This is a genomic window from Lelliottia sp. F153, from assembly GCF_002870005.1.
In the GTDB taxonomy this organism is placed as follows: domain Bacteria; phylum Pseudomonadota; class Gammaproteobacteria; order Enterobacterales; family Enterobacteriaceae; genus Enterobacter; species Enterobacter nimipressuralis.
The window spans coordinates 288,358-514,191 of the sequence record NZ_PKFT01000002.1 but is presented as its reverse complement, the minus strand read 5'-3'; the positions used below and the strand labels follow the sequence as shown (position 1 = coordinate 514,191).

Annotated in this window: 225 protein-coding genes, 3 tRNA genes, 1 other RNA gene, 1 pseudogene and 1 riboswitch (2 of these 231 cut by a window edge); of the genes and pseudogenes, 132 read left to right on the top strand and 98 right to left on the bottom strand. The window is 54.7% G+C overall.

Annotation, left to right across the window (positions count from 1 at the left end):
• The 7 genes from mreB to tldD all read left to right on the top strand — a co-directional run.
• Positions 1–217 carry the final stretch of a rod shape-determining protein MreB gene (gene mreB, locus F153LOC_RS09625; protein WP_000913396.1) on the top strand. The gene continues 827 nt to the left of window position 1, outside the view, so only the last 217 of its 1,044 coding nucleotides appear in the window; its start codon lies off the left edge, out of view; it ends in the stop codon at positions 215–217.
• A gap of 60 nt (positions 218–277) precedes the next feature.
• Complete coding sequence (gene mreC, locus F153LOC_RS09620; RefSeq protein ID WP_100778686.1) at positions 278–1,294, top strand: rod shape-determining protein MreC; 1,017 nt, start codon at positions 278–280, stop codon at positions 1,292–1,294.
• Entirely contained in the window at positions 1,294–1,782 is a 489-nt protein-coding gene (gene mreD / locus F153LOC_RS09615; RefSeq protein WP_095283628.1) for a rod shape-determining protein MreD, read from the top strand. The genes mreC and mreD overlap by 1 nt, the downstream gene beginning before the upstream one ends.
• 9 nt (positions 1,783–1,791) lie before the next feature.
• Positions 1,792–2,385 (top strand): nucleoside triphosphate pyrophosphatase, encoded by a 594-nt coding sequence (locus tag F153LOC_RS09610; RefSeq protein WP_102105518.1) that lies wholly within the window; start codon positions 1,792–1,794, stop codon positions 2,383–2,385.
• Positions 2,375–3,844 (top strand): ribonuclease G, encoded by a 1,470-nt coding sequence (rng, locus tag F153LOC_RS09605; RefSeq protein ID WP_100778688.1) that lies wholly within the window; start codon positions 2,375–2,377, stop codon positions 3,842–3,844. The genes F153LOC_RS09610 and rng overlap by 11 nt, the downstream gene beginning before the upstream one ends.
• Positions 3,845–3,887: 43 nt before the next feature.
• On the top strand, positions 3,888–7,685 hold the full coding sequence (gene yhdP, locus F153LOC_RS09600; RefSeq protein WP_102105517.1) for an AsmA2 domain-containing protein YhdP: 3,798 nt from the start codon (positions 3,888–3,890) through the stop codon (positions 7,683–7,685).
• An 86-nt stretch (positions 7,686–7,771) separates the two neighbouring features.
• Positions 7,772–9,217: a metalloprotease TldD gene (gene tldD / locus F153LOC_RS09595; RefSeq protein WP_100778690.1), complete on the top strand. Its 1,446-nt coding sequence runs from the start codon at positions 7,772–7,774 to the stop codon at positions 9,215–9,217.
• A gap of 59 nt (positions 9,218–9,276) precedes the next feature.
• Here tldD and F153LOC_RS09590 read toward each other — a convergent pair whose 3' ends face one another.
• Both F153LOC_RS09590 and aaeR read right to left on the bottom strand, forming a co-directional pair.
• A complete protein-coding gene (locus F153LOC_RS09590) occupies positions 9,277–9,891 on the bottom strand; it encodes a YagU family protein (protein WP_102105516.1) in 615 nt (204 codons plus the stop codon).
• A gap of 272 nt (positions 9,892–10,163) precedes the next feature.
• A complete protein-coding gene (gene aaeR / locus F153LOC_RS09585) occupies positions 10,164–11,090 on the bottom strand; it encodes an HTH-type transcriptional activator AaeR (protein WP_095283622.1) in 927 nt (308 codons plus the stop codon).
• A 180-nt stretch (positions 11,091–11,270) separates the two neighbouring features.
• On the opposite strand from aaeR, the gene aaeX reads away from it, so the two are divergent.
• The 5 genes from aaeX to F153LOC_RS09560 all read left to right on the top strand — a co-directional run bounded on the left by aaeX (position 11,271) and on the right by F153LOC_RS09560 (position 16,273).
• On the top strand, positions 11,271–11,474 hold the full coding sequence (gene aaeX, locus F153LOC_RS09580; protein ID WP_102105515.1) for a p-hydroxybenzoic acid efflux pump operon protein AaeX: 204 nt from the start codon (positions 11,271–11,273) through the stop codon (positions 11,472–11,474).
• 7 nt (positions 11,475–11,481) lie between these two features.
• Positions 11,482–12,414, top strand: a complete 933-nt coding sequence (aaeA, locus tag F153LOC_RS09575; RefSeq protein ID WP_102105514.1) for a p-hydroxybenzoic acid efflux pump subunit AaeA — start codon at positions 11,482–11,484, stop codon at positions 12,412–12,414.
• 5 nt (positions 12,415–12,419) lie between these two features.
• Complete coding sequence (gene aaeB, locus F153LOC_RS09570) at positions 12,420–14,387, top strand: p-hydroxybenzoic acid efflux pump subunit AaeB (protein ID WP_102105513.1); 1,968 nt, start codon at positions 12,420–12,422, stop codon at positions 14,385–14,387.
• A 110-nt stretch (positions 14,388–14,497) separates the two neighbouring features.
• The gene (locus F153LOC_RS09565; protein WP_102105512.1) at positions 14,498–15,952 is read left to right on the top strand and encodes an NAD-dependent succinate-semialdehyde dehydrogenase; all 1,455 of its coding nucleotides are present in this window, start codon (positions 14,498–14,500) and stop codon (positions 15,950–15,952) included.
• 48 nt (positions 15,953–16,000) lie between these two features.
• Positions 16,001–16,273: a barstar family protein gene (locus tag F153LOC_RS09560; protein ID WP_102105511.1), complete on the top strand. Its 273-nt coding sequence runs from the start codon at positions 16,001–16,003 to the stop codon at positions 16,271–16,273.
• Between the two features lie 67 nt (positions 16,274–16,340).
• Here F153LOC_RS09560 and yhcN (F153LOC_RS09555) read toward each other — a convergent pair whose 3' ends face one another.
• From yhcN (F153LOC_RS09555) to argR, 3 genes are all read right to left on the bottom strand, one after another.
• Positions 16,341–16,607 (bottom strand): peroxide/acid stress response protein YhcN, encoded by a 267-nt coding sequence (gene yhcN, locus F153LOC_RS09555; RefSeq protein ID WP_102105510.1) that lies wholly within the window; start codon positions 16,605–16,607, stop codon positions 16,341–16,343.
• Positions 16,608–16,716: 109 nt separating this feature from the next.
• Positions 16,717–16,980: a peroxide/acid stress response protein YhcN gene (yhcN, locus tag F153LOC_RS09550; protein ID WP_047347671.1), complete on the bottom strand. Its 264-nt coding sequence runs from the start codon at positions 16,978–16,980 to the stop codon at positions 16,717–16,719.
• A gap of 375 nt (positions 16,981–17,355) precedes the next feature.
• Positions 17,356–17,826: a transcriptional regulator ArgR gene (gene argR, locus F153LOC_RS09545; protein WP_100778698.1), complete on the bottom strand. Its 471-nt coding sequence runs from the start codon at positions 17,824–17,826 to the stop codon at positions 17,356–17,358.
• A gap of 405 nt (positions 17,827–18,231) precedes the next feature.
• On the opposite strand from argR, the gene mdh reads away from it, so the two are divergent.
• The gene (mdh, locus tag F153LOC_RS09535) at positions 18,232–19,170 is read left to right on the top strand and encodes a malate dehydrogenase (RefSeq protein WP_100778699.1); all 939 of its coding nucleotides are present in this window, start codon (positions 18,232–18,234) and stop codon (positions 19,168–19,170) included.
• Between the two features lie 54 nt (positions 19,171–19,224).
• Here mdh and degS read toward each other — a convergent pair whose 3' ends face one another.
• From degS to zapG, 3 genes are all read right to left on the bottom strand, one after another.
• The gene (gene degS, locus F153LOC_RS09530; protein ID WP_100780807.1) at positions 19,225–20,292 is read right to left on the bottom strand and encodes an outer membrane-stress sensor serine endopeptidase DegS; all 1,068 of its coding nucleotides are present in this window, start codon (positions 20,290–20,292) and stop codon (positions 19,225–19,227) included.
• A gap of 88 nt (positions 20,293–20,380) precedes the next feature.
• On the bottom strand, positions 20,381–21,748 hold the full coding sequence (gene degQ / locus F153LOC_RS09525) for a serine endoprotease DegQ (RefSeq protein ID WP_102105509.1): 1,368 nt from the start codon (positions 21,746–21,748) through the stop codon (positions 20,381–20,383).
• Between the two features lie 170 nt (positions 21,749–21,918).
• The gene (gene zapG, locus F153LOC_RS09520; protein ID WP_100778701.1) at positions 21,919–22,317 is read right to left on the bottom strand and encodes a Z-ring associated protein ZapG; all 399 of its coding nucleotides are present in this window, start codon (positions 22,315–22,317) and stop codon (positions 21,919–21,921) included.
• A 189-nt stretch (positions 22,318–22,506) separates the two neighbouring features.
• Here zapG and zapE point away from each other — a divergent pair, with 189 nt between their 5' ends.
• The 10 genes from zapE (at position 22,507) to nanQ (ending at position 31,035) form a co-directional block, all read left to right on the top strand.
• Complete coding sequence (gene zapE / locus F153LOC_RS09515; protein WP_102105508.1) at positions 22,507–23,631, top strand: cell division protein ZapE; 1,125 nt, start codon at positions 22,507–22,509, stop codon at positions 23,629–23,631.
• Between the two features lie 280 nt (positions 23,632–23,911).
• Positions 23,912–24,340, top strand: coding sequence for a 50S ribosomal protein L13 (gene rplM / locus F153LOC_RS09510; protein WP_004868222.1), 429 nt, complete (start codon positions 23,912–23,914; stop codon positions 24,338–24,340).
• A gap of 15 nt (positions 24,341–24,355) precedes the next feature.
• Entirely contained in the window at positions 24,356–24,748 is a 393-nt protein-coding gene (gene rpsI, locus F153LOC_RS09505; RefSeq protein ID WP_064543072.1) for a 30S ribosomal protein S9, read from the top strand.
• A gap of 309 nt (positions 24,749–25,057) precedes the next feature.
• On the top strand, positions 25,058–25,696 hold the full coding sequence (gene sspA, locus F153LOC_RS09495) for a stringent starvation protein SspA (RefSeq protein WP_100778703.1): 639 nt from the start codon (positions 25,058–25,060) through the stop codon (positions 25,694–25,696).
• 5 nt (positions 25,697–25,701) lie between these two features.
• Positions 25,702–26,199 carry a ClpXP protease specificity-enhancing factor gene (gene sspB / locus F153LOC_RS09490; RefSeq protein WP_100778704.1) on the top strand — a complete coding sequence of 166 codons (498 nt, stop codon included), beginning with the start codon at positions 25,702–25,704 and terminating at the stop codon, positions 26,197–26,199.
• Positions 26,200–26,311: 112 nt separating this feature from the next.
• On the top strand, positions 26,312–27,094 hold the full coding sequence (nanR, locus tag F153LOC_RS09485) for a transcriptional regulator NanR (protein WP_102105534.1): 783 nt from the start codon (positions 26,312–26,314) through the stop codon (positions 27,092–27,094).
• A 120-nt stretch (positions 27,095–27,214) separates the two neighbouring features.
• Positions 27,215–28,108, top strand: a complete 894-nt coding sequence (gene nanA / locus F153LOC_RS09480; protein ID WP_100778705.1) for an N-acetylneuraminate lyase — start codon at positions 27,215–27,217, stop codon at positions 28,106–28,108.
• 109 nt (positions 28,109–28,217) lie between these two features.
• Positions 28,218–29,705 (top strand): MFS transporter, encoded by a 1,488-nt coding sequence (locus F153LOC_RS09475; protein WP_102105507.1) that lies wholly within the window; start codon positions 28,218–28,220, stop codon positions 29,703–29,705.
• The gene (locus F153LOC_RS09470; protein WP_102105506.1) at positions 29,702–30,577 is read left to right on the top strand and encodes an N-acetylmannosamine kinase; all 876 of its coding nucleotides are present in this window, start codon (positions 29,702–29,704) and stop codon (positions 30,575–30,577) included. Before F153LOC_RS09475 ends, F153LOC_RS09470 begins: the two co-directional genes overlap by 4 nt.
• Positions 30,574–31,035, top strand: a complete 462-nt coding sequence (gene nanQ / locus F153LOC_RS09465) for an N-acetylneuraminate anomerase (protein WP_102105505.1) — start codon at positions 30,574–30,576, stop codon at positions 31,033–31,035. The genes F153LOC_RS09470 and nanQ overlap by 4 nt, the downstream gene beginning before the upstream one ends.
• 34 nt (positions 31,036–31,069) lie before the next feature.
• On the opposite strand, the gene F153LOC_RS09460 is transcribed toward nanQ, so the two are convergent.
• Entirely contained in the window at positions 31,070–32,488 is a 1,419-nt protein-coding gene (locus F153LOC_RS09460) for a glutamate synthase small subunit (RefSeq protein ID WP_102105504.1), read from the bottom strand.
• A 9-nt stretch (positions 32,489–32,497) separates the two neighbouring features.
• A complete protein-coding gene (gene gltB / locus F153LOC_RS09455) occupies positions 32,498–36,958 on the bottom strand; it encodes a glutamate synthase large subunit (protein ID WP_102105503.1) in 4,461 nt (1,486 codons plus the stop codon).
• Positions 36,959–37,642: 684 nt separating this feature from the next.
• Here gltB and F153LOC_RS09445 point away from each other — a divergent pair.
• Positions 37,643–38,587, top strand: coding sequence for a TIGR01212 family radical SAM protein (locus F153LOC_RS09445; protein ID WP_102105533.1), 945 nt, complete (start codon positions 37,643–37,645; stop codon positions 38,585–38,587).
• On the opposite strand, the gene F153LOC_RS09440 is transcribed toward F153LOC_RS09445, so the two are convergent.
• On the bottom strand, positions 38,564–40,066 hold the full coding sequence (locus F153LOC_RS09440) for a helicase HerA-like C-terminal domain-containing protein (RefSeq protein ID WP_102105502.1): 1,503 nt from the start codon (positions 40,064–40,066) through the stop codon (positions 38,564–38,566). The two genes, F153LOC_RS09445 and F153LOC_RS09440, sit on opposite strands and share 24 nt — an antisense overlap.
• Before the next feature lie 137 nt (positions 40,067–40,203).
• Here F153LOC_RS09440 and F153LOC_RS09435 point away from each other — a divergent pair, with 137 nt between their 5' ends.
• A complete protein-coding gene (locus tag F153LOC_RS09435; protein ID WP_102105501.1) occupies positions 40,204–41,841 on the top strand; it encodes a dihydroxyacetone kinase subunit DhaK in 1,638 nt (545 codons plus the stop codon).
• Positions 41,842–41,930: 89 nt separating this feature from the next.
• Here F153LOC_RS09435 and F153LOC_RS09430 read toward each other — a convergent pair whose 3' ends face one another.
• Both F153LOC_RS09430 and F153LOC_RS09425 read right to left on the bottom strand, forming a co-directional pair.
• Positions 41,931–42,950, bottom strand: coding sequence for an NAD(P)-dependent alcohol dehydrogenase (locus F153LOC_RS09430; protein WP_102105500.1), 1,020 nt, complete (start codon positions 42,948–42,950; stop codon positions 41,931–41,933).
• Between the two features lie 83 nt (positions 42,951–43,033).
• Positions 43,034–43,537, bottom strand: a complete 504-nt coding sequence (locus tag F153LOC_RS09425) for a GNAT family N-acetyltransferase (protein ID WP_100778714.1) — start codon at positions 43,535–43,537, stop codon at positions 43,034–43,036.
• A 508-nt stretch (positions 43,538–44,045) separates the two neighbouring features.
• Between F153LOC_RS09425 and F153LOC_RS09415 the strand changes: the two genes are divergently transcribed.
• A complete protein-coding gene (locus F153LOC_RS09415) occupies positions 44,046–44,576 on the top strand; it encodes a DUF943 family protein (RefSeq protein ID WP_102105498.1) in 531 nt (176 codons plus the stop codon).
• A 158-nt stretch (positions 44,577–44,734) separates the two neighbouring features.
• Here the strand turns inward: F153LOC_RS09415 and F153LOC_RS09410 are convergent, their stop codons facing one another.
• The 3 genes from F153LOC_RS09410 to pepA form a co-directional block, all read right to left on the bottom strand.
• A complete protein-coding gene (locus F153LOC_RS09410; RefSeq protein WP_102105497.1) occupies positions 44,735–47,590 on the bottom strand; it encodes a valine--tRNA ligase in 2,856 nt (951 codons plus the stop codon).
• Positions 47,590–48,033: a DNA polymerase III subunit chi gene (gene holC, locus F153LOC_RS09405; RefSeq protein WP_100778716.1), complete on the bottom strand. Its 444-nt coding sequence runs from the start codon at positions 48,031–48,033 to the stop codon at positions 47,590–47,592. Before holC ends, F153LOC_RS09410 begins: the two co-directional genes overlap by 1 nt.
• A 107-nt stretch (positions 48,034–48,140) precedes the next feature.
• On the bottom strand, positions 48,141–49,652 hold the full coding sequence (gene pepA / locus F153LOC_RS09400) for a leucyl aminopeptidase (RefSeq protein WP_100778717.1): 1,512 nt from the start codon (positions 49,650–49,652) through the stop codon (positions 48,141–48,143).
• A gap of 266 nt (positions 49,653–49,918) precedes the next feature.
• On the opposite strand from pepA, the gene lptF reads away from it, so the two are divergent.
• The 5 genes from lptF (at position 49,919) to mtgA (ending at position 56,183) form a co-directional block, all read left to right on the top strand.
• Positions 49,919–51,019, top strand: a complete 1,101-nt coding sequence (gene lptF, locus F153LOC_RS09390; RefSeq protein WP_100778718.1) for an LPS export ABC transporter permease LptF — start codon at positions 49,919–49,921, stop codon at positions 51,017–51,019.
• Entirely contained in the window at positions 51,019–52,101 is a 1,083-nt protein-coding gene (gene lptG, locus F153LOC_RS09385; RefSeq protein WP_100778719.1) for an LPS export ABC transporter permease LptG, read from the top strand. The genes lptF and lptG overlap by 1 nt, the downstream gene beginning before the upstream one ends.
• A gap of 137 nt (positions 52,102–52,238) precedes the next feature.
• Entirely contained in the window at positions 52,239–54,572 is a 2,334-nt protein-coding gene (gene arcB / locus F153LOC_RS09380) for an aerobic respiration two-component sensor histidine kinase ArcB (protein WP_102105496.1), read from the top strand.
• A gap of 232 nt (positions 54,573–54,804) precedes the next feature.
• On the top strand, positions 54,805–55,458 hold the full coding sequence (gene elbB / locus F153LOC_RS09375) for an isoprenoid biosynthesis glyoxalase ElbB (protein WP_102105495.1): 654 nt from the start codon (positions 54,805–54,807) through the stop codon (positions 55,456–55,458).
• Positions 55,455–56,183 carry a monofunctional biosynthetic peptidoglycan transglycosylase gene (gene mtgA / locus F153LOC_RS09370; RefSeq protein WP_102105494.1) on the top strand — a complete coding sequence of 243 codons (729 nt, stop codon included), beginning with the start codon at positions 55,455–55,457 and terminating at the stop codon, positions 56,181–56,183. The genes elbB and mtgA overlap by 4 nt, the downstream gene beginning before the upstream one ends.
• A 4-nt stretch (positions 56,184–56,187) precedes the next feature.
• Here the strand turns inward: mtgA and npr are convergent, their stop codons facing one another.
• From npr to F153LOC_RS09315, 11 genes are all read right to left on the bottom strand, one after another.
• Positions 56,188–56,460, bottom strand: coding sequence for a PTS phosphocarrier protein NPr (npr, locus tag F153LOC_RS09365; protein WP_095283587.1), 273 nt, complete (start codon positions 56,458–56,460; stop codon positions 56,188–56,190).
• Positions 56,457–57,311 carry an RNase adapter RapZ gene (rapZ, locus tag F153LOC_RS09360; protein WP_100778723.1) on the bottom strand — a complete coding sequence of 285 codons (855 nt, stop codon included), beginning with the start codon at positions 57,309–57,311 and terminating at the stop codon, positions 56,457–56,459. Before rapZ ends, npr begins: the two co-directional genes overlap by 4 nt.
• Before the next feature lie 45 nt (positions 57,312–57,356).
• Positions 57,357–57,848 (bottom strand): PTS IIA-like nitrogen regulatory protein PtsN, encoded by a 492-nt coding sequence (ptsN, locus tag F153LOC_RS09355; protein ID WP_100778724.1) that lies wholly within the window; start codon positions 57,846–57,848, stop codon positions 57,357–57,359.
• 82 nt (positions 57,849–57,930) lie between these two features.
• A complete protein-coding gene (gene hpf / locus F153LOC_RS09350) occupies positions 57,931–58,218 on the bottom strand; it encodes a ribosome hibernation promoting factor (protein ID WP_100778725.1) in 288 nt (95 codons plus the stop codon).
• A gap of 22 nt (positions 58,219–58,240) precedes the next feature.
• Complete coding sequence (gene rpoN / locus F153LOC_RS09345; protein ID WP_102105493.1) at positions 58,241–59,674, bottom strand: RNA polymerase factor sigma-54; 1,434 nt, start codon at positions 59,672–59,674, stop codon at positions 58,241–58,243.
• Between the two features lie 47 nt (positions 59,675–59,721).
• The gene (gene lptB, locus F153LOC_RS09340) at positions 59,722–60,447 is read right to left on the bottom strand and encodes an LPS export ABC transporter ATP-binding protein (protein WP_100778727.1); all 726 of its coding nucleotides are present in this window, start codon (positions 60,445–60,447) and stop codon (positions 59,722–59,724) included.
• A gap of 6 nt (positions 60,448–60,453) precedes the next feature.
• Positions 60,454–61,008, bottom strand: a complete 555-nt coding sequence (gene lptA, locus F153LOC_RS09335; RefSeq protein WP_100778728.1) for a lipopolysaccharide ABC transporter substrate-binding protein LptA — start codon at positions 61,006–61,008, stop codon at positions 60,454–60,456.
• Complete coding sequence (gene lptC / locus F153LOC_RS09330) at positions 60,977–61,552, bottom strand: LPS export ABC transporter periplasmic protein LptC (protein ID WP_100778729.1); 576 nt, start codon at positions 61,550–61,552, stop codon at positions 60,977–60,979. The genes lptA and lptC overlap by 32 nt, the downstream gene beginning before the upstream one ends.
• Positions 61,549–62,115, bottom strand: a complete 567-nt coding sequence (gene kdsC, locus F153LOC_RS09325) for a 3-deoxy-manno-octulosonate-8-phosphatase KdsC (protein ID WP_102105492.1) — start codon at positions 62,113–62,115, stop codon at positions 61,549–61,551. The genes lptC and kdsC overlap by 4 nt, the downstream gene beginning before the upstream one ends.
• 14 nt (positions 62,116–62,129) lie before the next feature.
• Positions 62,130–63,116 (bottom strand): arabinose-5-phosphate isomerase KdsD, encoded by a 987-nt coding sequence (gene kdsD, locus F153LOC_RS09320; RefSeq protein WP_102105491.1) that lies wholly within the window; start codon positions 63,114–63,116, stop codon positions 62,130–62,132.
• Positions 63,117–63,129: 13 nt separating this feature from the next.
• On the bottom strand, positions 63,130–64,107 hold the full coding sequence (locus F153LOC_RS09315) for a calcium/sodium antiporter (RefSeq protein ID WP_102105490.1): 978 nt from the start codon (positions 64,105–64,107) through the stop codon (positions 63,130–63,132).
• Positions 64,108–64,334: 227 nt separating this feature from the next.
• Between F153LOC_RS09315 and mlaF the strand changes: the two genes are divergently transcribed.
• The 7 genes from mlaF to murA all read left to right on the top strand — a co-directional run bounded on the left by mlaF (position 64,335) and on the right by murA (position 69,127).
• Positions 64,335–65,147, top strand: a complete 813-nt coding sequence (gene mlaF, locus F153LOC_RS09310; RefSeq protein WP_100778733.1) for a phospholipid ABC transporter ATP-binding protein MlaF — start codon at positions 64,335–64,337, stop codon at positions 65,145–65,147.
• 7 nt (positions 65,148–65,154) lie between these two features.
• Entirely contained in the window at positions 65,155–65,937 is a 783-nt protein-coding gene (gene mlaE, locus F153LOC_RS09305) for a lipid asymmetry maintenance ABC transporter permease subunit MlaE (protein WP_100778734.1), read from the top strand.
• A gap of 4 nt (positions 65,938–65,941) precedes the next feature.
• Entirely contained in the window at positions 65,942–66,505 is a 564-nt protein-coding gene (gene mlaD, locus F153LOC_RS09300; protein ID WP_100780811.1) for an outer membrane lipid asymmetry maintenance protein MlaD, read from the top strand.
• A gap of 3 nt (positions 66,506–66,508) precedes the next feature.
• On the top strand, positions 66,509–67,144 hold the full coding sequence (gene mlaC / locus F153LOC_RS09295; protein WP_100778735.1) for a phospholipid-binding protein MlaC: 636 nt from the start codon (positions 66,509–66,511) through the stop codon (positions 67,142–67,144).
• On the top strand, positions 67,144–67,437 hold the full coding sequence (gene mlaB / locus F153LOC_RS09290) for a lipid asymmetry maintenance protein MlaB (protein WP_100778736.1): 294 nt from the start codon (positions 67,144–67,146) through the stop codon (positions 67,435–67,437). Before mlaC ends, mlaB begins: the two co-directional genes overlap by 1 nt.
• A gap of 125 nt (positions 67,438–67,562) precedes the next feature.
• Entirely contained in the window at positions 67,563–67,817 is a 255-nt protein-coding gene (gene ibaG / locus F153LOC_RS09285; RefSeq protein WP_100778737.1) for a BolA family iron metabolism protein IbaG, read from the top strand.
• Between the two features lie 50 nt (positions 67,818–67,867).
• A complete protein-coding gene (gene murA / locus F153LOC_RS09280; protein WP_100778738.1) occupies positions 67,868–69,127 on the top strand; it encodes a UDP-N-acetylglucosamine 1-carboxyvinyltransferase in 1,260 nt (419 codons plus the stop codon).
• A gap of 63 nt (positions 69,128–69,190) precedes the next feature.
• Here murA and sfsB read toward each other — a convergent pair whose 3' ends face one another.
• Both sfsB and ispB read right to left on the bottom strand, forming a co-directional pair.
• Positions 69,191–69,478, bottom strand: a complete 288-nt coding sequence (gene sfsB / locus F153LOC_RS09275) for a DNA-binding transcriptional regulator SfsB (RefSeq protein ID WP_100778739.1) — start codon at positions 69,476–69,478, stop codon at positions 69,191–69,193.
• A gap of 225 nt (positions 69,479–69,703) precedes the next feature.
• Entirely contained in the window at positions 69,704–70,675 is a 972-nt protein-coding gene (gene ispB / locus F153LOC_RS09270) for an octaprenyl diphosphate synthase (protein ID WP_102105489.1), read from the bottom strand.
• A 257-nt stretch (positions 70,676–70,932) separates the two neighbouring features.
• Between ispB and rplU the strand changes: the two genes are divergently transcribed.
• The 4 genes from rplU to cgtA all read left to right on the top strand — a co-directional run bounded on the left by rplU (position 70,933) and on the right by cgtA (position 73,776).
• Complete coding sequence (gene rplU, locus F153LOC_RS09265) at positions 70,933–71,244, top strand: 50S ribosomal protein L21 (protein WP_095284390.1); 312 nt, start codon at positions 70,933–70,935, stop codon at positions 71,242–71,244.
• Between the two features lie 19 nt (positions 71,245–71,263).
• Positions 71,264–71,521 carry a 50S ribosomal protein L27 gene (gene rpmA / locus F153LOC_RS09260; RefSeq protein WP_004385076.1) on the top strand — a complete coding sequence of 86 codons (258 nt, stop codon included), beginning with the start codon at positions 71,264–71,266 and terminating at the stop codon, positions 71,519–71,521.
• Positions 71,522–71,616: 95 nt separating this feature from the next.
• Positions 71,617–72,582: a DMT family transporter gene (locus F153LOC_RS09255; RefSeq protein WP_100778741.1), complete on the top strand. Its 966-nt coding sequence runs from the start codon at positions 71,617–71,619 to the stop codon at positions 72,580–72,582.
• A 15-nt stretch (positions 72,583–72,597) separates the two neighbouring features.
• Entirely contained in the window at positions 72,598–73,776 is a 1,179-nt protein-coding gene (gene cgtA, locus F153LOC_RS09250) for an Obg family GTPase CgtA (RefSeq protein ID WP_102105488.1), read from the top strand.
• 38 nt (positions 73,777–73,814) lie between these two features.
• On the opposite strand, the gene pmrB is transcribed toward cgtA, so the two are convergent.
• Genes pmrB through dacB form a run of 3 tightly spaced genes read right to left on the bottom strand, consistent with a single transcriptional unit; the run spans position 73,815 to position 76,953 of the window.
• On the bottom strand, positions 73,815–74,858 hold the full coding sequence (pmrB, locus tag F153LOC_RS09245) for a two-component system sensor histidine kinase PmrB (RefSeq protein WP_102105487.1): 1,044 nt from the start codon (positions 74,856–74,858) through the stop codon (positions 73,815–73,817).
• The gene (pmrA, locus tag F153LOC_RS09240) at positions 74,855–75,517 is read right to left on the bottom strand and encodes a two-component system response regulator PmrA (RefSeq protein WP_102105486.1); all 663 of its coding nucleotides are present in this window, start codon (positions 75,515–75,517) and stop codon (positions 74,855–74,857) included. Before pmrA ends, pmrB begins: the two co-directional genes overlap by 4 nt.
• Before the next feature lie 2 nt (positions 75,518–75,519).
• A complete protein-coding gene (gene dacB / locus F153LOC_RS09235; RefSeq protein WP_102105485.1) occupies positions 75,520–76,953 on the bottom strand; it encodes a serine-type D-Ala-D-Ala carboxypeptidase in 1,434 nt (477 codons plus the stop codon).
• 246 nt (positions 76,954–77,199) lie between these two features.
• On the opposite strand from dacB, the gene greA reads away from it, so the two are divergent.
• The gene (greA, locus tag F153LOC_RS09230; protein WP_100778746.1) at positions 77,200–77,676 is read left to right on the top strand and encodes a transcription elongation factor GreA; all 477 of its coding nucleotides are present in this window, start codon (positions 77,200–77,202) and stop codon (positions 77,674–77,676) included.
• A 151-nt stretch (positions 77,677–77,827) separates the two neighbouring features.
• Here the strand turns inward: greA and yhbY are convergent, their stop codons facing one another.
• Complete coding sequence (gene yhbY, locus F153LOC_RS09225) at positions 77,828–78,121, bottom strand: ribosome assembly RNA-binding protein YhbY (protein ID WP_095283563.1); 294 nt, start codon at positions 78,119–78,121, stop codon at positions 77,828–77,830.
• A 126-nt stretch (positions 78,122–78,247) separates the two neighbouring features.
• Between yhbY and rlmE the strand changes: the two genes are divergently transcribed.
• The 6 genes from rlmE (at position 78,248) to F153LOC_RS09190 (ending at position 83,839) form a co-directional block, all read left to right on the top strand.
• Positions 78,248–78,874 carry a 23S rRNA (uridine(2552)-2'-O)-methyltransferase RlmE gene (gene rlmE, locus F153LOC_RS09215; protein WP_100778747.1) on the top strand — a complete coding sequence of 209 codons (627 nt, stop codon included), beginning with the start codon at positions 78,248–78,250 and terminating at the stop codon, positions 78,872–78,874.
• Between the two features lie 102 nt (positions 78,875–78,976).
• Entirely contained in the window at positions 78,977–80,911 is a 1,935-nt protein-coding gene (gene ftsH, locus F153LOC_RS09210; protein WP_100778748.1) for an ATP-dependent zinc metalloprotease FtsH, read from the top strand.
• 96 nt (positions 80,912–81,007) lie between these two features.
• Complete coding sequence (gene folP / locus F153LOC_RS09205) at positions 81,008–81,856, top strand: dihydropteroate synthase (RefSeq protein WP_100778749.1); 849 nt, start codon at positions 81,008–81,010, stop codon at positions 81,854–81,856.
• Entirely contained in the window at positions 81,849–83,186 is a 1,338-nt protein-coding gene (gene glmM / locus F153LOC_RS09200) for a phosphoglucosamine mutase (RefSeq protein ID WP_100778750.1), read from the top strand. The genes folP and glmM overlap by 8 nt, the downstream gene beginning before the upstream one ends.
• A 224-nt stretch (positions 83,187–83,410) precedes the next feature.
• On the top strand, positions 83,411–83,743 hold the full coding sequence (gene secG / locus F153LOC_RS09195) for a preprotein translocase subunit SecG (protein ID WP_100778751.1): 333 nt from the start codon (positions 83,411–83,413) through the stop codon (positions 83,741–83,743).
• A gap of 9 nt (positions 83,744–83,752) precedes the next feature.
• Positions 83,753–83,839: transfer RNA gene (locus F153LOC_RS09190), tRNA-Leu, on the top strand.
• A gap of 198 nt (positions 83,840–84,037) precedes the next feature.
• Here the strand turns inward: F153LOC_RS09190 and argG are convergent.
• On the bottom strand, positions 84,038–85,384 hold the full coding sequence (gene argG / locus F153LOC_RS09185; RefSeq protein ID WP_102105484.1) for an argininosuccinate synthase: 1,347 nt from the start codon (positions 85,382–85,384) through the stop codon (positions 84,038–84,040).
• Positions 85,385–85,725: 341 nt separating this feature from the next.
• Between argG and F153LOC_RS09180 the strand changes: the two genes are divergently transcribed.
• The 12 genes from F153LOC_RS09180 to mtr all read left to right on the top strand — a co-directional run bounded on the left by F153LOC_RS09180 (position 85,726) and on the right by mtr (position 99,425).
• A tRNA-Met gene (locus F153LOC_RS09180) sits at positions 85,726–85,802 on the top strand.
• A gap of 207 nt (positions 85,803–86,009) precedes the next feature.
• Positions 86,010–86,462: a ribosome maturation factor RimP gene (gene rimP, locus F153LOC_RS09175; RefSeq protein ID WP_142503648.1), complete on the top strand. Its 453-nt coding sequence runs from the start codon at positions 86,010–86,012 to the stop codon at positions 86,460–86,462.
• Positions 86,463–86,490: 28 nt separating this feature from the next.
• On the top strand, positions 86,491–87,978 hold the full coding sequence (gene nusA / locus F153LOC_RS09170; protein WP_100778754.1) for a transcription termination factor NusA: 1,488 nt from the start codon (positions 86,491–86,493) through the stop codon (positions 87,976–87,978).
• 24 nt (positions 87,979–88,002) lie between these two features.
• Positions 88,003–90,696 (top strand): translation initiation factor IF-2, encoded by a 2,694-nt coding sequence (infB, locus tag F153LOC_RS09165; protein WP_100778755.1) that lies wholly within the window; start codon positions 88,003–88,005, stop codon positions 90,694–90,696.
• A 104-nt stretch (positions 90,697–90,800) separates the two neighbouring features.
• Entirely contained in the window at positions 90,801–91,202 is a 402-nt protein-coding gene (gene rbfA / locus F153LOC_RS09160) for a 30S ribosome-binding factor RbfA (protein WP_100778756.1), read from the top strand.
• Entirely contained in the window at positions 91,202–92,146 is a 945-nt protein-coding gene (gene truB / locus F153LOC_RS09155; RefSeq protein ID WP_102105483.1) for a tRNA pseudouridine(55) synthase TruB, read from the top strand. The genes rbfA and truB overlap by 1 nt, the downstream gene beginning before the upstream one ends.
• 150 nt (positions 92,147–92,296) lie before the next feature.
• Positions 92,297–92,566, top strand: a complete 270-nt coding sequence (gene rpsO / locus F153LOC_RS09150; protein WP_003861789.1) for a 30S ribosomal protein S15 — start codon at positions 92,297–92,299, stop codon at positions 92,564–92,566.
• A gap of 241 nt (positions 92,567–92,807) precedes the next feature.
• On the top strand, positions 92,808–94,943 hold the full coding sequence (pnp, locus tag F153LOC_RS09145; protein WP_095283551.1) for a polyribonucleotide nucleotidyltransferase: 2,136 nt from the start codon (positions 92,808–92,810) through the stop codon (positions 94,941–94,943).
• 108 nt (positions 94,944–95,051) lie between these two features.
• Positions 95,052–95,936, top strand: a complete 885-nt coding sequence (gene nlpI, locus F153LOC_RS09140) for a lipoprotein NlpI (protein ID WP_100778758.1) — start codon at positions 95,052–95,054, stop codon at positions 95,934–95,936.
• A 109-nt stretch (positions 95,937–96,045) separates the two neighbouring features.
• Entirely contained in the window at positions 96,046–96,126 is an 81-nt protein-coding gene (gene yrbN / locus F153LOC_RS09135; RefSeq protein ID WP_097919743.1) for a protein YrbN, read from the top strand.
• Positions 96,119–98,038 (top strand): DEAD/DEAH family ATP-dependent RNA helicase, encoded by a 1,920-nt coding sequence (locus F153LOC_RS09130; RefSeq protein WP_100778759.1) that lies wholly within the window; start codon positions 96,119–96,121, stop codon positions 98,036–98,038. Before yrbN ends, F153LOC_RS09130 begins: the two co-directional genes overlap by 8 nt.
• Before the next feature lie 142 nt (positions 98,039–98,180).
• Positions 98,181–99,425, top strand: a complete 1,245-nt coding sequence (mtr, locus tag F153LOC_RS09125) for a tryptophan permease (protein ID WP_102105482.1) — start codon at positions 98,181–98,183, stop codon at positions 99,423–99,425.
• Between the two features lie 82 nt (positions 99,426–99,507).
• Here the strand turns inward: mtr and F153LOC_RS09120 are convergent, their stop codons facing one another.
• The 3 genes from F153LOC_RS09120 to F153LOC_RS09110 form a co-directional block, all read right to left on the bottom strand.
• Complete coding sequence (locus F153LOC_RS09120) at positions 99,508–100,515, bottom strand: luciferase-like monooxygenase (protein WP_100778761.1); 1,008 nt, start codon at positions 100,513–100,515, stop codon at positions 99,508–99,510.
• Positions 100,516–100,714: 199 nt separating this feature from the next.
• Positions 100,715–101,593 (bottom strand): U32 family peptidase, encoded by an 879-nt coding sequence (locus F153LOC_RS09115; protein WP_102105481.1) that lies wholly within the window; start codon positions 101,591–101,593, stop codon positions 100,715–100,717.
• An 8-nt stretch (positions 101,594–101,601) separates the two neighbouring features.
• On the bottom strand, positions 101,602–102,597 hold the full coding sequence (locus tag F153LOC_RS09110; protein WP_102105480.1) for a peptidase U32 family protein: 996 nt from the start codon (positions 102,595–102,597) through the stop codon (positions 101,602–101,604).
• Positions 102,598–102,817: 220 nt separating this feature from the next.
• Between F153LOC_RS09110 and F153LOC_RS09105 the strand changes: the two genes are divergently transcribed.
• Positions 102,818–103,342: an SCP2 domain-containing protein gene (locus tag F153LOC_RS09105; RefSeq protein ID WP_102105479.1), complete on the top strand. Its 525-nt coding sequence runs from the start codon at positions 102,818–102,820 to the stop codon at positions 103,340–103,342.
• The gene (locus F153LOC_RS09100; RefSeq protein WP_102105478.1) at positions 103,336–103,839 is read left to right on the top strand and encodes a GNAT family N-acetyltransferase; all 504 of its coding nucleotides are present in this window, start codon (positions 103,336–103,338) and stop codon (positions 103,837–103,839) included. The genes F153LOC_RS09105 and F153LOC_RS09100 overlap by 7 nt, the downstream gene beginning before the upstream one ends.
• On the opposite strand, the gene F153LOC_RS09095 is transcribed toward F153LOC_RS09100, so the two are convergent.
• Entirely contained in the window at positions 103,826–104,167 is a 342-nt protein-coding gene (locus F153LOC_RS09095) for a GIY-YIG nuclease family protein (protein WP_102105477.1), read from the bottom strand. The genes F153LOC_RS09100 and F153LOC_RS09095 overlap by 14 nt on opposite strands.
• 14 nt (positions 104,168–104,181) lie before the next feature.
• Between F153LOC_RS09095 and F153LOC_RS09090 the strand changes: the two genes are divergently transcribed.
• The gene (locus tag F153LOC_RS09090; RefSeq protein ID WP_102105476.1) at positions 104,182–104,616 is read left to right on the top strand and encodes a YhbP family protein; all 435 of its coding nucleotides are present in this window, start codon (positions 104,182–104,184) and stop codon (positions 104,614–104,616) included.
• On the opposite strand, the gene F153LOC_RS09085 is transcribed toward F153LOC_RS09090, so the two are convergent.
• Positions 104,596–105,114: a type 1 glutamine amidotransferase domain-containing protein gene (locus F153LOC_RS09085; RefSeq protein WP_100778768.1), complete on the bottom strand. Its 519-nt coding sequence runs from the start codon at positions 105,112–105,114 to the stop codon at positions 104,596–104,598. The two genes, F153LOC_RS09090 and F153LOC_RS09085, sit on opposite strands and share 21 nt — an antisense overlap.
• Before the next feature lie 128 nt (positions 105,115–105,242).
• On the opposite strand from F153LOC_RS09085, the gene F153LOC_RS09080 reads away from it, so the two are divergent.
• Together F153LOC_RS09080 and F153LOC_RS09075 are read left to right on the top strand one after the other, a co-directional pair.
• Positions 105,243–105,887 (top strand): NAD(P)H-binding protein, encoded by a 645-nt coding sequence (locus F153LOC_RS09080; protein ID WP_142503649.1) that lies wholly within the window; start codon positions 105,243–105,245, stop codon positions 105,885–105,887.
• Positions 105,888–105,927: 40 nt separating this feature from the next.
• Positions 105,928–106,965 (top strand): permease, encoded by a 1,038-nt coding sequence (locus tag F153LOC_RS09075; protein WP_102105475.1) that lies wholly within the window; start codon positions 105,928–105,930, stop codon positions 106,963–106,965.
• 53 nt (positions 106,966–107,018) lie between these two features.
• Here the strand turns inward: F153LOC_RS09075 and dolP are convergent, their stop codons facing one another.
• The 4 genes from dolP to F153LOC_RS09055 are packed head-to-tail and all read right to left on the bottom strand — an operon-like array spanning position 107,019 to position 110,714.
• Positions 107,019–107,594, bottom strand: coding sequence for a division/outer membrane stress-associated lipid-binding lipoprotein (gene dolP / locus F153LOC_RS09070; protein WP_102105474.1), 576 nt, complete (start codon positions 107,592–107,594; stop codon positions 107,019–107,021).
• A gap of 9 nt (positions 107,595–107,603) precedes the next feature.
• Positions 107,604–108,194: a DnaA initiator-associating protein DiaA gene (gene diaA / locus F153LOC_RS09065; protein WP_003861754.1), complete on the bottom strand. Its 591-nt coding sequence runs from the start codon at positions 108,192–108,194 to the stop codon at positions 107,604–107,606.
• A 22-nt stretch (positions 108,195–108,216) separates the two neighbouring features.
• A complete protein-coding gene (locus tag F153LOC_RS09060) occupies positions 108,217–108,612 on the bottom strand; it encodes a YraN family protein (protein WP_100778771.1) in 396 nt (131 codons plus the stop codon).
• Positions 108,570–110,714 carry a penicillin-binding protein activator gene (locus F153LOC_RS09055; RefSeq protein WP_102105473.1) on the bottom strand — a complete coding sequence of 715 codons (2,145 nt, stop codon included), beginning with the start codon at positions 110,712–110,714 and terminating at the stop codon, positions 108,570–108,572. The genes F153LOC_RS09060 and F153LOC_RS09055 overlap by 43 nt, the downstream gene beginning before the upstream one ends.
• 62 nt (positions 110,715–110,776) lie before the next feature.
• On the opposite strand from F153LOC_RS09055, the gene rsmI reads away from it, so the two are divergent.
• Positions 110,777–111,640, top strand: coding sequence for a 16S rRNA (cytidine(1402)-2'-O)-methyltransferase (rsmI, locus tag F153LOC_RS09050; RefSeq protein ID WP_102105472.1), 864 nt, complete (start codon positions 110,777–110,779; stop codon positions 111,638–111,640).
• 47 nt (positions 111,641–111,687) lie between these two features.
• Here rsmI and agaD read toward each other — a convergent pair whose 3' ends face one another.
• The 10 genes from agaD to kbaZ form a co-directional block, all read right to left on the bottom strand.
• Positions 111,688–112,479 carry a PTS galactosamine transporter subunit IID gene (gene agaD, locus F153LOC_RS09045; RefSeq protein ID WP_102105471.1) on the bottom strand — a complete coding sequence of 264 codons (792 nt, stop codon included), beginning with the start codon at positions 112,477–112,479 and terminating at the stop codon, positions 111,688–111,690.
• The gene (gene agaC / locus F153LOC_RS09040; protein WP_100778776.1) at positions 112,469–113,272 is read right to left on the bottom strand and encodes a PTS galactosamine transporter subunit IIC; all 804 of its coding nucleotides are present in this window, start codon (positions 113,270–113,272) and stop codon (positions 112,469–112,471) included. The genes agaD and agaC overlap by 11 nt, the downstream gene beginning before the upstream one ends.
• Before the next feature lie 52 nt (positions 113,273–113,324).
• Positions 113,325–113,801, bottom strand: coding sequence for a PTS galactosamine transporter subunit IIB (gene agaB / locus F153LOC_RS09035; protein WP_100778777.1), 477 nt, complete (start codon positions 113,799–113,801; stop codon positions 113,325–113,327).
• 46 nt (positions 113,802–113,847) lie between these two features.
• Positions 113,848–114,723, bottom strand: coding sequence for a tagatose-bisphosphate aldolase subunit KbaY (gene kbaY / locus F153LOC_RS09030; protein WP_102105470.1), 876 nt, complete (start codon positions 114,721–114,723; stop codon positions 113,848–113,850).
• Positions 114,720–115,877: an SIS domain-containing protein gene (locus F153LOC_RS09025; RefSeq protein ID WP_102105469.1), complete on the bottom strand. Its 1,158-nt coding sequence runs from the start codon at positions 115,875–115,877 to the stop codon at positions 114,720–114,722. Before F153LOC_RS09025 ends, kbaY begins: the two co-directional genes overlap by 4 nt.
• 335 nt (positions 115,878–116,212) lie before the next feature.
• Entirely contained in the window at positions 116,213–116,647 is a 435-nt protein-coding gene (gene agaF, locus F153LOC_RS09020) for a PTS galactosamine/N-acetylgalactosamine transporter subunit IIA (protein ID WP_100778780.1), read from the bottom strand.
• Between the two features lie 17 nt (positions 116,648–116,664).
• The gene (gene agaE, locus F153LOC_RS09015) at positions 116,665–117,543 is read right to left on the bottom strand and encodes a PTS N-acetylgalactosamine transporter subunit IID (RefSeq protein WP_100778781.1); all 879 of its coding nucleotides are present in this window, start codon (positions 117,541–117,543) and stop codon (positions 116,665–116,667) included.
• On the bottom strand, positions 117,533–118,312 hold the full coding sequence (agaW, locus tag F153LOC_RS09010; protein WP_102105468.1) for a PTS N-acetylgalactosamine transporter subunit IIC: 780 nt from the start codon (positions 118,310–118,312) through the stop codon (positions 117,533–117,535). Before agaW ends, agaE begins: the two co-directional genes overlap by 11 nt.
• 10 nt (positions 118,313–118,322) lie before the next feature.
• A complete protein-coding gene (agaV, locus tag F153LOC_RS09005) occupies positions 118,323–118,796 on the bottom strand; it encodes a PTS N-acetylgalactosamine transporter subunit IIB (RefSeq protein WP_102105467.1) in 474 nt (157 codons plus the stop codon).
• A 19-nt stretch (positions 118,797–118,815) separates the two neighbouring features.
• Positions 118,816–120,111, bottom strand: a complete 1,296-nt coding sequence (gene kbaZ / locus F153LOC_RS09000; protein WP_102105466.1) for a tagatose-bisphosphate aldolase subunit KbaZ — start codon at positions 120,109–120,111, stop codon at positions 118,816–118,818.
• A 250-nt stretch (positions 120,112–120,361) separates the two neighbouring features.
• Here kbaZ and F153LOC_RS08990 point away from each other — a divergent pair, with 250 nt between their 5' ends.
• Complete coding sequence (locus F153LOC_RS08990; protein WP_102105465.1) at positions 120,362–121,171, top strand: DeoR family transcriptional regulator; 810 nt, start codon at positions 120,362–120,364, stop codon at positions 121,169–121,171.
• An 88-nt stretch (positions 121,172–121,259) separates the two neighbouring features.
• Here the strand turns inward: F153LOC_RS08990 and garD are convergent, their stop codons facing one another.
• Positions 121,260–122,831 (bottom strand): galactarate dehydratase, encoded by a 1,572-nt coding sequence (gene garD, locus F153LOC_RS08985; RefSeq protein WP_102105464.1) that lies wholly within the window; start codon positions 122,829–122,831, stop codon positions 121,260–121,262.
• 413 nt (positions 122,832–123,244) lie between these two features.
• On the opposite strand from garD, the gene F153LOC_RS08980 reads away from it, so the two are divergent.
• The 11 genes from F153LOC_RS08980 (at position 123,245) to F153LOC_RS08930 (ending at position 136,110) form a co-directional block, all read left to right on the top strand.
• Positions 123,245–124,579 carry an MFS transporter gene (locus F153LOC_RS08980; RefSeq protein WP_100778793.1) on the top strand — a complete coding sequence of 445 codons (1,335 nt, stop codon included), beginning with the start codon at positions 123,245–123,247 and terminating at the stop codon, positions 124,577–124,579.
• 36 nt (positions 124,580–124,615) lie between these two features.
• A complete protein-coding gene (gene garL / locus F153LOC_RS08975) occupies positions 124,616–125,386 on the top strand; it encodes a 2-dehydro-3-deoxyglucarate aldolase (protein ID WP_102105463.1) in 771 nt (256 codons plus the stop codon).
• 30 nt (positions 125,387–125,416) lie between these two features.
• Complete coding sequence (gene garR / locus F153LOC_RS08970) at positions 125,417–126,307, top strand: 2-hydroxy-3-oxopropionate reductase (RefSeq protein WP_100778795.1); 891 nt, start codon at positions 125,417–125,419, stop codon at positions 126,305–126,307.
• A 97-nt stretch (positions 126,308–126,404) separates the two neighbouring features.
• Complete coding sequence (garK, locus tag F153LOC_RS08965) at positions 126,405–127,550, top strand: glycerate 2-kinase (protein ID WP_100778796.1); 1,146 nt, start codon at positions 126,405–126,407, stop codon at positions 127,548–127,550.
• Between the two features lie 32 nt (positions 127,551–127,582).
• Positions 127,583–127,961, top strand: an RNA gene (rnpB, locus tag F153LOC_RS08960) — RNase P RNA component class A.
• A 664-nt stretch (positions 127,962–128,625) separates the two neighbouring features.
• The gene (gene tdcA / locus F153LOC_RS08955; RefSeq protein ID WP_100780813.1) at positions 128,626–129,567 is read left to right on the top strand and encodes a transcriptional regulator TdcA; all 942 of its coding nucleotides are present in this window, start codon (positions 128,626–128,628) and stop codon (positions 129,565–129,567) included.
• 96 nt (positions 129,568–129,663) lie between these two features.
• The gene (gene tdcB, locus F153LOC_RS08950) at positions 129,664–130,653 is read left to right on the top strand and encodes a bifunctional threonine ammonia-lyase/L-serine ammonia-lyase TdcB (RefSeq protein WP_100780814.1); all 990 of its coding nucleotides are present in this window, start codon (positions 129,664–129,666) and stop codon (positions 130,651–130,653) included.
• Between the two features lie 13 nt (positions 130,654–130,666).
• On the top strand, positions 130,667–131,998 hold the full coding sequence (gene tdcC, locus F153LOC_RS08945; RefSeq protein ID WP_100778797.1) for a threonine/serine transporter TdcC: 1,332 nt from the start codon (positions 130,667–130,669) through the stop codon (positions 131,996–131,998).
• Positions 131,999–132,028: 30 nt separating this feature from the next.
• On the top strand, positions 132,029–133,237 hold the full coding sequence (gene tdcD / locus F153LOC_RS08940; protein ID WP_102105462.1) for a propionate kinase: 1,209 nt from the start codon (positions 132,029–132,031) through the stop codon (positions 133,235–133,237).
• 15 nt (positions 133,238–133,252) lie between these two features.
• On the top strand, positions 133,253–135,547 hold the full coding sequence (gene pflB / locus F153LOC_RS08935) for a formate C-acetyltransferase (protein ID WP_102105461.1): 2,295 nt from the start codon (positions 133,253–133,255) through the stop codon (positions 135,545–135,547).
• Positions 135,548–135,699: 152 nt separating this feature from the next.
• Complete coding sequence (locus F153LOC_RS08930) at positions 135,700–136,110, top strand: Spy/CpxP family protein refolding chaperone (RefSeq protein WP_100778800.1); 411 nt, start codon at positions 135,700–135,702, stop codon at positions 136,108–136,110.
• An 84-nt stretch (positions 136,111–136,194) separates the two neighbouring features.
• Here the strand turns inward: F153LOC_RS08930 and F153LOC_RS08925 are convergent, their stop codons facing one another.
• The 3 genes from F153LOC_RS08925 to F153LOC_RS08915 form a co-directional block, all read right to left on the bottom strand.
• Complete coding sequence (locus tag F153LOC_RS08925) at positions 136,195–136,851, bottom strand: DUF2931 family protein (RefSeq protein WP_102105460.1); 657 nt, start codon at positions 136,849–136,851, stop codon at positions 136,195–136,197.
• A complete protein-coding gene (gene tssD, locus F153LOC_RS08920) occupies positions 136,848–138,839 on the bottom strand; it encodes a type VI secretion system tube protein TssD (protein WP_102110579.1) in 1,992 nt (663 codons plus the stop codon). The genes F153LOC_RS08925 and tssD overlap by 4 nt, the downstream gene beginning before the upstream one ends.
• 254 nt (positions 138,840–139,093) lie before the next feature.
• Positions 139,094–139,795 carry a pirin family protein gene (locus tag F153LOC_RS08915; RefSeq protein ID WP_102104847.1) on the bottom strand — a complete coding sequence of 234 codons (702 nt, stop codon included), beginning with the start codon at positions 139,793–139,795 and terminating at the stop codon, positions 139,094–139,096.
• 104 nt (positions 139,796–139,899) lie between these two features.
• On the opposite strand from F153LOC_RS08915, the gene F153LOC_RS08910 reads away from it, so the two are divergent.
• Entirely contained in the window at positions 139,900–140,799 is a 900-nt protein-coding gene (locus F153LOC_RS08910; RefSeq protein WP_100778803.1) for a LysR family transcriptional regulator, read from the top strand.
• Between the two features lie 43 nt (positions 140,800–140,842).
• On the opposite strand, the gene F153LOC_RS08905 is transcribed toward F153LOC_RS08910, so the two are convergent.
• The 11 genes from F153LOC_RS08905 to F153LOC_RS08855 all read right to left on the bottom strand — a co-directional run bounded on the left by F153LOC_RS08905 (position 140,843) and on the right by F153LOC_RS08855 (position 148,150).
• Entirely contained in the window at positions 140,843–141,208 is a 366-nt protein-coding gene (locus F153LOC_RS08905; RefSeq protein WP_102104846.1) for a DUF805 domain-containing protein, read from the bottom strand.
• Between the two features lie 105 nt (positions 141,209–141,313).
• Positions 141,314–142,300, bottom strand: coding sequence for a glutathione S-transferase family protein (locus F153LOC_RS08900; RefSeq protein ID WP_102104845.1), 987 nt, complete (start codon positions 142,298–142,300; stop codon positions 141,314–141,316).
• Between the two features lie 80 nt (positions 142,301–142,380).
• Positions 142,381–142,773: a DoxX family protein gene (locus F153LOC_RS08895; protein WP_184957379.1), complete on the bottom strand. Its 393-nt coding sequence runs from the start codon at positions 142,771–142,773 to the stop codon at positions 142,381–142,383.
• Positions 142,774–143,006: 233 nt separating this feature from the next.
• Positions 143,007–143,306, bottom strand: coding sequence for a YqjK-like family protein (locus F153LOC_RS08890; RefSeq protein WP_100778806.1), 300 nt, complete (start codon positions 143,304–143,306; stop codon positions 143,007–143,009).
• Positions 143,303–143,701, bottom strand: coding sequence for a phage holin family protein (locus tag F153LOC_RS08885; RefSeq protein ID WP_100778807.1), 399 nt, complete (start codon positions 143,699–143,701; stop codon positions 143,303–143,305). Before F153LOC_RS08885 ends, F153LOC_RS08890 begins: the two co-directional genes overlap by 4 nt.
• 2 nt (positions 143,702–143,703) lie before the next feature.
• Positions 143,704–144,009, bottom strand: a complete 306-nt coding sequence (locus tag F153LOC_RS08880; RefSeq protein WP_100778808.1) for a YqjD family protein — start codon at positions 144,007–144,009, stop codon at positions 143,704–143,706.
• Between the two features lie 29 nt (positions 144,010–144,038).
• Positions 144,039–144,407: a DUF1090 domain-containing protein gene (locus F153LOC_RS08875; RefSeq protein ID WP_100778809.1), complete on the bottom strand. Its 369-nt coding sequence runs from the start codon at positions 144,405–144,407 to the stop codon at positions 144,039–144,041.
• Positions 144,408–144,561: 154 nt separating this feature from the next.
• Positions 144,562–144,945 carry an EnvZ/OmpR regulon moderator MzrA gene (gene mzrA, locus F153LOC_RS08870; RefSeq protein ID WP_100778810.1) on the bottom strand — a complete coding sequence of 128 codons (384 nt, stop codon included), beginning with the start codon at positions 144,943–144,945 and terminating at the stop codon, positions 144,562–144,564.
• Position 144,946: 1 nt separating this feature from the next.
• On the bottom strand, positions 144,947–145,609 hold the full coding sequence (gene yqjA / locus F153LOC_RS08865) for a DedA family general envelope maintenance protein YqjA (protein WP_100778811.1): 663 nt from the start codon (positions 145,607–145,609) through the stop codon (positions 144,947–144,949).
• 348 nt (positions 145,610–145,957) lie between these two features.
• Complete coding sequence (exuR, locus tag F153LOC_RS08860; RefSeq protein ID WP_100778812.1) at positions 145,958–146,734, bottom strand: transcriptional regulator ExuR; 777 nt, start codon at positions 146,732–146,734, stop codon at positions 145,958–145,960.
• Between the two features lie 117 nt (positions 146,735–146,851).
• Positions 146,852–148,150: an MFS transporter gene (locus tag F153LOC_RS08855; protein ID WP_100778813.1), complete on the bottom strand. Its 1,299-nt coding sequence runs from the start codon at positions 148,148–148,150 to the stop codon at positions 146,852–146,854.
• 480 nt (positions 148,151–148,630) lie between these two features.
• Between F153LOC_RS08855 and uxaC the strand changes: the two genes are divergently transcribed.
• The 3 genes from uxaC to F153LOC_RS08840 all read left to right on the top strand — a co-directional run bounded on the left by uxaC (position 148,631) and on the right by F153LOC_RS08840 (position 152,179).
• Positions 148,631–150,043 (top strand): glucuronate isomerase, encoded by a 1,413-nt coding sequence (gene uxaC / locus F153LOC_RS08850; protein ID WP_102104844.1) that lies wholly within the window; start codon positions 148,631–148,633, stop codon positions 150,041–150,043.
• Positions 150,044–150,060: 17 nt separating this feature from the next.
• Entirely contained in the window at positions 150,061–151,548 is a 1,488-nt protein-coding gene (locus F153LOC_RS08845; RefSeq protein WP_102104843.1) for a UxaA family hydrolase, read from the top strand.
• Positions 151,549–151,624: 76 nt separating this feature from the next.
• Positions 151,625–152,179 carry a YgjV family protein gene (locus F153LOC_RS08840; RefSeq protein ID WP_102104842.1) on the top strand — a complete coding sequence of 185 codons (555 nt, stop codon included), beginning with the start codon at positions 151,625–151,627 and terminating at the stop codon, positions 152,177–152,179.
• Positions 152,180–152,198: 19 nt separating this feature from the next.
• Here the strand turns inward: F153LOC_RS08840 and F153LOC_RS08835 are convergent, their stop codons facing one another.
• From F153LOC_RS08835 to F153LOC_RS08825, 3 genes are all read right to left on the bottom strand, one after another.
• A complete protein-coding gene (locus F153LOC_RS08835; protein WP_100778817.1) occupies positions 152,199–153,167 on the bottom strand; it encodes a TerC family protein in 969 nt (322 codons plus the stop codon).
• A gap of 274 nt (positions 153,168–153,441) precedes the next feature.
• On the bottom strand, positions 153,442–154,440 hold the full coding sequence (locus F153LOC_RS08830) for a Gfo/Idh/MocA family protein (RefSeq protein ID WP_100778818.1): 999 nt from the start codon (positions 154,438–154,440) through the stop codon (positions 153,442–153,444).
• Positions 154,441–154,510: 70 nt separating this feature from the next.
• Positions 154,511–155,014 (bottom strand): M48 family metallopeptidase, encoded by a 504-nt coding sequence (locus F153LOC_RS08825; RefSeq protein WP_102104841.1) that lies wholly within the window; start codon positions 155,012–155,014, stop codon positions 154,511–154,513.
• A gap of 84 nt (positions 155,015–155,098) precedes the next feature.
• Between F153LOC_RS08825 and rlmG the strand changes: the two genes are divergently transcribed.
• Positions 155,099–156,235, top strand: coding sequence for a 23S rRNA (guanine(1835)-N(2))-methyltransferase RlmG (rlmG, locus tag F153LOC_RS08820; RefSeq protein WP_102104840.1), 1,137 nt, complete (start codon positions 155,099–155,101; stop codon positions 156,233–156,235).
• A 58-nt stretch (positions 156,236–156,293) separates the two neighbouring features.
• Here the strand turns inward: rlmG and F153LOC_RS08815 are convergent, their stop codons facing one another.
• On the bottom strand, positions 156,294–158,315 hold the full coding sequence (locus F153LOC_RS08815; protein WP_102104839.1) for an NADPH-dependent 2,4-dienoyl-CoA reductase: 2,022 nt from the start codon (positions 158,313–158,315) through the stop codon (positions 156,294–156,296).
• Positions 158,316–158,577: 262 nt separating this feature from the next.
• Here F153LOC_RS08815 and F153LOC_RS08810 point away from each other — a divergent pair, with 262 nt between their 5' ends.
• Both F153LOC_RS08810 and F153LOC_RS08805 read left to right on the top strand, forming a co-directional pair.
• Positions 158,578–159,426 carry a YPO3983 family protein gene (locus F153LOC_RS08810; RefSeq protein ID WP_102104838.1) on the top strand — a complete coding sequence of 283 codons (849 nt, stop codon included), beginning with the start codon at positions 158,578–158,580 and terminating at the stop codon, positions 159,424–159,426.
• Positions 159,423–159,890 (top strand): DUF943 family protein, encoded by a 468-nt coding sequence (locus tag F153LOC_RS08805; RefSeq protein WP_102104837.1) that lies wholly within the window; start codon positions 159,423–159,425, stop codon positions 159,888–159,890. Before F153LOC_RS08810 ends, F153LOC_RS08805 begins: the two co-directional genes overlap by 4 nt.
• Before the next feature lie 32 nt (positions 159,891–159,922).
• Here the strand turns inward: F153LOC_RS08805 and lsrK are convergent, their stop codons facing one another.
• Together lsrK and lsrR are read right to left on the bottom strand one after the other, a co-directional pair.
• Positions 159,923–161,503 (bottom strand): autoinducer-2 kinase, encoded by a 1,581-nt coding sequence (gene lsrK / locus F153LOC_RS08800; protein ID WP_102104836.1) that lies wholly within the window; start codon positions 161,501–161,503, stop codon positions 159,923–159,925.
• A 33-nt stretch (positions 161,504–161,536) separates the two neighbouring features.
• The gene (gene lsrR, locus F153LOC_RS08795) at positions 161,537–162,508 is read right to left on the bottom strand and encodes a transcriptional regulator LsrR (RefSeq protein ID WP_102104835.1); all 972 of its coding nucleotides are present in this window, start codon (positions 162,506–162,508) and stop codon (positions 161,537–161,539) included.
• A gap of 217 nt (positions 162,509–162,725) precedes the next feature.
• Between lsrR and lsrA the strand changes: the two genes are divergently transcribed.
• The 6 genes from lsrA to lsrG are packed head-to-tail and all read left to right on the top strand — an operon-like array spanning position 162,726 to position 168,412.
• Positions 162,726–164,213: an autoinducer 2 ABC transporter ATP-binding protein LsrA gene (gene lsrA / locus F153LOC_RS08790; protein ID WP_100778826.1), complete on the top strand. Its 1,488-nt coding sequence runs from the start codon at positions 162,726–162,728 to the stop codon at positions 164,211–164,213.
• Positions 164,210–165,241 carry an autoinducer 2 ABC transporter permease LsrC gene (gene lsrC, locus F153LOC_RS08785; RefSeq protein ID WP_102104834.1) on the top strand — a complete coding sequence of 344 codons (1,032 nt, stop codon included), beginning with the start codon at positions 164,210–164,212 and terminating at the stop codon, positions 165,239–165,241. The genes lsrA and lsrC overlap by 4 nt, the downstream gene beginning before the upstream one ends.
• A complete protein-coding gene (gene lsrD, locus F153LOC_RS08780; RefSeq protein ID WP_100778828.1) occupies positions 165,242–166,225 on the top strand; it encodes an autoinducer 2 ABC transporter permease LsrD in 984 nt (327 codons plus the stop codon).
• Positions 166,222–167,223: an autoinducer 2 ABC transporter substrate-binding protein LsrB gene (gene lsrB / locus F153LOC_RS08775; RefSeq protein ID WP_102104833.1), complete on the top strand. Its 1,002-nt coding sequence runs from the start codon at positions 166,222–166,224 to the stop codon at positions 167,221–167,223. The genes lsrD and lsrB overlap by 4 nt, the downstream gene beginning before the upstream one ends.
• An 11-nt stretch (positions 167,224–167,234) precedes the next feature.
• A complete protein-coding gene (lsrF, locus tag F153LOC_RS08770; protein ID WP_100778830.1) occupies positions 167,235–168,122 on the top strand; it encodes a 3-hydroxy-5-phosphonooxypentane-2,4-dione thiolase in 888 nt (295 codons plus the stop codon).
• The gene (lsrG, locus tag F153LOC_RS08765; RefSeq protein ID WP_102104832.1) at positions 168,119–168,412 is read left to right on the top strand and encodes a (4S)-4-hydroxy-5-phosphonooxypentane-2,3-dione isomerase; all 294 of its coding nucleotides are present in this window, start codon (positions 168,119–168,121) and stop codon (positions 168,410–168,412) included. Before lsrF ends, lsrG begins: the two co-directional genes overlap by 4 nt.
• An 85-nt stretch (positions 168,413–168,497) precedes the next feature.
• Here the strand turns inward: lsrG and ygjG are convergent, their stop codons facing one another.
• Positions 168,498–169,877 (bottom strand): putrescine aminotransferase, encoded by a 1,380-nt coding sequence (gene ygjG / locus F153LOC_RS08760; RefSeq protein ID WP_199174668.1) that lies wholly within the window; start codon positions 169,875–169,877, stop codon positions 168,498–168,500.
• A 435-nt stretch (positions 169,878–170,312) separates the two neighbouring features.
• Between ygjG and F153LOC_RS08755 the strand changes: the two genes are divergently transcribed.
• Both F153LOC_RS08755 and F153LOC_RS08750 read left to right on the top strand, forming a co-directional pair.
• Entirely contained in the window at positions 170,313–171,833 is a 1,521-nt protein-coding gene (locus F153LOC_RS08755) for a PAS domain-containing methyl-accepting chemotaxis protein (RefSeq protein ID WP_102104830.1), read from the top strand.
• Positions 171,834–172,174: 341 nt separating this feature from the next.
• Positions 172,175–173,734, top strand: a complete 1,560-nt coding sequence (locus F153LOC_RS08750) for a methyl-accepting chemotaxis protein (RefSeq protein ID WP_100780816.1) — start codon at positions 172,175–172,177, stop codon at positions 173,732–173,734.
• Here the strand turns inward: F153LOC_RS08750 and F153LOC_RS08745 are convergent.
• The gene (locus F153LOC_RS08745; RefSeq protein WP_100778834.1) at positions 173,731–174,279 is read right to left on the bottom strand and encodes a PadR family transcriptional regulator; all 549 of its coding nucleotides are present in this window, start codon (positions 174,277–174,279) and stop codon (positions 173,731–173,733) included. The two genes, F153LOC_RS08750 and F153LOC_RS08745, sit on opposite strands and share 4 nt — an antisense overlap.
• Positions 174,280–174,513: 234 nt before the next feature.
• On the opposite strand from F153LOC_RS08745, the gene F153LOC_RS08740 reads away from it, so the two are divergent.
• A complete protein-coding gene (locus F153LOC_RS08740; RefSeq protein ID WP_102104829.1) occupies positions 174,514–175,278 on the top strand; it encodes a siderophore-interacting protein in 765 nt (254 codons plus the stop codon).
• Here the strand turns inward: F153LOC_RS08740 and F153LOC_RS08735 are convergent, their stop codons facing one another.
• Positions 175,279–176,448 (bottom strand): DNA repair protein, encoded by a 1,170-nt coding sequence (locus F153LOC_RS08735; protein WP_102104828.1) that lies wholly within the window; start codon positions 176,446–176,448, stop codon positions 175,279–175,281.
• Between the two features lie 270 nt (positions 176,449–176,718).
• Between F153LOC_RS08735 and F153LOC_RS08730 the strand changes: the two genes are divergently transcribed.
• Positions 176,719–177,042, top strand: coding sequence for a DUF1889 family protein (locus F153LOC_RS08730; RefSeq protein WP_102104827.1), 324 nt, complete (start codon positions 176,719–176,721; stop codon positions 177,040–177,042).
• A 191-nt stretch (positions 177,043–177,233) separates the two neighbouring features.
• Here F153LOC_RS08730 and F153LOC_RS08725 read toward each other — a convergent pair whose 3' ends face one another.
• Both F153LOC_RS08725 and F153LOC_RS08720 read right to left on the bottom strand, forming a co-directional pair.
• Positions 177,234–178,268: a tyrosine-type recombinase/integrase gene (locus F153LOC_RS08725; RefSeq protein ID WP_102104826.1), complete on the bottom strand. Its 1,035-nt coding sequence runs from the start codon at positions 178,266–178,268 to the stop codon at positions 177,234–177,236.
• Positions 178,268–178,843 (bottom strand): phage repressor protein CI, encoded by a 576-nt coding sequence (locus F153LOC_RS08720; RefSeq protein ID WP_102104825.1) that lies wholly within the window; start codon positions 178,841–178,843, stop codon positions 178,268–178,270. Before F153LOC_RS08720 ends, F153LOC_RS08725 begins: the two co-directional genes overlap by 1 nt.
• Positions 178,844–178,976: 133 nt before the next feature.
• Here F153LOC_RS08720 and F153LOC_RS08715 point away from each other — a divergent pair, with 133 nt between their 5' ends.
• The 26 genes and pseudogenes from F153LOC_RS08715 (at position 178,977) to F153LOC_RS08595 (ending at position 196,787) form a co-directional block, all read left to right on the top strand.
• Complete coding sequence (locus F153LOC_RS08715) at positions 178,977–179,240, top strand: hypothetical protein (protein ID WP_102104824.1); 264 nt, start codon at positions 178,977–178,979, stop codon at positions 179,238–179,240.
• A 116-nt stretch (positions 179,241–179,356) separates the two neighbouring features.
• Positions 179,357–179,695 (top strand): DUF5347 domain-containing protein, encoded by a 339-nt coding sequence (locus tag F153LOC_RS08710; RefSeq protein ID WP_102104823.1) that lies wholly within the window; start codon positions 179,357–179,359, stop codon positions 179,693–179,695.
• A gap of 66 nt (positions 179,696–179,761) precedes the next feature.
• A complete protein-coding gene (locus tag F153LOC_RS08705) occupies positions 179,762–179,989 on the top strand; it encodes a DUF2732 family protein (protein WP_102104822.1) in 228 nt (75 codons plus the stop codon).
• A complete protein-coding gene (locus F153LOC_RS08700) occupies positions 179,989–180,210 on the top strand; it encodes a TraR/DksA family transcriptional regulator (RefSeq protein WP_102104821.1) in 222 nt (73 codons plus the stop codon). Before F153LOC_RS08705 ends, F153LOC_RS08700 begins: the two co-directional genes overlap by 1 nt.
• Before the next feature lie 94 nt (positions 180,211–180,304).
• Positions 180,305–182,263 carry a replication endonuclease gene (locus F153LOC_RS08695; protein ID WP_233210350.1) on the top strand — a complete coding sequence of 653 codons (1,959 nt, stop codon included), beginning with the start codon at positions 180,305–180,307 and terminating at the stop codon, positions 182,261–182,263.
• A 176-nt stretch (positions 182,264–182,439) separates the two neighbouring features.
• Positions 182,440–182,883 carry a DinI-like family protein gene (locus F153LOC_RS08690; protein WP_102104820.1) on the top strand — a complete coding sequence of 148 codons (444 nt, stop codon included), beginning with the start codon at positions 182,440–182,442 and terminating at the stop codon, positions 182,881–182,883.
• A 334-nt stretch (positions 182,884–183,217) separates the two neighbouring features.
• Positions 183,218–183,421 carry a tail protein X gene (locus F153LOC_RS08685; RefSeq protein ID WP_102104819.1) on the top strand — a complete coding sequence of 68 codons (204 nt, stop codon included), beginning with the start codon at positions 183,218–183,220 and terminating at the stop codon, positions 183,419–183,421.
• Positions 183,412–183,633: an HP1 family phage holin gene (locus tag F153LOC_RS08680; RefSeq protein WP_102104818.1), complete on the top strand. Its 222-nt coding sequence runs from the start codon at positions 183,412–183,414 to the stop codon at positions 183,631–183,633. Before F153LOC_RS08685 ends, F153LOC_RS08680 begins: the two co-directional genes overlap by 10 nt.
• Positions 183,617–184,126, top strand: coding sequence for a lysozyme (locus tag F153LOC_RS08675; protein WP_102104817.1), 510 nt, complete (start codon positions 183,617–183,619; stop codon positions 184,124–184,126). The genes F153LOC_RS08680 and F153LOC_RS08675 overlap by 17 nt, the downstream gene beginning before the upstream one ends.
• Positions 184,123–184,467: pseudogene (locus tag F153LOC_RS08670) on the top strand (LysB family phage lysis regulatory protein); the annotation flags it as partial. The gene F153LOC_RS08675 and the pseudogene F153LOC_RS08670, both read left to right, overlap by 4 nt.
• The gene (lysC, locus tag F153LOC_RS21765; RefSeq protein ID WP_233210348.1) at positions 184,391–184,651 is read left to right on the top strand and encodes an Rz1-like lysis system protein LysC; all 261 of its coding nucleotides are present in this window, start codon (positions 184,391–184,393) and stop codon (positions 184,649–184,651) included. The pseudogene F153LOC_RS08670 and the gene lysC, both read left to right, overlap by 77 nt.
• Positions 184,644–185,111, top strand: coding sequence for a phage tail protein (locus F153LOC_RS08665; RefSeq protein ID WP_102104815.1), 468 nt, complete (start codon positions 184,644–184,646; stop codon positions 185,109–185,111). Before lysC ends, F153LOC_RS08665 begins: the two co-directional genes overlap by 8 nt.
• A 233-nt stretch (positions 185,112–185,344) precedes the next feature.
• Positions 185,345–185,986 (top strand): phage baseplate assembly protein V, encoded by a 642-nt coding sequence (locus F153LOC_RS08660; RefSeq protein ID WP_102104814.1) that lies wholly within the window; start codon positions 185,345–185,347, stop codon positions 185,984–185,986.
• On the top strand, positions 185,983–186,333 hold the full coding sequence (locus F153LOC_RS08655; RefSeq protein WP_102104813.1) for a GPW/gp25 family protein: 351 nt from the start codon (positions 185,983–185,985) through the stop codon (positions 186,331–186,333). The genes F153LOC_RS08660 and F153LOC_RS08655 overlap by 4 nt, the downstream gene beginning before the upstream one ends.
• Positions 186,334–186,338: 5 nt before the next feature.
• A complete protein-coding gene (locus tag F153LOC_RS08650; protein ID WP_102104812.1) occupies positions 186,339–187,247 on the top strand; it encodes a baseplate assembly protein in 909 nt (302 codons plus the stop codon).
• Positions 187,240–187,770, top strand: coding sequence for a phage tail protein I (locus tag F153LOC_RS08645; protein WP_102104811.1), 531 nt, complete (start codon positions 187,240–187,242; stop codon positions 187,768–187,770). The genes F153LOC_RS08650 and F153LOC_RS08645 overlap by 8 nt, the downstream gene beginning before the upstream one ends.
• An 11-nt stretch (positions 187,771–187,781) precedes the next feature.
• Positions 187,782–189,668 (top strand): tail fiber protein, encoded by a 1,887-nt coding sequence (locus F153LOC_RS08640; protein ID WP_102104810.1) that lies wholly within the window; start codon positions 187,782–187,784, stop codon positions 189,666–189,668.
• A gap of 1 nt (position 189,669) precedes the next feature.
• Positions 189,670–190,089: a tail fiber assembly protein gene (locus tag F153LOC_RS08635; RefSeq protein ID WP_102104809.1), complete on the top strand. Its 420-nt coding sequence runs from the start codon at positions 189,670–189,672 to the stop codon at positions 190,087–190,089.
• Positions 190,090–190,207: 118 nt separating this feature from the next.
• Positions 190,208–191,401, top strand: coding sequence for a phage tail sheath protein (locus tag F153LOC_RS08630; protein WP_102104808.1), 1,194 nt, complete (start codon positions 190,208–190,210; stop codon positions 191,399–191,401).
• Positions 191,402–191,413: 12 nt separating this feature from the next.
• Positions 191,414–191,932 carry a phage major tail tube protein gene (locus F153LOC_RS08625; protein ID WP_102104807.1) on the top strand — a complete coding sequence of 173 codons (519 nt, stop codon included), beginning with the start codon at positions 191,414–191,416 and terminating at the stop codon, positions 191,930–191,932.
• 57 nt (positions 191,933–191,989) lie between these two features.
• Positions 191,990–192,283, top strand: coding sequence for a phage tail assembly protein (locus tag F153LOC_RS08620; RefSeq protein ID WP_102104806.1), 294 nt, complete (start codon positions 191,990–191,992; stop codon positions 192,281–192,283).
• Positions 192,284–192,315: 32 nt separating this feature from the next.
• On the top strand, positions 192,316–192,438 hold the full coding sequence (locus F153LOC_RS08615) for a GpE family phage tail protein (protein ID WP_102104805.1): 123 nt from the start codon (positions 192,316–192,318) through the stop codon (positions 192,436–192,438).
• Entirely contained in the window at positions 192,428–194,875 is a 2,448-nt protein-coding gene (locus F153LOC_RS08610) for a phage tail tape measure protein (RefSeq protein WP_102104804.1), read from the top strand. Before F153LOC_RS08615 ends, F153LOC_RS08610 begins: the two co-directional genes overlap by 11 nt.
• Positions 194,876–194,888: 13 nt before the next feature.
• Positions 194,889–195,353 (top strand): phage tail protein, encoded by a 465-nt coding sequence (locus tag F153LOC_RS08605; RefSeq protein WP_102104803.1) that lies wholly within the window; start codon positions 194,889–194,891, stop codon positions 195,351–195,353.
• A complete protein-coding gene (locus F153LOC_RS08600) occupies positions 195,350–196,519 on the top strand; it encodes a phage late control D family protein (RefSeq protein ID WP_102104802.1) in 1,170 nt (389 codons plus the stop codon). The genes F153LOC_RS08605 and F153LOC_RS08600 overlap by 4 nt, the downstream gene beginning before the upstream one ends.
• Positions 196,520–196,586: 67 nt before the next feature.
• Positions 196,587–196,787: an ogr/Delta-like zinc finger family protein gene (locus tag F153LOC_RS08595; RefSeq protein WP_102104801.1), complete on the top strand. Its 201-nt coding sequence runs from the start codon at positions 196,587–196,589 to the stop codon at positions 196,785–196,787.
• 163 nt (positions 196,788–196,950) lie between these two features.
• Here the strand turns inward: F153LOC_RS08595 and F153LOC_RS08590 are convergent.
• A tRNA-Ile gene (locus F153LOC_RS08590) sits at positions 196,951–197,026 on the bottom strand.
• Positions 197,027–197,151: 125 nt separating this feature from the next.
• Between F153LOC_RS08590 and mug the strand changes: the two genes are divergently transcribed.
• Positions 197,152–197,658, top strand: coding sequence for a G/U mismatch-specific DNA glycosylase (gene mug / locus F153LOC_RS08585; protein WP_100778871.1), 507 nt, complete (start codon positions 197,152–197,154; stop codon positions 197,656–197,658).
• A gap of 77 nt (positions 197,659–197,735) precedes the next feature.
• On the opposite strand, the gene rpoD is transcribed toward mug, so the two are convergent.
• The 3 genes from rpoD to rpsU all read right to left on the bottom strand — a co-directional run bounded on the left by rpoD (position 197,736) and on the right by rpsU (position 201,988).
• Positions 197,736–199,583, bottom strand: a complete 1,848-nt coding sequence (gene rpoD / locus F153LOC_RS08580) for an RNA polymerase sigma factor RpoD (RefSeq protein ID WP_100778872.1) — start codon at positions 199,581–199,583, stop codon at positions 197,736–197,738.
• A 206-nt stretch (positions 199,584–199,789) separates the two neighbouring features.
• A complete protein-coding gene (gene dnaG, locus F153LOC_RS08570) occupies positions 199,790–201,535 on the bottom strand; it encodes a DNA primase (protein ID WP_100778873.1) in 1,746 nt (581 codons plus the stop codon).
• 237 nt (positions 201,536–201,772) lie between these two features.
• A complete protein-coding gene (gene rpsU, locus F153LOC_RS08565) occupies positions 201,773–201,988 on the bottom strand; it encodes a 30S ribosomal protein S21 (protein ID WP_001144069.1) in 216 nt (71 codons plus the stop codon).
• A gap of 227 nt (positions 201,989–202,215) precedes the next feature.
• Between rpsU and tsaD the strand changes: the two genes are divergently transcribed.
• Positions 202,216–203,229 carry a tRNA (adenosine(37)-N6)-threonylcarbamoyltransferase complex transferase subunit TsaD gene (tsaD, locus tag F153LOC_RS08555; RefSeq protein WP_100778874.1) on the top strand — a complete coding sequence of 338 codons (1,014 nt, stop codon included), beginning with the start codon at positions 202,216–202,218 and terminating at the stop codon, positions 203,227–203,229.
• A 74-nt stretch (positions 203,230–203,303) separates the two neighbouring features.
• On the opposite strand, the gene ureG is transcribed toward tsaD, so the two are convergent.
• The 8 genes from ureG to plsY all read right to left on the bottom strand — a co-directional run bounded on the left by ureG (position 203,304) and on the right by plsY (position 209,005).
• Complete coding sequence (gene ureG / locus F153LOC_RS08550; protein WP_102104800.1) at positions 203,304–203,921, bottom strand: urease accessory protein UreG; 618 nt, start codon at positions 203,919–203,921, stop codon at positions 203,304–203,306.
• A gap of 9 nt (positions 203,922–203,930) precedes the next feature.
• Positions 203,931–204,605, bottom strand: coding sequence for an urease accessory protein UreF (locus F153LOC_RS08545; protein WP_102104799.1), 675 nt, complete (start codon positions 204,603–204,605; stop codon positions 203,931–203,933).
• Between the two features lie 14 nt (positions 204,606–204,619).
• Positions 204,620–205,078 carry an urease accessory protein UreE gene (gene ureE / locus F153LOC_RS08540; protein WP_102104798.1) on the bottom strand — a complete coding sequence of 153 codons (459 nt, stop codon included), beginning with the start codon at positions 205,076–205,078 and terminating at the stop codon, positions 204,620–204,622.
• Between the two features lie 9 nt (positions 205,079–205,087).
• On the bottom strand, positions 205,088–206,791 hold the full coding sequence (gene ureC / locus F153LOC_RS08535; RefSeq protein WP_102104797.1) for an urease subunit alpha: 1,704 nt from the start codon (positions 206,789–206,791) through the stop codon (positions 205,088–205,090).
• Entirely contained in the window at positions 206,784–207,104 is a 321-nt protein-coding gene (locus tag F153LOC_RS08530) for an urease subunit beta (protein WP_102104796.1), read from the bottom strand. Before F153LOC_RS08530 ends, ureC begins: the two co-directional genes overlap by 8 nt.
• A gap of 10 nt (positions 207,105–207,114) precedes the next feature.
• The gene (locus F153LOC_RS08525; RefSeq protein ID WP_039031754.1) at positions 207,115–207,417 is read right to left on the bottom strand and encodes an urease subunit gamma; all 303 of its coding nucleotides are present in this window, start codon (positions 207,415–207,417) and stop codon (positions 207,115–207,117) included.
• A gap of 9 nt (positions 207,418–207,426) precedes the next feature.
• Positions 207,427–208,254 carry an urease accessory protein UreD gene (locus F153LOC_RS08520; protein WP_102104795.1) on the bottom strand — a complete coding sequence of 276 codons (828 nt, stop codon included), beginning with the start codon at positions 208,252–208,254 and terminating at the stop codon, positions 207,427–207,429.
• 136 nt (positions 208,255–208,390) lie between these two features.
• Positions 208,391–209,005 carry a glycerol-3-phosphate 1-O-acyltransferase PlsY gene (plsY, locus tag F153LOC_RS08515; RefSeq protein ID WP_100778881.1) on the bottom strand — a complete coding sequence of 205 codons (615 nt, stop codon included), beginning with the start codon at positions 209,003–209,005 and terminating at the stop codon, positions 208,391–208,393.
• 107 nt (positions 209,006–209,112) lie between these two features.
• Between plsY and folB the strand changes: the two genes are divergently transcribed.
• Both folB and bacA read left to right on the top strand, forming a co-directional pair.
• Positions 209,113–209,481, top strand: coding sequence for a bifunctional dihydroneopterin aldolase/7,8-dihydroneopterin epimerase (gene folB / locus F153LOC_RS08510; RefSeq protein ID WP_102104794.1), 369 nt, complete (start codon positions 209,113–209,115; stop codon positions 209,479–209,481).
• Positions 209,482–209,586: 105 nt separating this feature from the next.
• Positions 209,587–210,408, top strand: coding sequence for an undecaprenyl-diphosphate phosphatase (bacA, locus tag F153LOC_RS08505; protein WP_100778883.1), 822 nt, complete (start codon positions 209,587–209,589; stop codon positions 210,406–210,408).
• Positions 210,409–210,422: 14 nt separating this feature from the next.
• On the opposite strand, the gene F153LOC_RS08500 is transcribed toward bacA, so the two are convergent.
• The gene (locus tag F153LOC_RS08500; RefSeq protein ID WP_102104793.1) at positions 210,423–211,664 is read right to left on the bottom strand and encodes a multifunctional CCA addition/repair protein; all 1,242 of its coding nucleotides are present in this window, start codon (positions 211,662–211,664) and stop codon (positions 210,423–210,425) included.
• 61 nt (positions 211,665–211,725) lie between these two features.
• Entirely contained in the window at positions 211,726–212,346 is a 621-nt protein-coding gene (locus tag F153LOC_RS08495) for a TIGR04211 family SH3 domain-containing protein (protein ID WP_100780817.1), read from the bottom strand.
• A gap of 229 nt (positions 212,347–212,575) precedes the next feature.
• Here F153LOC_RS08495 and F153LOC_RS08490 point away from each other — a divergent pair, with 229 nt between their 5' ends.
• From F153LOC_RS08490 to hldE, 3 genes are read left to right on the top strand one after another with little or no spacing between them, the layout of a single operon-like run.
• A complete protein-coding gene (locus tag F153LOC_RS08490) occupies positions 212,576–213,877 on the top strand; it encodes an inorganic triphosphatase (RefSeq protein ID WP_102104792.1) in 1,302 nt (433 codons plus the stop codon).
• 20 nt (positions 213,878–213,897) lie between these two features.
• Positions 213,898–216,753 (top strand): bifunctional [glutamate--ammonia ligase]-adenylyl-L-tyrosine phosphorylase/[glutamate--ammonia-ligase] adenylyltransferase, encoded by a 2,856-nt coding sequence (glnE, locus tag F153LOC_RS08485; protein WP_102104791.1) that lies wholly within the window; start codon positions 213,898–213,900, stop codon positions 216,751–216,753.
• A gap of 40 nt (positions 216,754–216,793) precedes the next feature.
• Positions 216,794–218,224 carry a bifunctional D-glycero-beta-D-manno-heptose-7-phosphate kinase/D-glycero-beta-D-manno-heptose 1-phosphate adenylyltransferase HldE gene (gene hldE, locus F153LOC_RS08480; RefSeq protein WP_100778887.1) on the top strand — a complete coding sequence of 477 codons (1,431 nt, stop codon included), beginning with the start codon at positions 216,794–216,796 and terminating at the stop codon, positions 218,222–218,224.
• A 139-nt stretch (positions 218,225–218,363) separates the two neighbouring features.
• On the opposite strand, the gene ubiK is transcribed toward hldE, so the two are convergent.
• Positions 218,364–218,657 (bottom strand): ubiquinone biosynthesis accessory factor UbiK, encoded by a 294-nt coding sequence (gene ubiK, locus F153LOC_RS08475; RefSeq protein ID WP_100778888.1) that lies wholly within the window; start codon positions 218,655–218,657, stop codon positions 218,364–218,366.
• A 237-nt stretch (positions 218,658–218,894) separates the two neighbouring features.
• Positions 218,895–219,045: riboswitch (FMN riboswitch) on the top strand.
• A 105-nt stretch (positions 219,046–219,150) separates the two neighbouring features.
• On the opposite strand from ubiK, the gene ribB reads away from it, so the two are divergent.
• Positions 219,151–219,804, top strand: a complete 654-nt coding sequence (ribB, locus tag F153LOC_RS08470) for a 3,4-dihydroxy-2-butanone-4-phosphate synthase (RefSeq protein ID WP_095283406.1) — start codon at positions 219,151–219,153, stop codon at positions 219,802–219,804.
• Between the two features lie 33 nt (positions 219,805–219,837).
• Here ribB and zupT read toward each other — a convergent pair whose 3' ends face one another.
• Positions 219,838–220,611: a zinc transporter ZupT gene (gene zupT, locus F153LOC_RS08465; RefSeq protein WP_100778889.1), complete on the bottom strand. Its 774-nt coding sequence runs from the start codon at positions 220,609–220,611 to the stop codon at positions 219,838–219,840.
• A 196-nt stretch (positions 220,612–220,807) separates the two neighbouring features.
• Between zupT and ygiD the strand changes: the two genes are divergently transcribed.
• A complete protein-coding gene (gene ygiD, locus F153LOC_RS08460; RefSeq protein WP_102104790.1) occupies positions 220,808–221,596 on the top strand; it encodes a 4,5-DOPA dioxygenase extradiol in 789 nt (262 codons plus the stop codon).
• Between the two features lie 90 nt (positions 221,597–221,686).
• Here the strand turns inward: ygiD and F153LOC_RS08455 are convergent, their stop codons facing one another.
• From F153LOC_RS08455 to tolC, 3 genes are all read right to left on the bottom strand, one after another.
• Positions 221,687–222,847, bottom strand: coding sequence for a glutathionylspermidine synthase family protein (locus F153LOC_RS08455; protein ID WP_102104789.1), 1,161 nt, complete (start codon positions 222,845–222,847; stop codon positions 221,687–221,689).
• A gap of 2 nt (positions 222,848–222,849) precedes the next feature.
• The gene (locus F153LOC_RS08450; RefSeq protein ID WP_100778892.1) at positions 222,850–223,515 is read right to left on the bottom strand and encodes a DUF1190 family protein; all 666 of its coding nucleotides are present in this window, start codon (positions 223,513–223,515) and stop codon (positions 222,850–222,852) included.
• Between the two features lie 159 nt (positions 223,516–223,674).
• Complete coding sequence (gene tolC / locus F153LOC_RS08440) at positions 223,675–225,153, bottom strand: outer membrane channel protein TolC (protein WP_102104788.1); 1,479 nt, start codon at positions 225,151–225,153, stop codon at positions 223,675–223,677.
• 202 nt (positions 225,154–225,355) lie between these two features.
• Here tolC and nudF point away from each other — a divergent pair, with 202 nt between their 5' ends.
• A protein-coding gene (nudF, locus tag F153LOC_RS08435) for an ADP-ribose diphosphatase (protein ID WP_102104787.1) crosses the window boundary here: on the top strand, positions 225,356–225,834 show its 5' portion. The gene runs 154 nt beyond the window's last position; the window shows 479 of its 633 coding nt (coding positions 1–479); the start codon lies at positions 225,356–225,358; the stop codon falls past the right edge of the window.

Genomic DNA, 225,834 nt, shown 5'->3' with positions numbered 1-225,834 from the left:
ACAGTGCCCGCCAGAACTGGCTTCCGACATCTCAGAGCGCGGTATGGTTCTGACCGGTGGTGGCGCGCTGCTGCGTAACCTCGACCGCCTGTTAATGGAAGAGACAGGTATTCCTGTCGTAGTTGCAGAAGATCCACTGACTTGCGTAGCCCGTGGTGGTGGCAAGGCGCTGGAAATGATCGACATGCACGGCGGCGACTTGTTCAGCGAAGAGTAGTCGGTTTGAGAGGGTAGCGAAGGCTACCCTTTCTCTCTGACACGAGAATACGCATAGCCTATGAAGCCAATTTTTAGCCGTGGCCCGTCGCTGCAGTTTCGCCTGATCCTGGGGGTGCTGGTAGCGCTTGGAGTCATCATCGCCGATAGCCGCCTCGGTATGTTCAGCCAGATCCGAACATACATGGATACCGCCGTCAGTCCTTTCTACTTTGTATCAAATGGTCCCCGTGAATTACTCGACAGTGTTTCTCAAACCTTGTCATCACGCGACCAACTCGAGCTTGAAAACCGTGCACTGCGCCAGGAATTGCTGCTGAAAAACAGCGAGCTGCTGATGCTGGGTCAGTATCGCCAGGAAAACGCCCGTCTGCGTGAGCTGCTGGGATCGCCGCTGCGTCAGGACGAGCAGAAAATGGTGACTCAGGTGATCTCCACCGTTAACGATCCGTACAGCGATCAGGTGGTCATCGACAAAGGCAGCGTGAACGGTGTTTACGAAGGCCAGCCGGTCATCAGTGATAAAGGCGTTGTGGGCCAGGTGGTTGCTGTTGCTAAGCTCACCAGCCGCGTTTTATTGATCTGTGATGCCACCCATGCGCTGCCGATTCAGGTACTGCGTAATGATATCCGTATTATTGCGGCCGGTAACGGCTGTACGGACGATCTGCAGCTGGAGCATCTGCCAGCCAACACCGATATTCGTGTGGGTGATGTTCTGGTCACCTCCGGTCTCGGCGGGCGTTTCCCTGAAGGTTATCCGGTGGCGGTTGTCTCGTCGGTGAAGCTGGATACGCAACGTGCGTATACGGTGATTCAGGCTCGTCCAACTGCGGGCTTACAGCGTCTGCGCTATTTGCTGCTGCTGTGGGGCGCCGATCGTAACGGTATCAACCCGATGACGCCAGAAGAGGTGCATCGCGTGGCCAATGAACGCTTAATGCAGATGATGCCGCAGGTTCTGCCTGCGCCGGACTCCATGGGGCCGCCTGCGCCAGTGCCTGCACCTGCGACGGGATTAACGCAGCCTCCTCCGGATGCACCGCTGCCGCCACAAATCTCCTCGGGAGGGCAGTAGTGGCGAGCTATCGTAGCCAGGGACGCTGGGTAATCTGGCTCTCGTTCTTCATCGCGTTATTACTGCAAGTCATGCCCTGGCCGGACGACATTCTCGTTTTCCGGCCAAACTGGGTGCTGCTCATTTTACTCTACTGGACCCTCGCCCTGCCGCACCGCGTAAATGTGGGCACGGGTTTTGTGATGGGTGCCATACTGGATCTCATCAGTGGCTCAACGCTCGGCGTGCGCGCCCTGTCGATGAGTATTATTGCGTACCTCGTTGCACTGAAATTCCAGCTTTTCCGTAACCTCGCGCTCTGGCAACAGGCGTTGGTGGTGATGTTGTTGTCCCTCGCCGCGGATATCATTGTTTTCTGGGCTGAGTTTTTAGTGATCAACGTCTCTTTCCGACCGGAAGTGTTCTGGAGTAGTGTAGTAAACGGTGTGCTCTGGCCGTGGCTGTTCCTGCTGATGCGTAAAGTTCGCCAGCAGTTTGCCGTGCAATAAAAGGTTTCTATGACGTCTTTATTTCTTGCCTCTGGTTCCCCGCGTCGTCAGGAGTTACTCACTCAACTGGGTGTCTCTTTTGAACGTATCGTCACCGGTATTGAAGAAAAACGGGGCGATGGCGAAAGCGCGCAGCAGTATGTGTCTCGTCTGGCCCGGGAAAAAGCCCTGGCTGGCGTGGCGCAAACCCCGCGTGATTTGCCAGTGCTGGGGGCAGATACCATCGTGATTCTCAACGGTGAAGTGCTCGAGAAACCGCGTGACGGTGAACATGCGGCGCAAATGCTGCGCAAATTATCCGGACAAACGCATCAGGTGATGACGGCGGTTGCACTGGCAGACAGCCAGCAGGTGCTGGATTGTCTGGTGGTCACGGATGTCACGTTCAGAGTGCTTACCGATGAGGAAATCGCCGGTTATATCGCCAGCGGTGAACCTATGGATAAAGCAGGTGCATACGGTATTCAGGGGCTGGGTGGCTGTTTCGTCAGGAAGATTAATGGCAGCTATCACGCCGTAGTCGGCTTACCGCTGGTGGAAACGTATGAGTTGCTGAGCAATTTTAACTCACTGCGTGAGGGAAGGGATAATTATGACGGCTGAATTGTTGGTAAACGTAACGCCATCGGAAACCCGAGTGGCCTATATTGATGGCGGCATTCTTCAGGAAATTCATATTGAGCGCGAAGCGCGACGCGGAATAGTAGGCAATATCTACAAAGGTCGTGTCAGTCGTGTACTACCGGGTATGCAGGCGGCATTTGTAGATATTGGCCTTGATAAAGCAGCGTTCTTGCACGCCTCGGATATCATGCCGCACACCGAATGTGTCGCGGGTGAAGAGCAAAAGCAGTTTACCGTTCGCGACATCTCCGAGCTGGTCCGCCAGGGGCAGGATTTGATGGTCCAGGTGGTGAAAGATCCCCTCGGTACCAAAGGCGCCCGTCTGACGACCGACATCACTTTACCTTCTCGCTACCTGGTCTTTATGCCGGGCGCTTCACACGTCGGTGTTTCTCAGCGTATCGAAAGTGAAAGCGAGCGCGAACGCCTGAAAAAGGTGGTCGGCGCTTACTGCGACGAGCAGGGCGGTTTTATTATCCGTACCGCGGCAGAAGGGATCAGTGAAGACGATCTGGCCTCCGATGCGGCGTACCTGAAACGCGTCTGGACCAAAGTCATGGAGCGTAAAAAACGCAACCAGACCCGCTATCAACTGTACGGCGAGCTGGCGCTGGCGCAGCGTGTGTTGCGCGATTTCGCTGATGCGCAGCTCGATCGCATCCGCGTGGATTCGCGTCTGACCTACGACGCGCTGCTCGAATTCACCGCCGAATACATCCCAGAGATGCCTGGCCTGCTGGAGCATTACACCGGCCGCCAGCCGATCTTTGATCTCTTTGACGTCGAGAACGAAATCCAGCGCGCGCTGGAGCGCAAAGTGGAGCTGAAATCCGGCGGCTATCTGATCATCGATCAGACGGAAGCGATGACCACCGTGGATATCAACACGGGGGCATTTGTCGGCCACCGCAATCTCGACGACACCATCTTTAACACCAACATCGAAGCGACGCAGGCCATCGCGCGTCAGCTCCGTCTGCGCAATCTTGGCGGCATTATCATCATCGACTTTATCGATATGAATAATGAAGATCACCGCCGCCGCGTGCTGCACTCCCTGGAGCAGGCGCTGAGCAAAGATCGGGTGAAAACCAGTATCAACGGTTTCTCTCAGCTTGGTCTGGTGGAGATGACCCGCAAGCGCACGCGTGAAAGCGTTGAACATGTGCTGTGCAACGAATGCCCAACCTGCCACGGACGCGGCACGGTAAAGTCCGTGGAGACGGTGTGCTACGAAATCATGCGTGAAATTGTCCGCGTCCATCACGCCTACGACTCCGACCGTTTTCTGGTCTATGCTTCCCCTGCGGTGGCAGAAGCACTGAAAGGCGAAGAGTCGCACGCGCTGGCGGAAGTGGAAATCTTTGTCGGCAAGCAGGTAAAAGTACAAATCGAACCACTCTATAACCAGCAGCAGTTTGACGTGGTGATGATGTAAGAGGCAGCAATGCTGCAAGAGAACGGCTGACAAGGAGAGATGCGTGAGGCGATTGCCAGGAATTTTACTGCTTACAGGGGCAACGCTTGTCGTCATTGTCGCGTTGCTCGTGAGCGGACTGCGCCTCGTGTTACCGCATCTCGACAGCTGGCGCCCGCAGGTGCTGGCAAAGATCGAAAGCGCCACCGGCATTCCCGTTGACGTCAGCCAGCTGAGTGCCAGCTGGCAAAATTTCGGCCCAACGCTGGATGTCCGCGATATCAACGCCACGTTGAAAGATGGCGGCCATCTCAAAATCAAACGCGTGACGCTGGCGCTGGATGTCTGGCAAAGTTTGCTGCACATGCGCTGGCAGTTTCGCGATCTCACCTTCTGGCAGCTTCAGTTTCTGACCAACACGCCTCTAAACCAGGGCGATAACAGCAAAGGCATCGAGACCAACCGCTTCAGCGATCTTTTCCTGCGCCAGTTCGATCATTTCGATCTGCGCGACAGCGAAATCAGTTTTATTACCCTCTCCGGGCAACGGGCCGAACTGGCGATCCCGCAGCTCACCTGGCTTAACGGCAAAGATCGCCATCGCGCCGAAGGGCAGGTGAATCTCTCCAGCCTGAACGGGCAGCACGGCATCATGCAGGTGCGCATGGATCTGCGCGACGACAACGGCCTGCTGAATAAAGGCAAAGTCTGGCTGCAGGCCGACGATGTGGATGTCAAACCCTGGCTGGGCAAATGGATGCAGGATAACGTTGCGCTGCAAAGGGCGCGCTTCAGTCTTGAAGGCTGGCTGACGCTGGCTGACGGTGACATCTCCGCAGGGGATGTGTGGCTGAAGCAGGGCGGCGCGGCGTGGAAAGGGGATACGCAATCCCATGATATGTCAGTCGATAACCTGACGGCACACGTCACCCGTCAGGGCGACAGCTGGCAATTCTCCATTCCCGATACCCGTATCACTATGGACGGCAAAGCCTGGCCGCGCGGCGCATTAACGATGGCGTGGGTGCCTGAGCAGGAAGTGGGTGGCGTGAACAACAAACGCAGTGATGAGCTGCGTATCCGCGCCAGCAATCTCGATCTGGCGAGTCTCGACGGTTTACGGCCTATCGCGAACCGCATATCAACTGCGCTCGGCGAAGTCTGGGAAGCCACACAGCCGAGCGGCCAGATCGACACCCTGGCGCTGGATATCCCTCTGCAGGCCACAGAAAAAACCCGTTTTCAGGCCTCGTGGAAAGCGCTCTCCTGGAAGCAGTGGAAGCTGCTGCCCGGTGCCGAACACTTTGGCGGAAAGCTTGAGGGCAGCGTCGAAAACGGCAGACTGACGGCGGAAATGAATGACGCCAAAATGCCGTACGAAACGGTTTTCCGTGCGCCGCTGGAGATTGAAAAAGGTACTGCGATCCTTAACTGGCTGAACAACGAGAAAGGTTTTCAGCTTGATGGCCGTGATATCGACGTAAAAGCCACCGGCGTTCACGCGCGCGGTAATTTCCGCTATCTGCAGCCGGAAGGCGATGAGCCATGGCTGGGGATTCTGGCCGGTATCAGCACTGACGATGGCGGCCAGGCATGGCGCTATTTCCCGGAAAACCTGATGGGCAAAGCGCTGGTTGACTACCTGAGCGGCGCGATTCAGGGCGGTCAGGCCGATAATGCCACGCTGGTTTATGGCGGCAATCCGCACCTGTTCCCGTACAAACACAACGAAGGCCAGTTCCAGGTTCTGGTGCCGCTGCGCAATGCGACTTTCGCCTTCCAGCCCGACTGGCCAGCGCTGAAAAACCTCAATATCGAACTGAATTTCCTGAACGACGGGCTGTGGATGAAATCCGACAGCGTCGCGCTGGGCGGCGTAACCGCCAGTAATCTGAAGGCGGTGATTCCGGATTACTCGAAAGAGAAGCTGCTGATCGACGCGGACATTAACGGGCCGGGCAAAGCCGTCGGGCCTTATTTCGACGAGACACCGCTGGATGATTCGCTGGGCGCTGCTTTGCAAGAGCTGCAAATCGATGGCGATGTGAATGCCCGCTTGCATCTCGACATCCCGCTGGATGGCGAGATGACCACCGCCGAAGGTGATGTGGTGCTGAACAACAACAGCCTGTTTATCAAGCCGCTAGATAGTACGCTCAAGAACCTGAGTGGCAAATTCAGCTTTGTGAATGGCAATCTGAAAAGCGGGCCGCTGAAAGCCAACTGGTTTAATCAACCGATTAACGTGGATTTCAGCACCACTGAAGGTGAAAAAGCCTATCAGGTCGCCGTCAATATGGATGCTAACTGGCAGCCCGCGCGGATGGACGTGCTGCCAAAGCCGGTGGCCGAATCTATCGACGGAACGGTTGCCTGGAACGGTAAAGTGGCCATCGACCTGCCTTATCGTGGAAGTGCGCACTATAAAGTCGACGTGACCGGCAATCTGAAGAATGTAAGCAGTCACTTACCTGCGCCGCTGGATAAGAAAGCCGGGCAGCCACTGCCGATGAACATCAACGTGCAGGGCGATCTGAACAGCTTTGCCCTCACTGGTAATGCTAACGGTACAAATCACTTCAACAGTCGCTGGTTGCTCAGTCGCAAACTGACCCTCGACCGGGCCATCTGGACCACGGACAGCCGCACCATTCCGCCACTCCCAGAGCAGCCAGGCGTTGAGCTGAACCTGCCCGCGATGGACGGCGCTGAGTGGCTGGCGATGTTTAACAAGGGCGTTGGGCAAAATGTGGATGAAGCTGCCCAGTTCCCGCAGCGCGTGACCGTCCGTACGCCGTCGCTGACGCTGGGCGGGCAGCAGTGGAATAACCTCAGTATTGTCTCTGAACCAACCCTCAACGGGTCGACGGTGGAAGCGCAGGGCCGCGAGATTAACGCCACGCTCACAATGCGTGACAATGCGCCATGGCAGGCGGCAATTCGTTATCTTTACTACAACCCGACGACGGCCACGAAAGGGCAAACGGGAGCGGCTTCGCCGTTAGCCGAGGTTTCAAAAGTGGATTTCAGCGGCTGGCCGGATTTACAACTGCGCTGCGCGGAGTGCTGGCTGTGGGGTCAGAAATATGGCCGCATCGACGGTGATTTTGCCGTGAAGGGCAACACCCTGAGCCTCGCGGGCGGCCTGATTGATACCGGCTTTGGGCGTCTGACGGCGGACGGAGAGTGGGTGAATGGCGCGGGCGAACAGCGCACCTCCCTGAAAGGTAGAATCAAGGGCAACAAGCTGGATGCGGCGGCGAATTTCTTTGGCGTCAGCACACCGCTGCGCGGCTCTTCCTTCGATGTTAATTACGATCTGCACTGGCGCGCCGAGCCGTGGAAACCGGACGAAGCTACGCTGAACGGCATCCTCAAAACCAATCTGGGCAAAGGCGAAATCGCCGACGTCAGCACTGGCCACGCCGGGCAGCTCTTACGTTTACTGAGCTTTGACGCGCTGCTGCGCAAACTGCGTTTTGACTTCAGCGATACCTTCAGCGAAGGGTTCTATTACGACTCTATTCGCAGTACGGCGTGGATCAAAGACGGCGTTCTGCATACGGATGACACGCTGGTGGATGGCCTGGAAGCCGATATCGCCATGAAAGGCTCGGTGAATCTGGTGCGTCGCGAACTGGATATGGAAGCGGTGGTTGCGCCGGAGATCTCGGCGACCGTCGGTGTCGCTGCCGCATTCGTGGTCAACCCGATTGTGGGCGCAGCGGTGTTTGCCGCCAGTAAGGTGCTGGGGCCGCTGTGGAGTAAGGTCTCAATCCTGCGCTATCGCATTACCGGCCCGGTCGATAAGCCGCAGATTAATGAGGTGCTCCGTCAGGCGCGCAAAGATGCACAGCAATGATTTGACGCGGGCGAGTAATTGCCCCACTCTCATAAATAATGAATTTTTTTACCGCCCTTGGGCGGCAACGAACGAGTAGCAAAACGATGAGTCTGAACCTGGTAAGTGAACATTTGCTCGCAGCGAACGGCCTGAGTCATCAGGACCTGTTTTCCATTCTTGCCCAACTAACCGAGCGTCGCCTCGATTACGGCGATCTCTATTTCCAGTCGAGCTACCACGAATCCTGGGTTTTAGAAGACAGCATCATTAAAGATGGCTCTTATAACATCGACCAGGGCGTCGGTGTTCGCGCCGTAAGCGGTGAGAAAACTGGCTTTGCCTATGCCGATCAGATTAGCCTGACTGCACTGGAGCAGAGTGCCCAGGCAGCGCGGACTATCGTGCGTGAAGCGGGCGATGGTCGTGTGAAAACCCTCGGCGAAGTGCAGCATTCTGCACTCTATACCAGCATCGATCCGCTGCAAAGCATGACCCGCGAGGAGAAGCTGGATATCCTGCGCCGCGTGGACAAAGTGGCTCGCGCGACGGATAAACGCGTTCAAGAAGTGTCAGCCAGCCTGAGCGGTGTGTATGAACTCATTCTGGTGGCTGCTACCGACGGTACGCTGGCCGCTGATGTGCGCCCGCTGGTACGTCTGTCTGTCAGCGTGCAGGTGGAAGATGACGGTAAACGCGAGCGCGGCTCCAGCGGTGGCGGCGGTCGTTTTGGTTATGACTGGTTCCTGGCCGATGAAGACGGCGATGTTCGCGCAGATGCGTGGGCGAAAGAAGCCGTACGCATGGCTCTGGTGAATCTCAATGCGGTAGCGGCCCCAGCCGGTACGCTGCCGGTTGTACTGGGCGCAGGCTGGCCTGGCGTGCTGCTGCACGAAGCGGTCGGTCACGGTCTGGAAGGCGATTTCAACCGTCGCGGCACCTCCGTATTCAGCGGTCAGATGGGCGAGCTGGTGGCCTCGGAACTCTGTACCGTTGTGGATGATGGCACCATGACCGATCGTCGCGGTTCTATCTCTATCGATGATGAAGGGACGCCGGGGCAGTACAACGTACTGATCGAAAACGGCATTCTGAAAGGTTACATGCAGGACAAACTCAACGCGCGTCTGATGGGCGTTGCGCCAACCGGGAACGGGCGTCGCGAATCCTACGCACATCTGCCGATGCCGCGTATGACCAACACCTATATGCTCGCAGGCAAATCGACGCCGCAGGAGATCATCGAATCCGTGGATTACGGGATCTTCGCGCCAAACTTCGGTGGTGGCCAGGTGGATATCACCTCCGGCAAGTTTGTCTTCTCGACGTCCGAAGCCTATCTGATTGAAAAAGGCAAAGTCACCAAAGCGGTGAAAGGCGCTACGCTGATTGGCTCCGGTATCGAGGCGATGCAGCAGATTTCGATGGTGGGTAACGATCTGAAGCTGGATAAAGGCGTGGGCGTCTGCGGTAAAGAAGGCCAGAGCCTGCCGGTGGGCGTCGGTCAGCCGACGCTGAAAGTGGATAATCTGACCGTCGGCGGTACCGCCTGACCTGAAGTCTTATTGAAAAAATGGCGCGTCTGAAAAGGCGCGCCATTTTTTTGCGACGCTTATCGCGCGCTGTTTAGCGGCACCTCAGGATCGGGCTCGCGAGTGATGCGGTTACGTAAATCGCGACGGATAATTTCAATCGACCAGAACCAGATCAGGTGACCCACTATCTCGGAAACGTGCTCGTACCACGGAAGATCAAACAGTGGCGGTGTCAGCCCCATCAGCGGGAACGAAATCATATGAACAAATAGCTGCGCTAATGCCCCGGCGAATAAACCCTGCCAGAGCTTTATTTTCGGAAAGACTTCCGCAACAACGCAATAGCCTACGGCGAACACGATTGAGAAAATAATATGTGTCACGCCAACCCAGTTGAATATATGTCCGGCAAATGTATAAACCGCAGCGTTAGGATCGACGACGCCCAGCCAGTCGCGGAGAAATACATAGGGTGGATTCAGGAAATTACGTGAGCAATCAATTTGGCTGGCGGCTCTGATTAATTGCTCTGGCCCGCATGCGGCGCTGAATAAATCGGTTGGACTGCGCGGAGGAAGAGGAACTTCGGCGCCCCATTTGACAAAGGCGGAGACAATCCCGGCGATCAACCCAATGAACGCGGCGAGTCCGTAGCGCCTGCGTGAAGGCGGTGTTTGTTCGAATAGATTCATATTTATTCCTTGTTTAAACAAAATCCTGAGAAACGTTATTTTTATGAAGTATTTATTTAACAACTCTATAACCGTCTGATATTTGCGTAGAACAGGTTTCAGACAATGAGTACGATAAAGGTCACAAGGCAAATATGTCAATTCGCCATTATTAATAGAACTCAGTGAAATATCTTAATTTCGCCGGAAAGGACTGGAGATATTTATCTCTGACAGGAGGGCAGAGGCCAAATTCCAATAATCATTTGACCTCTCTGCATTTACGGGGTGGCTTACTCTTTTCTTCTGCCCCGCATTCCCTGATAAAGCTCCGCCACTTCCACAAAATAGTCCGTCAGATAGTTAATACAGACCTGGACCTTGAGCGGCAGTTTGTCCTTTTCCGTATAGAGGGCATACACCGGACGAGGATCGGACTGGTAGCGCGGGAAGAGGATCTCCAGCTCACCGCTGTTGATCTCATTGATCACCCACATCAACGGCACGTAGGCGATGCCTGCCCCGGCGACCAGCCAGCGGGAGATGGTCATGGGATCGTTCGTCACGAACCGCCCCTGTGGCAGCAGTTTGGTCGACAGCCCTTCCGGGGCAATCAGCTCAAACTCGTTATCCGGACGCACGCTGTACTCAAGCCAGGAGTGATTGCTCAGATCGGCTGGTTTTTCCGGCACGCCAAACTGCGCCAGATAGTTTTTAGAGGCGCAGACGACCATCGGCATACTGCCCAGGCGACGGGAGAACAGGCTGGAATCCTGCAGCGCACCGACGCGGATCACGACGTCCAGACCGTCGGCGATCAGGTCTGGCGCCGGGATGCCGGTGACCAAATTTACCGCCAGACCTGGATACTCTTTGAGCATTTCCGCCGTCATACTGGCGAGGACATTTTGTGCCATAGTTGAAGAACACCCGATCCGCAGCGTGCCGATGGGGGTGTTATTGAAGGCATAGAGTTGCTCGTGCACGTCCTGGACTTCGTGCAACATCCGACGACAGCCCTGGTAATAGATTTTTCCCGCCTCCGTCAGCCCAATGCTGCGGGTGCTGCGGTTGAGCAGCTTGACCTGAAGCTCATCTTCCAGTTTCGACACCGTCTGGCTGATGGATGAAACACTCATCTGAAGCTGTCGGGCAGCGGCGGTAAAGGAGCCAAATTCGACGACTTTGGCAAACACTGACATGCGCTTTAAACGTTCCATTGTTCACTCTGGCTTAAAAGTGATTTAGATCACATATTATAGATAACAGCATAACAGTTACGTTAATATATTATTACTGACATAACAGCTTCACCATTCCCGCCCGGCTTTTCTTGCCCTTCTGCGATGGTGTGAGCTAAACAAAAACTGTCGCCTGCACGCGTTCAAATCAAGGTCAACATGAGTCTGTTTCCCGTTATCGTGGTGTTCGGTTTATCGTTCCCACCGATTTTCTTCGAACTAATTTTATCACTGGCGATTTTCTGGCTGGTGCGCAAGGTGCTGGTTCCAACCGGCATCTACGATTTTGTCTGGCACCCTGCACTGTTTAATACCGCGCTGTATTGCTGCCTGTTCTGGCTTGTATCGCGCATGTTTGTCTGAGGTAGATGTGAAAACACTAACAAGAAATATCTCCCGTACCGCCATCACCGTGGCGCTGGTGGTCCTGGCGTTCATCGCAATTTTCCGCGCCTGGGTGTTTTACACCGAGTCACCCTGGACGCGTGACGCGCGTTTCAGTGCGGATGTGGTGGCCATTGCCCCTGACGTCGCCGGGCTTATCACCGCGGTTAATGTGCGTGATAACGAACTGGTGAAAAAAGATCAGGTGCTTTTCACCATCGATCAGCCTCGCTACCAGAAAGCCCTCGAAGAGGCTGAAGCAGACGTCGCCTACTATCGGGCGCTGGCCACGGAAAAACGCCGTGAAGCCGGACGACGTAACCAGCTGGGCGTACAGGCCATGTCTCGTGAAGAGATTGACCAGTCTAACAATGTATTGCAAACCGTTCTGCATCAGCAGGCAAAAGCCGAAGCGACACGCGACCTGGCGAAACTGGATCTGGAACGTACGGTGATCCGTGCGCCGTCTGACGGCTGGGTGACCAACCTCAACGTCTATACCGGTGAATTTATCACTCGCGGCTCCACCGCCGTGGCGCTGGTGAAACAGCACTCTTTCTATATTCTCGCCTACATGGAAGAGACCAAACTGGAAGGGGTACGTCCAGGCTATCGCGCCGAAATCACGCCGCTGGGCAGCAACCGCGTGCTTAAAGGCACGGTGGACAGCGTGGCCGCAGGCGTCACCAACTCCAGCGCCACCCGCGATACCAAAGGGATGGCAACGGTTGATTCTAATCTTGAGTGGGTTCGTCTGGCGCAGCGTGTGCCGGTGCGTATTCGTCTCGATGACGAGCAGGGCAACCTGTGGCCGGCCGGCACCACGGCGACGGTGGTGATCACCGGTGAGAAAGATCGTAACGGCAACAACGACTCCCTGTTCCGTAAAATCGCGCATCGTCTGCGTGAGATTGGTTAATTGTGATGGGCATTTTCACCATCGCCACCCAGCACGTTCGCTTCGCCATTAAGCTGGCGTGCGCCATCGTACTGGCACTGTTTGTCGGTTTTCACTTCCAGCTGGAAACTCCGCGTTGGGCGGTGCTGACGGCGGCGATTGTTGCTGCGGGCCCGGCCTTCGCGGCGGGCGGCGAACCCTACTCGGGTGCCATCCGTTATCGCGGGATGCTGCGTATCGCCGGGACGTTTATCGGCTGTATCGCGGCACTGACGATCATTATCACCATGATTCGCTCTCCGCTAATGATGCTGATGGTGTGCTGTATCTGGGCGGGTTTTTGTACCTGGGTTTCCTCGCTGGTGAAGGTGGAGAACTCCTACGCCTGGGGCTTATCCGGTTATACCGCGCTGATCATTGTGATCACCATTCAGAGTGAACCCCTGCTTGCGCCGCAGTTTGCTCTTGAGCGTTGCAGTGAGATTGTCATCGGGATTGTCTGTGCGATCGTTGCCGATCTGCTTTTCTCGCCGCGCTCCATCAAGCAGGAAGTCGATCGCGAGCTGGATGCGCTGATTGTTGCCCAGTATCAACTGATGCAGCTGTGTATTAAACACGGCGACAGTGAAGAGGTGGACAACGCCTGGAGCGCACTGGTGCGTCGCAGCACGGCGCTGGAAGGGATGCGCAGCAACCTGAATATGGAATCCTCCCGCTGGGCGCGCGCTAACCGACGCCTTAAAGCGATCAACACCGTCTCCCTGACGCTGATCACCCAGGCTTGTGAAACCTACCTGATTCAAAATACCCGTCCCGAGGCGGTCACGGATACCTTCCGTGAGCTGTTCGCAGAATCCGTCGAAACGGTGCAGGATGTGCGTAAACAGCTGAAGAGAATGCGTCGGGTCATTGTCTGGACCGGTGAGCGCGACACGCCTGTTACCATTTACAGCTGGGTAGGTGCGGCGACGCGCTATCTGCTCCTCAAACGCGGCGTGATCAGTAATACCAAAATCAGCGCTATTGAAGAGGAAATTCTACGAAGCGAAGTGGTCATCAAAGCCGAGTCGGCAGAGCGCCACCATGCGATGGTGAACTTCTGGCGTACGACTATCGCGTGTGTGCTCGGTACGCTCTTCTGGCTGTGGACGGGCTGGACGTCAGGTGCAAGCGCGATGGTGATGATTGCGGTAGTAACTTCGCTGGCGATGCGTTTACCAAATCCACGTATGGTGGCGGTCGATTTTCTGTATGGCGCGCTCGCGGCGCTCCCCATCGGGGCGTTCTATTTCCTCGTGGTGCTGCCCTCCACCCAGCAAAGTATGCTGCTGCTGTGTATCAGTCTTGCGGTGCTGGCGTTCTTTATCGGGATTGAAGTGCAGAAGCGTCGTCTCGGATCTTTGGGGGCACTCGCCAGTACGATCAACATTCTGGTGCTGGATAACCCGATGACCTTTCACTTCAGCCAGTTCCTCGACAGCGCGTTAGGCCAGCTGGTGGGCTGTTTCCTGGCGATGATGGTCATCCTGCTGGTGCGCGATAACTCCCATGCGCGTACCGGACGTGTGCTGCTGAACCAGTTTGTCTCGGCGGCGGTATCTGCGATGACCACCAACACCGCGCGTCGCAAAGAGAACCATCTGCCGGCTCTGTATCAGCAGCTGTTTTTACTGCTGACGAAATTCCCTGGCGATATTGCCAAGTTCCGCCTGGCGCTGACGATGATCATCGCGCACCAGCGTCTGCGCAATGCACCGATTCCGATCAACGATGATCTGTCGGCATTTCACCGCCAGCTGCGTCGCACGGCGGATCATGTGATTTCGGCCTCGTCGGACGATAAGCGCCGCCGCTACTTTGGCCAGTTACTGGAAGAGTTAAACATCTACCAGGAGAAACTGCGGGTCTGGGAAGCGCCGCGGCAAGTGACGGAACCGGTACAGAGACTGACGGATGTGCTGCATCGGTATCAGAATACACTTACCGACAGCTAGTTGGCTCTGCACAGCCGACAAACACACCGTAAAAACCGACGCCAAAAGCGTCGGTTTTTTTGTGGCTATACTTATTCTGGCAGGCTCTTAAACCCAGATCAGGAGGACACATGACCACCCAGGCACTCCAGGACAATGCGCTTTTTCAAACCGGATATCTGGTAGACGGCATATGGAAAACGCTGGATACCACTTTTGATGTGCTCAACCCGGCCACGGGCGATGTCGTCGCGAAAGTCGCAAAAGCAGGTAAAAAAGAGACCGAAGAGGCTATCGCGGCAGCCAGTCGCGCCTTCCCGGCGTGGCGAGCGAAAACGGCGAAAGAGCGTTCGGCGATCCTGTACCGCTGGTACGAACTGATCATTGAGAACAAAAGCTGGCTTGGACGGTTGATGACCACCGAACAAGGCAAACCGCTAAAAGAGGCGGAAGGCGAAGTCGAATACGCCGCCAGCTTTATCCAGTGGTTTGCTGAGCAGGCGAAACGCGCTAACGGCGAAATCATCCCCCCCATCAAACCCGGCTCACGCATTCTGGCGACCCGCGAACCCATCGGCGTAGTGGCGGCGATCACGCCGTGGAATTTCCCGATGGCGATGCTGACCCGCAAACTCGGCCCGGCGTTGGCCGCAGGCTGCACCGGCGTCATTAAACCCGCTAACAACACACCGCTCAGCGCTTTTGCGCTGCTGACGCTGGCGAAAAAAGCCGGTGTCCCTGATGGCGTGCTCAACGCCGTCGCCGGGAACACCCACGAGATCAGCGATGCCATCATGGCCAGCCACGATGTGCGGAAAATCTCGTTTACCGGTTCGACTGCCGTGGGCAAAACGCTGGTGCGTAATGCCGCAGAAACCATGAAAAAAGTCTCCATGGAGCTGGGCGGCAATGCGCCGTATATCGTCTTTGACGATGCTGATATTGATGCTGCCGTGAAAGGGGCGATTGCCAATAAATTCCGTAACGCCGGGCAGGTGTGTGTCAGCGTGAACCGGTTCTATATTCAGGAATCCATCTACGACGCCTTTGTGACCAAACTCGCTGATGCGGTAAACGCTCTGAAAGTGGGGAACGGCCTGGAAGAGGGCGTGGTGGTGGGGCCGCTGATTGAACCTGCTGCGGTGAATAAAGTGCGCGAACACGTTGAGGATGCGGTCGCAAAAGGTGCAACGGTGCTGGCGGGCGGTAAAGCGCATTCGCTCGGCGGTAATTTCTGGCAGCCAACCGTGTTGGGCGAGTGTCACGAAGGGATGAAGCTGGCTGAGGAAGAGACCTTTGGCCCGGTTGCCGCCTGTTTCCGCTTTACCTCAGAAGAAGAGGTGATCCAGCGTGCGAACAACACGCCGTTTGGCCTGGCGGCTTACTTCTATACGCAAAATCTTTCGCGCGTTTTCCGCGTGTCGCAGGCGATTGAGAGCGGCATGATCGGCATTAACGAATGTGCGGTCTCGACCGAACTCGGCCCATTCGGCGGTGTGAAAGAGTCGGGATTGGGTCGGGAAGGATCGGTTCTTGGGCTGGAAGAGTTTCTGGAAGTTAAAACCCTGCATATCGGGGGATTATAATTATCGTCAGGGCGGCGCAGGCCGCCTTTCTGGACGGGGTGGCGGGCAATGAATATCTATACGTTTGATTTTGATGAAATCGACAGTCAGGAAGACTTTTACCGCGAATTTTGTCGCACATTTGGGTTAGAACAGACAAAGGTAACGGATCTGGATTCGCTGTGGGACGTGGTGATTGGCGATGTCTTACCCATGCCGCTGGAGCTGGAGTTTATCCACCTGCCGGATAAGCTACGCCGACGCTTTGGCGCACTGGTTCTGCTGTTTGACGAGGCGGAAGAGGAGCTGGAAGGGCAACTACGCTTTAACGTTCGTCACTGATTTCAGACATAAAAAAGCCCCTGACAAAGCGTCAGGGGCAAGTCGTATGATGAGATACGACGAGGGTTTATTTGTACAGCTCAGCCGTCGCATGCCAGTGGTCACCCTGATTTAGCTCGGTGACACGATAGCTGCTTGCGCCTGCTTTTTCAGCTTTAGCCGCCAGTTCCTGGCGGATATCCATCGGAGAACCCGCGACGGAAGATACGGATACACTACCCATTGATTGCAGGTTTTGCGCTTGCTCAGAATTCACCTGATGCACAGCTGCGCTGGCACCGAAAGAGAGAACGGAAGCTAAGCCTAGGGTTGCGATGATTAATTTGGTGTTCATAGTCGTACTCCTGAATGTGTTTCCTCGACGGCGAGAAGGGTTATACCGCTATTTTTATGCCTGGTGCCGTTGAGTTGATAATGTCGATACTACTTACTATTGATAAAACTTATTTGTACAGCTCAGCCGTTGCGTGCCAGTGGTCACCAGAACGCGCTTCGATGATGCGATAAGAAGACGCACCCTGCTCTTCGGCTTTTTTATTCAGCATTTCGTGCATGTCCATCGGAGACGTACCGATTGCACCTACGGAAACGGTGCCGATGGCCTGGCGAGATTGTGCCTGATCAGCGTTGATAGAGTCGGCAGCAAATGCACCGAATGACAGGACAGACAGGACGCTCAGAGCCGCTACAGTTGTTTTGATTTTCATGATTGTTTACCTCGTCGAATTTATTGGGGTCTTTCGTTTCGTGACCCTCATCACAAAATCAAGTATACACTAATCACGCTAAATATTAATACCACGCTAATTGTTTCGTGGGTAATTACGTGTTAACTGGTCACGTTTTTATAACTAAAATGCATAGAATTGACCGTTTTTTGGTCACAAAGATAGCCGATATATAAGTAAATCATAGACATAACGAACTTTGATTTTTTGTGCGATCTGTTGATAGATCATTCGCTGGATGAATGAAAAGAGGCAGGTAAAAGCACTATTTGCAAAAGTAAGCACAACAGAATGAGGACGTAAACAAGGCGGGGGGCAGAACATTCCCCGCTGCCTGAGCAGCAGGGAAGGGGATTACAGCTCCTGTTCGAACAGCATCAGGATAGCTTCGTAGAGATCTTTAACGGAAAAACCGTTCGCTGGCGTAGTAAAGATGGTGTCATCCCCCGCGATGGTGCCGAGGATCCCTTCCGCTTTACCCAGTGAATCGAGCAGGCGGGCGATTAACTGCGCCGCACCCGGGCTTGTGTGGATCACGACCACCGCGTCGTTGTAATCAATATCCAGCACCAGGTTTTTCAGCGGGCTGGAGGTGGTCGGCACGCCCAGCTCGGCGGGCAGGCAGTAGACCATTTCCATTTTGGCGTTGCGAGTACGCACCGCGCCAAACTTGGTGAGCATACGGGAGACTTTCGACTGATTAATGTTCTCGAAACCTTGTTCCTGTAAAGCCAGAACAATCTCTCCCTGAGAACTGAATTTCTCTTCTTTGAGCAGGGCTTTAAACGCCTTCACTAATTCTTCTTGTTTTGACGAGCTTCGCATAAGTCACCCGGAATATGACGATAGAAACAACATTATTATGCATGTGGATGAATTTTTATGCAAATATTCTGCCTTGAACCAGGCTGAAATAATGTTATGAAAGGGAGTGATTTTATCAAATTTCGTTATCAGAAAACATGCCTACATCACGGCGCGTAAATAACCTTAAAAGTAAATTAAATGTTATCAAAATGATGTTGTTTTGCTGGCGAGTGAGGGTGTATTGTAACCACCGTCTTGATTGGCTACTTCGTTGCCGCAGTTTGCTGGAAGCATTCTGGCAAAGGTGAAAGACGCGTGACCTCAAATTCTTTAGCTACGAAAATTGTAATTATTTACCTGCTGAATTAATGTCGCCGCAACGGAGTAACAGATATTAAAGTTAACCATAATAAGGAGTTTAGGATGAAAGTTGCAGTCCTCGGCGCTGCTGGTGGTATCGGCCAGGCGCTTGCCCTACTACTGAAAACCCAACTGCCTTCAGGCTCAGAACTCTCTCTGTATGATATTGCTCCGGTAACCCCAGGTGTGGCGGTTGACCTGAGCCACATCCCAACAGCTGTGAAAATCAAAGGCTTCTCCGGTGAAAACGCACGCCCGGCGCTCGAAGGCGCAGACGTCGTGCTGATCTCCGCGGGTGTTGCACGTAAGCCTGGTATGGACCGTTCCGATCTGTTCAACGTCAACGCCGGTATCGTGAAGAACCTGGTCCAGCAGATCGCAGAAACCTGCCCGAAAGCCTGTATCGGTATCATCACTAACCCGGTCAACACCACGGTTGCTATCGCAGCAGAAGTGCTGAAAAAAGCCGGCGTTTACGATAAGAACAAACTGTTTGGCGTGACCACGCTGGACATCATCCGTTCCAATACCTTCGTGGCTGAACTGAAAGGCAAACAGCCTTCCGACATCGAAGTGCCGGTTATCGGTGGTCACTCTGGCGTGACAATCCTGCCACTGCTGTCCCAGATCCCAGGCGTGAGCTTCTCCGAGCAGGAAGTGGCTGACCTGACCAAACGCATCCAGAACGCGGGCACCGAAGTGGTGGAAGCGAAGGCGGGTGGCGGTTCTGCAACCCTGTCTATGGGCCAGGCGGCTGCACGTTTTGGTCTGTCTCTGGTTCGCGCGCTGCAAGGCGAGAAAGGCGTAGTGGAATGTGCGTATGTGGAAGGTGACGGCGAGCACGCCCGCTTCTTCTCACAGCCGCTGCTGCTGGGTAAAAACGGCGTTGAAGAACGTCAGTCAATCGGCAAGCTGAGCGCGTTTGAACAACAAGCGATGGAAGGCATGCTTGATACACTGAAGAAAGATATCACCCTGGGCGAAGAGTTCGTTAACAAGTAAGCGAATGCCTGGTGATAAAAAACCGGAGCCATGGCTCCGGTTTTTTTATGCCGCTTAGTTGGTGGACGGGTATTCCTGAATAGTGACCTGAATGGTCAGCTTCTTATCATTACGCATGACTTCCACCGGAATGATAGAACCCGGGCGAATCTCTGCCACCTGGTCCATTGTCTCCAGCGCGGATACTGCCGGGATACCGTTCACCGACACAATCACGTCATTAACCTGCAGTCCTGCCGCCGCAGCCGGGCCACCTGGAGTGACTTCGTTCACGACGATGCCCTGAATTTGATCGATACCGCCACCCTGCGTATGCAGCGGCGCGATTTCACGTCCACCAATCCCAATGTAGCCACGGATCACGCGACCGTCGCGGATCAGCTTGTCCATGATTTTGGTCGCCAGCTGGAAGGGGATCGCAAAACCGATGCCTTCCGGCGTTTCGCCGTCGTTGCTCTTATCAAAGGAGAGGGTGTTGATGCCCATCAGTTCGCCGAGGGAGTTCACCAGCGCGCCGCCCGAGTTCCCGTGGTTGATGGAGGCATCCGTCTGCAGGAAATTCTGTCGTCCTGATGGATTCAGGCCAATACGACCGGTGGCGCTGATAATCCCCTGGGTGATGGTCTGGCCCAGGTTATAGGGGTTACCGATTGCCATCACCACGTCGCCGATATGCGGCGTGCGCTTACGGTTAATCGGAATCACCGGCAAGCCACCGCTGGCGGTAATTTTCAGTACCGCCAGATCCGTCAGGCTATCCGAACCGACCAGCAGGGCTTCAAAAACGCGGCCATCCTGCAACGCCACAATAATCTGATCGGCGTCGTTGATAACGTGCTTGTTGGTAATGATGTAGCCGCGCTCGTCCATAATTACGCCGGAACCGAGGGTGCGGATCTCCAACTGATTATTGGCGGAACTGTTGAGGCCGCGGTTATAGACGTTCACCACGGCGGGTGCCGCCCGGCGAACGGCCTGGTTGTAACTCACTGGCGTCTCATCCGTACTGTCGAACTGAGGCGCCGCCAGCTTATTGAACTGACGTAATGAGGGCATTGCAGCCAGTAATAAACCGCCAACGACCAATCCGATGGCGACGGAGCGAAATAGCTTAAGAACCATGATGCGGGCGTCGTTAATTGAGAAACGGTTGCAGCATAACATGACTTATCCGGACATCACACGCAGCGGTGATGTCCGGGGTCAGTGCTTAGCGTAATAAGATGTAAAGCGTGTCGTTGCCGCGAACAATTTGCAGCGCAATCACCGTCGGTTTGCTCTCCAGCACTTTGCGCATTTCTGCAATCGACTGCACGCGGTTGCGGTTCACCCCGATGATCACATCATCCTGATGCAAGCCAGCCTGTGCGGCCGGGCTGCTCTTCTCGACGCTTTCAATGGTGATGCCTTTGGTGCCGTCTTTGAGCTGACCGTCACTCAGCGCCGCGCCTTGCAGGGCAGGGGCGATTAGCTCGGCGCTGGCCGATGCAGAGGTGCTCTTATCCAGTGTCACTTCCACGTCGAGCGGTTTACCGTCGCGCAGCAGGCCGAGTTTCACTTTGGTGCCTGGCTCTGTGGTGGCGATGCGCGAGCGCAGTTCCGCAAAGCTGCTCAGCGGTTTACCGTTCAGGCTTACAATCACATCACCCGATTTCACGCCTGCCTTCGCCGAGCCGGAATTGGCCAGCACTTCGCTGACGAACGCCCCGCGCTGGACGTTAAGATTGAACGCTTTCGCAATATCAGCGCTCATCTCCATGCCTTTAATACCCAACAGCCCGCGTTTGATTTCGCCGGACTCAATCAGCTGTTGCGCCAGGGTTTTCGCCATATTGCTGGGAATGGCGAAACCGATGCCGATGCTGCCGCCGCCCGGTGCGAGGATCGCGGTGTTAATCCCGATCAGCTCGCCGTTCAGGTTCAGCAGGGCACCGCCGGAGTTGCCGCGGTTAATGGAGGCGTCGGTCTGGATAAAGTTCTCCAGCCCTTCAAGGTTCAGCCCGCTGCGGCCAAGCGCTGAGACAATCCCGGAGGTCGCGGTCTGGCCTAAGCCAAACGGGTTACCGACGGCCACGGCAAAATCGCCGACGCGCAGTTTATCGGAGTCGGCGATCACAATTTGCGTCAGATTGCTGGGGTTTTGTATTTGCAGCAGCGCGATGTCGCTCTGGTCATCGCCGCCAATCAGTTTGGCGTCAAACTCACGACCATCGTTCATTTGCACACTGATTTTGTCGGCCTGGCTGATGACGTGGTTGTTGGTCAACACGTAGCCTTTCGCCGCGTCGATCACCACGCCGGAGCCAAGCCCTTCAAAAGGTTGCGCTGGCTGGTCCGGGCCTTCTTCGCCAAAGTATTTTTTTAGCTCTTCCGGCACGCGCTGGCTTTGCGCGGCGGTGCCTTCCACCTTCACGCTTACAACCGCAGGCAGCACTTTTTCAAGCATCGGCGCCAGGCTCGGAATGGCAGCCGCACCAGGCACTTGCGAAGGAAGCGCCGCGGCCGCAGGCCAGGACGCCGTCAAAGATAACCCGACACTTAACGCTATCGCGCTTAACAGCTGGTTTTTTTTCTTCATTGATGCTGGCTCTCGTTGCCTGGAGTAAAGGAAAATCGGCCCAAAAACAGTCTGATGTTATTGAATTTCAAACCACTGAACAATGAGGTAATTGACTAAATAATAGCTGGGAAGGGAAAGAAAGGACGGGCGCGAGGTGTGCGCCCGTGAAATAAATCGTAGATGTGCAATTAATCGCGTTTTACGCCACCGCGCAGCAGGCCGGATGCACCGTCAGAGTAATCACGCGGCATTTGAATCGGTGCCTGATCGTTACCGGCTTCAGACTCCGCCAGACGGTTGCGGAACGGGTTGGTGTCACCGCTCAGTTCCGGCAGCAGGCTGCTGGAGCTTTTTGCCATGTGCTGATACAGCTGACGGTAATCGGTCGCCATATTGTCCAGCAGTTCGGCGCTACGGGCAAAGTGGCTGACCAGCTCTTCACGATACTCTTCCAGCTCAGCTTTGTTCTTTTCCAGTTCATACTGCAGCGACTGTTGCTGACGCAATTTGCGATTACCAAAACGCATGGCCACGGCACCGATGGCGATACCGACGACTAAACCAATTAGCGCATATTCCCAGGTCATGAACTTCTCCCGTTGTCTTGTTGTTCCGTAGGGTAGTGGCTCGGCTCCTGCCTGTGCCTGATTATGCCACTATAACCGCTATTTCTTCAGAAGTGGAATCCTGACGCATCATCGCGTACTGTAGAACGGCCTTTTTTTCGCCAGTCGCGCCCACTGGTGAGGTTTAATTGAAGGAATAACAACAAGATTATGCAAAATCTGTCCCCCACATCGCGTTACAAACAGGCCCTTGATGAGGGCACTCATCAGCCCGACGACGTTCAGCGTGAAGCCGTTAATCGCCTGAATGTGATCTACCAGGAATTGACTCAGCAGATGCCCGCCCCCGCACAGAGCGGCGGACTGAAAGCGGCATTTGGCCGATTGTTGGGAAAAAAAGAGCCACAGACCGCAGCGCCCGTTCGCGGCTTATATATGTGGGGCGGCGTGGGCCGGGGGAAAACCTGGCTAATGGACATGTTTTATCAGAGCCTGCCGGGCACGCGTAAACAGCGTCTGCACTTCCACCGCTTTATGCTGCGCGTCCACGAAGAGCTTAACGCGCTGCAAGGTCATACCGATCCGCTGGATATCATCGCCGAGCGTTTTAAAGCCGAAACCGACGTTTTGTGTTTCGATGAGTTTTTCGTCTCGGATATCACCGACGCCATGCTGCTGGGCGGCCTGATGAAAGCGCTGTTTGCGCGGGGCATTACGCTGGTGGCGACGTCTAACATTCCGCCGGACGATCTCTATCGCAACGGTTTGCAGCGTGCGCGTTTCCTGCCGGCCATCGAGGCAATCAAAGAACACTGCGACATTATGAATGTCGATGCGGGCGTAGATTATCGTCTGCGCACGCTGACCCAGGCGCATCTGTGGCTCTCACCCTTAGACGAAGAGACGCGCGGTAAGATGGACAATCTCTGGCTGGCTCTGGCAGGCGCTAATCGCGATACAGCCCCAGAGCTGGAAATTAATCATCGTCCTCTGCCAACCCTGGGGGTCGAAAACCAGACGCTGGCGGTTTCGTTTGCCACGCTGTGCATCGATGCCCGCAGCCAGCACGACTACATCGCGCTCTCGCGCCTGTTTCATACGGTAATGCTGTTTGATGTGCCGGTGATGACGCCGCTGATGGAGAGTGAAGCCCGCCGCTTTATCGCGCTGGTAGATGAGTTTTACGAACGTCATGTGAAGCTGGTGGTGAGCGCCGCCGTGCCGCTCTATGAGGTCTACCAGGGCGAGCGGCTGAAGTTTGAGTTCCAGCGTTGTTTGTCGCGTTTGCAGGAAATGCAGAGCGAAGAGTATTTGAAACGCGCGCACATGCCGTAAATGCCGCACCGTGCCGCAGGCCGGGGAAGGCGTAGTCGCCACCCGGCAATACCCCAGCGAAAACCTTGCGACTAATCACATTTAAGGGTCGATCTTTGACCTCGACTTCTCTATAATCTTGCGACCCCACGTTACGAGAAGGTTTTTTTCCCAAAACTTTCTATGTGCTGGCACAGGCTATTCGAAGGGGTAGGTTTGCCGGACTTTGTCGTGTGAGCCTCAACTGACTAAACGTTTGGGTGTTCACCAACGTGTAACTTATTATTTGGGTAAGCTTTTAATGAAAACTTTTACAGCTAAACCAGAAACCGTAAAACGCGACTGGTATGTTGTTGACGCGACCGGTAAAACTCTGGGTCGTCTTGCTTCCGAACTGGCTCGTCGCCTGCGCGGTAAGCACAAAGCGGAATACACTCCGCACGTTGATACTGGTGATTACATCATCGTTCTGAACGCAGAAAAAGTTGCTGTAACCGGCAACAAGCGCGAAGACAAAATGTATTACCACCACACCGGCCACATCGGTGGTATCAAAGAAGCGACCTTTGAAGAGATGATTGCCCGCCGTCCTGAGCGTGTGATTGAAATCGCGGTTAAAGGCATGCTGCCAAAAGGCCCGCTGGGTCGTGCTATGTACCGTAAACTGAAAGTTTACGCAGGCAACGAGCACAACCACGCGGCACAGCAACCGCAAGTTCTTGACATCTAATCGGGATTATAGGCAATGGCTGAAAATCAATACTACGGCACTGGTCGCCGCAAAAGCTCCGCCGCTCGCGTGTTCATCAAACCGGGCAGTGGTAAAATCGTAATCAACCAACGTTCTCTGGAACAGTACTTCGGTCGTGAAACTGCCCGCATGGTAGTTCGTCAGCCGCTGGAACTGGTTGATATGGTTGAGAAATTCGATCTGTACATCACCGTTAAAGGTGGTGGTACTTCTGGTCAGGCTGGTGCGATCCGTCACGGTATCACCCGCGCTCTGATGGAGTACGACGAGTCCCTGCGTGGCGAACTGCGTAAAGCTGGCTTCGTTACTCGTGATGCTCGTGAAGTTGAACGTAAGAAAGTCGGCCTGCGTAAAGCACGTCGTCGTCCTCAGTTCTCCAAACGTTAATCTATTTTCTGCTTCGGCAGAAAGATTGGCGAAAAACCCGCTTCGGCGGGTTTTTTTTATGGATAATCCGACGGTTATCCACAGTATTTATTTGATTATCAGCTCTTTTTCAGCATTTCCAGAATCCCCTCACCACAAACCCTGCAAAATCTGGTAAACTATCATCCAATTTTCTGCCCAAATGTCAGTGAATACACCACTTTTGTTCGATTTTTGAGCGATTGAGTTTGTTCCTGGGATGGGTAACAAATCATCTGGCTGGCCCACGGGCCGGTAGCAGTAATATTCTGAATATACCTGGAGGTTTTCATGGCTGTCGCTGCCAACAAACGTTCGGTAATGACGCTGTTTTCTGGTCCTACTGACATTTATAGCCATCAGGTTCGTATCGTGCTGGCCGAGAAAGGTGTCAGTTTTGAGATCGAGCATGTGGAAAAGGATAACCCACCTCAGGATCTGATCGATCTCAACCCGAACCAGAGCGTACCAACGCTGGTGGATCGCGAGCTGACCCTGTGGGAATCCCGCATCATTATGGAATATCTGGATGAGCGATTCCCTCATCCGCCGCTGATGCCGGTTTATCCGGTTGCGCGTGGTGAAAGCCGCCTGTACATGCAGCGTATCGAGAAAGACTGGTACACCCTGATGAACGTCATTGTGAACGGTTCATCCTCAGAAGCAGACGCTGCCCGTAAGCAACTGCGTGAAGAACTGCTGGCCATTGCGCCGGTATTCGGTCAAAAGCCGTTCTTCCTGAGCGACGAGTTCAGTCTGGTAGATTGCTACCTGGCTCCGCTGCTGTGGCGTCTGCAGGCTCTGGGCGTAGAGTTCAGCGGTCCTGGCGCGAAAGAGCTGAAAGGCTACATGACTCGCGTATTTGAGCGCGACTCTTTCCTTGCTTCTCTGACAGAACCGGAACGCGAAATGCGTCTTGGTCGAGGTTAACGATTGTGGAAATGTCACAGCTATCTCCACGCCGTCCGTATCTGCTGCGTGCCTTCTATGAATGGCTGCTGGACAACCAGCTTACGCCGCACCTGGTAGTGGATGTGACGTTGCCGGGCGTGAGCGTTCCGATGGAATACGCGCGTGATGGTCAGATCGTTTTGAACATCGCGCCACGCGCGGTGGGTAATCTTGAGCTGGCAAACGACGAAGTGCGCTTCAACGCGCGTTTCGGCGGCGTACCGCGTCAGGTCTCTGTTCCGCTCGCTGCCGTGCTGGCAGTCTATGCGCGTGAAAACGGTGCAGGTACGATGTTTGAGCCGGAAGCGGCGTATGACGAAGATGTCGCCAGCCTCAACGATGAAGACGGTTCTACCGCCAGCGAAAGCGAAACGGTGATGTCCATTATCGACGGCGATAAGCCCGATCACGACAATGACAACGACCCTGATGACGATCCGCCGCCGCGCGGTGGCCGTCCAGCGTTACGCGTTGTGAAATAATTGAACAGGCCCGATGGGCCTGTTTTGCTATTCAGGGCTTTTCGCCCAGCCAAAAATCCTGTGTTATGATGAGTCGTTGTCACTGATTGTCACTCTTCTGACCCGAGTCTTTATGAAACCATTTGATCTTCAGGCGGAAAATTCAACCGAAACCCTTGGTCGCAGTTTGCGTCGTCGCCCGCTGGCGCGTAAAAAACTTTCCGATATGGTGGAAGAAGAGCTGGAGCAGATGATCCGTCGCCAGGAGTTTGCCCAGGGCGAACAACTTCCTTCCGAGCGTGAGCTGATGGAGTTCTTCAACGTGGGCCGCCCATCGGTACGTGAAGCGCTGGCCGCCCTGAAGCGAAAAGGCCTGGTGCAAATCAACAACGGCGAACGCGCCCGCGTCTCGATGCCTTCGGCCGATACCATCATTAGCGAACTCTCCGGTATGGCGAAAGATTTCCTCACCCAGCCGGGCGGTATTACCCACTTTGAACAGCTGCGTCTGTTTTTCGAATCCAGCCTGGTGCGTTACGCGGCAGAATACGCCACGGACGAACAGGTTGAGCGCCTGTCGAAAGCGCTGGAAATTAACAGCCAGTCCCTCAGCGATAACGCGCTTTTCATCCGCTCGGATGTCGATTTCCACCGCGTGCTGGCGGAGATCCCCGGCAACCCAATCTTTATGGCGATACACGTCGCGCTGCTCGACTGGCTGATAGCCGCTCGTCCGAAAGTCTCCGACGCCGAGCTGTATCAGCACAACGATGTCAGCTATCAGCAGCATATTGCTATTGTTGACGCCATCCGCCGCCGCGATCCTGATGAAGCCGATCGGGCGCTGCAAACCCATCTCAACAGCGTTTCCGCCACCTGGCACGCCTTCGGCCAGGGATCCAAAAAGAAAAAATAACGATCCTTTAGTGAAGCAGATCGCAATATAAGCGTTCTGTATGGGGTGCTGCTTATTTGATCTGGTATAACAGGTATAAAGGTATATCAAAAAGCAGATCAATAACCACTTGAGGTATCTATGGCAAAGCAATTACGTGGCGTGATGGCCGCACTCCTGACTCCGTTTAATTCACAGCAGGCGCTGGATAAAGAAAGTCTGCGCCGCCTGGTGCAGTTCAACATTCAACAGGGAATCGACGGTCTGTATGTCGGCGGCTCAACGGGCGAAGCCTTCGTACAAAGCCTCGCCGAGCGCGAGCAGGTGCTGGAGATCGTGGCAGAAGAGGCCAAGGGCAAAGTGACGCTGATCGCCCATGTCGGCTGCGTCAGCACAGCGGAAAGCCAGCAGCTCGCGGCGGCGGCAAGCCGTATCGGCTTCGACGCTGTGTCGGCGGTCACACCCTTCTACTATCCCTTCAGCTTCGAAGAACATTGTGACCACTACCGTGCAATCATTGATTCATCGGATGGTTTGCCGATGGTGGTGTACAACATCCCGGCGCTGAGCGGCGTGAAGTTATCCCTCGATCAAATCAATACGCTGGTGACGCTACCGGGTGTAGGTGCCCTGAAACAGACCTCCGGCGATCTCTTCCAGATGGAGCAGATCCGCCGGGCGCATCCGGATCTGGTGCTTTATAACGGCTACGACGAGATCTTCGCCTCCGGTTTGCTGGCAGGCGCGGACGGCGGGATCGGCAGCACTTACAACATCATGGGCGCGCGCTATCAGGCGATCGCTAAAGCGATCCGCGAAGGGGACAACGCAACCGCGCAGCATCTGCAAAGCGAGTGCAACAAGGTTATCGATTTGCTGATTAAAGTCGGCGTGTTCCGTGGCCTGAAAACCGTCCTGCACTATATGGACGTGGTCTCTGTTCCGCTATGCCGTAAGCCTTTTGCTCCGGTGGCAGAGCAGTATCTGCCGGAGCTGAAAGCCCTCGCAGAACAGCTGCTGGCTGAGAAACGCTAATGCATTGCCGGATAAGCGAAGCGCATCCGGCGAAGACAAAACACGATATGTAAGCCGGATGGTGAACCCGCCATCCGGCAATACGACAAAAAATCGTCGGGAGAGTGTTATGAGTATTTCTACCCAAAGCATCCCGTGGTACCGCCATCTGACCCGCCCACAGTGGCGCGCATTCTCCGCCGCCTGGCTGGGGTATTTGCTTGATGGCTTTGATTTTGTATTGATGGCGTTGGTATTAACAGAAGTCAAAAGTGAATTTGGTTTAACGACGGTTGAAGCAGCCAGCCTGATTTCGGCCGCCTTTATCTCGCGCTGGTTTGGCGGCTTGCTGCTGGGCGCAATGGGCGATCGCTACGGTCGCAAACTGGCCATGATCACCAGTATCGTTCTCTTCTCCTGCGGCACGCTGGCGTGCGGATTTGCGCCGGGCTACGTCACCATGTTTATTGCCCGTATGGTGATCGGCATGGGTATGGCGGGCGAATACGGCTCCAGCGCAACCTATGTGATTGAAAGCTGGCCGAAACATCTGCGTAATAAAGCCAGCGGCTTTTTAATCTCCGGTTTTTCTGTCGGTGCCGTGGTTGCGGCGCAGGTTTACAGCGTGGTTGTTCCCGCGTGGGGCTGGCGAGCGCTGTTCCTTATCGGTATTTTGCCAATCATTTTCGCCCTGTGGCTGCGTAAAAACATCCCGGAAGCGGAAGACTGGAAAGCGAAGCACGAAGGCAAAGCGCCGGTGCGCACGATGGTCGACATTCTCTATCGCGGCAAGCACCGCCTGATCAATATCGTCATGACGATGTTTGCTGGCATCGCGCTGTGGTTCTGCTTTGCCGGTGAGCTAAACAACGCCGGGCTGGTGGTGATTCTGGGGCTGTTGTGTGCCTGCGTCTTTATCAGTTTTATGGTGCAAAGCAGCGGTAAGCGCTGGCCGACGGGTGTCACCCTGATGGTCGTGGTGCTCTTCGCATTCCTCTACTCGTGGCCTATTCAGGCGCTGCTGCCCACTTATCTGAAAACGGATCTGGCGTACGATCCGATGACGGTCGCCCATGTGCTGTTCTTTAGCGGCTTTGGTGCGGCGGTGGGCTGCTGCGTCGGCGGCTTCCTCGGCGACTGGCTTGGCACCCGCAGAGCGTACGTTTGTAGCCTGCTGGCCTCGCAGCTGCTGATTATTCCGGTGTTCGCCATCGGTGGGTCAAATATTTGGGTGCTGGGCCTGCTGCTCTTCTTCCAGCAGATGTTGGGGCAAGGGATTTCCGGGATTTTACCGAAGCTGATTGGGGGCTATTTCGACACGGATCAGCGTGCCGCCGGGCTGGGCTTTACCTACAATGTCGGCGCCCTGGGCGGCGCGATTGCCCCGATTATCGGCGCTCTGCTGGCACAGCGACTTGAGCTGGGTACCGCGCTGGGAACCCTGTCATTTGGCCTGACGTTTGTGGTGATCCTGTTGATCGGTCTTGATATGCCATCCCGCGTACAGCGCTGGATCCGTCCGGAGGCCCTGCGTACTCACGATGCTATCGACGGTAAACCTTTCAGCGGCGCCGTTCCATTTGGCAGTATTAAAAACGAGCGTGAGGCGGTGAAATGACGACGCTGGCGATCGATATTGGCGGCACCAAACTGGCCGCTGCGCTGATCGACGATGACTTTCAGATCCGCGAACGGCGAGAGCAGCCGACACCTGCCAGCAAAACGCCAGACGCCCTGCGCGCAGCGCTAAAATCGCTGGTGGAACCGATAATGTCAGCGGCGCAGCGGGTGGCAATCGCCTCGACGGGGATAATCCGCGAAGGCACGTTGCTGTCGATTAATCCCCACAATCTTGGCGGCCTGCTGCATTTCCCGCTGGTACAGACGCTGGAGTCGATAACCGGACTGCCCGCAATGGCGGTGAATGATGCGCAGGCTGCGGCGTGGGCGGAGTACCATGCGCCTGGCATCAATGCGCCGGATATGGTTTTCATCACCGTCTCTACGGGGGTCGGCGGGGGCGTGGTGCTCAATGGTGAGTTGCAGACGGGGGCGGGCGGGCTTGCCGGGCATCTGGGGCATACGCTGGCCGATCCGCAAGGGCCAATCTGCGGCTGCGGTCGTAGAGGGTGTGTGGAAGCGATTGCCTCCGGTCGGGCGATTGCTGCCTGGGCGCAGGGCGAGCTGGCGGGCCTCGATGCGAAGGCGATCTTCGACCATGCGCAGCGCGGGCATCAGCCCGCCCGCGCGCTGGTCGCTCATTCGGCCCAAACGCTGGCGCGACTCATCGCCGATGTCAAAGCAGTAACGGATTGTCAGACCGTTGTCGTTGGTGGCAGCGTCGGGCTGGCTGAGGGATATTTATCGCAGGTGGCTAAGTTTCTTGCGCAGGAGCCCGCGGTTTATCACGTCGAACTTCGCCCGGCGTATTACCGCCACGATGCCGGTTTACTGGGCGCGGCAAGACTGGCTACAGGAGCAACATCATGATGATGGGCAAAGCGAGCGCGCTGTCGGGATTACATCCCGTGCTGGCGGAGGCGCTGACACAGGCCATCGCGGCCTGGCCGCAGGACAAAGCGCCGGGGCGTTATGAACTGCAAGGCGACGATATCTTTATGAACGTGATGACGTTCGCCACGCAGGAACCAGAGCAGAAAAAAGCGGAGCTGCACGAGCAGTATATCGATATCCAGCTGTTGCTGGCGGGCGACGAACGCATCCTGTACGGCGTAGCTAGCTCTGCGCGACATTGCGAGGAAAGGCATATTGAGGAGGATTATCAGCTATGTAGCGCCATTGAAGGCGTGCAGCAGCTTGATTTGAAACCCGGTATGTACGCCATCTTTATGCCCGGCGAACCGCATAAACCAGGGTGTAGGGTGAAGGAAATTGAAGAGATTAAGAAAGTGGTGGTGAAAGTGCGCGCCAGTTTGGTCGGCGCATAAAAAAAACCGGATGGCATCGCCATCCGGTTCGCTTTTACACTTCCAGGTAGTTCATGATCCCATCTGCCGCTTTACGGCCTTCGGCAATTGCTGTAACCACCAGATCGGAACCGCGAACGATATCGCCGCCGGCGAAGATTTTCGGGTTGCTGGTCTGGAAGGCGTTTTCGCTACCTTCTGGCGCAATCACGCGGCCCTGGGAATCCAGCTCAACGCTGTGTTTCGCCAGCCACTCCATGCTGTGAGGGCGGAAACCAAATGCCATCACGACCGCATCTGCCGGAACCACATGCTCGGAGCCTGCCACGATTTCTGCGCGACGACGGCCTTTGGCATCCGGTGCACCCATTTCGGTACGCGCCATCTTCACGCCGCTGACTTTGCCGTTTGCATTCACTTCGATGCCTAATGGCTGAACGTTGAACTGGAACTCAACGCCCTCTTCACGCGCGTTTTTCACTTCGCGTTTCGAGCCAGGCATGTTCTCTTCGTCACGACGGTAGGCACAGATAACGTGCGTCGCGTTCTGACGGATTGAGGTACGCACGCAGTCCATCGCGGTATCACCGCCGCCCAGTACCACCACACGTTTGCCTTCCATCGTGACGTACGGCTCAGCGGGGGTTTCACCAAAGCCCATCATCTGCTTGGTGTTGGCAATCAGGAACGGCAGGGCGTCAAACACGCCCGGAGCGTCTTCATTTTCCAGCCCACCGCGCATCGACTGATAAGTGCCGACGCCGAGGAACACGGCATCGTAATCTTTCAGCAGATCGTCGATCTGGATATCACGGCCGACTTCGATGTTCAGTTTGAACTCAATGCCCATGTCGGTGAAGATTTCGCGACGGCGGGTCATGACCTCTTTTTCCAGCTTAAAGGCCGGAATACCGAAGGTCAGCAGCCCGCCGATCTCCGGATGACGATCGAACACCACGGCTTTGACGCCGTTGCGGGTCAGCACGTCGGCACATGCCAGACCTGCCGGACCTGCGCCGATGATCGCCACGCGTTTGTCCGTCTGACGCACGCCGGTCATGTCCGGACGCCAGCCCATCTCAAACGCTTTATCGTTGATATAGCGCTCAATGTTACCGATGGTCACCGCGCCAAACTCGTCGTTCAGCGTACAGGAACCTTCGCACAGACGGTCCTGCGGACACACGCGGCCACACACCTCTGGCAGGGTGTTGGTCTGGTGCGACAGCTCGGCGGCTTCGAAAATACGCCCTTCGTTGGCCAGCTTCAGCCAGTTCGGAATGTAGTTGTGGACCGGGCATTTCCATTCGCAGTACGGGTTGCCGCAGGACAGGCAGCGATCTGCCTGCGCCTTGGCCTGGCCTTCTGAAAACGGCTCGTAAATTTCAACAAATTCAATTTTACGGATCTTCAGCGGTTTCTTTGGCGGATCAACGCGCTGCAGGTCGATAAACTGGTATACGTTCTGGCTCATTGCTACCCCTTACTGCGCCTGCACACGCAGCTCTGCTGCGCTACGACTACGGTGACCCAACAGTGCTTTAACATCGCTGGACTTCGGTTTAACCAACGCGAATTTCGCCGAGAATGCTGGCCAGTTCGCCAGGATCTCTTCGCCGCGCGAAGAACCGGTATGCTGCACATGCTCGGTAATCAGACCGCGCAGATGTTCCTCGTGGATCGCCAGTGTTTCAACGTCCAGCACTTCTACCAGTTCCGGGTTAACGCGTTTACGGAACTCACCGTCTTCGTCCAGGACATAGGCGAAACCGCCCGTCATGCCTGCGCCGAAGTTCACGCCGGTTTTGCCCATTACGCAGACAATCCCGCCGGTCATGTATTCACAGCCGTTATCGCCGATACCTTCAACCACCGTGATGGCACCGGAGTTACGTACCGCAAAACGCTCGCCCGCACGGCCTGCGGCAAACAGACGTCCGCCCGTCGCGCCGTACAGACAGGTGTTACCGATGATGCTCGCTTCGTGGCTGCGGAACGCAGACCCAACCGGAGGACGCACCGCCAGCAGACCGCCCGCCATGCCTTTGCCGACGTAGTCATTGGCATCGCCGGTCAGGTACAGCTCAACGCCGCCGGCGTTCCAGACGCCGAAGCTCTGACCCGCCGTACCGCTGAAGTGCGCGGTAATGGGATCGGCTGCTAGCCCCTGATCGCCATGGGTTTGCGCGATATAGCCAGAGAGGGTAGCGCCTACGGAGCGGTCGGTGTTGCGGATATCAAACCAGAACGTTTTGCTCTGTTTGTCATCAACATACGATTTCGCCTGCTGCAGCAGCTGCGCGTTCAGCACGCCATTGTCGAACGGCGGGTTGTTCTCGGTGCAGTAAACGGCTTTGCCTGCGTGCGGCTCGGCGGTTTCCAGCAGACGGGACAGCTCCAGTTTCTGCTGCTTGGCGGTAAACCCTTCCAGCTCTTTCAGCAGGTCGGTACGGCCAATCAGATCGACCAGACGCTTCACACCCAGCTGTGCCATCAGCTCGCGAGTTTCGCGGGCGATGAATTCAAAGTAGTTAGTCACTTTGAACGGCAGGCCGTGGTAATGGTTCTTACGCAGTTTTTCATCCTGAGTTGCCACACCCGTTGCGCAGTTGTTCAGGTGACAAATACGCAGGTATTTACAGCCCAGCGCCACCATTGGCCCGGTGCCAAAGCCGAAGCTTTCTGCGCCGAGAATCGCGGCTTTGATGATGTCGAGACCGGTTTTCAGGCCGCCGTCCACCTGCAGACGGATCTTGTGACGCAGGCCGTTAGCCACCAGTGCCTGTTGTGTTTCCACAAGGCCCAGCTCCCACGGACAGCCCGCGTATTTCACGGAGGAGAGTGGGCTTGCGCCTGTCCCGCCGTCATAACCTGCGATGGTGATCAGGTCCGCGTAGGCTTTTGCCACACCGGTGGCGATCGTGCCCACGCCCGGTTCGGAAACCAGCTTCACGGAGATCATCGCTTTCGGGTTGACCTGTTTCAGGTCAAAAATCAACTGCGCCAAATCCTCGATAGAGTAAATATCGTGGTGCGGCGGAGGAGAGATCAGCGTTACGCCCGGCACTGAGTAGCGCAGTTTGGCGATGTACGGCGTGACTTTATCACCCGGTAACTGACCGCCTTCGCCCGGCTTCGCACCCTGCGCGACTTTAATCTGAATCACGTCGGCGTTGACCAGGTACGCTGGCGTCACGCCAAAGCGACCAGAAGCCACCTGCTTAATGCGCGACACTTTGTTGGTGCCGTAACGCGCAGGATCTTCGCCGCCTTCGCCGGAGTTCGAGTTACCGCCGATGCTATTCATCGCTTCGGCCAGCGCTTCGTGGGCTTCCGGGCTGAGTGCGCCGATCGACATCGCCGCAGTATCAAAGCGTTTATACAGTTCGCTGGCCGGTTCAACGTCATCAATGCTGACGGTTTCGCCGTTTGGATTCACCGCCAGCAGATCGCGCAGCGTAGCCGCCGGGCGCTCGTTAACCAGACTGGAATACTGCTGATAATCGCTGTATTCGCCGCTCTGAACCGCCTGTTGCAGGGTGCGCACCACGTCCGGGTTGTAGGCATGGTATTCACCGCCGTGAACGTATTTCAGCAGACCGCCTTGATCCAGCGGTTTGCGCGCCAGCCATGCGCGTTTGGACAGGTTCAGCAGGTCCTGCTGGAAGTCAGAGAACCCGGCACCGCCGATACGGCTGATGACGCCCTGGAAGCAGAGATCTGCGACATCATCGTGCAGACCGACCGCTTCGAACAGTTTCGAGCAGCGGTAAGAGGCGATGGTCGAGATGCCCATTTTGGACATGATCTTGTACAGACCTTTGTTGATGCCGTTACGGTAGTTCAGCATCACAGTACGGTAATCTTTCTCGATGGCATGACCGTCGACCAGTTTCGCCAGCGTTTCGTAAGCCAGGTACGGATAGATAGCCGTCGCACCGAAGCCCAGCAGCACGGCGAAGTGGTGCGGGTCGCGGGCGCTTGCTGTTTCAACAATGATGTTGGCGTCACAGCGCAGGCTCTTATCCACCAGGCGGGTCTGAATGGCACCCACCGCCATCGGAGCCGGAACCGGCAGGCGGTTTTTAGCGATGTTGCGGTCAGACAGCACCAGCAGAACGGTGCCGTTACGGACCATCTGCTCGGCCTTATCACACAGGGCTTTCACCGTCTCTTCGAGGCTCGCTTCGGTCACGTCGAAGGTAATATCGAGCGTGTCGGCGCGGTAGTGCTCCTCTGTCATGGTGGTGAGCTGTTTGAAATCGGAGTACAGCAGAATCGGCGACTTAAAGCTCAGGCGGTGTGCCTGGCCTTCGGCTTCGCAGAAGACGTTCATCTCGCGACCGATACTGGTGGCCAGCGACATCACGTGCGCTTCGCGCAGCGGATCGATTGGCGGGTTGGTCACCTGCGCAAACTGCTGGCGGAAATAATCGTAAATGATGCGTGGCTGGCTGGAGAGCACGGCAAACGGGGTATCATCACCCATTGAGCCGACCGCTTCCTGGCCATTTTCGCCGAGGACGCGGATAACAGAATCCAGCTCTTCGGCGCTGTAGTTAAACTGTTTCTGGTAGCTGGCGAGGGTATCGTCGTCCAGCTCGCGGCTGCCGACTTCTTCGTTCGACAGGTCTTCGAACGGCACCAGACGGCGGACGTTTGTCTCCATCCACTCTTTGTACGGATGGCGGCTTTTCAGATCGTCATCGGTTTCCGCCGAGTGCAGAATGCGCCCGCTGCGGGTGTCGATTACCATCAGTTCGCCTGGGCCGACGCGGCCTTTTTCGACCACTTCGTCAGGCTGGTAATCCCAGATCCCCACTTCGGACGCGCAGGTGATCAGCTTGTCTTTGGTGATAACGTAGCGCGCCGGGCGCAGACCGTTACGGTCGAGGTTACAGGCGGCGTAGCGCCCATCGGACATAACGATGCCTGCCGGGCCGTCCCACGGCTCCATGTGCATGGAGTTAAAGTCGAAGAACGCGCGCAGGTCCGGGTCCATATCCGGGTTGTTCTGCCAGGCTGGCGGAACAAGCAGACGCATTGCACGTACGATATCCATCCCGCCTGCCAGCAGCAGTTCGAGCATGTTATCCATCGAGCTGGAGTCAGAGCCGGTTTCGTTGACGAACGGGGCGGCGTCATGCAGATCCGGGATCAGCGGAGTCTGGAATTTATAGGTACGCGCGCGCGCCCACTGGCGGTTACCGGTGATGGTGTTGATCTCACCGTTGTGCGCCAGGTAGCGGAAAGGCTGAGCCAGCGGCCAGCGTGGAACGGTGTTGGTGGAGAAGCGCTGGTGGAAGAGGCAAATGGCCGATTCCAGACGCAGGTCCGCGAGGTCCAGGTAGAAGCGCGGCAGGTCAGCCGGCATACACAGACCTTTATAGATGTTCACCAGGTTCGAGAGGCTACAGACGTAGAACTCTTTATCGTCCTGCAAACGTTTTTCGATGCGGCGACGGGCAATAAACAGGCGGCGTTCCATATCGCGCGGACGCCAGCCCGCTGGCGCATTCACAAAAATCTGTTCGATACGTGGCAGCGAGGAGAGGGCGATTTCACCGAGCACCCCTTCGTTGGTTGGCACATTGCGCCAGCCGACAATCGACAGGGTTTCGCGTTGAAGTTCTTCTTCGACGATGCGGCGTGAGGCGGCAGCTTTTTCAGGGTCCTGATTCAGGAACAGCATGCCGACAGCGTAGTTTTTGGCTAAACGCCAGCCGCGCTCTTGCGCAACGATGCGGAAGAAACGATCCGGTTTTTGTAGCAGCAAGCCACAACCATCGCCGGTTTTACCATCAGCGAGGATTGCACCACGGTGCTGCATACGGGCCAGTGCGTGTATAGCGGTACGCACTACCTTGTGGCTAGGTTCGCCTTCTATGTGGGCGATCAGGCCGAAACCACAGTTATCCTTCTCAAGGGATTTATCGTACAACATATCAGTGAACCTCCCCAGGCTCTTCGGGACTCCCCACTGAACCGTGGCGCACAGGCACAGAAAGAGCGCGGCGACGGGGTTTGCGTTTCATACGCGCACCTCGCATTCGCCCTCTTCATTTCCTTTTCGCACAGGTCAAACAAGTTTGAGGACTTGCTTCAGAGGGAATCTCAATTACTGCATAAATATGATAAGCAGGCTGCTTATCCAGAAAGCTTCCAGCGGATTTCCAACTTATCGGGAATTGATACACAGGTCAAATGGCAATCTTATTTATACAAAAATGTGCTAAAGGTGCGTTATTGCTTTGAATATAAACGAGATTTAATCAGTTTTGCAGCCGCAAAAGAGAGGGGGAAGGCGCGAGGGAGTGTGATCTGACTCACTATCTGAAAGCGGTATTATCCCTTTAGCATGCTGAATGGCGGGTTTTTTGCAGGATAATAATCTGGTACGGGCGATCAAGTTGCATAATCGCACTGTTTTACTGCCAGAGGGCGATAAGTGAAAAAATCCCCGCGAACATAAGGAAAAGTAATTGCCAGGGTGATGAATGAAATTGCAGTAATAGTGAGTTTTTATTCAAATGAATAATAGCCGTCCAGGGCGATTGATCCAGGTCATCGCCGACAGAGGCTAAAAATGGCAGGCTTGTCCCCTTTCTCCGGGACGGTCTATCAGATTATGCAGTTACAGAAATTAGTCAACATGTTTGGTGGGGATCTTTCACGCCGCTACGGGCAAAAGGTTCATAAGCTCACGCTGCACGGCGGTTTTAGCTGCCCTAATCGCGATGGCACCATCGGGCGTGGCGGCTGTACTTTCTGTAATGTGGCCTCTTTTGCCGATGAGGCGCAGCAGCATAACTCTATCGCCGAGCAGCTTTCCCATCAGGCGAGTCTGGTTAACCGCGCAAAACAGTATCTGGCCTACTTCCAGGCCTACACCAGCACCTTTGCAGAAGTGCAGGTGCTGCGCTCCATGTATCAGCAGGCCGTAAGCCAGGCGAATATCGTCGGGCTATGTGTCGGTACGCGCCCGGACTGCGTACCTGAAGCCGTACTGGATTTACTGAGCGAATATAAAGATCTGGGCTACGAAATCTGGCTGGAGCTGGGATTGCAGACCGCGCATGACAAAACACTGCATCGGATCAATCGTGGTCATGATTTTGCCTGTTACCAGAAAACCACCCGACTGGCGCGGGAGCGCGGTTTAAAGGTCTGTTCGCATCTGATTGTCGGTCTGCCGGGAGAAGGGCAGCAGCACGGTCTGGAAACCCTGGAAAGAGTTGTCGAGACGGGCGTGGATGGCATTAAGCTCCACCCGCTGCATATTGTAACCGGAAGCACCATGGCGAAAGCCTGGGAAGCCGGGCGGTTAAATGGCATTGCGCTGGACGAGTACACCGTGACGGCAGGGGAGATGATCCGCCACACGCCGCCGGAGGTGATTTACCACCGCATCTCTGCCAGCGCACGCCGCCCAACGCTTCTAGCGCCCTTGTGGTGCGAGAACCGCTGGACGGGGATGGTCGAACTGGATCGTTATCTGAACCAGCACGGTGTGCAAGGCTCGGCGTTAGGTACGCCGTGGATCTCCCCGCTACCGACGTCGTCCACCCAGTAAGCTCCCCAGCATGCCGCGCACAATCTGATTCGTCACCTGCCGCGCGGCGCTTTTAGCCATAGTCTGCACCACACCATCGCGTTTACCGCCGCGTGGGCCGGTGCTGCCAAACAGAATATCTTTCAGCCCGCCGAGAATGCCGTCGTCAACGGCAACATCACTCCCTTTAGCCGCTGGAGCTTGCTGCTTCTCGGTACTCGTCTGGACCCCTTTTTGCAGCATCTCAAACGCGGACTCCCGGTCCACTTCATCCTCGTATTTGCCGTAAACCGACGAGTGGTTGATCAGCGCGTTACGCTCGTCGTCCGTCACCGGCCCCATGCGAGAGAATGGCGCGATAACCATTGCGCGTTCGACGACGGACGGGCTGCCTTTGGCATCAAGGAATGAGATGAGCGCTTCCCCGGTGCCGAGCGCCTGAATCGCCTCTTCCGTATCAAACGCAGGGTTCGCGCGCATGGTTTGCGCCGCCGCTTTAACCGCTTTTTGATCTTTCGGAGTAAAAGCACGCAGCGCGTGCTGCACGCGATTCCCGAGCTGGCCCAGCACGTTATCGGGAATGTCGGAAGGGTTCTGCGAGACAAAATAGACGCCCACACCTTTAGAACGGATCAGACGAATCACCTGTTCGATTTTATCCAGCAGAACCTGTGGGGCGTCGCTGAACAGCAGATGCGCTTCGTCAAAGAAGAACACAATCTTGGGTTTCTCCAGATCGCCCGCTTCCGGTAGCTGTTCATAGAGTTCTGAAAGCATCCACAGCAGGCTGGCGGCGTAGAGTTTCGGCATCTGGTAGAGCTTTTCGGCGCTCAGGATGTTGATGATCCCTTTGCCGTTACTGTCGGTACGCATCCAGTCTTTGATATCCAGCATGGGTTCGCCGAAGAAGTGCTCTGCGCCCTGCTGCTCGAGGGTGAGCAATCCGCGCTGAATAGCGCCCACCGATGCGGGGCTGATATTTCCGTACTGGTTCTGGAAGGATTTGGCGTTATCGCCAATGTATTGGGTTATCGCACGCAGATCTTTAAAATCAAGCAGCAGCAAGCCCTGATCGTCGGCAATGCGGAAAATGATATTCAACACGCCGGACTGGACGTCGTTAAGATTAAGAAGCCGCGCCAGCAGCAGCGGGCCGAGATCCGAGACGGTCGCGCGCACGGGATGGCCTTTCTCACCGAAAATATCCCACACCACAACAGGATTCGCCTGCGGCTGCCAGTCGGTCACGCCGATGTTTTTCAGCCGCTCAAGCAGTTTTTCTGACGCTGAGCCCTCCTGGGCGATGCCGGTTAAATCGCCTTTCACGTCAGCCATAAAGACCGGCACGCCAATACTGGAAAAAGACTCCGCCAGTTTTTGCAGAGTCACGGTTTTCCCCGTCCCGGTGGCGCCGGTAATCAGCCCGTGGCGGTTCGCCATTCCGGGCAACAGGAACAACTCTTTATCCAGCGTCCGGGCAATCAGCAGTGGTGTACTCATGGTGCGCTTCCTCTCTTTGTCCTGCGTCGAGTATAGGCAACCTGACGGCAATTTGACTCAGTAAATTCCTGACTTTGCGGCGCATTACCCAGCGCGGACTATGCTTTTGCATACGATTCACAAAAAGTTGGAAAGCTATGTCCAGATTCTTTTTTAATGACCGCAAACAGCTGGTCAATGACGCCATTGAAGGCATACTGATCTCCGCGCCACACGGCAATTTGGTCAAACTCGATATCGATCCGGCCATCCGCGTGGTTGCGCGCAGTGACTGGGATAAGAGCCGGGTGGCGGTGATTTCCGGTGGGGGCTCCGGCCACGAACCGGCGCACGCCGGATTTGTCGGCAAAGGGATGTTAACCGCTGCAGTGTGCGGGGATCTGTTTGCGTCCCCGAGCGTCGATGCGGTGCTGAATGCCATCGTGGCAGTGACGGGCGATCGTGGTTGCCTGCTGATCGTTAAAAATTACACCGGCGATCGTCTGAACTTCGGCCTCGCAGCGGAAAAGGCCAAACGCTACGGACTGAAAGTCGAGATGGTGATTGTGGCTGATGACATCGCGCTTCCGGACAACAAACAGCCGCGCGGCATTGCGGGTACCGCACTGGTCCACAAAATTGCAGGTTTTGTGGCCGAAAAAGGGAAATCGCTGAGTGAGGTCCGGGATATTGCGCAACAGGCCTGCGAAAACCTGTGGAGCCTGGGTGTGGCGATGCAGACCTGCAACCTGCCGGGAAGCGATGACGAAGAGGGGCGTATTAAGCAAGGGCATGTCGAGCTGGGTCTGGGCATTCACGGCGAGCCGGGGGCGTCGGTGCTGGATACGCAAAACAGCAAAGCCATTATCGACAAGCTGATCGCGCCACTCAAAGAGAAGGCGGGGGACGGGCGTTTTGCGGTGCTGATTAACAATCTCGGCGGCGTGTCTGCGCTGGAAATGGCGCTGCTGACGAAAGAGCTGGCGCATTCGGCGCTACAGGATCAGATTGCGTATCTCATCGGCCCCGCACCGCTGGTGAGCTCGCTGGATATGAAGGGTTTTTCTCTGTCGCTGCTCAGGCTAAACGAGACCTTTGAACGGGCGATTAATGAGCCTGTCGAGACCATCGGCTGGCAAAAACCAGTGGCGTTTGCGCCGCTGCGCACGTTGCCGCATACGGCTATACAGGATCGCGTGGACTATGCACCCTCTGACAACGCGCAGGTTGCGGCTTTGGTTGGGGCGGCGACGCAAACGCTGGTCGATCTGGAGAATCGCTTGAATGCGCTGGATGCAAAAGTGGGTGACGGCGATACGGGGTCGACCTTTGCGCAAGGCGCGCGGGACATTGCGCAGTTATTGCAAGAGAAGCAACTGCCGCTGAACGACGTCCCGAAATTGCTGCTGCTGACGGGCGAGCGACTGGCAACGGTGATGGGCGGATCGAGCGGGGTGTTGATGTCGATCTTCTTTACTGCTGCCGGGCAAGCGCTTCACGACGGCAAACCGCTGGCGGATGCTCTCCTCAGTGGGCTTGCGCAAATGAAGCAATACGGCGGGGCGGATCTCGGCGATCGCACGTTGATCGATGCGCTGCAACCGGCGCTGGAAGCGTTGCAGAAGGGCGACATCCAGGCTGCTGCACAGGCGGCGAAGAAAGGGGCCGACGCGACGGCCAGTATGCAAAAGGCTGGCGCGGGGCGATCGTCGTATGTGAATAAAGAGAATCTGGACGGGGTGATGGATCCAGGGGCGGTGGCTGTTGCGGAAGTTTTTGCGGCGCTCGCGCGATAGTGTGAAATGTGCCGGGTGGCGGCTGCCTTACCCGGCCAACGTTTGAGTGTTGTCGGCCCGGTAAGTAAAACGCTACCGGGCAATGAACATCAGAAGTCCGCTTTCAACACCACGCGATAACGGGCTTTACCGTCACGCACATGCTGGATGGCTTCGTTGATTTTCGACATCGGGTAGAGTTCGGTAGTTGGCGCTACTTTGGTGCGCCCCGCGAACTTCATCAGCTTGCGCAATTCAAACGGGGTACCGGTCGCAGAGCCGGAAATGCTGCGATCGCCGCCAATCAGGGTGAATGCCGGAACCGGAAGCGGCTTCAGTACCGCACCGACGGTGTGGAAATTCCCGCCGTATGCCAGTGCTTCAAAGTACGGCTGCCAGTCGAGATCGACATTGACGGTGTTGATGATCAGATCGAACTGACCGGCCAGCGCTTTCAGCAGTTCCGGATCGCGGCTGTTGACCACTTTATCAGCCCCCATCGCCAGCACTTCTTTCTCTTTCGCCGGATTGGAGCTAAAGGCAGTCACTTCGCAGCCCATCGCGTGCAGTAATTTGATGGCGATATGGCCTAAACCGCCGATCCCAATCACGCCGACGCGACTGGTGGCAGTGACGTGATGCATCAGAAGGGGTTTGAAAACGGTGATACCGCCGCACAGTAGCGGGCCGGCGGATTCGATATCAATGCTGTCGGGCAACGGGATAACCCACTGCCAGTCGGCGCGAAGTTTGTCGGCGAAACCGCCTTTATTGAGGATGGTAGGAACTGCGCCTTCCAGACAGTTGATCTGGTTGCCGCTAATACAGGCATCGCAATGGCCGCAGCTACGAGCGGTCCAGCCAATGCCGACGCGCTGGCCGACTTTCAGCCCTTTGTCCTGCGCTGCTGTACCCAGTGCCACCACGCGACCAATCACTTCGTGACCGGCAACCAGCGGATAGCTTGAGATGCCCCATTCGTTGTCGATCATAGACAGGTCTGAGTGGCAGATCCCGCAATAATCGACCTGGACTTCGACGTCTTCTGCTTTCAGCTCGCCCGCATCGTATTCGTACAGTTCAAGGTCTGCACCTGCCTGCGGCGCGGCATAGCTTTTTATCTTCGACATCGTCTTTCCCCCGTTTTGGTGTGAACTGAGAGTGTAGAGCATTCAGTTTACAGCTGCTTAACAGAAGAGGGCGGGAAGGAGATTTACAGAGTTTTCAGCATCCTGACTTCACAATCGACATGCCCGGTACAGCCCAGCGGCGCATCGATATGTTCAAAACCCAGGTGCTCATATAAGCCGATGGCTTCTTTGAGGAAGGCGGTCGTTTCGAGGTAGCAACGTTTAAAACCTTGTGCGCGCGCGTGATCGAGAGCAAGCAGCGCCAGCTTTTTCGCCAGGCCTTGTCCGCGCACGTTCGACAGGAAATACATCTTTTGCAGCTCGCAGATATCTGGCTCGCTGCAGCTCAGTGGCGCGACACCGCCTCCACCGACGACTTTGCCGTTCTGTTCAATCACCCAGTAGGCATGGCCCGGCTGGCTGTAAAGCTGAAACAGCTCGTCCAGGTTGGGGTCGGCGACGGTATAGCCTTTATCGGCCGTCAGGCCGTACTCCGCCGACACTTCACGGATAACCGCAGCGATCCCGGCGTTGTCTTGCTCAGTGATCCGGCGCATAGCCGCTGCGACGGGGGTAATCACGCTCATAGCATTACTCATGACAAAAATTGACACACAGTTGCAGTTAATAGCACCACAGAAAGGGGAGTGCAAGCGAGGATAATTCATTTATGAGAGTTTTTTCTACAAAGATATCAGAGTTATTTATCTAATTATTATTATTTGCTAAATTTCCTCTTGTTTAATTTATTGTGTAAAACGAAATAAATAGTGTCAATGTACAACTATGCTTTTATTCATTAGGATGATGAATCATGTATTTAGATATGTATTTGTCAACGGAATTTCCGAAAGTCATCTTCTCAACTTTTCATCGGTTTTTAAGTTATCATATTAGCTGTAAATATTTCTTTCTTTATAATTTATTTTTGTTGGGTTTCTTTATTTTAAGGTGCCAAATATTTTTGGTTTTTGTTGGGGGAATATCATTATTTAACCATGGGAAGATTTTATGTTTTGTCCGCTTCGAGTTTATCTACAAACCGTTTATGAATAATTTTAGTGCCCATATTAATATCAGCGGTGGAGTTTAACAATGAGATACTCAAAACGTAAAATATTCTTTATTGGGTTAATGGTTATGATATGTGTCTGCATGTTATGGACTATGCGGCCTGTAAAAATTATTCGTGCCGGAATCCGGTTTGAGTATGATTCTCAATTTAAGCAGGGGCTTTTAATAGGGAGCTTGCGTGGTTTTACGGATAATGAAAGTTACGATGTCATTGTTGATCATATGCCGCTAACAGAGTGGGGACGGATCCACTGGTATCTTGACCATAAAGATGAACTCAAGGGAAAATATAATATACCTACGTCATCATCATACCATATTGCTTTTTGGGATGTAGGTGATGGTTTTATTGACGGTGAAAAGTCCGGTGATGGCGATTTAGTCTGTTTCAATAAAGTGGATGGTTCAAATCAAAATTGTCTTGAGAAAGATCTTTTACTCAGCGTGGATTTAGATAAAGGGGAACAAGAGGAATACACCTTTAAACACTGCTGCAATTACTGGTCCTATATGCCGAATGGACGCCTGGCGTGGTTTAATGGGTATAGATAAAAATGCAGACTCAATCACAAGCAATTTTTATATTTCCATTTTGTAGTGATAGTACCGTTGCGTCATGCTGACTTTCTTCGGCCTTGTCTCGAAAGTCGCCTTTATCCAATCATAAAAAAAGCCGGATGGTTATCCGGCTTTTCAATGACACATCTGAATTACAGCGCGGCGATAACGGCCTGCTGCTCGATCAGTTTCGCTTTTGCATCGGCGAAGGCGACCAGACGTTCACGCTCTTTCGCGATAACCGCTTCAGGGGCGCGTGCGACAAAGCCTTCGTTAGCCAGCTTGCTCTCGATTTTTCCGATTTCCAGTTCGACTTTGGCCACTTCTTTTGCCAGACGAGCCAGTTCGGTCTCTTTATCGATCAGGCCCGCCATCGGAATCAGCAGCTCGGCGCCTTCGATGATTTTAGTCACGGAGACCGGACCTTTGTCATCGGCTGGCAGCACGGTGATGCTTTCCAGACGCGCCATGTTTTGCAGGAAGCTACTGTTCTCGGTCACACGACGAATCGCTGTCTCGCTGCAACCGCGCAGCAGCAGTTCCAGTGGTTTGCCTGGAGAGATGTTCATCTCTGCGCGAATGTTACGGATTGCCACAATCGCCAGTTTCAACCATTCGGTATCGGAAGCGGCTGCTTCATCCACCTGCGCCGCGTCGAACTCCGGGAACGGCTGCAGCATGATGGTGTCGGCAGTGATGCCTTTGATGACTTTCACACGCTGCCAGATGGTCTCGGTGATGAACGGGATGATTGGGTGCGCGAGACGCAGCAAACCTTCCAGAACGGTAATCAGCGTATTACGCGTGCCGCGCAGCTCCGCTTCATTGCCGCCATTCATTACTGGCTTGGTCAGCTCCAGATACCAGTCGCAGAACTGGTTCCAGGTGAACTCATACAGAATGCCTGCTGCGATATCAAAGCGATAGGTATCCAGCGCTTCACGGTACGCTTTGATGGTCTGGTTGAATTCCGCCAGAATCCAGCGATCCGCCAGAGACAGAGTCATTTCGCCGCCGTTAAAGCCGCAATCCTGATCTTCGGTGTTCATCAGCACGAAGCGGCTGGCGTTCCACAGCTTGTTACAGAAGTTGCGGTAACCTTCCAGACGTTTCATGTCCCAGTTGATATCGCGACCGGTAGAGGCCAGCGCTGCCAGGGTGAAACGCAGGGCGTCAGTGCCGTGCGGCTCGATGCCGTCCGGGAATTGCTTCTCGGTGCGCTTGCGAATTTTCTCTGCCAGCTGCGGTTGCATCATGTTGCCGGTACGTTTCTCCAGCAGATCTGCCAGCGAAATCCCGTCAACCATATCCAGTGGGTCAATAACGTTACCCTTGGATTTGGACATCTTCTGGCCTTCGTCGTCACGAATCAGACCGGTCATGTAGACGGTATGGAACGGAACCTGCGGCTTGCCATTCTCATCTTTGATGAAGTGCATGGTCATCATGATCATGCGGGCAATCCAGAAGAAGATGATGTCGAAGCCGGAGACCATCACGCTGGTCGGGTGGAACTGACGCAGGGCGTCGGTGTTTTCCGGCCAGCCGAGAGTGGAGAAGGTCCACAGGGCGGAGGAGAACCACGTGTCCAGAACGTCTTCGTCCTGGCGCAGGGCCACGTCAGCGCCCAGATTGTTTTCTTGACGCACTTCTTCTTCGGTGCGGCCAACGAACACGTTGCCGTCGTTGTCATACCAGGCCGGGATACGGTGACCCCACCACAGCTGACGAGAGATACACCAGTCCTGAATATCGCGCATCCAGGAGAAGTACATGTTTTCATACTGTTTTGGTACGAACTGGATATCACCGTTCTCAACCGCTTCGACAGCCGGTTTCGCCAGGATATCGGCACGCACGTACCACTGGTCGGTCAGCATCGGCTCGATGACCACGCCACCACGGTCGCCGTAAGGAACGGTCAGATCGTGAGGTTTGATCTCTTCCAGCAGGCCGAGCGCGTCGATGGCCGCAACCACCGCTTTACGCGCAGCAAAACGTTCCAGTTTCTGGAATTCAGCCGGGATTTCAGAGGAGTATACGTCTGATTCTTCGCCTTTGGTGTCATACACTTCCGCACTTTCACGGATATCGCCGTCAAAGGTCAGAATGTTAATCATCGGCAGGGCGTGACGACGGCCAACTTCATAGTCGTTGAAATCGTGTGCCGGGGTGATTTTCACACAGCCGGTGCCTTTTTCCATGTCGGCGTGCTCGTCGCCAAGGATTGGAATACGGCGGTTCACCAGCGGCAGAACCACAAATTTACCGATCAGATCTTTGTAGCGCGGATCTTCCGGGTTAACGGCCACGCCGGTATCGCCCAGCAGGGTTTCTGGACGCGTCGTCGCAACCACCAGGTAATCTTTACCGTCTGCGGTTTTTGCGCCATCGGCCAGCGGATAGCGGATGTGCCACATGGAGCCTTTCGACTCGCGGTTTTCCACTTCCAGATCGGAGATCGCGGTGCGCAGTTTCGGGTCCCAGTTCACCAGGCGTTTGCCACGGTAAATCAGGTCTTCTTTGTACAGACGGACGAAAACTTCTTTCACGGCGTTGGAAAGGCCTTCATCCATGGTGAAGCGCTCGCGCTCCCAGTCCACTGAGTTGCCGAGACGACGCATCTGACGGGTGATGGTGCCGCCAGATTCGGCTTTCCACTGCCAGATTTTGTCGATGAACGCATCGCGACCGTAGTCGTGGCGGGTTTTACCTTCTTCAGCGGCAATCTTACGCTCAACCACCATTTGGGTCGCAATGCCCGCGTGGTCAGTCCCGGCCTGCCACAGGGTGTTTTTGCCCTGCATGCGCTGGTAACGGATCATGGTATCCATGATGGTTTGCTGGAAGGCATGACCCATATGCAAACTGCCGGTGACGTTCGGCGGCGGGATCATGATGCAGAAGGACTCTTTGCTTTCATCGCCGTTAGGCTTGAAATAGCCCTGCTCTTCCCAGTGCTCGTAAAGCGGCTGTTCGATATCTCGTGGGTTGTATGTCTTTTCCATTATTTCCAGGTTGCCGTATTCAGGTTAAAACCGGCCAGGCGGTACGCTTTGTAGCGTTCGCGCGCCAGTTGTTTCAGAGAATCTTCGTGAGGGACAAAGTCTACCACTTCTGTGAAAGCGGTGGCAAAATCTGCAAAGCCGATACGCAGGCTGATCAGAATATCGCGCGCGCTGCTGTTACGCTTTTGTGGCCAGGCAATCTCCACCGGTGCGCCACCGCGCGGCCCTTCTCCCGACAAATTATGCGGAACAAAACCTTCGGGTGGCCTTGCCCACAGCGCTTCGTCAAGACGAATCGCCTGCGCTTCATCTTCACAGGCAATCAGGACGCGTTTACCGCTGCGCCAACGTTCTGCGGCAATTTCACACACCAGCTGCTCAACGGCGCTTAAGCCATCGACGGTGTTATCGTTGTCCAGAAGGTAGAACGTCGCATTCTTCATAATATGGGGCTTCTTTGGGTGGATTTAAACGCAAAGCCGGGGGTTACCCGGCCAGCGTACACCTTGTAGGTCCGGCAAGCCTGACGCCGCCGGACAATTGCGTGCAACTACTCTTCGCCGTTAAAACCGGCGCGGTTGAGCAGGAACTGCGACAGCAGGGCAACTGGACGACCGGTAGCGCCTTTGGCTTTACCGGAGCGCCATGCGGTACCCGCGATATCCAGGTGAGCCCAGTTGTACTTGCGGGTAAAGCGTGCCAGGAAGCAACCTGCGGTAATCGCTCCGCCAGGACGGCCACCAATGTTGGCCATATCCGCGAAGTTAGACTCTAACTGCTCCTGATACTCATCGCCCAACGGCAGACGCCATGCGCGGTCGCCCGCTTGCTCGGACGCGCCGATCAGCTCGTGGGCCAGCGGATTGTGGTTCGACATCAGGCCGGTGATGTGATGGCCGAGGGCAATCACACAGGCGCCGGTCAGCGTCGCCACGTCGATGACCGCTTCAGGCTCAAAGCGCTCCACGTAGGTCAGCACGTCGCACAGCACCAGACGGCCTTCGGCGTCGGTGTTCAGCACTTCAACGGTCTGGCCGGACATGGTGGTCAGAACATCGCCTGGACGGTACGCGCGACCACCAGGCATGTTTTCACAGCCCGCCAGTACGCCGATGACGTTAATCGGCAACTGCAGTTCGGCAACCATACGCATCACGCCGTAAACCGCCGCTGCACCGCACATGTCGTACTTCATCTCATCCATGCCTTCGGCAGGCTTGATGGAGATACCGCCGGAGTCAAAGGTGAGGCCTTTGCCAACCAGCACGATAGGGCGCGCGTCTTCGGACGGATTGCCTTTGTACTCGATGACCGACATCAGCGATTCGTTTTGCGAACCGTTTCCGACCGCAAGGTACGAATGCATTCCCAGCTCTTTCATCTGCTGTTCGCCGATGACGCGGGTGACGACATTTTTGCTGTAGGAATCAGCCAGCTGACGCGCCTGCGAGGCCAGATAACCGGCGTTGCAGATGTTTGGCGGCATATTGCCGAGATCCTTCGCCGCTTTGATACCGGCAGCAATCGCCAGACCGTGCTGAATGGCGCGCTCGCCGCTGGTCAGCTCGCGACGGGTTGGGACATTAAAGACCATTTTACGCAGCGGACGACGCGGTTCGCTTTTGTTGGTCTTCAACTGATCAAAACTGTAGAGACTCTCTTTCGCGGTCTCAACGGCCTGACGCACTTTCCAGTAGGTGTTGCGACCTTTCACGTGCAGTTCGGTCAGGAAGCAGACGGCTTCCATTGAGCCGGTATCATTCAGGGTATTGATAGTTTTCTGAATGACCTGCTTGTACTGGCGTTCATCAAGCTCGCGCTCTTTACCGCAACCAATCAGCAGAATGCGCTCGGACAGCACGTTGGGAACATGGTGCAGTAACAGCGTCTGCCCAGGTTTGCCTTCGAGTTCGCCACGGCGCAGCAGGGCGCTGATATAGCCGTCACTGATTTTATCGAGTTGTTCGGCGATCGGGGAGAGTCGGCGTGGTTCAAAGACGCCCACAACGATGCAGGCACTCCGCTGTTTCTCCGGGCTACCGCTTTTTACACTGAACTCCATGCACTACGCTCCTGAATCTTAAAGACAACGACGGCTGCTACGGATAGAATTGAAACCTTTCGTAACTCATGTCCGCTGTTGTGGTGACTTCGTGTTAATCTTACGTTACTACGGTTTCGACACGTCAAAAAATATCCTGAAGCGCGACACCGCCGGGTTTTTTAATCTTAGCGATGTTTTCGACGACTCAAGAGAATAAATGACGTTTAAGCCATGAAACAAGCAATTTTCCAGCAAAGAGACGGGTTTTTACGGGCGTATTTAAAGTGATAATCATAAGATATCTGGTGCGGGAGACGCTCAAAAGCCAGCTGGCGATCCTTTTCATCTTACTTCTGATCTTTTTCTGTCAGAAGTTAGTCAGGATCCTCGGCGCGGCGGTAGACGGCGAAATCCCAACAAATCTGGTGCTTTCTCTGCTCGGATTAGGCGTGCCCGAAATGGCGCAGCTTATTCTGCCGCTAAGCCTTTTCCTCGGCCTGCTCATGACGCTGGGAAAACTCTATACCGAAAGTGAAATCACCGTCATGCACGCCTGCGGCCTAAGCAAAGCCGTACTGGTGAAAGCCGCGATGGTGCTGGCACTGTTTACCGGTATCGTGGCGGCGGTAAACGTAATGTGGGCCGGCCCCTGGTCTTCCCGACATCAGGATGAAGTGCTGGCCGAAGCCAAAGCCAACCCTGGCATGGCGGCGCTCGCGCAGGGCCAGTTCCAGCAGGCCACAGACGGCAGCTCCGTCCTCTTTATTGAAAGCGTTGACGGCAGTCGATTTAACGACGTGTTCCTCGCGCAAATCCGTACCAAAGGCAACGCCCGTCCTTCCGTGGTGGTCGCGGATTCCGGTCAGCTCTCGCAGCGTAAAGACGGCTCTCAGGTGGTTACGCTGAACAAAGGCACCCGCTTTGAAGGCACCGCGCTGCTGCGCGACTTCCGTATCACCGACTTCCAGAACTATCAGGCGATTGTCGGCCATCAGAACGTGGCGCTCGATCCAACGGATACCGAGCAGATGGACATGCGCACCCTGATAAACACCGATACCAATCGCGCGAGAGCGGAACTGCACTGGCGTCTGACGCTGGTATTCACCGTGTTTATGATGGCGTTGATGGTTGTGCCACTGAGCGTGGTTAACCCGCGTCAGGGTCGTGTGCTCTCGATGCTGCCAGCGATGCTGCTCTATCTGGTGTTCTTCCTGCTGCAAACGTCTATCAAGTCGAATGGCGGCAAGGGCAAGATCGACCCGATGATCTGGATGTGGGTGGTCAATGGCCTGTACCTGCTGCTGGCAGTGGTATTAAACCTGTGGGATAGCGTGCCGATGCGCCGCATACGTGCCCGCTTTGTACGTAAAGGAGCGGTGTGATGCAGGCTTTCCGCGTTCTTGACCGCTATATCGGTAAAACCATTTTCACCACCATCATGATGACGTTGTTCATGCTGGTGTCGCTCTCAGGCATCATCAAGTTTGTCGACCAGCTGAAAAAAGCCGGGCAGGGGAGTTACGACGCACTGGGCGCCGGGATGTATACCATTCTCAGCGTGCCAAAAGATGTGCAAATCTTCTTCCCGATGGCCGCGCTGTTAGGCGCGTTGCTGGGGCTGGGGATGCTGGCCCAGCGCAGTGAGCTGGTGGTGATGCAGGCTTCGGGCTTCACCCGTATGCAGGTGGCGTTGTCGGTGATGAAAACCGCTATTCCACTGGTCCTGCTGACGATGGCGATCGGTGAATGGGTCGCTCCGCAGGGCGAGCAGATGGCGCGTAACTATCGTGCGCAGGCCATGTACGGCGGCTCTTTGCTCTCAACTCAACAAGGCCTGTGGGCGAAAGACGGTAACAACTTCGTCTATATCGAACGCGTAAAGGGTGATGATGAGCTGGGCGGTGTGAGTATTTACGCCTTCAACGAACATCGTCGTTTACAGTCCGTGCGTTACGCGACCACGGCGAAATTCGATCCGGCGCAGAAGCTCTGGCGCCTGTCGCAGGTGGATGAGTCGAACCTGCAAGATCCGAAACAAATCACCGGTGCTCAGACCGTATCGGGCACCTGGAAGACTAACCTGACGCCTGACAAACTGGGCGTGGTGGCGCTGGACCCGGATGCGCTCTCTATCAGCGGCCTGCACAATTATGTGAAGTACCTGAAGTCGAGCGGCCAGGATGCCGGACGTTATCAGCTCAACATGTGGAGCAAAATCTTCCAGCCAATGTCCGTGGCGGTAATGATGCTGATGGCGCTGTCGTTCATCTTCGGGCCGCTGCGTAGCGTGCCGATGGGCGTGCGTGTGGTCACCGGTATCAGCTTTGGCTTTGTTTTCTACGTTCTGGACCAGATCTTTGGCCCGCTGACGCTGGTCTACGGTATTCCACCGCTGATCGGTGCGCTGCTGCCAAGCGCGTCGTTCTTCCTGATCAGCCTCTGGCTGCTTCTCAGACGCTCCTGATTGCACCTCTTCCTCACTCCCGAATCGCCGGGAGTGAGGCTAATCTCCTGATTCACGCCGCACTTTTTCACACAACCTTCAACGCCTTGCCCGGAATTTGAGTATTATTGAGCGATGAAGTCGTGAAGGGATCCCCTATGAAGCAAATTCGTATGCTTGCGCAGTACTACGTCGACCTGATGATGAAGCTCGGCCTGGTGCGTTTCTCATTGCTGTTGGCTCTGGCGCTGGTGGTGCTGGCGATTGTCGTGCAGATGGCGGTGACCATGGTGCTGCACGGCCAGGTCGAAAGTATCGACGTTATCCGCTCGATCTTCTTCGGCCTGCTGATCACTCCGTGGGCGGTCTATTTTCTCTCGGTGGTGGTGGAACAGCTGGAAGAGTCACGCCAGCGGCTCTCCCGTCTGGTGCAGAAACTGGAGGAGATGCGCGAGCGTGACCTCAAGCTTAACGTCCAGCTAAAAGACAACATTGCGCAGCTGAACCAGGAGATTTCGGATCGTGAGAAAGCGGAAGCCGAACGTCAGGCGACCCTTGAGCAGCTGAAGGTTGAGATGAAAGAGCGTGAAGTCACGCAGATTCAGCTGGAGCAGCAATCCTCCTTCTTGCGCTCGTTCCTCGACGCTTCACCGGATCTGGTCTTCTACCGCAACGAAGATAAAGAGTTCTCCGGCTGTAACCGGGCGATGGAGCTGCTGACGGGGAAAAGTGAGAAACAGCTGATTCACCTTAAACCGCAGGATGTCTACTCGGAAGAGGCGGCGGCCAAGGTTATTGAAACCGACGAGAAGGTGTTCCGCCATAATGTCTCTCTCACCTACGAACAGTGGCTGGATTACCCCGACGGGCGCAAAGCCTGCTTTGAAATCCGCAAAGTCCCTTATTACGACCGCGTGGGCAAACGCCATGGCCTGATGGGCTTTGGCCGCGATATTACCGAGCGAAAGCGTTATCAGGACGCGCTAGAGCGTGCCAGCCGCGACAAGACCACCTTCATCTCGACCATCAGCCACGAGCTGCGTACGCCGTTGAACGGCATCGTGGGGCTTAGCCGTATTCTGCTGGACACGGAACTGACCGGCGAACAGGAAAAATACCTTAAAACTATCCACGTTTCCGCCGTGACGCTCGGCAATATCTTTAACGATATTATTGATATGGATAAGATGGAGCGCCGAAAAGTCCAGTTGGATAATCAGCCCGTCGACTTCACCGGATTCCTGGCGGATCTGGAGAATCTCTCCGGTCTGCAGGCGCAGCAGAAAGGGCTGCGCTTTGTGCTGGAGCCTTCACTGCCGCTGCCGCATAAAGTGGTGACGGACGGTACGCGTCTGCGCCAGATCCTGTGGAACCTTATCAGTAACGCCGTCAAGTTCACCCAGAAAGGGGAAGTGGTGGTGCGTATTCGCTTCGATGCAGGCGATATGCTGCACTTTGAGGTGGAAGACTCCGGCATCGGCATTCCGCAGGAGGAGCAGGACAAAATCTTCGCCATGTATTATCAGGTGAAAGACAGCCACGGCGGGAAACCGGCAACGGGCACCGGGATTGGCCTGGCCGTTTCGCGCCGTCTGGCGAAGAGCATGGGCGGGGATATCACCGTCTCCAGCCAGCAGGGGAAAGGCTCTGTCTTTACGCTGACGGTACATGCGCCTGCGGTTGCTGAAGAGGTGGAAGATACCTTCGAGAACGATGAACTGCCGCTGCCCGCCCTTCATGTTTTGCTGGTGGAAGATATTGAGCTGAACGTGATTGTCGCTCGGTCGGTGCTCGAAAAACTGGGTAACAGCGTCGATGTGGCGATGACCGGCACTGCCGCGCTGGAGATGTTTACGCCAGGTGAGTATGACCTCGTGCTGCTGGATATTCAGCTCCCGGATATGACCGGGCTGGACATCTCCCGCGAGCTGTCGCGTCGTTATACACGCGATGAATTACCGCCGCTGGTGGCCCTGACCGCTAACGTCCTGAAGGACAAAAAAGAGTACCTCGATGCCGGTATGGACGATGTGCTCAGCAAACCGCTGGCGGTGCCAGCCCTGACCGCTATGATCAAAAAATTCTGGGATACCTGTGATGAAGAGGAGAGCACGATGACGCCTGTAGAGAGCGAAAAAGCACAATCACTTCTGGATATCGCCATGCTGGAGCAGTACATCGATCTGGTCGGGCCGAAACTGATCACCGATGGGGTGGCAGTGTTCGAGAAAATGATGCCGGGCTATTTAAGCGTGCTGGAGTCCAATCTGACGGCGCGCGACCAGAAAGGTATCGTCGAAGAGGGGCACAAAATTAAAGGCGCTGCCGGATCGGTCGGGTTACGCCATTTGCAGCAGTTGGGGCAGCAGATCCAGTCTCCGGATTTACCGGCGTGGTGGGATAACGTGGGTGAATGGGTTGAGGAGATGAAACAAGAGTGGCAGAACGATGTGGATGTCTTGAAAGCGTGGGTGGAAAATACCAAAAAATGACCCCGGCTAAACCGGGGTGCGCGAATACTGCGCCAACACCAGGGAAATCTTGGCAGCGCCTGTTTTTTTAGTATTGTGACTGCATGGACGCTGCCCGAAAATTTAGGCCGCACGCAGTTAAGATAGCAAATCTTAAATGATTTGTTACAGGAATCAGTGAAATGTGTGAAGCATAGCGTTTTAATCAGAATTTTTAATGTGCTTCAGAGAGTTGGAGAGAAGGGACGGCGAAATGAAAAAGGTAGGTGTTGTACTGAGCGGCTGCGGCGTTTACGACGGCGCAGAGATTCATGAGTCAGTTCTGACGCTGCTCGCACTGGCGAAACAGGGTGCAGAAGCGGTCTGTTTTGCGCCGGATAAAAGCCAGACGGATGTTATCAATCATTTATCTGGTGAATTAATGCCGGAAACCCGCAATGTGCTGATTGAAGCGGCGCGCATAGCCCGTGGCAATATCCAGCCGCTGGCACAGGCCGATGCCGAGGAGCTGGATGCCCTGATCGTGCCAGGTGGTTTTGGTGCCGCCAAAAATTTGAGTAATTTCGCCAGTCAGGGCAGCGAGTGTCGGGTCGATGATGCGCTGAAAGCGCTGGCGCAGCGTATGCACGCCGCGGGAAAACCGCTGGGCTTTATGTGCATCGCCCCTGCGATGCTGCCTAAGATTTTTGATTTCCCGCTGCGCCTGACCATCGGCACTGACATCGATACCGCTGAAGTGATCGAAGAGATGGGCGGCGAGCATGTGCCGTGCCCGGTGGAAGATATCGTGGTCGACGAGGACAATAAAATCGTGACCACACCCGCCTATATGCTGGCGCAAACTATCGCTGAAGCCGCCGTCGGTATTGAGAAACTGGTCGAACGCGTGCTGGTGCTGTCCCGGTGAGTAAAAATCGCTCTCCTGTCGCCTGGGCGAAACGCATTGTGCTGCGCGCGCTGCTGGCGCTTGCAGTGTTCTGGGGCGGTGGCATCGCGCTCTTCAGCATTGTGCCAGTGCCGTTTTCTGCGGTCATGGTTGAGCGCCAGCTCGGCGCATGGCTGACGGGGGATTTCAGCTATGTGGCACACTCGGACTGGGTGAGCATGGACGAAATCTCCCCGTGGATGGGACTGGCGGTTATCGCGGCGGAAGATCAGAAATTCCCGGAACACTGGGGCTTTGACGTCTCGGCGATTGAAAAAGCGCTGGCCCACAATGAACGGAATGAAAATCGCGTGCGCGGTGCTTCGACGCTCTCTCAGCAGACGGCGAAAAACCTGTTTTTATGGGATGGCAGAAGCTGGGTGCGCAAAGGGCTGGAGGCGGGTCTGACGCTGGGCATGGAGACCGTCTGGAGTAAAAAACGCATTCTGACGGTGTATCTCAATATCGCTGAGTTTGGTGATGGGGTGTTTGGCGTGGAGGCGGCGGCACAACGCTATTTCCACAAACCCGCCAGCCGCCTGACTCAAGCCGAGGCCGCACTGCTGGCCGCGGTGTTACCTAACCCGATTCGCTATAAAGCGGATGCGCCGTCAGGGTATGTCCGCAACCGTCAGGCGTGGATCATGCGCCAGATGCGACAGTTGGGTGGAGAAGGGTTTATGACCAGGAATAAATTGTACAGATGAGGACTTAGTCCTCATCAAATCCGGCGTTGAACAGCGCGACGACCGCAGCCAGCGCTTCGACTTCCTGCGGACCGGTCGCTTCCACTTCAATCTGTCGGCCCTTTGCGGAATCCAGCATCAGCAGCGCAATTACGCTGTTGGCTTCTGCTTCCGTGCCTTCATCGTTACGCAGCAGCACTTCCGCATCAAATCCTTGCATCAGTTCAAACAGTTTCATCGCCGGGCGTGCGTGCATGCCCAGCTTGTTGGTGATCTCAACGGTATGTTTTACGGTCATGTTTTACGTTTTTCCAGCGTGCGATGACGAGACTGAACGTTTTTACCGCGTGAGCGGAAGTAATCAGCCAGCTGTTCGGCAATATACACCGAACGATGTTTACCGCCGGTACAACCAATTGCGACCGTCAGGTAGCTACGATTGTTGGTTTCCAGCATAGGTAACCATAGCTCAAGGTAGCTTCGCGTCTGGTAGATAAAATTGTGAACTTCTGTGTGACGATCGAGGAATGCCGCCACGGGCTTGTCCAGACCGGTCATTGGACGCAGTTTCGGGTCCCAGTGCGGGTTCGGCAGGAATCGTACGTCGAAAACATAATCCGCATCGATTGGAATGCCGTGTTTGAAGCCAAAGGATTCGAACACCATGGTCAGCTCGCGCTCGCGTTTACCCAACAGGCGGGTACGCAGCATTTCTGCCAGCTCATGCACGGACATTTCAGAGGTGTCGACGATCAGATCCGCACGGGAACGCAGCGGTTCCAGCAGATCGCTCTCTTCGTCGATGGCACTTTCAAGCGACAGATTCTTGCTGGAAAGGGGGTGTAAACGACGGGTGTCACTGTAGCGACGGATTAGCGTGTTACGGTCAGCGTCAAGGAACAGCAGCTGCGGCGTGAAGTTATCCGGCAGGCTGTTCATCGCCTCTTCAAAGATTTCCGGGGATTCCGGCATGTTGCGCACGTCGATACTGACCGCAGCAGAGATCTGCCGGTCAGCAAGCGTTCGCGCCAGGTCGGGCAGCAGGACAACCGGAAGGTTGTCGACGCAGTAAAATCCCATATCTTCGAGCGCTCGCAGGGCCACGGATTTCCCCGAGCCTGAACGACCGCTGACGATCATCAGCACCATGTTCCGTTTCTCCTCACGACTGCAGATGTGAAGGCCATCTCCTGGTTACGCATCATCCTGATTGCCTTCCGCTTCGGTGATAATTTGGTACAGCTCTTCATCACTTTGGGCTGCGCGCAGACGGCGGCAAATTGTTTTATCCGCCAGACGTTTTGCGACCAGAGAAAGCGTATGCAAATGGGTTTTCGTCTGGTCAGCAGGCACCAGCAGAGCGAAAAGCAAATCAACCGGCTGGTTATCAATCGCATCAAAAGCGATAGGCGTTTCAAGCTGCACAAAAACGCCCACGGCGCGTAATGTGTCTTCTTCCAGTTTGCCATGCGGAATGGCGATGCCATTGCCGATGCCGGTACTGCCCATTTTTTCACGGGTCAGAATGGCCTCAAATACCACCTGAGGCGGCAGGCTTAACTGTTTTGCAGCCAGTTCACTGATAATTTCCAGAGCCCGTTTTTTGCTCTGACAGTGAACGCCACTGCGGGTACATTCCTGGTTAAGGACATTACTCAATTGAAGCGAGGAATCGTTGTTCATCATAATTTCACCTAAGCGCTAACTGTACAAATGGCCTGTTGTGTTTGACAACAGGCCGCCCTGCACCCGTTAACTGCCCGGACAATTAGTGTTGTTTCAGTTTATCTTTATGTTTATTAAGCTGTCGTGCCAGCTTGTCAATCAAGCCGTCGATAGCCGCATACATGTCTTGCCCTTCCGCACTGGCATGGATTTCGCCCCCGTTGACATGCAGGGTTGCGTCCGAGATATGAGTCACTTTCTCCACTTTTAACACAATGTAGACCTGATTGATCCTCTCGAAATACTGCTCCAGTTTGGCGAATTTTGTATTCACAAAATCACGCAAGGCTTCAGTGATCTCGACATTCTGTCCTGTGATGTTGAGCTGCATAGTGTCTTCCTTATCGGTTGTGTCAAACCAGTTGTTTACGCTGGTTAGACGGCGGAATGGATAAAGACTCTCGATACTTCGCAACAGTACGACGTGCCACCATAATACCCTGGTCGGACAGCATGGTGGTTAACTTACTGTCACTCAGTGGCTTCGCGGGGTTTTCCGCGGCGATCAACTTCTTCACCAGTGCGCGAATGGCCGTTGACGAGGCTTCGCCACCGCCTTCGGTATTCACATGGCTGGAGAAGAAATACTTAAGCTCAAAAATACCGCGCGGGCTGTGCAGATATTTCTGCGTAGTCACACGCGAAATGGTCGATTCGTGCATCTCGACGGCCTGGGCGATATCCGCCAGCACCATCGGTTTCATAAACTCTTCGCCCTGATCGAAAAACGCTTGCTGCTGTTCGACGATGCAACGACTCACCCGTAGCAGCGTATCATTTCGGCTCTCAAGGCTTTTGATCAGCCAGCGCGCTTCCTGAAGATTGCTACGAATATATTGATTGTCGGAGTCGTTGCGCACGCTGGTGCACATGGAGGCGTATTGCTGATTGATTTGCAGGCGAGGAATGCTGTCGGAATTCAGTTCAACGGCCCAGCGGCCATTGTGTTTGCGTACCAGAACGTCAGGAATGACGTACTCGGGTTCGCTGGTCTGGATCGACTGTCCGGGGCGTGGATCGAGGGACTGAATCAGATTCACCGCCTCTTTCAGCACATCTTCTTTCAGACGGGTGACGCGCATCAGCGAGCGGAAGTCGTGATTCGCCAGCAGATCGAGGTGATCGCTGATGATCAACCGCGCTTCGTCGATCCACGGCGTCTCTTTCGCAAACTGCGACAGCTGGATCAACAGGCAATCACGCAGATCTTTCGCCGCCACGCCAACCGGGTCAAAGCGCTGGATGCGTTTTAGCACCGCTTCGATCTCATCGAGATCGATATCGCCGTTCCCGATGCTCTCCAGAATATCTTCCAGAGAAACGGTCAAATAGCCGGTGTCATCCACGGCATCGACAATCGAGGTAGCAATCGCGCGATCGGTTTCGGTGAATGGCGTCAGCTCCACCTGCCACATCAGATAATCCTGCAGGGACTGGGTGGTTTCACCCTGATAGACCGGTAGCTCGTCATCCTGGTAATCTGCACGCGTCCCGGAAGGGGTTCCGGCGGTGTAGATTTCATCCCAGCTGGCGTCTAGCGGTAGCTCGTCCGGCATCTCTTTTTGTTCAAGAGCGTCTGCCGTATCAAGCGATTCGGTGTCCTGCTTTTCCTGGGTATCAACCTCGTCATGAAGATCGGTTTGCTCCAGCAGGGGGTTACTGTCCAGCGCCTGCTGGAGTTCCTGCTGAAGTTCTAACGTGGACAGCTGCAACAGACGAATCGCCTGTTGTAGCTGTGGCGTCATCGCCAGTTGCTGGCTGAGCCGTAATTGCAAACCTTGCTTCATGTTCAGAGCGTTTTTCCCCGCTTTGGCGTGACTTAACCTCTACCCTATCAGAGTCTGAAGTCTTCCCCAAGGTACACACGCTTCACATGCTCGTCTTCGAGGATTTCGAGTGGCGTGCCGTGGGCGATTAAATGGCCCTGGCTGACGATATAAGCGCGTTCACAAACTGCCAGCGTTTCACGTACGTTGTGGTCCGTGATGAGCACACCGAGGCCGCTGTCGCGCAAATGCTCGATAATACGTTTGATGTCGATGACGGAGATAGGGTCAACGCCCGCAAAAGGTTCATCCAGCAGGATAAATTTTGGATTCGCGGCAAGCGCACGGGCGATTTCCACGCGGCGGCGTTCACCACCGGACAGCGCCTGACCGAGGCTGTCGCGCAGATGTTCGATGTGGAACTCTTCCATCAGCTCGTTGGCACGATCCTGACGCTGCTCGGAGGTCAAATCGTCACGGATTTGCAGCACGGCCATCAGGTTGTCGAACACGCTCAGACGACGGAAAATCGACGCTTCCTGCGGCAGATAGCCAATACCACGACGCGCGCGCGCATGCAGTGGCAGCAGGCTGATGTCTTCATCATCAATGATAATGTTGCCCGCATCGCGTGAAACGATGCCGACCACCATGTAAAAGGTGGTGGTTTTGCCCGCACCGTTTGGGCCTAACAGGCCCACGATTTCGCCGGAGTTTACGGTCAGACTGACATCTTCCACGACGCGGCGGCCTTTATAGGCTTTGGCGAGGTTCTTTGCAGTTAATGTTGCCATAACGAATTAGTTACTCTTTTTCTGTGCCGGGGCCTGGTCTTTGTTCTTGTCCTGCAGCTGAGACGGAACCAGAACGGTAGTGACGCGCTTACCTTTTTCGCTGAAAGCCTGCATTTTCTGCTCTTTCACCAGATAAGTGATCTTATCGCCGGTGATGTTGCTATCCAGCTGTTCCAGATAGGCATTGCCGGTCAGGATGACGAGATCTTTTGCCAGCTCGTAGTGCATATGAGAGGCGCGGCCTTTCACCGGCTTGCCGTTATCCTGCATCTGATAGAAGGTGGCCGGATTGCCGTAGCCATCAATAATCTCTTTGCCCTGCTCGCCGCCCGGACGGGTGACAACCACTTTGTCGGCATTGATTTTGATTGTGCCCTGGGTCATGACGACGTTGCCGGTAAAGGTCACGACGTTACCCTGCATATCAAGCGACTGAGTGTCAGATTCGATATGGATAGGCTGCTCAGTGTCGCCCGTAACAGCAAGCGCGGGGAGACTGGCGGCCAGCAGCGCGCTGGCAATGATAAAGTTAAGGCTGAGTTTGTTTGTTTTGAATTTCATAGGAGGTTCTAACCTTTTCAATCAGCTCGGCGTTTTTGCTGCGTAAGTTCCCGCGCATTCTTAGACCGCTGGAATTAAATGTTGTGCCGTATAACGTCACCAGATCCTGAGACGTGACATCCTGGGTGACCAGGTTGATCTGGGCATTATCCGTAGTAATTTTGCGCAGTTGAGAATCTGGCGTCAGGGCGTTGACTTCAACATGACCATACAAATAAAGCATACGGTCATTCGTCAATTTTGCTCTGTCAGATTTAATCGACCACGTTGGAATTTTGTTGGTATCAAATGTGGTCATCACCGGTCGGGTGAACCACGAGATGCCATCATCGGAAAAATACTCTACATGCTGCGCAATCAGGCGATAGTTCAGGGCGCCTTCAGGGCTGTAAACCACGGTGTCGCTGTGGTCGCTTTTGTAGGTTGGATCATTGGTGCTGACCACTTCATCCGGCGTGTCGTCCTGGTCGGCGAGATTCACGCCAATCAGAACCAGTACGGCCAGTGAAAGCAGAATGATAACCCAACGTCTGGTTTTACTCATATCGATTGCCCTTTGGCCTCATCAAGCTTGCCCTGCGCCAGCAGTAACAAATCGCAGACTTCACGAACGGCGCCGCGACCGCCGTTGATCCGGGTGACATAGTCAGCGCGCGGGATCAGCAAAGGATGGGCATCCGCCACGGCGATGCTCAACCCGACTTCAGCCATGACCGGCCAGTCGATCAGATCGTCTCCAACGTAGGCGACATTTTCAGGGGCGATGGCAAGCTTCGCCAGCAAATCCCGGAACGCGACCATTTTGTCGGATTGCCCCTGATACAAATGGGTAATGCCTAATGTTTCGCAGCGATCTTCTACCAGTTTAGCCTTACGCCCGGTGATGATAGCAACTTCGATGCCGGATGTGATCGCACAGCGAATTCCGTAGCCGTCGCGCACGTTGAATGCCTTCAGCTCTTCGCCGTTATTGCCCATAAAAATTAAGCCATCGGACAGCACACCATCCACATCCAGAATAAGCAGACGGATGTTTTCCGCCTTTGCCATCATCTGCGTACTGACCGGGCCATAACAGGTTGCAAGGGATGCACCCGCATTACTCATTGTCTTATCCTTCATTACACTACGCCTGCGCGCAGAAGATCATGCATATGTACCACACCCAGCAGTTGGTCGCCATCGGCAACCATGGCTGAGGTAATATGACGGGACTGCATCAGGTTCAAAACTTCCACCGCCAGCGTACCAGGCCGGACCCGAATTCCGCCGGGGGTCATTACATCTGCAATGCCCAGCGTGCGCACGTCAACGCCCATATCAAAGACGCGACGCAAATCACCGTCGGTGAAGATCCCTTCGATCTTCATCAGGTCGTCGCAAATGACCGTCATACCGAGATTTTTACGGGTGATTTCTAGCAGCGCATCACGCAGCGAGGCATCTTTGCTGACGTGCGGGATTTCCGCGCCGGTGTGCATAATATCATTCACGCGCAGCAGAAGTTTACGTCCGAGCGCGCCGCCTGGGTGAGAGAGGGCAAAATCTTCGGGGGTAAAACCACGCGCTTCGAGCAGCGCCACGGCGAGGGCATCGCCCATCACCAGCGCCGCAGTGGTGCTGGACGTCGGCGCCAGGCCGAGCGGGCAGGCCTCTTGCGGGACTTTCACGCACAGGTGAATATCCGCCGCGCGCGCCATGCTGCTCTCCGTGCGACTGGTCATGCAAATGAGGGGAACGTGCAGACGCTTGAGCACCGGGATCAGCGCCAGGATTTCGTTGGATTCACCGGAGTTAGACAGCGCAATCACCACGTCCTGCGGCGTGACCATTCCGAGATCGCCATGGGCGGCTTCACCCGGATGGACGAAGAAGGACGACGTGCCGGTACTGGCGAAGGTCGCGGCCATCTTACGACCGATGTGACCGGATTTGCCCATTCCCATCACCACGACTTTACCGGTGCAGGCGGCAATTTGCTCACATGCCTGGCTAAAGTCCTGATTTATGTATTGATCTAACTGCGCCAGACCTTCACGTTCAATCTCCAGAACTTTTTTGCCTGCTTTCTGAAAGTCAAAACCCGGCTGCAATTCTATTTGCGACATAATGCGTTTCCGTTTACCCAGAGAGAAGAGGCGACAGCCAGTACAGCATCGCCATCCATACGATAAAACCACCTGTCAGCAAGGCGCCCGCCCCTTTGCCTATTTGCTGCTTCCGCCGCCAGCAGAGCAGGGCGAAAATCACGCTGACGAACAGCATCACACCGTAATCGCGGGAGAAGGCCAGCGGGTTAAATGCCCCTGGCGCAATCAATGCGGGTAAACCCATAACGATAGCGATGTTGAAGATGTTCGAGCCAATGATATTGCCAATTGCGATATCACCTTCGCCTTTCCGTGCGCCCGCGATCGCTGTGGCCAGTTCTGGCAGGCTGGTACCGATCGCAATTACCGTCAGGCCAATCGTCAGTTCGCTAATCGCGAAGTAGTTGGCCAGTACCGTGGCGTTGTCGACGACCATGCGGGTGGCCATCGGCATAATAATCAGCGCCACGCCGAGCCACAGCAAGGCAACGGGCAGGGTGCCTTCACGCGGAAGTTCAGCCACCTGCTCACGCGTCAGGCTATCATTCCCCTGTTTTTCCGCCAGCCGGGCAATCTTGACGATATAGAGCAGCCAGATGATCGCCAGCGCCAGCAGTAAAATACCGTCGTCGAAGGTCAGTTGCCCATCATAAAGCACATAGCCTGCCAGCAGGCTGACAATTAACATTAGCGGCAATTCACGGCGCAGAACATCAGAATCCACGCGAAATGGATGCAGCAGTGCGGCAAGGCCAAGGATCAATAAAATATTAACGATATTTGAGCCGATCGCGGTACCAATGGCGAGATCAACTTGGCCATGGAGCGACGCGGAAACAGAGACAATAATTTCCGGAAGCGATGTGCCGACGCTCACCACCGTCATGCCAATAATCAGCGGCGGTATCCCAAAGAGTCTGCACAGGATCGATGCGGCGAAAACCAAACGGTCAGCACTGTAGACCACCAGAAGTAAACCAATTATTAACAGTGCCGTTGCTAAAAGCATCAAAAATCCTTTATTCAGGTATACTCGCCGGTCCACTGAGAATGAATCTCTGGCGCCGCATGCAGTCTGTAGACGTAACGAATTCCTAATTTTGACTTTATGCGCCGGAAAAGTAAAACAAATGCCAGCTTTCGCTAACCTGAGCGGATAATTATCTGCAAAAATGTCGGGTTTAAGGCTGAATTAAGCGCCATGCTTAACCTTGATGGGAAAGAAAGGAACGTTAAATGAGCCAAACGATGGCGAATTTAGTCGACGTCCGTGACGTCAGCTTCTCGCGCGCTAACCGATTGATATTCGAAAACATCACGCTGACGGTGCCGCGGGGCAAGATCACCGCGATCATGGGGCCATCCGGCATCGGCAAAACCACACTGCTGCGTCTGATTGGTGGGCAGATCCCACCGGACCGCGGTGAAATTCTTTTCGACGGTGAAAATGTTCCGCAGATGTCGCGCTCACGCCTGTATACCGTCCGTAAACGGATGAGCATGCTTTTTCAGTCTGGCGCGCTATTCACCGACATGAACGTCTTTGATAACGTCGCCTATCCGCTGCGCGAGCATACGCGTCTTTCCCCGGAACTATTGAAAACGACGGTGATGATGAAGCTGGAAGCCGTAGGATTGCGCGGGGCGGCCAAACTGATGCCGTCGGAGCTTTCCGGCGGGATGGCGCGTCGTGCCGCACTGGCGCGTGCGATTGCGCTCGAACCCGATTTAATCATGTTCGATGAACCTTTCGTCGGCCAGGACCCGATTACCATGGGCGTGCTGGTGAAATTGATTTCAGAACTGAACAGCTCGCTGGGTGTCACATGCATTGTGGTATCACACGATGTGCCAGAGGTACTGAGCATCGCGGATTACGCCTATATTGTGGCGGATAAAAAGATCGTCGCTCACGGCGGTGCTCAGGCGCTGCAGAACAACAGTGACCCGCGCGTTCGCCAGTTCCTCGACGGGATAGCGGATGGTCCTGTGCCGTTCCGTTATCCGGCGGGTGACTATCATCACGATTTACTGGGAATAGGGAGTTAAGCCGCTGATGCTGTTAAATGCGTTGGCCGCCCTTGGACACCGTGGCATAAAAACCATCAGGACGTTCGGGCGTGCCGGGTTGATGTTGTTCAATGCGCTGGTGGGTAAGCCGGAATTCCGCAAACACTCCCCGTTGCTGATTCGTCAGCTCTATAATGTCGGCGTGCTGTCGATGCTGATTATCATCGTGTCGGGTCTGTTTATCGGCATGGTGCTGGGGCTGCAGGGCTATCTGGTGCTGACCACCTACAGTGCAGAAACCAGTCTCGGTATGCTGGTGGCGCTTTCGCTCCTGCGTGAGCTTGGCCCGGTGGTGGCGGCACTGTTATTCGCCGGCCGCGCCGGTTCTGCGTTAACCGCCGAAATTGGTCTGATGCGTGCGACGGAACAGCTCTCCAGTATGGAGATGATGGCGGTCGACCCGCTGCGCCGCGTGATCTCGCCGCGTTTCTGGGCGGGGGTGATCTCTCTGCCGCTGCTGACCATTCTGTTTGTCGCCGTCGGTATCTGGGGCGGTTCATTGGTTGGCGTGCAGTGGAAAGGGATTGATGCCGGTTTCTTCTGGTCTGCAATGCAGGATGCCGTCGATCTGCGCATGGACCTGGTGAACTGCCTGATTAAGAGCGCGGTATTCGCCGTGACTGTGACCTGGATTGCGTTGTTCAACGGATATGACGCGATACCAACTTCTGAGGGCATCAGTCGCGCGACAACGCGTACTGTGGTTCATTCGTCGCTGGCCGTTCTTGGCCTGGATTTTGTGCTCACCGCACTGATGTTTGGGAATTGAGTTCATGCAAACAAGAAAAAGTGAAATTTGGGTAGGTGTGTTTCTGCTGCTGGCGCTTCTGGCTGCGCTGTTTATCTGTCTCAGAGCGGCGGATATCACCTCCATTCGGACTGAACCCACTTATCGTCTCTATGCGACCTTCGATAATATCGGTGGTCTGAAGGCGCGTTCGCCGGTGCGCATCGGCGGTGTGGTGATTGGCCGCGTTTCAGACATCACGCTGGATGAAAAAACCTATCTGCCACGCGTCGAAATGGATATTGAAGAGCGCTACAACCACATTCCGGACACCAGTTCGCTGTCTATCCGCACGTCCGGTCTGCTGGGCGAGCAATACCTGGCGCTGAACGTCGGCTTTGAAGATCCTGAGCTGGGAACGTCTATTCTTAAAGACGGCGGCGTGATTCAGGATACGAAGTCAGCCATGGTGCTTGAAGATATGATTGGTCAGTTCCTTTACAGCGGTAAAGGAGATGATAAGAAATCCGACGATACCTCTGCACAGAGTGAAGGCCAAACTGACGTCGCGCCGACCCCTGGCACGACGAATTCATCTCAGGAGAAGTAATTCATGATTAAACGACTGTTAATGGTTGCCATGCTGGTGATTGCCCCGTTGAGTGCAGCTGTTGCTGCGGATCAGAGCAACCCCTATAAACTGATGGATGAGGCGGCGCAGAAGACCTTTGATCGCCTGAAAAACGAGCAACCTAAAATTCGTGCAAACCCGGATTACCTGCGTGATGTGGTGGATCAGGAACTGCTGCCGTATGTGCAGGTGAAATATGCGGGTGCGCTGGTGCTGGGCCGTTATTACAAAGATGCGACTCCTGCGCAGCGCGATGCTTACTTTGCCGCTTTCCGTGAATACCTAAAACAGGCGTACGGCCAGGCGCTGGCGATGTACCACGGCCAGACCTATCAAATCGCTCCGGAACAACCGCTGGGTGATGCGACCATCGTACCGATTCGTGTGACCATTATCGATCCGAACGGCCGCCCTCCGGTGCGCCTGGACTTCCAGTGGCGTAAAAACTCCCAGACGGGCAACTGGCAGGCCTATGACATGATCGCCGAAGGGGTGAGCATGATCACGACCAAACAGAACGAGTGGAGCGATCTGCTGCGTACTAAAGGTATTGATGGCCTGACCGCACAGCTGAAATCGATCTCCAGCCAGAAAATTTCTCTGGACGAGAAAAAGTAATGACGCAGCCATTTAGCTGGTCGCGTGAAGGCGACAAACTCGCGCTGTCCGGTGAACTTGACCAGGATCTGCTGAACCCCCTGTGGGATGTGCGTCGTGACGTCATGCAGGGCGTTAAGCTTATCGATTTAACCCACGTTACCCGCGTGGATACGGCAGGCGTTGCGCTGCTGGTCCATCTGGTGGCTGAAGGTAAAAAGCTGGGCCAGGCGGTCACGTTAAGCGGAGTCAGCGAAAAGGTGCTGACGCTGGTGCAGCTCTATAATCTGCCCGAAGACGTTTTACCTCGTTAATATTTTCAGTGCGTTACTTCTGAAAGCCTCGACTGTTTCATCGTCGGGGCTTTTTGCCTGTTTAAGCCTGCGTCACTTTGCTCTAAGATGTTGGGCTTGTTTCACTACCCGATGATTTAGAACCCATGGAAAATCATGAAATCCAGACAGTGCTGATGAATGCACTCTCCCTTCAGGAAGTCCACGTCACTGGCGATGGCAGTCACTTTCAGGTTATTGCTGTGGGTGAGATTTTCGACGGCATGAGCCGTGTGAAAAAACAGCAGGCTGTCTACGCGCCGCTGATGGAATACATTGCAGATAATCGCATTCACGCTCTGTCGATCAAAGCGTACACCCCGCAAGAGTGGGAACGCGATCGCAAGCTAAACGGTTTTTGAGCTGAGGGTGTCTAGCCCGCAGCACGGTTGAATTCATAAGAGAGCACATCATGGACAAATTTCGTGTACAGGGACCTACGCGTCTCCAGGGCGAAGTCACAATTTCCGGCGCGAAAAACGCTGCGCTGCCGATCCTCTTCGCCGCACTGCTTGCGGAAGAGCCGGTAGAAATCCAGAACGTACCGAAACTGAAAGATATCGACACCACCATGAAGTTGCTCACTCAGCTGGGCACCAAAGTGGAGCGCAATGGTTCCGTGTGGATCGATGCCAGCAACGTCAATAACTTCTCCGCACCGTACGACCTGGTAAAAACCATGCGCGCATCCATCTGGGCGCTTGGCCCGCTGGTGGCTCGTTTTGGTCAGGGCCAGGTGTCTCTGCCGGGCGGCTGTGCTATCGGTGCGCGTCCGGTCGACCTGCACATCTTTGGTCTGGAAAAACTGGGCGCAGAGATCAAGCTGGAAGAAGGTTACGTGAAAGCGTCCGTCAATGGCCGTCTGAAAGGCGCGCACATTGTGATGGATAAAGTGAGCGTTGGCGCGACCGTCACCATCATGTCTGCGGCGACGCTGGCTGAAGGAACCACGGTTATCGAAAACGCCGCGCGTGAGCCGGAAATCGTGGATACCGCGAACTTCCTCGTGGCGCTGGGTGCGAAGATCACCGGGCAGGGTACCGATCGCATTACCATCGAAGGCGTTGAGCGCCTGGGCGGCGGTGTGTACCGTGTTCTGCCAGACCGTATCGAGACCGGTACTTTCCTGGTTGCTGCTGCCATTTCTGGCGGCAAAATCATCTGCCGCAACGCGCAGCCGGACACGCTGGATGCGGTTCTGGCAAAACTGCGTGACGCAGGTGCGGATATCGAAATCGGGGAAGACTGGATCAGCCTGGATATGCACGGCAACCGTCCAAAAGCGGTGAACGTGCGTACGGCACCACACCCGGCTTTCCCGACGGATATGCAGGCGCAATTCACGCTGCTGAACCTGGTGGCGGAAGGGACTGGCTTCATCACTGAAACCATTTTCGAAAACCGCTTCATGCACGTACCGGAACTGATCCGTATGGGTGCACACGCCGAAATCGAGAGCAATACAGTCATCTGCCACGGTGTAGCAACGCTGTCTGGTGCGCAGGTAATGGCAACGGATTTACGTGCCTCTGCGAGCCTGGTGCTGGCGGGTTGTATTGCGGAAGGGACGACGATTGTGGATCGTATCTATCATATCGATCGCGGCTACGAGCGTATTGAAGACAAACTGCGCGCGCTGGGTGCAAATATCGAGCGTGTGAAGGGCGAGTAATCGTTCCCGCAGCCCCCTGCCAATATTGACCGGGGGGTTGCTGTTCCTGTCTGAGTCAAAGCGTCAGTTCTGGCGCTCTTTTCCCTCTGTCTTCTTGCGCATCATGCGTGTTCTGTCGATAAATTCGTGGGTAATGGGATCGTGATAACGCGAGGGCCAGATAATCCAGGGCTGCGTTTCTAGCGCACTGGCAATGATCAACTCTCCCTTGGGCCACGGACGGGTTAACGCGTTAGCCAGCGTAGAAGAACTTAATCCACTTCGTCGCGATTCGGCGGCCAGCGATGTCCCTTTTTTGCGCAATGCGGCAATAATGTCGGCCGAATGCCAGTCGATAAATTTCTTATCCATATCCTGTCCTCTGGTTCAAATACGTCCACGTCATTTCGGCTGAACTGACATGGCGATTATACCTTCTTCGAACGGTCGTTCTAAAAAGTTCGAATAACAGGATGCAACATTCAGAATATATCAAGGCTTTATACACACGGCATGTAAGCCGAATGTGTAACGTTAGATGGGGTGTTTGGGAACTTATTGAAACTCCCCGCGAATGCCGCGGGGAGAAAAAGGAACTTAACGATCGCGCTGAACGGCGATGTGTGCCAGCCCGATTAGCGCATCTCGCCATGGGCTGTCTGGGATAACCTGAATAGCGGCAATAGCTTTGTCGGCTTCTTCTTCTGCGCGCTGACGCGTCCAGTCCAGCGATCCACAGATCGCCATTGTTTCCAGTACGGGTTCCAGAAGATGTCTTCCGTTTCCTTGCTCAATCGCTTCGCGGATAAGCTTTGCCTGCTCTGGTGTGCCGTTACGCATTGCGTGCAGCAGCGGCAGGGTCGGTTTACCTTCGTTCAGGTCGTCTCCGACGTTTTTGCCCAGCGTTTCGCCATCGGCGCTGTAGTCGAGCAGATCGTCAATCAGCTGGAACGCGGTACCCAGGTAGCGGCCATAATCCTGCAGACCCCGCTCCTGCGCCTCGGTGCAGCCCGCAAGAATACCGGAGCACTGAGCCGCAGCTTCAAACAGGCGCGCGGTTTTACTGTAGATGACGCGCATGTAGTTTTCTTCAGTGATGTCCGGGTCGTTGACGTTCATCAGCTGCAGCACTTCGCCTTCAGCGATGACGTTCACGGCTTCAGACATCACCTCCAGCACTTTGAGCGAGCCGAGACGCGTCATCATCTGGAAGGCGCGGGTATAGATAAAATCGCCGACCAGGACGCTGGCGGCGTTGCCAAAGGCGGCGTTCGCAGTGGCTTTACCGCGACGCATATCGGATTCATCTACCACGTCATCATGCAGCAGCGTGGCTGTGTGGATAAACTCAATCAGGGCCGCGATATTGACGTGATCATTTCCCTGATAGCCAATGGCTCTCGCGGCCAGGATGGCGATCATTGGGCGGATACGTTTACCGCCGCCACTGACAATGTAATAACCCAACTGATTGATGAGTTGAACATCAGAGTTGAGTTGCTCCAGGATTGCTGCATTCACACCCGCCATATCTTGCGCGGTTAACTCGTTGATTTTTTCTAAATTCATCGCAAAAGCCGGGCTTCTTATTCTGTTTAGCGCATGACTACTGGGCTAATGAAGGTTTCGGTTTATCAATAGTATTGCTGATTGTACTGAAAAAACGGCTCAGATAAACGTTAGCGTACGCGTTGTGTTTTTTTTCTTCATGTATTGATGGTAGCACTTGTCAAAGGCTCGCGTTTTGCGTAATATTCGCGCCCTATTGTGAATATTTATAGCGCACTCTGAATCACACGAGGATGTGCGCGGAAGCGGAGTTCTATATGTACGCGGTTTTCCAAAGTGGTGGTAAACAACACCGAGTAAGCGAAGGTCAGACCATTCGCCTGGAAAAGCTGGACATCGCAACTGGCGAAGCTGTTGAGTTCGCTGAAGTTCTGATGATCGCAAACGGTGAAGAAGTCAAAATCGGCGTTCCTTTCGTTGATGGCGGCGTGATTAAAGCTGAAGTTGTTGCTCATGGTCGTGGCGAGAAAGTTAAAATCGTTAAGTTTCGTCGTCGTAAACACTACCGTAAGCAGCAGGGCCACCGTCAGTGGTTCACTGATGTGAAAATTACTGGCATCAGCGCCTAAGACCTGAGGAGAGATTTAAATGGCACATAAAAAGGCTGGCGGCTCAACTCGTAACGGTCGCGACTCAGAAGCTAAACGTCTTGGCGTTAAGCGTTTCGGTGGCGAATCTGTTCTGGCGGGTAGCATCATCGTTCGTCAACGTGGTACTAAATTCCACGCTGGCAACAACGTAGGTTGCGGTCGTGACCACACTCTGTTTGCTAAAGCAGACGGTAAAGTGAAATTTGAAGTTAAAGGCCCGAACAACCGTAAATACATCAGCATCGTTGCTGAGTAAGTTTTTCGTGGTCCGGTAACGGATTAAAGCCCCGCAACGTGTTGCGGGGCTTTTTACATTGAAAACCCGGAAAATTTTCTGCAGGGAAAACCGGCATGAAACAGCAGGCTGGCATCGGCATTCTTCTGGCGCTCACTACGGCGGTGTGCTGGGGGGCGTTGCCAATTGCAATGAAGCAGGTCCTGGAAGTGATGGAGCCGCCGACAGTGGTGTTTTATCGCTTTCTGATGGCCAGTATCGGCCTTGGCGCGATTCTGGCGATAAAAGGCAAACTGCCGCCGCTGCGGATTTTCCGTAAACCACGCTGGCTGGTACTTCTGGCTATTGCGACGGGCGGTCTGTTCGGTAACTTCATTCTGTTCAGCTCTTCCTTGCAGTATTTAAGTCCCACCGCGTCTCAGGTGATTGGTCAGCTTTCACCGGTTGGCATGATGGTGGCCAGCGTCTTTATCCTCAAGGAAAAGATGCGCGGCACACAGATCATCGGGGCAATCATGTTGCTGTGTGGTCTGGTGATGTTCTTTAACACCAGCCTGATTGAGATCTTTACCCGACTGACAGATTACACCTGGGGTGTGATTTTTGGCGTCGGGGCAGCAACGGTCTGGGTGAGCTACGGCGTCGCGCAAAAGGTGTTATTGCGCAGACTTGCCTCACAGCAGATCCTCTTTTTGCTGTACACTTTGTGTACGATAGCACTACTGCCGTTGGCGAAACCGGGTGTGATTACTCAGTTAAGCGACTGGCAACTGGCGTGCCTCATTTTTTGTGGGCTTAACACGCTGGTCGGTTATGGCGCGCTGGCCGAAGCGATGGCGCGCTGGCAGGCAGCACAAGTGAGTGCCCTGATTACACTCACGCCGCTGTTTACGCTGTTATTTTCAGATTTGTTATCAATGGCCTGGCCCGATTTCTTCGTCAAACCGATGTTAAACCTGTTGGGTTATCTCGGTGCGTTTGTCGTGGTTGCGGGCGCGATGTATTCCGCCATTGGTCATCGTCTTTGGGGACGTTGGCGCAAAAGTGAAGCGGTTGTAGTTGTCCCCCGCTCAGGCGAATGATTTACGGAGAGTAAGATGAAGTTTGTTGATGAAGCAACGATCCTGGTTGTTGCAGGTGATGGCGGTAATGGTTGCGTTAGCTTCCGCCGTGAAAAATACATTCCTCGTGGCGGCCCTGACGGCGGCGACGGTGGAGATGGTGGTGACGTGTGGTTAGAGGCGGATGAAAACCTCAACACGCTGATCGACTACCGCTTTGAAAAATCTTTCCGCGCGGAGCGTGGGCAGAATGGTCAGAGCCGCGACTGTACCGGTAAACGCGGCAAAGACGTCACTATTAAAGTGCCTGTCGGTACGCGTGTTATCGATCAGGGTACGGGCGAAACCATGGGTGACATGACCAAACACGGTCAGCGTCTGATGGTGGCAAAAGGTGGCTGGCACGGTCTGGGTAACAGCCGTTTCAAATCCTCTGTGAACCGTACTCCGCGTCAAAAAACGATGGGTACGCCGGGCGATAAACGCGATCTGCAGCTGGAACTGATGCTGCTGGCGGATGTGGGTATGCTGGGCATGCCAAACGCCGGTAAATCGACGTTCATCCGTGCGGTCTCTGCGGCGAAACCAAAAGTGGCGGATTATCCGTTTACGACCCTGGTACCAAGCCTCGGCGTTGTCCGTATGGATAACGAAAAGAGCTTTGTGGTCGCCGATATCCCAGGTCTGATTGCGGGTGCGGCTGAAGGCGCAGGCCTCGGTATTCGCTTCCTGAAACACCTTGAGCGTTGTCGTGTTCTGTTGCACCTCATCGATATCGATCCGATCGACGGTTCTGATCCGGTTGAGAATGCGCGCATCATCATCGGTGAGCTGGAGAAATACAGCGATAAGCTGGCCGCTAAACCGCGCTGGCTGGTCTTTAACAAGATCGACCTGATGGACAAAACCGAAGCAGAAGCGAAAGCGAAAGCCATCGCTGAAGCAATGGGTTGGGAAGACAAATACTACCTGATCTCTGCGGCAAGCCAGATGGGCGTGAAAGATCTTTGCTGGGATGTGATGACGTTTATCATCGAAAACCCAGTTGCTCAGGCAGAAGAAGTGAAAGGGCCTGAGAAAGTTGAGTTTATGTGGGATGACTATCATCGCCAGCAGCTCGAAGAACAAGAAGTTGACGTCGAAGATGACGAAGACTGGGATGATGACTGGGACGAAGACGACGAAGAAGGTGTCGAATTCATCTACAAGCACTGATCCGCTAAGAAGCCCCCTCTCGAGGGGGCTTTTTTTTTTTAGCTCAGCGTGGAGGGCAGCCAGCAACTGGCGATTAACCCGCCCTCAGGCGCATTCTCCAGCGTCAGATTGCCGCGATGCAACTGCACGATACGCTGGACAATACTCAGCCCCAGCCCACTGCCACCAAAACGTTGGTCGAGACGACGGAACGGCTCGGTAATCGAGTGGCGATGCGCCTCGTCAATGCCTGGCCCCTGATCGATGACGCTGACCTGGGTGCCCTCGTCGTGTTCCGTTAGCGTGACGGTGATAGTCGTACCCGCCGGGCTATAGCGCGCCGCATTCTCCAGCAGGTTGCGCAGCATCAGTCTCAGAAGTACCGGATCGCCCTGAACGGTCAGAGAACTTTGAGGCGGCCAGATGACGCTGTGCTCTTTCGCCTCATGCTCTAACGCCAGCGGCGCGATAATATGCTCACTCCAGTTGACCGTATCATAATGGCCGCTGGCCATAGCCTGCCCCGCTCGCGCCAGCATTAACAGCTGTTCGACGGTGTGCATCAGCTGATCGATGCGATGAATCAGCGTCGCAGCCTGTGGTGAGCCTGACTGAGACATGAGTTCCAGATGAAGCCGGATACCAGCGAGCGGTGTACGCAGCTCATGAGCCGCGTCAGCCGTGAACAAGCGCTCCTGCTTGATGGTGTGGTCCAGACGCGCAAGCAGCTGATTCAGCGATGTAGTCACCGCTCCAATCTCTTCCATATCGGAAAAAAGAGGCAGGGGAGTGAGATTATCCGCCGAGCGGTTGGCGAGACTGACGCGCAGTTTGTTTAGCGGGCGCGTAATCCAGGTGATGGCCCAGAAGGAGAAGAGCAGGGTAAAACCGACCATGACCAGCGAAGGCACCAGCAGCGAGGCTATGGCTTCGCGGATCTCCTTCTCGACATGTTGGTTACGCGATTTTGCCGACAGGGTTTCACTCACCAGAAAGCCAATTTGCTCGCGGCTTTCATGCCACAGCCAAATCACGCTAATCAACTGGAAAAATAACAGAATGACCGCCAGCAAAACCATCAATCGCCGACGCATGCTGTTCATTTTTGACTCTCCAGGCGATAGCCCACACCGCGAACGGTTTTGATGCGGTCTTTACCGAGCTTGCGCCGCAGATTGTGAATATGGACCTCAAGGGTGTTTGATCCCGGATCGTCCTGCCAGGAATAGATATCCTGCTGGAGAGTTTCGCGGTGCACGGTTTGTCCGGTGCGCATAATCAGCCGCGTGAGCAGAGCGAACTCTTTCGGAGTGACTTCGACCGCCTGCGAATGACGCATCACCTGCTGGGTTTGCAAATTCAGCGTCAGATCGCCATCCGTCACCAGATTGTCACTGTGCCCCTGATAGCGGCGAATCAGCGCGCGAACGCGAGCCTGTAGCTCTGCCAGGGCAAAGGGTTTCACCAGATAATCATCGGCGCCGGAGTCGAGACCATTGATTCGGTCTGCGAGGGCATCGCGCGCTGTCAGGATCAGTACCGGATTTTCAACGCCGCGGCGACGCCACTGGCTCAGCAACGTAGCGCCGTCTTTATCGGGCAGCCCTAAATCCAGGATCACCAGGCTGTACTCGCCGCTTTGAATCAGCGAGTCAGCTTCTGCCGCAGTGGCAGCACAATCAAGCGCATATCCTTCGTTGGCCAGTGCCAGCGCCAGACCTTCCTGTAATAACAGGTCGTCTTCAACAATGAGTAATTTCATCGCTAGTTATTCTGGTAGATGTCCTTGTAAAGCCTGCTTTCGAAACGCACCAGAGGGATACGGCGATTACGCTGGTCGCTCGGTTCGACGGCATAGCCGGAAAGATACTGCACAAACGCCATGCGTTGGCCGCTGGCCGTCGTAATAAAGCCTGCCAGGTTATACACCCCTTGCAGTGAACCCGTTTTGGCGGAAACTTTTCCGTCTACGCCAGCAGCGTGCAGACCTGCACGGTACTGAAGAGAGCCATCGTAACCCGCGAGAGGGAGCATCGAGATAAAGTTTAGCTCAGTGTCGTGCTGCGCAATGTACTGAAGAACCTGCATCATTGTTGCAGGTGAGATCAGATTATGGCGCGAAAGGCCTGAGCCATCGACCGCAATAGTGTTACCAAGATCGATCCCCGCCTGCTGGCGCAGGATCTGGCGAACGGCATCGGAACCTGCCCGCCACGTACCGGGAACGCCAAATCGGGCATGACCGATCATGCGGAACACCGTATCGGCGATCATGTTGTCGGACTTTTTCAGCATAATCTTAAGCAGATCGTGCAGCGGCGCGGACTGTTTGCTGGCAATCACCGTGCCGGGTTCATTGGACTGCGTCTGGCGCAGCAGCGTCCCGGAATAGCTGATATTGGCCTGTTTCAGCTCATCTTTCAGAATGGAACCGGCGTAGCTGGCACCATCCTGAATAGCGAACGCCAGCGGCAGCGGGTCGGCACGCTGCGTCAGGCATCCGGTCAGGGTAAAGCGGTTCAGATCGCCGGGTACCACATCCAGCTCGCAATACTGTGCATCAGGCGAGCCTTTCGCCAGCGTGCGTACCTGGCTGAACATGGTGACGGGGTAGTAGGACGCCACGCGAATAAAGGCTAAATCATTGGCCTTAGGCGCGCTGTACAGCGAGACGGAGAAGCAGTTACGGTCGACGATTGCCGCAGACGGCGGGGCGCTAAAGCACTGGGTCATGTCGTTCCACGGCCAGCCAGGGGCTTTGTCGTGGCTGGCAAAAATGGAGGTGTCGATCAGCACATTGCCGTCGATTTTCTGCACCCCGGACTTTTTCAGCACCGCGACCATATTGCGGATATCCTGGCGCTTAAAAGTCGGATCGCCGCCAAAACGGGCGATTAAATCGCCTTTCAGGACGCCGTCATCCACGCTGCCTTTGCTTTCCAGCGTGGTGGTGAAGCGGAAATCGGGCCCCAGCTGCAAGAGCGCAGCCAGAGCTGTAATCACTTTCTGTGTACTGGCGGGGAGTGCCATTTGCTGGCTGTGATAGTCAATCTCCGGCGCCTGGGCACCCACTTTTTGCACCATCAGCGCAAGGTTAGCGCCAGCTGGGAGTTGATTAATATACTCATCCACATTCGCTGCCTGGACAGTGAACGCCACACTGGTAGTCAATCCGATGATAAATCTGGAAAATCGCATAATCTCGCGCTAACAACCCGTAAACAAACCGTCATACTACGGTGCAACGCCCTGTAAAGTAAACGATGACCCATAGTGAACTTCGCGGTAAAATGCGCATCAAATTGAAAAATTGCTGCTGACCTGGAACTTTGCTTCCGGGCAGTTTTCTTTTGCTCCCGACCTGTGACACGCTTTGACCCCTGCGAGGCCGGAAGTCGGAGTGAGTGAGTCGCTCCCAACAGGAATGTTTAAGAGGTATAACAAATGCAAGCTATTCCGATGACCTTACGTGGTGCCGAAAAACTGCGCGAAGAACTGGATTTTCTGAAATCTGTTCGCCGTCCTGAAATCATCGCCGCAATCGCGGATGCGCGTGAGCATGGCGACCTGAAAGAGAACGCGGAGTATCACGCCGCGCGCGAACAGCAAGGCTTCTGTGAAGGCCGTATCAAAGATATTGAAGCGAAACTGTCGAATGCTCAGGTGATCGATATCAGCAAAATCCCGAACAATGGCCGCGTGATTTTTGGTTCTACCGTGACGGTGCTGAACCTGGACAATGACGAAGAGCAGGCTTACCGCATTGTGGGCGATGACGAGGCGGACTTTAAACAGAACCTCATCTCCGTTAACTCGCCGATTGCCCGTGGTCTGATTGGCAAAGAGCAGGACGATGTGGTGGTGATCCGCACGCCTGGCGGCGAAGTGGAATACGAAATTATTAAGGTCGAGTACCTGTAATTCGCATCTCACCGCAGTTGTTGATACATTGTAAAGAAAGGAAAAAGGCCGCATAGCGGCCTTTTATCAACTCACGGAGCATGGCATTTTGCTCACCTGCTATTGGAAATCCCTCGTTTTACACTGAAAAAGTGTTCGATTCAGGATATTCTTAGCGTGGTAGCGAGATTTTACGCTCTTTAGACGGGCGGTAGAGCACCAGCGTTTTACCGATAACCTGTACATTACAGGCACCGGTATTGCGCACGATAGCTTCCACGATCAGGGTTTTCGTGTCTCTGTCTTCAGAGGCAATTTTCACCTTAATCAGCTCGTGGTGCTCCAGCGCTTGTTCGATCTCGGCAAGCACCCCTTCGGTCAAACCATTGTTGCCAAGCATGACTACAGGCTTGAGTGGATGTGCCAGACCTTTAAGGTGCTGTTTTTGTTTAGTACTCAGATTCATCGTATATTTTTGCTTACGTTGGGATTGAAAACGGTTCATTCTACCGCCATCTCCCTTATATCGCCAAATAGCTGCGTAGAAATTTACGTCAAAGGCAGGTTACGATGAACCAGGACGGAAAGTTAAATGACAGGTAAAAAGCGTTCTGCCAGCTCCAGCCGCTGGCTCCAGGAACACTTTAGCGATAAATATGTTCTTCAGGCACAGAAAAAGGGGTTACGTTCCCGTGCCTGGTTTAAACTTGATGAAATACAGCAAAGTGACAAACTCTTTAAACCGGGAATGACGATTGTTGACCTCGGTGCGGCACCTGGCGGATGGTCACAGTACGCTGTGACACAAATTGGTGGCCAGGGGCGAATCATCGCATGCGATCTTTTACCAATGGATCCGATTGTCGGTGTTGACTTCCTTCAGGGCGATTTTCGTGATGAATTAGTCCTGAAAGCATTACTCGAACGTGTAGGTGACAGTAAAGTTCAGGTTGTCATGTCTGATATGGCGCCAAATATGTGCGGAACACCAGCGGTGGATATTCCCCGTTCCATGTATCTGGTTGAACTTGCGTTAGAAATGTGTCGTGATGTTCTAGCGCCTGGTGGTAGTTTTGTAGTGAAGGTGTTCCAGGGCGAAGGTTTCGAGGAGTATCTTAAGGAAATTCGCTCCCTGTTTGCGAAAGTGAAAGTTCGTAAGCCGGACTCTTCCCGTGCTCGTTCACGTGAAGTGTATATTGTAGCGACCGGGCGGAAATGATAACCGGCTGACTTCGGACGAACGTTCGAAAGACACTGGATAGAGAGTCTCCTGACGCTGTTTTTAACACAGTTGTAATATGAGGTTAATCCCTTGAGTGACATGGCGAAAAACCTAATACTCTGGCTGGTCATTGCCGTTGTGCTGATGTCAGTGTTCCAGAGCTTTGGGCCCAGCGAGTCGAATGGCCGCAAGGTGGATTATTCTACCTTCCTGCAAGAGGTCAATCAGGACCAGGTTCGCGAAGCGCGTATCAACGGACGTGAGATCAACGTTACCAAGAAAGATAGTAACCGTTACACGACTTACATCCCGGTGAACGATCCTAAGCTGCTTGATAACCTTCTGACTAAAAACGTCAAGGTGGTAGGTGAGCCGCCTGAAGAGCCAAGCCTGCTGGCTTCTATCTTCATTTCCTGGTTCCCGATGCTGCTGCTTATCGGTGTCTGGATCTTCTTCATGCGCCAAATGCAGGGCGGCGGTGGCAAAGGCGCCATGTCGTTCGGTAAGAGCAAAGCGCGCATGCTGACGGAAGATCAGATCAAGACCACGTTTGCCGACGTCGCAGGTTGTGACGAAGCAAAAGAAGAAGTGGCGGAACTGGTTGAATACCTGCGTGAGCCGAGCCGTTTCCAGAAACTGGGCGGTAAGATCCCGAAAGGCGTTCTGATGGTTGGTCCTCCGGGTACCGGTAAAACCCTGCTGGCGAAAGCCATCGCGGGTGAAGCGAAAGTCCCATTCTTTACCATTTCAGGTTCTGACTTCGTTGAAATGTTCGTGGGTGTTGGTGCATCTCGTGTGCGTGACATGTTCGAGCAGGCTAAGAAGGCAGCACCGTGCATTATCTTCATCGATGAAATCGATGCCGTAGGCCGCCAGCGTGGCGCGGGTCTGGGCGGCGGTCACGATGAACGTGAACAGACTCTGAACCAGATGCTGGTTGAGATGGACGGCTTCGAAGGTAACGAAGGTATCATCGTTATCGCGGCGACTAACCGTCCAGACGTACTTGACCCTGCGCTGCTGCGTCCAGGCCGTTTCGACCGTCAGGTTGTGGTCGGTCTGCCAGATGTTCGTGGTCGTGAACAGATCCTTAAAGTCCACATGCGTCGCGTACCGCTGTCTCCGGACATCGATGCGGCAATCATCGCACGTGGTACGCCGGGCTTCTCCGGTGCTGACCTGGCAAACCTGGTCAACGAAGCAGCGCTGTTTGCCGCTCGCGGTAACAAACGTGTCGTGTCGATGGTGGAGTTCGAGAAAGCGAAAGACAAAATCATGATGGGTGCGGAACGTCGCTCCATGGTGATGACTGAAGCGCAGAAAGAGTCCACGGCATACCACGAAGCAGGCCATGCGATTATTGGTCGTCTGGTACCGGAACACGATCCGGTGCATAAAGTGACCATTATCCCACGCGGTCGCGCACTCGGTGTGACCTTCTTCCTGCCGGAAGGCGATGCGATTAGCGCCAGCCGTCAGAAGCTGGAAAGCCAAATTTCGACCCTGTACGGTGGTCGTCTGGCTGAAGAGATTATCTACGGTGTGGAGCATGTTTCTACCGGTGCGTCTAACGACATCAAAGTCGCGACTAACCTGGCACGTAACATGGTTACTCAGTGGGGCTTCTCCGACAAACTCGGTCCGCTGCTGTACGCGGAAGAGGAAGGCGAAGTGTTCCTGGGCCGCTCTGTAGCGAAGGCGAAACACATGTCCGATGAAACCGCGCGTATCATCGATCAGGAAGTGAAGGCGCTGGTTGAACGCAACTATGGCCGCGCACGTGAAATCCTAAATGACAACCTGGACATTCTGCACTCAATGAAAGATGCGCTCATGAAATATGAGACCATTGATGCTCCGCAGATTGACGACCTGATGGCTCGCCGCGAAGTGCGTCCGCCAGCAGGCTGGGAAGATCCAGGCGCTTCCAATAATTCTGATAACAATGGCACCCCGCGTGCACCGCGTCCGGTCGATGAACCGCGTACGCCAAATCCGGGCAATACCATGTCAGAACAGTTAGGCGACAAATAAGTCACCGCTGAAGATGTATTTATCTTCACCTGAAACCCTGGAGCTTGCTCCGGGGTTTTTCTTATCTGCATAACTCAAAATACCAGGGATTTAGCCATGAAACTTTTCGCCCAGGACACGACTCTCGATCTCTCACATCCCCATGTGATGGGCATCCTGAACGTTACCCCTGACTCCTTTTCCGACGGCGGCACGCATAACACGCTGATTGACGCGGTGAAGCATGCCAATCTGATGATCAATGCAGGCGCAACGATTATTGATATCGGCGGCGAATCGACGCGCCCCGGTGCGGCGGACGTGAGTGTGGAAGAAGAGTTATCACGCGTGATCCCGGTGGTTGAGGCTATCGCCCAGCGTTTTGAAGTCTGGATCTCCGTCGACACCTCTAAGCCGGAAGTTATTCGTGAATCGGCGAGAGTGGGTGCTCACATCATTAATGATATTCGCTCTCTGTCTGAGCCTGGTGCTCTTGAGGCTGCCGCAGAAACCGGTTTGCCGGTTTGCCTGATGCACATGCAGGGCCAGCCAAAAACGATGCAGGAAGCTCCAAAATATTCTGATGTGTTCGCGGACGTGAATCGCTACTTTATTGAGCAAATCGCGCGCTGTGAGCGTGCCGGTATCGCAAAAGAGAAATTGCTGCTCGACCCGGGATTCGGTTTCGGTAAAAATCTCTCCCATAACTATGAGCTGCTTGCACGCTTATCGGAATTTCACCATTTTGGCTTGCCGTTGCTGGTCGGGATGTCGCGAAAAACCATGGTCGGGCAATTGCTGAATGTTGGCCCGAGCGAACGTCTGAGCGGCAGCCTTGCCTGCGCGGTGATCGCGGCTATGCAAGGTGCTCACATTATTCGCGTCCATGACGTCAAAGAGACAGTAGAAGCTATGCGTGTGGTTGAAGCCACATTGTCAGCGAAGGAAAACAAACGCTATGAGTAATCGTAAATATTTTGGCACCGATGGTATCCGTGGGCGCGTGGGTGATGCACCTATTACTCCTGAATTTGTGCTTAAGTTGGGTTGGGCGGCAGGTAAGGTACTGGCGCGTCATGGCTCGCGTAAGATCATCATCGGTAAAGATACCCGTATTTCTGGCTATATGCTGGAGTCGGCATTAGAGGCGGGGCTTTCAGCCGCCGGGCTTTCCGCTTCCTTTACCGGTCCAATGCCAACCCCTGCGGTGGCTTATCTGACGCGCACCTTCCGCGCTGAAGCCGGTATTGTGATTTCAGCTTCCCATAACCCGTTCTACGACAACGGCATCAAATTCTTCTCCATCGATGGCACCAAACTGCCGGATGAAGTCGAAGAAGCCATCGAAGCAGAAATGGAAAAAGAGCTGACCTGCGTTGACTCCTCTGAGCTGGGCAAAGCCAGCCGTATTGTGGATGCTGCGGGCCGTTACATCGAATTCTGTAAAGGCACCTTCCCGAACGAACTGAGCCTGAGCCATCTCAAAATTGTGGTCGATTGTGCTAATGGCGCGACGTACCACATTGCGCCAAACGTGTTCCGTGAACTCGGCGCTAAAGTGATTGCTATCGGCTGTGAGCCAGACGGCGTCAACATCAACGAAGAAGTGGGCGCCACTGACGTGCGTGCGCTGCAGGCCCGCGTTCTGGCTGAAAAAGCCGACCTGGGGATTGCGTTTGACGGTGATGGCGACCGCGTCATCATGGTGGATCACGAAGGTAATAAGGTCGATGGCGATCAGATCCTCTACATCATCGCCCGTGAAGGACTGCGTCAGGGCCAACTTCGCGGTGGCGCGGTAGGTACGCTGATGAGCAACATGGGTCTTGAGCTGGCGCTGAAGCAGCTGGGTATTCCATTTGCGCGTGCTAAAGTGGGCGACCGCTATGTGCTGGAAAAATTGCAGGAAAAAGGCTGGCGCATTGGGGCTGAAAACTCCGGCCACGTGATCCTGCTCGACAAAACCACTACGGGTGACGGTATCGTCGCCAGTCTGCAGGTGGTTGCCGCGATGGTGCGTAACCATATGAGCCTGCACGATCTCTGCACCGGCATGAAAATGTTCCCGCAGATTCTGGTGAATGTTCGCTTTACCGCGGGTAAAGGCGATCCGCTAGAAAATGAGAACGTGAAAACGGTGATGGCGGAAGTCGAAGCTGCCCTCGGGAATCGTGGCCGCGTGCTGCTGCGTAAATCCGGAACTGAGCCGCTTATTCGCGTGATGGTCGAAGGTGAAGACGAGCAGCAGGTTACTGAGTTTGCTCATCGAATCGCCGATGCGGTGAAAGCTGCATAACTTTGCACAGTAAGTGTTTAAAAAGGCGACGCTTGTCGCCTTTATTTTGCCCGACAGATGCGCTTTTGCTGTTTTTTTCCGCAGTTGATACAATGCGCTGAAATTGCCCTTGCGAAGGTCATTCGCTTTGGTTAGTATTCACACCCGCTTCAGTGGGAAACACAATTCCTGCTAAATTGGTCGAAGCATTGGTATGCGGCAACTCCGCAAGGAACAGGTTGATTATGTACGAAGCTCTTTTAGTTGTTTTCCTTATTGTAGCCATCGCTCTTGTAGCGCTGATCATGCTGCAGCAAGGTAAAGGCGCTGATATGGGAGCCTCCTTCGGAGCAGGCGCTTCCGGTACGCTGTTTGGTTCAAGTGGTTCTGCGAACTTCATGACCCGTACAACGGCTATTCTGGCTACGCTGTTCTTCATCATCAGTCTGGCGCTTGGCAATATCAATAGCAACAAGACCACAAAAGGAAGCGAGTGGGACAATCTGAGTGCTCCGTCTAAAACTGAGCAGACTCAGCCAGCTGAACCGGCTAAGCCGACCAGCGATATCCCGCACTAAGTACTCAGTACCGAGGTGGTGGAATTGGTAGACACGCTACCTTGAGGTGGTAGTGCCCTAACGGGCTTGTGGGTTCGAGTCCCATCCTCGGTACCAATATTCCAGAAAAAAGACGTCGAAAGGCGTCTTTTTTTTCGTCTGTATCTTTTGAGTCCCTGTTTTCAAAGTCCCGGTAAGCTAGTAGTACCACCGGCCAAAACGGGCGTATAGCAGTGTGCTTACCCGCCCGACAAAAGAACATCAGCCCAACAAAAAAGGCGCCCTAAGGCGCCTTTTGCATGTCTTCTTTAAGAATTACTTCTTGTCGCTGTGTTCCAGATTCTCAACCTGCGGCAGGCCATTGCCGGAAGAGGCAGAGAGCAGACCGGTTTCGATGTAGTTGAACAGCTTCTCACGGGTGTCGGTGATATCCAGGTTACGCATGGTTAACTGACCGATACGATCGTCCGGGGAGAACACGGAATCACCTTTCTCCATCGTCAGACGCTCTGCTTTATAGGTCAGGTTGTCAGACACGGTGTTCAGGATGGAATAATCATTGCCACGACGCAGTTCCAGAGTCACTTCACCGGTGATAGCGCTTGCAACCCAACGCTGCAGAGCATCACGCAGCATCAGTGCCTGTGGATCAAACCAGCGACCCTGGTACAGCAGTTTACCCAGTTGACGACCGTGGGAATGATACTGCTCAATGGTGTCTTCGTTGTGAATACCGGTCAGCAGACGCTCATAGGCAATGTGCAGCAGTGCCATCCCCGGGGCTTCATAGATGCCACGGCTCTTCGCTTCGATAATACGGTTTTCAATTTGATCGCTCATGCCTAAGCCGTGGCGACCACCGATGCGGTTTGCTTCCAGCATCAGCTCGACGTCATCAGCGAACGTTTGACCATTCAGGGCAACAGGGTGACCACGCTCAAAACGTACTGTTACTTCTTCAGCCTGGATTTTGACGTTTTCGTCCCAGAACTTCACGCCCATGATCGGGTTAACGATCTTCACGCTGGAGTTCAGGAATTCCAGGTCTTTCGCTTCGTGCGTCGCACCCAGCATATTGGAGTCGGTGGAGTAGGCTTTCTCAACTGACATTTTGTAGTCGAAGCCGCAGGCGATCATGAATTCGGACATCTCATGGCGGCCGCCCAACTCGTCAATAAAGTCGGTATCCAGCCACGGTTTATAAATCTGCAGCTCGGCGTTTGTCAGCAGACCATAGCGATAGAAACGCTCAATATCGTTGCCTTTATAGGTGCTACCATCGCCCCAGATATTTACGCCATCGTCTTTCATGGCGGCAACCAGCATCGTGCCCGTCACCGCACGACCCAGCGGTGTGGTGTTGAAATAGGTCAGACCGCCCGTGGTGTTATGGAATGCGCCGCACTGAATCGCAGCGATACCTTCCGCAACCAGCTGCTTACGGCAGTCAATCAGACGTGCGTTCTCTGCGCCATATTCCATGGCACGACGAGGGATCGCATCATAATCGTCCTCATCCGGCTGACCCAGGTTCGCAGTATAAGCATAAGGAACCGCTCCCTTTTGGCGCATCCACAGCAGTGCAGCGCTGGTATCCAGGCCGCCAGAAAAAGCGATGCCAATACGTTGTCCTACCGGAAGATGCTTGAGAATCGTCGTCATAAAATAAAACCCTGCTTGATTGACTGATTAGAGACCGCTTTCGCTCTCATTGCATGTTTATGCAAAATAAGTGAGTTTTCATTTAATCATCTTTTGTCGATGACCGGAAGAGATTCGTGCATTTTTTGTGAAAAATCCTGTGCTGCTGCCTGTTGCGAGGCAAACAGGAAAAAAGACACAAGCCTTTAATGTTATTCAGCGTAGCGCATGGAAACCAGAGTTGACAGCGGAATGCTCTAACCAATATAATGCATGCAGATTTTACGTCCCGTCCTCGGTACCAAATCCCAGCATTATTTGCATTTTTTACCCAAAACGAGTAAAATTTGCCACGTTTCAGGCGCGGGGTGGAGCAGCCTGGTAGCTCGTCGGGCTCATAACCCGAAGGTCGTCGGTTCAAATCCGGCCCCCGCAACCACTTTCCTATAAAGTTCTTTTTCAAATATACTGTGAAGACTCAGAGCCTTCGTAGCTGGATTTGAAAAAATTCTTTCAGAAAGTGCTCCAGGCCGCAGTTGCGGCTATAGGGTTCAGTTATCTAAAGCCCCGATTTATCGGGGTTTTTTGTTATCTGACTACAGAATAACTGGGCTTTAGGCCCTTTTTTTATGTCTTGGGGGTGGGCTTGTCCACATTAGAGCAAAAATTAACAGAGATGATTAAGGCACCAGTCGAAGCACTGGGCTACGAACTGGTCGGCATCGAATTTATTCGCAGCCGCACATCCACGCTGCGCATCTATATTGATAGTGAAGATGGCATCAATGTTGATGATTGTGCTGATGTCAGCCACCAGGTTAGTGCAGTTCTTGACGTTGAAGATCCTATTACTGTTGCCTATAACCTGGAAGTTTCCTCGCCTGGTCTCCACCGTCCGATGTTCACCGCTGAGCACTACACGCGGTATCTCGGTGAAGAAGTGACTGTCGTTCTGCGTATGGCTGTGCAAAACCGCCGTAAATGGCAGGGCATTATTAAGGCCGTTGATGGTGAGATGATCACGGTGACAGTCGAAGGCAAAGATGAAGTGTTCGCGCTGAGTAATATCCAGAAGGCGAACCTGGTTCCCCACTTTTAACAGTCTGGATTGAGGTGAAAAGCCCGCGATGAACAAAGAAATTTTGGCTGTTGTTGAAGCCGTCTCTAACGAGAAATCACTGCCGCGTGAGAAGATTTTCGAAGCGCTGGAAAGTGCACTGGCTACAGCAACCAAGAAAAAATACGAACAAGAGATCGATGTTCGCGTAGAAATCGATCGTAAAAGTGGTGACTTCGATACCTTCCGCCGTTGGGTGATCGTCGAAGAAGTGACCCAACCAACCAAAGAAATCACGCTTGAAGCGGCTCGTTATGAAGACGAAAGCTTCAACGTTGGCGAATATGTTGAAGATCAGATCGAATCTGTCACCTTCGACCGTATCACCACCCAGACCGCTAAGCAGGTTATCGTACAGAAAGTACGTGAAGCTGAGCGCGCGATGGTGGTTGATCAGTTCCGCGAACACGAAGGTGAAATCATCACCGGTGTGGTGAAGAAAGTGAACCGTGACAACATCTCTCTGGATCTGGGCAGCAACGCTGAAGCCGTGATCCTGCGTGAAGACATGTTGCCGCGTGAGAACTTCCGTCCAGGCGACCGTATCCGCGGCGTTCTGTACGCAGTGCGTCCGGAAGCGCGTGGTGCGCAGCTCTTCGTCACTCGCTCTAAGCCAGAAATGCTGATCGAACTGTTCCGCATTGAGGTGCCAGAAATCGGTGAAGAAGTTATCGAGATCAAAGCAGCGGCCCGCGATCCGGGTTCTCGCGCTAAGATCGCGGTAAAAACCAACGATAAGCGTATCGACCCGGTCGGTGCTTGCGTTGGTATGCGTGGCGCACGTGTCCAGGCTGTTTCTACTGAACTGGGCGGCGAGCGCATTGATATCGTGCTTTGGGACGACAACCCGGCACAATTCGTGATTAACGCTATGGCTCCGGCTGACGTGTCTTCTATCGTTGTCGACGAAGACAAGCACACCATGGATATCGCCGTTGAAGCAGGTAACCTGGCACAGGCTATCGGTCGTAACGGTCAGAACGTCCGTCTGGCGTCTCAGCTGAGCGGCTGGGATCTGAACGTAATGACGGTTGATGACCTGCAGGCTAAGCATCAGGCTGAAGCCCATGCAGCGATCGATAACTTTACGAAGTACCTGGACATCGACGAAGATTTCGCCACTGTCCTGGTCGAAGAAGGTTTCTCTTCGCTTGAAGAACTGGCCTATGTGCCAATTAAAGAACTGCTGGAAATTGACGGCCTGGATGAAGCAACCGTTGAAGCCCTGCGTGAACGCGCTAAAAACGCACTGACCACCCTGGCGCTGGCTCAGGAAGAAAGCCTTGGTGATAACAAGCCGGCTGATGACCTGCTGAATCTGGAAGGTCTTGATCGTGCGATTGCGTTCAAGCTGGCTGCCCGTGGTGTTTGTACGCTGGAAGATCTCGCTGAGCAAGGCGTTGATGACCTGGCTGATATCGAAGGTTTAACCGACGAGAAAGCCGGCGAACTCATCATGGCCGCACGTAATATTTGCTGGTTCGGCGACGAAGCGTAATAAACTGTAGCAGGAAGGAACAGCATGACTGATGTAACTGTAAAATCGCTGGCTGCTGAGATTCAGACCCCTGTGGACCGCCTGGTACAGCAATTTGCTGATGCAGGGATCCCAAAGGCTGCTGATGACTCAGTAACTGCACAAGAAAAACAAACTTTGTTAGCGCACCTGAACCGTGAACACGGTTCAACGCCTGACAAACTGACGTTGCAGCGTAAAACGCGCAGCACGTTAAATGTTCCAGGTACCGGTGGAAAAAGCAAATCGGTACAAATCGAAGTCCGCAAGACACGCACCTTTGTAAAACGTGATCCGCAAGAGGCCGAGCGCCTTGCAGCGGAAGAGCAGGCGCAGCGTGAAGCGGAAGAGCAAGCCCATCGTGAGGCAGAAGAAACAGCCAAGCGTGAGGCAGTATTAAAAGCTGAACGTGAGGCCGCTGAAAAAGCGAAACGCGATGCCAGTGATAAAGCAAAGCGTGAAGCTGCGGAAAAAGACAAAGTGAGCAATCAACAAACTGACGAAATGACCAAAACCGCCCAGGCAGAAAAAGCCCGTCGTGAAACCGAAGCAGCCGACCTGAAGCGTAAAGCGGAAGAAGAAGCACGTCGCAAGCTCGAAGAAGATGCGCGTCGCGTGGCTGAAGAAGCACGTCGTATGGCGGAAGAAAATGCCGGTGTTTGGGCTGAGCAAGAAAAAGAGAAAGGTGAAGAGGATAAGAGCGATTATCACGTCACGACTTCTCAGCATGCTCGCCAGGCCGAAGATGAGAACGATCGTGAAGTTGAAGGCGGCCGTGGCCGTACTCGCACGACTAAAGCGGCTCGTCCTCAGAAGAAAGGCAACAAGCACTCTGAATCCAAAGCTGACCGTGAAGAAGCGCGCGCCGCTGTTCGCGGTGGTAAAGGTGGCAAGCGTAAAGGTTCCTCTTTACAGCAGGGCTTCCAGAAACCTGCTCAGGCCGTTAACCGCGACGTTGTGATTGGCGAAACCATCACCGTGGGCGACCTGGCAAACAAAATGGCTGTTAAAGGCTCTCAGGTCATCAAAGCGATGATGAAACTGGGCGCAATGGCGACCATTAACCAGGTTATCGATCAGGAAACCGCACAGCTCGTTGCTGAAGAGATGGGCCACAAAGTTATCCTGCGTCGTGAAAACGAGCTGGAAGAAGCGGTAATGAGCGACCGTGACACTGGCGCTGCGGCAGAATCCCGCGCACCCGTTGTGACCATCATGGGTCACGTTGACCACGGTAAAACCTCTCTGCTGGACTACATTCGTTCAACGAAAGTGGCCTCTGGCGAAGCGGGCGGCATTACCCAGCACATCGGTGCTTACCACGTTGAAACTGACAACGGTATGATCACCTTCCTGGATACCCCGGGTCACGCCGCGTTTACCTCTATGCGTGCTCGTGGTGCACAGGCAACGGATATCGTTGTTCTGGTTGTTGCAGCAGACGATGGCGTGATGCCACAGACAATCGAAGCAATCCAGCACGCGAAAGCGGCGCAGGTGCCAGTGGTTGTTGCTGTGAACAAGATCGATAAGCCAGAAGCTGACATGGATCGCGTTAAAAACGAACTGTCCCAGTACGGCGTTATGCCGGAAGAGTGGGGCGGTGAGTCTCAGTTCATCCCAGTATCTGCAAAAGCGGGTACCGGTATTGATGACCTGCTGAACGCAATCCTGCTGCAGGCTGAAGTTCTGGAGCTGAAAGCCGTTCGTAAAGGCATGGCAAGCGGCGCCGTTATCGAATCCTTCCTGGATAAAGGTCGTGGTCCGGTTGCAACGGTTCTGGTCCGTGAAGGTACGCTGAACAAAGGCGACATCGTACTGTGTGGCTTCGAATACGGTCGTGTTCGTGCGATGCGTAACGAACTGGGTCAGGAAGTTCTGGAAGCAGGTCCATCCATTCCTGTGGAAATCCTGGGTCTGTCCGGTGTTCCGGCTGCCGGTGATGAAGTGACCGTTGTTCGTGACGAGAAGAAAGCGCGTGAAGTTGCACTGTATCGTCAGGGCAAATTCCGTGAAGTTAAGCTGGCTCGTCAGCAGAAATCTAAACTCGAGAACATGTTCGCTAACATGACTGAAGGCGAAGTTCACGAAGTGAACGTCGTACTGAAAGCAGACGTTCAGGGTTCTGTGGAAGCGATCTCCGACTCTTTACTGAAACTGTCTACCGACGAAGTGAAAGTGAAGATCATCGGTTCTGGTGTCGGTGGTATCACCGAAACCGACGCAACCCTGGCAGCGGCGTCCAACGCGATTCTGGTTGGCTTCAACGTTCGTGCTGATGCTTCTGCGCGTAAAGTTATCGATTCAGAAAGCCTGGATCTGCGCTACTACTCCGTCATCTACCATCTGATCGACGAAGTGAAAGCAGCGATGAGCGGCATGCTGTCTCCAGAACTGAAACAGCAGATCATCGGTCTGGCTGAAGTGCGTGACGTGTTCAAATCACCGAAATTTGGTGCGATCGCGGGTTGTATGGTTACCGAAGGTACCATCAAACGTCATAACCCAATCCGCGTTCTGCGTGACAACGTGGTTATCTACGAAGGCGAGCTGGAATCCCTGCGCCGCTTCAAAGATGACGTTAACGAAGTCCGTAACGGCATGGAATGTGGTATCGGCGTTAAGAACTACAACGATGTTCGCGTTGGCGATATGATCGAAGTGTTCGAAATCATCGAAATCCAGCGTAGCATTGCTTAATCCCCGAAAGGATTAAGAAAATTGTAAGCCGGGTAAGCGAAGCGCCACCCGGCATGAAATATCAAAAGGGGCTTATGGCCCCTTTTTTGTCTGGAGAATTTATTATGGCGAAAGAATTTGGTCGCCCACAGCGCGTGGCTCAGGAGATGCAGAAAGAGATCGCACTCATCCTGCAACGCGAAATCAAAGACCCACGCGTGGGTATGATGACCACTGTTTCTGGCGTTGAGATGTCCCGTGATCTGGCCTATGCCAAAGTGTTCGTCACGTTCCTGAACGACAAAGACGAAGCCGCTGTTAAGAATGGCATTAAAGCATTGCAGGAAGCCTCTGGTTTTATCCGCTCTCTGCTCGGTAAAGCGATGCGTCTGCGTATCGTGCCGGAGCTGACTTTCTTCTACGATAACTCGCTGGTAGAAGGTATGCGGATGTCCAACCTGGTGACCAGCGTGGTTAAACATGACGATGAACGTCGTGTGAACCCGGACGACAGCAAGGAGGACTGATGAGTCGTCCTCGTCGTCGCGGTCGCGACGTGCACGGCGTGCTGCTGCTGGATAAACCTCAGGGCGCATCCAGCAATGACGTGCTGCAAAAAGTGAAGCGTCTTTATAACGCTAACCGCGCCGGGCATACCGGTGCGCTGGACCCACTGGCGACAGGCATGCTGCCGGTCTGTCTGGGCGAAGCAACCAAGTTTTCCCAGTACCTGCTCGATTCTGATAAGCGCTATCGCGTGATCGCAAAACTTGGTCAGCGTACGGACACCTCCGACGCAGACGGTCAGGTTGTCGAAGAGCGTCCGGTTACCTTGAGTGCCGAGCAGCTTCAGGCCGCGCTGGAAAGCTTCCGTGGCGATACCCTGCAGGTGCCGTCCATGTATTCGGCGCTGAAGTATCAGGGCAAAAAGCTCTACGAATATGCCCGCCAGGGGATTGAAGTCCCGCGTGAAGCGCGCCCGATCACCGTCTACGAACTGCTGTTCATTCGCCACGAAGGTGACGAACTGGAGCTGGAAGTTCATTGCTCGAAAGGCACGTACATTCGCACCATCATTGACGATCTGGGTGAAAAACTGGGCTGCGGCGCGCATGTGATTTACCTGCGTCGTCTTGCGGTCAGTAAATATCCGGTTGAACGTATGGTGACGCTTGAGCATCTTCGCGCGCTGGTCGATCAGGCAGAAGAGCAGGGGATCTCCCCGGCCGATTTGCTTGACCCGATGCTGATGCCGATGGACAGCCCGGCTGCTGATTTCCCGGTTGTGAATTTGCCCCTGACTTCATCCGTTTACTTTAAAAACGGCAATCCGGTTCGCACGACAGATACCCCGCATACTGGGCTGGTCCGCGTTACCGAAGGCGAAGAAAACAAGTTTATCGGAATGGGTGAAATCGACGACGAAGGCCGCGTAGCACCGCGTCGCCTGGTTGTTGAATATCCCCTCTAAGCGATTTACTTGCCTTGCGATAAGCAGGGGAGACGGGTAGAATATCGCCGCTTAACGTCGGGCAAATTGTTTAACAATCTGCGCGGCGTAAACTGGGGTTGCTGAATTAGAGATCGGCACCCTTTCATTCTTTATTTTTTGGAGTTCATCATGTCTCTAAGCGTTGAAGCTAAAGCTAAAATCGTTTCCGAGTTCGGTCGTGGTACTAACGACAGCGGTTCTACCGAAGTTCAGGTTGCCCTGCTGACTGCACAGATTAACCACCTGCAGGGTCACTTTGCAGAGCACAAAAAAGATCACCACAGTCGTCGTGGTCTGCTGCGTATGGTTTCTCAGCGTCGTAAACTGCTCGACTACCTGAAACGTAAAGATGTTGCACGCTACACCGCGCTGATCGAGCGTCTGGGTCTGCGTCGCTAAGTCTTGCGAGTTTCAGAAAAAGGGGCCTAATGGCCCCTTTTTTCAACCAGACGGCAGCAATTCACTGGAAACTATTGTATTGTTGCTATAAATGATCTTCATTGCAGAGGTTCGCGCGGCTAATGAGAGGCTTCACCCATGGGGGTGTCGGTTGTCATTAGTCGCGAGGATGCGAAGAAGGTCGGGTTAAATCGACAGCACACCGAAGGTGTGCTGTCATTCATTAAGAAAGGACAGAATTTTGCTGAATCCGATCGTTCGTAAATTCCAGTATGGTCAGCATACCGTCACGCTGGAAACCGGCATGATGGCGCGTCAGGCTACTGCTGCCGTTATGGTAAGCATGGATGACACCGCTGTATTCGTGACCGTTGTAGGCCAGAAAAAAGCAAAACCAGGTCAGGACTTCTTCCCTCTGACCGTGAACTATCAGGAGCGTACTTACGCTGCTGGTAAAATCCCGGGTGGCTTCTTCCGTCGTGAAGGCCGTCCAAGCGAAGGCGAAACCCTGATTGCGCGTCTGATTGACCGCCCGGTTCGTCCGCTGTTCCCGGAAGGCTTCGTAAACGAAGTTCAGGTTATCGCGACCGTTGTTTCCGTTAACCCACAGGTTAACCCGGACATCGTGGCGATGATCGGTGCATCCGCTGCACTGTCCCTGTCAGGCATTCCATTCAACGGTCCTATCGGTTCTGCTCGCGTTGGTTATATCAACGATCAGTACGTACTGAACCCGACTCAGGATGAGCTGAAAGAAAGTAAGCTGGACCTGGTTGTTGCCGGTACCGAAGCTGCCGTACTGATGGTTGAATCCGAAGCAGAACTGCTGAGCGAAGACCAGATGCTGGGCGCCGTGGTATTTGGCCACGAGCAGCAGCAGATTGTTATCCAGAACATCAACGACCTGGTGAAAGAAGCCGGTAAACCACGTTGGGACTGGCAGCCAGAAGCCGTTAACGAAGCGCTGAACGCGCGCGTTGCTGCACTGGCAGAAGCGCGTCTGAGCGATGCATACCGCATCACTGACAAACAAGAGCGTTACGCGCAGATTGATGTCATCAAATCTGAAACCATCGCTACGCTGGTTGCAGAAGATGAATCCCTGGACGCGAACGAGCTGAGCGAAATCCTGCACGCTATCGAGAAAAATGCTGTACGTAGCCGCGTTCTGGCTGGCGAACCGCGTATCGATGGCCGCGAAAAAGACATGATCCGTGGTCTGGATGTGCGTACTGGCGTTCTGCCACGTACTCACGGTTCCGCACTGTTCACCCGTGGCGAAACTCAGGCGCTGGTAACCGCGACTCTGGGTACTGCACGTGACGCACAGAACATCGACGAACTGATGGGCGAGCGCACTGACAGCTTCCTGTTCCACTATAACTTCCCTCCGTACTCCGTAGGTGAAACCGGTATGGTTGGCTCGCCTAAGCGTCGTGAAATTGGTCACGGTCGTCTGGCGAAGCGCGGCGTGCTGGCAGTTATGCCGGAAGCTGACAAATTCCCGTACACCGTTCGTGTGGTTTCTGAAATCACCGAATCTAACGGTTCTTCTTCCATGGCTTCCGTGTGTGGCGCTTCCCTGGCCCTGATGGATGCAGGCGTGCCAATCAAAGCTGCTGTTGCGGGTATCGCAATGGGCCTGGTGAAAGAAGGCGACAACTTTGTTGTTCTGTCTGACATTCTGGGCGACGAAGATCACCTGGGCGATATGGACTTCAAAGTAGCGGGTTCCCGCGAAGGTATCTCTGCACTGCAGATGGATATCAAAATTGAAGGTATCACCAAAGAGATCATGCAGGTTGCACTGAACCAGGCTAAAGGTGCACGTCTGCACATCCTGGGCGTGATGGAGCAGGCGATCAACGCGCCACGCGGCGACATTTCTCAGTTCGCACCGCGTATCCACACCATTAAGATCAGCCCAGACAAGATCAAAGACGTGATCGGTAAAGGCGGTTCTGTTATCCGTGCTCTGACTGAAGAGACCGGCACCACTATCGAAATCGAAGATGACGGTACTGTGAAGATCGCAGCGACCGACGGCGAAAAAGCGAAATTCGCGATTCGTCGTATCGAAGAGATCACTGCAGAAATCGAAGTGGGTCGCATCTACAATGGTAAAGTGACCCGTATCGTTGACTTTGGCGCGTTCGTTGCCATCGGTGGCGGTAAAGAAGGTCTGGTACACATCTCTCAGATCGCTGACAAGCGCGTTGAGAAAGTGACCGACTACCTGCAGATGAACCAGGAAGTCCCGGTTAAAGTTCTGGAAGTTGATCGCCAGGGCCGTATCCGTCTGAGCATTAAAGAAGCGACCGAGCAGTCTCAGCCTGCTGCCGCGCCGGAAGCCCCGGCCGCAGAACAAGGCGAGTAAGGTTGCATTTGCCCTCCGCTTCGGCGGGGGGCGTATTATCAGGCAGGACGCCTTGTTAGCAGCCGGGGGACAGGACGTTCATCCAATAGTTGTCTTCGGGAGTGGGAAATGAAGCCTTTTTTGCGCTGGTGTTTCGTTGCGACAGCTTTAACGCTGGCAGGATGCAGCAACTCTGCCTGGCGTAAGAGCGAAGTCCTCGCAGTGCCATTGCAACCGACTTTGCAGCAGGAAGTGATTCTGGCACGCATGGAACAAATTCTTGCCAGTCGGGCTTTAACCGATGATGAACGCGCACAGCTTTTATATGAGCGCGGAGTGTTGTATGATAGTCTCGGTCTGAGGGCACTAGCGCGAAATGATTTTTCACAAGCGCTGGCAATCCGACCTGATATGCCTGAAGTATTCAATTACTTAGGTATATATTTAACGCAGGCAGGCAATTTTGATGCTGCCTATGAAGCGTTTGATTCTGTACTTGAGCTTGATCCAACTTACAACTACGCGCACTTGAATCGCGGTATCGCATTGTATTACGGCGGTCGTGACAAGTTAGCGCAAGATGATCTGCTGGCGTTTTATCAAGACGATCCTAATGATCCTTTCCGCGTCCTGTGGCTTTACATCGTTGAGCAGAAGCTCAATGAGAAGCAGGCGAAAGAGGCGTTAAAACAACGCTTCGAGAAATCGGACAAGGAACAATGGGGATGGAACATTGTCGAGTTCTACCTGGGCAACATTAGCGAAGCAACGCTGATGGATAGGCTCAAGGCGGACGCAACGGATAACACCTCGCTCGCTGAGCATCTCAGTGAAACCAACTTCTATTTAGGTAAGTACTACCTAAGTCTGGGGGATATGGACAGCGCTACGGCACTGTTCAAATTAGCGGTTGCTAACAACGTCCACAACTTCGTTGAGCACCGTTATGCATTGTTGGAATTATCGCTCTTGGGCCAGGAGCAAGACGACCTGGCAGAATCGGACCAGCAATAGCTGACGTCACCACATCAGCCCGTAATCATTTTTTGATTGCCATCACCTTAACTGGTGAGGGCGTTGTTGTTCGTCAATACACCTACTTTGAGCCGGTTCACACTTTTCAATGAAAATTGCTAATCATTTTCACGACGAGTTATGTAGACTGGCCGCCATTAATATCGAGGCACTTGTACTACATGGCTGAATTCGAAACCACTTTTGCAGATCTGGGCCTGAAGGCCACTATCCTTGAAGCCCTTAACGATCTGGGTTACGAAAAACCATCTCCGATCCAGGCTGAATGCATCCCGCATCTGCTCTCTGGTCGTGACGTGCTGGGCATGGCCCAGACTGGTAGCGGTAAAACCGCAGCGTTCTCGCTGCCACTGCTGCACAACATTGATCCGGAACTGCGTGCACCGCAGATCCTCGTACTCGCTCCGACCCGTGAACTGGCTGTTCAGGTAGCGGAAGCGATGACTGAATTCTCTAAACACATGCGCGGCGTGAACGTGGTAGCCCTTTACGGCGGCCAGCGTTATGACGTGCAGTTACGCGCCCTGCGTCAGGGTCCACAGATTGTTGTCGGTACACCTGGCCGTCTGCTGGATCACCTGAAACGCGGTACTCTGGATCTCTCTAAACTGAGCGGTCTGGTTCTGGATGAAGCTGACGAAATGCTGCGCATGGGCTTCATCGAAGACGTAGAAACCATTATGGCGCAGATCCCAGAAGGTCATCAGACCGCTCTGTTCTCTGCAACGATGCCAGAAGCGATCCGTCGTATTACTCGTCGCTTCATGAAAGATCCGCAGGAAGTGCGTATCCAGTCCAGCGTAACCACTCGCCCGGACATCAGCCAGAGCTACTGGTCTGTATACGGTATGCGTAAAAACGAAGCGCTGGTGCGTTTCCTGGAAGCAGAAGATTTTGATGCGGCGATTATCTTCGTTCGTACCAAAAACGCGACCCTGGAAGTGGCTGAAGCCCTGGAACGTAGCGGCTATAACAGCGCAGCGCTGAACGGCGACATGAACCAGTCCCTGCGTGAGCAGACTCTGGAGCGTCTGAAAGACGGTCGTCTGGATATCCTGATTGCAACCGACGTGGCAGCACGTGGTCTGGACGTAGAACGTATCAGCCTGGTTGTGAACTACGACATCCCTATGGATTCCGAGTCTTACGTTCACCGTATCGGTCGTACCGGTCGTGCGGGTCGTGCTGGCCGTGCTCTGCTGTTCGTTGAGAACCGCGAGCGTCGTCTGCTGCGTAACATCGAACGCACCATGAAGCTGACCATTCCAGAAGCAGAGCTGCCAAACGCAGACCTACTGGGCAAACGCCGCCTGGAAAAATTCGCCGCGAAAGTACAGCAGCAGCTGGAAAGCAGCGATCTGGATCAGTACCGTGCTCTGCTGGCGCAAATCCAGCCGACTGTGGAAGGCGAAGAGCTGGACATCGAAACTCTGGCTGCAGCGCTGCTGAAAATGGCGCAGGGCGAACGTGCTCTGATCGTGCCACCTGATGCACCGATGCGTCCTAAGCGTGAATTCCGTGAGCGCGATGAGCGTTTCGAGCGTCGCGGTAACGATCGTAATGACCGTGGTCCACGTGGCGACCGTCCAGAGCGTAGCGGTGAAGACCGTCCACGTCGTGAGCGTCGTGACGCAGGCGATATGGAACTGTACCGCATTGAAGTTGGCCGTGATGATGGTGTTGAAGTTCGTCATATCGTTGGCGCTATCGCGAACGAAGGCGATATCAGCAGCCGTTACATCGGTAACATCAAGCTGTTCGGTACGCACTCTACGATCGAACTGCCAAAAGGCATGCCGGGCGAAGTTCTGCAGCACTTTACTCGCACCCGCATCCTGAACAAACCGATGAATATGCAGCTGATGGGCGATGCCCAGCCGCGTCCTGATCGTGGTCCTCGCCGTGAAGGTGATCGTCCAGCGGGCGAGCGTCGTTTCGGTGGCGGTGAGCGTCGTGAAGGCGGTCGTGGTCCTCGTCGTGATGGCGCAGCACCAGCCGGTGCAGGTCGCTTCAGCGGTGAGCGTCGCGAAAACCGCGGCCCACGTCGCGATGAAGGTACTGCACGTCGTCGTGACGCGTAATTGCCACGCCTGATAGCGTAAAGTAATCATTACAGCCCCGATATTTTTATCGGGGCTTTTTTTATTCCATTTGTACTATCGTACTGGTACAGTGCGACACATTAAAATGCAGTAGCAAATGTTTAACTGGAGAAACGGCTGTATGGCGACACTAACCACCACACAAACTTCACCTTCGCTGCTCGGCGGCGTGGTGATTATCGGCGGGACGATAATCGGTGCAGGGATGTTCTCCCTGCCGGTGGTCATGTCCGGTGCGTGGTTCTTCTGGTCGCTGGCAGCGCTGGTTTTTACCTGGTTCTGCATGCTGCATTCCGGGCTGATGATCCTTGAGGCGAACCTGAACTACCGCATCGGGTCGAGCTTCGACACCATCACTAAAGACCTGCTCGGGAAAGGCTGGAACGTGGTAAACGGCATCTCAATAGCTTTCGTGTTGTATATTCTGACCTACGCCTACATTTCGGCGAGCGGTTCGATACTGCACCACACGTTTTCTGAAATGTCGCTGAATGTCCCGGCGCGTGTGGCGGGTCTGATCTTCGCGCTGGCCGTGGCGTTTATCGTCTGGATGAGCACCAAAGCGGTGAGCCGCATGACCGCCATCGTCCTCGGTGCAAAAGTTATCACTTTCTTCCTGACCTTCGGCAGCCTGCTGGGCCATGTCACGCCCGCTACGCTGTTTAACGTTGCCGAAAGCCACGCATCGTACTCGCCGTACCTGCTCATGACCTTGCCATTCTGCCTGGCGTCATTTGGCTACCACGGTAACGTCCCGAGCCTGATGAAGTATTACGGCAAAGATCCTCGCACCATTATTCGCTGCCTGGTTTACGGCACGCTGCTGGCGCTGGGGCTGTATGTGATTTGGCTGCTGGGGACGATGGGCAACATCCAGCGCCCGGAATTCATCGGCATTGCGCAGAAGGGCGGCAACATTGATGTGCTGGTGCAGGCGCTGAGTGGCGTGCTGAACAGCCGCAGTCTGGATCTGCTGCTGGTGGTGTTCTCGAACTTTGCCGTGGCGAGTTCGTTCCTCGGGGTGACGCTGGGGCTGTTTGACTATCTGGCGGATCTGTTTGGCTTTGACGATTCCGCGTTGGGTCGTCTCAAAACCGCGTTGCTGACCTTCCTGCCGCCGATTGTCGGTGGCCTGCTGTGGCCGAACGGGTTCCTGTACGCTATCGGCTATGCCGGTTTAGCGGCCACCATTTGGGCGGCGATCGTTCCGGCGCTGCTGGCCCGTAAATCACGTAAACGCTTTGGCAGCCCAAAATTCCGCGTCTGGGGCGGCAAGCCGATGATTGCCCTGATTCTGATCTTTGGTGTCGGAAACGCGCTGGTACATGTGCTGTCGAGCTTTGATGTGTTGCCGGTGTATCAGTAAGACGATTGCCGGATGGCGGCTGCGCCTTATCCGGCATAAAAATCTGCAGGCCCGGCAGGCGTATCGCCACCGGGCACAAACGCTATCCTAACAACTCTTCTTTCACCTGCATGGCCAGATCAAACGAGTGCAAACGCGCCTGGTGATCGAAAATCTGCCCGTTAACCATAATCTCGTCAGCCTGCGTTTCTCGTAGCACCGCCTCTAGCCCGTGACGCACTTTCGCTTTATCGCCCACCAGCGACATACTGAGCGCCTGCTGCACACCGTATTGTTCCGACGCTGACCACAGCTGATGCATATTCTCCACCGGCGGCGGCAGCTGTCCGCTCTCGCCGCGGCGCAGCTTCGCAAACGCCTGCTGCATGGAGGTAAAGAGGAATTCCGCATCGCGGTTGCTGTCGGCGGCGATAATATTGATACACACCATCGCGTGCGGTTTTTCCAGCCGTTCGGACGGTTTGAACTGAGTGCGATAGAGATGCAGCGCCTGATGCAGCATATCCGGGGCAAAGTGGGAGGCAAACGCAAACGGCAGGCCGAGCTGCGCCGCCAGCTGTGCGCTATACAGACTTGAACCGAGCAGCCACACGGGGATCTTCTCGCCGTAACCGGGTACCGGGCGCACCTGCGGATGAGGATCGCGCGCATCAAACCAGTCCACCAGCTCTGCCACATCGCGCGGGAAGTTATCAATATCACCGCCCATATGACGACGCAGCGCACGCATAGTCGGCTGATCGCTGCCTGGCGCACGGCCAAGCCCTAAATCAATTCGCCCGGGATAGAGCGTATTCAGGGTGCCAAACTGTTCGGCAATCACCAGCGGGGAGTGGTTCGGCAACATTACGCCGCCCGAGCCGAGATGCAGAGTCGTGGTGTTTGCCGCCAGATAGCCAATCAGCACCGAGGTCGCCGCGCTGGCGATGCCCACCATGTTGTGATGTTCCGCCAGCCAGTAGCGATGATAGCCACGCTGTTCAGCGAGACGGGCGAGATCCAGAGAGTGAGAAAAAGCTTCTCGTGCCGAGGAGCCTTCTGGGATCGGCGCCAGATCGAGCACCGAAAAAGGAATGGATTTATCAGTCATAACAGCTCACTTTGTCGACGGTGAATCTTTTAATAGTGCATTAAAAATTAATAACCGTTGTTAACAAAGTGAGCTTTTACACTTCATCCTTTAAACTGCCTGTGCGTAGGCTTGATCTGTTTATCCCGACACTGACTTGAGTATGGTCCCGTGGATTTCCAGACTGGCCGCTTTCATGCCACTTAAAAGATGTCTACATTTAGGCCTGCAGCTCCAGCCCGGCCACACGTTTCCAGTAACCGTTGCAGTCGCTGTTTGCCTTCAGCGGCAGGGGTGCGGTGCCATTTTCGTTGGCACGAAACGCATCCAGCATCGCAAATACGTTAGTGTCCAGCGGTGACAGGCGCACCATATCCACCACGCCTTGCATCGACGTCAGCTCGTTGCCGAGATTGTAAACATAGCCGCTCATGGTCTGAATGCCGTTAAGGACAAAGACCTGCTGGTTCTCCTGCGACAGCATATTGCGTCCGTTGGGATACTTGATGCAGCAGGTTTCGCATTCGTCTTTCGGGCGGTCTTCGGAGCGGGCAGTGAAGCAGCGCGCGGAATACGCCAGCGGCAGATGCCCGTAGCTCAACACTTCCACTTCAAACTGATTGCGGATGCCCAGATCTTCACACTGATTCAGCAGGTTGACCAGCCAGTCGCGGGAGAGTTCCACCGGCATACACCAGCGCATCATCCCCTGTTTCAGCAGCAGGCGCAGGGTCACGGCGTTATAGCAGTTGAGCGCATGTCCGGCGACAAACGGCAGCTTGCGTTCAGCGCACATGTTCACCACGCCAAGATCGCTCGCTTCCAGCAGGAAATCACCGTTCTCGACGTAGCGTTTAATCTCGCCCAGCTCCGATGAGGCCTGCACCAGCGCAAGCGTCGACAGCACCACCTGCTTGCCGCTGCCAGCGAGGTTTTTCGCCATATCCAGCCAGTCGCCCACTTTGGTTGCACGACGTTTGCTGCAGACGGACTCCCCGAGATAAATCGTATCGGCGCTACTGCCCGCCGCCTGCTGGTAAAAATCTTCCAGCGTCTCTTTTGACCAGTAGTAGAGCACGGGTCCTAATGAATATTTCATGGATTATCTCACTGCCATTTACGGTGATACGCGCCAAGCGTGGTTTGCGTGCCTTCGGACATCGCGCCCAGGGTGTCCATCCAGGCCGGTTGTGGGGCGTAATTCTGCGGATCGGCCATGCAACGATCGATCGCCTGTCGCCAGACTTTCGCCACCTGGCTGACGTACGCCGGGCTGCGCTGACGACCTTCGATTTTCACCGAGGCAATGTTCGCCGCCAGCAGTTCCGGCAGCAGTTCCAGCGTGTTCAGGCTGGTGGGTTCTTCCAGGGCGTGATAGCGCTCGCCGTCGACCAGATAACGGCCTTTGCACAGCGTCGGATATCCGGCGTTTTCCCCGTCCTGATAGCGGTCGATCAGCACGTCATTCAGACGCGACTCCAGCCCCTGTGGCGTCTGCTGCCAGCGCACAAAGCGGGCAGGGGAGCAGGCTCCGACGGTATTCGGTGATTCGCCGGTCAGATAGGACGAGAGATAGCAGCGGCCTTCAGCCATGATGCACAGGCTGCCGAACGCAAAAACTTCCAGTGGAACTGGCGAGACCCGCGCCAGTTGCTTAACCTGATGAATAGACAGCACGCGCGGCAACACCACGCGGGCGACGTCAAAGTGACGATGATAAAAGCGCACGGCCTCTTCGTTGGTGGCCGAGGCCTGAACAGAGACATGGCGCTCAATATGCGGATAGCGTTCTGCGGCATACTCCAGTATAGCGAGGTCGGCGAGGATCAACGCGTCTGCCCCGAGCTGTGCCGCCATATCCACCGCGCGCTGCCAGCGCACATAACCATCGGGATGCGCAAAGGTGTTGATGGCGATATGTAATTTGCGGCGGTGCTGGTGAACGAAATTGACCGCTTCCTGGAGCTTCTTCTCCGTGAAGTTCAGACCAGCAAAGTGGCGGGCGTTGGTGTCATCTTTCAGCCCGATATAGACCGCATCGGCGCCGTTTTCGATGGCCGCTTTAAGTGCCGGAAGGTTTCCGGCTGGACAGAGCAGCTCCATAATTTATCCTGACGTTCGCTGCCCCAGAGGGCACAAAATTGTTAACGAACGGGGAGTTTAATTAACCTCCACGCGACAATTTTTGATTTAAGGCAGTTAATGGCGTATTGATGACACCAATAATCAATCATGCCGCAATACGGTTTGTTGATTTACGCCGCTACGATGGCTGCCGGATATGGCAAAATAACAGGATTATCGACATCAGGGAGTAAAGCTCGTGCTGGAAAAACTGCGTTCACGCCTCGTACAATTTGGTCCATCTCTGCTGAGCGTGCCGGTCAAACTCACGCCGTTCGCTCTTAAACGCCAGGTGATTCAGCAGGTGCTGAGCTGGCAGTTCCGCCAGGCGCTGGAAGAGGGGGAGCTGGAGTTTCTCGACGGGCGCTGGCTACGCATCGAGGTGCGTGACATCGGACTGTGCTGGTTTACCTCCGTGGAGAACGGCAAGCTGATGGTCAGTGATTCCGCCCCGGCGGATGTCAGTTTCAGCGCGAATGCCAGCGATTTGCTGATGATCGCCGCGCGTAAGCAGGACCCGGATACCCTCTTCTTCCAGCGTCGTCTGGTGATTGAAGGGGATACTGAGCTTGGCCTGTACGTCAAAAATTTAATGGATGCCATTGAGCTGGATCAGATGCCTAAGGCGCTGCGCACGGTGCTGATGCAAATGGCCGATTTCGTTGAGGCGGGTCTGAAAACCCCGCGCGAAAGTAAACACACTTCAGTAGGTGAGCCATGCTGATTCGAGTTGAAATTGGGATTGATGCCCCTGGCATTGATTCATTATTACGTCGGTCATTCCCGGAAGACGCCGAGGCCCGACTGGTCCACGATCTGCGTGAAGACGGGCTGGTCACGCTCGGCCTGGTTGCGACGGATGACGAAGGACAGGTTGTGGGTTACGTGGCGTTCAGTCCGGTAGCCGTTCAGGGCGAAGATCTTCAGTGGGTCGGAATGGCACCGCTGGCTGTCGACGAAAACTATCGCGGTCAGGGGCTGGCGCGCCAGCTGGTCTATGAAGGGCTGGATTCTCTGAATGAGTTCGGATACGCGGCGGTGGTCACGCTGGGCGACCCGGCGTTCTATGGCCGTTTAGGTTTTGAGCCTGCCGCGCCTTACGATCTGCACTGCCGCTGGCCGGGTACTGAGACCGCCTTCCAGGTGCATCGTCTGGCAGATGACGCGCTGAACGGCGTCAGCGGTCTGGTTGAGTATCACGACCACTTCAATCGTCTTTAATCGACGCGTTTTGCAGGCTCTGGCGTAGCGCCTCAAACGAACCATCTCCGGCGACGAGGCGCTCTTTCTGGCGCTTCGTCAGCTGCTTAATGCGGTACTCCATCTTCAGTGCCAGCGAGCGCTCACCGACATGCGCCGAAAAGGCCAGCGTCAGCTCACCTTTCCCCCGCAGCGCTTTGGCGCCTTTCCCCGTTTGATGTTCAAGGAAACGCCGCGCTACATCGGTGGTAATCCCGGTGTAAAGTGCATTATTGGCCGTTCGGACAAGATAGAGAAACCAGCACACAGTTTGCAGATTCAGTATGTTAAGGTGAACGCACCATAGCATGAGAGAGCGCGAAAATGGAAACTCTGGCCGCTATCAGCCGTTGGCTGGCAAAGCAGCACGTCGTCACCTGGTGTGTCCATCAGGAGGGCGAGCTGTGGTGCGCGAATGCGTTTTACCTTTACGATCCCGAACGCGTCGCGTTTTACCTCTTAAGCGAAGATAAAACCCGTCATGCGCAGATGTCCGGGCCACAAGCACCTGTCGCCGGCACTGTTAATGGCCAGCCGAAAAATGTCGCGCTGATTCGTGGCGTGCAGTTCAAAGGCGAGATCCGCCGTCTGGAAGGGGAAGAGAGCGACGCGATGCGCAAGCGCTACACGCGTCGCTTCCCGGTTGCGCTTGCCCTGTCAGCGCCCGTCTGGGAAATTCGCCTCGATGAGCTGAAGTTCACAGACAACACGCTGGGCTTTGGCAAAAAGCTTCACTGGCTACGAGCCGAGCAGGCGTAACGCTTCGCGATTAAAGGCGGGCAGATCGTCCGGCGTACGGCTGGTCACCAGCTGATTGTTATCGACGACCACTTCCTGATCGTAAAAATCAGCGCCCGCGTTTTTAAGATCGATAACGATCGGTTTAACCGCCGTCAGCTTGCGCCCGCGCACCACTTCGGCGCTGATCAGCAGCTGTGGCCCATGGCAGATCGCGAAGACAGGCTTGCCGCTGGAGACAAAATCGCGCGTGAACGTCACAAAGCGCTCGTCGCCGCGCAGCGTATCCGGGGAGTGACCGCCAGGCAGCAGCAGGGCGTCGAAATCCGCCGGACGCACCTCATCAATGGCTTTGTCGATAGTAACGCTGGCCTCGCCTTTATGGCCTTTCACCGTTTTTCCGGCCTGCTTGTCGATGGTGATGACCTCATGTCCCGCTTTGCGGAACGCCTCTGCGGGAGAGGTGAACTCTGAATCTTCAAACTCATCGGTGATCAAGACGGCTATTTTCTTGCTCATGCTTCCTCCGTTGTTTTGGCTTCAGACAGATTTTTTGCCGTTTGTGGTAAATACTTACCCGTAACAGACTTTTAAGTGTGGCTAAGCAGACTGAAATCGCAAACGGACTAATCTGCAAAGGAGACAAAATGAGCCAGGTATTAATCACAGGTACCACCGGGCTGGTGGGCGGACACTTGTTGCGAATGCTGATCCAGCAGCCCTGGATCAACTACATTGCCGCGCCGACGCGACGCCCGCTGGCGGATATTTCCGGTGTCTTTAACCCCCACGATCCGCAGCTAACCGATGCACTTGGCCAGGTGCAGGATCCGATTGATATCGCCTTCTGCTGCCTGGGCACGACCCGCCGCGAAGCCGGGAGCAAAGAGGCTTTTATCCACGCCGACTACACGCTGGTGGTGGACACGGCGCTCACGGCTAAACGGCTGGGCGCAAAGCATTTTCTGGTGGTCAGCTCAATGGGGGCCAATGCCAGCTCGCCGTTCTTTTACAACAAAGTGAAAGGCAAAATGGAAGATGCGCTGATTGCACAGAACTGGGAGCGGCTCACGATTGTGCGACCGTCGATGCTGCTGGGCGATCGCGAAAAGCAGCGTTTTAATGAGTCCATTTTTGCGCCCCTGTTCCAGCTTTTTCCGGGTAACTGGAAATCTATTCAGGCGCGTGATGTGGCGAGCGCTATGCTGCACGAAGCGCGTTCTCCCTCAAAAGAGGGCGTCAATATTATCCCCTCGGCTAAACTGCGTGAAATCGCCAAAGGCGAGGCGTAAACTCCCCGGGCTAAATTAATTACACTCCCCGGGGAATGCTATGACTGGTCAGTCTTCATCTCAGGCGGCAACGCCATTTCAGTGGTGGAAGCCCGCACTCTTTTTTCTCGTCGTTATTATTGGTCTTTGGTATGTGAAATGGCAGCCCTATTACGGCAAAGCGTTCACCGCCGCGGAAACCCACAGCATCGGTAAATCCATACTGGCGCAGGCAGAAACCAGCCCGCTGCAGGCGGCATGGGATTATGCGATGGTCTACTTCCTGGCGGTCTGGAAAGCTGCGGTACTGGGTGTGCTGCTCGGTTCCCTGATTCAGGTGCTGATTCCGCGCCACTGGCTGATGCGTACGCTTGGACAGCCACGCTTTCAGGGGACGCTGCTTGGCACGATCTTCTCTCTGCCTGGAATGATGTGTTCATGCTGCGCGGCGCCCGTGACAGCGGGGATGCGGCGCCAGAATGTGTCGATGGGCGGGGCTCTGGCTTTCTGGATGGGAAATCCGGTGCTTAACCCGGCGACGCTGGTCTTTATGGGCTTTGTGCTGGGCTGGCATTTCGCGCTGATCCGCCTGGTGGCCGGGGTGATCATGGTGCTGGTCGTTGCTTCACTGGTGCAGTATCTGGTGAAAGATCGGCTCGTGCAGCCTGTCTCCATCGACGTTGCCACACCTGAACCACAAGGGGCATTTCTCTCCCGCTGGGGCAAGGCGCTGTGGCAGCTCTTCTGGAGCACCATCCCGGTCTATATTCTGGCGGTGCTGGTCCTTGGCGCGGCGCGTGTCTGGTTGTTCCCTCATGCGGACGGGGCGATCGATAACACGCTGCTGTGGGTGATTGCGATGGCGGTTGCCGGATGCCTGTTTGTCATCCCGACGGCGGCAGAAATCCCGATTGTACAGACCATGATGCTCGCGGGGATGGGCGCTGCGCCTGCGCTGGCGCTTTTGATGACGCTTCCGGCGGTCAGCCTGCCATCGCTGATTATGCTGCGCAAATCATTCCCGGCAAAAGCCCTGTGGCTGACGGGACTGCTGGTGGCGATAGGCGGGGTTATCACTGGCAGCATTGCGCTGCTGTAAGACATAAAAAACCCGGCAATCGCCGGGTTTTATATTATTTGCCGGGTTTTATATTATTTGATTAAGGTAAAGGCGGTCGTGACTTTCTTCACACCGCTCACGCGGCTGGCAATATCAGCTGCCGCTTTGCCTTCACGATCCGTGACCAGACCGAGCAGGAACACTTCGCCATTCTCGGTGGTGACTTTCACGTTGGACGATTTCACCTGATCGCTACCCAACAGCTGGGAGCGCACTTTGGTAGTGATCCAGGTATCCGACGACGCAGTGCCCAGACCAATCGGCTGGCCCTGACGCACTTCGTTAAACACCTCGGTGGTGCCTTCTACGCCCATGGCAATCTGTTTCGCACGGGACGCGAGATCCAGATTCGGCGCCTGGCCTGCCAGCAGCACTTTGCCCTGATAGGCGGTGACGTTGATACGCGCTTCTTTCTTAATTTGTTCGTCTTTCGACAGGGCGCTGTTCACGCGCAGTTCCAGCGTACCGTCGTCCACCTGAGTTCCCACAGAGCGCGGGTCGGTTGCGGCTTTGGTGCCAACAGCCGCAGTACCCACAACGGCCGCCGCGATGCATCCCTGAAGCAGCAGCGCAGAAATAAGGACTGCGAGGGGCGTTAATGCCTTCATTAGTACTCCTTAATCATCCTGGTGAGGGAAAAGCGTGTTATCGATCAGATCGCATAAGCAGTTCACCGTCAGCATGTGCATTTCCTGAATGCGCGCGCTGCGATGCGAAGGAATGCGGATTTCCACATCCTGCGGCCCTAAAAGACCCGCCAGTTCGCCTCCGTCATAGCCCGTCAGCGCGACGATAGTCATATCGCGCGTCACGGCCGCCTCAACGGCTTTGACGATATCGCGGCTATTACCGCGCGTGGAAATCGCCAGCAGAACATCCCCGGCATGCCCTAAGGCGCGTACCTGTTTTGCGTATATTTCGTCATGCAGACGATCGTTGGCAATCGCCGTTAAGACCACATTATCGGTATTAAGTGCAATGGCGGGTAAACTTGGGCGTTCTGTTTCAAAACGATTGATCATGCTGGCAGCAAAATGCTGTGCGTTGGCGGCCGATGTGCCATTGCCACAACAGAGGATTTTGTTGCCATTAAGCAGGGACTGCACCAGCGTCATCGCGGCACGAGAAATAGCATCCGGGAGGGCTTCCGCCGCTGCAATCTGAGTTTGAATGCTTTCTGTGAAACAAACCTTAATTCTTTCGAGCACGTTATCCCTTTAAAACTTTGTTTTAGACGTCTTCGCCAAAGGCGTTTTTAAGCCATTCTACGTCGTTTCCGGTGAAGGCTACCACATCGAACCGGCAATCCACAGTATCAAAACTCCCATTATGGCGGGCGAGCCACAAGTGGGCAGTTTGTAATAATTTACGTTGTTTGGCGAGCGTCACGCTGGCGGCAGCGCCACCAAAGCGGGACGACTGTCGGAAACGGACTTCAATAAACACGGTGACCTGACCCTCTTTCATGATCAGATCAATTTCGCCGCCCCGTCCACGAACGTTGGCGGCGATAAAGCGCAGTCCTTTGCCTTCCAGCCAGCGACGCGCTGTTAATTCCCACGCGTCGCCCGTCTGTTTACGGCTTAACTCGCCGGGACGATCTGCCCCTGCTGGTATTTGAGCCATGATAACTTCCTGTTAATCACGCAATCCTGGGTCGCGGTGAGATCGCCGGTGTTGCCGTTAAGCTCAAAGCCCGGCACCTGACGCATCTGGGTAAAGTGGTTCGCCAGCGCCCACGCATCCACGCCCATCGCATAAAGACGTGCGAGGGAGTAATCGTTACGCACGCTGCTCAGCGCCTGCTGCATCAGGGCCGGATTGCTGCCCGCAAGCATTGGAATTTCGCTGTACTGCAGGCCGTCCATCTCCAGACGGAAGTCCGGGCCGGCCGTACCTTGCGCGCTGCGTGAGCTGGCATACAAGGTTACACCGCTCTGGCTACCGTTACGCATCGCAATCATCGGCTTGATAAAGGCAATCTCTTCTGGCGTGGCGACAATGTATGCGGCGTCCACTTTACCGCCACCGCTGATTTGCGCATCAGTCGGCGGAGCCGGGATGGTCAGGCCGCCGATGGTGACGCTCTGCTGCTGAGGCAGGCTGGCCGAAATCGGGCTGCCGGTCAGAGCGATACCGGAACCGCCGTTGACGCCTGCACGCAGTTCAGACGTCGAACCGAATTTCTGCTGCAGTACCACGCTGCCGCCCAGCTGTTGCCACTCCTGAGCAAACGCATTCGCCACGCGATCGCCGAGAGCGCTACGCGGCGTCAGCAGCAGCGGAGCCTGTTTCCCCTGTTCGTGGATATGACGCGCGGCGTCACGCGCCTCATCTTCCGGCGAAAGTGCGAAATAGCAAATGTTCGCGCGGTTTTGCACTTGCTCAGGTTGATTGAGGGCCAGCACGTTCAGCGTGGTGTTGCTCTTCATCAGCTCTTCAACGTTATTCTTCAGCAGCGGGCCGACCACAATGCTTGCACCGTCCTGCTGAACCTGCGCCAGAACCTGATCGATCGGCTGTGAGCTGGTGTCGTAAATCTTCAGTTCGGCGCCTGGATTTGCGGTGGTGGGCGCAACGGCCTGTGGCTGAGCGGCAGGCTGCTGTTCCGGTGCGGTGGTTTGCGGGGCAGTGACAGCGGCATCGGTTGCCGGGGCTGCTGGCGCTTGCGCCGGAGTCTGTTCCTGCGCTTCGGGTGCAGCCGCCGGAGGCGTGGTTGGCGCCGTGACTGGATTCTGCATCGTGCCCTGGGCAGGCGCTTGCGAGGTCGTTAAATCACTGGTTTCCGCCGCTGATGGGCTAATCACGTCATTGACGTTGGCGGCCTGCGCAGCCTGTGCCGGGACGGCGTTCCCCGCAACGGCGGTGGTGCCGTTTTTCGCCGCTTCAAAGCCCTGCTGAATGGTGCGACCAAACACCGCCGCCTGCCCATTCAGGGGCAGTAACAGGGCGATTTTATTAACGGAAGCCGGTTTGAAGTTCTGCACGTTCACCAGCTGCGTTGGCAGCATTTTCGCGCCTGGATTTTGCGGATAACGAGTCTGCCAGTCGGTGATCCCGGCTTTGAGCATTTTCGGATCGCTGCGGTTGTTGAACCACATCTGCTGCAAATCCAGCCAGCCCTGGAGTACGTTTTCGTCGGCGTTGATCACCAGCGTTTGCGCCTGTTCCGGCGTCATCGCGGAAAGCGCCTGCCAGGTGGCATCGATATTTTTCTGCCTGGCATCGCCGCTCAGCAGCGGCTCTTGCGCAATCAGCGCGCGGAGCAGGGCCAGCGAAGGGCGGCCCTGTTCGGCGGCGATGATCGCCTGCCAGTAGCGTGCCTGTTGGTTGTTATCCAGCGCTTTCACGTCGATATCGGCGAGGATCTTTTTCGCCGCCGCGTAATCTTTCTGCGCGGTTTTCACTTCGGCCGACAGCAGAGTCTGTTCGCGGCGCTGGGTATCGTTGAGTTCCTGCGGCAGCTGGTTATACAGATCGACCGCCTGCTGCGTTTTGCCTTCTTTCAGCAGTGAACGAATGGCAAGTAATTGCCAGTTGGTCTTGGTATCATCTGAGCTTTGCGACATTTGTTGCAGATAATAGCCAGAATCAGCCTGCGCAGTACCCTGCATATGGGCAGCAGTCTGATCGGGCGCCTGAGTGCCACAGCCTGCGAAAATCAGCGCTGCCAGCACAATGGGCAGGCTGCGCGAAGCTTTTGTTCGAAGAAACGTTAAGGGTACCATACTGTATCCAGTGATATTTTTTAGGCAATGCTCAATATTAAATCGGCAATACGGACTAAACAATGAAACAACACGAAACGGCAGATAATTCTCAAGGCCAGCTTTATATTGTACCTACTCCTATCGGGAATTTGTCTGATATTACCCAACGTGCGCTCACCGTTTTACAAGCTGTTGATTTAATTGCCGCTGAAGATACCCGCCATACTGGCCTGCTGCTGCAACATTTCGCGATCAGCGCCAAAATGTTTGCCTTGCACGATCACAATGAGCAACAAAAAGCCGAATCGCTGGTGGCTAAACTGAAAGAAGGGATGACTATCGCGCTGGTGTCCGATGCAGGGACGCCGCTGATCAACGATCCGGGCTATCACCTGGTGCGTACCTGCCGCGAAGCGGGTATCCGCGTGGTGCCGCTGCCGGGCCCGTGCGCAGCGATTGCCGCTTTAAGCGCGGCGGGCCTGCCATCCGACCGCTTCTGTTACGAAGGTTTCTTACCGGCAAAATCCAAAGGCCGTCGCGACGTCCTGAAGGATCTCGAAGCTGAACCGCGCACGCTGATTTTCTATGAATCAACCCACCGTCTGCTGGACAGTTTAGAAGATATGGTTGCCGTCTGGGGGGAGTCTCGCTACGTGGTGCTGGCCCGCGAGCTGACCAAAACCTGGGAAAACATCCACGGCGCACCGGTCGGTGAGCTGCTGGCATGGGTGAAAGAGGACGAGAACCGCCGCAAAGGGGAGATGGTACTGATCGTCGAAGGCCATAAAGCGCAAGAAGAGGCGCTACCTGCCGAAGCGCTGCGCACTCTGGCGCTCCTGCAAACGGAACTGCCGCTGAAAAAAGCCGCCGCCCTCGCCGCCGAAATCCACGGCGTGAAAAAGAATGCGCTGTATAAGCATGCCCTGGAGCAGCAGGGGGAATAATCCCGTTGTTGGCCGGGCAAGCATAGCTATGCCCGGCACGCTCATAGTTACAAAATCCCCAATCCCGACCCCGCAATTGCCAGCACAAAAGTGACGGCAATCAGCAGTACCGGATGCGCTTTCTTGACCCGCAGCAGGTAGTACATCAGCAGGGTATAGCCCATCGGCAAAATGTTCGGGAACACCTTGTCGAAGAAGTCCTTTTGCAGCGCCACGCTGTGAGTGGCATCGATGGCAAAGCTGGTGACAACGTTGATGTGCACGTACGAGGCTATCAGCCCGCCGATCACCGTGATCCCAAGAATGGTTGCCGACCGGGCGATCATCTGTGAATTTTCTCGCACCTTATCGATCGCTTTGATCCCCACCGTATACCCGACGTGCGTCCAGCCTACGCGCAGGAAGAAGATCGCAAGGTAAACGGCGAAGAACAGTATCGGTCCCAGCAGGTTGCCCTGGCTGGCAAACGACGAACAAATCCCGGCCATAATCGGCAGCAGCGTAAACCAGAAAATCGCGTCGCCAATTCCGGCAATAGGGCCAAACAGCGCCACTTTCAGCCCTTTAATGGTGCTGCGGTTTTCGCCTTTCTCCTCCATGGATATCAACAGGCCCATCAGGAACCCCACCAGATTCGGGTGAGTGTTGATAAATTCCAGATGATCCTTCATCGCCGCGCTTAACCCTTCTTTGTCGCCTTTGTAGATCTTCTTCAGGATCGGCAACATCGCCCAGGTAAAACCGCCCGCCTGCATGCGTTCGTAGTTAAAGCTCGCCTGCAGCAGAGAGGAGCGAAAGCCAAGGCGGGTAATGTCTTTTTTACTGATTTCAGATCCCATTGCTGTAATCCTCTTCATCTTTTTTCGCAGCAGTGACAGCGGGCTGTGCGGCGTTTTTGGCTTTAGCGTTAAAGAACTCATACACCGCAAATCCGGCCCCCAGCACGGCCACCGGCAGCAGGTTGCTCACCTGGATATAACAGACAAACAAGAACCCGGCGATGAGATACGGAATGTACTGCGCCTTGAACATCACGCGCAGCAGCAGGCCGAAGCCGACCGCAGGCAGGATGCCGCCCGCGACTTCAAAGCCGTGGGTAAGCCAGGCAGGCATCGCTTTGACCAGCGCCTGCATGGCTCCTTGCGCCAGGTAAGTGCAAAGGAAGGTAATGACGGCGTAAGTGCAGGCGACAATCAGCGTCGTTGTCCAGTTCAGACGGGCGAAAGCGGCGGTGTTGGTCTCTTTCGCGTACTTATCGGCCTTCGACATAAACAGCGAGAACGCTGAATAGAAAAACAGAATCACATACTGCATCAGCAGGCTAAACGGCAGCCCAAGACCAATAGCGGTTTTGGCATCGACCCCGGTGGACCAGGCAATGACGGTGGTCATCACCCCGGCCATAATCGGGTTCGGCGGCTGCACACCGCCAGCAGGGGTTAAACCGGCGAACGCCAGCTCCGTCAAACCGCCGGTAATTAAGCCGATGTGGATATCACCCAGAATCGCCCCGGTGAGGGTACAAACGATGATGGGACGAAACAGAAACAGTGCTTCCAGCCAGAAATCTATCCCTAGAAAAAATACTAAAGCCGCCAGGGATATCCCCTGAATCAATGTTATTTCGTGCATTTTTTTGCCTCGTAATGATGACTTCAGCTATTTGAATGTCGAGACACTGCCACTAATCGGGGATGCCCTCTTTCGCATCACCGGGAACATCCTGGATAAAAAGATTCACGCCGCTGTGCTTGATGAAGCGCAGATCGTCGAGATCCTGTTCGTCGACATACACTTTGCTGCTGATCTGCCGTTTCCCCTCCGAGAAGTGCATATTGCCGACGTTGACATCCTTCAGCGGCACGCCGCCTTCAATCAGTTTCCTGACGATGTCCGGCGTGCGGCAAATCAGGAAAATTTTCTGGTGCGGCGCGGCTTTTTCAATGATGGCGATAGTCTTCTCGATGGAGAAAAAGCGGATACCAAATCCATAGGTATCGGCGGTGATGCCCATCAGTTTTTGCTGGATCTCGTCTTTGGCGACCTCATCGTCAACGACGATCAACAAATTGGCTCCGATGGTCGACGTCCATGTCACACCAACCTGACCATGCACCAGACGATTATCGATACGGGTCAATAAGATATTGGGACTGCTCATAGTCTTCCTTCCTGCCGATGTTGAGTTGTGAGTGTTGTTGTCTTTATCAAACGGTGGCGGAATCGAGCACCAGCTTGTTGGCCGATCCGCAGACGTTTATTTTGTTTTTTACCACCTCTTTCATGGCGTCCATACCCACTCGCATGTAGTAACGCGGATCGTTACCCTGCGGATTTTCGCGAAACCACTCTTTGACCGCCGCGGAAAACGCGATTTTCAGTTCTGTCGCCACATTCACCTTGCATACGCCAAGCTCAATAGTGCGACGCACATATTCATCCGGCACATCGCTCGCGCCGTGCAGCACCAGCGGAATATCCACCACGTCGCGGATTTCACCGAGGCGTTTGAAATCAATTTTCGGCGTTTTGGTGTACAGCCCATGCGCCGTGCCGATTGCCACTGCGAGGCTGTCGACGCCGGTCAGTTCGACAAAGCGTTTCGCTTCCTGCGGGTCCGTCAGAAATGCGCTCTCTGCGTCCACGCTCATGTCGTCTTCCACACCGCCCAGCCGTCCCAGCTCTGCCTCGACGCTGCAATCATTGAGATGGCAGAAATCCACCACCGATTTCACCAGCTTCACGTTCTGCTCAAACGGGTAATGACTGCCGTCAATCATCGCGCTGCGCACGCCCGCATTGACCTTGCGACGAATATCGTCCAGTGATTCGTGGTGATCGAGATGCAGCGCCAGCGGCATGTCGTAGCTGATGGAGTAGGCGCTGCACAGGGCGTAGATCTCTTCGAAGGCGATATGTTTATAAGTGCCGGGCGTTCCGGCGAGGATCACCGGCGATCGCATTTCGCTGCACACTTCGAGGATCGCCTGGATCGTCTCGGCGTTATGGATGTTAAACGCAGGAACGGCATACCCTTTTGCCTGGGCATCCTGAAGAAGATATTTGGTGGAGATAATGCTCATGATGCGCTCCTTTGGGCTGACCACGGGTGAATCACAACGCCTTGCACTACGCGGTTGACGGTACCGCTAGCGGATGGGGTGTCCGGGGTATTGCCGACGCTAATCGACTGGGTCAGGGCAAAGACCTGGGCGTAGATCAGGAAACAAAAGGCCAGTTCCACGTCGATAAAGTCACGCGAGGCGGGCAGCAGAATGTAAGGGCCAGCGTCGATCACCGGATCGCGATCGGCGGCGATGGCGACCACATGCATGGCCTGGCCGTCGCGGCGCAGTTCTTCCAGCAGATCAAGATCGTACTGGCGCGTATACGGATGGCTGGAAATAAACAGCACCACCAGCGTTTCGTTATCGACCAGCGATTTCGGGCCGTGACGGAACCCGGTCGGGGAGTCGTAAAACGCGACCACTTTCCCGGCGGTAAGCTCCAGCACTTTGAGCGCCGATTCCCGAGCTGCCGCTTGTAATCCGCCGCTGCCGAGATAGACGATACGCTTCCAGGGCTTATCACCGAACACGCCGTGACTGAAATCGGTTAGCGAGGCGAGGATCGACTGGCAGCGATCCGCCACGTCCTGGAAGGTGTGACAGTTGATCGTATCCGGTGCGAACACCGCGAGGCAGCTCGCCATCATGGTGGTGATGCTGCTGGTCATGGCGAATCCGCGATCGTGCGTTTCAGCAGGCATCAGCAGGGCAAAGGCGTTATCGCTGGCGACGGCGGTTTGGTACAGGCTACCGGCTTCGTTGCAGGTGATCGTCAGGTGATAGCACGCAGGGACGAACTGATTTGCCAGCTCGACGGCGGCCACGCTTTCCGGGCTGTTGCCGGAACGGGCGAACGAGACCAGCAGTAAAGGATGCGCAGGATTCAGATAATCCATCGGATTCGTTACCAGATCGGTGGTGGGAATCGCCGTAAAATTTTTCCCGGTGTGGCGCGAAAGCCATGGGGCGATAATGTCGCCGATAAATGCGGATGTTCCCGCTCCCGTCAGAACGATCCGCAGATCGTCTTTTTGCAGCAACGGAGAGAGGAAGCGATCGAGAGTCTGTCGGATATTGGCGATATTTTTAAGGGAACGGCTCCAGCAGTCGGGTTGCTGACGGATCTCTTTTTCCGTCCAGGTGCCGGTGGCGGTTTGGCTTTCTGACATAACGCAGTCCTTAGTAAGGTGAAACCCACGTCAGACGCCAGTGCAGTCACTTTTGCCTTTCGTTTCGTTTCACTTGTTCGATTGATTAAAATCTATCGAAAGGAAAACGAAAGATCAATAAACAAAAAGAAATAAAACGAAAAGTGTGATCAAAGAGACACGCAATTTCCCCCATTGCATTGATACATAAGTAATATTTTAAAAGTAAATGTCCTGCGCGATATGATGACGAAAGGAAAAGAAAGGCCTTGCGGATATTCACCGAAGGCCAAGGCGACACACAATGAAAGGGCTAAGGGGGAGAGCCTGCCCTGAATGAAATGAAAAAGTTGGCGTTAGATCCCTTCCTCAACGGGCTTTTCATCCCGACAGCGCCCCAGCTCATCCACCAGACTCGTCAGGCCGCGATGCCCGCACTCCAGCGCCTGTAAGCGAAAGGCTTCGCTGCTCAGGCCGTCGCGCTCCATCACCATCTCCAGCAGCAGCTGCAAATTGGTGCCAGTGATCACTTCCCAGCCCGGCTTTTCCATTGCCATGGTGGAGGCCACGCGGAAAGGCGTACCGCCCAGCAGATCGGTCAGAAAGACGATATCTTCCGCATCACCCAAATCGGCGATCGCCCGTTCCAGCTGCGAGGTTAGCAGGGCAGTGGTGGACGTTTCGGGAAAGTCGATGGCGACAAACTGCTCCTGCTCACCGAGGATCTGCTTCATCGCTTTTTCCAGCCCGCTGGCAAACCCACCGTGGCCCGTCAAAATAATGCTTAACATCTTAGACCTCTTTGTATTCACAGGAAGTGACAGAATTTACCTACCACACCAAGCACCACCGTAATGCCGATGAGGCGCAACGGGCTCCAGCCACGGCGGACCAGCCAGAACATGGTCAGGGTGTAGACCAGCGGCAGAAACGCAGGCATCAGCTTGTCGATCACGTCGGTTTGCAGTTTCACCACCGCGTCCCCTGCGGTGATCTCAAGCGTGGTATTCAGGCGCACATAGGTGGCAACCAGCGCACCAATTACGGTCATCCCGACGATGGAAGCCGCGTGGCCGACCTTTTTGGTGTTGGCTTTAATCAATGGAATGGCGGCAACGCCCATACGATAAGCATAGTGGGCCAGACCAAAACGTAGACCCAGATGTACCACGTTGAACATCACAATAAACACGACTGCGCCAAGAATTGAGCCTTGCAGCGCAAGACTGGCGCCGATACCGCCGCAAATCGGCAGCAGCGTCAGCCAGAACATGGCATCACCAATCCCGCCGAGCGGCGCGCCCACCGCAATCTTGGTGCTCTGAATGCTGTTCACGTCCTGCTTCGAGCGCTCCATCGCGAGAATAATGCCGATCACAAAGGTCACCAGGAACGGATGGGTGTTGAAGAACCCCATGTGGCCCTTCATGGCGCGCGCCAGATCGCGTTTGTTGCTGTGGATTTTTTTCAGCGCCGGAAGCAGGCCGTACAGCCAGCCTGAGGCCTGCATACGCTCGTAGTTGAACGATGCCTGCAGCAGCATCGAACGCCAGGCCACACGGTTGATATCCTTTTTCGTCAGCTCCGCGCCGATAGTCTGATCTTCATAGATATTTTCGTTCACGCCGGACAGAAGCGTCTCGTCGGTTTCGGAGACGGTCGGCAGGGTGGTTTGATTAGATGCCATCTTCGAATTCCTCTTTCTGGGCGACCGGCGTGGCCGGTTCAGGTGATTTACGCAGAAAATCGATCAGCGCCATCGCCAGCGCTGCTGCAGCAATGGCCAGCACAGGCAGTTTGAGCCAGGCGGCGGCGACAAAACCAAGGATGAAATAGGGGATGTAGACGTTTTTCATCATGATTTTCAGCAGCACGGCAAAACCAATCGCAGGCATGATGCCGCCTGCCACGCCGAGACCGTCAATCAGACGGGCAGGCAGAACATCAATGGCCGTTTTCGCGTGCTCTGCCCCGAAGTAAATCGGCAGGAATGCGCAAAGAAAATAGAAGATCCCCAGTGCCAGGAGTGCCAGATAGTTCACCCGCTCGATCCCGTTGGTGTCGGCGTTCGCCGCCATCCGGTCGCAGCGCGCCATCACGCCGGACATGACCGAGAACAGGAAAGTAATCCCCATCTGAACCGCAACAGCGAACGGCACCGCCACACCAACTGCGACTTCCGGTTTTACGCCCGTGGTAATGGCGAACGTTGTCCCGACAATAGTACCGATAATGACGTTCGGCGGTTGCGCGCCCGCCAGCGGTGCCAGCCCCATCCACACTAATTCCAGCGTCCCGCCGGTCAGAATACCCGTATGCAGATCGCCCAGAATCAGGCCCACCAGCGGCCCAAGCACCACCGGGCGGTGCATATGCGTTAAGCCGTTGAACATATCCAGGCCCGCGATAAAGGCGAGAATGCCCAACGCAAATGCCTGCAACAGACTGATTTCCATTGTGAATCCCTCAGAGTAGTTTAAAGAGATCCAAAGCGGGTTCTGTCGGGATGCCCTGCACGAAGCATTCCACTCCGGCGGCTTTCAGGCCGCTAAATGCCGCAATATCACCGGCGTCGACAGAGACCGTTTTGGCAATTTGTTGTTTGCCATTGGCGTAGTGCATGTTTCCTACATTGATACGTTTCACGGGCACGCCGCCCTCAACGAGGGTCAGGAAATCGGCCGGTGACTTGCAGACCAGCAGGATTTTCTGCCGGTCGGCGGCGCGATGAATGTTGTCGATCACTTTTTGCAGGGACCAGAAACGCACCGCGATCCCCTCCGCCAGCACCATTTCCATCAGGTTTTGCTGGACCGAATCCTCAGCGACGTCATCATTAGCGACCAGCACCAGATTCGCGCCTGCGAACCCCACCCACTGAACGCCGACCTGGCCGTGGATTAAACGTTCATCGATGCGGCATAAGACAATGTTTGGCATGGCATTATCCTCTTCGTTGTTATGCGTTTTGGGACGACGCGCCCTGACAGGCTGCGTGATACTGGCGCAGTATGTCCTGAATGTGGTCGATAATGAGTTCCCGCGGCGTCGCCTTGAGAGCCTCCTCGCGAACTTTTCGATATTGCAGCGGCAGGTACTGGCTCACGAGCGGAAGGGGAATCGGCTCATCCGCCAGATTGCGCACCAGCCGTTCGAAGGCGTCGTCGATCTGACTGTCCGGCCAGTAGTAGCGAACGCGATCCGAATAGCTGTAGCCGCGCGCCAGCCGACGAGCGTTGCCGTCGCCGTGGTAGTGGCTTTGCCAGTATTCCGGGCGGTCAAGCATCACGCTTTCAAGCACCTGACGCAGGCCCGAGCTGGCTTTGGCCGGCAGCAGCTCTTCTTCAATAGCGGCGAGTGAGAACAGCGCTTCGCGCAGGGCGAAGGTGAGAGCCGGGCCAACTTTCAAAATCGCAAAGTGATCTTTTACCAGCTGGCGCAGCGCCTGTGGCGTCTGGTAGTCGGTGGAGTGCGCTTCAAAGACCAGTGAATCCCAGGATGTTGCCATTTCACTGAGCGCAACGGCGTTTTCCGGGCAATAGTCGATCACATGGGTGTGGTCGAACTCAACCCCAGGCTGCACAACCAGCCCGATAATGCGTGGCCAGACTGCGCTCAGCCCCTGTTTTTCAAAGGCGTGGCGATGGGCTTCCAGCGTGGCGCGAGCGGCCTGTGGTGTGGTCACTTCCAGTTCGGTTAGCGACTCGTGAGCACCGCCGGGAACCGGCACTTCTGTGCCAATCACGTACACCAGGTCTGACTCACCAAAGCGCTCGCGGCAGGTCTGTTCGGCGATCTTCGCCAGCCGTGCGGCGCGCTCAGCGACGATGGCGTCCGTGAGCGGCACCGGATCGTCCTCGCATGACATGCTGCAATCGAGGTGGATCTTTGTGAACCCGGCGGCCACGTAGCTTTTGATCAGATCGTCTGCGTTGGCCATCGCTTCACTGGCGGTGAGGTTTTGCCAGCGATTAGGGCCGAGATGATCGCCGCCTAAAATCAGCTGCGACAGGGGGAAATTCAGCCCGCTGGCAAGCTGGCTGACAAAAGCGTGAAAATCGGCGGGTGTCATACCCGTGTAGCCGCCGAACTGATCCACCTGGTTGGAGGTGGCCTCAACCAGCAGGGCGGTGTGATGATCGCGAGCGAAGCGAATCGCGGCTTCAAGTACCAGTGGATGTGCGGAACAGACGGCGTAAATTCCGTTGTCTGCGCCTGCTTTGTGCAATTCCACCATTTCAATAAGATGTTTCACTTTCCTCTCCACGTTGGATGGTTTGAGTGCTAATCTTTCGTTTTATTTCACTTTATACTGCGTTATGGTCTTATAAAAATAAAACGAAAGATAATAGTTTTCCGATCTGTTTCACAAAAGAAACATAATGAAAGGTTTCAGCACGGGGAGAATAGGTTGTCGGAAGCGGGATGGGGCTTGCATTCCCCTAAAAGAAAGGCGTTAATAGATAAAACGAAATGAAACGAAAGATTTTCTTAAAGGAGCTCGCATGAGCAGCACCGAATCCTCCACGGAGAAACGTGTGACCGGCACCAGCGAAAGACGTGAACAAATTATCCAGAGGTTGCGGCAGCAGGGTAGCGTGCAGGTGAACGATCTTTCGCTGCTGTATGGCGTATCAACGGTGACGATCCGCAACGATCTCGCTTTCCTGGAAAAACAGGGTATCGCCGTTCGTGCCTACGGCGGCGCGCTGATCTGCGATGGCAACACGCCGGGGCTGGAGCCTTCCGTCGAAGATAAAAGCTCACTCAATACGGCGGTCAAACGCAGCATCGCCCAGGCGGCAGCCAATCTGATCAAACCGGGTCACCGCATCATTCTCGACTCCGGCACCACGACCTATGAAATTGCGCGCATGTTACGCCAGCATACGGACGTGATCGCCATGACCAACGGCATGAACGTGGCGAATGCGCTGCTGGAAGCGGAAGGCGTCGAGCTGCTGATGACCGGCGGGCATCTGCGTCGTCAGTCGCAGTCGTTCTACGGCGATCAGGCTGAGCAATCGCTGCAAAATTACCATTTCGATCTGCTGTTCCTGGGGGTGGATGCTATCGATACGGACCGTGGCGTCAGTACACACAATGAAGATGAAGCCCGGCTGAACCGTAAGATGTGCGAAGTTGCGGAGCGGATAATCGTGGTGACCGATTCCAGCAAGTTCAATCGCTCAAGCCTGCATAAAATCATCGACACCCCGCGTATCGATATGATCATCACCGACGAAGGTATTCCGACTGAGAGCTTACAGGAGCTTCAGCGTTCGGGGATTGAAGTGGTGCGGGTAAAAGAGTGAGCGCAAATCTGGCCGGGTGGCGTCTGTGCCTTTCCCGGCCTATGGAAACCTTGTGCCCGGTAAGCGTAACGCTACCGGGCACAAGGCATCAGGTCACCGGAGCCGGGTTAAACACCGCCAGCTGGTTGTGTAATCCCCATTGATCGGAGAAGGTTTTTTTACGGCCACTCGCGACATCCAGAATAAAGTGGAACAGCTTCCAGCCCACGTCCTCAATCGTCTCTTCACCCGTCGCAATGGTCCCGGCGTTGATGTCCATTAAGTCATACCAGCGGTTTGCAAGCTCGGTGCGGGTCGCCATTTTGATCACCGGAACCGCCATCAGTCCATACGGCGTGCCGCGTCCGGTAGTGAACACTTGCACCGTAATCCCCGATGCCACCTGCTGCGTGCCGCAGACAAAATCGCTGGCAGGCGTAGCGGCATAAATCAGGCCGCGTTTGGTCGGGCGCTGACCCGGAGAAAGCACTTCGGAGATGGCGCTCTGGCCAGATTTCGCAATCGAGCCAAGGGCTTTTTCGACGACGTTCGCCAGCCCGCCTTTTTTGTTACCCGGCGACGGGTTCGCGCTGCGGTCAGTCTGTCCCATATCGAGATAGTTGTCGTACCAGGCCATCTCTTCCAGCAGGCGCTTGCCCACCTCTTCGTTGATGGCGCGCGGGGTGAGAAGATGAATTGCATCGCGTACTTCGGTCACTTCCGAGAACATGACCGTAGCACCGCAGCGCACAAACAGGTCGGATGCGTAGCCGACCGCCGGGTTGGCGGTCACACCGGAGAAAGCATCGCTGCCGCCGCACTGGGTGCCGACCACCAGTTCAGACGCCGGGCAGGTTTCGCGCTGGCGTTTATTCAGTTTTTCCAGGTGACGCACGGCGACCTGGAGAATATCGTCGACCATGGATTTAAAGCCAACGTGGTGCTCATCCTGCAGACGCACAATGCTGGCGTCATCCACGGCAATCGCCTGGACATCGTCAGTGCCTTGCAGCAGGCGCTCTGGCTGAAGTTTTTCGCAGCCCAGGCCAATCACCATGACCTCGCCGCCAAAATTGGGGTTGAGGGAGATATTATGGATGGTGCGGATGGGTACCACGGCGGCCGGGGCGTTGATCGCCACGCCGCAGCCGTACAGGTGGTTCAGACCCACCACGCCGTCGACGTTCGGGTATTTCGGCAGCAGATCGCGTTCGATGATTTTCACCACATAATCCACTACGCCCGCCACGCAATGCACGCTGGTCGTAATGCCGAGCAGGTTTTTGGTGCCAACGCTGCCATCTTTGTTGCGATAACCTTCGAAGGTGTAGCCTTCCAGCGGCGGCAGCGGTTCCGGTACGCGCGTTGCCAGCGGCAGAGTATTTAGCGGCGGGGCTTTCGGCAGTTCAACGAGTGACTCCTCAATCCAGCTGCCCTGCGGAATCGCACGCACGGCGTAGCCGATGATCTCCCCGTAACGGACGATTTCGCCGTGGGCAGGGATATCGACCAGCGCGACTTTATGGCCCTGGGGAATATGTTCGATGAGTTCAAGGCCATCGGGGAAGCGTGTTCCTGCTCTCAGGCCATTGTCGTTAACAATAATCGCCACGTTATCCGTGTCGTGTACCTTTATATAGAACGCCGTCGGCGACTTTTGTCGAATTTCGATGTCGGCCATTGCTCATTATTCTCCAGTAAAACTTTAGATATTAAATGCAGCTAAGAGAGTGTTTATTTTCTTATTGTCAGAAATAAAGATGCTGCCTTCTTGAATAAAGAATGTCAGGAGTCGAAAGATAAAAATGTGACCGAGATCACTCCGCGAAACCTGCACCCGCGCCACTTGGCAGGCAATGCGTAAATCTGTGCATCAGCGCCCATGCGATTGTGCATATGCTCAAAATAACGTTCATGAAGGCGGTGATAATTGAGCGATGCGACAATGTGCAGGGGCGGACGGATGTTTATACTTAATCACGATTTCATTGCATCTGGTTAATTAACGGATATTGCCTGCTATCGATAAATAATCAGTAAAGACTTTTCCAAAATAATAAAAATACCAAGATCGATGTGCCTGAGGAAATAAACATGTCACTGGAAACAGCTGTAGAAACGAAAAAGGGTATTCATACCCGACATTTAATATTACTGATTATATTTATTGTGACGGCAGTGAACTACGCTGACCGCGCCACGCTGTCGATTGCCGGGACAGAAGTGGCAAAAGAGCTGCAGCTCAGCGCCGTATCCATGGGGTACATCTTCTCCGCGTTTGGCTGGGCGTATCTGCTGATGCAAATCCCCGGCGGCTGGCTGCTGGACAAATTTGGCTCGAAAAAAGTCTACACCTATAGCCTGTTTTTCTGGTCGCTGTTTACCTTCCTGCAGGGCTTTGTCGATCTCTTCCCGCTGGCGTGGGCCGGTATCTCCATGTTCTGTATGCGCTTTATGCTCGGGTTCTCCGAAGCGCCGTCGTTCCCGGCTAACGCCCGTATTGTGGCGGCCTGGTTCCCGACCAAAGAGCGCGGCACCGCCTCGGCGATTTTTAACTCCGCGCAGTATTTCTCGCTGGCACTTTTCTCTCCGCTGCTCGGCTGGCTGACCTTCGCGTGGGGCTGGGAACATGTTTTCACCGTGATGGGTGTCATTGGTTTCATCCTGACGGCGATGTGGGTGAAGTTCATTCATAACCCCACCGATCACCCGCGTATGTCTGCCGAGGAGCTGAAGTTTATCTCTGACGGTGGCGCGGTGGTCGATATGGATCATAAAAAGCCGGGCGATAAAGCGGCGAGTGGTCCAAAGCTGCATTACATCAAACAGTTATTGACCAACCGCATGATGCTGGGCGTATTTTTTGGTCAATACTTTATCAACACCATTACCTGGTTCTTCCTCACCTGGTTCCCGATTTATCTGGTGCAGGAAAAAGGAATGTCGATTTTGAAAGTCGGCATCGTGGCCTCCATCCCGGCGCTGTGTGGTTTTGCGGGCGGCGTGCTGGGCGGTGTGTTCTCGGATCACCTGATTAAAACCGGCAAGTCGATCACCCTGGCGCGTAAGCTGCCGATTGTGCTCGGTATGCTGCTGGCGTCCTCCATTATCCTGTGCAACTACACCAATAACACGGTGCTGGTCGTTGCGCTGATGGCGCTGGCGTTCTTCGGAAAAGGCTTTGGTGCGCTGGGCTGGCCGGTGATTTCCGATACCGCGCCAAAAGAGATTGTGGGCCTGTGTGGTGGCGTGTTCAACGTCTTCGGTAACGTGGCGTCGATTGTCACCCCGCTGGTGATTGGTTATCTGGTGAGTGAACTGCATTCATTCAATGCGGCGCTGGTCTTCGTTGGCTGCTCTGCGCTGATGGCGATGTTCTGCTACCTGTTCGTAGTGGGTGACATCAAGCGTATGGAATTGCAGAAATAAGCGCCTCAACATCACGAATCATTGAAGGTAAAAGCGATGAGTAACGATATTTTCCCGAACAAGTTTAAAGCGGCCCTGGCGGCGAAAGAGATTCAGATTGGCTGCTGGTCTGCGCTGGCAAGCCCGATCAGCACCGAGGTTTTAGGTCTGGCAGGTTTTGACTGGCTGGTGCTCGACGGCGAACATGCGCCGAACGATATCAGCACCTTTATTCCTCAGCTGATGGCGCTGAAAGGCAGCAGCAGCGCGCCGGTGGTGCGTGTACCGACCAACGAACCGGTGATTATTAAGCGCCTGCTGGATATCGGCTTCTATAACTTCCTGATCCCGTTTGTGGAAAGTGTGGAAGAGGCGGTGCAGGCCGTGGCGTCGACCCGCTATCCGCCGGAAGGCATTCGCGGTGTGTCCGTTTCCCATCGCGCCAACATGTTTGGCACCGTGCCGGACTACTTTGCGCTGTCCAACCAGAACATCACCATTCTGGTTCAGATTGAGAGCCAGCATGGCGTGGACAATGTGGATGCCATCGCTGCCACCGACGGCGTGGACGGCATCTTTGTCGGCCCAAGCGATCTGGCTGCGGCGTTGGGCCACCTCGGCAACGCCAACCACCCGGACGTGCAGCGCGCCATTCAACACATTTTCGCTCGAGCGAAAGCTCACAACAAACCGTGCGGCATTCTTGCGCCGGTCGAGGCCGATGCCCGCCGCTATCTGGAGTGGGGCGCCACCTTTGTGGCCGTCGGCAGCGATCTCGGCGTCTTCCGCTCTGCAACGCAGAAATTAGCTGATTCCTTTAAAAAATAACCACCATCGACACGTGAGAGAGAGAACGTTATGACAATGAAAGTTGGTTTTATTGGCCTGGGTATCATGGGTAAACCAATGAGTAAAAACCTCATCAAAGCAGGTTACTCGTTGGTGGTTTCTGACCGTAATCCAGAAGTCATTGCGGAGCTGATTGCCGCCGGTGCCGAAACGGCCCTTACGGCAAAAGCGATTGCCGAGCAGTGCGATGTGGTTATCACCATGCTGCCGAACTCACCCCATGTGCAGGAAGTGGCGCTGGGTGAAAACGGCCTGATCGAAGGCGCGAAGCCGGGCCTGGTACTGATCGACATGAGCTCTATCGCCCCGCTGGCAAGCCGCGAAATCAGCGAAGCGCTGAAAGCGAAAGGCGTGGATATGCTGGACGCGCCAGTAAGCGGCGGCGAGCCAAAAGCCATCGACGGCACCCTGTCGGTGATGGTGGGCGGCGATAAAGCGATTTTCGACAAATATTACGATCTGATGAAAGCGATGGCCGGTTCCGTGGTGCATACGGGTGAAATCGGTGCGGGTAACGTCACTAAGCTTGCGAACCAGGTGATCGTCGCGCTGAACATTGCCGCGATGTCTGAAGCGCTGACGCTGGCGACCAAAGCGGGCGTGAACCCGGATCTGGTGTATCAGGCCATTCGCGGCGGTCTGGCGGGCAGCACCGTGCTGGATGCTAAAGCGCCGATGGTGATGGATCGCAACTTCAAGCCGGGCTTCCGCATTGATCTGCACATTAAAGATCTGGCTAACGCGCTGGACACCTCCCATGGTGTCGGCGCACAGCTGCCGCTGACCGCAGCGGTAATGGAGATGATGCAGGCCCTGCGCGCCGATGGTCTGGGAACGGCGGACCATAGCGCCATTGCCTGCTACTACGAAAAACTGGCGAAAGTGGAAGTCACTCGCTAATGACGTTCTGCCCGGATAGCGCACAGCGATCCGGGCCTACCCTGTAGGCCGGATAAGTGAAACGCCATCCGGCGTTGTGCAGTAACAGGCTACAACTATGAAAATCGTAATCGCCCCTGACTCTTATAAAGAAAGCCTTTCTGCCTCCGAGGTAGCTCAGGCGATAGAAAAAGGTTTTCGGGAAATTTTTCCTGATGCTCAGTATGTGTCTGTGCCGGTCGCTGATGGCGGAGAAGGCACGGTCGAAGCGATGATTGCCGCCACCCAGGGCACAGAGCAACACGCCATTGTCACGGGTCCGCTGGGCGAAAAAGTGAATGCCTGCTGGGGAATGTCCGGCGATGGTGCAACGGCGATTATCGAAATGGCCGCTGCCAGCGGCCTGGCGCTGGTGCCCCTGGCGCAGCGTAACCCGCTGATTACCACCTCTCGCGGCACGGGCGAACTGATTCTGAACGCGCTGGATAAAGGCGCGCGCAACATTATTATTGGCATTGGCGGCAGCGCGACCAACGACGGAGGTGCCGGTATGGTGCAGGCTCTGGGCGCGAAGCTGTGTGATGCCAACGGCACGGAGATCGGCTACGGCGGCGGCAGCCTGATGGCGCTGAACAGTATCGACATTTCCGGTCTGGACCCGCGCTTAAAAGGCTGCACGATTCGCGTGGCCTGTGACGTCACCAATCCGCTGATCGGTGAGAATGGCGCATCACGCATTTTTGGTCCGCAAAAAGGGGCCGATGAGGCGAAAATCGTCGAACTCGATCGCAATCTCAGCCATTTTGCTGACGTGATTAAGAAATCCCTGTCGATTGACGTTAAAAACGTCCCTGGCTCCGGCGCGGCAGGGGGAATGGGCGCGGCGCTGATGGCGTTTCTCGGCGCGGAGTTGCGCAGTGGGATTGAGATTGTCACCCAGGCGCTGAACCTCGAAGAACATATCCACGACTGCACCCTGGTGCTCACGGGCGAAGGGCGGCTCGACAGCCAGAGCATTCACGGCAAGGTGCCGGTTGGCGTGGCGAACGTCGCCAAAAAATACCATAAACCAGTAATCGGCATTGCAGGCTGTTTGACCAGCGACGTTGGTGTGGTGCATCAGTACGGTATCGATGCGGTGTTCAGCGTGCTGAACAGCATTGGCTCGCTGGAAGAGGCCTTCCGTGGGGCGTTTGATAACATTTATCGCTCGTCACGCAACATCGCAGCGACTTTGCAGGTGGGGATGCGCACGCAAGGGTGACAGCGGCGCCTAAACCCTCTATACTTCGCGCCGAAGCTGACCAGACAGTCGCCGCTTCGTCGTCGTCCCCTTTCGGGGGGAGACGGGCGGAGGGGAGGAAAGTCCGGGCTCCATAGGGCAGGGTGCCAGGTAACGCCTGGGGGGGAAACCCACGACCAGTGCAACAGAGAGCAAACCGCCGATGGCCCGCGCAAGCGGGATCAGGTAAGGGTGAAAGGGTGCGGTAAGAGCGCACCGCGCGGCTGGCAACAGTCCGTGGCACGGTAAACTCCACCCGGAGCAAGGCCAAATAGGGGTTCACAAGGTACGGCCCGTACTGAACCCGGGTAGGCTGCTTGAGCCAGTGAGCGATTGCTGGCCTAGATGAATGACTGTCCACGACAGAACCCGGCTTATCGGTCAGCTTCAACTATTAAGAAAACCCCGCTTCGGCGGGGTTTTTGCTTTTTGCTCCTCACCACCGCCTTCGTGAAACCGAACGAATTCCCATTTTTGCGACAATAAGCACATTTCACTGCTTTTGAGTGAAATGATGTTTTTTTACCGAGATTAGAGATCGCATTCACAAAATTACGCGCTAAAAAATCGCCATTTCGCAGTGTTGACTTGATGTTACTGCTGTTGCTGAAATGTGTCTTCTTTATGGCGTATAAATTAATGAAATCTTTCCTTTCAATACATTTGCCCTGTGAATGTGTGATGCCCTCGACGCTTTTTCCCCTGCGGGCAAATATTTATTAACTTATTTGATAATATACAAAAATGTTTAAAGCAAATAACGTCTATTTATTCGCCTTTAATTGCCTGAAATATCACCTTTATTCCCTCTGGTTTATTGCCATAAATAGATCGTGGTTATCGCCATAAAATTAATTTATCTCCCTGAGATTTATTGATCAATATCAGACGTTTTATTGATAAGGCAAATGATAAACCTATGATTTATATATGTTAATTGGTGATTTTGTGAGGGTGTAACTGGTATGAAAAAGTAATCTGTGAGTAACAGCACATACCCTCGTCATCAATAATGGGTAGAATCCTGCCACGGATAAGGAAATAAGAGCAGAATATGATGAGCACTATTATTCTACCGAAAACACAACATTTAGTTGTATTTCAGGAAGTCATTAAAAGTGGATCTATTGGTTCTGCCGCCCGTCAACTTGGCCTGACTCAACCGGCCGTCAGCAAAATCATTAACGATATCGAATCCTACTTTGGTGTCGAACTGATTGTGCGCAAGAACACCGGCGTGAAGCTGACCAGCGCAGGGCAAACGTTGCTCGCGTACTCCGAGTCCATCACCCGCGAAATGAAGAATATGGTCAGTGAGATGAACAACCTGAGCTTCAGCACCGTCATCGACGTTTCGTTCGGCTATCCGTCGTTGATTGGTTTTACGTTCCTCTCCAGCATGATCAAAAAATTCAAAGAAGTGTTCCCGAAAGCGCGAGTCTCGATGTTTGAAGCACAGCTCTCCTCGTTCCTGCCTGCCATCCGCGATGGGCGACTGGATTTCGCCATCGGCACCCTGAGTGATGAAATGCTGTTACAGGATCTGCACGTTGAGCCACTGTTTGAATCGGAATTTGTGCTGGTGGCCAGTAAAACGCGAACGTGCACCGGAACGACGACACTGGCATCGCTCACCAACGAGCAGTGGGTGATGCCGCAAACCGATATGGGCTACTACAAAGAATTATTAACCACTCTCCAGAACAACCACATCAGCATCGAAAACATCGTCCAGACCGATTCCGTCGTCACCATCTATAACCTGGTTCTCAACGCCGATTATCTCACCGTGATCCCAAGAGACATGATTACGCCATTCGGTTCCGACCAGTTTGTCGTACTGCCCGTGGAAGATGAATTACCCATTGCACGTTATGCCGCCGTCTGGTCAAAAAATTATCGTATTAAAAAATCCGCTTCGGTATTAGTGGAGTTGGCGAAGCAATATTCCGCGCAAAACAGTGAAAGGCGAAAACAGCTCACCATAACTGAACAATGAATTGAGACGTACCATTATAAAACACCCGGTGAGGGAATTCCCTCGCTGACACCCAGACTTTGCTTACAGAATATGAATTATTATAAAGAGGATTATATGCACATTACTTACGATCTTCCGGTAACGATTGAAGAAATACAAGATGCCCGCAAACGACTGGCTGGTAAAATTTATAAAACCGGCATGCCGCGTTCTAATTATCTGAGCGAGCGCTGCAAAGGCGAAATTTTCCTGAAGTTTGAAAATATGCAGCGCACCGGTTCGTTTAAAATTCGTGGTGCTTTTAACAAATTAAGCTCCTTAACCGAAGCTGAACGCCGCAAAGGTGTGGTGGCGTGTTCCGCCGGTAACCATGCTCAGGGTGTGTCGCTCTCCTGCGCCATGCTCGGTATTGACGGCAAAGTTGTCATGCCGATGGGCGCGCCAAAATCGAAAGTGGCCGCCACGCGTGATTACTCCGCCGAAGTGGTACTGCACGGTGAGAACTTTAACGACACTATCGCCAAAGTCAGCGAAATCGTCGAGCAGGAAGGGCGCATCTTTATTCCGCCGTATGACGACGTCAAAGTGATTGCCGGACAGGGCACCATTGGTCTTGAAATTCTCGAAGACTTATATGATGTCGATAACGTGATTGTCCCTATCGGCGGCGGCGGATTAATCGCCGGGATCGCCACGGCCATTAAATCCATCAACCCGACCATTAATATTATCGGTGTGCAGTCCGAAAATGTGCACGGTATGGCGGCGTCTTACTACGCCGGAGAAATTATGAATCACCGTACCACCGGCACATTAGCCGACGGTTGCGATGTTTCTCGTCCAGGTAATTTAACCTTCGAAATTGTTCGTGAATTAGTCGACGACATCGTGTTGGTGAGCGAAGACGATATTCGTAACAGCATGGTCGCACTGATCCAACGAAATAAAGTGGTGACAGAAGGGGCTGGCGCACTGGCAACGGCTGCATTATTAAGCGGAAAACTGGATCATTATATTCAGGGGCGCAAAACGGTTAGTATTATTTCCGGCGGCAATATCGACCTTTCCCGCGTTTCCCAAATTACCGGCCTCGTTGATGCATAAATAAGGATAAATTATGAGCAACTCTGAAACTATCATTGCCAGTCAGACAAAAACGTCTTCCTGGCGAAAATCAGATACCACCTGGACACTGGGGCTGTTCGGTACGGCAATCGGCGCGGGCGTGCTGTTCTTCCCGATTCGCGCGGGCTTTGGCGGGCTGATACCGATTCTGCTGATGCTGCTGCTGGCCTATCCTATTGCTTTCTATTGCCACCGCGCGCTGGCGCGTCTGTGCCTGTCCGGCAGCAATCCGTCCGGCAACATTACCGAGACGGTGGAAGAGCATTTTGGTAAGACTGGCGGGGTGGTGATCACCTTCCTCTACTTCTTTGCGATTTGCCCGCTGCTGTGGATTTACGGCGTTACCATTACAAACACCTTTATGACCTTCTGGGAAAACCAGCTCCAGCTTCCCGCACTGAACCGTGGCTTTGTGGCCCTGTTCCTGCTGCTGCTGATGGCATTCGTTATCTGGTTTGGTAAAGACCTGATGGTGAAAGTGATGAGCTTCCTGGTCTTCCCGTTCATCGCCAGCCTGGTGCTGATCTCCCTGTCCCTGATCCCTTACTGGAACTCGGCGGTTATTGACCAGGTTAACCTGAGCGACATCTCCTTCACCGGGCACGATGGCATTCTGGTCACCGTCTGGCTGGGGATTTCCATCATGGTCTTCTCCTTCAACTTCTCGCCAATCGTCTCATCGTTCGTGGTGTCGAAACGTGAAGAGTACGAAGGCGAATTCGGTAAAGAGTTCACCGAGCAGAAATGTTCCAAAATTATCGGTCGCGCCAGCATGCTGATGGTGGCGGTGGTGATGTTCTTCGCCTTTAGCTGCCTGTTCACACTCTCTCCGCAGAACATGGCGGAAGCCAAAGCGCAGAACATTCCGGTGCTTTCTTACCTGGCCAACCACTTTGCTTCGCTCTCCGGGACCAAATCGACCTTCGCCACCGTGCTGGAGTACGGCGCGTCGATCATCGCTCTGGTTGCCATTTTCAAATCCTTCTTCGGCCACTACCTGGGCACGCTGGAAGGGCTGAACGGACTGGTCCTGAAGTTTGGTTACAAAGGCGATAAGAAGAAAGTTTCCGTCGGCAAACTGAACACCATCAGCATGATCTTCATCATGGGCTCCACCTGGGTCGTGGCGTACGCCAACCCGAACATTCTGGACCTGATTGAAGCGATGGGTGCGCCGATTATCGCCTCTCTGCTGTGCCTGCTGCCGATGTATGCCATCCGCAAAACGCCAGCGCTGGCGAAATACAAAGGCAGAACCGAGAACATCTTTGTGACGGCGATTGGCCTGCTGACCATTCTGAATATCGTATACAAACTTTTCTGATTCAAAGCTCAGGATGAGCGGAGTGAAGACATGAATGAATTTCCGGTTGTATTGGTCATTAACTGTGGATCGTCATCTGTGAAGTTTTCGGTGCTGGACGCAGCGAGCTGTGACGCGCTGATGACCGGTATTGCAGATGGCGTGAACACTGAAAGTGCCTTTATATCCGTGAACGGGAGCGAGCCAGTCACCCTGGCTCGCAAGGACTACGAAGGGGCGCTGGCTGCCATCGCCCTGGAGCTGGAAAAGCGCGATTTGATGAGCAGCGTGGCCTTAATTGGCCACCGCATCGCTCACGGTGGCAGCCTGTTCAGCGAGTCCACCCTGATCACCGATAAGGTCATCGATCAGATTCGTCAGGTTTCGCCTTTGGCCCCGCTGCACAACTACGCCAATCTCAGCGGCGTGGAAGCGGCTCAGCAGCTGTTCCCCGGCGTGCAGCAGGTCGCGGTGTTTGATACCAGCTTCCACCAGACGCTCGCGCCCGAGGCCTATCTTTACGGCCTGCCGTACCGCTTCTTCGAAGAGCTGGGCGTGCGCCGCTACGGATTCCACGGCACATCGCATCGCTATGTTTCGCAACAGGCGTATTCGCTGCTGAATATTGCCGAAGCCGATAGCGGGCTGGTGATTGCACACTTGGGCAACGGGGCGTCGATTTGCGCGGTCCGTAACGGGCACAGCGTGGACACCTCCATGGGCATGACGCCGCTGGAAGGGCTGGTGATGGGGACGCGCTGCGGCGATGTCGATTTTGGCGCGATGGCGTGGATTGCACAGCAAACCGGGCAAACGCTGGAGGATCTTGAGCGCGTGGTGAATAAAGAGTCAGGTTTGCTGGGGCTTTCCGGCCTCTCGTCTGATTTACGCACGCTAGAAAAAGCCTGGCACGACGGTCACGAGCGCGCCCGCCTCGCGATTGAGACTTTTGTTCATCGCATCGCTCGCCATATCGCCGGTCACGCCGCCTCCCTGCACCGTCTGGACGGCGTGGTCTTTACGGGAGGAATTGGTGAAAACTCCAGACTGATACGCCAACTGGTAGCCGATCGCCTGAAGGTTTTCGGAATCGAGCTGGATGAGCAGAAAAATGCCCTGCCGGGTAGCGAGGGTGAGCGCATCATCTCCGCTGACACCTCCCGCGTGCCGTGCGCCGTGATCCCAACCAACGAAGAAAAAATGATCGCACTGGATGCCCTCCGTCTTGGAAAGGTCCGTCTGGCTGCGGAAATCGCCTGACACAGAGAGAAACTCATGAAGGTAAATATCGATATTCGTGTCGCTCCCTACAGCGACGCGTGGGCCGGCTTTTGCGGAAATGACTGGCAGGAAAGCATTAATGTGCGGGATTTCATCCAGCAAAACTACACCCCGTACGAGGGTGATGAGCACTTTTTAGCGCCTGCCACGCCAGCCACCACGGCGCTGTGGAAGAAGGTAATGGAGGGGATTCGTCAGGAGAACGCTACTCACGCTCCCGTTGATTTCGACACCAACGTCGCGACCACCATTACCGCTCACGGGCCGGGCTATATTGAGAAAGAGCTGGAAACGATCGTCGGCCTGCAAACGGATCGTCCGCTGAAACGCGCCCTGCATCCGTATGGCGGGATCAACATGATCCGCAGCTCGTTTGAAGCCTACGGACGCGAGATGGACCCGCAGTTCGAGTATCTCTTCACCCATCTGCGCAAAACCCATAACCAGGGCGTGTTTGACGTCTACTCGCCGGAGATGATGCGTTGCCGTAAATCCGGCGTGCTTACCGGTCTGCCGGACGGATACGGGCGCGGACGCATTATTGGCGACTATCGCCGCGTGGCGCTGTACGGCATCAGCTATCTGGTGCGCGAACGTGAACTGCAGTTTGCCGATCTGCAGCCGAAAATGGAGCGCGGTGAGGAGCTGGAGGCGACCATTCGCCTGCGCGAGGAGTTGTCTGAGCACCGCCGAGCACTGCTGCAAATCCAGGAGATGGCGGCGAAATACGGGTGTGATATCTCACGTCCAGCCATGAACGCTCAGGAAGCGGTGCAGTGGCTCTACTTTGCCTATCTGGCGGCGGTGAAATCGCAAAACGGCGGGGCGATGTCCCTGGGCCGCACTGCGACATTCCTTGATATCTATATCGAACGTGACATGAAGGCCGGGCGCCTGAATGAGCAACAGGCTCAGGAGCTGATCGACCATTTCATCATGAAGATCCGCATGGTGCGCTTCCTGCGTACCCCGGAATTCGACACACTCTTCTCGGGCGATCCGATCTGGGCCACGGAAGTAATCGGCGGGATGGGGCTGGATGGGCGTACGCTGGTCAGCAAATCCTCGTTCCGCTATCTGCACACGCTCAATACCATGGGGCCTGCTCCGGAGCCAAACCTGACGATTCTGTGGTCAGAACAGCTGCCGATTGCCTTCAAAAAATATGCCGCGCAGATGTCGATCGCCACCTCCTCGTTGCAGTATGAAAACGACGATCTGATGCGCGCCGATTTCGACAGCGATGACTACGCCATCGCCTGCTGCGTCAGCCCGATGGTGATTGGCAAGCAGATGCAGTTCTTCGGTGCGCGCGCCAACCTCGCCAAAACGCTGCTGTATGCAATCAACGGCGGGGTGGATGAGAAACTGAAAATCCAGGTCGGACCTAAAACCGAGCCACTGCTGGATGACGTGCTGGATTACGACACCGTGATGGCGAGCCTTGACCACTTTATGGACTGGCTGGCGGTGCAGTACATCAGCGCCCTGAACCTTATCCACTTTATGCACGACAAATACAGCTACGAAGCTTCCCTGATGGCCCTGCACGACCGCGACGTGCATCGCACAATGGCCTGCGGGATCGCGGGCCTGTCGGTGGCAGCGGATTCCCTGGCGGCGATTAAGTACGCGACGGTGAAACCGGTGCGCGACCATACGGGCCTGGCCGTCGACTTCGTGATTGAAGGGGAGTATCCGCAGTACGGTAACAACGACGATCGTGTGGACAGCATCGCCTGCGATTTGGTTGAGCGCTTTATGAAGAAAATTCAGGCGCTGCCAACCTACCGCAACGCCGTGCCGACTCAGTCGATTCTGACCATCACCTCAAACGTGGTGTACGGCCAGAAAACGGGTAACACCCCGGACGGACGTCGCGGCGGCACACCGTTTGCGCCGGGCGCGAACCCGATGCACGGACGCGATCGCAAAGGGGCGGTAGCGTCGTTAACGTCTGTTGCGAAATTGCCGTTCACCTACGCCAAGGACGGGATCTCTTACACCTTCTCGATTGTGCCGCAGGCGCTGGGCAAAGACGAAGGGGTACGTAAAACCAACCTTGTCGGCCTGCTGGACGGGTATTTCCACCACGAGGCGGCCATCGAAGGCGGGCAGCATCTGAACGTCAACGTCATGAACCGGGAAATGCTGATGGATGCCATTGAACATCCAGAGAATTATCCAAACCTGACGATCCGCGTTTCGGGCTATGCGGTGCGCTTTAACGCTCTGACGCGCGAGCAGCAGCAGGACGTTATTTCACGAACCTTTACCCAGGCCATTTAAGCCAACACCCGTGACCACGCCCCCTTCGCTGAAGGGGGCTTTTTTTTGCCCGCTGCACATACAAATTTGTTTATATAATTGATCACACATCTTCATCCGGTCTTGAAAAACAATGCACCTGCTTTTCCCTCTCCCAATTTAAGGACAGTAAGATGATGAAAATGACCCGTATCGCTCTGCTCGCGCTTTCACTGGCGGGTGGTAGTTTTGCAGCGCAGGCGGCAAACGTTGAAGCCGCACCGTCCCCCTCACAAGATCCTCTTGTTCAGCATCTGAAACTCAGCAACGATCAGGTGAAGAAAATTGAAGATCTGCATCAGAAACTGGAAGACAACGTCAGCAAAATCCCGATGACCGGCGTAAAAGATGGCGCGCTGGTGGATATGTTCCAGGCAGGAAAATGGGATGAAAGCGTGGTGAAAAACCAGCTCGCGGCCTTCAGCAAGGTGGAAGAGCAGGCGCGTTATTACCGCGTGAAATACTACTTCGACGTCAGCCAGGTGCTCACGCCGGAACAGCGTAAGCAGATCAAAACGGATATGGCGAACGCGCTGAGCGAATAATTCGATGCCCGCGTTTGTCGCGGGCGTTTATGGGATGTTTGCTGATGATTTATTCTTTTGGACTGATTAAAAGAGCGTGTTAATTCACCATTCACCGTAGGGGTAGGTTTTGCCTTTAATGAATTCAGGCGTTTCTCCATAGTAGAGATAGCCATTGGGGTGCTGAGTGATCCCTTTACAGCCGTCTAGTTTATCGACCGACAGCGTAGAGATCTTTGTTGGTTCTATGGGCAAGTTATCGCCACCGGCGGTATTTTGCAGCCAGACTCTAACTTTACCTTCTGGGGCAAGACCAAAAAGAATCGTGCTGTACCACGCTTTTTCTCCAAACATGTCTATTCCCGTCGAGATGTACATTTTTTTTCTCATAGACTCAGGGAATGTAATCCGCGTTTCATACGTTTTTTTATCGATGACTGAATCCCAGCAAAACAACATCGTCACGGGCGGATGGCGGGCTTTATTAAACTGCGCAAAACGCATATAACGTTTATCCCATTGCCCTACGCTGGAATAATCATTCTCCACGCTATCAAGTGTTTTGAATGAATAGATAACCTTTTTGTCATCAATGAAACCAACGTAAGTGACATCAGCAGGCAACGCTTTTGGTGTAAAAAAAGCGAAGCCCAACATGCCAAACGGCATTTCGCCAGTGTCTTCTGGCGTTGAGGGGGCACCATAATGGCAGCCTGTTGTCGTCAGCATCAGCGCAAGGAAGAATAGTTTTCCATATCTCATCGTTTATTGCCGTCCATGTTGTAGGTTGTGCGCTGCCAGTTTTCATCTGGCCGGTTTACAAAACTAAGGATCTCCGACACAGAGGTGCCACCGTAGGGCTTCCTTTTGCTATCAAGTACAATGCTATTCCAGTTTGCTGAGCAGTGTATGTAGCTTTGAGCAACAAGGTCGTTTTCAGCGACTGTGAAGGAAGGTGTCGATTTACCTAAACGTGCCGCTTTGCTGGAGGTGATAGCTTTATCACAAAGGGGCATAAGTTCTGCTGGAAGAGCGTATTCAGGTTTAGTTGAATCGATCGACTCAAACTCCACCCCCGCATCCTGCGCGGCATCGATCATTACCCGCAGCACCACCTTCGACCAGTCGTTCTTCACGATCCGTTTTTTCATTGTCAGAGCAGCAAATGCGCGCTTCTGCATCCCGTCTCTTGGATGGGAAGGCATTCTCGTGTCCTCCCAGGCGTCAGCTGTAATGTCATTAGTGCGAATGAGCGGTGCCGCGACCGCAGAGGATTCGAGTATCGATAGCTGTTTCATGGCATGTCTGTAAGTTCGCGTATCCGCCAGCGGGGTATCCAGCGGCACGGTGACTGCTTCCGGTCGGGTCAGGTAGATGTTTTCCCGTGTCGCAGGCAGGTAGCCGCCGCCAATATCGGAATGCGCGCCGGGCAGAGCCAGCTCCGGCCACGCGGGTTGCACGCTGTTCAGGGCGAAGTTAAAGCGGCACTCGTGCTGCGCCGTGATATGGAAGACTTTCTCCGCCACGCCGGGACGCAACACGATATTCACGTCACCGGTATTCGCTGTGTGCGGGTTGAGACCATTTTGCGGTGTCCCAATGGCGGCGACGGTATCGAAAATACCGATAAATCGCGTTTTCCCGGCCGGTGCGCCAGCGTATTCGACATCATTCATTCCGTAGCGAATCGCATTGATAATGTCCCGATCTTCCGTCTGAATGCGATTGGCAAAGTGGCGTGCCGCTGCTGCGCCGCGACTAAATCCGAAGATATCGAACTGGAAGGAGGTGACCTTAACCACACACCCATGCATTTTTTGCTGCAACTTGCGCAGAGCATCCTTTATCGCCTCTGCAATCTGCTTCACCGCAAGGTCCGTCTTCGCGATCACCCCCGTATCGGCCACGCCTAAACTCAGGCCAATCATGCTGTCTGGTCTGCCGGCTTCGGTGCCGATCCCCTCCACATAAATGGCCGCCTGCGCCTGCCCTGATTCAATGGGGAGATCCGTTTTGTACAACGTATTTAACCAGTGAATATTGGTATACCCGCCGGTATAGCTGGTGGCCCCTGTACCGGAGACGCCCATCTGCTCCTGCGCCATGCGGGCAAGAATGCTTTCTGCATCCGGATCAGAAATGTCAAAGTGCGCGGCGGTACAGGCGGCGAGCATGTTTTGCGTGTTCACGGCGTTATTACCGGTTCCATCAAAAAAAACACCGAGCGTCAGGGTAATATTGCGTTTTTCAGGTTTTTTTATTTCATCGGCTGGAAACAGTTGGTTATAGGCGTCAGGCAGGAGCAGATTGCTGAACTCTGTATTCGCAATAAGATGTTTACTGCGAATATATTCATAACTCACAGTGATACTTTCCGTATCCAGACTGTCTTTCTTATGCGAGCTGGATATCCCCTGAATCGACGCCCCGCGCAGTTCGATATGATAATATTTTTCCTGACGGCCGAAGCGGTTAGTACGGTAATAATCAAAACTGAGCCGCAGTTTTTCATTCTCATTAATGGCGGTAGTCAGGAGTGGCGAGCTTTTGTCGGTGGGTTTGGTGAAGCGCAAGCCCTGATGATGCACGCCGCCAGCGGTGCTGACGTTGCTGGAGGATAGCTGATAAACCAGAATTTCGTTTTCATGGCGATACTGAAAGCGATTACCAATAGATTTTTCTGTTCCACAACCTGCGGATATTTCCCCCTGACGCTCACCCGTCAGCGTTAAATAGATTATGTTGCTCAATCAATGATGTCCTTATCATTATTTAACAAAATGTATTGCGACAATTAATTATGCGGATGAGGAGTGTAGCCTTTTTAATTCACTCAATAATGTCGTCAAAGTCATGGAATTAAAAAGTAAATATTATGACGCGTGAAATTTCCCGCAGGGAAATGTCGAGGTAATAAGAGGGGGATTAGTGGGGCGTTATCATCTTGCGAAGTCTCTTGAGCTAAAAGGCTTATCAAGAGACAACGCAAAAGTAATAACCAATATCACACCGGCAAATCAATCAGCAGCGCGCGCAGGGGAGTGTCCGCGACCAGCGTGATGTTCGTTTCATCGCGGATAAACGCGCCATCGCCGCAGGTGAGCGCTTCTTTCTCTTCCGTGTGCGTCAGGGCATGCACCGTGCCGTGGATGGATTGCAGATAGGCACGAGGCCCGTGGAGCTGGAAGCTCGCCTGTTCACCTTTTTTCAGCTCGATATGGTGCAGCCACACCTGCTGGCGCAGTTGCAGACTGCCCTGGCTGCCATCCGGGGACGCAATCAGCTGCTGCTTGTCGCCGCTCAGGTTGAGCTTTTGCACCAGTGGATTTTCCCGTTCCGGGCAGGCGTCCAGCCACAGCTGCATACGCGTCAGCGTCTTATCTTTGCTGAGATTATGTTCGCTGTAGCTAATGCCTGGCTGCGTTGATATCAGCAACGCTTCGCCCGCCTTCGCCTGGACATGGTTGCCCTCGCTATCGCGATATTCTGCTTCACCTTCCAGTATCAGATTCAGGATATCCACTTTCGGGTACGTGCGTGGCTGGAAGGAAGCGCCCGGTGCGAGAACTTCCTGATTCAGCACGCGCAGTGAGGCGTAACCGAGCAGTTTTGGGTCAAAGTAGTGTCCAAAGGAAAAGGTGTAGCGGGCCTGCAGCCAACCAAAATCGGCTTGTCCGCACTGTTTTGCTGTTCTTGTCGTAATCATAAAACTGACCTCTCTTTACACTAAAACAATGGTAAAGGTATGGACGCTTCATTGTTAGCCAGATATTCTGCCCGGTATGTTCAAATTTCCTGAATGAGAACGAGATGGCAAAAGAGAGAGCATTGACGCTTGAGGCGCTACGCGTCATGGACGCGATAGACCGGCGTGGCAGCTTTGCCGCTGCGGCAGACGAGCTGGGGCGGGTTCCGTCGGCCCTGAGTTACACCATGCAAAAGCTGGAAGAAGAGCTGGATGTGGTGCTTTTCGACCGTTCCGGTCACCGAACAAAATTCACCAATGTCGGGCGTATGCTGCTGGAGCGAGGACGCGTTCTGCTGGAGGCCGCCGATAAACTGACCACCGACGCCGAAGCGCTGGCACGCGGCTGGGAAACGCACCTGACGCTGGTCACCGAGGCGCTGGTGCCGACATCGGCCCTGTTCCCACTGGTCGAGCGCCTCGCTGCCAAAGCCAATACGCAGCTCTCTGTCATTACCGAAGTGCTGGCAGGCGCGTGGGAGCGGCTGGAGACGGGCAGGGCGGACATTGTGATCGCCCCCGATATGCACTTTCGCTCCTCGTCCGAAATCAACTCGCGCAAGCTCTACAGCGTGATGAACGTGTATGTGGCAGCGCCGGATCACCCGATTCATCAGGAGCCGGAGCCACTATCCGAAGTGACGCGCGTGAAATATCGCGGCGTGGCGGTGGCGGATACCGCACGTGAGCGCCCTGTGCTCACGGTGCAGCTGTTGGATAAACAGCCGCGTCTGACGGTGACCTCTCTGGAAGACAAGCGCCAGGCGCTGTTAGCGGGCCTCGGGGTGGCGACAATGCCTTATCCGTTTGTGGAAAAAGATATCGCCGAAGGGCGCCTGCGCGTGGTCAGCCCGGAATACACCAACGAGGTGGATATCATCATGGCATGGCGCCGTGACAGCATGGGCGAGGCCAAGTCCTGGTGTTTACGCGAAATCCCAAAACTGTTCGCGCATAATAAGTAGTGCAATGTGCAGGCCCGGATCGCGACGCGTCACCGGGCAATGCTCACGGCTGTAATTTTGGATCTGGCCCAAAGCGGTTTTCGCCCGCTGTACCGGCCTGGCAGTTAAAGGCCAGAATGATCAGCCAGCCCACGATCGGGATCAAAATCAGCAGCAGCCACCACGCCGAACGATCCGTGTCGTGGAGCCTGCGGAACAGTACCGCCAGCGACGGCAAAAAGACCAGGAGTGCGTAGATTGTGGTGAGAATGCCTTCGCCACCTGCGCGGTCCCACCCCAGAATTTTATCAACGATACCCAGCACCAGGGTGAGGATGAAGTTCACCAGAACGAACATCCAGTACTCTTTGCGACGAGCGCGACCACTAAACCCAACGTAATTTCTCAGTACTTTTAGATACCAGTCCATTTGTATGCCTCGATATTCAGACAATCTCTTGTTTTTTAAGCGATCGAGGTAAGGATAGTCGCAGATAGTGAAATAAAAAAGGGCATCCATGGATGCCCTTAAAATTTAGCGAAAACGTGTATCGCGGCCGTGCGGTTCGTCCAGATCCTGCCACGGCCCGATGGAGATAATCCCCGTCGGGTTAATCGTTTTGTGGCTGCGATAGTAGTGGGTGCGGATGTGGTTAAAATCGACGGTTTCCGCGATGCCATCCATCTGGTAAATGTCCCGCAGGAAACCATACAGATTCAGATAGTCGCTGATGCGGTGTTTGTCGCATTTGAAGTGGGTGACGTACACCGGATCGAAACGCACCAGCGTGGTCCAAAGGCGAATGTCGGCTTCTGTCAGGCGGTCGCCCGTCAGATAGCGGTGCTGACCGAGTATTTGTTCCAGACGCGCCAGGGATTCAAACACCTTGCTGACCGCTTCGTCGTAGGCCTCCTGGCTGGTCGCGAAGCCGGCCTTATAGACGCCGTTATTGACGTTGTCGTAGATCCAGCTGTTCAGTTCATCGATCTTATCACGCAGCTCTGGCGGATAATAATCACCCGCCCGCGCACCGTGTGCATCAAACGCCGTATTGAACATGCGAATGATCTCGGCGGATTCATTGCTGACGATAGTCTGGTTTTTCTTGTCCCACAGAACAGGGACGGTGACGCGTCCGGTGTAGTGCGGGTCTGCGTGCAGATAGAGCTGGTAGAGGAAATCGTGGTGGTAAAGGTCGTCGCCGGTAGCCGCCGGAAAATCACTGTCGAAGGTCCAGCCGTTTTCCAGCATCAGCGGATTCACCACGGAAACCGGAATTAACGCGTCCAGTCCTTTGAGTTTGCGCACGATAAGCGTTCTGTGCGCCCACGGACAGGCGAGGGAAACATACAGATGATAGCGATCTTTCTCCGCCGCAAAGCCGCCTTCACCGCTAGGGCCGGGGGCGCCATCGGCGGTGAGCCAGTTACGGAAGGCCGAAACAGAGCGCTTGAAGCGTCCTCCAGTGGATTTGGTGTCATACCAGATATCCTGCCAGACGCCGTCGACTAATTGTCCCATTGATTCCTCCGTCTTTATTCCGTCTTCAAATAGCAAAAGCGAGGAGATATCTCCTCGCTTTTTTATTCAGTATAGCGTGCTTACCACTTCTTATTCAGAACACGGTCGATGCTGAATGCGCCAGGACCGGTGATAGCCAGCAGCAGGAAACCGCCTGCGATGGTCAGGTTTTTCATGAACATCAGGGAGTTCATGCCTTCCGCAAAGTTGCTGTGGAAGATGAACGCGGTCAGCAGGGTGAAGCCTGCGGTGAACAGCGCCGTGGTACGCGTCAGGAAACCGAACAGAACCGCCAGACCGCCGCCAAACTCAAGCAGAATGGTCAGTGGCAGCAGGAACCCTGGGACGCCCATGGCTTCCATGTACTGTTGCGTACCCGCATAACCGGTGATTTTGCCCCAGCCCGCGGTGATAAACAGAATTGGCATCAGAATGCGTGCAACCAGTAAACCAACATCTTCTAATTTTTTCATTTTACTCTCCAGAAAACCACTTACGCGGCTGACGATTTTTTGTGTGCAAATCCGGGTAGATACCGCGTGTTTGCTGTCGATGGAGAGGATAATAAACGTGACGAATGACAATTGTTAGCAAGGAAAACTGTCAATCTTCTTCAAAGATATTGAGTGAGAGTTGCGAATGAAGGGAAGAGGGGAATATAAGCCGGGTAAGACGGAATCGCCACCCGGCATAAAGAGCAGTGGTGTCAGGAACGTAACTGCTGCTGACGTAGCGTTGATTTGACCAGACGCCATGCACTCCAGGCGCCAAAGCCACGTCTGGCCCAGCGGACCAGCATGCTGGGATGACGAACGGACCAGACGGCCATCACGCTACTGCCTACCAGCACCCAGGAGCGCAAGCTCAGCAACGTGTTCCAGCCATGATCGTACGAACGGGTCACTTCCAGCCAGTCGCGACGGCAGGCAGTCAGATCCAGCCGTTGCTGCTGGATCTGGCTTAGCAGATACGCTTTGCGCTTGCGACGCTCTGTTGTGCTACTCACGGCTTGTCATCCTCCAGCAGTGCGCGATCGTTGGCCAGCTCCTGACGGGTATGACGCAGCAGCGTAGAACTGCGCGCTTTATGCATCGTCCAGATCCCGCCAATCAGTGCGGCCACCAACAGCACAACCGTTGTGGCGATCATCGCGTTGAGGCGATACTGCGGATCGATCGCCCAGATGATTAACACCATCAGGCTCATCAGCCCAAATGCGGCGAAGAGCATGGTGAGCCCCAGCATCAGCAGCATCTGGAAGAGATTCGCTTTCTCCTCTTCCAGCTCCACCACTGCCAGTCGAACTCGCGTTTCGGCAATACCCACCAGCGTCGTCAAAATACGCTGGCCGATGCCGAGGACGTTTTTAGCCGGCCCTTGTGCGTGACGTGGATCGTCCATAATTAACGACGCGTCAGCAGAACGCCCAGAACCACGCCCACCGCGGCGCCAATACCTACGCCGGTCCATGGGTTGTCGCGCACATACTCGTCAGCCTTCGCAGCGGCTTCACGGGTCTGTTTAGCCAGCGCATCACCGGTTTCACCCAGGCGATGACGGCTCTCTTTCAGCGCGCTTTCCGCTTTAGAGCGCAGCTTGCTCAGCTCTTCTTTGGATTTGTCCGTTGAAGAGTTCAGTACCTCTTCCAGGGTATCCGCCAGGGATTTCAACTCAGCGCGCAGATGTTCTGAAGTAGTATCTTTAGACATGATTTTCTCCTGTTGAGATTTCCGTTAACTCAATAATCGCGAGCTTCCAGGGCTTTCAGTTCTTCCTCGGCCTCTTTCAGCTTATCTTCACGCTTAGCAATCTTCTCCGCATCCCCTTTCTCTTTCGCTTCTTTCAGGTCTTGACGGCGTTCAGCGATCTCGTCCTTCTGTTCAGCGATTTTCTTTTGGTGATCGGCACGCAGCTTGCTATCCGAGCAGTTGGCTTTCACTTCGCTCAGCGCTTTTTTCAGACCGTCGATACGGTGCTGGTTGTTATGCTTTTCGGCATAACTGATTTCGCGCTGGATGTCCTTTTCTTTCTCCTGACAGAGAGTGTTCGCAAAGGACGCGGTGCTCAAAGACAAAAGGGCCAAAGCCAGAGTGATGCGGTATTTCATTGTAGAAACCTTCCATTGTGTTACGGCAGTCCGAAGAGTATGCCGCGTTTCCAGTGTCATGCGGAGAACATCTGAGGGGTGCTCCGCGTACTTAAGCATAGTAAGTAAACGGGGTTATCACCAAAGTGAGTGAAAAGATTCAGAATCCTGGTAATTATCCAAACCGGTGCGAGGTGTCTCGCAGGCGCGTTAACCACAATGCAGTCTGACTCTCATCGTCCTGCAGTGCAACGATATAACCCCGCGGCAGGGAGCGGTCGAGCACCTCTTTCGCGGCGGCGCTTTGAGCGCTGGAGTCAAACTTAATCAGCAAAACGTCGTCCTGCGGCGTAATGCTTTTAAAACGAATTCCGTTGGCATCAAGGTGGTGCCAGACAGAAAAACCGTCCGGCACGCTGGCACCCTGGTTCATCGGGCGAATGGCCAGCGTCGATTCCTGATGCTGAACCGCCGTCCAGATGAGCACCATCGCGCTGAGGATCATCAGCGCGATCAGGGCGTAGGACAACCGGCGCAGGGAATGCGGCGAGATGACCATATTAATCCCTGGCCCCGTATTTTTTCTTCAGCAGCACGTATACCGAACCGAGCAGACCAAAGACCAGCAGCACCACCGGCAGCAGCATCAGGCAGGACATCAGCTGATCTTCATATTTCAGGAACACCGGCGTTTTGCCCAGCAGGTAGCCGAGGGTCGTCAGAATCAGCACCCACAGCAGACCGCTCATCCAGTTGAAGAACTGGAAACGGGTGCTGCTCAGGCCAGAAAGCCCCGCGATGGTCGGCAACAGGGTACGGACGAAAGCGATAAAACGGGCAATCAGCAGTGCGGAGAGGCCATGCTTATGGAACAGATGGTGTGCGCGCTGGTGATAGTGGGCCGGAAGATGAGATAGCCAGTTCTGAACGATTCGCGTATTACCAAGCCAGCGTCCCTGAATGTAGCTCAGCCAGCAGCCAAGGCTGGCAGCGATAGTGAGCAGTAACACCGTTTGCGGAAATGCCATGGCCCCTTTGGCGCATAACACGCCGACCAGCACCAGAAGGCTGTCACCCGGCAGAAAGGCGGCAGGAAGCAGTCCGTTCTCAAGGAACAGAATCATAAACAAGACGAAATAGAGCATGCCTATCATGGACGGATTGGCCAGGGTTTCGAAATCCTGAGCCCATAAGGCGTTCAGTAATTGGGTCAAAAGTTCCATTCAGTGTTCCTGGAAATCGGTTAACGTCTCGCCTGTTATTCGGGGTAAACAGCTCAGCGACATCGTTTATGATTTCATTATGGTCGCTCGCGGACACATTGTGGTGGCCAGAACTGATCCCTGTTTAATGGCTAGGTAAGCAAGCACTAACTAAAAAATGCAATTTGCATCCAATTGTAACAAAGCCCAACGTAATACGTCACAGATTTTGCGATCGGCCGGGGAAATGATTTTGGCCTATGGAGAGGAAGTGACGCGAGGGTATTTACACAGGCTGACACTATATATGTTTACTGACTCACAGCGAGCCGGAAGGCGCAGCGGTGCGCCTGCCAGCGATAAGGGGAACTATTTTGCCTGACTGGTTGCGGTATCGAGATGAACCACCGGATTATCGGCAAAAAGATAGCGGTCGGCGTTGAATTCAAAGTCGTCGCTGGTTTCGTTGAACAGCATCAGCTTGGTGTTTTCCAGATGCTGCCACATCGCCAGTTTCGCCGCATGCGGGTCTTTACGAATCAGCGCTTTAAGGATCTGATCGTGATCGTCGCACCAGTTGTCGACGGTACGGGAATCAATGTGATCGTGTAATTTCTTCCAGTACGGGTTGTGAACGCGCTGAGTCCACATTTTTTCGACGATTGCAGCGAGGGCGGTATTTTGCGTCGCCAGCGCCACCTGGACGTGGAACTGCAGGTCCCATTCGGAGTCGCGGAAACATTTTTCTTTGCGCGCCTGATCCTGGATTTCCATCAGTTTCATGATGTCCTGCTTGGTCACCTGGGTCGCGGCAAATTCTGCAATATTGCTTTCGATCAGTTGACGGGCCTGGAGCAGTTCAAACGGGCCGTAGCTGGCGAACTCCAGACTTTCATCCGGCACCGGGGAGTGTTTTGGCAGATTGGAAATCACATGAATGCCGGAGCCTTTGCGCACCTCAACGTAACCTTCTACCTCGAGCATGATGATCGCTTCACGCACCACGGTGCGGCTGACGCTCTTTTCATCAGCAATAAAGCGTTCGGCTGGCAGTTTATCACCGACGAGATAGACACCTTGCTCGATGCGATCTTTCAGCTCGGCAGCAAGTTGCTGATACAAACGACGTGATTCGGTGATTTCCATATGCGCTCCAGGCAGGGTACGGCGGATGATTTGTTATACCACTTTTGCGAGCCAGTCTCCAGATTTCCCCATGAAAAAGCCGCCCGGAGGCGGCTTTAGTTGATCTCAGATCAAACCCTAACTTTGTTCGGCGGGCCCACCCACCGAGCTATTGAGTAGCTCCTCGGCAGACTGGTTCTTCAGCACCGTCCAGATCACCACTGCACCCATCAGGTCGAAGATAGCCAGCACGGCGAACAGCGGGCTGAAGCCGATGGTGTCAGCCAGTGCACCGACCACCAGAGCAAACAGGGTGCTCGCAGTCCAGGCGGCCATGCCGGTCAGGCCGTTGGCGGTCGCCACTTCGTTACGTCCAAAGACGTCAGAAGAGAGGGTAATCAGTGCGCCAGACAGAGACTGGTGCGCAAAACCACCGATACACAGCAGGCCGATTGCCACGTATGGGCTGGTGAACAAGCCGATCATCCCTGGGCCAATCATCAGCAGTGCGCCCATGGTCACCACCATTTTACGGGACACGATCAGGTTCACGCCAAACCAACGCTGGAACAGCGGTGGCAGGTAGCCGCCGACGATACAGCCGAGGTCAGCAAACAGCATTGGCATCCAGGCGAACATCGCGATTTCTTTCAGGTTAAAGCCGTAGACTTTAAACATGAACAGCGGGATCCAGGCGTTAAATGTGCCCCAGGCCGGTTCTGCCAGGAAGCGCGGCAGTGCAATACCCCAGAACTGACGGGTACCCAGAATCTGCCAGACGGACATTTTTTTACCGTTGTTGGTCTGGTGATGGGATTCCTGACCACCAATGATGTAGTCGCGTTCCTCGTCAGAGAGTTTCTTCTGATCGCGCGGGTGTTTGTAGAAGATCAGCCACGCCATCGCCCAGGCAAAGCTCAGCACACCGGAGATAATGAACGCTAACTGCCAGCTGTGCATCACAATCGCCCACACGACCAGCGGTGGAGCAATCATCGCACCGATAGAGGAACCGACGTTGAAGTAGCCTACAGCGATAGAACGCTCTTTTGCCGGGAACCACTCAGAGCTGGCTTTCAGACCCGCAGGGATCATTGCCGCTTCTGCCGCACCGACCGCACCACGCGCCAGTGCCAGTCCACCCCAGCTGCCCGCCAGCGCTGTCGCGCCGCAGAAGATAGCCCAGGTCACGGCGAAGAAGGCGTAGCCCACTTTGGTACCGAGGATATCGAGAAGGTAGCCCGCAACTGGCTGCATGATGGTATAAGCCGCGGAGTAGGCCGCGATAATGTAGGAATACTGCTGTGTGGAGATGTGCAGCTCTTCCATTAGCGTTGGCGCAGCCGCCGCTATGGTGTTACGCGTCAGGTAACCCAGCACGGTGCCGAGCGTCACCAGTGCAATCATGTACCAACGTAACCCTTTAATTTTACGCATGTAAAACCTCATCGTTATAGTATTGCCGCGCCGGGGCACGGTACATCTCGACCGTTGCCGGGAGCTGTCTTGTAACGGGAGGGCGTAGCCGGGAGTGACTCCCGGAACGGCCCGAACCTTGCCAGTTGTAATCGTGCATAAGTCGGTATCCGTACCGCTAATTCCGATGATTTCACACCGGTAATGCATTCCGTCGGCTTATATGTTGCGACGGCAAAAAGATAACTTGTCATACAACTTTAAAAGGTGAGTGACATCACAAAAGTGTGAATCTTTGTAGGGTCATTATTCACCCCACGCAAAGCCAGGATTGGCGCGGGTTACGACGGGGTTTGCTCCTTTAGGGGTAATTTATTTGTCGACGTTTATTGATCTAACTCACGAAAAAAACATCGGTCTCTGGAAATTGGTGTGATAACTTTGCAGCATCTGAACATAAGCAATAGCTTTCTGACGCTCTCGTTATAGAGGAAGACGATAATGACGCCGTTTATGACCGAAGATTTCCTGTTAGATACCGAATTTGCCCGCCGTCTGTACCACGACTACGCAAAAGATCAGCCGATTTTCGACTACCACTGCCATTTACCGCCGCAGCAGGTTGCCGAAAATTACCGTTTCAAAAACCTGTATGACATCTGGCTGAAGGGTGACCACTACAAATGGCGCGCGATGCGCACCAACGGCGTGGCCGAGCGCCTGTGTACCGGCGACGCGTCTGACCGCGAGAAGTTTGACGCCTGGGCAGCGACCGTGCCGCACACTATCGGCAACCCTCTCTACCACTGGACCCATCTGGAATTGCGTCGTCCGTTCGGTATCACCGGCAAACTGCTTTCGCCTTCTACTGCTGACGAGATCTGGAACCAGTGCAACGAGCTGCTGGCGCAGGATAAATTCTCCGCGCGCGGCATCATGAAGCAGATGAACGTGAAAATGGTCGGCACCACTGACGATCCGATTGATACGCTGGAACACCATGCGGTTGTCGCCAAAGACACCTCTTTTGATGTCAAAGTGCTGCCAAGCTGGCGCCCGGATAAAGCGTTCAACATTGAACAGGCGACCTTTGGCGACTACATGGCGAAGCTTGCCGAAGTCTCTGACACCGATATCCGTCGTTTCACCGATCTGCAAACGGCGCTCACCAAACGTCTGGACCACTTTGCGGCTCACGGCTGTAAAGTTTCTGACCATGCGCTCGACGTCGTGCTGTTTGCGGAAGCGAATGAATCCGAGCTGGACAGTATCCTGGCGCGTCGTCTGGCGGGTGAGTCCCTGAACGAACACGAAGTGGCTCAGTTCAAAACGGCAGTACTGGTCTTCCTCGGCGCGGAATACGCGCGTCGCGGCTGGGTGCAGCAGTACCACATCGGTGCACTGCGCAACAACAACCAGCGCCAGTTCAAACTGCTGGGTGCAGACGTGGGCTTTGACTCCATCAACGACCGCCCGATGGCGGAAGAGCTGTCAAAACTGCTGAGCAAACAGAACGAACAAAACCTGCTGCCAAAAACCATTCTTTACTGCCTGAACCCGCGCGACAACGAAGTGCTGGGCACCATGATCGGTAACTTCCAGGGCGAAGGGATGCCAGGCAAGATGCAGTTTGGTTCCGGCTGGTGGTTCAACGATCAGAAAGATGGCATGGAGCGTCAGATGACGCAGCTGGCGCAGCTGGGCCTGTTAAGCCGTTTCGTGGGGATGCTGACCGACAGCCGTAGTTTCCTCTCTTATACGCGCCATGAATATTTCCGCCGCATTCTGTGCCAGATGATTGGCCGCTGGGTAGCTGCGGGTGAAGCGCCAGCCGATATCCAGCTGCTGGGCGAAATGGTGAAAAACATCTGCTTTAACAATGCGCGCGACTACTTCGCCATTGAACTGAACTAAGGCCGTTTGAGGTTGATATGCAATACATCAAGATCCATTCGCTGGATAACGTTGCCGTAGCGCTGGCGGATCTGACCGAAGGCGCGGAAGTCACCGTGGAAAACCAGACCATCACCCTGCATCAGGCGATTGTTCGCGGGCATAAATTTGCCGTGTTCCCCATCGCGAAAGGCGAGAATGTGGTGAAGTATGGTCTGCCGATCGGTCATGCGCTGGCGGATATTGCGCCGGGTGAACATATTCATTCCCACAATACCCGCACCAATCTCAGCGATCTGGACGAGTACAGCTATCAACCTGATTTTCAGGCTGAAGAAGGGCAGGGGGAGGATCGCGATGTTCAGATCTACCGCCGCGCTAGCGGAGAAGTCGGGATCCGCAACGAACTGTGGATCCTGCCAACCGTCGGCTGCGTAAATGGGATTGCGCGTCAAATTCAGAACCGTTTTCTGAAAGAGACCAACAATGCTGAAGGTACCGACGGCGTGTTCCTGTTCAGCCACACTTATGGCTGCTCGCAGCTGGGCGACGACCACATTAACACCCGCACCATGCTGCAAAACATGGTGCGCCACCCGAATGCGGGTGCGGTGCTGGTGATTGGCCTTGGATGTGAAAACAATCAGGTCGATGCCTTCCGTGAAACGCTGGGGGATTTCGACCCAGAGCGCGTGCACTTTATGGTGTGCCAGCATCAGGACGACGAAGTGGAGGCGGGTCTCGAACAGCTGCATCAGCTGTATGAGGTGATGCGTCACGACACGCGCGAGTCGGGCAAACTGAGCGAGCTGAAGTTCGGTCTGGAGTGCGGCGGTTCCGACGGTCTATCAGGCATCACCGCCAACCCGATGCTGGGCCGCTTCTCGGATTACATGATCACCAACGGTGGGACTACCGTGTTGACCGAAGTGCCGGAAATGTTCGGTGCGGAACGTATTCTGATGAGCCACTGCCGCGACGAAGCGACGTTTGAAAAAACCGTCACCATGGTGAACGACTTCAAACAGTATTTCATCGCGCACAATCAGCCGATTTACGAAAACCCATCACCGGGCAACAAAGCGGGCGGCATTACCACGCTCGAGGAGAAATCCCTCGGCTGTACGCAAAAAGCCGGTGCCAGCCAGGTTGTGGACGTGCTGCGCTATGGTGAACGCCTGAAAACGCACGGTCTGAATCTGCTCAGCGCGCCGGGGAACGACGCCGTCGCGACCAGTGCGCTTGCGGGCGCGGGCTGTCATATGGTGCTGTTCAGCACCGGACGCGGCACGCCGTACGGCGGTTTTGTGCCAACGGTGAAAATTGCCACCAACAGCGAGCTGGCGGCGAAGAAAAAGCACTGGATCGATTTTGACGCCGGGCAGCTGATTCACGGCAAAGCCATGCCGCAGCTGCTGAATGAGTTCATCGACACCATCGTGGAGTTTGCCAACGGCAAGCAGACCTGCAATGAGCGTAACGATTTCCGCGAGCTGGCGATTTTCAAAAGCGGCGTGACGCTGTAAGTCCATTAGCGTTAGCATAAGAAACGGCGCTTTCACTCTGAGGCGCCGTTTGTTTTTGTCTGAACAGGAAATTTTCATGACCACGTATTGGCTTGCCCAGGGCGTTGGGGTCATCGCCTTTCTGGTGGGAATCACCACCTTCATCAACCGCGACGAGCGGAAATTCAAAAAACAGCTTTCGGTCTACAGCGCCATTATCGGCGTGCATTTCTTTTTAATGGGTGCGTTTCCGGCCGGATCGAGCGCGATGCTCAATGCGGTACGAACGCTCATCACTCTGCGCACGCGCAGCCTGTGGGTTATGGCGATTTTTATCGTCCTGACCGCCGGACTGGGGCTGGCGAAATTCCATCATCCCATCGAGCTGCTGCCGGTGGCCGGCACGCTGGTGAGCACCTGGGCGCTGTTTCGCTGTAAAGGCCTGACCATGCGCTGCGTCATCTGGTGTTCCACCTGCTGTTGGGTGATCCACAATTTCTGGCTAGGCTCGATTGGCGGAACATTGATTGAGGGAAGTTTTTTGCTTATGAACGGCCTGAATATTATCCGCTTCTGGCGGATGCAGCGGCGGGGAATCGATCCGTTTAAAGTGGAAAAAGCGGTGCAGGAAGAGAGCCCCTCCGTCCGCTGACGGAAGGGCGAGGGCGCACTTACTGCGCCTGTTGTTTCTTATCGTTCTGGTGGTTAACCCAGGCGTTAATGATCAGCGTCAGCGCCAGAATACCAAATACCACGCCCAGCGAGACGGCGATCGGGATATGGTAGAAATCGACGATCAGCATCTTGATACCGATAAACACCAGGATGATCGACAGCCCGTATTTCAGCATCGAGAAGCGCTCCGCCACACCAGCCAGCAGGAAGTACATCGCACGCAGACCGAGGATCGCAAACAGGTTAGACGTCAACACGATGAACGGGTCGGTGGTCACCGCGAAGATAGCCGGAATACTGTCGACCGCGAAGATCACGTCGCTCAGTTCAACCAGAATCAGCACCAGCAGCAGCGGCGTGGCAAACAGCAGGCCGTTCTTACGCACGAAGAAGTGCTCGTTGTCGATGGTGTCGGTCATGCGCAGATGCCCACGGATCCATTTCACCAGCGGCTTCTCGCCAATCCCCGTTTCATCCTCTTTCGCCAGCGCCATTTTCACACCGGTGAAGAGCAGGAACGCGCCGAAGACATACAGCAGCCATTCGAATTGCGTAATCAGCCAGCTACCGGCAAAGATCATCACCGTACGCAGAATAATTGCGCCCAGCACGCCGTAGACCAGTACGCGACGCTGCAACGCAGCAGGTACCGCAAAATAGCTGAACAGCATCAGCCAGACAAAGACGTTATCAACGGCGAGGGCTTTTTCGATCAGATAGCCCGTGAGGAAGGCCAGCGCCTGCGGGTCGGCCACCGCGCGGCCTTCCGTTGACGCCAGATACCACCAGAACGCGGCGCAGAACAGCAGAGAGAGCGTTACCCACACCAGCGACCAGGCCGCGGCCTGTTTCATGGTCATGCCATGTGCGCCGCGACGGCCCTGTAAAAAGAGGTCGATCGCCAGCATGATGACCACCACGACTGCGAAACCGCCCCATAACATTGGAGTGCCGACAGAGTGCATAGAGATTTTTCCTTCCATAAAAACAAAAACGGCCAACGTCAGAAGACGATAGCCGTTGCGTTATTTATGCAGGGACCTCGCCTTCCGGCAAGGTCTCACTTACAACCAAAAAGAACACGTTTCGTGACTCTTTTTCGTTGCCCGGCGACCGGATGCGGTATTGCACGCATCGTAATGACGACCCACCGGCAATGAAGTTACTCCCCTTTGCAGGTAACAAAATATGTCAGGACACGGTTTTCGTCAATGCCCTTAACGATTCTATTACACAGCTTTACGCGAGCGCTGTCGTGCTCACGTCATCCGCAGGGAACACCACGCCGGTTTGACGGCGGATTTCGGTCTGCAGTTTCGCCGTCGTGCGGCTCACGGCAAGCCCTGGGTGGTTCACTTCATTGGTCTCTACCAGACGTGCGAACACCTCTGCCTCATACAGCATAGTGTTAATATGCTGAGGTTGCGTCAGCTCCTGGGCCTTACCGCCACGCGGGATAAAGCTGACTTTCTGACACTCCGAGATCTTCTCAACCACCAGTGCGCCATTTTCGCCCTGAATCTCACTCGGCAGCACAGAATCACTGACTTTGGAGTGCTGGAGCGTGACGCTGAAATCGCCGTAATCCAGCACCACGACGCCATGAGCATCGACACCGCTGTCGAGCAGGCTGGCGGTCGCGATCACGCCGTGCGGCTCGCCCCACAGGGCCACCGCAGAGGCCAGACAGTAAAAGCCAATATCCATAATCGAGCCGTTCGAGAAGGTCGGATTAAAGGTATTAGGGTTTTCGCCGTCCAGATAGCGCTGGTAGCGTGAGGAGTACTGGCAGTAATTGATAAAGGCTTTGCGCACTTTGCCAAGCTTCGGCAATGACTGCTGCAACAGCAGGAAGTTAGGCAGGCTGGCGGTTTTAAACGCTTCGAACAGCACCACCTGGTTTTCCCGCGCCAGTTGAATGGCAGCTTCCACTTCCTGAATATTGGACGCCAGAGGCTTCTCGCAAATCACATGTTTCTTGTGGGCGAGGAACTGCAGCGTTTGTGGGGAGTGAAGCGAATTCGGGCTGGCGATATACACCGCGTCAATGGCATCGCTCTGCGCCATCTCCTCAAGGGAGGTAAACAGATGCTCGACAGGGTAATCGTTAGCAAAAGTCTGCGCCTGTTCAAGGCTGCGGGAATAGACGGCGGTGAGTTTGAATTTGCCGGTTTCATGGGCGGCGTCGACGAACTGGCGCGTGATCCAGTTCGTGCCTATAACTGCGAAACGTATCATAAACGTTCACGTACTCCGTAACGGGGAACCTTTTGTCACTTTAGCACGCACACATGACAAAACCAGTGCGTTAACCCTCATTACTCTTTAACGATAAATGCGTAAGCCACAGGCGCGTATCAAACTCCAACTGGTGGTATTGCGGTTCCATGTGGCAGCACAAGGCGTAGAAGGCTTTGTCGTGCTCTTTCTCTTTCAGATGCGCCAGCTCATGTACCACGATCATCCGCAAAAAAGCCTCCGGGGCATTGCGAAACACGGTCGCGACGCGGATTTCCGCTTTGGCCTTCAGCTTTCCGCCCTGTACGCGGGACACGGCGGTGTGCAAACCCAGCGCGTTGTTCAGCACGTGGATCTTATTGTCATACATCACTTTATTAATGGGCGGGGCGTTACGCAGAAACTGACTTTTCAGATCCTGGGTGTACTGCCAAAGCGCTTTATCCGTCGCGACGCTGTGTGTTCCTGGATAACGTTTTTCAAGAACGCTGCCCAGGCGCTGTTCGGCAATTAAGGTGCGGACCTGGGAAAGTAAATTCTCCGGATAGCCCTGGAGATAACTAAGATTGCTCATCAACGCTCCACCTGAATAATAAAAAGGGTATACTCACGCACCCTTTTCAGGGATAACGCCAAATTTTACCACTCAGGAGGGCCGATGAGCCACTTAGACAACGGTTTCCGTTCACTCAATCTTAAACGTTTCCCGGAAACGGACGACGTTAACCCGCTTCAGGCGTGGGAAGCGGCGGATGAATATCTGCTGCAACAGTTGGATGACACTGAAATTGTCGGCCCGGTTCTGATCCTGAATGACACCTTTGGTGCGCTGGGTTGCGCGCTGGCCGAACACACGCCTTACAGCATTGGCGATTCCTATTTGAGTGAGCTTGCGACGCGTGAAAACCTGCGTCACAACGAGATTGCGGAATCGAGCGTTAAGTTCCTCGACAGCACGGCGGAGTACCCACAAGCACCGGGCGTTGTGCTGATCAAGGTCCCTAAAACGTTGGCCCTGCTGGAGCAGCAGCTGCGCGCGCTGCGTCACGTGGTGACACCGGAAACGCGGATTATTGCGGGCGCCAAAGCGCGTGATATTCACAACTCGACTCTTGAGCTGTTCGAAAAGGTTCTGGGTCCTACCACCACGACGCTGGCGTGGAAAAAGGCCCGTCTGATTAACTGCACATTCAGCAATCCTGAGCTGAAAGACGCGCCTGAAACCCTGAGCTGGAAGCTGGAAGGAACCAACTGGACCATTCACAACCACGCGAACGTCTTCTCGCGCACGGGGCTGGATATCGGCGCTCGCTTCTTCCTGGAACATCTGCCGGACAATCTGGAAGGCGAAATCGTCGATCTCGGCTGTGGTAACGGTGTTGTCGGCCTGACCCTGCTTGAGAAAAACCCGGAAGCCAGCGTGATCTTCACCGATGAATCGCCGATGGCCGTGGCCTCAAGCCGCCTGAATGTTGAAACCAACATGCCGGAAGCGTTGGATCGCTGCGAGTTTATGATCAACAACGCGCTGTCGGGTGTAGAGCCATTCCGCTTTAACGCAGTGGTGTGTAACCCGCCGTTCCACCAGAAACATGCCCTCACTGATAACGTGGCCTGGGAAATGTTCCACCACGCGCGTCGTTGCCTGAAAATTAACGGTGAGCTGTACATCGTGGCGAACCGCCACCTCGACTACTTCCACAAGCTGAAGAAGATCTTCGGTAACTGCTCTACGGTCGCCACCAATAACAAATTTGTGGTGCTGAAAGCCGTGAAGTTGGGGCGTCGTCGCTAAGCTGGCTCTGCTGCGACGGTTATGCCCGGTAGCGCTATGTTTACCGGGCGTACATTACCTAGATTTCCAGCGCCAGACGGGTTCCCTGCGCAATCGCGCGCCGGGCGTCCAGCTCCATCGCCACATCGCACCCGCCAATCAAATGCACCGTTTTCCCGGCCTCGCGCAGCGGATCGGCCAGATCGCGTTTCGGCTCCTGCCCGGCACATAAAATCACATGATCCACGCGTAGCACGTGCGGTTCACCGGCAAGGGTGATATGCAGCCCTTCATCGTCGATCTTCTGATAACTCACCGCCGGAATCATCTTCACGCCGCGAGAAAGCAGCGTCGCGCGATGGATCCAGCCGGTAGTTTTCCCCAGTCCATCGCCCGGTTTGCTGGCTTTGCGCTGGAGCATCACAATCTGGCGCGGGCTTTTCGGCAGCTGCGGCCCTTCCGGTCGCAGGCCGCCGGACTGTTTCAGGCTGGTGTCGATACCCCATTCCACGCAAAACTCGGCGATGTTCTGGCTGGTCGCTTCGCCCGGCTGGCTTAAATACATGGCCGTATCAAAGCCGATGCCGCCGCAGCCGATAATTGCCACCCGTTCGCCGACCGGAACTTTGTCGCGCAGCACGTCGAGATAACTCAACACTTTTGGATGATCGACCCCTTCGATCGCGGGTGTGCGTGGGGCGATCCCGCTGGCGAGGATCACTTCGTCAAACGCCGCCAGATCCTCCGCGCGGACAAACTGATTGAGCCGCAGATCCACGCCCGTCACGGCGATCATTCGGCGGTAATAGCGCAGGGTTTCGTAAAACTCCTCTTTGCCGGGGATCTGTTTGGCGATATTAAACTGCCCGCCGATCTCCGCCAGCGCGTCAAACAGCGTCACCGAATGGCCGCGCGACGCGGCATTTACCGCGAACGCCAGTCCCGCAGGGCCTGCGCCGACCACGGCCAGTCGTTTGGTTTTCACCGCAGGCACAATCGGCATTTTGGTTTCATGACAGGCGCGCGGATTGACGAGGCACGAGGTGACTTTACCGACGAAAATCTGATCCAGGCACGCCTGGTTACAGCCAATACAGGTATTGATCTCATCCGCGCGGCCGCTCTGCGCTTTGGAAAGCAGCTCGGCATCGGCGAGAAACGGACGCGCCATCGACACCATATCCGCATCGCCTTTTGCCAGCACATCATCTGCAACCTGCGGATCGTTAATGCGGTTGGTGGTGACCAGGGGGATCGACACCTTGCCCTTCAGTTTGCGCGTTACCCAGCTAAACGCTGCGCGCGGGACCGGCGTGGCAATCGTAGGGATACGCGCCTCGTGCCAGCCAATGCCGGTGTTGATGATGGTCGCGCCTGCCGCTTCGATGGCCTGCGCCAGCTGGAGGGTCTCCTCGAATGTGCCACCGCCTTCGACCAGATCGAGCATCGACAGGCGGAACACGATAATAAAATCAGCCCCGGCGCGCTCGCGCACGGCGCGTACCACTTCCACGGCAAACCGCATCCGGCGGGGATAATCGCCGCCCCATTCGTCGTCGCGCTGGTTCGTGCGGGCGGCCAGAAACTCGTTAATCAGATAGCCTTCGGAGCCCATGATCTCTACGCCGTCGTAGCCTGCTTCACGCGCCAGCGCGGCGCAGCGGGCGAAGTCATCGATCAAGGCGAGGATCTCTTCGTGGGTGAGGGCGTGCGGCTTAAAGCGGTTAATCGGCGCCTGTATGGCGGAAGGGGCCACCAGATGCGGCTGATAGCTGTAGCGCCCGGTGTGCAGGATCTGCAGGGCGATTTTACCGCCCTCTTTGTGCACCGCATCGGTGACAAGCCGATGATGGGGCAACTGGCTGGCATCGTTCAACACCGCGCCACCTTCCATGCCAACACCCGAGGGGGCAGGGGCGACACCGCCGGTGACAATCAGCGCCACGCCGTGACGCGCACGTTCGGCGTAAAACGCCGCCAGACGCTCTGCGCCGTCAGGATGCTCCTCCAGACCGGTATGCATAGAGCCCATCAACACGCGGTTTTTGAGCGTAGTAAACCCCAGATCGAGGGGGGCAAAAAGCGACGGATAGCGGCTCATAATCTCTTCCAGTGTAAAATTATTGTTATGTGGTCGGATGAGTTACTAATTTAGCCACTCGCGGGCAAAAGAGGAAAAGAGGCGTGTGATGATTGTGATGGGATTCAAAGATTCGGAGTGCTGTTACTCATTCGGAAGTATTGTAACAACATACAAATGCACATTCAGAATGTGAGATTGGGTACTTTTTTTTTAGAAAAACGTGATTAAATGCACTTCTTGTAATAGTGATAACTTGTTGTTATTCAAGGAGGAAATAATAATGGAGTATCCATCAAAATTATCAATAGATTGTCCCTGTACTCTGTTTAAAACGATCAACCCATTTAATGATTATTCTGCGGATGATATGCAATGTGGGGATATGAATGAGCAGCAGTTAAGATCACTTGGGTTGCACGATATCTCAGGCCAGGTGGACCCCTATCGGCTAATTTGCTACGACGTTCCGAACGTACCAACGATATTTGGTGGGTACACTACCCCCTCCGATGGAAGAAAAGTGTCTCACGAAGAATGCGTAAATATTTTATTCAATGAAATGACTGAACTTTCAAATGAATTTTCGCGCATAGGAAAATATCAGCATCTAATTAAAGAGATGATCTCTCATTTTAGATATGGTGATGGAAAACCTTTTTATAGCACAACTCTTAATGTTGCGTTCGAAAACCGTGTGAATGACCCAAAACCTAACAGTTCAATATCAATAATAAAAAGCACCATTGAGGATGAAACTGGTGCTGATTTTTTCTGGAATGCATATACACCACTCGAGGAAAGTATCGCATTAGCACTTCATGATTCAATGTTACCAAAATTCAATCAAGTGCAAGACAACATTAATGGTCTTGGAATAACGGTGCATGATATCCATGCTCAGAAGATAACGCTTCTATCCATTGAAAAATATGCAATAGGATGGGAGGCTGAAATTCTCTTTGAGGCACAGGACCACTTTGGTCTCGATTGTACTGATATTAAAAGTGAATTTTATAGCCAGTTCCGATTTTTTCGCATCTGGTTCTTTCTTCAACGGCACAAAGATTTCGCCTTTCGACCTTTCTTTACGAATTTTTCAGCGTTTGCAAGAATTGGAAGTTATCAATGAAAAACAAAAAAAAACGATTTATTGGCATTTTTATTATTATTGCAATGTGTAATCTTTGGTCGCTTAGACCAGTTAAAATATTACATGTTTATTCTGACTTCAATTCTTCTGTCTTCATTGTAGTTGATCATTTACCATGGGCTGACAGTGATAAAATTGGTTGGTTTTTATCACGAAGGGAAAAATTAATTAATGATTATCCCTTAATCGATGGTATTCCTCATTCTTATTATATTATGGATGTAGGTGAAGGGTTTACAAATTATAAAGAGAACCCGAAGGAAGATCTGTTGTGTTTTTCAATGGGAAAGAAGGAGCATAATTGTATTATTAAAAATTATCCGATGGTTATGAGTGAACGGCCCTATGAAAATATTCATTTTCAGATATCTTCTGAATGGGCAGTTTATAATTATGAATTAACTCCAGAAGGCAAAATTGAATATAGCCATAGAGAGAGGTAGGCCGGATAAGCGCATCGCCATCCGGCCCGTGTTTATGGTGCAACAGCCCGCACAAGCCCCGGGGCCTGCCACATCGACGTGGTCAGCCCGCTGTCGACCAGCCCTAGCTGGTCGGCGTACACCGCCTGCCATTTCTGCATCATGCCGTCGTACAGTTCGCGGTGTTCTGGGTTGGGGGTAAATTCCCGGCTCCAGCGCACCAGTTTTTCCCCCGTCGATGCCATATCGGCATACAACCCGGCACCAGTGCCCGCTGCAATGGCGCAGCCCAGCGCGGTCGCCTCTTTGACTTCCGGCACGCGCACCGGCAGCCCGGTGACGTCGCTTAAAATCTGGCTCCAGAGCGCGCCTTTTGCGCCGCCGCCTGCAAACACCAGGCTCTCAAACGTTACCCCGGAAAAGTGCGAAATCTGCGCCAGATTACAGGCGGAGACAATCGCCGCATTCTCTTCCAGCGCGCGGAACAGCGTGGCTTTATTGCATTTTTCCGGATCGATGGAGAGATTAATAAACGACGGTGCGGCGTGGTACCACTGCTTGAAATGCATCGCATCGGAAAAGATCGGCATCACGCCGTGCGATCCCGCCGGAACACGGGCTGCCATCTCTTCAAGCAGGGCGTAAGTGTCCATCCCCATCCGCTCGGCAATGAGTTTCTCTTCGGCGCAAAACGCGTCACGGAACCAGCGCATCGTCAGCCCGGTGAAGAAGCTAATGGATTCCGCCTGCGCCATACCGGGTATCACGTGCGGATTAACGCGAATATTCATCTCCGGATCGGTGCGCACCTGCGGCAAATTCACCACCTGCTGCCAGAACGTTCCGCCCAGCACCGCGGTTTGCCCGGCGCGGACCACGCCCAGCCCCAGACAGCCCAACTGCACGTCGCCGCCGCCCATTACCACCGGCGTGCCTTCACGCAGCCCACTCTGTTGCGCCGCTTCGCGGGTCACCGCTCCCAGCACCGTGCCCGTCTCTTTGACAGGGGAGAGAATATCGGCCCGCAGCCCGGCCATATCCAGCAGAGCAGGGCGCCAGTCGCGGCTGAAGAGATCGAGCATCCCGGTAGTGCCTGCATTGGAAGGGTCCACCGCCAGCTCGCCCGAAAGCTTCGCCGCCAGCCAGTCGCTGATCATGGTGATGGTCGCCGCTTTGCGATAGATATCCGGACGATGGTGCGCCAGCCACAGCAGGCGCGGCATGGCGCTCAGGGCCAACGTCTGGCCTGAGACGTCATACACTTCGGATTCAAAACGGTAGTCGTGGATCTCTTTGAGTTCAGCCACTTCCCGGCTGGCGCGGGCATCGACGTTAGCGCAGGCCCAGATGGCATCGCCGTTGCGATCGTAAAGCACGATCCCCTCGCGCATCGAACAGCAGGCGACGGACTGGATATCCGCTGCGCTCAGGTGCGCGCGCTCCAGCGCCTGGTGAATGCACTGGCAGGCCAGCCGCCAGTTGGTGTCGAGATCGAACTCCATCGAGCCTGGCACGTTCTCCACGCTCAGGTGTTTCCACTCCGCCTGGCCGACGGCGACCTGGTTTCCCTGCAAATCAAATACAACGGCGCGAACGCTTCCCGTCCCTGCATCTAACGCTAAAAGGTAACTCATGAGCTTGCCTCGTGTTGGCACGGGGCAAGTGGCTTATTTCGCCAGGGCAAGCACCGCGCGGGCTGTCGTCTCTTCCGTCACCAGGCCATTAATAAGGCGACCTTTCAGTGCGGCGTAAATCGCATCTGCTTTCTCTTCCCCTCCGGCCACGCCGACGATGGTTGGCAACTGCGCCAGTTCCTCGAGCGTGACGCCGAGCAATTCCTGATGAATCTCCAGGTCGGGCACCCGTTCGCCTGCGGCATTAAGGAAATAGCCGAGGATGTCGCCGACCGCACCTTTGCGCGCATACATGAGCTGCTCGCCTTCGCTGATATAGCCCGAGCGCAAAATGGTGGCGTCACGGCGCTGATTCACGGAGCCAATACCCACCACGGCGGCGTCGGCGGCGGTGGCGGCGAGGATCACGTCCCGCACGCTGGCTTCGCGTTTTAAAATGCCGGCAACGTCTGCCGATGAAACCCGCAGCGGAGCCGGGATCATGCTGATGCTACAGGCCGCATCCAGCTGACCGATGCCTGTCATGTAAGGGCCCACGCCGCCGGAAAGTGTCACCAGCCGCACCTGCTGTGAGCTAATAAAGCCGCTTAAGTGCTGAATGCAGCTCATGGTCGCTTCACCAAATCCCACCGCCAGCAGCTGTCCCGGTTCCAGTAACCCCATCAGCGACTGCGCTGCGCCAATCCCCAGCCGCACGTTCATCGGCGCAGTATTCAGGGCTGGCACCACGCGAACCATTTTCAGGTTAAAGCGCTGTTGCAGCTCAGTCTCCAGCGCCAGACACCCCTCATAGCGGGAATTTATCTGTACGCGGATCACTCCAGACTGACGCCCTTTTTCCAGTAAACGGGAGATCTTCAGGCGCGGCAGCCCTAAGCGCTCGCCAATATCGTTCTGCGTCAGGCCGTCGTGGTAGTAACACCACGCCACCCTGGCGACCAGTTCTTCCTCTGCCAGCGCCAGCCCGGCAAACCGACTTTCTTCGGCAGTGCGTTTATCGCCCATATTTGAACTCTTATAAAAATTTAGATCATATGTTCGCTCAGACGCGGGCAGAAAGTGTGAGCCACGCGGCAAAACGGATCTTTAAAGAAACAACGCAGAGTTATCAGAATCTGAATCGATAAAACTGTGATCCCTGCACGGTTGTAAATATAGTTCACCGTCTACGCTTTTGAACATTATTAAATCAAAAAATCATTTGTTCAATAGCGGAGCGATGATGACAGTCCTGATCGAAGCGCGTGATATCCACAAGCAGTTTTCCGGCGTACCGGTGCTGAAAGGCATTGATTTCACGCTGCTATCCGGTCAGGTCCATGCTCTGATGGGCGGCAACGGCGCGGGAAAATCGACGCTGATGAAAATTATCGCCGGGGTGGAAACGCCCGACGGCGGTGAACTTTATGTTGAAGGCAAGCCATTTGCGCGCCTCAAGCCCGGTCAGGCGCACCAGCTGGGGATCTACCTGGTGCCGCAGGAGCCGATGCTGTTTCCCAATCTCACCGTGCGCGAAAACATCCTCTTTCGTCTGCCGCGCGGAACGCAACACGAAAAACGCCTCGCCGATAAACTCCAGCAGCTGCAGTGTCAGCTGAATCTCGACGCCGCTGCCAGCACCCTCGAAGTAGCGGATCAGCAGATGGTGGAGATCCTGCGCGGATTAATGCGCGAGGCGAAGATCCTGATCCTCGATGAACCGACCGCTTCACTCACGCCGGGGGAAACGGAACGCCTGTTCCGCCAGATCCGCGCATTGCAGGATCTCGGCGTCGGCATCGTGTTTATCTCTCATAAATTGCCGGAGATCCGCCAGCTCGCCAGCCACATCTCGGTGATGCGCGACGGGGCGGTAGTGCTGAGCGGCGAAACCTCGGCCTATGACGACAGCGCCTTAATCGCCGCCATGACGCCGGTCAGCCGCGAGCACGCCTTAAGCGACACGCAAAAACTGTGGCTGGCGCTGCCGGGCAATCGCCGCACGCAGGCGCAGGATTTCCCGGTGCTGCGGGTGGAAGATCTGACGGGCGAAGGCTTTATCGATCTCAATGTCGAGATCTACGCCGGGGAGATCGTCGGCCTCGCCGGGCTGGTGGGATCCGGGCGCACCGAGTTCGCGGAGACGCTCTATGGGCTGCGGCCCGCACGCGGCGGGCGGATCTGGCTGGAGAACCAGGAGATCGGCGGCGATTCCGTCCTGTCGCGTCTCGCCAAAGGGCTGGTCTATCTCCCGGAGGACAGGCAAGTTTCCGGATTGTTTCTCGATGCACCGATCCGCTGGAACACCGTGGCGCTGAATGAGCCGTCCCTCTGGCAGCAGCGCAAGCGCGAAGCGGCGGTGGTGGAGCGTTACCACCGGGCGCTTGGGATCAAACTCAACCACCCGGATCAAACCGTGCGCACGCTCTCCGGTGGCAATCAACAGAAGGTGCTATTGGCCCGCTGTCTGGAAGCCAATCCGCTGCTGCTGATCGTGGATGAGCCGACGCGCGGCGTCGATGTTTCGGCGCGTGCGGACATTTATCAGCTGATCAAAAGCGTGGCGGCGCAGAACGTGGCGGTGCTGATGATCTCCAGCGATCTCGATGAATTTCCGGGTCTCGCTGACCGCGTGCTGGTGATGCATCAGGGCGTGCTCAGCGGTGAACTGCCGCGCCACGCCGTCAGCCTCGACCGGATGATGGCGCTGGCCTTTGGAGGACAATCATGAAGACGTTACTGAAGAACCGCGAGCTGAGCGCCTTTCTCGCCATTCTGGCGCTGTTCGGCGTGCTGGTGGCGCTCAATCCGGCGTATTTGAGCTTTCAGACGCTGGGGATGATTTTCGCCAGTTCGCAAATCCTGATCCTGCTGGCTCTGGGCGCGACGCTGGTGATGCTGACGCGCAACATTGATGTGTCGGTTGGCTCGACGGTCGGGCTATGTGCGATCGCCGTCGGCGTGGCGCTTAACAACGGCTACAGCCTGCCGGTATCGATGCTTTTTGCGGTCGTCATTGGCGCGCTGGCCGGGGCCTTTAACGGCCTGCTGGTGGTTGGGCTGCGTATTCCGGCGATTGTCGCCACTCTCGGCACGCTGGGGCTATATCGCGGGGCGATGCTGCTGTGGACCGGCGGGAAGTGGATCGAAGGATTACCGTCGAGCCTGAAAGCCCTGTCGGAACCCGTCGCTGTCGGTGTTTCGCCGCTGGGTATGGTGGTGCTGTTTCTGGCGCTGATTGGCGCGTGGACGTTGTCGCGCACCGCGTCAGGCCGTGATTTTTACGCCGTGGGCGATAACCTGGCCGCTGCGCGTCAGCTCGGCGTGGCGGTAAACCGCACCCGGATGATCGCGTTTACCCTCAACGGCGTGCTGGCCGCCTGCGCCGGGATCGTCTTTGCGTCGCAGATCGGTTTTGTACCGAATCAGACCGGCAGCGGGCTGGAGATGAAAGCCATCGCCGCGTGCGTGCTGGGCGGAATCTCCCTTCTCGGCGGCACCGGCACCCTGATTGGCGCGTTTCTCGGCGCCTTCTTCCTCACACAAATCGACACCGTGCTGGTGCTGTTCAAGCTCCCGGCCTGGTGGAATGACTTTATCGCCGGGCTGGTCTTGCTCGGTGTGCTGGTCCTCGACGGGCGTCTGCGTCAGGCGCTGGCGCGTCATCAGCGCGCGCTGAAGTACAGCCGTTTCCAGCCCGGCAACAAAGGGGGAAAGCACGTCACCCCGTTTCCGAAACGCAAAAAAGAGGTGGCGTAAATGAAGCTTAACTGGGAAAGCGCGCTGCTGATTTTACTGGTGCTGGAAATTCTGCTGTTCGGGGCCATCAACCCACGGATGCTGGATATCAACATGCTGCTGTTCAGCACCAGCGATTTCATCTGCATCGGTATTGTGGCGCTGCCGCTGACGCTGGTGATCATCAGCGGCGGGATTGATATTTCGCTCGGCTCGACCATTGGCCTGTGCGCGATTGCGCTGGGCGTAATGATGCAGGCCGGCTGGCCCATGACGCTGGCGATACCGCTCACGCTGGTGCTCGGCCTGCTGTGTGGCCTGTTTAACGCGGCGCTGATCCACTACACCGGCATCAGCCCGCTGGTGATTACCCTCGGCACGCTCTACCTCTACGGCGGCGGGGCGCTGCTGCTCTCCGGCATGGCGGGCGCGACCGGCTACGAGGGCATCGGCGGCTTCCCGGACAGCTTTACCGCCTTCGCCAATCTGACGCTGTTCGGCCTGCCGATTCCGCTGGTGTTGTTCGCGGTGATTACCTTCTTCTTCTGGCTGATCACCCATCGCGGGCGCTTTGGTCGGCATCTGTTTTTGATTGGGCAAAACCCGCGCGCGGCGCGCTACGCCGCCCTGTCGGTGAACGGGATGCCGTATGCGTTGTACGGGCTGGTGGGCGTGGCCTCGGCGATCGCCGCGCTGGTGATGGTCTCCTATTTCGGCTCGGCGCGCTCCGATCTGGGGCGTGATTTGCTGATGCCCGCGCTCACGGCGGCGGTGCTCGGTGGGGCGAATATTTATGGCGGTTCAGGTTCGGTTGTGGGTACAGCGCTGGCGGCATTGCTGGTGGGGTATCTGCAGCAGGGTTTACAGATGGTCGGCATCCCCAACCAGGTGTCGAGCGCGCTGTCAGGGGCGCTGTTGGTTGTGGTGGTGATGGGACGTTCGCTGAGTCTGCACCGTGAATGGCTGCGCACTCTTCTCACAAAAAATACCCGGAGCGTAAGATGAAAACAAAACTGATAGTCCTGGCGATGGCGTTAAGCTTTGCCTCGGCGCTGGCCGCCGAACGGATTGCGTTCATTCCTAAACTGGTGGGCGTCGGCTTCTTTACCAGCGGCGGGAATGGCGCAAAAGAGGCGGGTAAAGATTTGGGCGTGGATGTCACCTACGATGGCCCGACCGAACCGAGCGTCTCCGGCCAGGTGCAGCTCATCAACAACTTCGTCAACCAGGGCTTCAACGCCATTATCGTCTCCGCCGTATCGCCGGACGGACTCTGCCCGGCGCTCAAACGCGCGATGCAGCGCGGCGTGAAAGTGCTGACCTGGGATTCCGACACCAAACCTGAATGCCGCAGCATCTATATCAACCAGGGGACGCCGGAGCAGCTCGGTAGCCTGCTGGTGGATATGGCCGGTAAACAGGTCACGAAGCCGGACGCCAAAGTCGCGTTCTTCTACTCCAGCCCAACCGTGACGGACCAGAACCAGTGGGTGAAAGAGGCGAAGGCCAAAATCGAGAAAGACCACCCGCAGTGGCAAATCGTCACCACCCAGTTTGGCTATAACGACGCGACCAAATCCCTGCAAACCGCCGAGGGGATCTTAAAAGCCTACCCGGATCTGGATGCGATCATCGCGCCGGACGCTAACGCGCTGCCAGCGGCGGCGCAGGCGGCGGAGAATCTCAAGCGCGAAGGGGTAGCGATTGTCGGTTTTAGTACGCCGAACGTGATGCGTCCGTACGTCGAGCGCGGCACGGTAAAAGCCTTCGGCCTGTGGGATGTGGTCCAGCAGGGCAAAATTGCGGTCAATGTCGCCGATCATTTGCTGAAAAAAGGCGATCTTAACGTGGGCGACAGCGTGGATGTGAAAGGCATCGGCGTGCTGAAAGTCGAGCCTAACAGCGTGCAGGGTTATCAGTATGAGGCGAAGGGGAACGGCATCGTGCTGCTGCCGGAGCGCGTGGTGTTCACCAAAGAGAACATTGATAAATACGACTTCTGACGGGGGAGAACATGGCTGATTTAGATGACATCAAAGACGGAAAAGATTTCGGTATCGGCACGCCGCAGCAGAACGTGCCCTTTACCCTGAAGGGCTGCGGCGCGCTGGACTGGGGGATGCAATCCCGGCTTGCGCGCATCTTCAACCCGAAAAGTAATCGCACCGTAATGCTCGCCTTCGACCACGGCTATTTCCAGGGGCCGACCACCGGGCTTGAGCGTATCGACCTGTCGATTGCTCCGCTGTTTGCCGAAACCGACGTGCTGATGTGTACCCGTGGGATTTTGCGAAGCACCGTTCCGCCAGCCACCAACAAACCGGTGGTGCTGCGCGCGTCGGGCGGTAACTCGATTCTGGGCGAGCTGTCGAACGAGTGCGTGGCGGTGGCAATGGAAGACGCGCTGCGCCTGAACGTCTGTGCGGTGGCGGCGCAGGTGTATATCGGCAGCGAGTTTGAGCACCAGTCTATCAACAACATTATCAAGCTGGTGGATGCGGGCAATCGCTACGGCATTCCGACCCTGGCAGTGACCGGCGTCGGGAAAGAGATGGCCCGTGACGCGCGCTATTTCTCGCTCGCCAGCCGTATTGCCGCCGAAATTGGCGCGCAGTTCGTCAAAACCTATTTCGTGGAAGAGGGCTTCGAAAAAGTCACCGCCAGCTGTCCGGTGCCGATTGTGATCGCCGGGGGGAAAAAACTGCCCGAACACGAAGCGCTGGAGATGTGTTTCCGCGCCATCGATCAGGGGGCGTCGGGCGTGGATATGGGGCGCAACATCTTCCAGTCCAGCGCACCGCTGGCGATGCTGAAGGCAGTGAAGAAAGTGGTTCACGAGAACATGAGCGCCCGCGAGGCGTTCCAGTTCTGGCAGGAAGAGAAACAGGGAGAGGTGAAATGAATGTGACGTTAGTGGAAATCAATATTAAACCGGAGCGCGTGGATGAGTTTCTGAAGGTGTTTCGCGCCAATCATGAGGGCGCAATTCAGGAGCCGGGAAATCTGCGTTTTGACGTGCTGCAGGACCCGCGCGTCAAAACCCGGTTCTTTATCTACGAAGCTTACAAAGACGAAGAGGCGGTGCTGGCACATAAGAAAACGCCACACTATCTGGCCTGCGTGGAGAAACTCGAAGCGCTGATGTCGGAGCCGAGGAAGAAGCGGAGCTTTGTCGGGTTAATGCCGGCGTAAAAATCGCCGGAGGCACTGCGATTTACCCGGCCTACCGATTGCGTAGGCCGGATAAGTGCAGCGCTATCCGGCGAGAGAGAGGCCGTTACGCCTCTTCCACACTCACCCTCATTGCCGCCAGCGCCTTGCGGGCCGCTTTTAATACGGCTTCGCACTGCTCAATGGTCAGCGTCAGCGGGGGTTCGATACGGATGGTTTTCGAGTTGTTCAACGTCCCGGCTACCAGCACGCGCTGGCGGAACATCTCGCTTGCGAAGTTGTAGCCGATTTCGTTATCCACAAACTCGATGGCCATCAGCATCCCTTTGCCGCGTGCATCCTGCACCAGATCCGGGTACTCACGCCCTAACTGCAGGAAACCGTCCAGCAACATATCGCCTTTCTGCTCCGCCTGCGCGGGCAGATTCTGCTCCAGCAGCACGTTGATGGTGGCCAGCGCGGCCGCACAGGCCAGCGGGTTACCGCCAAAGGTGGTGGTATGCAGGAACGGATTATCGAACAGTACCGAGAACACCTCTTCGGTGGCAACGGTGGCACCAATCGGCATCACGCCGCCGCCGAGGGCTTTCGCCAGGCACAGGATGTCCGGCTGCACGTTCTCATGCTCGCAGGCAAACATCTTGCCGGTGCGCCCCATTCCGGTCTGCACTTCATCCAGAATCAGCAGCGCGCCAAACTCGTCGCACAGCTTACGCACCGCAGGAAGATAGCCCTGCGGTGGCAGGATCACTCCGCCTTCGCCCTGAATCGGCTCGAGGATCACCGCAGCCACGTCGTCGCCGGTTTTACGGCACTCGGTGAGTACGGTGCGCATCGCGTTGATATCCCCGAACGGCACGTGGCGGAAGCCCGGCAGCAGCGGCATAAAGGGTTTGCGGAACGTCGATTTTGCCGTTGCCGACAGTGCGCCCAGCGACTTGCCGTGGAACGCGCCCGTGGTCGCGATAAAGGTAAATTTCCCGCGCGGCGACTGGTACGCTTTGGCGAGTTTCAGCGCCGCTTCGACCGACTCCGTGCCGCTATTGCAGAAGAAGCTGTATTTCAGTTTGCCGGGCGTTAATGCTGCCAGCGTTTTCGCAAGCATGGCGCGAAGCGGGTCGAGCAGCTCCTGGCTGTGAAGGGGTTGTTTCTCGAGTTGATTCTGTACGGCGGAAACCACAGTTGGATTACGGTGCCCCACGTTGAAAATTCCAAAACCACCCAGGCAATCTATAAACTCCTGTCCCTGGGTGTCGACAAGCGTATTCAGACTTCCCGCTTGCCACTCTACGGCTCCGTAATCCCCGCCAGCGGTAACAGATTTTCGGTACTCTAAAAATCCCGGATTCACATGTTCTTTAAAGTAATCAATCACCTCTCGATTAAGTTGTTTCATCTCCTCATGGTCAAGCGTTCGCTTTTCGATGAGATTCAGTGCGTGCGCGGTACAGGCGAGAGCCGAGGCGCTGGAAGGTAACCTGTTCAAAATGAGCTCCGGGGGATCGCGTATCACATGATACTGAATTAATTATTGCAGGGATTACGCCACTTCCCGTGACTTAACGAAAATCGGGATAAATGCCAGGTCAACATAATGTTGTGCAAAATTTAATCGTGCCGGAAGGAAAGATACGCGCTTTGCCGCTGGGCTATCTGGCCTGGCGAGTGCCCTGGAATTCGTCAATTGCACCCCTGTAGTGCATGGTTTGCCACTTAAGGAGGCGTTAACTGGTGAGCCTTTATGGGTAATTTCTTTGCGAAAGTATTTGAAATCAATCAATTAGAAATGCGTACAAAAAGTGCGGTTTAACTGCAATTTGCGATCTCGATCGGATTTAACAACTAAAGATAAATTATTTACCGCCGAAAAAAGATAAACCCACAAAATTAACATTCAAATAACCTGCAAGGGATGCCCATCATGTCCGCTCAACCGTATGTCACTCAGAATGAATATCCTCTGAACGACGATACCACCCTCATGTCCACCACCGATCTCCACAGCCACATGACCCACACCAACGACACCTTCGTGAAAGTGAGCGGCTACCAACTGGATGAACTGCTGGGCCAGCCGCACAACCTGGTGCGTCACCCGGATATGCCTAAAGCGGCCTTTGCCGATATGTGGTACACGCTGAAACAGGGCGAGCCGTGGAGTGGAATTGTGAAAAACCGCCGTAAGAATGGCGACCACTACTGGGTGCGCGCCAACGCCGTGCCGATGGTGCGTGGCGGAGAGGTGACGGGCTACATGTCGATTCGCACCCGAGCCACGGCGGAGGAGATCGCCGCAGTCGAACCGCTGTATAAAGCCCTGAACGAAGGGCGCTGCAATAAACGTGTACATAAAGGACTGGTGGTGAGTAAGGGCTGGCGCGGGAAATTACCGGCGATGCCGCTGCGCTGGCGGGTGCGTGGTGTGATGGCTGGTCTGTTTGTGGCACTGGCTGCCACGCTTATTGCCACTCATGCGAGCTGGGCGGCACTGGGCGCGAGCGCGCTGGTGATGCTGCTGGGCACTCTCCTGTTCGAGCAGCAAATCGTGCGCCCGGTAGAGAATGTGGCGCGTCAGGCGCTCAAAGTTGCGACCGGCGAGCGTAACAGCGTTGACCATCTGAACCGCAGCGACGAGCTGGGGCTGACCCTGCGCGCGGTCGGACAGCTGGGGCTGATGTGCCGCTGGCTGATCAATGATGTATCCAGCCAGGTGGTAAGTGTGCGCGATGGCAGCGACCGACTGGCGAAGGGCAATGAAGATCTCAACGATCGCACCCGCCAGACGGTCGAGAATGTGCAGCAGACCGTGACGACGATGAATCAGATGGCGGCGTCGGTGCAGAGCAACTCTGAAACCGCAGCGGCGGCCGATAAACTCTCGATAGTGGCGAGCGACGCGGCAGCGGAAGGGGGCCACGCGATGCAGACCGTGGTGAAAACCATGGATGATATTGCCGACAGCACCCAGCGCATTGGCTCCATCACCAAACTTATCAACGATATCGCCTTCCAGACCAATATCCTGGCGCTGAATGCGGCGGTTGAAGCGGCGCGTGCGGGCGAGCAGGGTAAAGGCTTTGCCGTGGTGGCCGGAGAGGTGCGTCATCTGGCAAGCCGTAGCGCCAGCGCCGCCAACGATATTCGCAAGCTGATTGATGCCAGCGCCAGCAAGGTGCAGTCGGGGTCCGATCAGGTTCACGCCGCCGGGCGCACCATGGACGACATCGTGGAGCAGGTGCAAAACGTGACGCGCCTGATTGCCCAGATCAGCCACTCGACCTCCGAGCAGGCGACCGGTCTGTCTGACCTGACCCGTGCGGTAGCCGAACTGGATGACATCACGCAGAAAAACGCCGATCTGGTGGAAGAGAGCGCCCGCGTCTCGGCGATGGTGAAGCACCGCGCCGGACGTCTGGAAGATGCGGTCACGGTTCTTCATTGATTCAGTAATGTTCAAGAAAAAGCCCGCTTGTTTCAGCTGAAATAAGCGGGCTTTTTTGTTCCCGGCGTTGTAATTATATTTACGCTGAAATGTTAATTTTATATTAAATAACTAAAGTAATTGGCTCAGTTATTTATCCCCACCTAAGCCAATTTACCCCAACGCTATTTCAAAAATCACCTGTCTGACGGTTAAGTAACGATCGATGGCGCGTTATTAATAGATTCAGCCTATCCATTGCAGTGGTTATGAAATATAAAAACGATCAAAGTCATAAAGTTAGCGTGAAAGTTACCGATAACGCTGATCGTCTGAGAAATAATCACATCGATGGAGTATATATGTTCTTACATGACGTAAAGATCGGCACAAAATTATTTCTGGCCTTTGGATTCTTAATTGTTCTGATGGTGGTGAGTGCCAGCCTGTCGCTCCTGAGCCTTAACCGGGCAAATAACGGGATGCAAACCATCATTACCCACGATTACCCGACGACGGTAAAAGCCAATCAGTTGATTGATAACTTCCAGGAATTTGTTAGCACCCAACAGCTCATGCTGCTGGATGAGCAGGGCAAGTATGCTGCCCAGTCGCAGCAGCGGCTAAAAGCGATCAGCGAACAGATTACCGTCATTCTGACTGACCTGAATAACTCCCTGAAAGACGCAAAATCGCAACAGATCCTGACCGGCATCCGCGATGTGCGTCAGCAGTATCTCGACTCCCGCTATCGGATTTTGCAGGCCGTGCAGAACAACGACCGCGCGGGGGCGATCCAGGAGATGATGACCCACACTGTGGATCTGCAACAGGCTTACAAAGCCAAAGTGCAGGAACTGATCGCGGTGCAAAACAGCGAAATGCAAAGCGCCGGAAAGCAGGTGGACGGCGATTTCAACACCAACCGCTTGCTGCTGGTGATCCTCACCGCGTTTAGCGTGCTGATCGGCAGTACGATTGGCTGGTTTATCGTGCGATCCATCACCCGTCCGCTGGGCGAGGCGGTGGCGTTTGCTGAAGCCATTGCTGAAGGCGATTTAACCCGCAACATCACCACCCGCACGAAAGACGAAACAGGCTTGTTGCTGCAGGCCCTGATGGAGATGAAAACCCGTTTACTGGAAATTGTGCAGCAGGTGCAGTCCGGTTCGGAAAATATCTCCAGCGCGGCGGCGCAGATTGTGGCGGGGAACCAGGATCTGGCGGCGCGTACCGAAGAGCAGGCCAGTTCCGTAGAACAAACTGCGGCTTCGATGGAGCAGATCACCGCCACGGTGAAAAATACCGCGGCCCATACGGGTGAGGCGACAAACCTCTCCGCTGATGCGGCGAGCGTGGTGAAAAACAACGGCGAGATGATGAAGCAGGTGACGCAGAAAATGCGCCTGATAAACGAAACCTCTAACCGCATGTCGGATATCATCAACCTGATCGATGCGATTGCCTTCCAGACGAATATTCTGGCGCTGAACGCGGCGGTTGAGGCGGCGCGTGCCGGTGAGCATGGGCGCGGTTTTGCGGTGGTGGCCGGAGAAGTGCGCCAGCTGGCGCAGAAAAGCGCTTCGTCTGCCAGCGAGATCCGCCAGCTGATCGAAAGCTCAACCAGTCAGACCCAGGACGGGATGAACCTGGTGGAAAAAGCGAGCGGGCTGATTAACGGTATGGTCGGGAACGTGGAGGAGATGGACGTCATTCTGCGTGAGATCCGTCAGGCGAGCCACGAGCAGACGGAAGGCATCTCGCAAATTAACAGCGCGATTGGCCTGATTGACTCCACCACCCAGCAGAACTCTGCCCTGGTGGAGGAGTCGGTTGCAGCAGCGGCCTCGCTTAACGATCAGGCGATGCACCTGAAAGAGCTGGTAAAAGTGTTCCGCGTGCGCGAGGACGCGCTGGCTTAATCCAACTGGGAGATCTCCAGCGCCGCGCGGTCGATCACGCCGATGATCTGTTTGAGCTGCGCGTCGCTGATCTCCCCCTGATTCACTCTCAGGTCGAGAACCGCTTTGAAATTATCCAGCGCCCGCTTCATCTGCGGGTTTTTACGCAGCTGGAAGCCCACGCAGCGCGCTTTAATACGTGCCTGAATGTGTTCCAGATGTTCCTGATTTTCGTCAAGCCACTGCTGCCCGGCTACGGTGATCGCAATCTTCCTGCGCCCACCTTCCTCTTCCGAAATAGTAATAAATGCCTGATCCTGCAGGAAATCGAGGGTCGGATAGATCACGCCCGGGCTGGGGGTGTAATTCCCCTGGGTCATGCTCTCAATCTCTTTAATCAGTTCGTAGCCGTGGCTGGCGTTACGGGTCAGAATCTCCAGAATCACCAGGCGTAGCTCGCCGTGGCCGAAGAAGCGCTGACGTCGTCCACCGCCGCCGCCGTGATGGTCGGTGCCGCGGCCATGATGGTGATGGTCTCTGTCGAAATCGTCGTGGGAATGTCGCATCGTTTTCTCCTTAATTTGATATATCTAATTTATATCTAAAGTTATCGGATTAGCAATGCAGTTTTCTATATTTGTAGTATCTATATGAATTTATAGAATTTAATTATGAGTTGATGTGGCGGGAAACCCTTGTGATGGCTATATCAAAAAAAGACTTGCAATCTCGTTTGTTAGCAATCATTATCATTTAAAATTAATTTAGATATATCGTATTCACTTCACGAAGGCAGAAACATGACATCGACCCGCTACCCACAACGTGTACGCAATGAACTGCGCTTTCGCGAGCTGACCGTGCTCCGCGTTGAGCGTATAAGCGCTGGCTTTCAACGCATCGTCTTAGGCGGCGACGCGCTGGAGGGCTTTAGCTCAAAGGGTTTTGACGACCACACCAAAGTCTTTTTCCCGGCGCCGGGCGCGACTTTTGTCCCGCCGGTAGTCACTGACGAAGGCATCGACTGGGGCGACGGTGTGCGTCCTATGGCGCGTGACTACACGCCGCTGTACGACGAAGCACGCCACGAATTGGTGCTCGATTTCTTCGTGCACGATGGCGGTGTCGCCAGCAACTGGGCGGTGCAGGCACAAGAGGGCGATAAACTGACGATCGGCGGCCCGCGCGGATCGCTTGTTGTGCCCGAAGATTACGCCTGGCAGCTGTACGTGTGTGATGAGTCCGGAATGCCTGCGCTGCGTCGCCGTCTGGAGGCTATCGCACAACTACCGGTTCGCCCGGAGATTCACGCAGTGGTGACCGTGGGTGACGAAGCGTATAAGGACTATCTGGCGCATCTGCGTGATTTCAACATCTCCTGGATTGTCGGGCACAGCGAGCAGGCGGTGGCGGATCGGCTGGCGACGTTGAACGTGCCTGCCGGGGATTACTTTATCTGGCTAACCGGGGAAGGGAAGGTGGTGAAAAACCTGAGCCGCCAGTTTGAGACCGACGCGATTGATCCGCAGTTGGTGCGTGCCAGCGCGTACTGGCACGCGAAGTAATCAGGCCACTTCGTCGAGCTGCGCTGCGTTCACCTGATGTTCAAGCGCGGCGCGCACGTCGTGCAGCGCTTTCTCCTGCTGGGCAAAATAGGTTTCCATATTGCTCAGCGAGGAGACCAGCAGCCAGGACTCTTCTTTTTCCAGCTCTGCTAGTTCGTTCACTAATGTGTCGATTTGTTCGCGTACCTGCGCCATTTTTTTGCGAATACGCTCCAGATCGTTCAGGCGGTCACTTGCCATTAGCGGCTCAAAGCCCTGCTGCAGACGCGCAACCAGCGAACGAATGGCGTTCACATCGCCGCGCTGTTTGGCCTGGTTGAGCTGCACCATCATGGAGTTAGCTTCTTCTTTCAGATCGTCCGCCACCAGATCCGGGTGGCAGAGCTTACTGGCCTGACGCCAGAGTCGTTTCAGCTCGTTCTGATCCTCTTCCGACAGATCTTTGCCTTTGCGCAGACGCACTTCAGCATCGTGGTGCTGCTCGCGGTATTTCTCGTACTCTTCGTTGGCCTCGTCCCGCGCCTGACGTGCTGGCTCCTCTTCGCGCGTTAAGCCCATTTCCAGCTCTTGCGCCTCGGCCAGCAGATTGGCAATCAGATCGCTTTGCTGCTGCAGATGCTTACGCGCTTCGGCGGCCTGCACGGAGTCGGCCGGCAGGGCACGCCAGCGCTGAGTCAGCGTCGCCAGCACTTCTACGGCCTGCGCCATATATTGCTGGCAGCGGCGATAATCCTCTTCGCGACGACGCGCCTCCGCCTGCTGGCGGCGCAGGTTCAGCTCCGCCAGGGTTTTGCGCAGTTGCAGGATTTGTGACATTAGCGGGCCAAGGCGGGAGAAATAGAGATCGTTGAACTCGTCGAGCTGCTGTACGCGGGCGTTGCGGCGGTCAATCAGATCGCGCAGACGCTCTTCTAATGCTCTCAGTTCGAGTTTGCTGGCAGCCACCTGCGGGTCGCGCCACTGGGTCAGTGAGCGCTGACTCTGCAGCCAGGCAGTGATGGCAGCCATCGCTGCCGTGTAGTTCTTATTCTCAAGCGCCGCGACGATCGCCTGTAGCTCATCGTCAAACGCTTCACTTTTCAGCCGTGCCAGCTGACTGTAAATGATGTCGTCATCTTCCAGTTCAATGGCATTTTTTATGATTTCTAGCCGCTTGATCGGTGTGCTCATGATGCCTTTCGCTTTAGCGCTTAAGTATTTGAGTTAAGGTTAGTTGTGGTAAGAGCTACAGGAAATAATACACACGGATGATGATCGGCGCGACGAGGGATTTCTTTAGTTTTAGATGTTTGTGAGGGGGTTAATGGTTCGGGTGGGTGGATTGTGCAATGCTTTATGAATGTACCGGAGCGCTCAAGGGTAAGAGAGGTGTTTCCGGTACCGTGACAATCTCTTTGAATTTCCGATCAATTTCAGGCCCTGGTAAAGCGTAGTTACCAGATGGTTAATTTTAAGGATAAGAGTATGCCAACAGTCATTGAGAAAGCATTGGATTTCATTGGTGGTATGGACACTTCCGCGTCAGTGCCGCAGTCGATGGACGAGAGTACCGCGAAGGGAATATTCAAGTATTTGAAAGAGTTGGGTACACCAGCCAGCGTCGCTGATGTGATGGCGCGCGGCAGCCAGGAGGGATGGGATCCGGACTTCACCAAAAAAGTCGCCGGATGGGCTGAAAAAATTAACTCAACTGACCACGTCGTTATCAAGAACCCTGAATACTTTTCTGCGTATATGCAGGAGCAACTCCGGGAGCTCGTGTGAGTTATCCACGCCGCTGATTCATGAATCCTGAAAAAACTAAGGGCTTACGTTTTGGCGTAAGCCCTTTATGTTTGGTGGCCCCTGCTGGGCATGAACAGCGACCAAGCGATTATGAGTTCCTACAGCAACAACCGAAAAACAATGGTTTACTATAATTATCATTGACATACATTGCCATTGTTTGCCAGGGTTTACCTATTTTTCGCCATTTCGACCGCCACTTTATCGCCACTCACCGCCAAAGGGTTGAGCTTAACGGCATCCTCTAAGTGGTCTGGAGCAAAGTGCGCATATCGCATTGTCATTTTGATGTCAGTATGGCCGAGGACACGCTGCAAGACCAGAATATTACCACCATTCATCATAAAATGGCTGGCGAAGGTATGGCGCAAAACATGGGTAAGTTGTCCTGCCGGTAGTTCGATGCCTGTTCTTTCTAAAGCAGACCGGAACGCGCCATAGCATTCACTAAACAACCGACCTTTTCTTTCATCGGGCAGGGAGTTGTAAAGCTCTTTGCTGATGGGAACTGTGCGGTTTTTTCTGCCTTTCGTGTTGGTGTAGGTGATTTTGTATTTCGCAAGCTGGCTTTGTTTTAAACTCTCAGCCTCTGACCACCGAGCGCCTGTGGCAAGACAGATTCTGACCACGGTTTGTAAGTCAGGGTGGTCATGGCGTTGACACTCACCGAGCAGAAGCGCTATCTGGTCGTGAGTTAGCCAGGCCATCTCTATCTCTTCCGTGCGGAAAGGGCGCATATTTTTCAGCGGATTTTCACCCTTCCATTCTCCGAGGCGGTTTAACTCATTGAACACCGCGCGAAAGTAGGCCAGTTCAAGGTTAAGGGTGCGAGGCGACACCTCTTTCACTCTGTTTGAACGGGCATATTCACCTTTCAACCGCTTTTCCCGGTAGCGGGAAAACATCTGCGCATCAAAATCACGCGCGCGCGGTTCGCCCATACACTCAAAGGCGTGGTGCATTGCTAACTGACGTTTTAGTCCATCTTTGAGAGTTATGCCGTGTGCGCTATACCACGCATCAATTAGCTCTTTTAGCGTGCGTCTGTCTTCTTTTTCTTCCTGCCAGGGATTTTGTACGGTGTATTGTTCGAAGGCGAGTGCCTCGCCTTTGGTGGCGAATTTTTTTCTTATACGTTTGCCTTTTGCCCCATTCGGATAAAGCTCGCAAATCCAGCCTCCAGCAGGGTTTTTACGGACAGTCATTACTTAATCTCGCTGTATATACCTACCACACGACCAAGCGTTTTTATCTCGCGAACTTCGCATTCAAAAGGCACATTTCCACCCGCAACATGAAGCTTCTTACCTGGAAGTAAAGTCAAATCGCGGATATTGATGGTTCCTTCAATATCAATCAGCCAGAGACCGTCAGTCAGGGCCGCATCTTGTTCAATAAAGTGCAGTTTGCCTTCGGTACGAACAGCGATACCGTCTTTGAGCGCTTTACTAAAAAAATCAGCATCAATACTTAAAGTGGAATTTTTAACGAGTTCACCATCACTTAAAGTGAATGATGCGATCTCTTTGGGATCCGTTGCGGCGGGCTTTCCATCATATTGCAAACCTTCCCCGGTAAGTAACCATCGCAAGCTTGCCCCCGTTTCAAGAACGCACTGTACGGCGAAATCGTACGAAATTGTGCCACGAGAGTAGCGATTTTGAAGGGAACTGGCCGCAATGTTGAAATGCCTTGCGAGCTGGATTTTTTGATTAAATCCATATACCTGGCAGATGCGGTCCAGTAACTCATCATTGTTCACTTGAGAATCAAGGATCAATATATACTCCTTTGGGTGTTTACTAATGCCCAAATGGGTATTAGTATTGTTGCTAATTCAGGAAAATCAATGGCTGAGGTTGGCAAACAGAGACCATTGATTGCAAACATTATCCAAATGGGAATCATGCAACATGGCTTCTGAAATCGCAATCATCAAAGTGCCTGCTCCAATCGTTACTCTGCAACAGTTCGCAGTGCTTGAGGGGGTATCTGAACGCACCGCTTATCGCTGGACAACCGGTGACAACCCTTGTGTACCTATTGAACCTCGCACCATCCGCAAGGGTTGTAAGAAAGCCGGTGGCCCGATACGCATCTATTACGCTCGCTGGAAAGAAGAGCAATTGCGTAAAGCTTTAGGGCACTCCCGTTTTCAGCTCATCATCGGTGCATGACGCCATCTGAGTAAGTTCGATAGCTGATTGATAGATTTCTTTTCACTGTGCGTTTCATATTCCTGAAGCTACAGGGTGTACCGAGAGTGGAACCCCCTTTCATAAGGAGAGAAAGTATGGCTATTGAAGCTGATTCAGCAACCGTTCCACTCAAGACGAGTGAGCGTTTGGCGGGTCTCAATTATGTGGCAGAACTGCGTGCAAAATATTGGGGTTGCAACAGTAAAGAACTGGAATGTTTTATCGAGAAAATGCGTGAGAAGCACGACCCCTTATATGAAGATAATATTCGCGCGCTGGCAGCTATTTTTTATCTCGCAAAACTCCCTGTGGCTCGTCATGAGCTGCAATTCAATTCGCTGACGTATGATGAGAAAAAATCGCTTATTACTGCAATGAATCATTTCCGTGCAGTAGTGAGTTTATTTCCAAAACGGCTAACCATGCCGAATTAACCCTAAAAAAATACACTGGTGTAAACCCACCGGGCATCCCTTTGCCTAAATTCAGGAGATTACATAATGCGAAATAACGAAATCAATAAAATTGAAACAGATCCCGATAGTTTGGCGGTATTGCTGTCTGACGTTAAAAATGAAGAACGTAAAGCGCACGCTTTGGTTTTTTCTAAACGCCTTAAAGCAATGGCCCTCCATATTAGTTACCAGGGATTGAATAGTACCGAAGCTGCGGAGTTGCTGCGTGGCGAGGCGGAACATCTTGAGTACGAATCTCAGGTGCAACACTAATGGCTGACGCAATGGATCTCGCACAGCAACGCGAGCTGGAAGAGCGTGAGCGTTACATCAATAGCGCTCGTAGCCGAATTACTGCGCCTTCTCGTCTCATTTGCGAAGCCTGTGACAGCCCAATCCCAGAGGCTCGTCGCATTGCCATCCCTGGGGTGGCATATTGTGTGACCTGCCAGGAAATCACAGAGCTAAAAAACAGAAATTATCGGGTTGGATGACTTGGCTATTCAGCTCGCTTACCCATGGAACGCAGCGCGACCTGCAATAGCCAGCCCATATCTGACCTATGAGCAACAGTATCGCCGCGACCGTATGTTCGCGGCTTTGCGGCATGCGAGAAAGGCGCTTTCTCTCCAGCCGGAGTGCGTGCGTTTTGATATTTACCGCACTGCTGCGCTGCTGGAAAAAAATAAGGGCAGCCAACGAGCCAACGCTTTTTTAATCAGCTTTTGCAAAAAGGCATTGCCACGCGTTGAGCGGGTCGCAAAAAAATATGAGTGTACGGGTATTAATCGCAATGTATCAGCCGCTGTTTTTGGTGGTCATTTTGATACCCAGATTATGCAATATCTGGCATCACGCATGGTCAATATGGTCGCCAGATATAACCGCCTCCCGGACATGTCGCGCGCCGATATTGACCTGCTGGCCGCTGATATTGCTAATTTCATTCGCGCTGAACTGGCTAACATTGACGACATTGGGTTTAGCGAGCTTAAAACGCTGTACACCTGGTACATGCGTGCCGGTTTTATATCCCTGCAATTCAACATTATTCCGCCGCATTGGGAGAAAGTCACAAAGAAATATGTCGGGGAGGATGTCATTGCACCGGCAGTAATGCGCATGTTCAGTGAAGTGTGGTGGCGTGGTCGTTTGCGCCGTATTGCGGCTGCATGGCGCGAACACCTGCAAATTGCCGTTGGCAATGTCAGCAAAAAACGGCACGCCTACGCGAGTAAAAACTGCGTGACCGACTGGCGCGAGCAGAAGCGCCGCACGCGTGAATTTCTCAAGGGGCTGGATCTCGAAGACGAAGACGGTAACCGCATCAGCCTGATTGAAAAATACGACGGTTCGGTCGCTAACCCTGCGATACGCCGCTGCGAGCTGATGACCCGCATCCGTGGGTTTGAAAATATCTGCAATGAGCTTGGTTATGTCGGGGAGTTTTACACCCTGACCGCGCCGTCTAAATATCACGCAACAACAAAAGCGGGCTACCGTAACAGCAAATGGAACGGAGCCAGCCCGTCGGACACGCAGAGCTATCTTACCGGCCTGTGGGCGCGTATTCGCGCCAGGCTGCACCGGGAAGACATCCGTATTTTCGGTATCCGTGTTGCTGAGCCTCATCATGATGGTACGCCGCACTGGCACATGCTTATGTTCATGCTGCCAGAAGATGCAGAGCGTGTGCGCCTCATCATTCGCGATTATGCATGGGAGGAAGACTGCCAGGAACTGAGAAGTGATAAAGCTAAAAAGGCACGCTTTCATGCTGAGGTCATTGATCCGGCAAAGGGCAGCGCGACCGGCTATATCGCTAAATACATTTCCAAAAATATCGACGGTTATGCTCTTGAGGGTGAAACCGATGACGAAAGCGGTGAGTTACTCAAAGAGACTGCTTCTTCCGTTTCGGCATGGGCGGCGCGCTGGCACATTCGTCAGTTTCAATTTATCGGCGGTGCGCCAGTGACGGTCTACCGTGAGTTGCGTCGTCTCGCGGATACCGAGACCGCGCACGGCCTGAGCATTGAGTTTGCCGCCGTCCACGATACCGCCGACGCCGGTGACTGGGCTGGTTACGTTAATGCGCAGGGTGGGCCGTTTGTCCGTCGCGATGATTTGCAAGTGCGCACGCTGTATGAGCCTCGCACCGAATTTAACCAGTATGGCGAGGAAATCGTTTGTATCCGTGGCGTGTACGATTCCGCCGTCGGTGCAGGTACTCCAATTTTAACCCGGCTCACACAATGGAAAATTGTGCCGAAGCGGGCCGTTGATTTGGCCGTTGACGTTAAGGGCGCTCCTGCGCCCTCTTGGAGTTCTGTCATTAACTGTACGGAGAGTGAAAGCGATCCTCCGGTATTCGCTTTATCAAAGCCCTTAGGTCTACGTAAAAGGCGGCTATTGAAGGCTCAACTCAAGCTGCCAGAGCAGGATATTGATATTTATTGCGGGCGTGAGAAACAGTTTGTTCAAGCGCGTTGGCCAGACGACTTGCAAAGTCTTTCAACGCCAGTGAACGCTTCGTCTGAGGGCTGAGTGTGAACCCGAATTAAGTGAAATCCGAAGTGTTTTTAGCCGTTGAAGGTTGCGTGCATCCCATTAATATCCATCGATATCATGAAGATACATATGCTACCCCTGATTTTTTTCTTCCCAGCTTTTAGTAATACGTGCTACTGTATGTATATACAGTTACTCATGGTGGAGGTTGTGTGGACAGAGAGTTAAACGAGCAAGTTATGATTGAGCGAGTCGAGATGATTGCCCGTCTGACAGCTGAAGGAACTTGCCAGGAAAGAGATCGTGAAATTGCCCTGAATTTAATCGCTGAGATTGCGAGAGGGAACTTGATGAAAGGCAATGCCTTTACAGTTGTCTTTTCAGCAACGCCTGCACCAGAAAGATTAAAAAAGAGGGGAGGCTACGTGAAAGTCAATATCGCCTTAGACCAAGAACAAAAAATAGGACAGACGATGGTTGATGCCTTTCAATATGAGCTGACCCGACGAATTCATTCTTTGTTCCCATCAACGCATGTCACCGTTAAAAAGGGTTCTGTGACAGGTGTAGAATTGAGCGGCTTTGATAAAGAGTCCGATCGTGAAGCCCTGGACAATATTCTTCAGGAAGTCTGGGAAGATGAGAGCTGGCGATAGCTATTAATACTCAGCCCATCAAAGGTTATATCCCTAAACAGGGGCTGCTGATACGAACATAGTTAATGCAGTATATGTTAGCACGCCCCCAACCTTATTTTTCCACTCCAGAGTTGTAGCGTTCCGTTTCTGTGGCTCTACGTTCATCTGATTTTATTTGCGTTGTTCATTGTCTCAGCAGTGGCGAGAAATAATGTGTTTTGTCATTTATATGAGGGCTTCCAGCGATAAAGGAATGTTGTGCGCGTGATTGCACGTCTGTAAGCAGTAGCCGATTTAACACCTGCTCTGGAAACTATCTTAGATCCGAAAATCCATTTGTTGGGAGCATCTGATGAAGATCTACGCAATGCAGGGGGACACGCTTGATGCTATTTGTGCGCGTTATTACGGGCGTACAGAGGGCGTCGTTGAAACAGTGTTAGAAGCAAATCCCGGTCTTGCTGCTTCAGGCGTTATTGTGCCACACGGCAAGGCGATTGAAATTCCTGAGGTTGATAGCGCAGCAAAAGCTGAGGCTGTGCATTTATGGGACTAAGCCTGGAAAAAATCACCACGTTTGTTGCTTATTGGTTAGCCGTTTGCCTCGCCTATTTTGGGGCAATGTCACCTGAAAAAGTAGCACTCTACGTGGGGGGGATGTGTGCCATTTTTACGGCGCTGACGAATTACTGGTTTAAGCGCAAAACATACCGTTATCTGACCTCACTCGGGTTTGATGAGAAGGCGATTCGTGAATTCAATCATTAAGCGCTGCAGTGTAGCCAGCGTACTAATGTTCGCAGCCTTGCTGCCAGACTTTCATTTGCTGAAAACGTCTCCTGAAGGATTAGCGCTGATTGCCGATCTTGAGGGCTGTCGGCTGAGACCTTATCAGTGCAGTGCGGGTGTGTGGACGTCAGGTATTGGCCATACGGCTGGCGTTGTGCCAAAAGAAGATATAAGTGAACGCGAAGCGGCTGTAAATCTTGTTGCTGATGTGCGCAATGTCGAGAAGAGACTTTCTGCGTGTGTGTCAGCCGAAATACCCCCTCGTATATATGACTCGTTGGTTAGTTTTGCCTTTAACGTTGGCGCGGGAGCCGCATGCCGGTCGACGCTGATGTCATTTGTTCAGCGCCAGCAGTGGCAGCAGGCATGCGATCAGTTTCCGCGTTGGGTATTTGTGAAAGGTATCAGGAATACTGGTCTTGAGAATCGACGTATACGGGAAAAAGCATATTGCATCAAAGGGATTCCATGAAAGTCCTGCTACTTATACTGGCCGGGCTGCTTGCCTCAGTACTGTGGTTGAGCCGCGAAAATCTGAACCTTTCTCGATCATTCGAAAAAGTAAATCAAGTTGCTGGCGAGCAAAAAAACATTATTGCAAACCTGAAAAATCAACTCTCTGTCTCACTGCGAGTAGCCCGAGATAATGAAAACGCGCAGGTCAGGCTGCGTGACGAACTTTCAATGTTGAGTGAGCAGCGGGCAAAGCGTGAGGAGACTATTACAAGGTTGATGAATGAAAATGAAGCTTTACGCCGTTGGTACCGTGACCGTCTGCCTGATGTGGTGCGCCGCTTGCACACCCGCACCGGCTGTGCCTCCGCTGCACGCTGTCTACAACATCTGCCCGAGAGTGAGCTCATGCCCAATGCCAGGCAGCGAACCGATGACTAATGGCGATCTAAGTGCAGATATACGCAGGCTCGAGCAGGAATTGATTACCTGCGCGCTGCAAATCGAAACCATCAAAGAGTGTCAGGGTAAAAGTAATGAATAAACTAAATAGCTTACGTCAGGCATTAATTGACGCTATTCCACAGCTTAGTGCTCACCCAGAAATGTTGCGCTTCTCTGTTGAGAACGGAAATATTGATGCACGTCTCTCCGTCTCATTATCATTTGAAAAGAAATATACCCTGAAAGGTCTTGTTAAAAATTTTGTCGGCGAATCCAATCAACTTTTCGTGCCGCTGTTAGCTTGGCTTCGGGAAAATCAACCTGATATTTTCACGCTGGATGAAGGGCGTAAAAATGGCTATCTCTTTCAGATAGTCATGAATGATGATGAAAGTAAAGATATTAGCTTCAGTCTGCAATTGACCGAGCGGATTCTTGTCACAGAGGAAAATGGCACATTACGCGCCAGTTATTCTCCTGAACCACCGTTACCTGCACCTGTTACTCGGCCTAAAGAGTTGTACATTAATGGGGAACTCGTCAGCCAGTGGAGTGAGTAAATTGCCGGTGATAGAAGCCTGAGTAAAAACGATACCGTATGGGTTCTGAAATGAACTTAATGACCTGGATTTATATTTAGAGGATTGTCTGTTCTCGGCGATGGCGTGTTTAGCGCTCAGGGTGTTGTTTTACGCATGTAAATTATCATGCCCTGCGGTCGCAAATTGTTGTTTCATCCAGCAGAAAACTTAGCCTCATTGCTGCTGCTCTGAACCCTCGGCATTCTCTCCTCATGAATACGCTAACTTCAATCCACGGTATCGCTCGTGCAATCCGTAATCTTATCCGCATCGGCGTAGTAACAGATGTCTCTCTTCAGGAGGGGCTCTGTCGCGTCCAGACCGGAGGGATGAAAACTACGTGGCTCAATTGGCTGACCTGTCGTGCTGGCCGCGCGCGGGTGTGGTGGGCGCCTTCCGTTGGCGAGCAGGTGCTGGTTCTTGCCATTGGCGGCGAGCTCGACACCGCCTTTGTGCTACCGGGTATTTTCTCGGATGACCATCCTGCCCCCTCTGCTTCTCCTGATGCGCTTCATATTGCCTTTCCTGACGGGGCGGTTATCGAGTACGAGCCCGACAGCGGGGCGCTCACCGTATCCGGTATCAAAACAGCCGACGTCACCGCGTCGGATTCCATTATCGCCACCGTGCCGGTGGTGCTGGTCAAAGCTGAAACCCGCATCACCCTCGATACACCCGAGGTGGTCTGTACCAACAAGCTGATAACCGGCTCACTCGAAGTGCAGAAGGGCGGGACGATGAAAGGCGATATCACGCACACCGGCGGGAAATTTACCTCCAACGGCGTGCAGGCGGATGACCACGCACACGGCAATGTGCAGAGCGGCGGGAGCTGGACGAAGGAGACCAAATGACAGTGCGCTATCTTGGAATGAACAGCCAAACCGGACTCAGTATTTCTGAGGCCGACCATATCAGGCAAAGCGTGCGCGACATTCTGGTCACGCCGGTTGGCTCACGCGTCATGCGACGTGAGTACGGATCCTTGTTGTCAGCATTGATTGACCAGCCGCAGACCCCGGCGTTGCGCCTGCAGATTATGGCTGCGTGCTACTCCGCGATTCAGAAGTGGGAGCCTCGTGTGAGTCTTTCTACCATCATCTTTGAACACCCTAACGATGACGGAGCGCTGTTTGTCGATATTACTGGCGCACGTTTGACTTCAGGCCAGCCTTTTTCCCTAACCATTCCACTGAGTTAAACGTTATGGCTATTGTAGATCTAAGCCAGCTCGCCGCCCCCGATGTCGTGGAAGAGCTGAATTATGAAATCCTTCTTGCAGAACGAAAGGCGACCCTCATCTCCCTGTATCCCGAAGATCAGCAGGAGGCTATTGCACGTACTCTGACGCTTGAATCTGAGCCCATTGTGAAGCTATTGCAGGAAAATGCTTACCGGGAAGTCATCTGGCGTCAGCATGTTAATGAAGCGGCGCGTGCGGTCATGTTGGCCTACGCCGCCGGGAATGATCTCGATAATATTGGTGCAAATTATAACGTCACACGTCTTGTGATCACCCCAGGGGATGAGTCCTCGCTACCGCCCACGCCTGCGGTGATGGAAGCTGATACCGATTATCGCCTGCGTATCCAGCAAGCCTTTGAAGGAATGAGTGTGGCTGGCTCAACCGGCGCCTATCAGTTTCATGGCCGCAGTGCTGACGGCAGGGTTGCGGATATTTCTGTTATTAGCCCCGAGCCTGCGAACGTGACCATTTCGGTATTGTCTCGCGAAAATAATGGCGTGGCATCAGAAGAACTGCTCGCCGTCATCCGAAATGCTCTCAATGATGAGGACGTAAGGCCGGTCGCCGATCGCGTCACAGTGCAATCGGCAAATATTATTGACTATAAAGTCGACGCCTCACTATTTCTTTATCCAGGCCCTGAAAGCGAGCCGGTGCTCAGTGCAGCAAAGGCGAAGCTTAAGAGTTATATAAGCGCCCAGCACCGTCTCGGGCGAGATATCCGTAAATCGGCTATTTATGCCGCCCTTCACGTTGAGGGGGTGCAGCGTGTTGAGCTGGCCGCACCGTTGGCTGACATCGTGCTCGATAGTACACAGGCTTCCTGGTGTAGTGAATATAGCGTAACCATCGGGGGCAATGATGAGTGACGCCCGCCTGTTGCCGGTCGGCTCCTCGCCGCTTGAGATGGCGGCGGCACGCGCCTGTGCAGATATCGAAAATACGCCGATCCCCCTGCGCCGTCTCTGGAGTCCCGATACCTGTCCGGCAAATCTGCTGCCGTGGCTTGCCTGGGCGTTTTCTGTCGACCGCTGGGATGAGAGCTGGCCGGAAGAGACCAAACGCGAGGTGATCCGTGCGGCGTGGTTTATCCATGCGCACAAAGGGACGATTGGTGCGGTGCGCCGGGTGGTCGAGCCGCTCGGGTATCTGATTAACGTGACGGAGTGGTGGGAAACCAACGATCCGCCCGGCACATTCCGCCTCGATATCGGTGTGTTAGAGACCGGCATCACCGAGGAAATGTATTACGAAATGGAAAGGCTGATTGCCGATGCAAAACCAGCCAGCCGTCATCTTATTGGTCTGAATATTATTCAGGATATTCCGGGGCATCTGTATTACGGCGCCCTGAACTATGACGGCGATATCACCACGGTTTACCCCGGATAAGTGAGAGCACAATGACAGTAAAATATAAAACCGTTATCACCAAAGCCGGTGCTGAAAAGCTGGCGGCGGCGAGCGTCCCGAGCGGGAAGAAAGTCAATTTTGTGGCGATGGCCGTCGGGGATGGTGGCGGCACGCTGCCCGAGCCAAACGCCAGCCAGACAAAACTGGTCAATGAAGTCTGGCGTCATGCGCTGAATAAAATCAGCCAGGATAAAAAGCACAAAAACTATGTCGTCGCGGAGCTGGTGATTCCACCTGAGACCGGCGGTTTTTGGCTGCGCGAAATGGGGCTTTACGATGACACCGGCACGCTGATTGCGGTCGGCAATATGGCAGAAAGCTACAAGCCTGAGCTGGCGGAAGGGTCAGGGCGCGCGCAGACGCTGCGGATGGTAATCATGGTGAGCGATATCGAGACGGTCGAGCTGTCCATCGATACCACGCTTGTGATGGCAACGCAGGATTATGTCGACGACAAACTTGCGGAGCATGAGCAGTCACGCCGCCATCCTGACGCCACGCTGAAAGAAAAGGGCTTCACGCAGTTAAGCAGTGCGACCGACAGCGCGTCTGAGGCGCTCGCAGCCACACCGAAAGCGGTTAAAGCAGTCTATGACTTCGCCAGCGCGAAGTATACGGCTCAGGACGCGACCACGGCGCAGAAGGGGATTGTGCAGCTCAGTAGCGCAACCGACAGTGTGTCTGAGTCGCTTGCCGCGACACCGAAAGCGGTTAAGGCGGTTTATGACTTCGCCAATGCGAAGTATACGGCTCAGGATGCGACCACGGCGCAGAAGGGGATTGTCCAGCTAAGCAGTTCTATCGATAGCGCCTCAGAAACACTGGCCGCTACACCTAAAGCGGTAAAGGCGGCTAATGATAATGCCAACGGACGCGTACCCGCTGGCCGTAAGGTGAATGGCAGGGAATTGTCTGCTGATATCAGCGTAACAGCTCAGGATATTTTCAATGGGCAGGCAGTAGGAATTGGCAATGCACTCGATTTAAACAGTTACATCACGCCGGGGCTCTATTACCAGCCAGCCAATGCTCAGGCCCAGACGGGAAAAAATTATCCCGAAGCAGCTGCCGGTTCGCTTGAGGTATATAAACATGCTGGGGTGACTCAGATTTACCGGGTTTATAACAATTCCCGTAGTTATATCCGCACGTTGTATGGCGGCGTGTGGACAGCCTGGACAAAACAGTATGACGTGGCGAACAAGCCAACAGCTGTAGAGACGGGCGCACTACCTTCAACCGGAGGAAGGGTGACGGGTAATATTGAGATATATAACTCCGCACCAATTATCCAGCTTTCCGAGAGTGATACCGGCAAGAAATATTTCATCGTCGCTGATGGCAATGGTTTTCGCATTAACGAAGATACAACAGCTGGGAATGCGGTACTTTCTTATGCTGGAGCCAGCAAACAGCTTAGAACCGTCGGGCAACTCATCCCTGGTGACTGGACGAATATCGATGCCCGCTACTACACAAAAGCACAATCAGATGCGGGATATATGCCGCGTACGGGGGCGTATACCAAAGCCGAAAGCGACGGACGTTTTCAGCCCAAAGGCTCGTTTGCTGCACCAAACTCGGCATCAAAGGCGGCGAATGGATGGTGGCAATGCGGAAGTACCGGCATTATTGAGCAGTGGGTGCAGGGGGCGACAATGACCAGCGAGACGACGCAGGCGATCACATTCCCTAAAGCGTTTCCGTCAGCCTGCTTATCAGTTTCGGTCAGTACATTAAACGCCAACGGTAGTAGCAATACGGAAGGGATGTTCCAACTGATCTCAAAAACAAATACGGGCTGTGTTGTCATGGCAAACAGGGCTTACGGCAGCATCGGGCAAGTCGCTGTAATTATTCAGGCTAAAGGGTACTGATATGAATAGTATTTATTATAGTGCTGAACTGTCTGGCTTTTACTTTGAGTCCGACAGGGGGCTTTATGAAGCGGTAGGAAGCTGGCCTGCTGATGCGTCAATCATCTCTCAAAGCTGGTATCAGCATTTAATCGAAGGGCAGACCAAAGGTAATTCAATTGTGCCGAACGAAGAGGGTATGCCAGTACTTAAAGCTATTGAGCCTGATTACCCTGCAATGGCGGAGTCGCAAAAGCAAATGCTCATCAGTGATGCGATGCAGTCAGTGAGTGTGATTCAACTCAAACTGCAGGCAGGTCGGACACTCACTGAACTCGAAGCAGCAAAACTGTTCGCTGTTCTGGATTACATCCATGAGGTTGAAAAAATCGATACTGTATCAGTGACACGCCCGGTTGACTGGCCGCAACTCCCCGAATAAATAAAGCCCTCCTCCGGAGGGCTTATTGTTGTGTAATCCCCGCTCCAACCCCTTCCCGTCGCGCTTGCAAGGTATGACGTTGACAATAGTCTCACCACTAAACCACGGAGTTAAATGGATGAGCGACTATCATCACGGCGTGCAGGTCATCGAGATTAATGACGGCGTGCGCACCATTTCCACTGTCTCAACAGCCATCATCGGCATGGTTTGTACGGCCAGCGATGCTGACGAGACGGTTTTCCCTCTTAATGAACCTGTGCTGATTACTAATGTGCAAAGCGCTATTAGTAAAGCCGGCAAACAGGGAACACTATCATCTTCACTACAGGCGATCGCTGACCAGTGCAAACCGGTCATTGTGGTTGTACGTGTGGCCGAAGGTGTCGAAGACCCTGAGGCCCCCGACGCGGCTCAGAAACAAACGATTTCCAACATCATTGGTACCACGGACGAAAACGGCAAATACACCGGCCTGAAAGCGCTGTTGACGGCGCAGACTGTCACCGGCGTTAAGCCGCGCATTCTCGGCGTGCCGGGGCTGGATTCGCAGGAAGTAGCGACTGCGCTTGCCGCTACCTGTCAGAGCCTGCGCGCCTTTGGCTATGTCAGTGCGTGGGACTGTAAAACCATTTCCGAGGCCATCGACTATCGCAAGAATTTCAGCCAGCGTGAGCTGATGGTGATCTTCCCCGATTTTCTGGCGTGGGACACTACGACAAACGCAACAGATACCGCATGGGCGACGGCGCGCGCGCTGGGCCTGCGTGCCAAAATCGACCAGACAACCGGCTGGCATAAAACCCTGTCAAACGTCGGCGTGAATGGCGTCACCGGTGTTAGCGCCTCAGTCTCCTGGGATTTGCAGGAACCGGCGACCGACGCCAACCTGCTTAATCAGGCTGGTGTGACCACGCTGATTCGCAATGACGGTTTCAAATTCTGGGGTAACCGCACCTGTGCGGATGATCCTCTTTTCCTGTTTGAAAACTACACCCGTACCGCGCAGGTACTGGCCGACACCATGGCGGAAGCACATGCGTGGGCGATGGATAAACCGATTACCCCGACCCTTATTCGCGACATCGTGGCGGGCATTAATGCCAAGTTCCGTGAGCTGAAAAGTAATGGTTATATCGTCGATGGGGCCTGCTGGTACGACCCTGAGTCCAACGATGTTGCGACGCTTAAAGCGGGCAAACTGTATATCGATTACGACTATACCCCCGTCCCACCGCTGGAAAACCTGACCCTGCGCCAGCGCATCACTGATACCTATCTGGCGAATCTGTCAGATTCGGTCAACGGCTAAGGAGCTAACAGCATGGCGTTACCACGTAAATTAAAATATTTGAACATGTTTAACGATGGCCTGAGCTACATGGGCGTCGTTGAATCCGTCACTTTGCCGAAGCTGACCCGCAAGCTGGAGAAATACCGCGGCGGCGGGATGCCGGGTTCGGTATCCATTGATATGGGCCTTGATGATGATGCGCTATCCCTTGAATGGACGCTCGGTGGTCTGCCGGATGTCGCACTATGGGCGCAGTATGCATCCCCTGGTGCAGACAGCGTACCGCTGCGTTTTACTGGCTCCTATCAGCGCGATGACACCGGTGCAATTTCCGCCGTCGAGGTGGTGATGCGAGGTCGTCATAAAGAGTACGACTGCGGTGAGAACAAGCAGGGCGAAAGCGGCACAACGAAAATGACAACTGATTGTGCTTACTACCAGCTGACAATTGACGGAAAAGAAGTCATTGAAATTGACATCGTCAACATGGTGCTGAAGGTCGACGGTGTAGACCGTCTGGCCGAACACCGTAAGGCGATTGGCCTGTAATGTTGTTGACCGGCCGCTCAGGCAGGCCGGTCTCTTCTATTTTTGAGGGAGTGACAAATGGAAAATATTATCGATACCGGAAATTCAAACGTTGTGACCTTCGATAATCCGCTGATGCGCGGTGAGCAAAAAATTGAGCAGGTTACTGTATCCAGGCCCAACGCGGGGACACTCCGCGGAGTGTCATTGGCTGCACTGGCAAACTGTGATGTTGACGCCTTAATTAAGGTTTTACCTCGAATGACCTACCCGGCGCTGAACGAACATGAGATTGCTCGACTGGATGCCGCAGATCTCATTGCACTTGCCGGTAAGGTGGTTGGTTTTTTATCACCTGCTTCGGCTCGCTGAATTTCCCCGACCAATTGTCGGTAGATGACCTGATGGCGGATATTGCTGTGATTTTTCACTGGCCGCCATCCGAGCTGTATCCTCTGGACGTGGCCGAACTCATAACCTGGCGCGACAAGGCGCTACAGCGAAGCGGAAACCACTATGAGCAATAACGTGAAACTTGAGGCGCTGCTTAATGCCGTTGGACGCGCAAGCCGACCGCTCAATGCTATCCGGACTGCCAGCAAATCCCTTGCGGGTGACATCCGTGATTCTGAGCAATCTCTGCGCGATCTCAACGTGCAGGCAGCCCGTATTGATGGGTTCAGGAAAGCCAGCGCTCAGCTTTCTCTAACCGGGCGGTCTCTTGCAAAAGCGAAGCAGGAGGCGGCAGCACTGGCCATTCAGTTTAAGAATATCGAAGCACCCACGCTGGCACAGTCGCAGGCGCTGGATGTTGCAAAAAAATCTGCAGCTGAACTGCAGAGTAAATACAACGGTATGCGCCAGTCCTTACAGCGCCAGCGTTCCGAGCTTTCTCAGTCGGGCATTAACACACGTACACTCTCTGCTGATGCACAGCGTGTGAAAGTCACGATTAGACAGACCACGCAACAGCTAAATATGCAGCGTGACGCTCTTTCCCGCGTCAATCAGCAGCAGGAAAGAGTCGATGCAATAAAGCGGCGCTACGAGTCCGGTAAAACGCTTGCCTTCGGCATACGTGATGCGGGGGCGGCGGGAATAAATACGGCGAGTGCTGGATTCCATGGTCTGTCTCAATTTTTTGCGCCGGGCGTCGCTTTCACCAAACAGATGTCGGATACGCAGTCGACTCTAGGTATTGATAAGAATGATGAAACGATGGCTGCTCTTCGCCAGCAGGCTAAAGATATTGGTTCTAAAGGATATCTCTCTCAAGTCGACGTAGCTCAAACACAGGGTGTGCTCGCAAGCTCAGGTTACAATGCGAATGACGTTCTCATGGCAACCGACTCGACAGTGACAATGAGGCAAGCTAATGGTCTTGCAGCCAGCGATGCTGTTGGCGCACTTTCTACAGTGCAATCAGCGTTTAAGTTGCCGATAACAGAGATCGAACGTATTTCTGATGTCTTGACACAAAGCCTCCACTCATCGAGTACGAGTCTTGATGATTTGGTTGCGGCGATGAAAAACGTTGCACCAGGTGCGGAAATGGCTGGTGAAAGTCTTGAAGACACAACGGCGATGCTCGGCATCCTGGCAGACCACAATATTAAAGGTGTCAGCGCCGGGAGTAATATCAACACTATTTTGAGCCGTCTGGATGCGATGACAGGCCAGGCGCCTGTTGCCCTCAATTCCCTGGGGGTTAGCACATACGACGGTAACGGAAATAAGCTTCCGGTCGAGAAGGTATTTAAAGATATTTATCACGCCTTTGAGACAAACAAACTTGATGTGGCGCAGCAGGCCGAATACCTGAAAAGCCTGTTCGGTGAAGAGGCTGGAAAGGGGGCAGGAACACTGGTTGCCGCTGCCGGTGATGGAACTCTGGACAACAAACGTCAGCAAATGCTCGCTGCCAAGGGGAGTACTTCGCGCATCGCCAGTATCAAGTCCGATAATCTCAATGGAGATTTAGTAAAACTACAGTCGACCCTGGATGGTCTGAAAATTGATGTTTTTGCGCAAGAAGAGTCTGCCCTAAGGCGTCTGACGGCTTCTGCAAACACCTGGGTTGGCATGGCTGCAAGCTGGGTTCAGACAAATCCCGAACTGACCCAAACCCTATTGAACGTTGCCACGAGTACGCTGGCGCTGGTCGGCGTGCTGGGAGGTGTCGGGCAAATCGTATGGCCTTTGATTGCCGGGGTGAATGTCATTATTGCTGCAGCAAGCATGCTGGGGACCGTATTTACTCTAACCGGCGGCGCTATCGCCTCAGCTCTTGGGGCCATCACGTGGCCAGTTATAGCTGTTGTGGCGGCGATTGTCGGTGGAGCCCTGCTGATCCGTAAATATTGGGAACCACTCAGTGCATTCTTTGGCGGCGTTATTGAGGGACTTGGTACCGCTTTTGCTCCGCTGGCAGAAATTTTTTCCCCGCTTGCACCGGCATTTGATTTTCTCGTTGAGAAGCTCGGCAGCATCTGGCAGTGGTTCACTGATCTGCTTGAACCCGTAAAGGCGACACAAGAAACGCTCGAACGCTGTAAGAATGTGGGGGTAATGTTTGGCCAGGCACTGGCCAATGCGCTCATGGCGCCACTTAATATCTTTAACAGCCTGAGCAGTAAAGCAAGCTGGTTATTGGACAAACTCGGCATTATCAAAAAAGAGTCCGGCCAACTTGAAGATACCGAGGCTAAGGTGAAAACCACGGCCGTGACGCCTGACGGAACCTATATTCCGCCGACATCCACATTAAGCGGCTATCCGCTTTATCAGCCGCTATCTGCTCCCGCTGGGCGATCTTTTGTCGACAACAGTAAGCGAGAGTACAGCATCACTCTGCAAGGTGATGTTCTGCCGAACAGTGATTTAGACCGTCGGCTCAGAGAAGCCGTTGATAACCTCGCTCGTCAAGAGCGTTCATATCAGCGCTCAAGCTTTTCGCATGACTGAGGAGATTTAGACAGTGTTAATGGTATTAGGTTTATTTGTGTTTGAGCGCCGAACGCTACCGTATCAGTCGATGCAATATACAAAAGATTATCGATGGGCATCAAATAACCGTATCGGCAAGTCACCTGCGTATCAATTTCTTGGGGAGGGAGAAACCACACGCACCCTCTCCGGTACGCTCTACCCAGAAATTACTGGCGGTAAATTATCGCTTTTGGCGATCGAATTGATGGCCAACGAGGGACGTGCATGGCCACTGATCGACGGTAGTGGAATGATTCACGGCATGTATGTGGTTGAAAAGGTAACACATAATCATACGGATCTTTACAGTGATGGGTCTGCCAGAAAAATCGAGTTTAACCTGACTTTAAAGAGAGTCGATGAATCCCTGGTTGTTATGTATGGCGATTTAAAAGCACAAGCCGAAACCCTGGCGTCATCAGTGGGTAGCTGGGCGGGAGGACTGGTGGGATGATAACGGGAATGACTCTTCAGGCAGGTGCATGCATTGCTCCCGATTTTATGCTCGCTTTCGGTAAGGATGATATTACTGAGGTTTTCAGAGAGCGGCTCATCAGTCTGACAATGACTGATAATAATGGGTTTGAAGCTGACCAGCTTGATATAGAGCTTGATGATTCTGACGGGTTGGTTGAGTTACCACCGCGCGGTGCTTCTTTGAGTTTGTGGTTAGGCTGGCAGGGATCGGCATTGCTGGGAAAGGGGAGTTTTATTGTAGACGAAATCGCGTATCGAGGTGCTCCAGACGTTCTCACCATTCGTGCACGCAGTGCTGATTTTCGAGGATCGCTCAACTCGCGTCGCGAGCAGTCCTGGCATGATACAACGCTTGGGACGATTGTCGACACCATAGCTCAGCGGAATAAGCTCATAGCCAGGATAGCCGAGAGTTTGGTACCTGTTGAGGTGCCCCATATCGATCAGACACAGGAGTCTGATGCTGTATTCTTGTCGCGGCTGGCCGAGCGAAATGGTGCGGTTGTCTCCGTAAAGGCCGGAAAACTCCTTTTCCTGAAAAAGGGGAGTGCGATGAATGCAAGTAATAAACCCTTCCCGCAAAGGGTCATAGAACGTGGCGATGGAGACAGCCATCAATTTACTATTGCCGATCGGGGGGCGTATAGCGGTGTTACAGCCAAATGGCTGCAAACCAAAGACCCGAGTCAGCAAAACCAAAACGTTAATCTCAAACGTGTGTCGAAAGAGCAGGATCTACATTCTTGGCAACATCCGGATGCCACTATGACGCAGTCAGCGAGTAAGCCGAGCGGAAATCAGGGCGCACGAAACGGTGAATACATGGCTGGAGAACCGGAAAATGTTCTGGAGCTAACGACCATTTTCGCTAGCAAAGCGCAGGCCATCCGTGCGGCGCAGGCCAAATGGGAAGAGATACAGCGTGGTGCAGCTGAGTTTTCTATCACGCTCGCAATTGGCCGTGCAGATCTGTTTCCTGAAATACCTGTTACAGTCAGAGGATTCAAGAACGTTATAGATAATCAAGCATGGGTAATCAGCCGGGTAGAGCATCGTCTTAATAGCAACGGTTTCACTTCGACGCTTGAGCTGCAAGTGAAATCCTCAGATATTGAATATGTCACAGAAGAAGGGAAGGCATAAAACAATACCCATTTAGTGATTTTTTGGGTATTATAAATTCACTATTAGTGAATTTGCGGAGCCAGTTATGTTTCATTGTCCTGAGTGCAAGCAAGCGGCACATGCCCGTACGAGTCGATACCTTAGCGAGAATACCAAAGAACGTTATCATCAGTGCACAAACATCAATTGCAGTTGCACTTTCGTGACGATGGAATCGGTAGAGCGATTTATTGTTACCACTGGTGGAGTCACCCCTAAAGTGTCGCGATCCGCACTAAAAGGCTAGCGCCTGTTATCCCCTTTAAACTAACCCGCCGCGAGCGGGTTTTTTATGCCTTAAAGAAAATGGCGGTAAGAAGTCTACCGCCATTTCATCGCCATCAAAAGCTCAGATAACAAAAAGGCCACTCGCGAGAGTGGCCTAAGTGTATGTGTTTACTGCTAAAATTTGGTGGCCCCTGCTGGACTTGAACCAGCGACCAAGCGATTATGAGTCGCCTGCTCTAACCACTGAGCTAAGGGGCCGTGGCGGTGAATTATAAAGTAACTCCCTGCTGCAATCCAGCCATTCCCTCCTGCCTGCTGTTTTTATAAACAACGCATTATCAATCCTTTATACTAACTACAAGATACATTCATCGGGGAGTGAGATGATCAACGATATTCTGGCGCCGGGGCTGCGGGTGGTGTTCTGCGGGATCAACCCAGGCAAGTCTTCCGCCCATACGGGTTTTCACTTCGCCCATCCGGGAAATCGTTTCTGGAAGGTCATTCATCAGGCAGGATTCACCGATCGGCTGCTGAAGCCTGAAGAGGAGCAGCATCTGCTGGATACCCGCTGCGGGATTACCATGCTGGTGGAGCGCCCGACAGTCCAGGCTACAGAGGTGAATCTGCATGAGCTGCGTAGCGGCGGGCGGGAACTGGTGAAGAAAATAGAAGATTACCAGCCTTCGGCGCTGGCGATCCTTGGCAAGCAGGCGTACGAGCAGGCCTTTAGCCAGCGCGGTGCGCAGTGGGGCAAGCAGAGAATCACCATTGGCATGACGCAGGTGTGGGTGCTGCCAAATCCGAGTGGGCTGAACAGGGCGACACTCGACAAGCTGGTCGAAGCCTATCGCGAACTCGATGAGGCGTTGATGGTGCGAGGGCGCTAAGGGCTTGTGGTTCTGCTGTGCTGAAAAAAGATGAAAAAAAAGCTCCCGGTTGGGAGCTTTTTACTTTTCAGGGCCGATTAATCGTCGAGGAAGCTACGCAGAACTTCAGAACGGCTCGGGTGGCGCAGCTTGCGCAGGGCCTTCGCTTCGATCTGACGAATACGTTCACGGGTAACGTCGAACTGTTTGCCCACTTCTTCCAGCGTGTGGTCGGTATTCATATCGATACCGAAACGCATACGCAGGACTTTCGCTTCACGCGCAGTGAGGCCCGCCAGAACGTCATGAGTGGCAGCACGCAGGCTCTCGGTAGTCGCAGAGTCCAGCGGCAGCTCGAGGGTGGTATCCTCGATGAAATCACCCAGATGCGAATCTTCATCGTCGCCGATTGGCGTTTCCATGGAGATAGGCTCTTTGGCGATTTTCAGCACTTTACGGATCTTGTCTTCTGGCATCAGCATGCGCTCTGCCAACTCTTCTGGCGTCGGCTCGCGGCCCATCTCTTGCAGCATCTGACGGGAGATACGGTTGAGTTTGTTGATCGTCTCAATCATATGCACCGGGATACGGATGGTGCGCGCCTGATCCGCGATAGAGCGAGTGATCGCCTGACGGATCCACCAGGTTGCGTAGGTGGAGAATTTGTAACCGCGACGATATTCAAACTTATCAACCGCTTTCATCAGACCGATGTTACCTTCCTGGATCAGATCCAGGAACTGCAGACCACGGTTGGTGTATTTCTTCGCGATAGAAATAACCAGACGTAAGTTAGCTTCAACCATCTCTTTTTTCGCACGGCGGGCTTTCGCTTCGCCGATGGACATGCGACGGTTGATATCTTTAACCTGCTCGATAGTCAGGCCGGTCTCTTCTTCGATTTGACGCAGTTTCTGCAGGCCGCGCTGAACATCATCAGCCACGTCGTGCAGTTTTTCAGACCAGGGTTTGTTCATCGCGATAGCCGCGTTGAACCAGGTTTCGCTGGTTTCGTTGCCGGTGAACAGAGTGATGAAGTTCTTCTTCGGCATTTTGCACTGTTCAACGCACAGCTTCATGATGATACGTTCTTGAGTACGAACGCGGTCCATCATGACGCGCATGCTGTTCACCAGGTAGTCGAACTGTTTCGGCACCAGGCGGAACTGTTTGAAAACTTCAGACAGTTTCTGAATCTCGGCCTGAGCGGCGGCATGGCTCCGGCCTTTGGCTTTGATGGTGTCGCGAGCCAGTTCGTACTGGGTGCGCAGTTCGCCAAATTTCTCGCGCGCCAGCTCAGGATCGATGCTGTTGTCGTCATCGCTGCTGTCATCGTCGCCGTCTTCTTCCTCTTCGTCTTCGTCATCATCCATCTCTTCCTGAGACAGTTCAGAACCGACGTGAGTCGCGGTTGGCGCCAGATCTTCTTCAGCATTCGGATCGACAAAACCGGTGATCAGGTCAGAAAGACGCGCTTCTTCGGCTTCGACGCGATCGTACTGCTCAAGCAGATAGGTGATCGCTTCAGGGTATTCGGCAACGGAGCACTGAACCTGGTTGATCCCATCTTCGATGCGTTTCGCGATGTCGATTTCGCCTTCGCGGGTCAACAGTTCAACGGTGCCCATTTCGCGCATGTACATGCGCACCGGGTCAGTGGTACGCCCGATTTCAGACTCAACGCTGGACAACACCTGTGCAGCGGCTTCTTCTGCATCTTCGTCGGTGTTGTTGGAGTTTTCAGCCAGCAACAGATCATCGGCATCCGGTGCTTCTTCCATCACCTGAATGCCCATGTCGTTGATCATTTGGATGATGTCTTCGATTTGATCTGAATCGACGATATCTTCCGGCAGATGGTCATTGACCTCGGCATAGGTCAGATAGCCTTGCTCCTTACCACGTTGGACAAGAAGTTTCAGCTGTGACTGCGGGTTTTGCTCCATAAGACGGTATCCACACTTAATTCGTTTAATTGGTGTCGGCGGTGTCGCTGCCAACCTTTGAAGCGAGGGCGTACTTATATTTTTGCCGCTGCCTCTCAGTGCGGCTGCCGGGGGCTTCCCGATCGATATTCGGCACTTAAGCCGTTAAATGCTGCATCCTTCACGTTGTCTCTGCTTTGATACAACGTGAACGGTTTTTGTTCAGTTTATTTCTTCGCCAGTTCCTGATTTAACATCCAGAGTTCCCGGCGCTCTTCGCTGCTTAAGCCATGTGTACGCTCGCGAGCAATCAGCTCTTCCTGGCGCAGTTCAAGCATCGAATCAAACATATGGTTGAGTGAGTCGGTGAACGTTTTTTCTGCAATGTCCTTATCAGCTATATCGTCCCACATCGACAGTTTTTCAAGGGTAGCGGCCTCTTTTGTGCCGCGATAGTGCTCTAACAGTTGGCCGGTAGTCAGACCTGGTTGCGACAGACACGTGTTGACCAGTTCTGAAAATAAGCCAAGTCCTGGCAACTTTTCATGGTTCAACCCCGCGAGCGGCGGCACTTGCGGCGCCAGCTCAGGGTTTTGCACCAGTAACCCTATCAGTATACGCATGGTTGTGCGTTTTAGCTGTGGCGCGGGGCGAACCGCACCGCTTTCAGCCAGTTTAGGCATTAAACGTTCAAGCTGACTGTCATCCAGAATGCCGAGCTTGTTGCCGAGCTCCTGGCGCAGGTAAATGCGCAGCGTTTCGCCCGGAACCTGAGAAATCAGCGGCAGTGCCAGCGTGCTCAGCTGGGCGCGTCCGTCTGGTGTGCTCAAATCCACCTGCGGCATCAGGCTGTTAAACAGAAACGTGGAGAGTGGCTGAGCCTGCTCCATCCGCGCTTCAAACGCCGCTTTGCCCTCTTTACGCACCAGCGTATCCGGGTCTTCACCGTCGGGCAGGAACATAAAGCGCAGCTGGCGCCCGTCGGTCATATAAGGTAGTGCAGTTTCCAGCGCACGCCAGGCGGCATCGCGTCCGGCACGGTCACCGTCATAACAACAGATGACGTTATTCGTCGCCCGGAACAGGAGCTGAATGTGGTCGGCGGTGGTGGACGTTCCCAACGACGCAACCGCGTAGTTGATGTCGTACTGCGCCAGCGCGACCACGTCCATATAGCCTTCGACCACCAGTAAACGCCGGGGTTCAGCGTTATCCTGCTGGGCTTCATAAAGGCCATACAGCTGGCGACCTTTGTGGAAAATATCGGTTTCCGGGGAGTTGAGGTATTTCGGCATGCCGTCACCCAGCACGCGTCCACCAAAACCAATTACCCGGCCTCGTTTGTCGCGAATGGGGAACATCACCCGTTCGCGGAAACGGTCATAGCTTCGTCCCTGATCGTTTGTCACCAGCATGCCGGCATCGATCAGAGATTTACGATCTTCGCTATTGCCACCAAAACGCTTTAATACGTTGTCCCAGCCGGGCGGGGCGTAACCAATAGCGAAACGCGCAATCACATCGTCGCTCAATCCGCGCTGTGTCAGATACTGACGCGCAGGTTCAGCTGCATGTTGCTTAAGAGACTGTTGGTAAAACGAATTCAGACCGTCCATCAGCTGGTAAAGCGTTTGTCGTTGATGGCGTTCTATCTGACTCGGACCGCTGCCTGCTTCGTACGGCACTTCAAGGTTGTGCATCGCCGCCAGTTCTTCGACGGTTTCCACGAACTCGAGCTTGTCGTAGTTCATCAGGAAATCGACAGCATTCCCGTGCGCGCCACAGCCAAAGCAGTGATAAAACTGTTTTTCACCGTTTACGGTGAAAGAGGGGGTTTTTTCGTTATGGAACGGACAGCACGCATGGTAGTTCTTGCCCTGCTTTTTGAGCTTTACCCGCGCGTCGATAAGATCGACGATGTCGGTTCTGGCCAGCAGGTCATTGATAAATACGCGTGGAATTCGTCCAGCCATAGGCCCCGTAAAATTACACCTTATCCCTCAAGCTGCTTCTGCGTTGGCTGCGCTCGTTCACCCTGTCACTTACTGATGTAAGCGCTGAGGATTCACTCCCTTGCCGCCGTGATGCGTCTTGAATGATTTTGTGTATTTGCTAACGCATAAACGAAAATAAGCCGCGCATTCCTTCCGGAAGCACGGCCTTACGACTATAACTCAGTCTGACCATTGAGGGCGTGTGCCCTCAACAGATTAGTACAGACGAGTACGGCGTGCGTTTTCGCGAGCCAGTTTCTTCGCGTGACGTTTCACAGCAGAAGCTTTAGCGCGTTTACGTTCGGTAGTCGGTTTTTCATAGAACTCACGACGACGAACTTCCGCCAGAACACCTGCTTTCTCGCATGAACGCTTGAAGCGACGCAGTGCTACGTCGAACGGCTCGTTTTCACGTACTTTAATTACCGGCATGTAACTCTCACCTTTGATAAATTCGGTTTGCCGCTGGCATCGGCGCCAGCTTATTTCAAAATGGTGCGGAATTTTACTGCAACTCATGCTGCTTTGTAAAGCACCAATGCCGTTTTTGAACGGGACTTTTGTAAGGGGTAAGAGTATACACGAACTCACCCCTCAGGGTATACATCGACCCGCATTCGCCCTACACTGCGCGGTACAGAAAAGAGGTAAATTAAGCCATGCGTGTACTGGGTATTGAAACATCCTGCGATGAAACCGGCATCGCCATTTACGACGACGAAAAAGGTCTGTTAGCCAACCAACTGTATAGTCAGGTGAAATTACACGCTGATTACGGCGGAGTGGTGCCGGAGCTGGCGTCGCGCGACCACGTGCGTAAAACAGTTCCCCTGATTCAGGCGGCGCTGAAAGAGTCCGGTTTGACCCCAAAAGATATCGATGCGGTTGCCTATACTGCAGGCCCGGGTCTGGTCGGTGCGCTGCTGGTTGGTGCCACCGTAGGGCGTTCGCTGGCGTTTGCGTGGGATGTTCCGGCGATTGCGGTTCACCACATGGAAGGGCACCTTCTGGCACCGATGCTGGAAGAGAATCCGCCTGAGTTTCCGTTTGTGGCGCTGCTGGTTTCCGGCGGTCATACCCAGTTGATCAGCGTGACCGGTATTGGCGAGTACGAACTGCTGGGCGAGTCCATTGATGACGCCGCCGGTGAAGCTTTCGATAAAACGGCCAAACTGCTGGGCCTGGATTATCCGGGTGGCCCCATGTTGTCGAAACTGGCGTCTCAGGGCGTTGAAAAACGTTTTGTTTTCCCGCGTCCGATGACCGACCGCCCGGGGCTGGATTTCAGCTTCTCAGGCCTCAAAACGTTTGCGGCGAATACCATTCGCAACAATGAAAATGACGATCAGACTCGCGCTGACATCGCTCGCGCCTTTGAGGATGCGGTGGTGGATACCCTGATGATCAAGTGCAAACGCGCGCTGGATCAGACCGGCTTTAAGCGCCTAGTAATGGCGGGGGGCGTGAGCGCTAACCGTACGCTGCGCGCGAAGCTGGCGGAGATGATGCAAAAACGTCGCGGCGAAGTGTTTTACGCGCGTCCGGAATTTTGCACCGATAACGGCGCGATGATCGCTTACGCGGGCATGGTGCGTGCAAAAGCAGGCGCGACGGCGGATTTGAGCGTCTCTGTGCGCCCACGCTGGCCGCTGGCTGAGCTGCCTGCGGCGTAAGTGTCTCTCTTGCCCGGTGGCGCAACGCTCACCGGGCCAACAAATGTGCGGCCTGCAATGCCTGCGAATCCCGCTTAAACCTTCAGCATCCCTTTCACTTCTAAAAAATCTATAATCTTCGCTAATCCGTCGCCTGCTTTCAGGTTGGTAAAGGTCCACGGGCGTTCACCGCGCATCCGGTTTGTGTCGCGCTCCATCACCTCAAGAGACGCCCCGACGTACGGCGCCAGATCCGTTTTATTGATCACCAGGAAATCCGATTTGGTGATCCCCGGCCCCCCTTTGCGTGGGATCTTTTCCCCTTCGGCAACGTCAATCACATAGATCGTCAGATCCGCCAGCTCCGGGCTAAAGGTGGCGCTCAGATTATCGCCGCCGCTTTCAACAAAAATCAGATCCAGATTGCCAAACTTCTCGCTCAAGGCCTCGACGGCGGCGAGATTCATGGAGGCATCCTCGCGGATCGCGGTATGCGGGCAGCCGCCAGTCTCCACGCCGACAATACGATCCGGCTCCAGCGCCCCGGCTTCCGTCAGGATGCGCTGATCCTCTTTGGTGTAGATATCGTTAGTCACAACGGCGAGCTGGTAGGTGTCGCGCATCGCTTTGCACAGGGACTCCAGCAGGGCGGTTTTACCCGACCCGACCGGGCCACCCACGCCCACGCGCAGGGGATGTTTGTATTCAGCCATAAATAATCCTCAGGATCGGAATAACCGTGAATATTGTGTTTCGTGACGCGCAGAGGCGATGGCCGAGAGCGGTGTCGCCGCCCCCAGTTCGTCATCGCTGCGCTCCCACGCCTGACCGAGCTTTGCAGCAAAATGGTCGCTCAATTCGATAATTAACTGCTGCGCGGCCTGCTGTCCGAACGGCACCAGTTTTACGCCCGCCATGACGGCGCTCTCCATCCAGCTGTAGCCAAGGCTCAACGCTAAAGACTGGACGTCAATGTCCCAGCGCACACCGAGCCACGCCATGCCGCACAGCTGGCTGCTGGAAAACAGCGGTAACCACTCGGGCGGGCAATCCGGCTCCCAGCTCTTAATCAGCCGGGTAAAGGCCGCGCCGCGATTGCGCTCTTCCTCACGCAGCTCACGCGTTTCGCGGCAGGCGAGCAGATACGCCGTCCAGCGTTTTGCGGCGGCAATGTCGTTTCCCTCACAGGCGCGGTACAGGCGGATAAACAGCGGCAGATCGACGCACAAAAAACTTCGCTCCATCTGCTGAATTTGCCACTGCCTGAACTCAGTCGCGGTGGATATCCAGCCCGCTTCCACCGCCCACTCCAGCCCCTGGGACCAGGTGAAAGAGCCGACCGGCAGACTGCTGCTGGAGAGCTGCATCAGGCGTAACTGTTGGCGGTTTTGCTCCATTCCTTCAGGGCACCTTAATGGGAATGCGCATGCGCATGACCGTGGGTTTCGCTGGCATAGGCCCCGGCTTCCGGTTCAAACGGCAGATGAGCAAAGGTCACGTCGAGATCGAACTGACGCAGCATGTCATCGAGGACGTGATCGTGGTGGTAGCGCAGCTCGCCGGGCATGATTTGCAGCGGAACGTGGCGGTTGCCGAGGTGATAACAGGCGCGCGCGAGCAGATAGGGATCGGCGCAGCGCACTACCGACACCGACTCCGGCGCGGCAATCACTTCGATCACTTCCAGACCGTCCTCGGTGGTGAGCAGATCGCCGCCTCGCAGCAGCAGCCCGCGTGGCAGCATCAGCCCCGCTTCGCGCCCGTCGTTCAGCTCCACGCGGGCGCGGCTTTTCACCCGCACATCAATCGGCAGCGTGACGCTTGCGGTGACCGGGTGCGGGTGATCAAGGCGTTGGGTTAAGTAGATCATCATCTCTCCTCAGAACAGGAAATAGCGTTGCGCCATCGGCAGGACGTCTGCCGGTTCGCTGGTTATCAGTTCACCGTCCACGCGCACCTCGTAGGTTTGCGCATCCACGGTGATATTCGGCTGCAGGCTGTTGTGGATCATGTCGGCCTTTTTCACCGTCCGGCAGCCCTTCACCACGGCGATGGCGCTTTGTAAGTTAAGTTGCTGCGGGATACCGCCGGTCGCTGCGGCCTGGGAGACAAACGTCAGCCGCGTGGCGTGGCGTGCGGCGCCCAGCGAGCCAAACATCGGGCGATAGTGCACCGGTTGCGGCGTGGGAATTGATGCGTTGATATCCCCCATCGGCGCACAGGCGATCATTCCGCCTTTAACGATGGTGGCGGGTTTAACGCCAAAAAATGCGGGTGACCAGACCACCAGATCCGCCAGTTTTCCCGCTTCAATCGAACCGACCTCGTGGGCGATCCCATGGGTCAGTGCCGGGTTAATGGTGTACTTGGCGACATAGCGTTTGACGCGGAAGTTGTCGTTCTCCCCGGACTCTTCCGCCAGCGGCCCGCGCTGCACTTTCATGCGGTGCGCCACCTGCCAGGTCCGGATAATCACTTCGCCCACGCGGCCCATTGCCTGGGAGTCTGAAGAGGTCAGCGAAAAAGCGCCGATATCGTGCAACACATCTTCGGCGGCTATGGTTTCCCGGCGGATGCGTGATTCGGCAAAAGCCACGTCCTCGGCGATATCCGGATCGAGGTGATGGCAAACCATCAGCATATCGAGATGCTCATCAATGGTGTTGACCGTGTACGGCAGCGTCGGATTGGTGGAGGAGGGCAAAATATTCGGGTGCGCGCAGGCGGTAATAATATCCGGCGCATGGCCGCCACCCGCCCCTTCGGTATGGAAGGTGTGAATGGTTCGCCCGCCAATCGCCGCCAGCGTATCTTCGACAAAGCCCCCTTCGTTCAGCGTGTCGCTGTGCAGCGCCACCTGAATGTCCATCTCTTCGGCAACCTCCAGCGAGCAGTTAATCGCCGCGGGCGTCGAGCCCCAGTCTTCGTGGATTTTCAGCCCGATAGCGCCCGCTGCAACCTGTTCGCGCAGGGCGTCAGGATTAGACGCGTTGCCTTTGCCCAGCAGGCCGATATTCACCGGCAGGGTATCGGCGGCCTGTAACATTCGCGCGATATACCACGGCCCCGGCGTACAGGTGGTGGCGTTGGTGCCTGCCGCGGGGCCGGTACCGCCGCCTATCATGGTGGTGACGCCGGAGACCAGCGCCTCTTCCGCCTGCTGCGGACAGATCCAGTGAATGTGGGTGTCGATCCCGCCGGCGGTGACAATCTTACCTTCGGCGGCGATCACTTCTGTCGCCGCGCCAATCGGGATCGTCACGCCGGGCTGGATATCCGGGTTCCCGGCTTTGCCGATGGCGAAGATCCGGCCATCTTTGACGCCGATATCCGCCTTCACGATCCCCCAGTGATCGACGATCAGCGCGTTGGTCAGCACCAGATCCACGCACGCCTGCGCCGTCATCTGCCCCTGTCCCATTCCGTCGCGGATCACTTTCCCACCACCAAATTTCACCTCTTCGCCGTAGATCGTGAGATCGTTTTCCACCTCGATCCACAGTTCGGTGTCGGCCAGCCGCACTTTATCGCCCGTGGTAGGGCCAAACATATCGGCATACGCCTGACGCGAAATCTCAGCCATTGTGGTCCTCCAGTTCGCCCATCACTTCCCCGCGAAAACCGAAAATGCGCTGCGCCCCGGCGACCTGTACCAGCGTCACTTCGCGCTTTTGCCCCGGTTCGAAGCGCACCGCAGTGCCCGCCGGAATGTTAAGGCGATAGCCTTTTGTGGATTCGCGATCGAATTTCAGCGCCGGATTCACTTCGTAAAAGTGGTAATGCGATCCCACCTGAATCGGTCGATCGCCGTGATTTTCGACGATCGTGCGCTGGGTTTTGCGCCCCACGTTAAGGGCGATCTGGCCGGGTTTAATCTGATATTCGCCTGGGATCATCGGTTTCCCCTCACAGGATCGGGTTGTGAACGGTGACGAGCTTAGAGCCGTCCGGGAAGGTGGCTTCCACCTGAATATCCGGGATCATCTCCGGCACGCCTTCCATCACCTGCGCGCGCGTCAGCACATGGCGACCCGCTTCCATCAGCTCCGCCACGGTTTGCCCGTCTCGCGCCCCTTCCATAATGAAGGCGCTGATCAGCGCGACCGATTCCGGGTAATTAAGTTTGACGCCACGTGCGAGGCGGCGCTCCGCGACCAGCGCGGCGGTGAACAGCAACAGCTTGTCTTTTTCTCTGGGAGTCAGTTCCATAGGATTCTCTTAGGTCTGCCAGATTCGGGGGGCGTGAGGCGCTTTAGCGGTAACCTGTGGTCGCAGGTATTGCCAGATGTCGCGCATCGCCTGCTGGCAAATCAGGTTGTCGTGAGAGAGAAAACGCACCGACAGCAGGCCATCGGTGAGCGTTGCTCCGGCAAAATTACCAAGCGCTGCCAGCCGTTCGCGCACGCCGTCCAGCAGAGCTTCGTTTGCCGGATAACAGAGCAGGGTGCCTGTCCACGGATGAGCCGCCACCGGCGTGAGATCGCCATCGCGCAGGTGCTGACGTTCCACGAGCAACGGTTCGTCGTCGAGCCACACCTCCAGCCGACTTTCCAGGTTGCCGTGGCTGAAGGTTTCACCGATCACCGGACGGCCCAGGCACAGCAGCTCCCACGCCAGCAGGGTACTGGAGTGATGCAGATGGAACACCGAGCGAAGCCGGGCGTCAGCGCCGGGGAAAAAAATCGTGTCCTGCGGCAGCCACTCAAGCGTCGCCTGCTCCTCAACATGAAAATGCTGATTAAGATGCGCCTGCGCGCCGCTGCTACGGTAAAACTTGCTGGCACCCGGCATGGTGATCAGCGCATGGCTGTTCGCTGCCAGCTGGACTGAAATATCGAGCGAATCGCCGCCGACAATGCCACCGGGCGGGTGCAACAGATAGAGATGACAGGTTTCGTCTTCGGGATAAAACGGACGCTGAACGGTAAGGGGGCCGATGTGTCGCGCCGAGTGCAGGACGGTTTTTTGCGGGGTGTGGCGAAACTGCAACGCAAGCGACGCCTGCCAGCCTTTATACGCGTTATCAGTCACCTGGGTTGCTAACATGCTGCATCCATCCGCTCGCCATTTTCTGCTTCAGTATGCCCTGGCAGAAATGAACCCTGTCATATGAGTCGCTTATGGATAGATGAAAAAAACCGGCTCATTTCTGAGCCGGTTTCTGGAATTCTCGTGGTCCGAACTACTGCGGATCTTTTTTCTTTCTCTTAAATCGGGTCCAGATTTTTGTTTCCTGGCGGCGCCACAGACGCTGAATGTTGTCGTGATGACGCAGGAGAATCAGGCAGGAGAGCATGGAGACCGGGAAGGTGAACTGGGGTTTAAACCACCAGACATAAAACGGGGCGATCAGCGCACTGACAATTGCGCCCAGCGACGAGTAGCCGCTCAACAATACGCTCAGCAGCCAGGTGCCTGCCATCACGCCGGTTAAATCCCAGCCGATGGGGGCGATTGCGCCAAACGCAGTGGCGACGCCTTTGCCGCCTTTAAAACCAAAGAATATCGGCCAGATGTGGCCCAGACAGGCAGCGATGGCGATAAGCCCCAGCCAGAACGGCGTGACGCCCAGCGCATAGGCGCCCCAGACGGGTAACATCCCTTTCAGAACATCAAAGATCAATACCGCTACGGCTGCTCCCTTGCCGCCAATTCGTAATACATTGGTCGCCCCTGGATTCCCGGAACCGCTGACGCGAGGGTCAGGCAATCCGGCGATGCGGCAGACCAGAATGGCGCTGGAGATTGAGCCGCAAAGGTAAGCGAGGAAGATCATTCCAGGCGCGATTGCACTCATAACGCTGTTCCGTTTTGAAAATGTATCTGTATTCTCTGCATCTGTGGATAATACGCATAATTCGCCGGAAGTGGTATCCGGTTTAGCCAAAAAGCAGGCAGGTCGTGATGGATATTGTATTTATAGAGCAACTTTCGGTAATCACCACAATTGGTGTTTACGACTGGGAACAGACCATCGAGCAGAAGCTGGTGTTCGATATCGAAATGGGCTGGGATAACCGCCTGGCCGCAAAAAGTGATGATGTTAAAGACTGCCTGAGCTATGCGGATATCAGCGAAACGGTGGTGAAGCATGTCGAAGGGCAACGTTTCGCGCTGGTGGAGCGCGTAGCGGAAGAGGTGGCTGAACTGCTGTTAAGCCGTTTCAATTCGCCGTGGGTGCGCATTAAACTCAGCAAACCGGGTGCCGTGGCGCGCGCGGCGAACGTCGGCGTGATCATTGAGCGTGGCAAAAATCTTAAAGCAAAGATTTAACGTCATAATCGCTAAACCATTTTCGGTTATACCGGTCTTAAAGCTGTCTCTTTCACGGCGTCCATTGAGGTTCGCCGTTTTTTACATTTTTAGAAGGGTTAATAGATGAGCGATGTACACTCGCTGCTGGTGGCGGCAATACTGGGTGTGGTCGAAGGATTGACGGAGTTTTTGCCCGTTTCCAGTACCGGACACATGATCATTGTCGGTCATTTGCTCGGCTTTGAAGGCGAAACGGCAAAAACGTTTGAAGTGGTCATTCAGCTGGGTTCCATTCTGGCCGTGGTGGTGATGTTCTGGCGTCGCCTGTTCGGTCTTATCGGCATTCACTTTGGCCGCCCGCCGCAGCATGAAGGCGAAGGGAAAGGGCGTCTGACGCTGATTCACATCCTGCTTGGGATGGTTCCGGCGGTGGTGCTGGGGCTGGTTTTCCACGACACGATCAAATCGCTGTTTAACCCAATTAACGTGATGTATGCGCTGGTGGTCGGCGGTGTGCTGCTGATAGCGGCGGAACTGCTGAAACCCAAAGAGCCGAAAGCGCCGGGTCTGGACGATATGACCTATCGCCAGGCGTTTATCATCGGCTGCTTCCAGTGTCTGGCGCTCTGGCCGGGCTTTTCTCGTTCAGGGGCGACCATTTCCGGCGGGATGCTGATGGGCGTGAGCCGCTATGCGGCGTCGGAGTTCTCGTTCCTGCTGGCGGTGCCAATGATGATGGGGGCTACCGCGCTGGATCTCTATAAGAGCTTCCACTTCCTGACGGTGGGTGACATTCCGATGTTCGCCGTGGGCTTTGTGACCGCGTTCCTGGTCGCGCTGGTGGCGATCAAAACCTTCCTGCAAATCATCAAACGTATCTCGTTCATCCCGTTTGCGATCTACCGCTTTATCGTCGCAGCGGCCGTTTACGTGGTCTTCTTCTAAGCCACTCACTGCCCTCAGTCTTTTGGCTGGGGGCAACGCGTTTCCTTCCAGTCCGTTACCGCCTGAATCCGCCGTTTAGTTAACTCGTCGCGGATTGCCGGGCCTTTAAATCCGGCTTCAACCACGTTTTTCGTCGGCACCGCTCTGGCGATCTCCCACGCTTCGCGCAGCAAACGTCCTTGCGGATAGTCACAGGCTTCAAAGCCGGTGCGCCCACGGACATCCGCTTCGCTGGTCAGGGCGACCTGCTCGACGCGCTGCGGTTTTCGCCACGCATCAATGCTGTCAAACAGCTTCACGATGGTGGCCGGTTTGAGGATCGGGAAGGTGTGGATCAGGTCGTGGAATTCAGCGACCAGCTTCGCCAGATCGCGGATCTCATTGGGCACGCGCAGGCGCTGGCAAATATTGTCTACCAGTTTGACGCCCGCCGGGCCGTGCCCGTGATGGCGCGGCCAGAGCGCTTTCGGCGTTAACCCTTTGCCCAGATCGTGACAGAGCGTCGCGAAACGCACATCCACGTCCGGGCTGAGCATCGCCGCCATGCTTAACGTCATCAGGGTATGAACGCCGGTATCGATTTCCGGATGCCACTTCGCCGGAGCCGGGACGCCAAACAGGGCGTCGATTTCCGGGAACAGCACCTTCAGCGCGCCACAGTCGCGGAGCACCTGGAAAAAGACCTGCGGATTGCGGGTGGTTAGGGCGTTCTCCGTCTCTTTCCAGACGCGTTCCGGCGTGAGATGTTCCAGCTCGCCCGCGTCGGTCATGGCGGTCATTAAGGCCATGGTTTCGTCGGCGATGCGGAAGCTCAAATGGGCATAACGGGCAGCGAAGCGCGCCACGCGCAGGACGCGCAGCGGATCTTCAGAGAACGCCGGGGAGACGTGGCGTAAAATTCGGTTGTGCAGATCGTTCTGGCCGCCGTAGGCGTCGACGATATGACCGTCGTCGTCCTGTGCCAGGGCGTTAATCGTCAGATCGCGGCGCAGCAGATCCTGCTCGAGCGTAACGTCCTGCGCGGCGTAGCAGGTAAAACCGGTGTAACCAAAACCGGCTTTGCGCTCCGTGCGTGCCAGGGCGTACTCTTCGCGGCTTTTAGGGTGAAGAAACACAGGAAAATCGCGGCCTACCTGCTGGTAGCCCGCGTTAAGCATCTCTTCTGGCGTGGCGCCCACCACGACCCAGTCTTTATCTTTGACCGGCAGACCTAACAACGCATCACGAACCGCACCACCGACCAGATAAATCTTCACGCCGTAAACTCCCCAATTCTCTTTTCACCTGATAATACGTAAGTATGGTGAATAAGACGAATTAGTTCATCCAGCGATCTTTACGCTTACGGCTTGGGATCAGATGTGGCAGAACCAGACCGAGTACCAGACCTACGCCCAGCACGCCGCCGCCATACATAAACCACTGCATGATGATGGTGCGCTGTTTGTCATCGAGCTGCAGATTGGCGGCGCTCACTTTTTTCTGCGCCACAATCAGCTCGTTTTTAAGCTTCTGGTTCTCTTCTTTCAGGCCGTTGATCACGCTGTCACTCTGGGCCACTTTCTGCTGCATTTCAGCCGTGCGCTGGTTCCAGGTGGTGTCGATATTGGTCAGCTTATCGGTCAGGGTTTTCACCTGATTTTCCAGATCCGGCACGCGGGTGCGCAGGCTCGGCACGGTGCTCAGCTCTTTCAGCGGGATCCACGACGTACGGCCGGTACTGTCGCGCACCTGACCGTAATTACTGTCCTGATTTGTCTGTAACAGAACCACTTCCTCGCCGGCATTCACCGTACCCACGAGGCGATAATTATCTCCAGGGCCGCTACGTACCCAGGTGTTCAATTCGTCGGAAACGTAACGTTTCTCTTCAGCGTGGACCGCAGTCGCGGCGCTGAAAGCAAGTAAAGTCAGTCCAATCAGGCGTAATTTAAGCATCATTAGTCGTTATTTTCATAAAAAGTGGAACGATAGTAGTGGCAACAGTGTCTCCACGCAAAGCATTCGTCAGCAATCGGAATCATCTGTGTCACGGCTTCAGACTTTTACACCCCTCAAATTGCTCATTGCGTGGCAATTTGGCGCAAAATACTATGTACTGACAAACAAATGGCGAGGAAGTTCGCCTTCATTGACGCGGCTGTGACGCAACCGAAAGTACAGGGCTATGGCACAAGAGATCGAATTAAAATTTATCGTCGAAACGGGCAGCGTTGATGCGCTGCGTAACCATCTGAATCAGCTGACCAGCGAGCACCACGAGCCGGTGCAACTCCTCAATATCTATTACGAAACGGCGGATAACTGGCTGCGTCGTCACGATATGGGGCTGCGCATCCGTGGTGCGAACGGGCGCTATGAAATGACGATGAAAATTGCCGGGCGTGTGGTGGGCGGTTTGCATCAGCGTCCTGAATACAATATCGACATTGAAAAGCCAGAACTTGAGCTGAATCGTCTTCCGGCGGAAGTCTGGCCGAACGGTGAACTGCCGGACGGGCTGTCAGCGCAGGTTCAGCCACTGTTCAGCACCGATTTCTGGCGTGAAAAGTGGCTGGTGAACGAAGGCAAAAGCCGCATCGAAATTGCCCTCGATCGGGGCGAAGTGAAAGCGGGCGAGTTCCAGGAACCGATTTGCGAGCTGGAGCTTGAACTGCTGGAAGGCAGCGCTGACGACGTGCTCAAACTGGCACGTAAGCTGGTGGGCCAGTCGGGGCTGCGTCAGGGCAGCCTGAGCAAGGCCGCGCGCGGCTACCATCTGGCGGCGGGAAATGCGCCGCGTCAGGTGAAAGCTACCACCATCCTGCACGTGGCACCCAAATCCAGCGTGGAGCAGGGCCTGGAAGCCTCGCTGGAGCTGGCCCTGAGCCAGTGGCAGTACCACGAGGAGCTGTGGATACGCGGCGTGAGCGACGCGAAAAAACATGTGATTGCGGCGATGGGCCTGGTACGCAGCACCCTGACGCTGTTTGGCGGCGTCGTACCGCGTAAAGCGAGCACTCACTTACGTGATTTTTTGACCCAGACCGAAACGCTGATGGCCACTGATGTCTCTGCCGAAACGGCGGTCTACAGCCCGCAAACCGCGGCCGCCAAACTGGCGTTAACGGAATTCCTGGTGACGCGCGGCTGGCAGCGTTTTCTGGATGATAAAACCCAGAAGAAAATCGCCGAGTCGTTTAAGCGTTTTGCGGATACCCATTTGTCCCGCAGCAACTCCGAGCTGAAAACCATTTTTGACCGCCCGCTGGGCGATCAGTACAGCGATCAGCTGGTACGTCTGAACCGTGATATCGACAGCGTTCTGCTGCTATCGGGAAGTTACGATGGGCCGAAAGCGCAGGCGTGGCTGGAGAACTGGCAGGGGCTTCGCCATGCCATTGAGACGCGCCAGCGTATTGAAATTGAACATTTCCGTAACGAGGCTATTTCGCAAGAGCCGTTCTGGCTGCACAGCGGAAAACGTTAACTCAGGCAAGGAACCCCATGATGCCGCTTTCTTCACAGCTTCAGCAGCACTGGCAGACGGTTTGTGCGCGTCTGCCGGAGTCATTACCCGCCGCCTCACTGAGTGAGCAGGCGCAGCAAGTGCTTACTTTTAGTGATTTTGTGCAGGAGAGCATCACCGCGAATCCTGACTGGCTGGCTGAACTGGAAGCGGCACCGCCGCAGGCCGACGAATGGCAGCACTACGCTCAGTGGCTGAGCGACGCGCTGGCAGAGGTGGCAGACGAGCCGACGCTGATGCGCGTTTTACGCCAGTTCCGCCGTCGCGTGATGGTGCGTATCGCCTGGGCGCAGTCGCTGGCGCTGGTGAGCGAAGAGAGCACTCTGCAGCAGTTGAGCTGTCTGGCGGAAACGCTGATTGTCGCCGCGCGCGACTGGCTCTACGACGCCTGCTGCAAAGAGTGGGGCACGCCGTGCAGTGAAGAGGGCACGCCGCAGCCGCTGATGATTTTAGGCATGGGGAAACTGGGCGGCGGTGAGCTGAATTTCTCGTCGGATATCGACCTGATCTTCGCCTGGCCGGAAAAGGGCGCGACCCGTGGGGGCCGCCGCGAACTGGATAACGCGCAGTTCTTCACCCGTCTCGGCCAGCGGCTGATCAAAGCCCTGGATCAGCCAACCCAGGACGGTTTCGTCTATCGCGTGGATATGCGCCTGCGCCCGTTCGGTGATAGCGGCCCGCTGGTGCTGAGCTTTGCCGCGCTGGAAGATTATTACCAGGAGCAGGGGCGCGACTGGGAGCGCTACGCGATGGTCAAAGCACGGATCATGGGCGACAAAGACGACATCTACGCCAGTGAATTGCGCGCCATGCTGCGCCCGTTCGTGTTCCGCCGCTATATCGATTTCAGCGTCATTCAGTCCCTGCGTAATATGAAAGGGATGATTGCCCGCGAGGTGCGCCGCCGGGGTCTGAAAGACAATATCAAGCTCGGCGCGGGCGGTATCCGTGAAATCGAATTTATCGTGCAGGTGTTCCAGCTGATTCGCGGTGGGCGTGAGCCTTCCCTGCAGTCCCGCTCGCTGCTGCCGACGCTGAAGGCCATCGAACAGCTGCATCTGCTGCCGGAGGGGGACGCGCAGACTCTGCACGATGCCTATCTTTATCTGCGTCGCCTCGAAAACCTGCTGCAAAGCATCAATGACGAACAGACCCAGACGCTGCCGGGCGACGATCTGAACCGCGCGCGGCTGGCCTGGGGCATGCGCGTTGACGACTGGCAGGGGCTGACGGAGACGCTGGACGCCCATATGGCGGGCGTTCGACGCATCTTTAACGATTTGATTGGCGATGACGAGAGCGAATCGCCGGACGATACGCTGTCCGAACACTGGCGCGAGCTGTGGCAGGATGCGCTGCAGGAAGATGACACCACGCCGGTATTGGCCCATTTGAGCGACGACGACCGCCATCGTGTGGTGGCGCTGATCGCCGATTTCCGCATGGAGATGAACAAGCGCGCCATCGGCCCGCGCGGGCGACAGGTGCTCGACCACCTGATGCCGCACCTGCTGAGCAACGTCTGCTCGCGGGCGGATGCGCCGATCCCGTTGTCGCGCCTGACGCCGCTGCTCACCGGCATCATCACCCGCACGACCTATCTTGAGCTGCTGAGTGAATTCCCCGGTGCGCTCAAACATTTAATTTCACTCTGCGCCGCATCGCCGATGGTGGCGAGCAAACTGGCGCGCTACCCGCTGCTGCTGGATGAGCTGCTTGACCCTAACACCCTCTATCAACCGACAGCGATGGATGCGTATCGCGACGAACTGCGTCAGTATCTGCTGCGCGTGCCGGAAGAGGACGAAGAGCAACAGCTCGAAGCGCTGCGTCAGTTTAAACAGGCCCAGATGCTGCGCGTGGCGGCGGCCGATATCGCGGGCACCCTGCCGGTGATGAAAGTCAGCGACCATTTAACCTGGCTGGCGGAAGCGATCATCGACGCGGTAGTCCAGCAGGCCTGGAGCCAAATGGTCGTGCGCTACGGTCAGCCAAAACATCTGGCGGATCGCGAAGGACGGGGTTTTGCCGTGGTCGGCTACGGCAAACTGGGCGGCTGGGAGCTGGGCTACAGCTCCGATCTGGATCTGATTTTCCTGCACGATTGCCCGGTGGATGTCATGACCGATGGCGATCGCGAAATCGACGGGCGTCAGTTTTACCTGCGTCTGGCGCAGCGCATTATGCACCTCTTCAGCACCCGCACCTCCTCCGGGATTTTGTACGAAGTGGATGCGCGCCTGCGCCCGTCTGGCGCGGCGGGGATGCTGGTCACGTCTACCGAGTCGTTTGCGGATTATCAGCAAAACGAAGCCTGGACGTGGGAACATCAGGCGCTGGTGCGTGCCCGCGTGGTTTATGGCGATCCGCAACTGAAAACGCAGTTCGACGCCATTCGCCGTGATGTGCTTACCGCAACGCGTGAGGGCGAAACCCTGCAAACCGAAGTACGGGAGATGCGCGAGAAGATGCGCGCCCATCTCGGTAACAAGCATCGCGATCGCTTTGATATCAAAGCCGATGAGGGCGGGATCACCGATATCGAGTTTATTACGCAGTATCTGGTGCTTCGTCATGCGCACGACAAGCCGAAGCTGACGCGCTGGTCTGATAACGTGCGCATTCTGGAACTGCTGGCGCAAAACGACATTATGGATGAGCAAGAAGCGCAGGCGTTGACCCACGCCTACACCACGCTTCGCGATGAATTGCATCATCTGGCGTTACAGGAACAGCCGGGCCATGTGGCGGCGGAATGTTTCAGCATTGAGCGAGAACGCGTTCGAACCAGCTGGCAGAAGTGGCTGGTGGAACCGTGCGTAACAAAACAAGTGTGATATTATCGCGCGCAAATTGTGAATCTTTCTGGAGTCAGGAATGAAAGTAACACTGCCAGAGTTTGAACGTGCTGGAGTTATGGTTGTCGGTGATGTGATGCTGGACCGCTACTGGTACGGGCCGACAAGCCGCATCTCCCCGGAAGCACCGGTCCCGGTCGTGAAAGTCGATACCATTGAAGAGCGCCCCGGCGGCGCGGCAAACGTGGCGATGAATATTGCTTCTCTCGGCGCGCATTCGCGTCTGGTAGGGCTAACCGGTATTGACGATGCGGCACGCGCGCTCAGCAAAACGCTGGCCGACGTGAATGTGAAGTGTGATTTCGTTTCTGTGCCAACGCATCCAACCATCACCAAACTGCGCGTGCTGTCCCGCAACCAGCAACTGATCCGCCTCGACTTTGAAGAAGGTTTTGAAGGTGTTGATCCTGAGCCGCTGCACGAACGTATCGCGCAGGCACTGGGCAATATCGGCGCCCTGGTGCTGTCTGACTACGCTAAAGGTGCGCTCGCCAGCGTACAGCAGATGATTCAGCTGGCGCGTAAAGCGGGTGTGCCGGTGCTGATCGACCCGAAAGGGACCGATTTTGAACGCTATCGCGGCGCGACGCTGCTGACGCCTAACCTATCCGAATTTGAAGCGGTGGCGGGCAAATGCAAAAACGAAGAAGAGATCGTGGAGCGCGGGATGAAAATCATCGCCGATTTCGACTTCTCCGCTCTGCTGGTGACCCGCTCTGAGCAGGGTATGACGCTGCTGCAGCCGGGCAAAGCGCCGCTGCATATGCCGACGCAGGCGCAGGAAGTGTACGACGTGACCGGTGCAGGCGATACGGTGATTGGCGTGCTGGCGGCGACGCTGGCGGCGGGCAATTCACTGGAAGAGGCTTGCTACTTTGCCAACGCGGCGGCAGGCGTCGTGGTCGGTAAACTGGGGACGTCTACCGTTTCGCCGATCGAGCTGGAAAATGCGGTACGCGGACGTGCGGATACCGGTTTTGGCGTGATGAGCGAAGACGAACTGAAAACTGCGGTGGCTGCGGCGCGCAAGCGCGGCGAGAAAGTGGTCATGACCAACGGCGTCTTCGACATTCTGCACGCCGGCCACGTTTCGTATCTGGCGAATGCGCGTAAGCTTGGCGATCGTCTGATTGTCGCGGTGAACAGCGATGCGTCTACCAAACGTCTGAAGGGCGAAACGCGTCCGGTGAACCCACTGGAGCAGCGCATGATTGTGCTCGGCGCGCTGGAAGCGGTCGACTGGGTGGTCTCTTTTGAAGAAGACACGCCACAGCGTCTGATTGCTGGCATTCTGCCGGATCTGCTGGTGAAGGGCGGCGACTATAAGCCGGAGCAGATTGCGGGGAGTGAAGAGGTCTGGGCCAACGGCGGCGAAGTGATGGTGCTCAATTTTGAGGACGGGTGTTCCACCACCAACATCATTAAGAAGATCCAGAAAGACAGCCAGTAAAATGGGATTGGTGCGGGCTGATGCCCTCACTTAACCTTCTCCACAGTGAGAGGGCGCAAATACAAAAAACGGCAACTGAGGTTGCCGTTTTGTTTTCCGATTTGCAGGCCGGGTAAGGCGCAGGCGCCACCCGGCTTTTTTATGCTTCGTCGACGGGCGGAATCGCCGGTGCCGGTTTCACTTCTGCGGGCTGGCTGCGGTTTTCCAGCTCGGTCAGGCGTTGCTCCAGCAGCGCCAGCTTTTCACGGGTGCGCAGCAGCACTTGCGTCTGCACGTCGAACTCTTCACGGCTCACCAGATCAAGACGCGTCAGCTGCGACTGCAGCACCTGGCGGATTTTCTTCTCGACGTCATCGCCAAACTCACGAATACCTTTCGGCATAGATTCATGAACCTGACGGGCAATTTGTTCAATTTTTTTCGGGTCAATCATGGTCGTTTCCCTTGATCAGAAGGTGTTAGCGAACATTGTAGCGCGTTACCCGCGATCTTTTGCACAAAATCATTTGCGATGCGGTAAGCGTGAAATCCACCCAAAGTCACATTAACGATGTGAACGGGGGTTGAGGGGGCCGTCGACGCAGAGGCAATTTGGATGATGAAATGCAAATCCAGAATTGTTTGATGCTTATGCATTGCCCAGCATAATCAATAGCGTTATAGTTATCTCGCTTATTCTCAGGGCGGGGCGAAATTCCCCACCGGCGGTAAATCAGCCTTGCGCTGAAAGCCCGCGAGCGCTTTGGGTGAAAACTCAAAGGTCAGCAGATCCGGTGTAATTCCGGAGCCGACGGTTAGAGTCCGGATGGGAGAGAGTAACGATCAAGCCGGGCAAGGCCCGCTCACGTTATTTTTTTACCGCTTACGCGGTGCTCCTAAGACTGCCCTGATTCTGGTAACCATAATTTTAATGAGGTTTTTTTACCATGAATCAGACGCTACTTTCCGCTTTTGGCACCTCTACTGACCGTGTAGAGCTTGCTCTTACCGCACTCCGTGAACATCGCGGTGTGATGGTTCTCGATGATGAAGACCGTGAAAACGAAGGCGATATGATTTTCGCCGCTGAAACCATGACCGTTGAACAGATGGCGCTGACCATTCGTCACGGCAGTGGCATCGTGTGTCTTTGTTTGACCGACGAACGTCGTAAACAGCTCGATCTGCCGATGATGGTCGAAAACAACACCAGCGCATTCGGTACCGGTTTTACCGTCACCATCGAAGCCGCGCACGGTGTGACCACCGGCGTTTCTGCTGCTGACCGCCTGACGACCGTGCGTGCCGCCACCGCGGATAATGCTAAGCCATCAGACCTGAACCGTCCTGGCCACGTTTTCCCACTGCGCGCGCAGCCGGGCGGCGTGTTGACGCGCGGCGGCCACACTGAAGCGACCATCGATCTGGTGACGCTGGCAGGCTTTAAATCTGCGGGTGTGCTGTGTGAACTGACCAACGATGACGGCACCATGGCGCGTGCGCCGGAGTGCATCGAGTTTGCGAAGAAACACAATATGGCTGTGGTGACCATCGAAGATCTGGTGGCCTACCGCCAGGCGCATGAACGTAAAGCCAGCTAAATAAAAAACGCCGGGTTATCCCGGCGTTTTTTTTTATCCAATTCCTGCTGTTTGCAGCAGTACCAGACTTAATCCCATCACCGACATTCCACATAGCACGCCGTAGCTGGGATTATTGTTAGGGTCGATCTCTTTCGCCAGCGGCATCAGTTCGTCTACGGACAGCGCGACCATAATCCCCGCCACCGCAGCCATAATTGCGGCCATTACCACCGGGGAGATCATGCTGCCCAGAATCAGCCACGCCAGCACGCCGCCTAATATCTCCGCCAGACCCGAAATCCCGGCCCAAAAAACCGCCGTGCGTTTTGAGCCTGTCGCAGCGTAAACCGGGCCAGCGACGGCCAGTCCTTCAGGAATATTGTGCAACGCCACCGCCAGCGCAATCCCAAAGCCCAGCTCAAGGTTATTGCTCGCCGTCACGTAGGTGGCGACACCTTCAGGGAAGTTGTGCAGACTGATGCCGAGGGTGAGCAAAATGGCCGTGCGTTTGATGTTGCCATGCGACGGTTTGACGCTTTTCTGCATCAGATCCTGCGGATGCGCATGGGGTAACATCCGGTCGAGACCGAAATACCCCAGCAGGCCCACGACAAACATGCCGTAGCCGAGAACCGGCGACATCCCTTCGGTGCCGAGTGCCGCAGGCAGCATCTCCATCAGGGAGATCAGCAGCATAATCCCGGCGGCAAAGCCGAGAGAAAACGCCAGCACGCGGTTCGAAGGCTTTTGTCCGAGCACGCCAAGAATGGCACCGATGAAGGTGGCGGCACCCGCAAGTATCGTCAGAATCAAGGGTACTGACATTCAATGCTCCTTGTGATAATGATTCTCATTAATGTTAATGACTAATCTGCTGCAAAGCGAGAGGGCATTCCCGGCTTTACATATTTCTTACATTCAAATTTTCTGAAGATCTTCATCACGCTTATCTGAGTTCTTGTTGTGCAGATAGCGGGTAATGTAGTGACATTAAATAAACACCCTATGTAAGGATATCACCATGACTTCTTCTCGTATGCCAGCACTGTTTTTGGGCCACGGTAGTCCGATGAACGTTCTGGAAGATAACGTCTATACGCGTGCCTGGCGTCACCTGGGCGAGACGTTGCCGCGTCCGAAGGCCATCGTGGTGATCTCTGCACACTGGTTTACGCGCGGCACCGGCGTCACGGCCATGGAAGCACCGAAAACCATTCATGATTTTGGCGGCTTCCCGCAGGCGCTGTATGACACCCATTACCCTGCACCGGGTTCGCCAGCGCTGGCACAACAGCTGGTGGAGTTGCTGGCGCCTGTTCCGGTGACGCTGGATAAAGAGGCCTGGGGCTTCGACCATGGCTCCTGGGGCGTGCTGATCAAAATGTATCCGGATGCCGATATCCCCATGGTGCAGCTGAGCATCGACAGCACCAAACCGGCGGCGTGGCACCTTGAAATCGGGCGCAAGCTGGCAAAACTGCGCGATGAAGGCATCATGCTGGTGGCGAGCGGTAACGTGGTGCACAACCTGCGCACGGCCCGCTGGCACGGCGAAAACACGCCATACCCATGGGCCACGTCGTTCAATGATTTTGTAAAAGCCAATCTCACCTGGCAAGGACCTGCGGAAGAACATCCGCTGGTGAACTATCTGGATCACGAGGGCGGTTCGCTCTCTAATCCAACGGCGGAGCACTTCCTGCCGCTGCTGTACGTGCTGGGCGCGTGGGACGGCAGCGAACCGGTGACCGTGCCGGTGGAGGGCATCGAGATGGGCAGTTTGAGTATGCTGTCGGTGCAAATTGGCTAACGAAAAGCCCGGTAGCGCTGCGCTTACCGGGCTTCAGGTTCGTGCGATTTTGCAGGCCGGGTAAGGCGAAGCCACTACCCGGCAAATCCATCACTCCACAAAAATATGCGGATAGAAGCGCGACAGATCCTGGGTGATCAACGCGCGATCTTCGCGAATCCCAATCCCCGCAGGCTGATCGTTGATAAGCCAGCTGCCAATCAGCACATAGCTGTCGCCAAATTTCGGCAGCGGATAGAACTCCTGCACGATCATTCCTTCTTCGCCGTACGGGCCTTCCGCCGCTTCGAGGGTTTTACCGTTTTCAATAATGGAAACGTTCGCCCCTTCGCGGGAGAAGATCGGCTTAATGACGTATTTATCCATCGGCGGATAATCATCTTCGGCGAAATACGCCGGCAGCAGGTTAGGGTGGTTCGGGAACATCTCCCACAGCATCGGCAGCAGCGCTTTGTTAGAGATAATGCTCTTCCAGGCCGGTTCCAGCCAGCGCACGCCCGCGTCTTCCAGCTTGGTGGAGAACACTTCGCGCAGCATGTATTCCCACGGATAGAGCTTGAACAGATTGCTAATCACCTGGTCCTGCGTATCCGTAAACTGGCCGCGCTCGCCTAAACCGATATCTTCGATATACAGGAACTCAGTGGCCACTTCCGCTTCGGCTGCGCAGTCCTGCAGATATTGCACGGTCCCGCGATCTTCAACGGTATCGCGACAGCAGGCCAGATGCAGATAATTAAATCCGTGCTGCTCGCGCAGTTCAGCGAAGCGCTCGATCAATTTTTCCTGCAAGGAGTTGAACTGATCGCTGCCTTCCGGCAGATTGCCCGCCGCCGCCTGATCTTCAAGCCAGATCCACTGGAAGAACGCTGCTTCGTACAGCGAGGTTGGCGTATCGGCGTTATTTTCCAGCAGCTTAGGATCGCTTACGCCGTCCCACGCCAGATCGAGGCGTGAATAGAGCGAAGGCTGGTGGGTCTGCCAGGCGTGACGTACAAAACCCCAGGTATGCTTTGGAATGCGGAATTTGGTCATCAGCTCATCGCTGGCAACCACCTTTTCCACCACCTTGAGGCACATCTGGTGCAGTTCGGCAGTCACCTCTTCCAGTTTTTCGACTTGGGCGAGGGTGAGCTTGTAATAGGCATCTTCACACCAGTACGGTTCGCCGTACATGGTGTGGAAGTTGAAACCATATTCGGTGGCTTTTTCGCGCCAGTCCGGGCGCTCGACAATACTGACTCGTTCCATTATCAGCCGCCCATTGAGCGCGTGGTGGAACCTGTCGCGCTACGCTGCATGGTCGCTTGTTTCGCCACGGAGTCGCCAAAGCCACCGCGCGTCACGGTGCTGGTGGTCGCAGGTTTTGGCGCCATCGCGGTTTTCGGAACCGTCATCGAACGGCCTGGCGTCGCTGCGCCGTAGTTTTTGCCGCTCGCATCGGTGTATTTACCGTAGGCCGGGCTGGATGGATTTTTGGAGCTGAACAGCGGCTGCTGCTGGAAGCCCATTCCACCGCCCATCATGCGGCCCATCATGTAGCCTGCCATCAGCGGCATCCAGAAGCTGCCGCTGGACTGGGCCTGCGCCTGGTTTTCAGGTGCCATGCCAGCCTGAGCCGGTGCCTGCTGGCACTGACCTTCACCGAACTCGGCGATACAGTCTTCACGGGTGGCGTATTTCGGCGCAGTACGTTCTGCTTCTTTCAGAGCATTATTATAGGCAGTGGTACATTCCGCGCTTTTACCGGTGGCTGACGAGCAGTCATCGGCATTCTGATACATCGAGACTGTTTCATCGGATTGCTCACAGCCTGCCAGCATAAATACGGCGGTGAACGCCAGGGCGACAGGGGTGAGATGGCGTGCGTTCCAGTTTTTGCGGAACGAAGCGTGATTGATCGTTTTTGTCCGTTTCATTTTGTCTTCCAGGACCCAGTGGTAGAACGAAGTAAATAAGGCTCAGGATAGAGGATGAGTGGTCGAAAATGAAGCGCAGAGGGGGATTCGGGGGGATCTTTACGTTGGCTTACGTTCAAATGTGACCCTCTCCCGAAAGGGAGAGGGATTATTCAACAATTAGTTACGGAACGGGTTGTTTCCGGTGCTATTTGTTGTGGTGGTCCGCGCCGCGGCTGGCTCAGCGGCAGGGGCGGTGCTGTTGGCATTGTAGCCATCAGCGCTGGCGTCCTGCTGCGGGTTTTCCGGGGCAACGCTTTCAGGCGTTGTTGAAACCGGTTTACCCAGCGTGCTGTTCAGCATTTGCAGATCCTGCTCGTTCAGCGTACCCAGCGCGGATTTAATATTCAGCTGGTTAATCAGGTAATTATAACGAGCGCTGGAGAGCTGTTGCTTCGCGTTATACAGCGTAGTGGTTGCATCCAGCACATCAACGATAGTACGTGTACCGACGGAGTAACCTGCTTCCATCGCATCCAGGGAGCTTTGCGCAGACACAACGGCCTGTTTGTAAGCGTTGATGCTGCTGATGGAGGCGTTCACGTTGTTAAAGGAAGAACGAACGGTCTGAACCACATTGCGGTGCGCGCTTTCAAGCTGCTCGCTTGCGCCAACAAAGTTGTACTGTGCCTGTTTCACCTGAGAGTTCACCATGCCGCCCTGGTACAGAGGCAAAGAGAAGTTCAGGCCGATTTTATTCTGTCCCTGGTTGCTGTCATCGAATTGGGTGGTGTTGGTTTTTGAGCCACTGTAGGTAGTATCAGAAACACCCGTCGATGCGGTCAGCCCCACGGTTGGCAGATGACCATCCTGCGCCTGGCGGATTTGCTCGCGCGCCAGATCTTGGCTCAGACGAGCCTGCAGCAGCGCCAGGTTACGGTTTTCAGCTTCTTTCAGCAGGGCGTTAACCGCCTGCGGTTTGTCAGTCTTGAAGTTATCAACGTTCAGAGACGCCAGCTCTGGGTAGTAATTGCCGGTCACCTGACGCAGAGATTCGAGTGCGTTGTCGAGGTTGTTACGGGCAGTTACTTCGTTCGCCAGCACGCTGTCGTACTGCGAACGGGCGTTCTGCACGTCAGTGATGGCGACCAGGCCCACGTTGAAACGCTGGGTGGTTTGGTCCAACTGACGGTAAATCGCCTGTTTCTGCGCTTCGGTGTAGGAGAGCGAGTCGATCGCGCTCAGTACGTTGAAGTAAGCGGTAGCGGTGTTCAGGATCAGCGTTTGCTGATCGGTCTGATAGGTTACGTCCTGAATACCGGCGCTCTTTTCCTGCAAGGAGAGGGCACGCCATTTGGACATATCAAACAAGGTCTGCGTTAATTGCAGTGAGGCGCTGGTGACATTGGAGTTCACACCGTTGCTGTCACGGAATCCATTGCTGTAGGTATAATCTGCACCTAAACCCAATTGCGGCAGCAGCGGGCTACGTGCTTCATTAATCTTTTCGAACGCAGCATCACGGTCGGCGGCTGACTTACGCAGCTCAGGGTTACCCAGACGTGCTTGCTGATAAACCTGTAACAGGTTTTCTGCCTGGCTCATCGCGCTGAAGCCCGTCAGGCTCAGGCCGATAAGGATGGGGAGCAATTTCTTCATTTGCATTCCTTGTTGTGAAGCAGTATTAGCGCTGATCTAATTAAAAATAATTGCCGATTCTAACAGAATCATCCACGCCAAAAGGTTGGCGTTACGTGCCATCTGGCGGTAATTTGCACCAATCTATCATATAGCCTGTCAAACGGCAGCCAAACAGCCTTGAAATTCATGATTTCAACACAATTGTGACCAGGATATCGCCATGCAAAAACCAGATAAGTTGCCAGTGACGCTCTCTAAAAACGATGTAGAAATTATTGCACGGGAAACGCTTTATAGCGGTTTTTTTTCACTGGAACTTTACCGTTTTAGGCATCGCCTGTTTAACGGTGAAATGAGTGGCGAAGTTCGACGTGAAATTTTTGAGCGCGGGCATGCCGCAGTCTTGCTACCCTTTGACCCAGTGCGTGACGAAGTGGTATTGATTGAACAGATCCGGATTGCCGCGCTGGATACCAGCGAAAGCCCATGGCTGCTGGAGATCGTCGCGGGAATGATCGAAGAGGGCGAAACGCCGGAAGAGGTCGCCCGCCGCGAGGCGCAGGAGGAAGCCGGGCTGATTGTCGGCCGGACCAAACCGGTGCTGAGCTACCTGGCAAGCCCAGGTGGCACCACCGAGCGCTCTTCCATTCTGGTGGGTGAAGTGGACGCCACGACCGCACAAGGTATTCACGGTCTGGC

What these genes read in the sequence shown, in the direction of transcription:
- mreC (WP_100778686.1), top strand. Translation starts at nt 278, where the DNA reads ATGAAGCCAATTTTTAGCCGTGGCCCGTCGCTGCAGTTTCGCCTGATC.
- F153LOC_RS09610 (WP_102105518.1), top strand. Translation starts at nt 1,792, where the DNA reads ATGACGTCTTTATTTCTTGCCTCTGGTTCCCCGCGTCGTCAGGAGTTA.
- rng (WP_100778688.1), top strand. Translation starts at nt 2,375, where the DNA reads ATGACGGCTGAATTGTTGGTAAACGTAACGCCATCGGAAACCCGAGTG.
- tldD (WP_100778690.1), top strand. Translation starts at nt 7,772, where the DNA reads ATGAGTCTGAACCTGGTAAGTGAACATTTGCTCGCAGCGAACGGCCTG.
- F153LOC_RS09590 (WP_102105516.1), bottom strand. Translation starts at nt 9,891, where the DNA reads ATGAATCTATTCGAACAAACACCGCCTTCACGCAGGCGCTACGGACTC.
- aaeR (WP_095283622.1), bottom strand. Translation starts at nt 11,090, where the DNA reads ATGGAACGTTTAAAGCGCATGTCAGTGTTTGCCAAAGTCGTCGAATTT.
- aaeX (WP_102105515.1), top strand. Translation starts at nt 11,271, where the DNA reads ATGAGTCTGTTTCCCGTTATCGTGGTGTTCGGTTTATCGTTCCCACCG.
- aaeB (WP_102105513.1), top strand. Translation starts at nt 12,420, where the DNA reads ATGGGCATTTTCACCATCGCCACCCAGCACGTTCGCTTCGCCATTAAG.
- F153LOC_RS09565 (WP_102105512.1), top strand. Translation starts at nt 14,498, where the DNA reads ATGACCACCCAGGCACTCCAGGACAATGCGCTTTTTCAAACCGGATAT.
- F153LOC_RS09560 (WP_102105511.1), top strand. Translation starts at nt 16,001, where the DNA reads ATGAATATCTATACGTTTGATTTTGATGAAATCGACAGTCAGGAAGAC.
- yhcN (WP_102105510.1), bottom strand. Translation starts at nt 16,607, where the DNA reads ATGAACACCAAATTAATCATCGCAACCCTAGGCTTAGCTTCCGTTCTC.
- yhcN (WP_047347671.1), bottom strand. Translation starts at nt 16,980, where the DNA reads ATGAAAATCAAAACAACTGTAGCGGCTCTGAGCGTCCTGTCTGTCCTG.
- argR (WP_100778698.1), bottom strand. Translation starts at nt 17,826, where the DNA reads ATGCGAAGCTCGTCAAAACAAGAAGAATTAGTGAAGGCGTTTAAAGCC.
- mdh (WP_100778699.1), top strand. Translation starts at nt 18,232, where the DNA reads ATGAAAGTTGCAGTCCTCGGCGCTGCTGGTGGTATCGGCCAGGCGCTT.
- degS (WP_100780807.1), bottom strand. Translation starts at nt 20,292, where the DNA reads ATGGTTCTTAAGCTATTTCGCTCCGTCGCCATCGGATTGGTCGTTGGC.
- degQ (WP_102105509.1), bottom strand. Translation starts at nt 21,748, where the DNA reads ATGAAGAAAAAAAACCAGCTGTTAAGCGCGATAGCGTTAAGTGTCGGG.
- zapG (WP_100778701.1), bottom strand. Translation starts at nt 22,317, where the DNA reads ATGACCTGGGAATATGCGCTAATTGGTTTAGTCGTCGGTATCGCCATC.
- zapE (WP_102105508.1), top strand. Translation starts at nt 22,507, where the DNA reads ATGCAAAATCTGTCCCCCACATCGCGTTACAAACAGGCCCTTGATGAG.
- rplM (WP_004868222.1), top strand. Translation starts at nt 23,912, where the DNA reads ATGAAAACTTTTACAGCTAAACCAGAAACCGTAAAACGCGACTGGTAT.
- rpsI (WP_064543072.1), top strand. Translation starts at nt 24,356, where the DNA reads ATGGCTGAAAATCAATACTACGGCACTGGTCGCCGCAAAAGCTCCGCC.
- sspA (WP_100778703.1), top strand. Translation starts at nt 25,058, where the DNA reads ATGGCTGTCGCTGCCAACAAACGTTCGGTAATGACGCTGTTTTCTGGT.
- nanR (WP_102105534.1), top strand. Translation starts at nt 26,312, where the DNA reads ATGAAACCATTTGATCTTCAGGCGGAAAATTCAACCGAAACCCTTGGT.
- nanA (WP_100778705.1), top strand. Translation starts at nt 27,215, where the DNA reads ATGGCAAAGCAATTACGTGGCGTGATGGCCGCACTCCTGACTCCGTTT.
- F153LOC_RS09475 (WP_102105507.1), top strand. Translation starts at nt 28,218, where the DNA reads ATGAGTATTTCTACCCAAAGCATCCCGTGGTACCGCCATCTGACCCGC.
- F153LOC_RS09470 (WP_102105506.1), top strand. Translation starts at nt 29,702, where the DNA reads ATGACGACGCTGGCGATCGATATTGGCGGCACCAAACTGGCCGCTGCG.
- nanQ (WP_102105505.1), top strand. Translation starts at nt 30,574, where the DNA reads ATGATGATGGGCAAAGCGAGCGCGCTGTCGGGATTACATCCCGTGCTG.
- F153LOC_RS09460 (WP_102105504.1), bottom strand. Translation starts at nt 32,488, where the DNA reads ATGAGCCAGAACGTATACCAGTTTATCGACCTGCAGCGCGTTGATCCG.
- gltB (WP_102105503.1), bottom strand. Translation starts at nt 36,958, where the DNA reads ATGTTGTACGATAAATCCCTTGAGAAGGATAACTGTGGTTTCGGCCTG.
- F153LOC_RS09445 (WP_102105533.1), top strand. Translation starts at nt 37,643, where the DNA reads ATGCAGTTACAGAAATTAGTCAACATGTTTGGTGGGGATCTTTCACGC.
- F153LOC_RS09440 (WP_102105502.1), bottom strand. Translation starts at nt 40,066, where the DNA reads ATGAGTACACCACTGCTGATTGCCCGGACGCTGGATAAAGAGTTGTTC.
- F153LOC_RS09435 (WP_102105501.1), top strand. Translation starts at nt 40,204, where the DNA reads ATGTCCAGATTCTTTTTTAATGACCGCAAACAGCTGGTCAATGACGCC.
- F153LOC_RS09430 (WP_102105500.1), bottom strand. Translation starts at nt 42,950, where the DNA reads ATGTCGAAGATAAAAAGCTATGCCGCGCCGCAGGCAGGTGCAGACCTT.
- F153LOC_RS09425 (WP_100778714.1), bottom strand. Translation starts at nt 43,537, where the DNA reads ATGAGCGTGATTACCCCCGTCGCAGCGGCTATGCGCCGGATCACTGAG.
- F153LOC_RS09415 (WP_102105498.1), top strand. Translation starts at nt 44,046, where the DNA reads ATGAGATACTCAAAACGTAAAATATTCTTTATTGGGTTAATGGTTATG.
- F153LOC_RS09410 (WP_102105497.1), bottom strand. Translation starts at nt 47,590, where the DNA reads ATGGAAAAGACATACAACCCACGAGATATCGAACAGCCGCTTTACGAG.
- holC (WP_100778716.1), bottom strand. Translation starts at nt 48,033, where the DNA reads ATGAAGAATGCGACGTTCTACCTTCTGGACAACGATAACACCGTCGAT.
- pepA (WP_100778717.1), bottom strand. Translation starts at nt 49,652, where the DNA reads ATGGAGTTCAGTGTAAAAAGCGGTAGCCCGGAGAAACAGCGGAGTGCC.
- lptG (WP_100778719.1), top strand. Translation starts at nt 51,019, where the DNA reads ATGCAGGCTTTCCGCGTTCTTGACCGCTATATCGGTAAAACCATTTTC.
- arcB (WP_102105496.1), top strand. Translation starts at nt 52,239, where the DNA reads ATGAAGCAAATTCGTATGCTTGCGCAGTACTACGTCGACCTGATGATG.
- elbB (WP_102105495.1), top strand. Translation starts at nt 54,805, where the DNA reads ATGAAAAAGGTAGGTGTTGTACTGAGCGGCTGCGGCGTTTACGACGGC.
- npr (WP_095283587.1), bottom strand. Translation starts at nt 56,460, where the DNA reads ATGACCGTAAAACATACCGTTGAGATCACCAACAAGCTGGGCATGCAC.
- rapZ (WP_100778723.1), bottom strand. Translation starts at nt 57,311, where the DNA reads ATGGTGCTGATGATCGTCAGCGGTCGTTCAGGCTCGGGGAAATCCGTG.
- ptsN (WP_100778724.1), bottom strand. Translation starts at nt 57,848, where the DNA reads ATGATGAACAACGATTCCTCGCTTCAATTGAGTAATGTCCTTAACCAG.
- hpf (WP_100778725.1), bottom strand. Translation starts at nt 58,218, where the DNA reads ATGCAGCTCAACATCACAGGACAGAATGTCGAGATCACTGAAGCCTTG.
- rpoN (WP_102105493.1), bottom strand. Translation starts at nt 59,674, where the DNA reads ATGAAGCAAGGTTTGCAATTACGGCTCAGCCAGCAACTGGCGATGACG.
- lptB (WP_100778727.1), bottom strand. Translation starts at nt 60,447, where the DNA reads ATGGCAACATTAACTGCAAAGAACCTCGCCAAAGCCTATAAAGGCCGC.
- lptA (WP_100778728.1), bottom strand. Translation starts at nt 61,008, where the DNA reads ATGAAATTCAAAACAAACAAACTCAGCCTTAACTTTATCATTGCCAGC.
- lptC (WP_100778729.1), bottom strand. Translation starts at nt 61,552, where the DNA reads ATGAGTAAAACCAGACGTTGGGTTATCATTCTGCTTTCACTGGCCGTA.
- kdsC (WP_102105492.1), bottom strand. Translation starts at nt 62,115, where the DNA reads ATGAGTAATGCGGGTGCATCCCTTGCAACCTGTTATGGCCCGGTCAGT.
- kdsD (WP_102105491.1), bottom strand. Translation starts at nt 63,116, where the DNA reads ATGTCGCAAATAGAATTGCAGCCGGGTTTTGACTTTCAGAAAGCAGGC.
- F153LOC_RS09315 (WP_102105490.1), bottom strand. Translation starts at nt 64,107, where the DNA reads ATGCTTTTAGCAACGGCACTGTTAATAATTGGTTTACTTCTGGTGGTC.
- mlaF (WP_100778733.1), top strand. Translation starts at nt 64,335, where the DNA reads ATGAGCCAAACGATGGCGAATTTAGTCGACGTCCGTGACGTCAGCTTC.
- mlaE (WP_100778734.1), top strand. Translation starts at nt 65,155, where the DNA reads ATGCTGTTAAATGCGTTGGCCGCCCTTGGACACCGTGGCATAAAAACC.
- mlaD (WP_100780811.1), top strand. Translation starts at nt 65,942, where the DNA reads ATGCAAACAAGAAAAAGTGAAATTTGGGTAGGTGTGTTTCTGCTGCTG.
- mlaC (WP_100778735.1), top strand. Translation starts at nt 66,509, where the DNA reads ATGATTAAACGACTGTTAATGGTTGCCATGCTGGTGATTGCCCCGTTG.
- mlaB (WP_100778736.1), top strand. Translation starts at nt 67,144, where the DNA reads ATGACGCAGCCATTTAGCTGGTCGCGTGAAGGCGACAAACTCGCGCTG.
- ibaG (WP_100778737.1), top strand. Translation starts at nt 67,563, where the DNA reads ATGGAAAATCATGAAATCCAGACAGTGCTGATGAATGCACTCTCCCTT.
- murA (WP_100778738.1), top strand. Translation starts at nt 67,868, where the DNA reads ATGGACAAATTTCGTGTACAGGGACCTACGCGTCTCCAGGGCGAAGTC.
- sfsB (WP_100778739.1), bottom strand. Translation starts at nt 69,478, where the DNA reads ATGGATAAGAAATTTATCGACTGGCATTCGGCCGACATTATTGCCGCA.
- ispB (WP_102105489.1), bottom strand. Translation starts at nt 70,675, where the DNA reads ATGAATTTAGAAAAAATCAACGAGTTAACCGCGCAAGATATGGCGGGT.
- rplU (WP_095284390.1), top strand. Translation starts at nt 70,933, where the DNA reads ATGTACGCGGTTTTCCAAAGTGGTGGTAAACAACACCGAGTAAGCGAA.
- rpmA (WP_004385076.1), top strand. Translation starts at nt 71,264, where the DNA reads ATGGCACATAAAAAGGCTGGCGGCTCAACTCGTAACGGTCGCGACTCA.
- F153LOC_RS09255 (WP_100778741.1), top strand. Translation starts at nt 71,617, where the DNA reads ATGAAACAGCAGGCTGGCATCGGCATTCTTCTGGCGCTCACTACGGCG.
- cgtA (WP_102105488.1), top strand. Translation starts at nt 72,598, where the DNA reads ATGAAGTTTGTTGATGAAGCAACGATCCTGGTTGTTGCAGGTGATGGC.
- pmrB (WP_102105487.1), bottom strand. Translation starts at nt 74,858, where the DNA reads ATGAACAGCATGCGTCGGCGATTGATGGTTTTGCTGGCGGTCATTCTG.
- pmrA (WP_102105486.1), bottom strand. Translation starts at nt 75,517, where the DNA reads ATGAAATTACTCATTGTTGAAGACGACCTGTTATTACAGGAAGGTCTG.
- dacB (WP_102105485.1), bottom strand. Translation starts at nt 76,953, where the DNA reads ATGCGATTTTCCAGATTTATCATCGGATTGACTACCAGTGTGGCGTTC.
- greA (WP_100778746.1), top strand. Translation starts at nt 77,200, where the DNA reads ATGCAAGCTATTCCGATGACCTTACGTGGTGCCGAAAAACTGCGCGAA.
- yhbY (WP_095283563.1), bottom strand. Translation starts at nt 78,121, where the DNA reads ATGAATCTGAGTACTAAACAAAAACAGCACCTTAAAGGTCTGGCACAT.
- rlmE (WP_100778747.1), top strand. Translation starts at nt 78,248, where the DNA reads ATGACAGGTAAAAAGCGTTCTGCCAGCTCCAGCCGCTGGCTCCAGGAA.
- ftsH (WP_100778748.1), top strand. Translation starts at nt 78,977, where the DNA reads ATGGCGAAAAACCTAATACTCTGGCTGGTCATTGCCGTTGTGCTGATG.
- folP (WP_100778749.1), top strand. Translation starts at nt 81,008, where the DNA reads ATGAAACTTTTCGCCCAGGACACGACTCTCGATCTCTCACATCCCCAT.
- glmM (WP_100778750.1), top strand. Translation starts at nt 81,849, where the DNA reads ATGAGTAATCGTAAATATTTTGGCACCGATGGTATCCGTGGGCGCGTG.
- secG (WP_100778751.1), top strand. Translation starts at nt 83,411, where the DNA reads ATGTACGAAGCTCTTTTAGTTGTTTTCCTTATTGTAGCCATCGCTCTT.
- argG (WP_102105484.1), bottom strand. Translation starts at nt 85,384, where the DNA reads ATGACGACGATTCTCAAGCATCTTCCGGTAGGACAACGTATTGGCATC.
- nusA (WP_100778754.1), top strand. Translation starts at nt 86,491, where the DNA reads ATGAACAAAGAAATTTTGGCTGTTGTTGAAGCCGTCTCTAACGAGAAA.
- infB (WP_100778755.1), top strand. Translation starts at nt 88,003, where the DNA reads ATGACTGATGTAACTGTAAAATCGCTGGCTGCTGAGATTCAGACCCCT.
- rbfA (WP_100778756.1), top strand. Translation starts at nt 90,801, where the DNA reads ATGGCGAAAGAATTTGGTCGCCCACAGCGCGTGGCTCAGGAGATGCAG.
- truB (WP_102105483.1), top strand. Translation starts at nt 91,202, where the DNA reads ATGAGTCGTCCTCGTCGTCGCGGTCGCGACGTGCACGGCGTGCTGCTG.
- rpsO (WP_003861789.1), top strand. Translation starts at nt 92,297, where the DNA reads ATGTCTCTAAGCGTTGAAGCTAAAGCTAAAATCGTTTCCGAGTTCGGT.
- nlpI (WP_100778758.1), top strand. Translation starts at nt 95,052, where the DNA reads ATGAAGCCTTTTTTGCGCTGGTGTTTCGTTGCGACAGCTTTAACGCTG.
- yrbN (WP_097919743.1), top strand. Translation starts at nt 96,046, where the DNA reads ATGAAAATTGCTAATCATTTTCACGACGAGTTATGTAGACTGGCCGCC.
- F153LOC_RS09130 (WP_100778759.1), top strand. Translation starts at nt 96,119, where the DNA reads ATGGCTGAATTCGAAACCACTTTTGCAGATCTGGGCCTGAAGGCCACT.
- mtr (WP_102105482.1), top strand. Translation starts at nt 98,181, where the DNA reads ATGGCGACACTAACCACCACACAAACTTCACCTTCGCTGCTCGGCGGC.
- F153LOC_RS09120 (WP_100778761.1), bottom strand. Translation starts at nt 100,515, where the DNA reads ATGACTGATAAATCCATTCCTTTTTCGGTGCTCGATCTGGCGCCGATC.
- F153LOC_RS09115 (WP_102105481.1), bottom strand. Translation starts at nt 101,593, where the DNA reads ATGAAATATTCATTAGGACCCGTGCTCTACTACTGGTCAAAAGAGACG.
- F153LOC_RS09110 (WP_102105480.1), bottom strand. Translation starts at nt 102,597, where the DNA reads ATGGAGCTGCTCTGTCCAGCCGGAAACCTTCCGGCACTTAAAGCGGCC.
- F153LOC_RS09100 (WP_102105478.1), top strand. Translation starts at nt 103,336, where the DNA reads ATGCTGATTCGAGTTGAAATTGGGATTGATGCCCCTGGCATTGATTCA.
- F153LOC_RS09095 (WP_102105477.1), bottom strand. Translation starts at nt 104,167, where the DNA reads ATGCTATGGTGCGTTCACCTTAACATACTGAATCTGCAAACTGTGTGC.
- F153LOC_RS09090 (WP_102105476.1), top strand. Translation starts at nt 104,182, where the DNA reads ATGGAAACTCTGGCCGCTATCAGCCGTTGGCTGGCAAAGCAGCACGTC.
- F153LOC_RS09085 (WP_100778768.1), bottom strand. Translation starts at nt 105,114, where the DNA reads ATGAGCAAGAAAATAGCCGTCTTGATCACCGATGAGTTTGAAGATTCA.
- F153LOC_RS09080 (WP_142503649.1), top strand. Translation starts at nt 105,243, where the DNA reads ATGAGCCAGGTATTAATCACAGGTACCACCGGGCTGGTGGGCGGACAC.
- F153LOC_RS09075 (WP_102105475.1), top strand. Translation starts at nt 105,928, where the DNA reads ATGACTGGTCAGTCTTCATCTCAGGCGGCAACGCCATTTCAGTGGTGG.
- dolP (WP_102105474.1), bottom strand. Translation starts at nt 107,594, where the DNA reads ATGAAGGCATTAACGCCCCTCGCAGTCCTTATTTCTGCGCTGCTGCTT.
- F153LOC_RS09060 (WP_100778771.1), bottom strand. Translation starts at nt 108,612, where the DNA reads ATGGCTCAAATACCAGCAGGGGCAGATCGTCCCGGCGAGTTAAGCCGT.
- F153LOC_RS09055 (WP_102105473.1), bottom strand. Translation starts at nt 110,714, where the DNA reads ATGGTACCCTTAACGTTTCTTCGAACAAAAGCTTCGCGCAGCCTGCCC.
- rsmI (WP_102105472.1), top strand. Translation starts at nt 110,777, where the DNA reads ATGAAACAACACGAAACGGCAGATAATTCTCAAGGCCAGCTTTATATT.
- agaD (WP_102105471.1), bottom strand. Translation starts at nt 112,479, where the DNA reads ATGGGATCTGAAATCAGTAAAAAAGACATTACCCGCCTTGGCTTTCGC.
- agaC (WP_100778776.1), bottom strand. Translation starts at nt 113,272, where the DNA reads ATGCACGAAATAACATTGATTCAGGGGATATCCCTGGCGGCTTTAGTA.
- agaB (WP_100778777.1), bottom strand. Translation starts at nt 113,801, where the DNA reads ATGAGCAGTCCCAATATCTTATTGACCCGTATCGATAATCGTCTGGTG.
- kbaY (WP_102105470.1), bottom strand. Translation starts at nt 114,723, where the DNA reads ATGAGCATTATCTCCACCAAATATCTTCTTCAGGATGCCCAGGCAAAA.
- F153LOC_RS09025 (WP_102105469.1), bottom strand. Translation starts at nt 115,877, where the DNA reads ATGTCAGAAAGCCAAACCGCCACCGGCACCTGGACGGAAAAAGAGATC.
- agaF (WP_100778780.1), bottom strand. Translation starts at nt 116,647, where the DNA reads ATGTTAAGCATTATTTTGACGGGCCACGGTGGGTTTGCCAGCGGGCTG.
- agaE (WP_100778781.1), bottom strand. Translation starts at nt 117,543, where the DNA reads ATGGCATCTAATCAAACCACCCTGCCGACCGTCTCCGAAACCGACGAG.
- agaW (WP_102105468.1), bottom strand. Translation starts at nt 118,312, where the DNA reads ATGGAAATCAGTCTGTTGCAGGCATTTGCGTTGGGCATTCTCGCCTTT.
- agaV (WP_102105467.1), bottom strand. Translation starts at nt 118,796, where the DNA reads ATGCCAAACATTGTCTTATGCCGCATCGATGAACGTTTAATCCACGGC.
- F153LOC_RS08990 (WP_102105465.1), top strand. Translation starts at nt 120,362, where the DNA reads ATGAGCAGCACCGAATCCTCCACGGAGAAACGTGTGACCGGCACCAGC.
- garD (WP_102105464.1), bottom strand. Translation starts at nt 122,831, where the DNA reads ATGGCCGACATCGAAATTCGACAAAAGTCGCCGACGGCGTTCTATATA.
- F153LOC_RS08980 (WP_100778793.1), top strand. Translation starts at nt 123,245, where the DNA reads ATGTCACTGGAAACAGCTGTAGAAACGAAAAAGGGTATTCATACCCGA.
- garL (WP_102105463.1), top strand. Translation starts at nt 124,616, where the DNA reads ATGAGTAACGATATTTTCCCGAACAAGTTTAAAGCGGCCCTGGCGGCG.
- garR (WP_100778795.1), top strand. Translation starts at nt 125,417, where the DNA reads ATGACAATGAAAGTTGGTTTTATTGGCCTGGGTATCATGGGTAAACCA.
- garK (WP_100778796.1), top strand. Translation starts at nt 126,405, where the DNA reads ATGAAAATCGTAATCGCCCCTGACTCTTATAAAGAAAGCCTTTCTGCC.
- tdcA (WP_100780813.1), top strand. Translation starts at nt 128,626, where the DNA reads ATGAGCACTATTATTCTACCGAAAACACAACATTTAGTTGTATTTCAG.
- tdcB (WP_100780814.1), top strand. Translation starts at nt 129,664, where the DNA reads ATGCACATTACTTACGATCTTCCGGTAACGATTGAAGAAATACAAGAT.
- tdcC (WP_100778797.1), top strand. Translation starts at nt 130,667, where the DNA reads ATGAGCAACTCTGAAACTATCATTGCCAGTCAGACAAAAACGTCTTCC.
- tdcD (WP_102105462.1), top strand. Translation starts at nt 132,029, where the DNA reads ATGAATGAATTTCCGGTTGTATTGGTCATTAACTGTGGATCGTCATCT.
- pflB (WP_102105461.1), top strand. Translation starts at nt 133,253, where the DNA reads ATGAAGGTAAATATCGATATTCGTGTCGCTCCCTACAGCGACGCGTGG.
- F153LOC_RS08930 (WP_100778800.1), top strand. Translation starts at nt 135,700, where the DNA reads ATGATGAAAATGACCCGTATCGCTCTGCTCGCGCTTTCACTGGCGGGT.
- F153LOC_RS08925 (WP_102105460.1), bottom strand. Translation starts at nt 136,851, where the DNA reads ATGAGATATGGAAAACTATTCTTCCTTGCGCTGATGCTGACGACAACA.
- F153LOC_RS08915 (WP_102104847.1), bottom strand. Translation starts at nt 139,795, where the DNA reads ATGATTACGACAAGAACAGCAAAACAGTGCGGACAAGCCGATTTTGGT.
- F153LOC_RS08910 (WP_100778803.1), top strand. Translation starts at nt 139,900, where the DNA reads ATGGCAAAAGAGAGAGCATTGACGCTTGAGGCGCTACGCGTCATGGAC.
- F153LOC_RS08905 (WP_102104846.1), bottom strand. Translation starts at nt 141,208, where the DNA reads ATGGACTGGTATCTAAAAGTACTGAGAAATTACGTTGGGTTTAGTGGT.
- F153LOC_RS08900 (WP_102104845.1), bottom strand. Translation starts at nt 142,300, where the DNA reads ATGGGACAATTAGTCGACGGCGTCTGGCAGGATATCTGGTATGACACC.
- F153LOC_RS08895 (WP_184957379.1), bottom strand. Translation starts at nt 142,773, where the DNA reads ATGAAAAAATTAGAAGATGTTGGTTTACTGGTTGCACGCATTCTGATG.
- F153LOC_RS08885 (WP_100778807.1), bottom strand. Translation starts at nt 143,701, where the DNA reads ATGGACGATCCACGTCACGCACAAGGGCCGGCTAAAAACGTCCTCGGC.
- F153LOC_RS08880 (WP_100778808.1), bottom strand. Translation starts at nt 144,009, where the DNA reads ATGTCTAAAGATACTACTTCAGAACATCTGCGCGCTGAGTTGAAATCC.
- F153LOC_RS08875 (WP_100778809.1), bottom strand. Translation starts at nt 144,407, where the DNA reads ATGAAATACCGCATCACTCTGGCTTTGGCCCTTTTGTCTTTGAGCACC.
- mzrA (WP_100778810.1), bottom strand. Translation starts at nt 144,945, where the DNA reads ATGGTCATCTCGCCGCATTCCCTGCGCCGGTTGTCCTACGCCCTGATC.
- yqjA (WP_100778811.1), bottom strand. Translation starts at nt 145,609, where the DNA reads ATGGAACTTTTGACCCAATTACTGAACGCCTTATGGGCTCAGGATTTC.
- exuR (WP_100778812.1), bottom strand. Translation starts at nt 146,734, where the DNA reads ATGGAAATCACCGAATCACGTCGTTTGTATCAGCAACTTGCTGCCGAG.
- F153LOC_RS08855 (WP_100778813.1), bottom strand. Translation starts at nt 148,150, where the DNA reads ATGCGTAAAATTAAAGGGTTACGTTGGTACATGATTGCACTGGTGACG.
- uxaC (WP_102104844.1), top strand. Translation starts at nt 148,631, where the DNA reads ATGACGCCGTTTATGACCGAAGATTTCCTGTTAGATACCGAATTTGCC.
- F153LOC_RS08845 (WP_102104843.1), top strand. Translation starts at nt 150,061, where the DNA reads ATGCAATACATCAAGATCCATTCGCTGGATAACGTTGCCGTAGCGCTG.
- F153LOC_RS08840 (WP_102104842.1), top strand. Translation starts at nt 151,625, where the DNA reads ATGACCACGTATTGGCTTGCCCAGGGCGTTGGGGTCATCGCCTTTCTG.
- F153LOC_RS08835 (WP_100778817.1), bottom strand. Translation starts at nt 153,167, where the DNA reads ATGCACTCTGTCGGCACTCCAATGTTATGGGGCGGTTTCGCAGTCGTG.
- F153LOC_RS08830 (WP_100778818.1), bottom strand. Translation starts at nt 154,440, where the DNA reads ATGATACGTTTCGCAGTTATAGGCACGAACTGGATCACGCGCCAGTTC.
- F153LOC_RS08825 (WP_102104841.1), bottom strand. Translation starts at nt 155,014, where the DNA reads ATGAGCAATCTTAGTTATCTCCAGGGCTATCCGGAGAATTTACTTTCC.
- rlmG (WP_102104840.1), top strand. Translation starts at nt 155,099, where the DNA reads ATGAGCCACTTAGACAACGGTTTCCGTTCACTCAATCTTAAACGTTTC.
- F153LOC_RS08815 (WP_102104839.1), bottom strand. Translation starts at nt 158,315, where the DNA reads ATGAGCCGCTATCCGTCGCTTTTTGCCCCCCTCGATCTGGGGTTTACT.
- F153LOC_RS08810 (WP_102104838.1), top strand. Translation starts at nt 158,578, where the DNA reads ATGGAGTATCCATCAAAATTATCAATAGATTGTCCCTGTACTCTGTTT.
- F153LOC_RS08805 (WP_102104837.1), top strand. Translation starts at nt 159,423, where the DNA reads ATGAAAAACAAAAAAAAACGATTTATTGGCATTTTTATTATTATTGCA.
- lsrK (WP_102104836.1), bottom strand. Translation starts at nt 161,503, where the DNA reads ATGAGTTACCTTTTAGCGTTAGATGCAGGGACGGGAAGCGTTCGCGCC.
- lsrR (WP_102104835.1), bottom strand. Translation starts at nt 162,508, where the DNA reads ATGGGCGATAAACGCACTGCCGAAGAAAGTCGGTTTGCCGGGCTGGCG.
- lsrA (WP_100778826.1), top strand. Translation starts at nt 162,726, where the DNA reads ATGACAGTCCTGATCGAAGCGCGTGATATCCACAAGCAGTTTTCCGGC.
- lsrC (WP_102104834.1), top strand. Translation starts at nt 164,210, where the DNA reads ATGAAGACGTTACTGAAGAACCGCGAGCTGAGCGCCTTTCTCGCCATT.
- lsrD (WP_100778828.1), top strand. Translation starts at nt 165,242, where the DNA reads ATGAAGCTTAACTGGGAAAGCGCGCTGCTGATTTTACTGGTGCTGGAA.
- lsrB (WP_102104833.1), top strand. Translation starts at nt 166,222, where the DNA reads ATGAAAACAAAACTGATAGTCCTGGCGATGGCGTTAAGCTTTGCCTCG.
- lsrF (WP_100778830.1), top strand. Translation starts at nt 167,235, where the DNA reads ATGGCTGATTTAGATGACATCAAAGACGGAAAAGATTTCGGTATCGGC.
- lsrG (WP_102104832.1), top strand. Translation starts at nt 168,119, where the DNA reads ATGAATGTGACGTTAGTGGAAATCAATATTAAACCGGAGCGCGTGGAT.
- F153LOC_RS08755 (WP_102104830.1), top strand. Translation starts at nt 170,313, where the DNA reads ATGTCCGCTCAACCGTATGTCACTCAGAATGAATATCCTCTGAACGAC.
- F153LOC_RS08750 (WP_100780816.1), top strand. Translation starts at nt 172,175, where the DNA reads ATGTTCTTACATGACGTAAAGATCGGCACAAAATTATTTCTGGCCTTT.
- F153LOC_RS08745 (WP_100778834.1), bottom strand. Translation starts at nt 174,279, where the DNA reads ATGCGACATTCCCACGACGATTTCGACAGAGACCATCACCATCATGGC.
- F153LOC_RS08740 (WP_102104829.1), top strand. Translation starts at nt 174,514, where the DNA reads ATGACATCGACCCGCTACCCACAACGTGTACGCAATGAACTGCGCTTT.
- F153LOC_RS08735 (WP_102104828.1), bottom strand. Translation starts at nt 176,448, where the DNA reads ATGAGCACACCGATCAAGCGGCTAGAAATCATAAAAAATGCCATTGAA.
- F153LOC_RS08730 (WP_102104827.1), top strand. Translation starts at nt 176,719, where the DNA reads ATGGTTAATTTTAAGGATAAGAGTATGCCAACAGTCATTGAGAAAGCA.
- F153LOC_RS08725 (WP_102104826.1), bottom strand. Translation starts at nt 178,268, where the DNA reads ATGACTGTCCGTAAAAACCCTGCTGGAGGCTGGATTTGCGAGCTTTAT.
- F153LOC_RS08715 (WP_102104824.1), top strand. Translation starts at nt 178,977, where the DNA reads ATGGCTTCTGAAATCGCAATCATCAAAGTGCCTGCTCCAATCGTTACT.
- F153LOC_RS08710 (WP_102104823.1), top strand. Translation starts at nt 179,357, where the DNA reads ATGGCTATTGAAGCTGATTCAGCAACCGTTCCACTCAAGACGAGTGAG.
- F153LOC_RS08705 (WP_102104822.1), top strand. Translation starts at nt 179,762, where the DNA reads ATGCGAAATAACGAAATCAATAAAATTGAAACAGATCCCGATAGTTTG.
- F153LOC_RS08700 (WP_102104821.1), top strand. Translation starts at nt 179,989, where the DNA reads ATGGCTGACGCAATGGATCTCGCACAGCAACGCGAGCTGGAAGAGCGT.
- F153LOC_RS08695 (WP_233210350.1), top strand. Translation starts at nt 180,305, where the DNA reads ATGTTCGCGGCTTTGCGGCATGCGAGAAAGGCGCTTTCTCTCCAGCCG.
- F153LOC_RS08685 (WP_102104819.1), top strand. Translation starts at nt 183,218, where the DNA reads ATGAAGATCTACGCAATGCAGGGGGACACGCTTGATGCTATTTGTGCG.
- F153LOC_RS08680 (WP_102104818.1), top strand. Translation starts at nt 183,412, where the DNA reads ATGGGACTAAGCCTGGAAAAAATCACCACGTTTGTTGCTTATTGGTTA.
- lysC (WP_233210348.1), top strand. Translation starts at nt 184,391, where the DNA reads ATGAAAATGAAGCTTTACGCCGTTGGTACCGTGACCGTCTGCCTGATG.
- F153LOC_RS08665 (WP_102104815.1), top strand. Translation starts at nt 184,644, where the DNA reads ATGAATAAACTAAATAGCTTACGTCAGGCATTAATTGACGCTATTCCA.
- F153LOC_RS08660 (WP_102104814.1), top strand. Translation starts at nt 185,345, where the DNA reads ATGAATACGCTAACTTCAATCCACGGTATCGCTCGTGCAATCCGTAAT.
- F153LOC_RS08655 (WP_102104813.1), top strand. Translation starts at nt 185,983, where the DNA reads ATGACAGTGCGCTATCTTGGAATGAACAGCCAAACCGGACTCAGTATT.
- F153LOC_RS08650 (WP_102104812.1), top strand. Translation starts at nt 186,339, where the DNA reads ATGGCTATTGTAGATCTAAGCCAGCTCGCCGCCCCCGATGTCGTGGAA.
- F153LOC_RS08645 (WP_102104811.1), top strand. Translation starts at nt 187,240, where the DNA reads ATGAGTGACGCCCGCCTGTTGCCGGTCGGCTCCTCGCCGCTTGAGATG.
- F153LOC_RS08640 (WP_102104810.1), top strand. Translation starts at nt 187,782, where the DNA reads ATGACAGTAAAATATAAAACCGTTATCACCAAAGCCGGTGCTGAAAAG.
- F153LOC_RS08635 (WP_102104809.1), top strand. Translation starts at nt 189,670, where the DNA reads ATGAATAGTATTTATTATAGTGCTGAACTGTCTGGCTTTTACTTTGAG.
- F153LOC_RS08630 (WP_102104808.1), top strand. Translation starts at nt 190,208, where the DNA reads ATGAGCGACTATCATCACGGCGTGCAGGTCATCGAGATTAATGACGGC.
- F153LOC_RS08625 (WP_102104807.1), top strand. Translation starts at nt 191,414, where the DNA reads ATGGCGTTACCACGTAAATTAAAATATTTGAACATGTTTAACGATGGC.
- F153LOC_RS08620 (WP_102104806.1), top strand. Translation starts at nt 191,990, where the DNA reads ATGGAAAATATTATCGATACCGGAAATTCAAACGTTGTGACCTTCGAT.
- F153LOC_RS08615 (WP_102104805.1), top strand. Translation starts at nt 192,316, where the DNA reads ATGGCGGATATTGCTGTGATTTTTCACTGGCCGCCATCCGAGCTGTAT.
- F153LOC_RS08610 (WP_102104804.1), top strand. Translation starts at nt 192,428, where the DNA reads ATGAGCAATAACGTGAAACTTGAGGCGCTGCTTAATGCCGTTGGACGC.
- F153LOC_RS08600 (WP_102104802.1), top strand. Translation starts at nt 195,350, where the DNA reads ATGATAACGGGAATGACTCTTCAGGCAGGTGCATGCATTGCTCCCGAT.
- F153LOC_RS08595 (WP_102104801.1), top strand. Translation starts at nt 196,587, where the DNA reads ATGTTTCATTGTCCTGAGTGCAAGCAAGCGGCACATGCCCGTACGAGT.
- mug (WP_100778871.1), top strand. Translation starts at nt 197,152, where the DNA reads ATGATCAACGATATTCTGGCGCCGGGGCTGCGGGTGGTGTTCTGCGGG.
- rpoD (WP_100778872.1), bottom strand. Translation starts at nt 199,583, where the DNA reads ATGGAGCAAAACCCGCAGTCACAGCTGAAACTTCTTGTCCAACGTGGT.
- dnaG (WP_100778873.1), bottom strand. Translation starts at nt 201,535, where the DNA reads ATGGCTGGACGAATTCCACGCGTATTTATCAATGACCTGCTGGCCAGA.
- rpsU (WP_001144069.1), bottom strand. Translation starts at nt 201,988, where the DNA reads ATGCCGGTAATTAAAGTACGTGAAAACGAGCCGTTCGACGTAGCACTG.
- tsaD (WP_100778874.1), top strand. Translation starts at nt 202,216, where the DNA reads ATGCGTGTACTGGGTATTGAAACATCCTGCGATGAAACCGGCATCGCC.
- ureG (WP_102104800.1), bottom strand. Translation starts at nt 203,921, where the DNA reads ATGGCTGAATACAAACATCCCCTGCGCGTGGGCGTGGGTGGCCCGGTC.
- F153LOC_RS08545 (WP_102104799.1), bottom strand. Translation starts at nt 204,605, where the DNA reads ATGGAGCAAAACCGCCAACAGTTACGCCTGATGCAGCTCTCCAGCAGC.
- ureE (WP_102104798.1), bottom strand. Translation starts at nt 205,078, where the DNA reads ATGATCTACTTAACCCAACGCCTTGATCACCCGCACCCGGTCACCGCA.
- ureC (WP_102104797.1), bottom strand. Translation starts at nt 206,791, where the DNA reads ATGGCTGAGATTTCGCGTCAGGCGTATGCCGATATGTTTGGCCCTACC.
- F153LOC_RS08530 (WP_102104796.1), bottom strand. Translation starts at nt 207,104, where the DNA reads ATGATCCCAGGCGAATATCAGATTAAACCCGGCCAGATCGCCCTTAAC.
- F153LOC_RS08525 (WP_039031754.1), bottom strand. Translation starts at nt 207,417, where the DNA reads ATGGAACTGACTCCCAGAGAAAAAGACAAGCTGTTGCTGTTCACCGCC.
- F153LOC_RS08520 (WP_102104795.1), bottom strand. Translation starts at nt 208,254, where the DNA reads ATGTTAGCAACCCAGGTGACTGATAACGCGTATAAAGGCTGGCAGGCG.
- plsY (WP_100778881.1), bottom strand. Translation starts at nt 209,005, where the DNA reads ATGAGTGCAATCGCGCCTGGAATGATCTTCCTCGCTTACCTTTGCGGC.
- folB (WP_102104794.1), top strand. Translation starts at nt 209,113, where the DNA reads ATGGATATTGTATTTATAGAGCAACTTTCGGTAATCACCACAATTGGT.
- bacA (WP_100778883.1), top strand. Translation starts at nt 209,587, where the DNA reads ATGAGCGATGTACACTCGCTGCTGGTGGCGGCAATACTGGGTGTGGTC.
- F153LOC_RS08495 (WP_100780817.1), bottom strand. Translation starts at nt 212,346, where the DNA reads ATGCTTAAATTACGCCTGATTGGACTGACTTTACTTGCTTTCAGCGCC.
- F153LOC_RS08490 (WP_102104792.1), top strand. Translation starts at nt 212,576, where the DNA reads ATGGCACAAGAGATCGAATTAAAATTTATCGTCGAAACGGGCAGCGTT.
- glnE (WP_102104791.1), top strand. Translation starts at nt 213,898, where the DNA reads ATGCCGCTTTCTTCACAGCTTCAGCAGCACTGGCAGACGGTTTGTGCG.
- hldE (WP_100778887.1), top strand. Translation starts at nt 216,794, where the DNA reads ATGAAAGTAACACTGCCAGAGTTTGAACGTGCTGGAGTTATGGTTGTC.
- ubiK (WP_100778888.1), bottom strand. Translation starts at nt 218,657, where the DNA reads ATGATTGACCCGAAAAAAATTGAACAAATTGCCCGTCAGGTTCATGAA.
- ribB (WP_095283406.1), top strand. Translation starts at nt 219,151, where the DNA reads ATGAATCAGACGCTACTTTCCGCTTTTGGCACCTCTACTGACCGTGTA.
- zupT (WP_100778889.1), bottom strand. Translation starts at nt 220,611, where the DNA reads ATGTCAGTACCCTTGATTCTGACGATACTTGCGGGTGCCGCCACCTTC.
- ygiD (WP_102104790.1), top strand. Translation starts at nt 220,808, where the DNA reads ATGACTTCTTCTCGTATGCCAGCACTGTTTTTGGGCCACGGTAGTCCG.
- F153LOC_RS08455 (WP_102104789.1), bottom strand. Translation starts at nt 222,847, where the DNA reads ATGGAACGAGTCAGTATTGTCGAGCGCCCGGACTGGCGCGAAAAAGCC.
- F153LOC_RS08450 (WP_100778892.1), bottom strand. Translation starts at nt 223,515, where the DNA reads ATGAAACGGACAAAAACGATCAATCACGCTTCGTTCCGCAAAAACTGG.
- tolC (WP_102104788.1), bottom strand. Translation starts at nt 225,153, where the DNA reads ATGAAGAAATTGCTCCCCATCCTTATCGGCCTGAGCCTGACGGGCTTC.